The organism is Bacillus sp. AG4(2022), assembly GCF_031844465.1.
GTDB classification, from domain to species: domain Bacteria; phylum Bacillota; class Bacilli; order Bacillales; family Cytobacillaceae; genus Bacillus_AB; species Bacillus_AB infantis.
Genome location: NZ_JAUZVH010000002.1, coordinates 112,972 through 341,841, shown reverse-complemented (window position 1 = coordinate 341,841; position 228,870 = coordinate 112,972). Strand labels below are relative to the sequence as shown.

Below are 228,870 nucleotides of genomic sequence, written 5' to 3'. Positions count from 1 at the left end.
AGTATATGGATTGTTTATAATTTGGCAGGAGTGCAATGGGATAGCTACCCATGAAGAAAGTAGAAGTTCCTCTCCCCTACTCTCTTGCCGATTTTCTTTTGTGGGAGATGAATGATGAGAGGATGATGAGTTTTGCTTGCTCCAAATCAAACGATAGAGACTACTTGGGGAACAAAATCAAAAGTTTATCTTGAAAGTAAAGGATACCAATACACAGGAATAGGAACTCCAATAGTTATAAAAGCAGAAGACCTAACTGAACAAGCTACATTTACAGTTAGCTATATTTGCGATAACGAAGGTTGCGAGGAAGAGTTTCCAATTGCCGTTAGATCAATGTATAGAATGATAAATAAACATGGAACCGTATATTGTAAAAAATGTAGCTATGAGAGAATTTCACTGAACAAGATTAAAAAACATAAAGAATTACATTCTAGTTATGATGAAGTAGAATTATATAAGAAAATACACAATGGAGAATTAAGACAATTTCCTGATGGATTTGTTTTAAATATGGATATTAATCAAGCTAAGAACGTTGTTAATTTCTTGATAGAACTACTTATTGATACCAAAATTATTTCTTCAAGAGAAGAAGCAAAACTGTTCTTATCTCAAAAAAATTTTAAGAAGTATCAATTACAAGGCATGGTTGATCACTTTGGAATTAATAAACTTTTAAATTTGGTATTCAATAATGAGGTGAAACAGTGGGAAATGAATATGGTGGACGATGGATTTTGGCAAGACGATGAGAATGTAAAAGAAGGATTCTATTGGTTCATGAATAAATTAGTTGAAGATGGAACTATTCCTTCATTAGACAACTTGCCCAAAATGTCATATGCAAAGAAACTAAGAGAGTATAAGATTAGTGGAATACTAAAAAGATTTAATAACTCATTTTCTAAACTCGCGAACTTTGTTGATCCAATCAAGTTTAAATTGTGGTTTTTTAATGTGCCATTAAATTACTATAAAGACGAAAAAAACATCAAAGAAATGATGGATTGGTTCATACAAAAGTTACTTGAAGACAAAGTAATTACAGATGAGAATGATTTACCAAAGGTTGCAACTAGAGAATTATTTAAGAAGTATAAACTTGACTCCATGCTAACTCATCGGTTTAAGACCTCTCCCTTTTACGCAATAGATTATTTATACCCAGGCAGATGGAACAGATGGGAGTATAGACATGTACCAAACGATTTCTGGAATGATCCAAACAATTTAAGAGAATCACTTATCTGGTTTGTTGAACAAATAATAAAGGATGGATTAATTAGTGAAGTCAGCGAAATTACCAGCCTTAATATCAGCAAATCATTAAAGAAATATAAATTAGCAACCCTTGATAATAAATATGACATACCATTCATGCTGAGTATGATTTACGGTAAAGATATTAATTATGTAAATTATTCTAATCGAATTAGTGAGATAGATAACACAAAACTTGACTCTATCGAAGAAAAACAAATTCACGACTTATTATTGAAGAACTTTGACAGTGTGATCAAGCCTAGTCAAGGTGACAGATTCCAATTTGTGAACTCTAAGTGCGATGAAATGTATGTCCCAGATTGGATAATTAATAACGACACTATAGTAGAGTACTTTGGATTATTTATGGATGAATCTACCCGTGAATACCAAAAGAGGTATACAGATAAAGCGAAACGGAAGATCGAATTCTTTAACAAGAATAAAGATTACAAGTTTATTGCGTTATTCCCTGAGGACTTGGAAGACAATATGGAAGGACTAATAAAAAAATTAATGAATCATGGATTGAATTGTCGTCTAATAAATAGTTAGACGACTTTTATTTTTGCCTATTATTGCATATAATGGTTTCAAACGCTAATTGAGGTGAGAAACCATTGAAGCTTTATTTAAGTCTTCTATTCGTTTTACTATTAGTTACTGGTTGTGGGCAAAATACTGAAGTAAATACTAAAAATATCAGCAATCAAACATTTGATAAAGGTTCTAACTTTATAAGTTCATTAGAAAAAATTAAAACTGATATTGAGTCTGCAAACAATGTTGAAATCACATCACTCGACAGTCTTAGTGAAATCAAAGCAACTACAAAAGATGAAAATGAAAAACAGTTCATTGAACTTACAGAGCAGCTATTCGTTTTGCAGACAGTTTATTTGGCTGATTTTCAGGATGATGGAAAAGTTAAAAATGAAACAAAAGAAAACTTTGATAAGGTATTAAATAAATTGAATAAGGATTTCGGAGTTCAAATTGGAGAGTGATTAAATCACCCTCCTTTTTTATTTTTAAGGAGGTGGTTTACTTTGTCTAATGATTTAAGAATTCTGGTTACTGCAAGTCTAAATATAAACCAATCAACTCAAGAAATAAACAAAAAAATTCGTGAAATTGAAGGCAAAATTAAACCAATTAAAATTAAGGTAGAGTTAGACCACTCTTCTCTTGCTGGTCTACAAAGCCAACTTTCACAATTTGGTAACATGCAACATCAAGCTGCTGCAAGTACACAACAAACTACATCTCAAATTCAACAAATGACACAAGCTACTAACCAAGCTGCGACAAGCACAGCCTCCTTTGGGCAGCAATTAAATATTGCGCTCTCACGCACAGCTATATGGACTGCGGCTACTACGGCTATATTTGGCACTGTAAAAATGGTAAGGCTAATGACTCAAGAAGTGCTCTTGGTCGACAGTGCCATGACCGAGTTGAAGAGGGTTATGGATGAGGCTCCTGTTACTTTTAATGAATTATTGACTGAGAGTATTCAGTTGTCTAAAGAGTTGGGAAACAATGTTCATGATGTTTTGCAAGCAATTAACGGATTTGCACGGGCTGGAGAATATACTAAGAAACAATTGATGGACTTAGCAAAAACGGCAACCGTAGCTTCTAACGTATCCGATTTGTCTCCAGAAGAAGCTATGAACAACATGATTTCGACTATGAATGTGTACAAAATTCAAGCTGAAGAAACCATGTCAATTATTGATAAAATGAACGAGGTCGATAATAATTTTGCCGTTTCAACAAAGCAGATAAGTGAAGCCATGGCTAAAGCTTCTGGCGTGGCAGCAAGTTTTGGGGTAAGTATTGATGAACTCATTGGCGACATTACAAGTATTTCATCAGTCACCTTTGAGTCAGGTTCAATTATTGGACGGGCTTTGAAAACGATTTATTCTAGGATTACAACCATGAAGCCTGCCGAAAATATCCTCAACTCTATTGGAATCAGTATAAAGAACGCAGCTGGAGATAGTCGAGATGTTTCCGATATACTGTCAGATTTAAGAGTGAAGTGGAGCACTCTTTCAAAATCTCAGCAAGAAAATATTTCCGTAACTCTGGCGGGAAGAGATCAACTCACTAGGTTTATAGCCTTAATGCGAAGTGCAGATATTGCAATTGATGCCACTAACACTGCAATGAATTCTCATGGCAGTGCGATGAAGGAGAACGAAAAGTATCTTCAGTCAATGGCTGCACAATTGAATATCTTGAAGTCAAGTTTCACTGAAATGAGCGTGGCTGTTGGAGCGAACGGTCTCGGTCAATCATTTATGGCAATTGTTAAGTCCCTTACTTTTATGATGAATGGATTTAGTGCTTTTACTGAAACAACTAAGGGTTTAAATATTATCCTTCCACTTGTAGCCCTTTCAATTTATGGGGTTTCAAAAGCATTTATTGCTTTAAAGGCAGCAGCTACTGGAGCAAAACTATCCCTCGGGTGGATTGGTCTCGGAGTCATAGCTCTCGAAGGTTTAGCAACGGCTAGTTTTGGAGCGAGTAAAGCTTACGGTGAATCAGTTGACACATTTATCGAAGCCGCAGAAAAGTCTTCTCAATCTGCCGACAGGTTAGAGGAACTAGCAGCAAAATATGAGGAATTAAAACCTCATGCAGAAAACAATTCAAAAGCTCAGAAAGAACTTTCGAGTGTTCTTGATGAAATCAATAGAATTGCCCCTAACGTAATTGAAAACACAGATAAATATGGTAACTCCTTAACCATCAATAAAGATAAAGTTGACCAATTCGCAAATAGCTTAAGGAAGATGTCTGATGAGCAGTTAAAGAGTGCAACTGCTCAACTAAATATTGACCTTTCTGATGCAAAGAACGAATTAGATTCTCTCAAAGTGAAGATGTCTGAACAAAAAGATGAAATATCAGGCTTCTATGATACTATGATAGCTTATCAAGAGAAGTACAATGTTATTTCTCTTGTCGATGCAGCTAAAGAGTATCAAAAAAGAACTGCTAATTTGAGTGGGAAAGCTTTAAGAGAAGCTGCAGATGAGTATGGTCAATATAATCTCATTATGAACAAGCACAGTTCTGATATGAAAGAGTATTCCAAAACTCTTGATGATGTAAATAATAAAGAAGCACAGGTAGAAGACTTAGAGAAGAGACAAAAGCAAGTTGAATTTCTTACATCAGGTTATCAAAGTTTATCTAAGAGCATACAAGAAACGTTTAACGGTCAATTGGGATCTTCATTGTATAGTGACCTTGACGAAGAACAATTAAAGGCACTTATTAAATTTGGCAATGCCTACAAAAATAACAAAGATAACGTCAGTGAATACACTTCAATTCTACAAGAAGCCTCATTGACCCAAGAGCAAATTACTGCGATAACTGACAGATTGGCTGAAAGTACTTTACAAAGTGCTGAAGGAATGGAAGCATCTGCCGAAGCTGCGGAGTTTGCCTCTTCATCACTTGAAGAATTTAAATCGGCAGCTGAAATGGCAGTGGGTGCTTCCCAAAATAGTATTGATACTACATATGAAATGGCTAAAGTGTATCAACTTCTCTCTAATCAGGAGTCTCTCAGCGAAGCGCAAAAATACGCTCTTGCGGAAGCAACATCATTCCTAAGCTCAACCTACCCTCATCTCATCAAAGGTAGTGAGATGAACATTGATGCGATGCTCAATGAAGCTCGTACAAACAATGTTCTAATTAAAGCTGTTGAAGCTGCTGCAAATGGTCAACTAACAGCGCAACAAGAATCTACCCTTGCATCTGCCCTAAATACTAAAGCCAGAATTGAGAATATTAAGGCTGAAGTTAAAGCACAAAAGAGTTTACTGGATTCATTTGCTTCTATTGGTGATAAGTATACGAAGATGTATGAAGAAGGTAAAATCTCTGCTGACGATTATGCTAGAGCAATGATGCGTGTCGGTGACTTGAGTGGAGAGCCTTTCTATGAGTTGGATAAAGCTACTCAAGAATTAGATAACTTATCAGATAGTATTAATACAACATCACTTGAATTGGCACAGATACCTGCAATTAATGATAAAGTTTCAAGTTCTACAGAGAAAGTTAACAAGACCACAGAGGAATCTGTATATATTACCGACAAGTATAAGCAATCTCTTGAGAGTGTCCGTCTTGAACTAGAAAAACAAGAAGCAATCAAAGCCAAGTTTCCTTCCTACTCTAAGCAATATCAGAATGCACTTAAAAGTGAAATTGCTCTTATGGAGAAGCAAAAGAAACTTATGCAGGATCAGGCTAAATCTCTTAAGTCTCAAATTGACTCAGGTATTGTTAAACAAACAGGCATCATCAAAGGTACTGCTGCTTCATCTTACACAGGTAAATATGCAAATGAAATTAATAAAGCTGCATCTACCTATGGAGTTGACCCTTATCTAATTGCTGCTATGATTCAAGCTGAGTCAAGTTTTAATCCTAATGCTCGTTCGTCTGCTGGTGCTCAAGGTTTAATGCAACTCATGCCTTCTACAGCAAAAAGTTTAGGAGTTAAAAACGCTTATGATCCACTTGATAATATTATGGGTGGAACTAAGTATATTGCTCAACAAATTGAGAAGTTTGGTGGAGATATTAGGAAAGCACTGTGGGCTTACAATGCAGGTGCTGGTAATGTATCCAAAATTCTCAACTCTGGTGCTAATTCATGGAAAGGTGTTAAGTCTTATGCAGATAAGATTTTAGCTCAATTTGGTCAAACAAATGCGGCTATCTCTTCTGCATCCCAATCCGTAGCAGACTATTACCTAAGCAATTTCCGTCAGACATCTCAATTTGGCTCTCAAGAATCTTTCCGTAGTAAACCGCATCAAGGTTTAGATTTATCTGATGGTAAGTCAGGTTCAGTCATCAAGTCCCTTCAGTCCGGTAAAGTTATTACTGCTACCTATTCTAAGTCTGCAGGTAACTGGGTTGTTGTACAGAATGATGACGGTACTGTAGCCAAGTATATGCACATGCTGAAAACTCCTGAAGTTAAAGCAGGTCAAAGGGTTGAAGCAGGTCAGCGTATTGGTCAGGTTGGTAACACAGGAGATTCTAGGGGTGCTCACCTTCACTTACAAATTGAGCAAGATGGTAAAGCAATTGATCCTAAGCAATACCTAGAAAGTTTAAAAATTGGTCAATCTGTCGCTGAACAAATGCAATCCATTGATGGTGCTAAGTCTGATTTAACTTCGCTTCAGGCTGAATTGCTAAACCTTGAAGCTGAAATTGCACAGAAGAATTTTGAACTATTGAAGCTTCCTATAGATATATTTGAGAAGCGTATTCGTGACCAAGACAATAATATCCAGAATACAACTAACTCACTATATAATCTTTCTGAAGGTACTTCTGAGTATGGATTCAAACTCCGTCAATTAATCGCCTACTACAAAGAGAAACAAACTCAGAACGAAAAAGAAATCAATTATATGCGTCAGTTAATTGCATCTGGAAAACTATCTGCTGTTCAGGTTGCAGAAGTAAGTGAACAACTTCAAGGTTTGATTGACCGTAGGTATGAAATTGCACAAGGCAGAGATGAGATTAACGCTCAGATTGTGACTAACGCCCTTCACAAATATGCTAAAGCAATTGAAGATGTAAACTATAACCTTGAATTGTCTAGGAGTATTCAGGAACTTTACGTTGAAGGTTCTGAGAAATACAACGCTGAAACTGTAAATCAATCTAAACTTCTCAGAGAAAAGCAGAAGTTAATTGTCGATGAAATCAATAAGCTTGATGAATTATTAAAGAAACAAGACCTTTCAATTGAATCCAGCGAAGAGTATTCCAACCAACTGAAGCAATTGAAATTGGACTTGCAGAATCTTAATAATGAATTGAATCGTTCCCTTGTTGACCAACTAAGTAAGCTTCGAGATAAGCAAATTGAAGGTATCAATGATTATTACGACACATTAATTGAACGACAAGAGGAAAGGTTAAATCAACTTGATGAGGAAATCGAAAAAGAAGATCGGTTACAGAAACTCAGAGAAATTGATGATGAGATTTCTAAGGTTAAAAATGATAAGCGATTCAGCTATATCACAAGTGAAGGTAAAGAAATCCTCACTTATAACCAAGAAAGAGTATCTGAGTTAGAGAAACAACGCAATGAAATGCTGGAACAGTACCAACGTGAAGACTTGAAAAAGGCAATCAATGATGAAATTGACAGACTGAGGAAAGCTAAAGATGACATTGTTAGGAATGAAGAGGAAAAGTGGAAATCTGTTCTTGAGTCTGCTCAAAATGGTACATTGAATCTAGATTCCTTTATGCAGCAATGGTACGGTATGAACTTAGATGTAATGGGTGATTATGCTACTCAACTGAACTCACAAGTGTCTGTGATTAAGGAAATATTTAAATCACTGGCTAGTATTAAAGTGAGTTTACCGGGAGTCCCGGGGTTAAATGGCTCTGATAATCCATTCGGCATGAGTGAAGCAGATTTTAATAAGTATGTGCAGAATAAGAAAACTTATGAATCTGGTGCAAGTGGTGCTTCTAAGGCAGCTATAGAGAATCAGAAGTTGCGTGAGAAGTATGATGTTGGCACAGATAACTTTAACTATGACCAATTGAAGAAATATCATGACGGTGGAGTTGTTGGTCAATCACATGGTAGTAGGCTTGCTGAGATGGTAAATAGATTAGGTAATCATAAGCTAAAACCCGGAGAATTATTCACTAAGTCATTAGTCGGTGAGGTTCAGATTCCACCTAAGAATTTCAGCAACTTATTTGCCAATATTGGAACTTTGATGAATAGCTTGACTCCTAATGTACCGTCCATCGTGTCTCCTCAAGGTGATACTTATCATATTCACAATGCCACCATTAAAGCTGATAACCCTTCTGAATTGTGGAAAGGTATTCAGATGCAAACAAGAATGAATAGAAAATAATCTAACAGAGAGGGTTAATCCCTCTCTTCTATTTCAAGAAAGGAGAATAAAGTTGACAATACTTGGATTAGATCCTTTCGGTTTAAACGATTTTCAGTCATACTCTTCTCCAGTTCAAAACATGAAAAATGTAGAATTGAAAAATGCAATCTATGATGAAATTCATATCAGAGAAAAGACTGATGGGATTGACAAAACTAACATTAAAGAAGAATGGCAATTAGATACTATGTTGTTGGCTAGATTTCTTGGTGATTTGGAAGCAGGAAATATTAATAACCAAGGCGTACAGATTACTCAATTTGCCATTAAGAGAAGAAAATTAACTGAAACTGGTTATACCACTTTAGGTTATAAGAATTTCGTTAATAATAACCAATTCATATATGAAGACTACACTCAATCTAACGATGAGTATATTTATAGTATAGTTCCTGTTGGCGAAAATGGACTTGAAGGACAGGAAAACTCCATTCAAATTAAGAGTGACTTTACAGGTTGGGCAGTAGTAGATAGAGATTCCAATGAGACATTAATGTTTGATAAATTCATAGGCAGTGCTAATTCAGTGGATACACAATTAAACGAGGGTCGAGTACAACTTGATACGTTATCTCCTTACCCTTCTTTCTTCTATACTCCTCAAAAGTATCACACGTTCAGTTTACAAGGTGTATTTATTCCTGAGGATTGGAGAAGAAGTGGACAACAATATGAACAGATATTAGAACAATTTGTATTCAGCCGTAAGCCTATGCTAGTTAAAGGTGGTAGTGGAGAAGTTTATATTTGTAACGTACATTCCCCTTCTAAGTCAGCTCCTAATAATGTATGGAAAGATCATGATTATATGAACCTTACACTCTCATTTACGGAAGTTATGTCCTACGAAGAATATATTAATATAAATGGTTAGGGGTGGAAAACTGTGATTATAACAAGTAATGCATTCATCAATTCCATGCTCTCCCCTCTCAAAACTTTATACCTTAAGATTGAACTCTATAATTCTAAAATGGAATATATCAAGGATATTACTCAACAAGTCGGGTCAGATATAGGAACACTTGCCATTAATGGAGACTCACCTATCCGCAGGTCATTTTCAATAAATCTGGATAACAGTAAGAGTGAATATTTGTTTGGTGAAGATAAGCTTATTTGGATTGATAAAAGGTTGAAATTGTATATCGGACTTGATTCATATAATCAAAAAATCGAATATGTTCCATTAGGATTATTTGTTCTAACTGAACCTGTATCCACTCATTCAACCAGTGAAATGACTACGGAAATCAATGCAGTTGATAAAGCATACTTCCTTACTGATAAACGTGGAAAGTTTATTAATGAGCAGATTATTCAAACAGGAACAAAGATAACTGATGCTATTCGTCTTATTGCTTCACACGTTGGAGAAACAATGTTCAACTTTGATGTCGTGACAGATACTCTCCCCTATGAATTAACTTATAGTGGTACGGACAATCGTTGGGATGCCATAAAGGAATTAGCATCTATTGCTAAATGTACAATTTATTATGATGTGGACGGATACCTAAGGCTAAAGAAAATTGACCTGAATCAATTTGAAACTGAGCCTATTACATGGGAATACAAATTAGGTCAACGTGAATATGCAGGGTCACAGAGGAAATTTAATGATGGTAATTTATACAATGACATTGTTGTACTTGGTGGTAGTTCAGATACAGCCACAAGCAGCTATCGTTTAACTGTAGACGAGACTAACCCATTGTGGGCAGACCATCCTTATTCTGTACAGAAAATTGGCTACTGTACGTATTTCCATAACAACGGAAACCCTGATCCTATTTTACTGAATGAAGATGACTGTAAGTTCCGGGCTAAGTATGAACTGATGAATCGACTAGGATTTACTGAAGATGTTCAGATGTACGCTACACCTAATTATCTCCATGATGCAGATGATGTAATTTCATTGGAGCATTTGGAGAATGGAATTGAAAAAGATAAATTTGTAATTAGGTCAATTACAATGCCTCTCTCCCCTTCTATCATGACAATGAGTGTAGTTAGATATGAACGTGTAATCGAAAATTGGAATTTCATTTAGGTGATATAAATGAGAAATAATAAACAAGATTATGATGCAATCGTAGAAATTGTGAAGAATACAATCAACTCTCTTGGTCTACAGGTAGGACAATGGCATTTAGGTAAAGTTACTGAAGTTGTCTCTTTGACTAAACTAAAAGTAATTGTTGATGATGGACAGTTTGCTCAAACTGTATCTTGCAATCCCGATATTACATTTGCCGTAGATGATCAAGTTTGGGTAATTTTCATCAATGGTAATCCCAGAGATAAGTTTGTACTATCAAAACGTGCTGTTGAGTAAGGAGGTGTAAAATGGCAATTCAAAAACCATATTCGATTTCCCTAAGAGGAATAACAATTGATGCTAATGTACCGAATGAGGTTACTTGGAAAGTATCTGGTGATGTTCAAACAGCATACAAGGTTGATATTCTATTAAATTCAAACAACAATATTATTTGGACTTCCGGTAAGATTTCAAGTTATTCACTAAAGCATACTATTCCTGCTTCTACCTTGACCAATGGTATCGAATATAAAATTAAGGTAACTATATGGAATCAGGCGAACAATTCCATTACATCTGATGGAGATGTATTTCAGACTTCCAGTACACCTGTTGTGACAGTAAATAATATAGGCACAGTAGCAAGTTTCAACTATAAATTCTCGGCTACATACCAGCAATCTGAAAATGTTCCTTTACGGAGTTACATAGTTAACTTATATGATTCTAAAAAGAATCTAATTGATAAGTCTGATATTAAAACTTCTCTCCCATTGGAACACTTATTCACTAACCTTCAGACTGAAACACAATACTATATTGAATTCCAAGCCACTTCTTCCAAAGGATTAACAGGAACAAGTGGTTTAGTTTTGTTTGATGTATTCTACTACCGTCCTAAGATGAACATCGACCTTTTGGCTAAGAATATTGATAACGCAGGAATAGAAATCAGTTGGTTCGTTCGGCAGATTATTGGGGAGACAAACGGTTCCAGATTTATCAATAATCAAAAAGTTGATACAACAAACGGTACTAGAGTGTGGTTTGATGAAGGGTTTTCTATTTCACAGGATTTCACATTGAAATTATGGTTAGAAACTGTTCCAAGCAAACGAAACCTATTAACAATGTACGGTTCAAACGGGAACATTGCATTGCAATATGATGCTGTTAAAGAAAGGTTTGTATTAACAAAATCTATTGCTAATGGGTATTCTACTTCATGGGCAAGTGAAGAGATTAGCAGCAATTCTTACTATGTCTTCATACAACAAATTGGCAGTAAAATGAATATATCAGCAACAATAAATTAAAGGAAGGAGTAAACATATGGATTTCAATTTCAGAGGTAAATATGACTCCACAAAGAGTTATGCAAAAAAAGATGTAGTGTCTTATCAAGCTAACTCAAATGATCAAGTTAGATTTTACATGTGTTTAACGAATATTGAACCTACGAGTCCACAATCCCCCACTAGTGGAATAGATAACACTTATTGGGGAGTTTTAAGCACCCAGAGTAATTTCCCTAATTCAGTTGATACATTCTTATATCGTAATCCTATCCAAGCTAATGACATGGCAGATATTAATAGGATTAAGGCATTAAAGGAACAGTCAGTCCTCTCCCCTGCTGAACAAACAGAATTAACTAATCTTTTAAATAAGCATAGAGATAAGTTTTTCTTGGCTGAGGATGCGAATGCACTACAGCAATCATTAACGAATATGCAGATGTTTTATAAGGATAATGTGGAAGCAAAGTTGAATGATAATGTTTCCACAATTAATCAGACAAAGGATTCTGCATTAGTAGCAATTGAGAATAAGAAGAATAGCGTTATTGACTACATGGACGGAACAACTGCTGGAGCATTACGGAACGATATTGGTGTAATGGGTGATTTAGGGACTGCTAATAAAAACAGTTTAGTAGAATCCATCAATGAAGTAAGAACTACTGTCCAGAATGACAAAGCAGACTACAAGATGCACACTGGGTATGCTGCAGTCACAGGATCAGCAAATGCCTATATAGCAACCCTGTCACCTGCACTATCTGCTTATGCAGAGGGTATTTCTTTGCGTGTAAAAATCAACGTTACAAATACTGCTGCTTCCACTATAAACGTAAATAGTAGAGGTGCGAAATCAATCCTGAAAGCAAATGGCACTAACGTAAACATCGGTCAACTTAAAGCTGGCTCAGTTTATACGATAGTCTACAACGGCACGGCTTTTATCTTACAGGGTGAAGGGAGTGATCTATCAGACGCTGATATGGCGACTTTTAGAAATTCAATTAATGGAATTTTAAGTTTGTAAGAAAGGAGAGGGAAATATGCCTAGTATTTTAGATTCTTTAGTAACAAATCAAGCTTTTGATACCGAAGGTAACGGAAGTCGTAAATCAGTTCGATTGAGTAATGGATGGATAATTGCGGGAGCAAAATCTACAAATGGTCTTACTCTTTTTATTAGCAAGGATAATGGAATTAATTTCACTACTTTTTACAATTATACATCTGCAGCAGTTACTGATTTTTCACTAGCGACAAACGGAACTTATGTGTACCTAGTATTTAATACGGCGACAAATATATCATTTACTGTGTTAAATAATGCAGGCACATTAATTCAAGGACTAACAAATCTTGAAACGTTAAATTCTCAGACCTCTATTAGTAATGAATCAATAACAATCAATGAAACAGGAACGGAAATACATGCATCATGGATGAGTAAGAATAGTGCATACCCTAATAGCTTTAACATCCGATACGCAAAGGCAACAATTAACACTGATGGAAGCTTAATGTGGGCAACTGTAACTCAACTCACAACCTTTAATACAGCAGGTCAAGATGTCAAAAAGCCAAGCATTGTCACTAGAGGGGATGGAAACCCAGTAATATTTCACGAATACGTTAACGGAAGCGTCAATGAAATCAGAGCATTACAGTTTGACGGCTTAAACTGGAATGTTAGAGGAGTATACAACGGAGGCTCATACTCTCAATCTTCTCCGTCAGCAATATTCGTTCCTCAACACATAAACGGTCTGACAAAGGGACGAATATGGGTTGCTTGGGAAGGCACGTCCTCTACCCTAGCATCATTTAGAATTCGCACATCATACTCTGACGATGGAGGAACTACATGGTCTACTGCTGCAATAATGACGGCTAGTAATGAATGTAGAAAGCCAAGCATCACAGCAAGTAAGAACAACAAGGTGTTTGTACTATATAATACATCTGAGTATGGGATAGATGTAATAGGTAAAAATATATGGACTACTGTGGGATGGGAAGGATCTTCTGTTCTGACGGGAGATAAAAAAGTGTCACCGTCTACCCTAGTTGACTTTACATTGTCAGGCATAACTGTTCCTCTTTTTATTAGCAGACAACAAACCGCAGGAGCTGCTTCCTCTTGGACAGTAGTATTCAATGGCACTTGGAGTCGGATGGATATGAGCGTTCCTACTGGTTACATTGGAAAGAAATTTGAAAAGGACAATTTTCTTTCTTATTCCATTTCAGGTGACATGAGCACCATAACTGAAAAGGTGAACGACATCACTATAGCCACAAAGACACCTACAAGCGGTCAAAATTTGGTAGTTTCACTTACCCAAGCTCAATGGGATGCAATACGATTTGGGGCTTATGCGGATTCAGCAGGTAGGAAAAACACCTTGACTGTTGAGATGGGCGGCGAGAAATGGGAATTCACTTTCAATAAACAACTTGCCTCCTATGCTGAGTTACCCGATATGTTCAAGGCTACTAAGGATGCAAATGAAATATCTTTACCTTTATTAAAGCAAAAGCTGGTCGATAAAGTAGGTGGGTCTATTACCACTCCATTTGAGGATATTATCAAAAATATTAATATTGGTTTACAAAATTATGCTTTCGGGAGCTTATCTTCTCTAAATTACGGAGATTTGATACAGGTAAATAACCTTGCTTTTAGACCTAAACTTGTTCTTCTCATTGGAGTCTTCGGCAGCAATTCATCTGCCTATTCTTACATGATGACCATTACAGAAAGTAATAAATTATTAGGAACAAATATTAATTCTCTTTATCAATATTCTTCTACCAATAGCGATAACTACAATTCAAGTGCTTATGCTGATAGGCTAATAAACGGTACAGGGACTCTCAATCAATATGACGGTCAAATCATAGATAGTGGTTTTAGGTTTTATTCAGGAGCAAGCATACCTAGCTCATCAACAATTAGATGGGCTGCCTTTGGATGGGAGGATTAATATGAATAAAATAGGCAGAAAAATATTTTATGATATAGCTAGTGGGAATGTACTTATAGAAACTGGAGAATGTGAAGGAAATGTAATCCCAACAACTGTTGAACAAGACATTGCTACATATACAACACTATCAGAGCGTAATCGAGAATCTTTTGATGTTGTTGAATTATCATATGGGGATTACGCAGAGGATTTTAAAGAAGGAAAATTAATAGGTGTAGATTTAGAAAATAAGACCCCTATGTTCTCATATCCAAATCCTGAAGATCCTGACTCCCCTATCGTACCGCAAAAACCATTAAGCGTAAAAGTTCAGGAGTTAGAAATTGCCCAATCACAAACAAATACTAGCCTATTGGAACTGATGGAACTAGTATTATTAGGAGGAAATTAATGGTCATTATTCCCCTTTTGACAAAACAATATGCAGTATGTGTCTATGTATACGGAACAAGGAAGTTTGAAACTGTTGTTGCAGATTATCATGAGCCTGTTAAGAAATATGCCGCAGCTAATTATACTCTTGAACAAATTGATAATGCATTGGTTAAAGGTTATATTACTGAATCTGAACATATCGACACAATGAAATATGTGAATCAAGAAGAATCACCTGCTGAGTAAGGTGTATTTTTTTTTGATTTAAAACAGTACTTTTATTAGAAAAATATTTACGGATAAGCGAGCATGAGTGAGCATTCGGGAGAAAAACGGAGGTAGTCTTTTTGGACTTACCTCTTTTTATTGCTTCTAACATTCTTCTCTTGGAAGGCGGTGAATTAATGGGTACAAAAGGTAGTGGATATATAGGGAGTCCTGATATTCTAACTAGCAATCAGAACATGCAAATCATCCCCTTTCCTCCTTCTAGTTGGAGCATTAAGTATAACCTTTATAAATTCTCATTTTTTAATCCCGATGAACCTTGTAGAGTTAAGATTAACGAAGGTGAGCCAATTTACATTGCACCGGGAATGGGATTCAACTCTAATGAGATAGACTCCCCTATTTGGTCATTTGTAGTGGTTGATGAGGGAATTAAGTTTTATTGGATAGGGGCTTATTAAAATGTTAAATAATAATTCTTTTTACGTCAATGTCAGGGGCAAAGGTAAAAGTGAAACTGTAATCAACTTTGACCCTACAAAGGTTGCAATTCAAAATACTAAACCTGAAGCTAATAAGTTTTGGATAGATACCTCTAAGTAAAATTTGAAAGGAGAAATAATTACATATGGGAATATTTAAGTATCCAGATCCCGTCACAGGTGAACATAAAGCGATTGATTCGGGAGCAATCAATGACGGTGATTTAAGATTTACGCCACAAGACATCAAAGGGATTGATGATAAATTAAAAACTACTAATGAACTTTTGGCAGATACAGCGACCAAAGAAGAGCTTGAGAATGCCATCAGTCCCAAAGCAGACAAAGCATATGTTGATACAAATCTAGCTAGTGTAAACAGTAAGGTGGATGGTATTGATCGTGGCTACGGTGGAACATATGCTACTCTAGCAGCCTTGCAAACTGCTTTTCCAACTGGCGACAGCAAAAGATACGTAGTTTCGGCTGATGGTAAATGGTACTACTGGAATGGAACCACGTGGACTGCTGGAGGAGTTTTTCAGAGTACAGGAATTGCTAAAAATACTATAACAGCAGGACACACAACATTCATCAACACCTCTGAAAACTTGTTCGATTTATCAAGCAACGAAAATGTAAATGGGAAATATATCGCTACAGACGGAACAGTATCTAGTTTAGCTAACAGCAAAATCACTCACAAGATTCCAGTTTCGGCAGGCGACACTATACGCACAGTGCAAAACGAAACATTTGGTCCCACTTCAAAAGGATACTTCTTCAAAGGTGGATACTACACAAAAAGTGGTGTTTATGTTGGAGAAATAAAAGCTACGTCGAGCAGTTTCGATATTAATGGAAATGTATTCTCCTTTACTGTTCCGTCAGGTCTAGCTATTGACCATGTAAAAATAAATTTTGATAGCCGTTCAGAATCGACTTTTATGGTTGTTAAAAACGTAAGCTATCCATCAACATATATACCTTTTATTAATCCTAAGCTTTCACCTGATATTAAGGTAGACTACTCTAGTTTAGTCAATATTCCAACGACACCCGAACAGTCTAAAACCAACCTAGAGGTCATTGCCCCTTCAAAAGTTTTTGTAACAGCCAATGATATTAATACATCAAGATTCGTCTATGGAAAGACAAGGCAGTACTCTACAGCAGTTTATTTAGACCATATGATTAAAGATACTACTGACAAAGATATTCGTTTTACTGATTTCCCTTCAGAAGAAGGTGACAATTACCCTTTGGTTAGTGATGTTTCTTTTAATGGTACTACATGGACAGTGAATAACGGAAAAAACATTGATGCTGTAGCCAAGACACTTAAAATCATTTCTCCAAAACATACAATTGCTGATAAAACAGTTTCAAGAGTATCAGTTAAAACAAGTTTATCAAAAGCTAAACATCCGAAAGTTTTATTCATTGGAGATAGTCAGACATACGGCATTGGGGCAGATGATCGTTACGGAAATGGAGAATTTGCGTATTGGGGGTACGTTAAAAAATTATTTGAAATGGATAAGATTGACGGTGGAGATAATGCGACTGAATACAATTTTATGAGTTTAGGCATTAGTCGTTCTATGACTATACCTATTGACTATAAAGGGAAGGTCAGAAGTGTTGTTGCAAGTGCTGACGGCATAAGTGGATGGACACTATTTAACCATTTACGGCATTCACAATACTTAAGGGCTTCACAAACGACTTGGGATGCGTTAGGTCTAGGGAATGGAAGTGGAACTGATTACATCGGAACGGATGCTCAAAAAGATATATTTGCTAGTACCGTTGAAAATAATCCAATTGCTGAACCAGTTAATCCTTTCTTTGATAATGACAAATCAGGTAATGTTAAATTTTCTATAAATAAATGGCTGCAACGTTATCGAACAAGGGACGATGAAGGTAACAAGTTAAGTCTTGGCGATCAAAGATTGGGTACATTGATTACCACTCAATCCCAAATTGACAACTTCAATGTTTGCACTCCAACTCATGTTGTTTTAGCACATGGTCGAAATGACGTTGCCAATGCAACAATTAACAAGTTTATCGAAAACATCCAAAATTTTATTGATGCTGTGCGTGATGAAATTCCCAATGCAATTATCGGTATTTGCACCATTCCAGATAACCCGGGAACTCATTTTCCAGAGCGTTATCCAAAAATTTTAGGAGATACAAAACTTCCAGTGAATCGAAATGTTTTTGATGCGGTAAAAGCCCAATTAGCTTCATTTGAAAATCGTGAAGCTGAAGAAGTCTATTTAATCCCAAATTATTTCACACAGCCAACAGCTTGGGGGTTGATGCTACAAAAAGCAGATATGCCTGAAACTTTATTAGGCGTAGATGGATGGCAACAAGAAGAGTTCAGACGGTATAGGATCGCAGGAGATGGAGTGTCAAATCATCCTGGCTCTCTAGCACATGCAACATGGGGCTATCAAGTTTACAGTTGGTTAAAATATCAAATGAGCAAGTGAACCATTGGACGAAAATGTTCACTAAGGAATCCTCTATCAATTCTAAAGAGTACTAGTAAATGCTAGTACTCTTTTTGTTTAAAAATAAATAAACTAATATAAATTGCAACGATTGCATTCTCGTGGTAATATTAAATAAACTAATATAAAGGAGTTATTACCATGAATAATGTGAGCGAGCACTTTATCTTTGAAGTATGGAATAGTTTGCAAAAAAGTAATTTAGATTTAAGCAAAGATGAGTTATATGAATCTTTATCCAAAGTTGTAACAAACTATGAAATTACAAAAGTATCAGACAAGGTAAGTGAGAATGATCTCCAGCCAACAATAGACCTGTTTATATCCGGGAAGAAATTGGAAGGCTTATCCGACACTACTATTGATGGGTACAAGATACATCTGAGAGATTTAAATAAAAGAATTCATAAGGACATTGAAAACATTACTACAGCTGATCTGAGAGTTTACTTGGGTAATTTTAGTCATCTAAAACAAAGTTCCCTTGCAAGCAAAATTTCAGTATTAAAGACATTTTTCGGGTGGCTCTTTAGTGAAGAAATTATAGTAAAAGATCCAACACTGAAAATCAAAACTCCAAAGTTCAATAAGAATAATCCCAAATTTTTAAATGTTGACGAATTGGAAATGTTAAGGGAAACTTGTGACAGCTTAAGACAGAGAGCTTTGATTGAAGTATTATATGCCACTGGCTTGAGATTATCTGAATTACATAGAATGAATATAAAAGACATTGACTCAGCAAACTTTTCAGCAACAGTGATTGGGAAAGGTCAAAAAGAACGTGAAGTTTTGTTCTCCGTGAAAGCTATTCACCATTTGAAAAGATACTTAAATAGTAGAAATGATGATTGTGATGCCCTGTTTGTAACAGAAAGGAAACCTTATAGAAGACTAACTAAACGTGGTATTCAAAGAGAAATTGGGAAAATAGCTTCTAAACTTGGGATTGACAAAAATATCACACCTCATGTGCTGCGACATACCCTTGCTTCCCTTTCGCTTAATAACAACATGGATATTTCAGTAATTTCAAAGCTTCTAGGTCATTCGGATGTAAGAACAACTCAAATTTATGCACATGTGACAGATGAGAATAAAAGGTATCAATACAAGAAACACCTTGTTCTTTAAAATATTAATTTTAACCGGATTATTCCTCATCATTGCCCTCCCTTCTATCGCTCAGAGTCCATTTAAAGATGTTCCTAAGAACTCTTGGAGCTATGAGTATGTGAATGACGTAGTATCAAAAGGAATTGTCTCAGGCTACCCTAATGGTACTTATAAGCCAAGTGAATATGTAACTCGTGCGGAAGTATCTAAATTCATTTCTAACACAATTAAGTATATGGAGAAAAGTAAGACTCAGATTAACGTGAATTATAAAGACAGTTATGATGACCGTGTAATCAATGTAGTTGCTCAATCCATGTCTGCAATTGTTCAAGTAAAAACGGAGAATGGTTTAGGTACAGGATTTATCCTCGAAGGCAATAAGATACTCACTGCTTACCATGTGGTTAAGGATCGTAAGAGTATTGATGTTGTCCTGACAAATGGAATGAAATATAAAGGAACAGTTGAAACTTTCCATGCTAATAATGATATGGCTTTGTTGAGTATTGATGAGTCTACTCCCCTCTCTCACCTATCGCTAGAGAGCAAAGTGAATCTGGGTCAAACAGTAATCGCTATTGGTCATGGTGAAGGTGAAGTTAATACAGTCACTAAGGGTGTTGTATCTAACTTGTCGAGAAATGGATTGATTCAGACTGATGCTGCAGTCAATCATGGTAACTCTGGCTGTCCTATTTTAGATTTGAACGGGAACGTATTAGGAATTGTCATTGCAAAGATTGAAGGATCTGACGTAGATAATATTGGATATGCGGTAAAAACAGATTTGATTAAGAAGTTTATAAACCAATAAAAAACTGACTGTCACGGTTGAGGTAAACAGTCAGCCAGTACACGTATGTACCATCTTTATTATATCAAGGTGGTGTTGTATTTGTAAATAAATAACTTGCAGGAGTGAATTAAATTGCCAGAAATTAAAGTTGCTGAAAGTATCGTTTCTTCTGAGTATGCCTATGCCATAATGTTCGTGATTGTTTTGTATGTGTTCTATAAGTGGATAAATAAGAATTATGATGAGCACAAGGCTGATTCAAAGGAACGAGAAGCCAAACTAATGATTCACTTGGAGAAGTCAAATGAAACACAAGAAAAAACATCAAGAACACTTGAAAAAATTGAAGGCAGCTTAACATCGTTAGAGAAAAGAATGGATGAAGGTTTTGTCGATGTATGGGAAAAAATCGAGAAAATTGATAAATAGTATATTAATTGGGAGATGTGATTATAGATGAAAATTAACTGGAAAGTTAGAATTAAGAATCCTGTATTCCTTGTGCAAATAGGACTCGCTTTCTTCGCCCCTATCTTAGGCTATTTTGGATTGACTGCTCAAGATATTACTACTTGGGATTCTCTACTCAAATTAATTACAGATGCATTAGCCAATCCTTATGTGGTGGGGATTATTGCAGTAAGTGTATGGAATGCGTTGAATGATCCTACTACAAAAGCGTTAAGTGATTCTGAGGCAGCATTGAATTATAAGAAACCTGAATAATAAAATTTAAAAATAAGGATGTGTTTATATGACTATTCAAGTTAAACAACAACTAGTCCCTGAGAATAAACACTCGTTGAAATGTCCTAATGTTATGAATGCTGAATTTATAACATTCCATAATACCTACAATGATGCTTCAGCACAGAGTGAAATAGATTATATGATAGATAATAATAACGCTACCTCCTTCCACTTTGCTGTAGACGATAAGGAAGTTATTCAAGGTATTCTTGTAAATAGAAATGCTTGGCATTGTGGTGATGGTAACGGAACGGGCAACAGAAAATCAATTGGAGTGGAAGTTTGCTACAGTAAATCCGGCGGAGATCGTTATAAGAAGGCTGAGGCACTAGCTATTAGGTTTATAGCTCAAATACTTTATGAGCGCAATTGGGGTGTTGATAGAGTTAAACCCCATAAATATTGGTCAGGTAAGAATTGCCCTCACAGAATACTAGATGAAGGTAGATGGAATTCTGTATTAAACGAAATTGGGAGAGAGCTTAAGAAACTACAAGACTCTAAAATTAAAGCTGCCACGGAAGATGTCAAAACCATCATAGCAGATGGAATTAAAGAAGGAGATGACGGAAAAATGAAACTTGAACTTACTGCTTCTCAATGGGATCAATTGGCGAGTATCTTTAATGACTGTGCTCAGAAAGGTTTATTGTCAAGTCAGGAATGGACTGTTAAAGCTAAGGAGAAATCATTAACTGTATCTGATGCTGTATTCCTTGCGTTGATTCTTGACCATAGGCGTTTCAGGGATTTCTGTAATAAGTAAATTTAATATAAAATAATTAAATATAAGTATGTGGAGGAGTCTGTTGGGGGCTTCTCCTTTTTATTTTGAATTTAATTTTCTACAACTCATCAATCTTTGGTGATTTGAATGAAGGTTAATATCTTCAAATATTAAATCGATAAGGAGTGTTTTACATGCAAGAACTTTATTACACACAGTCATTAAACTTGGCTTCATTTCTAATGGCTAAAGGATTTAGTCCAGTAGGTAAAAGGAAAATTGAACGAGGTGTAACTATCTATTTCACAAAGACAGATGAGTTACATGAAGCTGTCAGAGAATACAACAAGAATGAAGACTTAAAGAAATTTATATCTGCATTCAGAGAATTAAAGAATTACCTTAATAACAATTAATTAAATAAATTATATTATATGTTTAGGAGTGTCTTGTAGTATGAGTAAGTTAATTAAGAACGGTGAAGAATGGATACATAGTGAAACAGGTGAAATATTCACTAAGAAAAGACTAGATGAACTAAATGATAAAAAGATGTTTGAGCAGCATAATCAATACTTAAGGAATGCGGTTGAGAATGAATTAGATCCAAAATATAAATTAACTAAAATAAGAAAATCAGATGAACCTAGCAAGAAGACGATAAAGGAAGGATATAAATTTAATATGATGCACAGGACAGATGTAAAAGATTTGTTGATGCAGAATAAGCTAACTGTTCAAGAGTTTGCGTTTATCGGTGCGATGACTCCCTTCATTTCTTATCCAGAAAATGATGTGAAAATTAATAATGAATATTTATCACTTGAAGGATTATCAGAATTCTGTGGATATAGTAAAAATATAATGACACGGACAATTAAAAAACTTGAAGAATTAGAAGTGATTAAAGTTGTGAAGGGTGGAAATCGACCTCCTATCATATACTTTAATCCTTTTTTATATTCTGCTGGAAGAGAAATAAGTAACGATACTTTCAATATGTTTTGTAAAAGTAAGTATAATCCTGATGGTATGAATTACATGTGACGCTCAGACTGGAATAGTTTAATAGAAAGAGAAGCAGAAACTTTAGAAAATAGGGATTTACGTTGATACATAAGGCTTTAATGACAATTTAGCTATCACATTTAATGAAATTTGTCTCCCACTGAATGGGAATCAATACAAAATAAACTTTAACTTTGGGGTTAGCTATATGCTGATTCCTTTTTTATTTGATTAGGAGGATGTATTATATGAAAACTGAATTGCTTTATGAAGGACAAGTATTTAAGAATTATAAGGCAATGTGTGAAGAATTAGGGTTGGAAATAAAAGCTGGAGCAAATTCAAAGGATGCACAATTCAAAGAATTAGCAAGGTATTGCTCTTATGAAAAGTGTGGACATACAATTACTGTGACAGAAGTATTTGTTGAGATTAAAGATAAGATAGATAATAGGGGTAAAAGTAAAGGGAGTAGAGAAAATAGAATACTCAAGACCCCACTATCTATCACTAACCCGAGACTAGCAAGTCAATGGTCAATAGAAGATAACGGCTGCGAGTTACCTGATTCTGTAACCAGAAGGATAGTTGATAAAGAATACTGGTGGATATGTTCTGATTGCAATAAGAAAATATACTCATCCCCTTTGAAGAGGTTTCGATATAACTTAGGTGTATCAGATAAACACATCACTTGTACATATTGCAACTTATCCAAGGGAGCTAAGAGAGTTTTTGATTTCTTGTACAGGAATGACATTGATTTTAAAACAGAATACATATTTGAAGATTTAAGAGGAATTAGAGATGGCTATCTAAGATTTGACTTTGCTGTGTTTCAGCAAGGGAAACTGAAGCATTTAATTGAGTATGATGGTGGGTTTCACGATAAGAATTCATTTGGTGAGGAAAAGCTAAATGAAACATTCTACCATGATAAGTTAAAGAATGATTACTGTAAATCCAATAATATACCTTTGACCAGAATCCACCACACTAATCAAAACTCAACCGAAGTTATCCTTTCTGAAGTGTTCGGTGGGGATCACCGTTGTAAGATTATCCTTGAAGAAATAAATAATTTAAGAGAAGAAAAAGAAAGAATCCTATCTCAACTTAAAGAAATAAACAATAAGATGAGTGAATATGAATCACTTCTATTAAAGAAAAATGAGTAAGTTTTCCGTAATACGGAATTGAGTGTTCGTAATACGAATTAATTATATAAAGAAAAGAAGCCATTTGAGTAAACATTACCCTCTTGGTTTCATTTTTTTATCCTTTAAGCCTACATTTTATGTGTGTTTCCACCCGTCTCTGTCTTCCCAAAAGAATCCGCATTTTTTATACAATGGCACAGCCTTCGTATTGCCTGGCCAAGTATACAGGTCCAGACGCGGCCACCCGAGCTCCACAGTCTTTCCAAGTGCCTCAAGAACAAGGAGCTTGCCGATTTTTCTGCCATGATAATCAGGCCGCACATTCAGGAGAGGAATATAAAGCGCACCTTCATCTTCCTTATATTCTGAAAGTCCGCAATAGCCTACGACCTCTTCCCCATCCAGGGCGATATACAGTTCGATATTATCCGAGTTTTCCTCTTTCGTCTTCACTTGCTCCCCTGTCATCACCCGGTTGTCGCCGCCCCAGCTATCGCGGCTCATATTCCACATTTTTGCAACTGCATCCGCCAATCCAGGCTGGTAGGGGACCACCTGTATCTTATTCATCACTTTTTCCATGTCTCTTCCTCCTCGATTCTTAACTACGTGCCTTCCATCTTATCGGTGCATTGAATTTGTATTTTTCCTGCTTTGTCCATCTTTATTTCCTCCTTCGATCAGGGCAGTTATTTGCCTTGTTCCCCCTTGGTGGAACATTTTGGCACGCCCATTCTTATCGTATTAGGTTAAAGAATCAAAGTAAAGACAATTCTAAATTTTTAAAACAGAAAAAATGGCAGGCAAAAAGGCCCTGCCAAAGCAGAGCCTTTTGTTACATCCAGTTTAGGACCGGATGCATTATCTTGCCAATTCTTCTTTAATATCGCCGAGGATTTCTTTGGGATTTGTATTGGGAGAATACCGCTTGACGACTTCTCCTTTTTTGTTCACAAGGAATTTGGTGAAATTCCATTTGACAGCCTTCATGCCAAGCATGCCAGGCGCTTCTTCTGTTAAATATTGAAAAATAGGGTCGGCATTTTTCCCGTTCACATCCACCTTCGCGAACATAGGGAAGGACACCCCATAGTTCAGCTGGCAGAACTGCTGGATTTCTTCGTTGCTGCCCGGATCCTGATTCATGAATTGATTGCAGGGGAATCCGAGAATTTCAAGACCTTCCCTGTGGAGCTGTTCATAGATTTCCTGCAGCTCCTTGAACTGTGGTGTAAAGCCGCATTTGCTGGCTGTATTGACAATGAGGAGCACATCCCCCTCAAACTCCCTCAGCGGGACATCCGAGCCATCTGCTTTCATTGCATTAAATTGATATATAGACATCATCGCACCTCCTGCTATTATCGTAATCACGATCAGTCTATAATGCCAGTTTAAACTCTTGGTTAAAAAAGCACATCCTCAAGCTTCCTCAGGCATTCGGCCATATGATCGGACAGAAGGGCAAGATCATCAATCTGGTCTTCATAAATGAGTCTGCCAAAAGTGATTTCCGTTATATTCTGCACAGTGTCCGGCTTGCGTAATGGATCATAGGAAACTGTTTGGGTGATGCTTCTATTTTCTCCCCAAATGGCCTTCATGAGCCTGTCGATCCCGGCTGTCTGTTCCGGCTCATTCTTTTGGCTGAAGGAAAATCGGATGCTGATCATGCAGCCTGAGAGCTTTTCAGACAGGAGGGCGGGATGCAGCTCAGCCGCCAGATTTTCGAGCGCCGCTTGCATGATGAAGGTGCATGAAGCTTTGACAGATTCCCTGTCCTGAAAAGTGATTTCAAATGTCCTCGAAAGCTTGGCGGTATTAATCAGCTCGTTGCGGTCAATTATGCTGATTTGACCGGCAAGGTCCTTATCATACAGAAGGCCTTCCATGACGATCTTCATATTTTCATACGCAGTAGGGTCAAACAAGCTGAACACCCCTTTTAAAATAGACCAACAGCATTTCCGTTCTCATCCACATCCATTTTCAAAGCAGCAGGCGATTTCGGAAGCCCCGGCATTGTCATGACATCTCCTGTAAGGGCTACGATGAAACCTGCCCCGATGGAAGGCTTCAGCTCGCGGACTGTCACAGTGAATCCTTCAGGCCTGCCCAGCTTTGCAGGGTCATCTGACAGCGAATACTGAGTTTTGGCCATGCACACCGGAAGGCTTCCCCAGCCAAAGGTCTCAAAATCAGCAAGCTGCTTTTTAGCTTTGCCCGCAAATTCTACATCTGCTCCCCCGTATACTTTCTGGACGATAGTCCTGATTTTCTCTTCAAGCGGATCTGACAGGCTGTATAACGGAGCAAAACTGCTTTCCTTTTTATCAATAAGCTTCAGGACAGTTTCTGCCAATGCAAGTCCGCCTTCCCCGCCTTTTTCCCATACTTCTGTAAGGGCAGCAGGGAAGCCTTCTTTCTCGCAGAGTCCAAGCAGTGTGCTCACTTCCAGATCTGTATCAGTTACAAATTTATTTATGGCAACAGTGAACGGAAGGCCAAAGCTCTTAATCGTTTCAGCGTGCTTCTTCAGATTGGCGAATCCTTCTGCCAATGCAGCGGCATTTTCCTCTGCAAGATCTGTTTTCTTTACTCCGCCATGCATCTTAAGCGCCCTGATTGTGGCCACGATCACCACTGCTTCAGGCTGGATGTCAGCATTTCTTGTTTTAATATGAAGGAATTTCTCTGCTCCAAGATCTGCACCGAACCCGGCCTCTGTAACCACATAATCGGCCAGCTTTGAGGCAGCTGTTGTCGCGGCAGCGCTGTTGCAGCCATGGGCGATATTGGCAAATGGCCCTCCATGCACCAAAGCTGGTGTATGTTCAATCGTCTGGACCAGATTCGGCTTAATAGCATCCTTTAAAAGCAGGGCAAGCGCGCCTTCTGCACCTAAATCTCCGGCTGTTACAGGTTCCTTTTGATCATTATAGGCGATGACCATCCTGGAAAGCCTCAGCTTCAAATCTGCCAGATCGGATGCCAGACATAAAACGGCCATGATTTCCGAGGCCACCGTAATATCAAACCCATCTTCCCTTGGCACTCCCTGCATAGGGCCGCCAAGACCGACGATCACCTTTCTCAGGGCCCGGTCATTCAGATCGACTGCCCGCTTCCAGACAATCCTCCGCTGGTCGATACCCAGTTCATTTCCCTGCTGCAGATGGTTATCAATCAAGGCAGAGAGCGCATTATTTGCTGAAGTAATAGCATGCAGGTCCCCCGTGAAATGAAGATTGATATCCTCCATAGGCAGTACCTGTGCATATCCGCCGCCGGTGGCGCCCCCTTTGATTCCCATCGTTGGGCCAAGTGAAGGTTCACGCATCGCTATCACGGTTTTCTTCCCGAGTCTTGTCAGGGCATCACCAAGACCGACAGTCACTGTAGACTTCCCTTCTCCTGCAGGAGTTGGATTGATGGCTGTAACCAGAATGACTTTTCCAGACTCTTTTGTCTGCAGCTTTTTCATGGCCTCATATGAGAGCTTGGCCTTGTGCTTCCCGTAAAGCTCTAAATCATCTTCTTCCAGCCCGATTCCGGCTGCAATTTCTTTGATCGGTTTCAGTTCTGATTCCTGTGCGATTTCGATATCTGACTTTACCTTTGGTTTCACGTTCATTCTTGTCCCCCCGAAATATGCAAAGTTTCCTTCTATATTGTACCACCGCGTCCAATAATAAGTGATAGAATTTTAAATAATGAATCTTTTGCCCGGCATTGCCTGATCATGCCGTTTGCTTTTATAATTAGATAATTGAATATTCAAACAAGGAGGAAGGCCCGTGCCCATTTGTATTCCGCCTCTGCTGCCTGCCCGTGAGATCCTGGAGAAAGAAAATATCTTTGTCATGGATGACAGCCGGGCAAGGCAGCAGGACATCCGTCCGCTTAATATCATCATCCTGAATCTCATGCCTGAAAAAGAAAAAACAGAAGCACAGCTTTTGAGGCTTCTTGGCAACACACCGCTCCAGGTAAATATTTCGTTCCTTAAAACAGCGACACATGAATCAAAAAATACAAGTGAACTGCATCTTGAGCAGTTTTATACCACTTTTCAAGAGATCAGGCATCATAAATTCGATGGGATGATCATAACCGGGGCTCCGATTGAAATGCTGGATTTCGAGGAAGTCGATTATTGGGAAGAACTGACTGGGATCATGGATTGGGCGAAAGAGAATGTGACCTCCAGCATGCATATTTGCTGGGGCGCCCAGGCTGCGCTTTATCATTATTATGGGATCGGCAAGGAGATCCTTTCGCGGAAATGCTCCGGGGTATACGCCCATACCGTTTGCGACCCTTCCATAAAGCTGCTGAGAGGATTTGATGACCATTTCCTTGCTCCTCATTCAAGGAATACAGACGTTTCGATTGCAAAAATAAACGAGCATCCTTCCCTGAAGCTTCTGTCTTTATCAGAAGAGGCCGGCGCATTCATCATCAGTTCAAAGGACGGCAGAAGAATTATGGTCACCGGCCATCTGGAATATGAGGCACTCACACTGGCTGATGAGTATGAAAGGGACAAAGCAAGGGGGCTTGTGCCAGACCTGCCATTGCACTATTTCCCTGAAGACAACCCTATGCTGCCTCCAAAGAACAGATGGAGGTCTCACGCGCATCTGCTTTTTTCAAACTGGCTGAACTATTATGTATACCAGGAAACTCCATATGAATGGTAACGCCCTGTCTTCTGAAAGAATGGCAAAATGGCTGCACTCTTAGAGGCAGCCATTTCATTTCATCCATTCAATCAGCTTTGCTGGCTATAGTAGACTTCCTCAAACGGCTGCACTACAACAAAACCGTTGCCCGAGAATTTCATTTGGATTGATTCCCCGCTTCCTCTTCCAAGGAAGGTCTTAAAGGATATATCAGTCACAAACTCCGGCTGAAGGCTGCCTGACCAGGCTACTGTAGCATTTGGATCTGTGTACACTGGATTATCCGGTGTGACCAGCAGTGTCAGCGGCTCATAATGGGAAGTGATGGCGACCATGCCGCGCCCTTCAAGGCGGACATTGAAGAGCCCGCCTGCCATCATGCCGGCGATCCTTTTCATCAGCTTGATATCCCAGCTGATGCCGGGTTCGAATGCCAGCAAGTCATTTCCGTTCACAAAAATCGCTTCACCGCCAAGGTTAAGGATTGATATCTTTTTCCCCTGGTCTGCCAGATAGAGTTTGCCATTCCCTGTCGCTTTCATCAGTGACGTCCCTTCCCCTGTCAGCGCCTTTTTGAACATTTTCCCGAGACCGTGCTCCAGGATCCCTTCTCTTTCAAACTTTATGTTTCCCCTGTAGGAAACCATGGCACCGGTTTTTGCCCAGATCTGATTTGTCAGGTTGATCTCAAGCATCCTTGGTGTTTCAAGCTCAAACAGGCCTTCTCCTTTATCCTGCTGTTTTGTCTGGCTGACGAATTCTTCGATTGAATATCTGCTCATCCCTACTACCTCCTCTTATTTATCATTTTTGATCATGAATACCCACATAAACGATAATGCCTGCTGCAATTCTTCTGTTAAGGAGCCTTTGGAAATCAGTTCTGCACTCCTTTTATAAACACCGAACCCGGCTGTCCTGCTCCATCCGTTTTCAGCAGCTAGCCTTTCGAACTCCCATGGCATCATTGTATTGCAGACAGCTTTCTTGCCGTAAAGCCTTTCATAGCTGTTTTCCCGCGGCTTCGCAGTGGGGCCTAAAATGCCGACGCATCCAAATCCTCCCGGCCTGACCACCCTCTGCATTTCCCTGAGGACTGCAAGTGGGCTCTCAGTCCACTCAAGGGAATTGATCGCAAGCACTGCATCAAAGGCATGATCAGGAACATCCAAAGATGCAATATCAGATTTAATAAATCTTGCATCATTTCCTTCATTCACCTTAATGGCTTTATGTATCATTTCCTCTGAAACATCTGCCCCTGTTACTTTATAGCCGGCATTTGCGAGTTTCAGTGTGCCAAAGCCATCTCCGCATCCAAGGTCACAGACTGCAGAACCTGCAGGGACATGCTGATTGAAGAAGCCTGCAATTTCCTTCCGGCTGCCTGATTCCCACATTTCCCTGCTCTGCCGGCTCCATGAGCCGGATTTCTCATCCCAAAGCCTTTCTGCTTCAGAGGCCCAATTAAATTCCATCCTGATGATCCCTCACTTTTATTACGGATATATTCTAAAAAAGTTTCATTCTTGTATTTCTATAAGGGCAGCTGGTAATCCTTTGTACTAAGGAAATTAAAGGAGGGGCTTTACATGCAGCCGGAAAAATTAATTGCTGTCCAAAGAAACCACCTGGGAGAGATTATGTCTTTCCAGACCTCGGGAGGGCGGATCATATCGTTCAGAAAAGCAATGATGGAAGCAGAAGAAGGACTCATCGAGCTTGCAGAGGCGGAACACAGCCTGATGGAAAACAATGTTAACACGGTGAATCTGTTAGAGGATTTTCCGAGCTTTGGGTAAGGGTATAAACGAGGCTTAATAACCGTTAAGGTAAAATTAAGAAATATTCGTATTCATCTATGCCTTTGGCAAAAGAAATAAGAAAGTTTCATGAAGTATGCCTTTCAAATGTAGTCTGTTGATTTGCGTTCCAGGCACTTCGCTTTCCGCGGGGCGGCGCTGAGCCTCCTCGTCGTACCTCCTGCGGGGTCTCAGCTCTGCCGCTGCAATCCCGCAGGAGTCTACGTGCCTTCCACTCCAATCAACAGGGCTCAAATAATTAAATGGCAGTTCTTTATTACCACCACCCCTTCGATCCCTTTTAAAAATGTGATAATAAATAGCGGCAAGGCATCCTTTAACGCCTTACCGCTTTTTATTCTGTCTTCATCCTTCAGTCTGCTCATTTTTCCTGGCGATTTCGCGGAGAGAATCCACTCTCCCCTGATCTTCTTCAAAGAACTGGACTAGGTCACCCACCCGGTCAATCGCATCCCAGCTTAAATGATGCTCTATGCCTTCCACATCTTCATAAATATTCTCTTCCTTCACGCCGATGATCCTTAACAGCTGTTCGAGAAGTTCATGGCGGTATACAAGCCTTTTGCCGATCTTTTTGCCTTTTGGAGTCAGGATCAGCCCTCTGTATTTTTCATAAACAAGATATTCGTCTTTATCCAGCTTCTGCACCATCTTAGTAACTGAAGAAGGATGGACTGACAAAGCTTCGGCGATATCGGATACACGTGCATAACCTTTATCTTCTATCAGTATGTATATTTGTTCTATATAATCTTCCATGCTTGGAGTAGGCATCCGATAACCTCCTAAGTATTAAAACCAGCTTCTTGCCGGACAGAAATACACATCCGGTTTCAGCTTTACTGCTGTGTCCTGTTAAATAATCGTCACCGGCCCATTGCTTTCCTGCAAACAGAAAGCTCCACCATGCAGCCCCGTAAAAATTGTCCAATAAAAATTTTACTATAGATGGGGAGGACAAACAAGTCAGGCAAGCGAAACACCAGGGAGAAGCTTGTGCCCCTCCCCTGCATTTATTGCTGCTTTATGCTGTTTTCAAAGACGAAGTTAAGCCTGCCTTCTCCCCATTCTAGCCTGGCCTGAAATTCCTTTTCGCCTTTTTTGAACCCTTTGATAAGATCTGTCTGCCCATCTTTCAAAAGCTTGCGGACATTTGCCTGGCTTATGGTCTTCCCAAGCACTTTTTTGGATATGGTGAAACGGCAGTCAGAGGCTTTATAATTCGCACAGCCATAAAAAGTCCCTTTGTCAACAACATCGCCGCCGCACAGCTTACATTTGCCGACCTTCGTGCCCGCACCTCCCCTTTTGCCTTTTTTCCCCGGCCTTCTATCCTTGAATTCCTCCAGGTCATATCCATCAAAGCTCCACCGGGAACTCTGTTCTGTCGCATCATTGATTAATTTGATTGACAGCTTCTTCGCCTGCTCCATAAATTCTTTTGGCGATGCTGCCCCCTCACCGATTTCATTCAGGCGCTGCTCCCATTTGGCGGTCATTTCAGGGGATCCAAGCACACTTTCGCCGATTGAATCGATCAAAAGCTTTCCCTTGTTCGTCGCATACACCTGGTTCTTGCGGACATCAATATACATCCGGTCCTTAAGAATGCCAATGATCCCGGCACGCGTAGCTTCAGTGCCAAGCCCTTCAGTCTGATTCATCACTTTGACCAGATCAGAATCCTCCAAATGCTTCCCGGCAGTTTTCATCAGGGTGATAAGCTGCCCCTCGGTATACCGCTTAGGCGGCTGCGTCTTGCTCTCTTTAACCTCTGTATCCTGTACAATCCCTCTTTCGCCGGATTCGAGGGACGGGAGATCCTGCTCATCTTCATCTTTAGCAGCACTCTTCTTGTTGCTGAACAGGACCTTCCTCCAGCCTTCCTGAATCATTTCCTTCCCTTTTGACAGGAAAGCAGCCCTCTCATCCGCCAATGTATGGATGGTTGTATAATCGAAGATGGCTTTTTCATAATGGGCGGCAATCAGCCTTTTTACAATCAGCTCATAAATCCTTGCTTCATCGGCACCCATTTTAGCCGGGTCGGCTGCCTGTTCTGTAGGAATGATGGCATAGTGGTCTGTCACTTTCTTTTCATTCACAAATCTTTTATTATCCAGTATGGATGAAACAGGAAGCGGGAAAAAAGCTTTAAAAGCATCCATTTTCGAAAGCTTTTCCAGTGTTTCAGGAAATGCCGCCGCCTCCTCTTTCGTGACAAAGCTTGAGTCAGAGCGAGGGTACGAAATAATTCCTTTCACATAAAGCTTTTGGGCGATTTCCAATGTTTTTTGCGGGGAATATTTGTAAAGTTTGTTTGCTTCAGCCTGCAGGGACGAGAGATTGAATAAATAAGGAGGCAGGAATTCCTTCCTGTCTTTATCGATTGATTCAATCCTGGCGTTCTTTCCTTCTGCAAACTGCTGGATTTTCCTGGCCATCCCTTCATTATCGAGACGGGAATTCCCATCTTTATGCCATTTCCCTTTATATGTCTTTCCTTCCATATTGAAAGTAGCCATGACTTCCCAGAAAGGCTCTGACTTAAAATTCTCGATTTCTTTTTCTCTTTTTACAATCAGTGCAAGGGTCGGGGTCTGGACCCTTCCGGTAGAAAACACATCCTGGATCCCTTTTTGCTGGAGCAGCAGGGTGTATGCCCTCGAAGCATTCATACCGACAAGCCAGTCGGCACATGCCCTGCTGAGCGCCTCATAATAAATATTTCTTGTCTTAGACTCATCAAGGAGATTGGCAAAGCCATTTGTTACAGATTTGGCGGTGAGCGATGAAATCCATAGCCGCTTCATCGGCTTTCTGCTGCCGCACTGAGTCAGAATGACTCGGATAATGGCTTCCCCTTCTCTTTCTGCATCACCGGCAATGATGATTTCATTGACTTCTTTATGGTGGACCAGTTCTTTGATGACTTTGAATTGCTTCCACTTTGACTTGGATACACGGTGCTTAAATTGCTCCGGAAGTATCGGCAGAGTGCTCAGTGACCACTTTTTCCATTTAGAATCATATTCCTCGGGAGGAACCAGTTCACATAAATGGCCAATGGCCCAAGTCATGAAAGCACCATCAGGGAACAGTTGGTTCGGAGCGATTTCCAGATAGCCTTCTTTTTTCTTGAATGAAAATGGGGCGGCAAGCTTCATTCCCTGATCAGGCTTCTCTGCAATAATCAGTTTCATATTCATTCTCCTTGCTCGGGACTGCGCAAGTCCGACTTGATTATTTTACTGCTAACCTCAATGGCAGCAGGGCCCGAAAAAAAGATTATACATGATTCCAGGCTGTTCAGGCACCCTTTAGCTCCTGTCAGATTGGGATCATGCACTTTTTTCAGAATTGAATAAATGGGGGGTTCTATGGGAGATGGATGGCTTGAGGGTAGCTGCTGATGTACATATGGCTTGAGGCAGCAGAAAAAAGCGCCATTCCCGGCGCTTCTTCTATTATACTATTAAACTTTCTCTCTTTAAAGCTCCCTGCAAACCAAAAGACTAGAGAGTATGATCATTCTGCTGTACGGACCCGCATGCTGTTCCGTTTTTTCATTATATACCCTTTAGTAGGCGAAAACAGGAAAACAAGGGCAAATAGTATTCCATTGGCAGCTGCCATGCTTCCGGATATCGAGGCATTCAGCCAGCTTGCAGCGAAATATCCGCCGACAGCGGCAGCCGCTCCGATCAATGCACTATAGATAAGCATGGTCCCAAGCCTGTCTGTCAGCAGGTATGCTGATGCTCCCGGTGCAATCAGCATAGCAACGACAAGGACTGCCCCGACGCTGTCAAAAGAAGCTACAGTTGTAATCGAAACCATTCCCATGAGCAGGTAATGGATGAACAGAACCGGAATCCCTATCGCTGCTGCCATCTGGGGATCAAAAGATGTAATTTTGAATTCCTTGTAGAATAATCCAATCAGCAGCAGATTAAACAGCAGGACACCCCCAAGCATCAGAAAGGCTTTCGGGACTTCTGGAAGCATTCCAATCCGGACGACATCCCAAGGGACAAAAGCAATCTCCCCCATCAATGCATGGTCGACATCCAGGTGGACATTTTCAGCAAAAAGCGAGACCAGGATTACTCCTACAGCAAACAGGAAGGTGAACACTACGCCGATTGAAGCATCCTCCTGAACGCCGCTGCTGTTAAAGGTCTGGACAAGGAAGGCCGTTGCCAGACCTGTTGCTGCTGCTCCAAGGAGCATGTAAAATCCGTTCATGCTCTGGCTGATCAGAAAAGCAAGGACGATTCCAAGGAGCACGGTATGGCTGATGGCATCGGCAAGCATGGAAAGCTTCCGCAATATCAGGAAGCATCCGGTGATGGCACAGGTGATTCCGGCCAGTGATCCTACTGCCAAAATCCATAATTCATAGCTCATAGATTCTCTCTCCTTTCTGGAAGGGGAAAAGGTGAAAGGACCGGCATCATATTATATTGCCAGAGCAGTTTCTCCGCTCTTTTGGCAAGCGGATCTGACGGTTTTACCATCAGCTTTTCAGCCAGCGCTTCCCTCTGGTCCTCATTAAATTCTTCACTGTGCATCAGGCAAAGTTCATTTATGCGTCCTTTCAGCGTCAGGATATAACCTTCGAGAACGCCTTTGTCCGTGAGCATCCATCCTCCTGGATCTTTTGCAATTAAATGCTCCTTGTACAGGTCGCTCATCAGCCTCATGGTATGTGATTTTGAGAAAGCGAGCTCATCGGAGATCCTGCTTTCAGCTATGATCATTTGTTCCTTCCCTGTCTCCCTGTAAGCAGATTCTGTCAGTTTGTACATTGCCCTAAGCACCTGGCTCCTCTTCGTCTTCCTGTTAAAGACGATTCTTTTGGCCAGCTTTGTCAGCAGTCCTCTCTGCGGGGCAGCCAGGACAGAGAACAGAAATAAGCCAGTAGCCGTAACAACAATGAACGGCCCAGTTGCAAGCCCCTGCCCCAGCGTGCTCAGAAGGGTTCCGGCCATTCCTGATAAGGCCCCGAATCCTCCTGAAATGATGACCATTTTCCCAAGTGACTCTGTCCAATACCTCGCAGCAACGCTTGGTGTGATCAGCATTGCAGCCATAAGGATTACGCCTACCGCCTGGATACCGATGACAACAGTGCCAGCCAGAAGGGTAAGAAACATAAAGTTCAGCCAGCCGGCAGGAAGTCCGAGCCCCCTCGCAAAATCAGGATCGAAGGTCAGGACCTTCAGCTCTTTAAAGAACAGCAAAGTCACCACGATGAGAACGGCAGAGGCACCTGCCATCAGCTTTACATCGCTCCCTACCATGGAAGCAGCCTGCCCGAAAATAAAGTCATCCAGCCCGCTCTTGTTGCCTGCAGGCGATTGGGATATCTTTGTCAGCAGGACAATCCCGAATCCGAAAAATACAGACAATACCAGGCAAATCGCGCTATCCTCTTTTAGAATTGAGCTGGAAGTGATGAATTGGATACAATAGGCGGCAAGCAGACCGGTAATTGCTGCTCCGATAAGGAGGGCAGGCAGAGATTTTTCACCTGTGAGCATAAAAGCAATGCATATCCCCGGCAATGCTGCATGTGCAACAGCATCCCCGATCAGGCTTTGCTTTCTCAGAAGGGCTATGCTTCCAAGCACTCCGCTTGCTGCACCCAGCAGCATTGTTCCAAACAGGACCCACTGTGTATTCGCGTTGCCCAGCATTTGCAATAGTTCATTCATATAAGACACCTCACTTTTGCTCGACCATCACTTGGCCCTTTTCCAGGAAGGCCAGCTTGCCGCCATATGTCTTGTGCAGGTTTTCCATTGTAAATGTTTTATCTGCCGGACCGTGGGCTATGGTTCTCATATTGAGCAGGATGACAGAATCAAAATATTCTTTTACAGTCTGCAGGTCGTGATGCACAACCAGCACCGTTTTCCCCTGGGCCTTCAATTCATTCAGCAGGCTGATGATTGCCCTTTCTGTAGCGGCATCCACCCCGACAAATGGTTCATCCATGAAATAGACGCTTGCATCCTGTGCAAGTGCCCTTGCAAGGAAGACCCTCTGCTGCTGTCCTCCTGACAGCTGGCTGATCTGCCTGTGCTGAAAAGCTTCCATGCCTACTTTGCGCAGGCATTCCCTTGCTGCTTCCACATCGGCTCTTTTGGGACGCTTGAACCAGCCGACATGGCCGTATCGCCCCATAAGGACAACATCAAGCGCATTCGTCGGGAAATCCCAGTCTACAGTACCCCTTTGCGGCACATACCCAACGAGCCTGTCTTTGGGCCGGTATTCTCTGCCGTATACTTTTATCTCCCCCGAAGCTCTCGGAATCAGCCCCAGTATGGCTTTAATAAGCGTAGATTTTCCGGCTCCATTCGGCCCGATTATTCCTACCAGGCTTCCTTCCCCGACCGAAAAGCTTACATCGCTCAGGACAGGCTTCTTCTGATATGCGACTGTCAGATTTTTTATTTCTACTGGATTCATGGCCTTTCCTCCTATTTCAGCGCTTCCGCGATGGTATCGACATTATGCCTATACATCCCCAGATAAGTTCCTTCCTCTGTCCCTTCCTCTCCCATTGCGTCAGAGAACAGCTCTCCTCCGATAGAAACGGTATGGCCTTTTTCCTTTGCTCCTTCTATGACCGCGTTGATGGATCTTTCCGAGATGCTCGATTCAACGAAAACTGCCTTTATATTACGCGTGACCAGTGTATCGACAAGGGCCTGAACATCGCCGAGTCCGTATTCGGCATCAGTGCTCAATCCCTGAAGGCCCATCACTTCCATATCGTATGCTCTTCCGAAATAGCCAAAAGCATCATGGGCTGTAACCAGCACACGCTGTTCTTCCGGAATCCCTGCCATTTCCTTGTCCGCAAATCGTTTTAATTCATCCATTTCTGCAAAATAGGCATCTGCATTTTCCCGGTAGTATTGTTCATTATCAGGATCTGCCTTAATCAGTCCTTCTTCTGCCTTTTTGAGAGCGGTTTTCCATAGATCGATATCGAACCATACGTGGGGATCATAGGCTTTGCTGCCGTCTGCAGCCAAAAGCTTCTCTGGTTCTATAGATTCAGCTATGGCGTATGTGGGTTTCTGTTCATTCATTTTCTCAAAGATATCAAGCATCTTTCCCTCCAGGTGCAGACCGCTGTAAAAAATGATATCCGCTTCCTGAAGCTTCTCCATATCACCCTGTGTTGCTTTATAAAGATGGGGGTCTGTGCCCGGCCCCATCAAACTGTGCACTTCCGCCTTATCCCCCGCTATTATTTTCACAGCATCGGCTATCTGCCCGATCGTTGTGGTGATATAAAGCTTCTTTCCATCCCCTTCACTTTCAGCGGTCTTCCCGGAGCATCCCCCCAGCACAATCAGACTAAAAGCAAAAGCTAACATCATCCATTTTTTCAATCCCGACACCTCTTCCTTCTGTTTTTCTTCATCCTCAGTCCTAAATTGTATGCACCTCTTTTAGCGATGTGCACACTTTTTAAACAGGACTATAAATTTTTAACTAAAACATAAAAGTTTCCTTTGGTAAACATTTTAACCTCAGTGTAAGATATGTCAATCTATTTAATAAAAAAAAATAAACCGGCTGCGCCGGTTTAGGGTTGATATGGCTTTATAGACAGATTGCACTGGGTATACCATCTTTCTTTTGGAATCACATGTGATACAGTAAGGATCAGGGACGGAATTTTCTCGAGAGTAAAAATGATCATGCCGATTTGTTCATCTATGATAGAAAAGGAATCGCCGTGAGAACTTTGCACAAAAGTTTTGCCCAGCTGTATGAGCGAACTGAAGATAGCCTGTTTGATTTCAGGATCCAGCTCGATATTCGGGGAAAATCTTAATATCCATTCCTCATTCCCTATCAAGAACCTGAACATCTTCTCACCTTTTTCTTTGTTTTTCAGCAGGCTGCACTTTATTCAGGATGCAGCCGGCTGTTTTATAATTTATGAGAAAAAGGGCTGAAAATGACAAGCAATCTCTCCTATTCATAATATCCGTTCGATTTGCAGCCCCCTGCTGTATCTTAAATCAATGAGGCGGTCTTCTGTCTGCACAAGTGCGGATAAAGGATCATATGGGTGAATCATCAGGATCCTGCCCTCTGACTGGTCTGTCAGCCTGACCCTAGAACCGGCCAGGCTGTTCATCAGGTTTTGGATAAAAATAAGCATAAAACCAGGTTCAAATGAACCGAAAGCGCCATCCTTCATCTTGCGCATGACCTGGTAAAATGGCAGGGCCTCATGGTAAATGCGGGCAGACGACATGGCATGAAAAACGTCTGCAATGGCTGTAATTTTTGCTAAATGCTCTATTTCCCTTCCTTTCAGGCCCAGCGGATATCCCCTTCCGTCTTCTCTTTCATGATGCTGCAGAACAATAAGGGCTGCTTTCGGGCTTACAGCATCCAAATCCCTGACCATTTCATATCCATAAACAGAATGAAGTTTCATTTCTTCATATTCTGATAGAGTAAGTTTTCCGGGTTTTGATAGAATTTCATCCGGAATCTTAATTTTACCGATATCGTGAAGGATGGATCCAAGAAGCAAATCCTCCATCAGTGCTCCGCCAATGCCAAGCCAGCGTCCGATCATCCCGGCTATCATACTGACACATACGGCATGGCTCGAGGTATATCTGTCTTTTCGGTCGAGCTGATGGAAAACATGGGACACTCCGGGAATATCAGCAAGTGTCCGGATGACAGGCAATATATCTTTTTTGATTGCAGTTATTCCAACACCCTTCCCTAGTCTTGCTCCAGCGAATATATCCTCCACCTGCCCCACCGCATGATCGATCAGCCCGGCAGTATCCTTCCCGCCTCCTCCATCGCTTATGCAGCCTGAAGCAAACGCAGGAGGTCCTGGCCTGTCTCTTTTCAGCTGGAAAAGGAGCCGATCGATTTCTGCTGAAGATAAAGGCTTCTCCCTGCCGGGTTCCTTAAAGGTTTTCACCATCTCACCCTGCCTCCAGAATTATTTTATAGCTTTAATTTTAACAAAAACAGGAAACGCCACCTATCATTTTTTGTCCTTTTTTTCATAAATACAAAAGATTCAAAAAATTTAAGAGATTTTTGTAAAAATTCTGCATTATTCCTTGACTGGAAATTTTCCTTCGTGTATATTATAGACATCATTTAACAGGATAATTTTTGAGTTTTCCAGAACTAGATAATTATTCTGCTAGTGATAATATTTATTTCGACACAATCTGTGTCTTGAAAGGCTTAGGAGGAAAAGTTCACATGCAAAACGGCAAAGTTAAATGGTTCAATAACGAAAAAGGTTTTGGTTTTATTGAAGTTGAAGGCGGAGACGATGTGTTCGTTCACTTCACTGCTATCCAAGGCGACGGCTTCAAGTCTTTGGAAGAAGGCCAGGAAGTTTCTTTTGAAATCGTTGAAGGAAACCGCGGACCTCAAGCAGCTAATGTTGTAAAACTTTAATCAGCACTTATAGATATTGGCCCATTGGAGACCAATTAAAAAAGGCTGGCATTTTGCCAGCCTTTTTTACATAGGTAAATGAAAGCGGCAGCAGACTGTTTCTAAGACAGTCTGCTGCCGCATTTTTTTATTTTTTCCCCGATCGTGCATTGAGTAATGCAAAATCGGTGAGCGAACCTCTTCCCTTTTTCTTCTTTGTGATACTTGTGGAGAAAGCAGCCTTTGCAGTACTGTTCCATAAGCTCTTCTGTTTCTTTATAGATATCCTTTCGTTCCAACTCTGTCCTTCCTTTCCTCTTCAGAAAACAATATTCCAGCTTTTATATAATCTGCATTCTGCTGTTGATCAGCTTTCCTTCCAGCGCCTGGCTGGCCAGCTTATCCGCTTCTTTATTCTCGGACCTCGGTATAGGCTCATATTTCGGCTCAAGGCCAAGTTTTTTTATTTTCTCTTCTATCCGGTCAAGCCATCTGTTCAAACTCTCTTCATAACAGGGCCATTCTCCTTCAAGCTGCTTAAGCACGACCTGTGAATCACCCAGGAAGCGGCATGTCATATGATGAGCTCCCATTTCTTCCAGCAGTGTAACAGCATAATGCATGGCAGCATATTCCGCTTCGTTATTGGTTTCCATTTCGCTGATTCTTTCATTTGCCCGGATGCGGAACTTCTTTTTTCCCTGCTTATAATAAATAACTGCTCCCAGTCCTGCCTGATAGGTATCTTTATTGAATCCGCCGTCAAAGTACACGGTTATGTCATGAGGCTCGGCTTCCACTTCGGCCAGCAGCTTCCTCATTTCCTTCAGTGACCAGCCGGTACCCATCTCATCGAAAAACTCAAGATCCAGGGCCTTTCCTCCCTTTTCTAGATCTCCGCCGAGTTCAAGCGCAGTTTCCCCGTCCATCCAGTCTGAGGTGAACCGGATTCCGTCTGTTCCTTTCAGCCTGTAAAGCCACTCTAACTTGTATTTCATAGTATCCGCCTTTCGCTTCAGTATCAAGTATTTGTTTAGCCTATTCCAGTTCGTGCACAAGTATCACAAAATTGCTAAAACTTTCACTTCTCCTGAGATGTGTCTTTCCTTCTATATTCACGCTATAATGGTCAAGGACAATTTAATATATGGCGGTTCGCAACTTCCCGCACTATCAAAACTAGGAGGATCTTATGTTTAACGAATGGTTTGGCCTCATTTTTGCTTTAGTTAATTTTGCTTTTGTCCTATTATTTTACCGCATTTTCGGCAAAACCGGACTTTTTGTCTGGATTGGCCTTTCTACTGTACTTGCCAATCTGCAGGTTATAAAAACAATTGAAATATTCGGTATGACCGCCACACTTGGAAATGCCATGTATGGCACCGCCTTCCTTGTTACGGACATCCTGAACGAAAAGTACGGTAAAGAAGAAGCGAAAAAGGCGGTCTGGCTTGGATTTTTGACACTTCTGTCCATGACAGTGATCATGCAGATGGTGCTGCTTTTCAAACCGCATGAAATTGATATGGCACAAGGTGCATTAAGCACGATTTTCTCGTTTCTTCCGCAAATAGCGCTGGGAAGCCTTGCTGCTTATCTTGCAAGCCAATTCCTGGATGTTTATATTTTTCAGTTCCTGAAAAGGAAATTCCCCAAAGACAATCAGTTTTGGATCAGGAATAACGGAAGTACGATCATCAGCCAGTTTATTGATACACTTGTTTTTACCGGGATTGCTTTTGCAGGGGTCTTTCCCTTCAATGAATGGATCCAGATATTCATTACAACTTACCTGCTGAAGTTCTTTGTTGCCATCCTGGATACGCCTTTTGGCTATCTTGCCAAGAAAATGCATAAAACAAATAAGGCGAATACATCCATCGACCAATAGAATGAAGAGAGTGCCTCGGCACTCTTTTTTTGCATTCACGGTGATAAGAAAGAACCGTTTCTGTGATAAACTTACATATAGTGTTACCCGTTCTCATGCGGGATAAGCAAGTTTCATTCTTTTAAATGGAGGATTTGCGATGATCGAAGTATATATTGACGGTGCAAGCGCCGGCAACCCTGGACCAAGCGGCGCCGGAATTTTCATCAAGGCTGGAGGCACTGTTGAACGCCATAGCATACCGCTCGGTGAAATGAGCAATCATGAGGCAGAATATCACGCTTTTATCCACGCACTGGAGATTTGCCTGCAAAGTGGCTACAGGACCGTTTCTTTTCGGACAGATTCCCAGCTTGTGAATGCAGCAGTCGAGAAGGAATTCGTCAAGAACCCTCTTTACAGCAGTCTTCTGGAAAAAGCTCTGGGCCTCTCCAGGCAGTTCGACCTTTTCTTTATGAAATGGATTCCAAGCAGTGAGAATAAAACAGCGGATGAACTGGCCAGGAAAGCGGTCCGCGACAATGGGAAAGAAGGGACCGCTGAATGACACAGTCCCGATCCTTGGCAGATATCTGCCTTCTTCTGGTAGCACTCGTGTGGGGTGCGACCTTTGTGCTGGTCCAGAATGCCATTTCTTTTCTGGAGCCATTCACTTTCAATGCGGTGCGTTTTTTTATCGCCGGAATGCTCCTTGCCATCTGGCTCTTTATTTTTAAAAGGGAACAGCTGGCCCGCCTCAATTGGAAGCTGGTATCCTCAGGCATCTTCATAGGCCTTTGGCTGTTTGCAGGATATGCCTTCCAGACAGCCGGCCTTCTTTATACAACTTCTTCAAAAGCAGGCTTTATTACGGGCTTAAGTGTCGTAATGGTCCCTTTATTGGCCTTTGCTCTGCTGAAAATTAAGCCAGGCGCCAACAGCGTCATCGGAGTGGCTGCTGCTGCGGCCGGCCTCTATCTGCTCGCCATGACAGATGCATCTTCCCTGAACAAAGGGGATATGCTGACATTTGTCTGTGCTGCAGGATTTGCCCTTCATATCATTTTCACCGGCAAATTCAGCAAACACCATCCGGCCCTGCTTTTGACGGTTGTTCAAATATTGACTGTGTCAGGTCTTGCAAGTGTTTCTGCTCTTTTATTCGAGGATTGGCAGTCAGCCCTGAATCCTGATATTCTCCTCGAAGGAAATGTTGTTACGGCTTTGCTGGTGACTTCCATATTTGCTACCGCTCTCGCCTTTTTGGCGCAGACTGCTTTCCAGAAATTCACCACTCCCACAAGAGTGGCGCTTATCTTTGCAATGGAGCCTGTCTTTGCAGCGGCAGCCGGCTATCTCTGGGCAGGGGACCGCCTTACGATTTCGGCCCTTGCTGGATGCGGGCTGATTTTTGCGGGAATGGTCTATGCAGAGCTGCCTTCAAGGAAGGAAAAAAGGGAAGTGGCGCGCGAGCAAAAATCCGCTTAATATAGAAAACAGCAGAAAGCACGGCTGAATGCTGTGTAAAGAGACGATAAGGCCCTGGCACTTGCCAGGGCCTATATTTCTTTTTCAGCTGCACCAATTCAAACTGCAGGATAAAAAAGAGGAGAGGCACGGGCCTCCCCTCTGGCTTATATAGCCAAAAGCTCTTTTTGTTTGATGAAATGGAGCGCTTCTTTGCGGGTAGTGATCCCATTGGCCATCAGCATTTCCAGCAGGGATACATAAAAGCTCCCGTCAAAGGCTTTTTGTGCTTTTAGTGTTATTTCGATAGCGGCATTTGCCAGTTCATCCGATGCATTCGTATATTGCTTGCCAAAGTATACAAATCCTTTTGCGTCTTCACGGAATTGAAAGCCTTTGCTTTCAAGGTGAGTCAAATATTCTTCAACGGTTTTCAATATGCTGCAGCTCCCTGAATCTTGTCATCCTATCTTCTAAATTTTACCTTAAATTTCGACAATTTTCTATCTTTTTTTGAGAGCAGATAGCCTGCCGAACCGGTAAGGATTCCAAGCAGGGCGCCACCAAGCACTTCCTGTGGCTGATGCCCGAGCATTTCTTTAAGCTTTTTCGGTTTTTCTTCACTGAATTCCACTGCTTCATCTTTGTGGACTTTGTCCATCAGCTCTTCCATAGAGTTAACCTTCAAGGTCAGCTCGCCCGTTTGCCTCCTAATTCCCTGCGCATCATACATGACAATCAGGCCGAATACAAGAGACAGAGCAAAATCAATTGTCGGCAGCCCGCGTTTCAGGGCTATAAATGTAGTCAGGGAGGACACGCCTGCTGAATGGGAGCTCGGCATCCCGCCTGTCTGGAAAAACAAACCCGGCTTCCATTCCCTTTTCTTTAAAAAGTGGAGAGGTATTTTCATGCCCTGGGCAATGATGATGCTTAGCAGCGCTACAATGACTCCTTTATTCAATGGCCATCACCTCATTTTATATTGTGAAGATGAGGGGGTTTAAATATTCGTTTGGCAAATACTAAAGCTGCAGGTGCAATAATCAGCAGCTGCATCACTTTTCCGGAGGTGAATGCACGTGAGTAAAAACGGCCATGCCAACAGGGGGAAAAAAGCCCCTGGCGTCAATCCCCAAGGCTACGGACAGGATGCCGAGTTTGCTGAAGAGCCAAAAAGCAAGCTTGAGAATGCTGCAAAAAAGAAAAATACGAAATAACAGCAAAAGGAGCTGCAGCTGTGGCAGCTCCTCCAATCTTATATCTGCAGAACTCAGGCAAGGCTCTTGCTTTCCTCAAGCTTTTCGAGATGCCTGTACAGCCCCCTTAATTCCAGTTCACTGAACTTTTCCATCGCCTTTTGCTGATTGATTTTATAAACAGCATCATCCAGGACACATTGGACTGGAACATCGCATTTAATCTCTGCCAGCTGCCTGCTTAGATGGAGCATTTCAAGCCCCTCTTCAATTTTAGCTTTTTGCGCTTTTGTGAGCTTGTCCAGATTCTCGATAACGCCATCCACATGTTCGAACTGCTGCAAAAGCTTTAATGCTGTTTTTTCGCCGATTCCTTTTACCCCAGGATAGTTATCGCTTGGATCTCCCATAAAAGCTTTGAGGTCGATCATCTGCCTTGGCGTAATCCCTTTTTCTTCATAAAAGGTATCTGCTGTATGGACAAGATAATTGCCAAACCCTTTTTTAAGCAGGATGACCGAAATATCTTTGTCAAGGAGCTGCAGAATATCCTGGTCGCCCGTCAGGATAGAAACCCTGGCCTCCGGCTGAAGGTTTCTCGCAATCGTGCCGATGCAGTCATCAGCTTCAAACCCGGCCAGCCCGATATTGGGAATATCCATAGCTTCTACAGCTTCTTTGACCAGATCAAACTGAGGAAGCAATTCGATTGGCGCTTCTGAGCGGTTTGCTTTATAGCCGCTGAACATTTCAGTCCTGAAGGTTTTGCTGCCCATATCCCAGCAAACAGCCACATGTGTTGGCTTAAAGGATGATACGGCTGTGAAAAAATGCTTCAGAAATCCCTGAATCGCATTAGTCGGAACCCCTTTTGAATTGATCATAAACTGGCCGGTGACAGCAGTTGCAAAGAACGCCCTGAATAACAGTGCCATGCCATCAACAAGCAGCAGGGAAGGTTTATTTTCATTCATCATGTACAGCCCCTTTTCTCTTCATATTTCACTATTATAACATGGATGAAGACACGGCTTCCCTGTAAAGATTTAGGTTCCTTTAACGGGAAAAAGGCCTTGTAAAGGCCTTTCTGTTTACAGGTCCATCACTCTGCCTGCGGGTCTTTTTTAATGACTTCTATTCCTTTTTCTTTGAGTACATACTGCATGGCAACCCTTGCTTTGACTACATTGTTATTCAGCACCATGGAATATTTCTTTCCATCCTTAAAGGTCACAATGAATTTGTCATCAGTTGCTATTCCTCCTGATAGTTTGGCTGTCTGCTCCGCAGCTGCCACTTCATCCCATGTGTATGTTTTTTCCTTCAGCGAAAAAATAGGATCGATTGTAATGCCCTTCTGGTCTGCATAATGATACCCGTCTGTACTAAGCAGGATGAGCAGCACACCAATAATAGCACTGCCTGCCAATAACCCTTTCAATCCTGCTGTCATTCTCTGCTTGCTGAGCAGTACAGCTGCAGTTATGCATATGGCTGCCAGCAGCAGCAGGCCGGCAATGAAAACGCCATAAGCAGCCCTTAAGGGTTCAAAGAACCATTCGCCTGATGGTGAAAACAGGATCTCCTGCAGTGGTATCAGAATGAAAATCGGCACAAAACATGACGACAAAATCAAGATGATTGCACATGAAACAAAGATTTGGCTCTTTTCCGTTTTTCTCTTTTTTGTAATGGTATAGCCTGTGCTCATGAAAAAAGATCCCCCTATTAAAATTTCAGAACCTTCTCAATTATACAACAGAAGAAAAAGTAAAAAAATCCCTTTTTGAGGGATTTTCTTTTTATTTGCCAGCTGCCTGAGCTACTGGATTCTCCGGATAGGAAATCCAGTCGCTGAAGCTGCCGACATACAGCTTTACATTTTCATAGCCTGCTTCCTTTAAAGCAATGAAATTCGGGGCGGCCGTGACGCCTGAACCGCAATAAACAATGACAGGATCTTCCGGTCTGATGCTGCTGAATCTTTTCCTTTGTTCTTCCGCATTCCTGTATTTTCCGCTAGCGAATCCGTCTGTCCATGGATAATTGACTGCTCCGGGAATATGGCCAGCTTTTTTATCAATAGGCTCCTCTATTCCCAGATAGCGTTTTGCCTCCCGTGAATCTATTAAGGTTTTCTTGCTTTCAGCCTCGGAAACCTTTGTTGCCTCTTCTGTATCAGCCAGTATCTCAGCATTTAGGCTTAAGGCATATTCACTCCTCACAATGTGGGGAATTTCTTTTGTCACAGGCTGTCCTTCCTTCTTCCATTCTTTGAAGCCGCCATTCAGGACATAGACGTTTTCGTGGCCGGCATATTTGAGCAGCCACCATAATCTTGCAGCAAACGCCCCTTCTCCGCCGTCATAAGCAATGACAGTTGAAAGATTGGAGATTCCCGCCTGTTCAAGTTTTCCCTTGAAATCATCCATATCCGGGAGGGGGTGCCTTCCGCCATGCTTTGACACTTGTCCGGAAAGGTCCTTTTCCAAATGAAAATAAACAGCGCCCGGGATATGTTCTTCAAGATAGGCCTTTTCCCCTTTTTCCGGCTCCCCCAGACTGAACCGGCAATCACAAAACCTGACGTCTTCGCTGCCGAGCCCTTCTATCACCTCATTCAGTTCTTTCACCCATTTCATTTTCTTTTCCCCCTTCCCTTTTCTCCATCAGTTTCCTGACATTTTCCTTTGGATCCCAGCAATTGAACTGGTAATATGGCAATGTGTCAAAGCCGAGCCGCCTGCACCGGTACTCCATTTTTCCCCCGGCCCTTTCTGCCTGGAAATGGATGCAGGTAGCACAAGCATGAAATGATTTCCCCATCATTTCCCCCTAAATATTGAGAAGTTCCCAAAGCCATTGGTTCAGCTTCCCCCTGGTATTTTCCCTTTTGCCAGCCTCCCCCGCCGGAATGTCCAGCTGGTTTGTCTGCCGGTATAAAAGGATCTCCAATTCTGCTCTTTCACTTTCCTTTATCAGTCTGCCGCTCGCCTTTGATTCTCCAAGGATATGATAGTATGGCAGTATTTGGGCAAAGTCCTGTCCTTCAGGAGCACAGGCAAAGAGATCGGACCAAGGCACAGCTTTCATTTTTTTTGACAGCATTCCTGCCAGCAGGCCGGATCTTGCAGCGTGAATCAGCTGTTTCTGCCTCCTTGGCGTCAATTCCTTGCCCGAGATTTCTTTTAAGTTCCGAACCATCAGTCCCTGATAATGCTTTGCAAGCTTAAAAGAAGAATATTCTTCACTGATGAAGTTCCGGAGACGGCTGGCAAAATCCTGCCTGTCAATATAGACGATTGGCGAATACGCCCATTCATAAAGGCTCGGATTCGATTTTTCCAGCAGGCTGAAAGCCTTGAACAAATCCCAGCCTGCCGAGTCTGCCGGCGAGGCATGGACAATTGTCTGCTGTTCAGGCTTTAACGCTAAATAGCTGCGTACCTCATTGTATTTGTAAATAAAACGAACATCGTAATCCGATTGTTCGGAAGCCGTTCCCCAGGCGCGGCTTCCTGCTTCACATGCATAATATATGGTGATGTTATGCTTCTTTTCCAGATCCTGAAGCCATTCCTTCACGTGATCACCCTTTACTGCCAGATGTGAACTGGACGAGTGAGCGTTCCAGTTCAATCAATTTATCAAGAGGAATTTCATCACTCAGCGCTGCGGAAATCCCTTCATAGTATTCTGCTGCCTGATCTGCCATTTCGGCAGTCAGCTTTCGGTATTCTTCTTCCAGAATGCGTGCATAATAGTCTTTCAGCCTGCTGCTCTCGGAAGCCAGATAATTGTCAGCCGGTCCATCCAGCACTTTGTGCAGTTCCTCGCCCAGCTGTTTTCTGCCATTCTGTTCAAAGAATGTCTTAGGGCTTTTAAAATAGCTTAAAGCCTTTTTGAACAGTCCGGGCTCCAGGTCCGAAAAAGCGGATGTGAAATCAAGCCCTGGATGGCTGGAGACTTCAAATTCTGTAAAAGTAATGTCTCCGCTGATTTTGCTGATGGAAGATACCAGGGAGGCCTGGGCTTCCTTTGCCAGCTTGCCGGCAAATACCTCAAGTCTCAGCGAGGTCGCCCTCATCTCCTGGGCAAAATCAAATCCGAAAGAGCTGAGGAAGTCTGCCAGGGCATCCTGGAGCGCTTTCTTCATATTCCTTCCATCATCTTTCAGGACAGAAGGATTAAAGGCTTCTTTGATAAAATCGCCAAACCTGAAAAATACCCGCTGCTTAATGTAAAAGATGAGCTCATCCGCTTCCTGCTCAAGTCTTTTCTTCAGCATCAGGGAAGAGCCTTTTTCAAGAATATCCCGGACTCCAGCCTTCTCCCCTGCTATCTTCTCGCGTTTCATCTGCTTTGCCGACTCATCTTCCCGGGAAGAGCGGATAAAACTCCTGAGCTGACCGATGGCTCGTTCCCATTCATTTTCAGCCGAGTTTACGGCAATGGCAGAGAGCTCGCTGGAAATGAACGAATAAAACCGTTCCTCGAACTCTGCCAAATAAGATTTGCCGGCTGCCTCTCCCAGCTTCTCCTGAAGTCCAAGCAGACTTGAGACCGGATTCAGATGCGGCCGGCGAATGCCGTACTGAGTCAGCTGATCTTCCACATAGCGGAGCACAGACTCCATCTCCTCCTCACTTGAGGCGAGATCTACTGCATTGACGGCAAAGAACATTTTGTCGAGTTCAAAAGACTCCTTCACCCTTCCAAGCTGGATGAGGAATTCCCTGTCAGCCCTTGAAAATGCATGATTATAATAGGTGACAAAAAGGATGGCATCTGAATTTTTTATATAATCGAATGCAACACCTGTATGGCGGGCATTGATGGAATCGGCTCCAGGAGTGTCGACAAGGGTGATGCCCTGCCTCGTCAATGGGCAGTCATAAAACACCTCAATCAGCTCCACCAGACAGGATTTCTCTTCATCTGCCACAAAGGCCCCGAATTCTGCCAGACTCACTGTCATCGTATCTCCCAGCTTGGCACGGTAATCCGGATAACCTTTCGAAAAGGCATTCAGGAAAGCCAGATGGGTTTTTTCACTGCTGTTCAGATCCCCTGCTTCACTCAGCTTTCCTATTTTTCGCAGGGCATCTTCAAGATCTGTTGCCTGTTCATTGAAAGCCTTAAGGGAACGATTGACATCTCCGTAAAGGACCTCGGCTGTTTTAAAATGCACCAGGCTTGTGCCATGGGCATGATCATGATCGACAGGCCTGATCTTGTTGATTGCTGCTGTAGTCGGATTTGGCGAAACCGGCAGCAGCCTTTCGCCAATCAGCGCATTTGCGAACGATGACTTGCCGGCACTGAAGGCTCCGAATAATGCAACCGTATAGTCCTTGTCCTTCAGCCGCGCTGCTTTTCTGGCCAATTCGGCAGCCGTCTTGGAAAAGCCGGGAACGCCCTTCAATTTCTCAGCTGTAAATAATAGCTTTTTGATTATGTCATCCGGATCTGCGCTTCGCCCGGCAAATTGAATCTCTTCTTCTTCCATCTCAGCTTTATCGTTCACCTTATCCAAAAAGTCTTCTTCTTCATCCGGCGCAACTTCGGCTGTTTCTGTGTCTGCTGTCAGCTCGATTGCGCTGGCACTGAGCTGATCAGAAGGATAGTCTTCATGGATTACCTGCTCCAGCCTCATTTTTGCAGCCAGCTGTTTTTCTTTCATTTCATTCAGGCTGATCCACGCCTCTGCAAGACCTTTGACTTCCCTGTATTCCGCTTCTGATTTTTCAATTGCTTCGGAAGAATTTTCTGCCGCTTTTTGGATCATGATGTTTTTGATTTGTTCGAAATGATCCTTAGCCGTTTTTTTGACCGCTGAGGCAACATCCTCTGTATAGTTAAGCACATATTCACCTGTCAGCATGGCTCCACTTTTCACAGTCTGTTCGATCATTTGTGCTGTAAACGGGATGGAGAAGCTTTGCACCGCTTCCAGCAGTTTCGGATCATGCAGCTCTTTTTCTTTTATTGTTCTTGAAAACACTTCCTTTATATGCCAGACCAGCTCCGACCTTACCCGATCTTGAAGATCCTGATAAAAGGCATCAAGGCGGCGGGCTGATTCCTCCCCGGTTTTCTGGCGTGAGAAAAACAGGCCGACTTTAAATCCCGGCTGACGGGATTCGAGATACTTTTCTGCAAGCTCCCTAGTCTGGTAAGGCATCAGGTAAGCATTCTTTAAGACCTTTTCCAGCTCCTTTCCAAGGTGTTCCTGGAAAGAATCCCTTTCTGCCTTTCTCTTATTGAGCTTATCCGCCAAAGCAGCAGCGTCCTTTTCTAGAGTCTCTCTCCGCTGTACCGGAAGCCCTTCCAATATTCCGTTCAAACGCTGTTCTTCTGACTCATCGAGCGCCTCCAGGAATCGGATATGCTCATCAGCGAGCCTTTTTATAGCTTCCTCTGCTGCCCGGGGAAGCAATTCCCTGCTTAAAGCCATCTTTTCATGGATGAATTGGCGCAGCTTTCCGAACTCATTATGAGGATGTTCCTCTTGCTTTAGTGAGGTATAGAAAATATGTTCAGGCTGAACCCCCCAGGAAGAAAATGACTCTCTCACACTGGCTTTGAACTTTGCCATGCTTATTTCTTCTTCACGGTGTTTATCAATCTGATTGATGATCAGATAAATCTCTTTTCCTGCAGCAGCAAGCTCTTTTGTAAACAGAAAATTAAGCTCTGACTGGACATGATTATAATCCATCACGTAAAAAATGAGGTCGGAAAGGTGAAGGGCAGATTCTGTTGAAATTCTGTGGGCATCATCTGCCGAATCGATTCCCGGTGTATCCATGACTGCGATATTCTCCGGGAGGATTGTTCCCGGCTTGCTGATTTCGATCGAGTGGATCTGGCCGCCATCCCGGCAATACTGCTTTACACGCTCATAATCATATGGAGCAGGATAGAGGCGGGGATTACCTTCTTTAAAATAGACCTTGGCATAATCCTCCCCCGCTTTAATTTTCACTAAATTGGCGCTGGTAGGGATCGGGCTCGACGGCAAGAGGTCTTCACCGATGATTTTATTGATCATGCTTGATTTTCCGGCTGAGAAATGGCCGCAAAAAGCAATAGTAAACTCATCCCGGCTGATTTTTCTGGCAAGCTGGCCCGCCTTTTCTGCTGTTTGGGCATCTTTCTGTTCTGCTAAATAATCATGAAAGGCAGCGGCTTTGTTGAGCTTCTCTGCTGTCCGCTGTTCAGGCAATGTGAATGACATCCGATACTTCTCCTTGCTTTTATGAATTTACTATCATTTTAAACGATAATTCGCTCTTTTCATATATTTATAACTATGCAGCTGCCAGGCCGTGCGGAAGGAGCTCTTATAAGCTAAAAAAAATAAACAAAAAACCCTTTCCTTAAAGGGAAAGGGCCTGGAATATTTTATTTCACTGTCTGCGGCTTAGCAACATGGCTTAAGACGTGCTTCATGACAAACGAGTATACAGCGATCACACCAATAATAAAAACAGATACCATATGTAACACCGTCCTTGGTTGAATTATTTTTTCAATTGAGAATAATATTCAGCCTCATTTAGAAGTTTATCATCAATGATAATCATTTTCAACTGCTTTCTTCAGAAATTCGTTTTCTTCCAGGAAGAAAACGGTTACGCCGCAATTTTTGCCGGTATTCAGTCAGGCCGCTGAGAGCCTGTTCTTCTGCAGGTATCCTGACTGAGAGGATGGCTAGATTAAGAATTGAAAATACGGCCAATGTCCAATACGCCTGGAACATCAGAGGAAAAGCGAGGAATTCCAAGGTTACAATTACATAGTTCGGATGCCGGATGAACCGGTAAGGCCCTCTCATAACCACATTGGCATGGGGTATAACCAGGATTTTTGTATTCCAGTACTTCCCCAGGGAAAGCAGCGCCCAGAGCCGGCCAGCCTGAGTGATTATGATCACTGTCAAAATTGCTGGCCACAAGGACGAAAGGGTCCTGCTCCCCCACGAAACCTCAAAACTGTAAAAAAGAAAGAAAGAAGCATGAATCATGACCATTATACTGTAGTGCCCCTTGCCAAACTCAAGGGCTCCCCGGCTTTTCATCCATTTTTCATTGCTTCTGGCCACTGCCAGTTCCCCGACCCTTTGGAGCATGATGATCAAAATAAAAACAGTGAACCAATCCATATCATTCCCACCTCAGCAATAGCAGTTCAGAGCTGAAGCCCGGCCCCAGTGCTGCCGCAATCCCAAGCTCGCCTGCCTTCCCTTTTTCCATGAATCTTCTCAGTACATACAAGATTGTAGCTGAAGACATATTGCCGAACTCCTTCAGCACCTGAAGGGATATATCTGTCATATGGGGAGAAAACTGCAGGCTGGTGACATAGGCATCCAGCACCTTTTTCCCGCCGGGATGAGCAACAAAATGATCTATTTCGTCCAGTCTGGTGTCCATCCTTTTCAGAAAGCTTTCTACATTGGGCTTGAGCGAGTTTTCAATAATGGAGGGAATATCCTTGGAAAACACTACATAGAGACCCTCGTTCCTCACATCCCACCCCATTACGTCAAGGGAATCAGGCATGGTTGTCGAAGCTGTGCCTATTATCCTTGGAATGGCGTGAGAACGCTCCATATTAACCAACTCCGCTTGATCACCGGCCATTAAGACACATGCAGCACCGTCTGCAAATAAAGAAGTGCCGATCAGATTGCTTTTGCTCCGATCATTTTTCTGGAAGGTCAGGCTGCAAAGCTCGACTGCCAGGACAATCACTTTCGCCTTTGGATAAGCAAGGCAGTACTCATAAGCCCTTGATAACCCTGATGCTCCTCCGGCACAGCCGAGCCCCCATAAAGGGATCCTTTTTGTATGCTGTGAAAAAGGCAGGACGTTCATGATTCTTGCGTCCAGGCTTGGAGTGGAAATTCCGGTGCTTGTCACCATGAATATGGCATCAATCTCCGAATAATCTATTTTTCGTCCCAGGAACTGTCTGTTATGGAGGCAATTCCGGATGGCTTCTGCCCCAAGCTCTACCGCACACTCAATAAAAGCCTCATTTTTTTCTTCAAAAGAATGTTCTCTCCTGTACCAGTCCATTCCTTTGGCAAAATGCCTCTTATGTATCTGGCCATTATGGAAGGCTTTTAAAAGCCTTTCAACATCCTTGAAGGACTCCGAAAACAAGTCCCTTGCAAACTCCATTACTTGTCCCTGCTCCAGCCTGTGGGCAGGAATGGCTTCGGCAGCCGAGATGATAGCTGGCATTTTTATACGCTCCTCGCTCTATAAACAATTCCTTGTTAATTTTTCCAAACAAAGAAGGATTATACACAGTTTCTCATCTGGCACGGCTTTCGGGATGCAGCAGGAACAGCGGGAGCGCGGACAAAAAAAAGCTTCCCCGCCTGGAGGAAGCTTCACGTTTTGAAGGAGTTGCTGTGCTCTTTTATTATATATTGTTTTACTGGGGCATTCATTATTTAATCTTTTCCAATTAATATCCACCCGAAGCGATACTTTCAGCCCGGAGACTTTTGACCCGCAGCCTTTGGGAAATAATAAGATACTTTTTTGCAAAAAACTTACTACCAGCAGCGGGAAATTATGTTAATATTAATGTTAGCTGGTTGCTGGAGGGATCATTCATGTCATTGACAAAAAATGTTGAAGATATCATTAGTGGGACTATTGAATCAATTAAAAGTGTTTTTCCTTTTGAATCTTCAGTTGAGGAGCCGGCGCAATTTTCACAGCCCTTTACACAGCATAGCATTGGTGTGCTGATTGGAATGACGGGCGATTTGCGGGGCAGAGTCATTATAGATGGAGAAGAGCAGGCTTTCAGCAAAATCGGCGAAGCTATGTTTGGAATGCTGCTGGAAGGTGAAATGCTGGAATCTTTCGCGGGTGAACTCGGAAATATGATTGCCGGCAATCTATCTATTAACTTATCAGGGCAGGGCCTTCAGATTGATATCACTCCCCCTACGGTCCTTGTAGGCGAGACGAAGGTCTATGGGTTTGAGAAGGCCTACAGCCTGCCTGTAAAGCTTTCAGGCGCAGGTGAGCTGATGGTCGTCCTGATGCTTGAATAGCCGCAGCGGACGCCTATCAGCTGGATAAAAGGAATAGACATCCCCCGGCACATCGCCGGGGGATTTGACTATTCTGTCTAAAATCCTTTAATCGTCATGCCGCCGTCAACAAATAGTGTCTGGCCGGTCACATAGCTGCCGGCAGCACTCGCCAGGAATACTGTCGGACCAACCAGCTCCTCCAGCTCGCCGACCCGGTTCAGCGGCGTCACATCCAATATTTCCTGCAGATATTCCGGATCTGCAAGGAGCTTTTCTGTAAGCGGCGTTTTAAAATACCACGGACCTATTGCATTGACGTTGATGTTGTAAGGTCCCCATTCCATGGCAAGTACTTTAGTCATCTGGATTAATGCGGCTTTTGTTGCTGCATACACAACTCCCGTCCTTAAAGCAACATGTCCGGCAACTGAGGCAATCGTAATGATCCTGCCCGGTGTCCCGCTGTCCTTCATAACCCTTCCGGCCTCCTGGGAGACCATGAATGCGGATTTGAGATTAGTGTCCATGATTGTCTGCCATTCTTCATCTGTTACATCAAGCGCTTTTGAACGGATATTCATGCCTGCATTATTGACGGCAATATCCAGTCTTCCCCAATGTTCTGCAGCGGTTCTGACTGCATTATGTACATCTTCCCTTTTGGCTGCATCAGCCTGGATGACAATGGCCTCCCTGCCAGTCTTCCTCACTTCTGCGGCGGTTTCCTCCAGATCGGCCTTCGTTCTTGCCAGCAGGGCTACATCTGCACCCGCTTCTGCCAGCCCAATCGCAAGGGCCCGTCCTATTCCCCGCCCCGCACCGGTCACTAATGCCTTTTTCCCTTCTACCCTGAAATCAGGCAAATACATATCCATCACCCTTTTTAGAAAATTCATATAAATTTTAACATACAGCATGCCAGGACACCTAACTCTCTGCCTCATGCAGGAAAAAGGGCACGCTGCCGGCGCCCTTCCAGCCTATTCCTTGGATTTATCAGATGAAAGCTCCTGTGCCTGGACGTTTATGATAATTTTCTTGCCTGCAGCAGAACCGCATACTTTACAGCTTCCCTCTTCATTGTAAAGGAGCCTGCAATGCTCGCAATAGAACTTTTCCACTTCTTCACCCTCATTCTGTATTGCTGCAATTATATTTTATTTATTAAAAAACAAAATGTTCCTCTGCTAATCTTCCATGGTAAAAAAACAGGAAATTTATTCCCTTTTCAGAAAATAATCACCTATAATAAGTTTTAGGCTGTATGGCCGCATCTGCTTTCATAGGAGGAAACCATGAAAATATTCCGCGATTGGACGATATTTGAAATAAGCTGGCTTCTTGTTTTTACACTTATTAATGTGTATTTGTTTATTGCCTGGCAGGATTCCCTTCTTGGCCTTATTTCTTCTTTGGCCGGGATGCTTTGTGTTGTCCTCGTAGCAAAGGGAAAAATCGCAAACTATTATTTCGGCATTATCCAGACAGGGACATATGCTTATATTTCCTATACCTACGGGCTGTATGGGGAAGCCATGCTCAATGGCCTGTTCTATTTTCCCATTCAGTTTATCGGCATTTATCTCTGGAGAAAGAATATGACAAAGGACAGCATAAAAGGGGAAGATGTGAAGGTTAAGACGCTTGATTCCAAGGGATGGTCCCTTCTCGGAATTACTGTGCTGGTGTCCATTTTTCTATATGCCCTCCTCCTTGACTATCTGGGGGGGAGATCTGTTTATATTGACTCTGCCACAAATGTCCTTTCCGTAACAGCACAGATATTGATGCTGAGAAGATTCGCCGAGCAGTGGCTTCTATGGATCCTTGTCAATGTCCTGTCGGTCATCCTCTGGTTTAATGCTCTGATTTCAACAGGGGGCAATGATATATCTATGCTCGTCATGTGGACGGCATTCTTGTTTAACAGCATTTATGGGTATATAAATTGGACGAAACTTTATAAAAAACAGGGAGCTGCAGCGGTTTGAAGAAAAAAACAATTGGTATGTACGGGGGAAAGTTCCTGCCTTTCCCCCATCTTGGCCATGTATACAGCATGACGGCGGCAGCTGCAACAGCTGACGAGCTTCATGTCATCATCTCACACGACAGCGACTATGAAAGAAAGCTTTTTGAAGGCGGCTGTGCAGAGCATGTCAGCTTTACACTGCGGCTCCGCTGGTGGAAACAGCTGACCAGGGAGCTGCCGCATGTACATGTCCATGAAATTTATGATGAACAGACCGGCTCTTTCTCCGATTGGGAAAATGGCGCAAAAAAGATCCGTGCCGCAATCGGCAGTCCGATCGATTTTGTGTTCAGCTCAGAGCCGGATTACGGACCGATTTTTTCCCGTCTTTACCCGGAAGCTGAGCATATCCTCATAGATCCGGAGAGAAAAAGGTATCCGGTATCAGGTACGATGTTCAGGAAAGATGGCGTGCTGAAGCATTGGGATATGGTGCCTAAATGTGTCCGGCCGCATTTCGTCAAAAAAGTGGTGATTGCCGGGACTGAAAGCTGCGGAAAATCCACGCTGACAGCCAATATGGCCCAGATTTATAATACTTCTTTTGTGAAGGAGTATGGCCGGACCTTTTATGAAGAACTTGGAGGATGCGAGGGAATAACAGTACCGGAAGACTACCCCCATATTGCATATGCCCATAAGCTGGAGGAATGGAAGCAGCTGAAGCTGGCAGACAAAATCCTTTTTGTTGATACTGAGGCAATCACCACCCAGTTTTTCTCTCACGCCTATCTGAATAAAAGACAGCCTGTGCTCGATGAAATGGCCAGACTGCAGGAGTATGATTTATGGCTTTTATTGGAGCCGGATGTAGATTGGGTCGATGACGGAACAAGAAGCTTCGGGCATCAGGATTTGCGCTGGAAGAATCATCTCCTTCTGAAATCTCTTCTTGATGAACATCATGTGTGCTATAAAATAATCAACGGCAGCTACCGGGAGAGGCTGGAAAAGAGCATTAAATTTACGGATGAGCTGCTGGAAGGAAAATGACAAGTTAAAAGGGCATCATGGCGATGCCCTTTTATCAGTTAATTCATCAGCCCTTCAATCCGGTTCAGCAGGGCAGATGCATCATTTATTGTTTTAATCATTTCTGAGTTTTCCAATTGATCAAGGGCCAGATTGCCGCCATCTATAGCCAGATTGATTTCTTCCAGCAGCTCTTCATTTTTGGCAGCCAGCTCCTCATGAATGGCCTCAGCGGGAGCAGGTATATCCTGAAGCTGAATAAAGTTCTCAATATCCTGTTTTAGATTAACCAGCCTTTCCTCAAGCTGGTGCCGGATTTCTGAATCCCCGGCAGCTACTTCAATCATCCCCGGGGCATCCTCGGCAAATGCATTCAGCTTTTCAATATGCTCTGCAGCTTTATTGGCATACTCTGCAGTGCCGGCAGCCTCTTCCAGAAAGGAGCAGCCTGCAAGCGAAAGGGCTGTCACTGCAAACATGAACAGCCGGAAGATTATCTTCAATACTTTCATTCCTCCTTTAAGTTTCATATTATTCAATACGTTTATCATGAGAATATGTTTCACAAAAAAACCATCCCCATTAAAAGCGGGATGGCTGGCTATTATTATGCTGCCTTCTCTTCAAGCTTAGAGGCCGCGGTCTTTGCTTTGGAGGTTTTTACATTAAATACAAGATTGAGTGCAATAGCCGTCAAACTTCCCGCTACAATGCCGTTATCTGTCAGGATCCTGATGCTCTCAGGCATTTCAGCGAACAGGCCTGGAACTGCTGTGACTCCAAGCCCCATTCCGACAGAGCAGGCGATGATCAGCAGATTTTCCTGTGAAGAAAAGTCCACCTGGCTGAGCATTTTGATTCCATAGGCGATGACCATCCCAAACATGGCAATCATTGCGCCGCCCAATACAGCTGATGGAATGACTGTAGTCATGGCGCCGATTTTTGGAACCAGGCCAAGGAGGACAAGGAATACGCCCGCTGTGTAAATGACATTCTTGGTTTTCACACCTGACAGCTGGAGAAGGCCGACATTCTGAGAATACGTTGTATATGGAAATGCATTGAACAGCCCGCCAAGGACAATCGCAAGCCCTTCTGCCCTGTAGCCGTTTGCCAGGTCTTTCTTATCCAGCTTCTTGCCGCAAATATCCCCCAGGGCGAAATAAACGCCTGTTGATTCAACCAGGCTGACCATCGCGATAATGATCATTGTCAGGATTGCTGCCGGTTCAAATGTCGGCATCCCGAAATAGAAAGGCTGGACCATATGGAACCATGAAGCCTCACCCACTGCCGAGAAATCTGATTTACCCATCAGGAATGCAGCGGCTGTTCCAGCAAATAGTCCTAGCAGGATTGAAACAGAGCGGATAAATCCGGTAAACAAGCGATACAAAATAATGATGAAGAATAAAGTTCCAAATGCAAGGGCCAGATTGGAAAGCGAACCATAATCGGCACTGCCTTCGCCGCCAGCCATATTATTCATGGCAACCGGGATAAGTGTGATACCAATGATGGTAACAACCGAGCCTGTTACAACCGGAGGGAAGAAACGCACAAGATTTCCGAAATATTTTCCTACCAGTATAACAAAAAGGCCCGAAACCAAAATAGATCCATAAATAGCTGTAATGCCATATTGCCCGCCAATCGCAATCATCGGGCTGACTGCGGTAAACGTACAGCCAAGCACAACCGGAAGGCCGATGCCGAAGAATTGATTGCGCCATACCTGGAGGATCGTCGCCACTCCGCACATTAAGATATCAATGGAAACAAGATATGTCAGCTCTTCTCCTGACAGCCCCAGGGCCCCGCCCACTATAAGGGGTACAATGACAGCACCTGCATACATGGCTAAAACATGCTGGAATCCCAATGAAGCTATTTTAAATGGTGAGTTTTTCATCGTGTTGATGCCTCCCTGCTATTTTCCAAGAATGTGATGCTTCCATTCCCAAGCGACTGGATCCGTGCAAGGGAAACCACTTTGACAGCTTTCTCTTCCAGCAGGCTGCGTCCTTCCTGGAAGGACTTTTCAATAACGATTCCAACGCCCGCAACTGAAGCCCCGGCCTGTCCGGCAAGTTCGATGAGCCCCAAAGCAGCCTGGCCATTGGCCAGGAAGTCGTCAATGATAAGGACCCTGTCATCAGCGCCAAGATATTTGGAAGATGCTGAAATCTCGTTGGACTCTTGCTTTGTGAAAGAATAGACACTGGCGGAAAGCAGCCCTTCTGAGAGAGTCAATGATTTTCTTTTTCTCGCGAACAGCACGGGCACCCCAAGCTCGATCCCAGCCATGACAGATGGAGCAATCCCTGACGATTCCAGCGTAAGAATCTTCGTAATAGCCTCCCCTGCAAAACGTGCTGCAAACTCTTTGCCTATTTCCTTCATCAGGAAAGGGTCGATCTGATGGTTGAGAAACGAGTCTACCTTAAGGACACTGTCAGACAGCACCCGTCCTTCTCTTTTGATTGTTTCTTCTAGTAGTTTCATCATTATCCTCCCTATGAATAGAAAAATAAAAAAGCCTGAAGGAAATCACTCACTGCAAAAAAATGAGTGAAGCAATCCCTTCAGGCTTTTATAAGGCAGGGGCAACAGCAAAAGATCCCAATGCCTCCCATTGCTCACCCATAGTCAGACTGTTAACGGCAGTCCGGTAGAAACTTGCAGGCCATATTCCCGCGATTATATGAGTGTATCGTTATGAAATTATGTTTCATTATAACACCCCAGCAAGATATTTCAATAGTTTAATAAGAGAAAAAGGTCGAATTATTTGTTTTTATTCCACTTGCATTGTTCGCTTTTAGTGATAATATGGTGCTTTTTGGCTCTTGAGAAGCACTTATACAGTCCATTTCTGAATAATCCTAAAATAGTGAATATAATCCCCTGGGGAGAGTCATTCCATTTCTCAGCCTGGGCTTATTTACTTAATGACGCATTGAGTATTTCTCCTTTTCACATAAATTTCACATTTCTATATAAGAATCCCGGTCCTTCCGGCCTGCTGCAGCAATTTTACACTATTGGCATAGTGCCAACAGAATGAATGAACACTTTGTGAAACAGGTGAAGACTGGTAGAATCCGGAGAAATTCCTTGTATGATGAACATGTAATCATTATTTATTCATCCATATTGAAAGGAGAAAAAAGCCATGGCAAACACGGAACTTGGCAGGAAAAATAAAACAAAGATCGAGGATGCTTCATCTTTAAAGGGAACCTTGGCCTCTGTGTTTATTCTGGGTTTATTTTTAATCGGAGTATGGGCAGGCGTCTATTTTTTATTTACAGATCGATTTTAATCATCAAGCATGCTATCCATTATGATTGAAATGCCTGAAGGGAGAAGAAAGCTATGCATATGCATAAATTTGAAAAAGCCTGGCTCGGGTTCGGAATCGGCTCACTGATCGTTTTCTTGACGGTTCTTGGCATCAGCGCATTCTATCTTGGCAACCAGCCCCCGAGCTGCCTGGCAACCATCAATCCGGAGAAGGTGGACCAGACGGCGCCTTTCAATGAGCCCGGCCTAAAAAAAGTGGAGGGAAAGGATTGGGATTATGAGCTGGTATTCGTTGCCTCCGCCTTTTCCTATAATCCTGGCGAAATTGAAATACCTCTTGGGGCGAAGGTGAAGATCATGGCAACGACAAAGGACGTTATCCACGGCTTTGAGGTCGCCGGCTCGAATATCAATATGATGCTGGAGCCCGGATATATCAGTGAGCATACAGCAACTTTTGATAAAGCTGGAGAGTATCTTATCTTGTGCAATGAGTACTGCGGTGCAGGACATCATATGATGACGTCAAAAATAAAGGTGGTTGAAGCATCATGAAGCAAAATCAGAATACAAAGGTTGACAGACAGGACGGGAAGCTAGCCATGGCTCATTTCTATGTAGCCTTCACAGCGCTCGCAATCGGCGGCCTTGCCGGCTTACTGCAGGTGCTCGTCCGCTCCGGCAAGTTCCAGCTGCCGGCTGGAATCGGCTATTATCAGATTCTCACTGTCCATGGAGTCGTATTGGGACTGGTACTGACAACGTTCTTCATTATGGGCTTCCAGCTTGCAGCAGTCAGCAAAACAGCCGGGACCTTGACGAAAAAGCAGCGGACGATGGGCTGGATCGGTTTTTGGCTCATGACAGCCGGAACCATGATGGCAGCCGTCATGATACTGCTGAATGAAGCAAGCGTTTTGTATACCTTTTATGCCCCGTTGCAGGCACATGCCATTTATTATCTTGGACTGACTTTCGTAGTAGTCGGCAGCTGGTTTGATGGCGCTGCGATTATCATGAAATATGCAGAGTGGCGCAGGAATAATCCCAGGCAGCCGAGTCCCCTGCTTACATTCATGAGCCTGGTAAATACCATCATGTGGATCGTCGCTACCATTGGAGTGGCCGCAACGGTGCTGATACAGCTGCTGCCATGGTCGCTTGGCCTGGTCGAGACCGTCAATGTCGGAGTCAGCCGGACGCTCTTCTGGTATTTCGGACATCCGCTCGTCTATTTTTGGCTCCTTCCTGCTTATATGGGCTGGTATGTTGTCATTCCGAAAGTAATTGGCGCAAAAATTTTTTCTGATTCACTGGCCCGGATGTCATTCATTCTATTTCTGCTATTTTCCATACCGGTCGGATTCCACCATCAGCTGATGGAGCCGGGTATCGACGCGGCATGGAAATTCCTGCAGGTAATCCTGACATTCCTGGTTGTTATCCCTTCTTTAATGACTGCCTTTTCACTGTTTGCTACATTTGAGGGATTTGGAAGATCCAAAGGGGCAACAGGCTTATTCGGCTGGCTCAAAAAACTGCCATGGGGGGATGCCCGCTTTACAGTTCCATTCATCGGGATGGTTGCCTTCATCCCTGCAGGTGCAGGAGGCATTGTTAACGCATCACACCAGATGAACCAGGTAGTCCACAACACAATCTGGGTAACCGGCCACTTCCATTTGACCGTTGCAACTGCTGTGGTCCTGACATTCTTCGGCATTTCTTACTGGCTGGTGCCGCATTTGACTGGCAGAGTCCTTACGAAAGCGATGAACCGCCTCGCCATTACACAAGGAGTGCTTTGGGCAATCGGCATGACATTCATGTCCGGGGCCATGCATGCTGCAGGATTATTGGGCGCCCCCCGCCGCTCTTCTTTTTCTGAGTACGGCGGAGCGGCACAGGCAGCTGAATGGATTCCCTATCAGGTCGCACAGGCAATTGGAGGATCCATCCTGTTCCTTGCTATCATCCTGATGCTGTATATCTTTGTAAATCTCGCATTCATGGCCCCTAAAGGCTCTGAAGAATTCCCGGTAGGCGAAACAGCGGAAAATGCCGAAAAAACGCCGCTTGTCTTTGAAAACTGGAAGCTCTGGCTCGGCATCACCGCTGCCCTCATCCTGTTTGCCTACACCATCCCGTTCATCGACCTGATCCAAAACGCACCGCCGGGATCTAAAGGGTATAAACTATGGTAATCATCTTGCCAGAAGTAAGGAACGCAGGCAAATAACGCCGCGTCCTGCGGGCCAGCTTAAGACAAGCCAAAATAATTTTCCAGACTGAAAGAAAACACTCCAGCAGCTGCTGGAGTGTTTCTTTATGCACTATTCCCTGTCTCAAGGGGTGTTCTCCCCTTTCTTTCCGGGAGGTTCACGAGGATGACGCACAGAAGGATTATGATAGAGCCGGACAGCTGCATGTAACCCAGTGATTCTGAATATAAAGCAACACCCATAAAGATGGCTACGACAGGCTCAATTGTAGCAATGACCGCTGCTTTGCTGCTTTCTGTCTTTTCTAAACCCCAGGTGTACAGAAAATAGGCCAGGACGGTCGGCAGCAGGCCTAGGCCAAGGCCAAGGAACAGAACCTCCGGCTGTAAAAACAGAGAAGCTTTTTCCCATATCCTGGTAACAGGCAGCAGAACAGCAGAGGCAGTCACGAAGGTATACAGCGTGACAGTAAACGGCTCATACTTTTGGAGCGCAAACTTCCCAAATATGCTGTAAAGCGCATAGCCAAGACCTGCTCCCAGTCCAGTTACCACCCCAATCACACTCAAACCGGAACCGCCCCCCACCCCTGCAATCAGGATGCAGCCGGCAACAGTCCCGCAAACGGCAATGATTTTCCGCCCGGTTATTTTCTCTTTCAGGAAAATATAGGACAACACTGCGACAAATGCGGGAGAAGTATACAGCAGTATGACTGCAATCGAAATATCCATCAAATTAATGCTCGTAAAATAGCACCAATTAAAAAATACAATGCTGCAAATTCCGGTGCCGGCAAACAGGCCAATATCAGAAGTCCTTTTTAAAGCCAGCCGGCCCGGGCCCAGAAAAATCCCTATCAGCAGCAAAGCCGCAGCTGCAGTTACTGCCCGGATCCCGACGATTTCCATTGAGGAAAAGCCGAACCCGGACAAGCCCCTGATAAAATAGGCAATCAGGCCCCATAAAGATGCACCGGCAGAGATTGCAAAATATGGCATCAGCTTCTTCATTGCCTCACCCTGCAGAAAAAGAGCGGCTGCACTCCGCTCTTTTTCCCTTTCTTTATTTTTTCAAATTAACGGGAGGACTCTTTTAATCGGTAAACCTTCCCGTATTTCTCATAAAGATACTCTGACAGGCAGCTGGCATTCAGCCCTTCGCCAGTAACATCTTCAAGAATCTCAAGCGGCTTCTTCAGCTTGCCGTACTGATGGACATTTTTCGTGAACCATTCCTTGACTGGCGCAAGATCCCCCTTTTCCAGAAGCTGGTCGTAATCAGGAAGATCCTTCAGCAGCGCCTGCTTTAGCTGTGCCGCGTACATATATCCGAGTGCATAGGAAGGGAAATACCCAAAGCTGCCCCCGGCCCAATGGACATCCTGAAGAACTCCTTCTGCATCATTGGATGGTCGCACTCCCAGGTATTCTTCGTATTTGCTGTTCCAGATTTCCGGAAGGTCCTTCACTTCAATTTCATCATTGAACAGTCCTTTTTCGATTTCATAGCGGACAATAACATGAAGCGGATAGGTCAGTTCGTCTGCTTCAATCCTGATCAGCGACGGTTTTGACTCATTGATGGCACGATAGAAATCTTCCAGCTCCACCCCATCAAACTGGCCATCAGCGTACTGCTTGAGCAGTCCGTAATTTTTCTTCCAGAATGACTCACTGCGCCCTACAAAATTCTCATAAAAGAGAGACTGTGATTCATGGATTCCCATTGATGTCCCTGTGCACAGCGGAGTGCCTATAAGGTCTTTGGAAATATTCTGTTCATACAGCGCATGGCCGCCTTCATGGATTGTACCGAATACAGCAGTGCGGAAGTCCTTCTCATCATATTTCGTTGTCACCCTGACATCCCCTGGATTCAAGCCGGTCGCAAATGGATGTACCGTTTCATCAAGTCTTCCTGCATCAAAGTTATAGCCCATCTGCTTCAGGATTTCCAAGCTGAAATCACGCTGCTTCTCCTTTGGGAAATTTTCATACAAAAAGCTGGTATCCGGCTTTGAATCTGATTCGGATATGCTCTTGACGAGAGGCACGATTTTGCTTCTGAGCTCGCCAAAGACTTCATCCAGCACATCGACTGTCACACCCGGCTCATACAAATCCAGGAGTGTGTTGTATTTATTGCCTTCATAGCCCCAATACTGGATAAAGCGCTTATTGGCTTCCACAAGCTTTTCCAGATACGGCTGGAAAAGCGTGAAATCCGATTTGTCTTTAGCCTCTTCCCATACACTTTCAGCCTTTGACTGCAGGATAACGTATTCCTTATACTCCTCAGCCGGAATCTTCTTATTCCGGTCATATTCTTTCTTGCTTTCTTCAAGAACCTTCACAGTAATTGCATCAAGTGATGCAGCCGCTTCTTCTCCTGAAAGCTTTGCTATGTATGCAGCCATTTCCTCGGAAGTGGACATCTTGAACACTTCTGAAGAAAGCATGCCAATTACTTCAGTGCGCTGGTCTACCCCCTGCTTGGGAGCGCCCGTACGGAGATCCCAGTATATTAATGACAGAGCCTCATTATAAGCGCCCATCTTTTTAACAAAATCAAGAAAGTCTTTTTCAGTTTTTTTCAATGCTTCGTTCATGCTGGCATCCCCCTAAAAATCATTTGCAACATATATTTTATCACATTTTTCTGAATAAAACGCTAGAATAGAACTGCAAATCACCTAAAAACAGGAGGAAGAATGATGAGGGAACCTGCCGGAACCTGCATACAATGCGGGAAAACGATTTATTGCCTGGACGGATTTTTCAACGGAATCATAACGGATGACAAGAAAACGATCTGCTTTGAATGCAGTGAAGAAGGCTGAAGGAATAGATCTCTCTTTATGGTTGTGCCGTTAGTTTGCATGCTGATCCCTGCTTGAAAAACGGGAATACAAACCTGCAGCGAATGAGGACCAAGTAAAATTTATTCTCCCTGTCGGTCCCCTTCAATGGATGCAAAAAGCCCCTCCCTCTGCCAAGAGGGGGGGGATCAAAACCTTATTTAACAGGTGTAACAGGCAGCACAGCTTCAACAGACTCAAGCACAGAAACATCTTCTTCTCTGCTGGTCAGGATGTGTACTGTTCCTCTGTCCTCATGGCTCCTGATAAGCCTGCCGATTCCCTGGCGGAGCCTGAGGAGCATGTATGGCATGTCGATTTCCCGGAACGAATCTTCCGCGCTTTCACGCTTGGCATCAAACACCGGATCATGCGGAGGGAACGGGAGTGAGAAAATGATTACATTTTCGAGTGATCTGCCAGGTATATCTAAGCCCTCCCAAAGATTTGTAGAGCAAAGGACCGCTTCTTCTTCGTTCTGGAATTTTGAGACGAGCGTACTGATTTCAGCCTCTCCTTCAAAATAGACAGGGAATTCCGTCTTGCCCTGAGCATAGTCCCTAAAAAGGTTCAGTTCTCTCTGATCTGTAAAGAGCACAAGGCCTCTGCCTCCAGATTTCTTAAGCTGTTCCAGAGTATATTCCATTTTGCCGGTGATATCTTCTTCACTGTATTCAGGCATATGAATGGCCATTTTCTCTTCATAGCTGAAAGGTGATGCTACAGTGAATGATAAATAGTCGTCGATGCCAAGGCTCGTGGCCATATAATCAAAGGAGCCTTTTTCCGATAATGTGGCGGAAGAAAAGATAAATGGCTTCTTTTGGGAAAACACCTCATCCCTCATGATTTCCTCTACCATTCTAGGCATGATGACAAGGGTCCGTTCACCATTATGTTCTTCAAACCAATTGATTCCTCCCTTATCTTTCATGAAAAGGGAGAGCGAGAATGATATTTGCTCAAGATATTCTTCAACAACCTTGAGGTCATATTCATTTATAACATACATTTCGCTTTCAAAGACAAGCTCCTCTTCCAGCGAGCCGATCATTTCAAGCAGGAGCTTTCCTTCTTTCAGAACAGCCGGCCCTTTGGCAATCTGCTGTTTCTCAGAGTCCGTCCGGCTGCCGGCAGCAGCTGAAAGGGCATGGAAGAAGGTCTCATTCTGGACGATGGTGTCTTCAATCAGATTCAAAGTTTTTTCCCTTACGTCATTTGCCATCAGGCGGGTAAGGAGCGATTCAAGAATCTGCTCGGTCAGCCTGTATGTCAAGGCTTTCTGGCTGGCATACTCAAGCAGATGCCCTTCATCGAATACAACCGTGCAGGATTCAGGCAGCAGGGGCAGCTGGCCTTCCCTTTTGCGGGATTCTTTTGTCCAGATATGCTCCATATAGAAGTCATGCGAGCAGATGATCAGGTCCTGGCTGTTCCGGTAATAATCCCTGTGAAGTGTCTGGCCGCACCGGTGCCTTTTCTCACATGTAAAGCAATCCTGAAGGGAATCCCATGATACACCGGTCCATTCGCTGTCTGTCAGCTCAGGATAATCTTTCCTGTCTCCGTATCTTTCGAAATTCTGCAGCGATCCTACGCTGTGGGTAAAGGACGGAAGCTGGTCATAAATGTTTCCATATGCCTCATAGTCCTGTTCCGCTACAGCCTTGTCCAGCTTGTTCAAGCAAAGATATTGATCCCTTGACTTAGCCAGGCGTACATCAATATTCAATCCAAGCGCCTTTTCCAGCTTCGCAATATCACCTTCTTTTTTTACAAGCTGCTCGATGAGAGTTTCATCGGCACAGGCGATGATGGCCGGCTTATTCGTATATCTCGCGTAGCAGATGGAATACAGGAGATAGACAAGCGTTTTTCCTGTTCCGACACCAGCTTCAGCAAAGATTGTCTTTTTCTCCTTGAAGGCATTTTCCAGCTGGAAAGCCATATAGATCTGTTCGTCTCTTAATTCAAAACCGGCTTCAGGGAGCAGATCATAGAAAACATCCCCGATCCAGTCGCCAAGCTTTTCAAAAAATGATTCTGTTTTTGCTACTGCAAAGGGCAATTGGTTTTGCATGTAATCCTCCTATATCCAGAAGCGTCCCGGGGGCTTCCTGTATCTTTGGAAAATGGCGGGGGACCGGACATCGGCCTGTGAGCCTCGTCCGCCTATAGCGGAAAAACTCCTGAACTTGCAGGCGTTCCTGCGATTTCTCAGCATAAAAAAGTATAACCGCCTGTCAGAGGCGGTAATTTTCAATATTATTTATGGCCATGGAAGCACGGCCCTTCACTTTTAGCTGCCATAAGCAGCATCTTCGAACTCCAAACCAGGAGGCCAAGAATCATTTTATACTATTTTTTCAACTAGTCAAGCTCAAGGGGCCGGGAGCACTATGGGATGAATCAGGAATTCGTCAGTACAGGCTGTACATTTATCATCTTGAACGGCAAAAAACCGGCGCTCCCTTCGAGGAGGCCAGCCTTGTGCCTGGTTATTGCCGGACACCGGGCAGGATTTACTGCTGCCTGCCGGAAAGGGAAAAGGACAGGGCCTGCCGGAGCTCATGCTGGGCACTTTTCAGTTCATCCAGCACCTGATCGGCAGGCGTTTCTTTTACCAGCATTTCCATCGAGTAGTCAAGCGCCTGAGAAATTCTATTGAAATCAAGAGTCCTGTAATCCATTGGCTCTCCTCCTGTAAATAAAACTAGCCCATCTAATCCAAAACCGATAGAGTATTGCTAGTTTATTCAATAAGAGAACCCTTTATTCCTCTTTCTGCCTGTTTTCTCTTGGCGGACGCTTGCCCCAGTATTGATAGAGGTCTGTTCGGATGAAACCATTGAACAGCTTCCTTTTCTTGGTTGCCTGGCGCCCGAAATGCTGTTCAAAGTCCTCATCGGAAGTAAGCATATAAATCGACCATGTATCCAGCCCTGAGAGCGCTTCTCCCATTTCACGGTACATTTTCTGTACAGCCCCTTTTTCCCCAAGCCTCTCGCCATATGGAGGGTTGCCGACAATCACACCATATTCTTTATTGGAGGTAAAGTCCCTCACCTGCATCTGCTTGAATTGGATCATGTCCCCCAGGCCTGCTTCAAATGCATTTTCCTGGGCAATTTTCACCATCCTGTGATCAATATCAGATCCAGTGATATCTAATGGCTGATCATAGTCTGCCAAATCCTCAGCTTCATTTCTGGCTTCATCCCATACCTTTTCCGGCATCCAGCCCCACTTCTCAGAGGTAAATTCCCGGTTAAAGCCCGGGGCAATATTCTGCCCGATCAAGGCCGCCTCGATCGGGATGGTCCCTGATCCGCAGAAAGGATCTGCAAATGGCTTGTCCGGTGTCCAGTTCGTCAGCTGGACGAGCGCAGCAGCCAGGGTTTCCTTCAGCGGAGCTTCTCCCTGTCCTGCCCGGTATCCCCGTTTATGAAGGCCGCTTCCGCTGGCATCCAGAGTCAGGGTTGCTGTATCTTTCAGCATAGAGATTTCAATGCGGCATAATGGACCCGTTTCATCAAACCAGCCTGTTTTTTTATACTTTGTCCTCAGCTTCTCGACAATCGCCTTTTTGACGATTGCCTGGCAGTCGGAAACACTGAACAGCTTTGATTTGACAGACTTGCCGATTACCGGGAACTCAGCATCTTCTGCAATATACTGTTCCCATGGAAGGCTTTTTGTTTTTTCAAACAGCTCATCGAAAGTATAAGCTTTAAATTCGCCGATTTTGATTTTGATCCGGTCTGCCGTTCTCAGCCATAAATTGCTTCTCGCTATAGCTGTCTCATCCCCTGTGTATTCAACTCTTCCGTTTTCCACCTGGCATTCATAGCCAAGTGCCCGCACTTCCTTTGCAACGAGCGCTTCAAGCCCCATTGCCGCTGTTGCGATGATTTGGTATTTTCCCATGTAAGACATCCTTTCCAGTAGGTCTTCCCTTCATTATTGCCGGCCAGCGGTCCGCTTCATCCATGATAGCCTGAAGAAGTTTCCGCGTGCAAGTGTTCCCCATGAGGGTTTTGGTATGTATTAAAAAAGCCCTCCTGCAAAAGGAGAGCTTTACCATTTCAAAAATCATCTCACTAATAACGTTCTGTAAGCCATGTTTTGTTCCTTTGTACTGCAATCGACCTGAGTCTCGTACTAAGGCGGCAATCATCTATCTACAGATATAAAGATCTGTCCTTCTCCTTGTTCATTTCCTCAGAGAAAGTGCCCCTACCATTATTTGGGTTTCTCGCTCGCGGGGTTTACCTCGTTCCACCCTTCCCATTTCTGGAAAGGCTCCGTCACTGTGGCACTTTCAAGGTATTCATGCCATATCCCGAAGGACTTAGGCATTTTCCCTGCCGTCAGCCGCGCAATCGCCCGGCTGCCCTGGCTTATGACTTCGCCAGGCACGAACACTACGGACATCTCAGTCCGTGCGAGCATGGACTTTCCTCTGCAGCAGCAAGCTGCCGCAGCGATTACCCGAACGTTATTAATGACTACAAATGATATTATATGCAATCTGGCTTCCAATAGCAATGGTTTTAAAAAGGAAAATCAGTTAAAAGCTGTTATTCATAAAGTTTGCTGCCAAACACATGCTTTTCCAGGTTGGAAAGGCGCTTTAAGATATCAAAGTTCGTTGTTCCGGCAGTCTGGGTGCTTGCAGGCCTTCTAGAGGCTTCATCAAGCTGTTTCTTCAGGCGCAGGTTTTCCTGCTGCAGATCTTCAATTTCCTGGTGGAAGGTTTCATAATCCTTGATGATCAGATCCAGGAACTTATCGACATCTTCAGGCTTGTACCCCCGCATCCCTGCCTTGAATTCTTTTTCCAAAATGTCTTTTGCTGTTAACTTAACTTTATCGGATAGCATCACATTCACCTCAGTCTATCGCTGAATAATCTTAATATATTTTTTCAAAAATATGTACTTTTGTCAATTTATCTTTGGAACTAAATTAAAATTCCTGGTTCTTCAGCTGCTCTTCTTCAACAATCAGCTGAAGATCATAAAAGGAAATCATCCTGATTTCATAAGGATTCTTTTCCTGATAGCTTTTAGCTGTTTCATAAATGAATTTTGGCGTTCCTTCCTTTTCCGTATCATAGACAAGAAGAAGCACATCGCTTTTTTCGATAAGGAATTGATTCTTCAGCCTGAACTGCCAGGGCTTTTCGTAAGGCTTCCTTGTTACTGAATCTACAAAATCGGCCTGGGAAATCACAGATTCATACCACTCTTTATTGGAATCGCTCCAGTTCTGCTCCTGGTCAAGGAAAGGTGTGATGACGGCCAGCTTAAGATCAGGATATTCATCGAGCTGCAGCTGAAAGACCTCCTCAGCAGCCCATAACTCTGCGCCCGGCTGCCCGCTGATGATCACCCATTCAAGCCCTTCGTCAAGCATACCGAGCAGGCTCTTCCTGATAGCAGCCCTTATGAAAGCTGCTGCAGGGTCATTTCGTTTGAAAATTCCCAACTCGTGGGGTTTATAGCCTGAGACAACCGCTGTTTTCATTTGGGCTGCTCCTTTCTATGTAAAAATAATATGCGATTTATGGAAAAAATTGAGCAGGGGCCTGTATACAGGCCCCTGCCTTGGTAATGCACCTTAATATGGCAGGTTATTATCTTCCGAAGCCAGGGCCGCCAAAGCCTGGGCCTCCGAACCCAGGTCCGCCGAAGCCGCCTGCTCCAGGGCCGCCGAAGCCAGGTCCTCCAAATCCAGGGGCCGGTCCAGGGCCTGCGACAAACTGCTGGTTTGTCACTTCATTTACAACTGATTGTGTTTGTGGGAAGTAATGCTGATGCTGAAAATTAATGTGGTTGACTGTCGTAGTGTGTGTAGGATGGATATGAGGCACCACATTATTCTGGAAAGTATGATTTACACAGCATTTTGTCGGATGGACAACTGCCGGGCAAATATTCGGTCTTGGTCCGCAATGCATAATTAAGATCTCCTTTCATTCTGTTATATTTACACTAACAAGTTATGATGAAAGGGGGAATCTTGTACTAAGGAAAACACCTAATTTTATGCATTTGCCGGGTTTTTTTCGCTACAGCATAACATAAAAACTGTCCTTCATGCTGGAAAAAATAATGACTGTCAGACAGATGACAACAAAAAACAGGAACAATATCGCTTTATACATCCAAACCAGCCTCACTCTTTTTATTCACTGTATGTAGCATACAACATTCAATTTTACAGCTTCAATGAGGTACAGACAACTAATAAATAATGGTTTTTACACATAGAAATATTAAAGTTTTGTTACAGCGGGCAAAGCGGATTTTCTGGGTACAAAAAAACGCAGCCAGGGTGTTATTTTCCTGATGCTGCGCTTTTTATACCGGCAGAAGCGGTATCATTCCGGGACTGTTCTTTTTCCAGCTTAGCATAGAGTCTCCGGATCCTCTTATCTGTTTCCGGTTTGAGCTTATCTGAGGTACCTGGTGCAGGAACGGCTTCCAGCGCCTTTCTCGCTTTTTCAGCATAATGGACTGCGCGCGCAAGGTCTTTGCTGCGATGCTCAAAATATTTTGCCAGTTCAATGGAGGATTCAGCCGTAATTTTCGGATCTGCCTCCGAATCGGCGCATTCCTGCCACAGGGCTGCCGCCTGTTCCCAGTCCTTCAGTTTCTTGTGTTCAAAGGCGAGTGCATTCCTGGCCTTCACTGACTCTTCATTCTCTGTCTGTGCTGCCTGCACAAAGGCTGCTTTTGCAGAAGAAGTGTTGCCGAGAGAAGAAAACCACCGCCCTACTTCATAGGTTTCCGCAGCGGTCCGGCTGCCGTCCAGCCCAAGGAGCTGATAGGAAAGATGTGTGTACAGCGTTATGAGCGACAGGATATCGATTTCATTATGCTTCAGGATTCCGAGCATGCCTTCGGGGTTCTTTGTCTGCACGTAATCAAAATAGATCATCGGTGCAAGGAAGCCTGGTATATCATCTTTCCGCTCAACGCCAAGCACTTCCTTCTCAACGATGGAAAGCTTCAGCCTCTCAAGCCTGTGCTTCCAGATCCTTCGGGATGCGTGGTAAAGATCGAAATGCCCGAAAGGCGGAAGCTTGGGCACCTGTTCCCTGATAAGGGTATGCCTTGTCTTCACCTGCGGCCAGTCAAAAGCTTTGCCATTATAGGTGACCATGGTTGTATAATCCACGCTGTCCAGGAAGCTCTTATAAAGCGGCACCTCTGCACCGGGATGGGGAAGGATATGCTGTTTGAGCTTCACACCATCACGCGTCACACTGGCATGCCCCAGCAGGAAAATCGTGTTTCCGGTGCCGCCGCCAAGACCCGTTGTTTCTGTATCAAAGAAGAACAGCTCATCAGGCTGATGCCCGGCAGAGGAAAGCGGATGGGATACATCCCCGCTGTTCCAGGCATTCACTGCAGCCGCAAAATCAGAGAACCGGTAATTACCATGCTTCCAGTCTAGCGGATATTCCTTTTCCCTGACGAGGCAGAAGCTGTCCTCAAAATGGAATGGAAAAACCCCGTTTTCCTTCCATAGGTCATGAAGCATAAATTCCTGAGTAGCTTCTTCTGCCCTGACAGGCTTAGCCGGTTCACTCCCCTGTTCTTTTGAGAGATGAGGCTTTAATCGGTTCAGCTTATTTTTGAGGCTCATACCGCTCCCCCTCCATAGCCGTTTTTCTGAATAATGCCAAAAGCTTCAAGACATCGCTTTTGGCCGTATTCATAGCTGAATCAGTGCCAATGCACGATGGACAGCCGTTCTCGCAGGAGCAGCCTGCTACCATGCCTTCAGCCTTCTGTATGACCGTTTCAATCCCATCATAGAGCTTTTCGCTCAGACCTATGCCTCCCGGGTAGCGGTCATAAAAGAAGATGGTCGGCTTCTCATTATGCGCAGCCTTTACCTGCGGTACAACGAAAATATCCTGCGGATCGCACATGACAAACAGCGGGGCAATATGCTTGAGTGCATGTGCGGTCCCGATCAATCCTTCTTCAATCCGGTCTTCATCAAATTGGATCTGCTCCTTGCCGATGGATATCCACGCCGAGTTTGTATGCAGCTCTTCCTGCGGCAGGTGGATCGGCCCGGAACCGATGTTTTCATGTGTTTCAAACTTGATCTTCTTGAATATCGTTGCCATGGCCAGCACGCTCACATCGCCATATCCGATTTCCATTTCACCGCGTGACCTGTTTTTATCTTCTTCAAGCACTTTCAGCTCAACGGCAAGATTGGCATCTGTGAAATAATCCACATCAACCTCCCTCACATACGCTTTCTTTTCATCCCAATCCAAATACTCAACCTGGAACTGGGTGCCCTGATGGAGGTAAATGGCTTCATCATGCAGGAGCGTCATCGCAGAGAAACGGTCCATTTCACCTATCACCTTCACGTTTGCAATGTCGGACTGGTCAATGATGATGACATTTTCCTGTGATGCAGACCGGAGGCTGATATTGTGGGCAGGAAAAGAATCGTTCATCCAATGCCATTTATCGCCGTTTTGGTAAAGCACCCTTTCTTCTGTCAGATATTCAAGAAGTTCCTCCGTATCGGCAGTACCGAATTTCTCCCCATACTTAAATGGCAGCTCATAGGCGGCACACTTCATATGGTCGATTAAAATGATGAGGTTGTCAGGATTGATCCTGGCCGTTTCCGGGCTTTTATTGAAAAAATAGTCCGGGTTCTGAATGACGTACTGGTCCAGGGGGCTGGAGCTGGCAACAAGGATGACGAGAGACTCGCCATGCCTCCGCCCTGCCCGTCCCGCCTGCTGCCACGAGCTTGCGATTGATCCCGGATAACCCGTCATGATGCATACCTGAAGCTGGCCGATATCCACGCCAAGCTCCAATGCATTTGTACTGACGACCCCGTAGATTTCACCCGCACGCAAACCCTTTTCAATCGCCCTTCTCTCTGTCGGCAGATAGCCTCCCCGGTAGCCTCTGATGGCTTTCGGCCCCAGCTGATGCTTGACCAGCTCCTGGAGGTAGGTGAGCAGGATTTCGACTCTGACACGGCTCCTGGCAAATACAATAGTCTGGATGCGGTTTTTCAAAAGCCTCCCGGCCAGCTTCCTTGCTTCAAGCGTGGCGCTTCGCCGAATATTCATCGGTATATTGACAATCGGCGGGTTATAGAACAAGAAGTGCTTCCTTCCGCTTGGCGCCCCGTTATTGTCTATCAGCTCCATTTTCTTTTCCGTCAGGTTTTCAGCAAGCTCAAGCGGATTGGCAATGGTTGCCGATGTGCAGATGAAGAGCGGGTCGCTCCCGTAGAAACGGCAGATGCGCCTGAGGCGGCGGATCACGTTTGCCACATGGCTGCCGAAGACGCCTCTGTAAATATGAACCTCGTCAATGACAACATATTTGAGGTTTTCAAAAAGAGAAACCCATTTGGTATGATGGGGAAGGATCGCCGAATGCAGCATATCAGGGTTCGTTATGACAACATGGCCTGCTTTCCTAACTTTTTCCCTTATATTAGCCGGAGTGTCGCCATCATACGTGTAGCTGTTGACAGGGAGCTCCGCTTCCTGGATCAATTCATTTATTTCACTCTTCTGGTCCTGGGCCAGTGCTTTGGTAGGGAATATATACAACGCCCTCGCCTTCGGATCGCTGATGGCCGTCTGGAGGACGGGAAGATTGTAGCATAGTGTTTTTCCAGATGCAGTTGGAGTAACAGCCACAAGGCTTTTTCCTTCAGAAGCAGCCGCATAGGCAGACCTCTGGTGTGTATAAAGACGGCTGATGCCCCGCTTTTCCAAAGCATTTCTCAAGGATGGATGTATATCCTCCGGCAGATCCTCTGTTTTTGCTTCTTTTTCTTCAATTGTATGCCAATGGACAATATTATCCTTGAACTCTTCGGTCATCTTTAAATCTTTTAATATCTCCTGGAGATTTTTCCTGAGCTTCATTTTCCGTTCACCTCATACACCCATTCTACCGAATAAACGTTCGTTCAAAAAGGATTTTCTTTTGTTTTCCTGTTGGATTTATCTGGAACGGAACCAAACAGCCCGAATTTAAGATTATCAGATTTTTCCAAAAGTAAATTGACTGAAGGTATAAAATTTGCGACAATTCAGATATATTTTTTTGAAAGCGGCTCTTTGGCCGCGGTTAACCTATTTTAACAGATATATAGAAGAATGGGGGTCAATCGTTTTATGCTGTTACTTAAAAAACTGTTCATTTTTCTCCTTGTGCTGGCGAGCTTTCTATTGATTCTGCTGCTGCCAAGAGAACCGGTCATCCATCAGCCTTCCGCATTTCACATTGAAATGGATTATCCTTTCAGTGCAGAAGCCTACAAAAATAAGATTCAATCCTTCTTTCAATTTATCCAGAAGGAAAACGGATTTGGCGAGAGCCGGACTGGAAGGAAGGTGTCCGAAGAAACCATCCTTTATATGAAAAGAAGCCTCGGAATCATTCTTCCTGCTTTCTTTATCAGCATGGCAGCTGGAATACTGGCAGGAATTGCAAAGTTTTCGATGCGCCTCCGTATGCGGGGTAAAATTCAGGAAGCCTTGTCCTGGCTGTTTTCATCGGTTCCGGATTTTTTTCTGTATATGAGCCTGCAGTATATATTGATCAAGCTGATTCAATGGGGATTTCCGCAGATTACACTATACGGCCATGAGCATTGGTACAGTTTTCTTCTCCCAATGATCTCACTGACACTTTTCCCTTTCATTCATATGGTCAATTTTACCGCTGCTGCGATGGACAAGGAAAGCGGGGAAGATTATATCCGGACAGCCTACTCAAAAGGGCTGGGAAAGAAAAAGATTTATCTGCATATCCTTTTTAACTGTGCCGGGACACTTCTCAATCAGGCGCAGTTCATTATGCTGTATATCTTATCGAGCCTGCCGATCGTGGAGAAGTTATCCGGCTACGAGGGAGCAGGAAACAATCTGCTTAAAAGCATCCTGAATTATAATGATGTTTCTTCTTTTGCGCTGATGCTTCCATTCCTGGTGCTGATGTTTTTAACCATACTGGCCTCTCAATCAGCTAAATATCTCTTTATGCCAAAAAGGGCAGGGGGAAGTGAACTGATATGAACAGAAAATTTCAGTGGAAAAAATATAGTGTATTTATTATAAGCCTGGTTTGTCTCGGGATCCTGGCATTTATTGCTTTCATCGGCCCTTTCCTCCCTTTTATAGACCGGGAGCTGTCCACAATCACTTATATTATGGATGAGAACCGCAAGCCTGTCATCCCGCCATACGGGCCAAATGAAGACTTCCCGCTCGGAACGGACAAATCGGGCAGGGATCTGCTGAGCATCATTGTGCTTGGCGCCAAGGAAACGCTTCTCCTTGTGATTGTCATTACAGCCCTCAGATATGCATTGGCGATTCCCTTTGCTTTCCTGGCGCATAAAAAGGTGCTGGCGGCCGATTCTGTCCTGAAATGGCTGAATGGCTTCCTATCTTATATCCCGACCATCATCATTGTCATACTGGTCGTTAATCTGCCGCCTTTATTGTTTGCAAAAGACCGGCCTTTCTGGCTGATCCTTGTGGTTGCCCTTTCTGAAGCAGCCAGGGCTGCCGACATGATCAAATTGGAATTCGATGAAGTATCATCAAAAGAGTTCATTACAGGGGGAATAGCAGCGGGAACCACTCCCTTTGCCATGTTCAAACGATATTATATGCCTTTTCTGTATGGGAAAATCCTGGTCTATATGATCTCAGATCTGGGAAAAGTAATGTTCCTCCTGGGACAGCTAGGCTTTGTCGGCATCTTCATTTCCCAGCAGTTTGTCCAGACGCCAACAGGGCTATGGGAATTTGTCAACACATCCATCTCCTGGCCGATGCTTCTAAAAGATGCGTTTATCGACATCCGGGGCCCGATCTGGATTCCATTCTTTGCAGCCTTGTTCATGACTTTTTCTATATTCACCTTCAATCTCCTTTCCCAGGGGATCAAAAATATTTTTGCGCGGAAAATCAGGTATCTATAAGTAAGAGGGTGAGTCTTTCTCAAAGGGACCAATCGGGCGCTGATTGCATAATATATCCCAAGATTCTGTTTTGGGAGGAGATGCATGAATGTCTTCACAGCTGCCTGATGGCCCAAAAAAGAAAGAGAAAAATGAGCCATTCAGCGATATCATGAAATCGATGAACACATTCTTTCAGGAAAAACCCGTCAAAGGGTTCTTGCAGAGCATTGATGATTTCTTTAAAACTCCGTTTCCGCAGAGTTCCTTTTCTGTCCGGGTATCTGAAACCGATAAAGAGCATCATATTACAGCAGAGCTGCCGGGGATAAAAAGGGAGCAGATCCATATTGATGTACTGGATAATTATATTACCATTTCAGTCAGCCACGCGGAAACCGTACTCCAGGAAGATGATAAGCACAGGACCTTCAGCCGGAAGCAGACGATGCAGCAATCATCCAGGACCATCCCGCTTCCGCAGCCTATCAATGAAAAAAAGGTCAGGGCTTCTTACCAGGACGGCCTGCTGATCATCCGGATACCTAAGCAGTCAGGCAAGAAAATCATCATTGATGAAAATAATTAATGCCTATTGAGCTCACCTGCCAAAGGCAGCCAAAGTTCCTCTTTACAGGCCGAAAAGCTCCCTTGCAATTGCAGCAAGGGAGCTTTTTACATCCGGCATTCCAGACGGCAGAATATTATTCAAGCGTCAGCCAGTCGGTAAAATAGCCTTTCGGGACAAGAAAGTAGTCTGCGGCAAAATCCGCAAACATTTTCGAATCCACTTCTTTGAATTTAAACTTTTCGTAGTACGCTGAGAGGAACTCCATCCCCACAATACGCGGGTCATTGCCTTTGACCATGAAACGGTTATTGACTAATTCGAGCAGCTTCACTGCCGGCTGGCCATACACATATCCGTTATGCGACACTTCATCCAGCGGCACATTTGAATGCTGTCGTTTAACTGATTCTTCTTCTATGCTCTTCATCCGGTTAAGAGGAAGAGAAAAAGCCCTAATTTCCCCCTCGCCTTTTCCCGCATAGAAATACATGCTGGTTGCAAACTCGGTAATCCCCTCATCCACCCATGCTTCATAATAAGGATCATTAGAAACGGTTCCGTAGAAGTACTGATGGGCGATCTCATGAACGATGGAAACCTGGTAGAAATACGAATCCTCAATATACGGATTGATCGTAACGATGCCGGGATATTCCATAAACTGACCTTCATCCAGGACGACATCAAGCGTTTCATGAGGATATTCCCCTATTTTATCCTGGTAGAAGGAAAGAGCCTTTTTGGCAAGATCAAGCGACTGTTCAGGATCTTTGTTATGATCATCCTCCGTAAAGAGCCTTACCTTAACCCCCTCTTTTGCTTCTGCTTCATATACCTTTGTATCTTTAAGGATACTGATGAAAAAGTCCCTGACCTTTTCAGCCTTCAAAGTTCCCCTGGTTTCAGAGGCTGGCGGGTCTTCATCTGCTGTTGAGGCAATCGTGTAGCCTTTTGGTATATCATAGGAAACCTTGTAATCTGAAAAATCGGTATGGTAGGTTTCCAGCCCTTCGGAATACTTCTCCTTATTCCATTTATGCTCACGGAAGGTTGCCAGCATCGGGTACCATTGGGCAAGGTAATAATTTTTATCCACTTTCGAGAAACGATTTCCTTTTTCAGGAAGGGTGAACTCATAGTTTATCTCAACTTTGCCTTTATCGCCTTTATCCATTTTTTCTGAAAGGAAGACGCTTAAGGTATCATCCTTCAGTTCATAATCCGCTTCCTTCCCGTCCACCTTGATGTGATTCAGAGTGACGGAGGCGTAGCCTTCCACGCTTTGAAATGAATGGCCTTCCTTGAATACATTCGGGATAAAATAGAACACCAGCTTATCCCAGTCATCCTCTGACTCATTCTTCACTTCAATATTGGCCGTCGATGAGAATTCTCCTTGCTTGTTCATCTTAAGGCTCAGGTCATATTCAGCCTGGCTGAAGTTTTTCACCCCTATATCCTGATCCTTTGTGGCATACACATAAGTGCCGGCACTGATAAAGAGGATCAAAAGGATTATAAGCGCCATCGGTTCAGGCGACAGCAGCTTCCTTCCTTTTTGGGCTATATAATTTTTCCTTACTGGCTTCAGCTTTGGCTCCTGTCCGGTTTTGATCCAAGGTGTTCTCTGGTAATTGGACTGGAATCGGTTTTTCATACCATTGGCCAGAAGGCTGAATGAAATGGTCGTGATCAATAAGACTGCAAGGGGCACCATTAAAATATGAAGGTTCCCATAAATATTTCCCCTTGCCTGGCCAACCAGCCCTGCCAGCTCTTTCGTTATGGAGTGAAACAGGAGCGGATCATAGGTGACCCTTGTACCGCCGACAAAGATCTCCAGCAGGCCAAGCTGCCCCATGATCGTGATCACATAGACAATCTCAAGAATGAACATGACAAGAAATGTTTCTTTGAGCTGAGGGAAAATATGTTTCCAGATCAGCCTGTGCCTCCCTGCCCCCAATGCCCTGGCAGCTTCGATGTATACAGATTTGTTCAGCTCTGCCGTTTTCTGCCGGACAGATGAGACAATGCTTGGAATGCTGACAAGGGAAGTGATCAGGATGAACAGCATGATAAGCTTCCATGTCGGAATGAATGACAGCGTGTTGATTCCCCTGAAGAAAAAGTAAACGATCAGAAACAGCGGGACAAAGCTCCACGCATTTTCAAACGCCAGCAGCCATCCCGGTGTCCGCTTCCAGGTCCCCACATACAAACCGATAATGGTACCCAGCACCATCTTGATAAAAGTTACGGCAATCGCGATGAAAACTGTGTATTTCAGGCCATTTAGAATCATGGATGCAATATCATAGCCCCATCTGTCAGTCCCCAATGGATATTCGCCAGATTCAAACGGCTGGATCGGCGGTGCGAGCACCTTTCCATCCCGATACTGTGTCTCCAGCGCTTCAGATAATTGATGGGGCGCCAAATACGGCCCGAAAACAGCAAAGAAAAGCAGAACACTGACTAGAAATACGCCAATATATAATGAGTAATTCACTCTGAGCAGCTTATTCATGGATCAGCACCCGCTTAAATAAGTAAAATAATAATCTGATAGAAAGATAAACGATCAGCGACATCAAAAGCATTGCGAACAAGCCGATCGCAATGGGCTGGAATCCATTAGCCTGGAAAATGAATTTCGTGATTCCTGAAACGTTCATTATGTATTCAACGATAAATAAATTTCCTATCCCAAGCGAAATCACCTTTGTCATTTCCGCCAGGATAAAAGGCTCGATGTTTTTAAAAACATGCTGAAGATTGATATAATCCAGCCGCATCCCTTTAGCCACCGCGGTCCTGATATAATCTTCGCCGCTCAGCTGATAGTATTTCACTGCCACCAGCTTAAACAGATACAATGTGGGGGCTATCGCCACAAGCACTGTCGGAAACCACGTGTTCAGCGCACCGGAATCCGGCCTCAGGGAAATGATCCTGATCCCCGTCATTTTATAAAATTTCACGGCAAGGATCATGCTGGCAACAATAATGATGAAATCCGGAATGGATGCCAGAATGTTAAGGATATAATTGAATCCCCTGGCTGCCCGGAACCTGCTGATAAAGACACCGAAAACCAGGCTGAGCACGACCGCTGCCAGGATCCCCGCTTCCATGATTTTCAGGCTTGTGATAAAGAACCGCCCGATATCCTCCCCGATGGACCGTGTCCTCGTCCCCTGCTGATATGTACCTAAATCCCCGTCTGCTATTTGTGTGAAAAATTCGCCGTATACCTGCGGCAGCGCACCCGGATCAAAGCTCAGCGATTGTGTTTCCGGATCTGCGGTTACCATTAACGGCAGTGAGGCAATGAGCAGGATAAGCAATACCACGATGATAAGCTGCTGTATTTGCCTAAGCATATTGACCACCCCTTTTTGTATGACCTACAGTCAATGTTTCCATTTTCCAATCCCTTCACAATTTTGTCAATAATATTCCATGAATTCCGAAATTTTCGGTTTTATATTGGTGAAAGTCACATAGAAAAGAACAGCCTCCCTCAGCTGTTCTTTATACTTTGAATATGCCTCCCAGCCCTTTGACCATAGATGAGACCTGATTAACTGCGCTCATCATTTGGCCGGCTGTATTCATCATTTTGTTGAAATCAAGGGATCCATCCTGGCCTTTAAAGGAATTCATGATCGACTGGACTCCCGAAGGCTGCTTTGCCATGAAAGACTGCTTGGGGTATGGATTCATATAAGGGTAAGGATTATGGGGCTGCTGGCTTTGCGGCTGCTGATATGCTTCCTCCTGCTGCAGCGGATTTTGAAAAAGCCCCTGGCTTACAGGCTGCTTGGCCTGCGGCTGGACTTGAGGCTGAATGGGCGGCTGCATTTGATGCTGATAGCCCTGGAAATAGGGCGGCGGATTATGTGCCTGCTGGAAAGGAATGAAGTATGCTGATTGACTGCCGGCAAAAGCCTGGGGCTGATATTGGGCCTGGGGGCTTCCTTGCATTGGAAATGCGGAATAGTATCTGTGCCGGCCGTATATGCCGCTGCCCCCTGGCTGCTGCACTCGTGCCGGAAATCTTCTGTTTTTTTGAAACATGGGCAGACATCCTCCTAATACTGATCGCTACTTTAAATTATGATGCATCTGCCCAATTTGTGCATTGCAGGTAAGATTATCCGGTTTTGTCTGCTTATGATGAATTTTGTCGGAAGTTTCAATTTTTTAAAAACGGAGAAACTTTTTTGTTTCATGATACGATATGGGAAAAGGCGGAGGAGGAACATTAATGAACATTCACGAACTGAGACTGAAATTTTTGCAGCTGAAAGATTATAGCCCCGAGAGCGTCAATGAATTATTGGATTTCGCCAAGAAAGCCTATATCCACAATGAGATCACCATTAATGAATACCGCAACCTTATTCGTGAGCTTGAAGCACAGGGAGCCGTAGCTGACTGTTCCTTCACCGCAGCAGCAAATCTGCAGAATTGATCCCCGGAGGGTATAGCGGGACACGGGCCGCATAACTTTAATCAAAAAAAAAGCTTAGCCTGCGGACAATTGTCCTGCAGGCTTTATTTTTTTTCGTCTAAATGGCCAAGGAGGACATTGAGGACATATTTGGTGGAGTTATAGTAATTAATGAAACGGGTCCGGCTTGTTTCCGGGAAGAAGCATTGGACAGTAATCAGTTCTATATGCTCCGCTGCCGAACTGATCTGATTTTCATGCAGGTTCTTGGGCCTGTTTTCCGCGATCCAGCCGGCAGCCTGATAGGCCCACTCGTCCAGCAGCTGTTTGCTATGATCGGCAAAAGGCTTTACTTCCGCATAGAAATCAGGCTTGGTTCCCCTTTCCCGCGCCTGGCGGTAATGGCCTGCCGCTTCCTCCGTGCATTCCAGCAGCTCTCTAGTCAGCCTGTCTAAATGTTTTACCTCGTCCATATATTTCATCTCCAGTTGGATATTTGTCCAAAAAAATAAAAGTAGCGTGGGTATCCAGCTACTAAAGATCATTCTTTATTTTAGACAACCTAATAGCCCAATTCAAGCTTAATGCTGTCATTACCGCCTGTCATCTTTCGGTCCCTGCCGTCCTTTTTCCCGATTTCCTGAAGCCGATTTTCAGCAATGGCCAGCCTTGATTCGCAATATATCATCTTTTGCTGATGTTCCTCCGCCATTTCTCCCCTGAATTTTGAAAGGCTTGTCTCAAGTGCTGCATCCAATTCTTCCAGCTGGTCATATATCTCATTCAGCATATGGAGCAATTCTTCTTTCTGTGAAGTGTGTTTCATCATATAACCTCCCTTTTTCATATATCTCCGACTGTACGGCTTTTTGCTATTCACTGTATTCGCCTTCTCTTTTCACTTCCCTTCACCCCTGACAAAACTAGAAGCGATTCGCCAAAGATAGTTATATTTTTCAATGGAACAAAGAGCGTTTCGACACATCTTGAATGGATGAAATATTGGTGATTGAACACACTAAAGGATGGAGGTGTTGAAAGATGGCAAACAAGGAAAAACAAAATAAGGTTCAGCCAAAAAAGCAGGAAGAAACGAAAACTGGATTCGGCAGCAAAAAGCTGGAAGGCCCGGACAGACCTTCCACCTGATGAAAGCAAGGGGGATCCCTTGCTTTTTTTTGTATTGATGGCTGAGCAGATTATGAATTGGTTTTAGTAAAACCAAGGTTCCTTAATCCAGGAACTTCATTCAATAGGATAGAGGAAGATTAGAGTCTGTAATTTGGACCTGGGTTATTATATTTTGAACTTGTCAGCATTGCGGTTCCGGCTGGTGTTCTAGAACCGTTATTTTTCGGTTTTGCCGGAATAGTGGTTCCAGCCTGGATTCTAGAACCGTTATTTTTCGTTTATAGCAGAATAGTGGTTTCAGCCTCATGTTCTAGAACCGCTGTTTTTCGGTTTTTCTTTAAAAAGCAGCGCCAGCTGGTGAACTATATCCCGCTCCAGCTGATCCGCAATGCCGGACTGCGTTTACCTTTTAAACCAAATAAACTTCTTTAATCCCGCTGCCCGTTCCAGCTGCCTCTGCTTATGCAGGAACCATTCTGTCATCAGGACAGGCTCTTCTGTCTCCCCTTCTTCTGCAAACCACTCCGGGCTGACTCCTCTCTCCTTTGACCAATCATGCTTTTCATGTATGTGATGGCTGATAACGGGGTAAGTATCTTTTAAGGTTTGCAAAGCCCGCTTTGTCCCGCCATTGAGGAATTGTTCGTAATCCAACCTTGATCCCGTGTGAGGCACTTTTCCTGCAAACTTCAGGAACTCCGGAAAATGAGCGGGTGAGAACAGAATCCCTGCAAGCCTTTTTCCGAGCATGATTCTTTCGTCCGTTTTCCTGAACTTCTTTACACTTGCTCCATAAAGCTGGCCGCTGCAGGTTGGAAACAGGACCGAGCTGAAATGCATCCAGTCCTGGATGGAAAAAAACAGTGAATGGAACACCCTCCTTTTATACACCGGATGTTCAATCACAGGGCGCTGGATCAGGTTTTGTTCATTTATTATCAGGGCAATCATTAATCTTTCCCGGTCCCCCTCCTGCCAATAGCGGTTCCATTCTTTTTCCATAAATGAAGACACATGAAAGAATGGCAGGAGATGAAACATTGGCGAGTTTTTTTTCGTCGAATATTCATAGAGAAGCAGCTGTGGAAAGGCATCTGAGAAAATGAGCCAATTGGCACGCTCATATGTAAGGAAAAGCCGCTCCCTGATTTCCGGTCCAAGGAGGCAGGACAATGACGCCTCTTCCAGATCGCACATATTCCAGCCTGCATTTCTGGAAACCATACTCGCCAGGAAAGCCCATTGGATGTCCGGGTTGGATTGATAATAGTCGAGATATGCATGGGTTCTGCTGATATTATCTTTGTTATAATGATCCGCAATCGAACGGATTTCCTCTGCGAGCATCCGTTCGGAGCTGTCAAATGTGAAATTGGCTGTTTTTCTCAAAGCAAACCTCCTTGCTCACTGTTGTTATCGTTCACTTTTTGGTGCTTTTTATTCAACATTCCAGCCGGCACTTTTGGTATGATGAGTAGTGAGCGATTGCCGGCATAGCGGCACAATGAAAACAGGCAGGTGAATGCAATTGAATTTCCACTACCCAAACGGACGAAAGTATTTGCCGCAAAAGGCGGCTGCTGCGCCTGTGAAAAAGGAGAAAAAATGGACATATTCCAACAGGGGGATGACACTAGAGGATGATATAAATGAAACAAATGCTTTTTACCTGGAAAGGGGGCTGGCTGTAATCCATAAAAAGCCCACGCCAGTCCAGATTGTGAATGTTGACTATCCTAAAAGAAGTGCTGCGGTTATTAAGGAGGCTTATTTCAAGCAAGCCTCAACAACAGATTATAATGGCCTTTATAAAGGAAGATATATTGATTTTGAAGCAAAGGAAACGAAGAATAGCACTTCTTTTCCTCTTAAGAACTTCCATGCCCACCAGATATCCCATATGCGCAGGATAGTTGCCCAGGGGGGGATCTGCTTTGTGCTGCTCCGTTTCTCAGAGAGCGAAGAAATCTTCCTTTTAGAAGCCTGCTCCCTTTTCCCTTTTTGGGAGAGGATGGAGAATGGCGGGCGCAAATCCATTGCGAAAACGGAAATAGAAGAAAATGGCCATAGGATCCAGCTTGGCTTCCAGCCCAGGATTGACTATATTAAAGTAATAGATTATCTTTATAATCTTACATGATTTTATGCAGATGTAAGAAAGGATGAATATATATATGGCAGAAAACTACAACTCAAGGGAGGAACGCCGGAAGCAGCAGTCTGCCGGCACCAAGAAAAAAACTCCCAAAAAGAAAAAAGGCGGTATCTTCAAAAAGATATTTCTGGTGCTGATCGCACTCGGGCTTGCCGGCATCATCATCGGAGCCGGTGCATTTGCATACATGGTCAAAGATACGCCAAAGCTTGATGAAGAGAAGCTGAAATCCGCTATCGCATCTGAAATTTATGATATGAACGGGGAGCAGATTGCAACCATCGGTTCCGAAAACAGGGATTATGTCGAGTATGAGGACATACCAAAGATCGTTGAGGAAGCAGTCATTGCAACAGAAGACTCCCGCTTTTATAAACATCATGGCATTGATCCGATCCGCCTCGGCGGTGCAGTCCTTGCCAACATCACAGAAGGCTTTGGTGCAGAAGGAGCGAGCACCATCACCCAGCAGGTAGCCAAAAACTATTTCCTCGAGTTTGATAAAAAGCTTTCCCGTAAAGCTCAGGAAGCATGGCTGGCCATCCAGCTGGAACGTAAATATACAAAGCATGAAATATTAGAGCTTTATATGAACAAAGTGAATATGTCGCAATACTCTTACGGGTTCGCGACTGCTTCAGAAACATACTTCGGCAAGCCGCTGAAGGATCTGGAGCTTCACGAAGCAGCACTGCTTGCAGGACTGCCGCAAAGCCCGAACAATTACAATCCCTTCAACCACCCTGACAAGGCGGAAAAAAGGCGGAATATTGTACTGACGCTGATGAATAAGCATGGATACATCACAAAAGAACAAATGGAAGCGGCCAAGAAGATTCCGGTCACATCCTCCCTGGTCGCCGAAGAGAATCGAAAAATCAATGGAGACATTCCTTATGATTCCTTCATCGGGCAGGCCATTGCTGAAATCAACGAAAAATATGGAACGATTAATGTCTTTACAGACGGACTCAAAATATACACAACACTGGACAAAGATGCACAGGAATATGTGGAAACAATGCTTAACGGCAATGAAATTGTAGAATTTCCAAATGAAGAATTCCAGGCAGGCATAACACTCCTGGATACAAAGACAGGGGAAATCCGGGCCCTTGGCGGAAACCGAAATCCTGAAGTAGAGTTTGGCTTCAACTATGCCACTGACCAAAAGCGCCAGCCAGGTTCTACCATTAAACCTGTGCTCGACTATGGTCCCGCTATTGAACATTTAAAATGGGGCACTTACTATACTCTGGATGATAAACCTTATACGTATTCCGACGGCACCAAATTCAACAACTGGGACGGCAGGCATATGGGGCCGATGAGCATGAGAGAAGCACTCGCCCGTTCACGGAATGTCCCTGCGGTCATGGCTCTTCAGGAAGTAGGACTTGATCGGGCTAAGGATTTTGCAGTCGATCTCGGCATACCTCTGGACGAAATTTTCGAATCTTATGCCATAGGAGGGCTTGGAAAAGGGGTTTCTTCCATGCAGATGGCCGGAGCCTACAGTGCCTTTGGAAACAACGGCATATACAATACTCCTCATACAGTCAAAAGCGTAGAGCTTAGAGACGGCACAAAGCTCGATTTGGCTCCGGAATCCAAGGTTGTCATGAAGGACTATACAGCCTTTATGATCACAGATATGCTCAAGAGCGTTGTAAAGGATTCTTATGGCACCGGCCAGCAGGCTAATGTGCAAGGCCTGCCGATCGCCGGGAAGACAGGAACAACCAATTATAGCAATGAAGAATTATCTAAGTACAATGTTCCTGACGGGGCGGTTCCAGATGCCTGGTTTGCCGGATATACAACGAATTATACAGCGGCCGTATGGACTGGCTATAAAGACAGGAAGAATTATCTTCCTTCAAACGGTAGAGACCAGAAAATAGCTCAAAATCTATTTAAAAACCTGATTGCCCATGTGTCTGAAGGCAAAGAAACACCTGACTTCAAAATGCCGAAAAGCGTAGAAGTCGTAAAGATTGAAAAAGGCACTTCAAAGCTCGCAAGCGCCTATACGCCAAGCGACCAGATCCTTACTGAATATGCAGTTAAAGGAGAAGCTCCTACACAGGTTTCAAAGAAATACGACAAACTTGATGCGCCGCAAGGCTTATCTGCAGTATTTGATCCAGAAGCCAATGAAGTCGTGGTTGGCTGGGAATATGGTTCAGAAGAAGGCGTGCAATTCGAGGTGAATGCTTCGGTTGACGGCAGCCGCCAGCAGCCTACGGTAACGGCTGAAAAAGGCTTAAGGTTCACTGCTCCTTCCCCTGGAAGCACATACACTTTCAGCGTTACAGCATTTAGAGATGATATGCGCAGCGATCCTGCTTCTGTTTCTGTCACCATCCCGGGAGCTCCTGAGGATGATGGACAGGAAGAAACTGAAGATGGGGAAGACGGCAGTCAGGATGACGATGCTAACCAGAATGATGAGGAAAATGAGGAAGACAATCAGAATCCTGGCAACGGCAATGGCAATGGCAATGGCAACGGCAATGGCAACGGCAACGGCAATGGCAACGGAGGAAATGAAGAAGATGACGGAGAAGGTGACGACAGCGGTTCTGAGGGTGAATCCGGCTCCGGCGGTGAGTCCGGGCAAACCGGCCAGAATGGAGGACAGTCCGGATCAGGCAGCGGAACCGGCTCCGGTTCTGGAGGGTCCGGCACAGGATCTGGAGGTTCTGGCTCCGGGAGCGGATCCGGATCAGGCAGCGGCTCCGGGTCTGACGGAAGCAATTAATCCGGCGCATCTTTCAAAAGTCTAAATGTAAAAAGCGTTTAAGCTTTATGCTTAAACGCTTTTTCTATGCTTGCTTTCTTTTGGCGCTGCTTTTCTAGTTCAGCCTGCAGCTCACATAATTGAATGAACGAATGATAAAGAAGCGGACTGGACAAAACAAATTCCAGCCGTTCATTTAAGTTAGCTGGCTTAACATTCAATAGCATAAACTCTTTAGGAGTATCCAGCCTGGCCGGCTGTCCGTTGGTCCAGAACAGCATTTGAACGAAGATGCCTATAGCAGACCTCATCAATTCCGCCAATCCCAACCTCTCCCGTTTCCCATGCAAAGCAGCAATGGAGGATTTTACCTCCTCCCACTGTTCAATCCTTGCGGGAAAGAACTCTTCCGCCTTCTCCCATGGCCTGAGCGCTTCAATCCCATTATAAAAAGCAATCTCATAGATGAAGATCGCATCTGCCTGAAACTCATCTGCCCAAGCTGGCTCCCAGGCTTCCTCCTCTCCCACCAGAAATGGATGGTAGACTTCAGGAGACACCTGCAGCATGATTTTTTCGCTATCCGCCATTATTTCCTCTTCATCCTTTTCCGGCCTTCCCTGCAAAGGTCAAGGAGCGGGCAGATTTCGCACTGGGGGTTTTGCACCTTGCAGTGATATCGGCCAAAAAAGATCATCCGATGGTGCGTAACTGACCATTCTTCTTCAGGCACCTTTTTCATCAGTGTTTTCTCTACTTCAAGAACAGAATCCTTCCACCTGCAGAACCCGAGGCGTTTGCTGACCCTTTCCACATGGGTATCTACAGCGATTGCAGGCACATCGTAAGCCACAGAAACGACGACATTTGCCGTTTTCCTTCCTACCCCGGGCAGCTTTGTCAATTCGTCCCTGTCATGCGGGACAATCCCATTATACTCGTCGATGAGGAGCCTGCAGAGCTTGTGGATGTTCTTTGCTTTGTTCCTGAACAGGCCGATCGACCTGATGTCGTTTTGCAGCTCATCAAGGGAAACAGCTAAATAATCCTCTGGCGTTTTATATTTTTGAAACAGGTTTTTGGTAACCTTGTTGACCAGCGCATCTGTACATTGAGCAGAAAGGGCCACTGCAATAACAAGTTCAAAAGGGTTTTCATGATGAAGCTCGCAATGGGCATCAGGGAACATTTCGCCCATAACATCCAGGCAATGCCTGATTTGTGTTTTATTCAGCATTTGTATCACCACTCTGTATTTAAATATGTTTTCATTATCTTAACCTTTTCTCTATATCCTGTCCTTCCAAACGCTCTTCAAGCACCTGGAGGGAGCATTCAGGAAATCATACAAAAAGGGCGGGAGAAGTCCCCCGCCATTAACATTATTGCTCAAGCCAGTTGTAAAAAGGAATTGATTTTTGCTGAACAGGACGTTCATCCGTTTTTTGCCTTGAAGACTGCGGCTGGTTTTGACGGAATTTGCGTCCAAAGCTCTTCGCCTGTTCAATTGTCTTAATCCCATTTTTCTTCCATTCGAATAAAATACGGTCGATATAACGGAAATTAAGCTTACCGGATATAACTGCCTCCCGCAATGCCGCTTTAATGATGACAGGGTCATGGTGGTCATCATCCATCCACATTGCCAGCGTTTCACATTCAAAAGGCGAAAGCGGCCTTCCGAATTCTTTTTCAAAGCATGTATACAGATCCATCTCTTCCTGCTGATGGGATTTAAGATCCTTTTGTTTGTCTTCGAGGAGGAATTGGTCAACCACCCTTTCCCAAAGGGGTTCAAGCGAATACTTTTCAAAGCGTATTCCCTCATCCGAAAAGCCGTCAAGAATTTCAATAAATCCTTTCTGGATCAGTTTCCGGATCATATCGGTGCATGCTGTATCAGAAATCGTCATTCGGGACGAAATTTCATTCGGGGTAGGAAAGTCTCTGCCTTTTTCAATAAAGGACGATATATGCAAAAGCAGGACGAGTTCCTGTTCAGTTATATTCATTTTATGATAGCGGGCCAAGAGGGCACCTGGTATGGACAGGCTCCCTTCCTGGAGCCACTTGATAATATTGTCTTTCATCCTGGACACCTCCTTTAAAGTATATCATGAACATTCAGGGCCAGTAAGGAGAATAACAGGCAACGCTGCCAGAAATTAGGTCTGAAACAGCACAGGGCATGAGTGCATATGAATAAAAAAATCCGCGTAAGCGGATCTCTTTATTTCCCTTTTATGCTGTAAGCGGAAAAGAGCATTGGCCATTCATGAGGCGCGAAAACGTCTCGCCTGCTGTTATGCCATTTAGATCACTGGGCCTTTTCTGCCACAAACCTGCGTATACGTTCAACAGCCTCTTCCAAAGATTCAAGCGAAGTTGCGTAGGAAAGGCGGATATTGTCCGGAGCACCGAATCCAGAACCGGGAATGACCGCTACCAGGGCTTCCTCAAGAAGCGCTTCGGCGAATGCATCTACATCTTTATAGCCCGTCATTTCGGCTGCCTGCCTGGCATTCGGGAATAAATAAAATGCGCCCTGCGGCTTAATGCAGGTGAATCCCGGTATAGACACAAGCTTTCCGTAAATCTCTTCCAGCCTGCCTTCAAATGCCTGCCTCATTTCCTCGACCGGATCCTGTGTGCCGGCATAAGCGGCAATGGCGCCGTACTGGGAAGCAGTGGCCGGATTTGAAGTGCTGTGGCTAGCCAGATCGGTCATTGCCTTGATGATCCTGCTGCCGCCAGCTGCATAGCCGATTCTCCAGCCTGTCATCGAATGCGATTTAGAAACACCATTCACGATGATGGTCTGCTCTTTTAATTCAGGTGACAGCTGTGCTATGGACACATGGCGGTTATTGCTGTATACAAGTTTCTCGTATATTTCATCCGATACGATCAGGATGCCTTTCTCAAGGCACACTTCCCCAAGCGCCTTCAGCTCTTCCTCCGTATAAAGCATTCCGGTCGGGTTGCTTGGAGAGTTGATGATGACTGCTTTGGTTTTCTCTGTAGCCGCATCCTTCAGCTGCTGCGGAGTGATTTTAAACCCATTTTCCTCAGAGCCTTCTGCATAAACAGGGATCCCGCCAGCCAGCTTTACCTGCTCAGGATAGCTGACCCAGTACGGCGTAGGGATGATGACCTCATCTCCTTCATCAAGAAGCACCTGGAACAGGGTGTACAGCACATGCTTTGCTCCGCTTCCGACAAAGGTTTCATTGATTTTGTAGTCAAGCCCCTGGTCTTTTTTAAGCTTTGCAGCTATTTCGGCTCTCAGCGCAGGAAGACCTGCAGATGGAGTATATTTCGTGTTCCCCTCATTCATTGAAGCCAATGCAGCATCTATGATATGCTGCGGCGTGTTGAAGTCCGGCTCTCCTGCCCCCAGCCCAATTACATCGCGGCCCTGTGCTTTCAGTTCCTTTGCTTTAGCTGTTATCGCCAGCGTGGAAGAAGGCGTCAGCGCCTCCACCCTGCCTGCTAGCTTTATTTTCATAGCTTGCGCCTCCATTTCATCCTCATCATAAATTTTCAATCCGCTTGAGCATTTCCCCAGTTTCGAAATGAATATAATAATAATTGATCAGACCGCCATTAGAGCGGTAATACACTTCCCAGAGAGGAAAGCCCTTTTCCATCCCCAGCTTTGCAGAAATGATCTCTTTTGGCTGCTTTTCCCTTTTAACTATATCAATCGCTTCTTGTTTAGATATGCCGTCTTTTGCATTTTTGACAACCGGCTTCCCTTTTTTCTCAGGAACCCAGACAATGAGTTCTGTTCCTGCTTTATCCTGTCCCTGCAGGACGTAGAAGGTTTCCTGTCCGTGATAAAGGGTAAAACTGTCCATTCTCTCGAGTGCAGTCTCTTCTTTTGCCCTCTCAAACGCTTTTTCTGAAGCTGCTTTGACCGGTTCTGTTGAAGCAATATACACTTTAGCAGCTATCCCGATCAGAATGGCTGCCGCAATGATGCTGATGATGATCCATTTTTTCATATTATCACTCTGCTTTATGTACGATAAATGGTGAATACCGCTTTATTTTGATCTTCCTGGTCAAGTGCCAGGCCGAACATTAAATCTTTCTCCTTTAATGTTCTATTCAATGAATCGACGATTTTATACAAATCGGGGCTGTTGGTGATTTTTACAGTCGACAGCACTTCTATTTTGCTTTCCATTGTTCTGCTCCTCTCTCCGGACCTTTGACAAATATTGCAGCTGATAATACAGCCCGGACAGCTTATACTATCCATATAACAGGTCTTTGCCAATATTATAACAGGTGATGTTATCATCCGTTAACCAAAGATGCATGATTCACCAAAAATTTTCTTCTAGTCCACAACGTCTTTTAGCTGCGCAATCATGCGCAGCTTTTTTGTATATTCCTGTGTGCCTGCGCGTCCTATATGACATACAGGCTATCCTGCCTCACCCGGGGAAATTGTGATCACCTCATAATTCAAATCAGTGAACTTTATTGTGACCGTTCCATGGACCCCGGTATAATAAACATCGATCCATGCTTCATGCAGCATTTTAAAAAGATCTTCATCAGGCTTTACTTTCCTTGACTGGAAGATGACGGCGATCTGAGGATCAAGATGTTTAATCAGCTGCCCTGAGACCGAATTGCCCTCCCCGAAGCCTGGCATTTTCACTATATTTACATCCGAAAGATTTTTTTTGAGAAGGGCCTTTTCTGCATCGAGGCTGCTGGAATTGAGCAGCAGCACCTTATGCTTCATAAGTGTAAGCTCAAGGTCCATACCTTCTTTCGGGTTTTCATTTTCGAACAGGACCTCTGCCTTCAAATTATGGAAAAGCTGCTGCTTTGTGCCCGCGCTCCATATATGGATATTCACCTCATCGAACTCTTCAAGCTCTTCCATCCTTTTCCGGGCCAGCCCCTGGCCTGCAACGAGCTGCTTAACACCGAATTCCCTTATGATGCTTCCGGCGTTCACCATGGAGTTCACATCTTCTTCTGTCATGATAATAGTCGATATTTGTTCCACATTATATAGTCCAAGCAGCCTTGACAGCTCTTCTCCAGAGCCTTCACCGCCTGTATTAATAAGAATATTCTCTCCATCCGGATGCTGAATTAAGGCAGATTCTCCTTCCTGCAGGGAAAAAAACGTGATTGCCAGCTCATTCCGTTTAAGCTTTAAATCAATGCTTTTTACTTCTGCGGGCAGGGATGGAGATTCAACCGGGACATAGTACCAGCTTGTGAACAACATAAGAAAGGCGAATAGCATATTCATCCAGAACTCCTCCAATGCTATCCTTTAGAGTGTGTCATCCGAAAATTTTTATCCTCTTATCCCGGCATATTTTACCTTATTGCAGCCAATCTTCCACAAGGTCAACAATAGCATCCAGGGGGCTTACCTTAACTGGTATGCTTGGGATGGAATCAAGGAATGCCCTGCCATATGACGCTGTGACGATCCTCCGGTCGAATACAATAATTATTCCGCGGTCATTCTTTGTTCTGATCAGCCTCCCGACACCCTGTTTGAAGCGAAGGACCGCTTCGGGGAGTGCGTGCTCGGAGAAAGGCCGGCCTCCCCTGCTCTGAATCGCTTCCTTCCTTGCTTCCCCCAAAGGCTCATCCGGAGGAGAGAACGGCAGCCTGACCATCACCAGGCAGGAAAGATCTTCACCGGGAATGTCCACACCTTCCCAAAAGCTGCTTGTCCCAAAAAGAATGCTCTTGTCAAACCGCTGAAAGTTCCTTGTAAGCCTTGTCCTGCTTCCAGACGTGATTCCCTGGGCTATTAGGACATATTCCTCGAGAAAGCCGCTTTCCTTCACGAGCTCATAGGTCCTGCGGAGCATATCATGTGAGGTGAACAGAATCAGCATCCTCCCCTTCGCCGCTTCAGCCAGAGAGATGATATGCTCTGTGATCGCCGAAACATATTCCTCCTGAGGAACGGAATTGATTTCAGGCAAATCCGATGGTACGGCAAGCCTGACTTGTGAAGCATAGTCGAATGGGGACTCTATCAGTTCTGTCTGGCAGCTGAACCGGTCAAGGCCCAGTTCATCCATAATATAATCAAAAGACTGGCCGACAGAAAGAGTTGCAGATGTAATAACAGCACTTTTCTTCTGATTGAAGAAGCCGTCCCTCAGATTTCCTGCGACAGTAATCGGCTGAGAGTAAACAGTCGTGGCGTTCTGCATTGCTCTGCCGTCCAGCTCAACCCAGACAGCACAGGCTGTTTGCCCGGCAAATATGGTTTTCCTGATGCTTTCACGTACATCCCTCAGTTCGCCGATGCAGGCTGAGATCTCCTCCAGCAGCGCCTGATCACCCGGTGCCAGTTCGCCGGTTAAAGGCACAAGCAGCTGAAGCCTGTCCTCCAGCGCTGAGATAAGGTCCAGAACCAAGAAAGAAAAGCGTTCTGCAGAAGCCTCCACCGCTTTGAAATCCCGCGGGGTTATATCTGTTAGCCTGAAGCTTATTTTGCTGGATGCATATTTCCTTGCTTTTAATTTCCTCTTTCCATAAATCCCTACCAGCTTAAAAAACTCATCCATCTCATACTGAAGATCAGCAACCAGCCTGTTAAGCTCAAAAGGATGAGCAGCACCGTCCATAGCGGCCCTGCCTTCAAGCAGCCGCTCGAGCTTATAGAGGAGCTGCTTTTGATCATAGAGCCCGATTTTTCCAAGCAGGAGACGGAGAGATAAATAATCAATTGAGAAGCCAAAATGCTTTCCGGCGGCCTTGCTGAACTGATGCCCTTCATCTATGACTGCATAATCATATGAAGGGAAGATCTGATTTTCGCCTGAAAGACTGTTCAAAAGCATAGCATGATTGGTAATGATCAGATCTGCATTTTCTGCGCTCTTCCTTGCTCTGTTATAGAAATCCCTTGATTTCCAGCCTGATTCGCTGATGAATTTGCTGTCCCCGTTTTGTATCTTATTCCAGAAAACAGCACCGCCGCTGGAAAGGTTCAGTTCGTCCACATCGCCTGTAGCTGTTTCAGTCAGCCAGACCAGTATTTGCATTTTTGTAAGTGTAGTATCGTAATTATCATCCGCTTCATTCAATGACTGCTCAAATCGGGCAAGGCTTAAATAATGCTTTCTGCCTTTTAAGAGCACAGCATTGGCAGGGAAGCCCAGAAGTTTTTCAAGCAGGGGCAGGTCTTTTGAAAGCAGCTGCTCCTGGAGCTGGACAGTATAAGTGCTGATCAGCACCCTGGCTCCTTCCTGCCTGGCAAAAATAATTGCCGGAAGCAGATAGCCAAGGGTTTTCCCTGTGCCGGTGCCTGCTTCGACCAGTGTATGCTCGTTATTTAAAAAGGATTGATAGACAGCATCCATCATGGCAAGCTGGCCGGGGCGCAGTTCATAATCCGGAAATGCCTTCTTAAGCATATCCTCTTTTTCCCGGCTTCCTGCGGGATAAACAGGAGCCGGCAGGCGGCTTGATGCTGCTTCCAGAACCCCGCCTGCCTTAATGGCGATTCCGTTATGTATTTCTATCCCTTCAGGAAGTCTCTCCGCCGTCCCTTGCTTTTTAAGGAGGATATCCTCCAAAATGAGATCAAGGTCGCTTTTCAGCCCTCCTGAAAGCTTCAGAAGCTGTTTGATCGTTGTCAGAGGCAATTCCTCAAGGCGTTCCAGGAAGATGTGCAGCAGTTTTGCAGTGGCATAGGCATCGCTGTCCGCCTGGTGCGGCCTGTCATGCACGATCCCTTCTTTTGCAGACAGGTCTGACAATTTATAGCTGTCAGAGCAGGGCAGCACCGTCCGTGCCAGCTCAACCGTATCGATGACCGGCCCATAAAAGCCCGGGAAGCCTGCATTCAGAAGCTCTTCCTGCAGAAAGGAGAGGTCGAACAGAACATTATGCGCCACAAAATAGGCATCCTCCAATAGCTCCATCACTTTAGGTGCTATTTCTGCAAACACAGGAGCATCAGAGACCATGCTGTCATTAAGCCCGGTCAGCTCCTCGATGAAGGCCGGAATCTCCTTCCCGGGATTGAGCAGGCTGGAATATTGATCGATGATCTTTCCGCCTTCCATGACTACCGCAGCAAATTGAATGATTTTATCGCCCTTTTTGGCGCTATTTCCTGTAGTTTCCAAATCAACTACTACATATTTATTACTCATCGGTTACACCTCAAACATTCAGTCATTCAAACGGTATCACAAAAGCGGAAAATAAAAAAGGCAAACAGCCTTCCCCATCATTATTTTTCTTCCCATCAGCACGGGGTTTATTCAGGATTCTATCCCAGGGACAGGAAAATGCCGCCTGCAAAAAGGGCTGCATTGCCGTTTTGCAATGCAGCCCTTTTTCTTTATAGTGAATGATCATTCTTAAAGTATGGTTGAAGCCGGCTCAGCATGGAGCAGACCGGTTATGCTATTGCCTTCTCCCATAATGACTACCTTAGGTTTATGGGAATCTACTTTTTCCTCAGGGACAAGGGCATAAGATATGATGATGACTGTATCGCCGACCTGGACAAGCCTTGCAGCCGCCCCGTTCAGGCAGACTACGCCGCTTCCCCGCTCTCCCGGGATGATATATGTTTCGAATCTTGCACCGTTATTGTTATTGACAATCTGGACTTTCTCATTATCAGCCATTCCGGCCGCATCCAGCAGGTCTTTATCAATTGTAATGCTGCCCACATAATTAAGATTAGCTTCTGTCACCTTTGCGCGGTGGATCTTTCCATTCATCATGGTGCGGAACATGTCTTTTCCTCCGATCAGTTGTTAGACTGCAATGATTATATTATCTATCAGGCGTGCATGTTTGAATTTAACGGCAAGAGCGATGATGATTGTGCCTTCAGCTCTATCTGTTTCTTTTAATTCCGGCCAGGAAAGAATCTCAGCATAATCAATGCTCCCCGAGCTCTCTGCTTTTATCCTGCCGCGTATGAGCGCTTTAAGCTGCTCTGTGTCCTTTGTTCCTTCCGCAATCAATCGTGCTGCTTCTGAGAGGCTCTCGTATAAAACCGGTGCTTCCTTCCGCTCTTCCGGAAGCAGCCTGACATTCCGGGAGCTTTTTGCAAGGCCGTCCGGCTCCCTTACCGTTTCTCCCCCTATTATCTTGACAGGGAAATTCAGATCATGTGCAAGGCTCTCTATCACTGCCAGCTGCTGTGCATCTTTTTTGCCGAAATAAGCTTTATCCGGGGAAACGATATGAAATAATTTAGAGACAACCGTTGCTACACCAGCAAAATGGCCTGGCCTGGATTTGCCGCATAATACATCGGTCTTTCGGTTTACAATGACTGAAACAGAAGGGACTCCGCCAGGGTACATGTCTTCAGGTGCAGGGCTGAAAAGGTAATCGGCCCCTTCGGCTTCTGCTAGACGGGAATCCCGCTCAAAGTCCCGCGGATAAGAATCCAGATCCTCTGCCGGGCCAAATTGAAGCGGATTCACAAAGATGCTCAGAACCATTACATCATTTTCTTCTCCCGCCCGCTTCAGAAGGGAGAGATGCCCTTCATGCAGATATCCCATAGTAGGCACAAACCCGATTGTACGGCCTGCCTTTTTTTCATCCAGCATGAGCTGCTGCATTTCTCCTGGTGATGTAATGATCTTCATGATTTTCCTCCATAAAGTCCTGCCAGCTCTTCCTCTTTCATCGTATAGCTGTGCTCTCCGGCCGGGAAGATTCCTGCCTTCACTTCAGTGATATAGGCTTTCAGGCCCTTTTCCGCTTCTTCATCCATGTTTGCATACCGTTTGACGAACTTCGCAATTCTTTCTGTCCCGTACGACAGCAGATCATGATAGACAAGGACCTGCCCATCAGTCCCTGCTCCCGCCCCGATTCCGATGACTGGAATCGTCAGGATAGAGGAGATATCTTCAGCAAGCTGTTTTGGCACACATTCTAGCACAAGCGCAAAAGCACCCGCCTCTTCACACCTTTTAGCCTCGCAGATCAGCTTCCTGGCTGCTTCAGCATCTTTCCCCTGGACTTTATACCCTCCAAGAACCCCCACTGACTGGGGAGTAAGGCCAAGGTGGGCGCATACAGGGATGCCTGCTTTCGTTATGCTTCTTATCTTGTCAGCGACCTCTTCCCCGCCTTCAAGCTTCACTGCCATCGCTCCTGTTTCCTGAATCAGCCTGGCTGCATTCAGGAGGGTATCACGTTCAGGGAGATGATAGCTCATAAAGGGCATATCAATGACAATAAAAGTATTGGCCGCCCCTCTTTTTACCGCTTTCCCATGGTGAATCATATCTTCCATCGTCACCGGGATGGTCGATTCATATCCCAATACGGTCATGCCAAGCGAATCTCCGACAAGGATCATATCGATTCCGGCTTTTTCTGCCTGCCTGGCTGCCGGATAATCATAGGCAGTCAGCATCGCGATTTTTTCATTCTTTTCCTTCATCTTTGAAAAATCTGTAGTTTGCTTCATCCTTCTTCCTCCCATTCGCAAGTACAGGCCTGAAAAGACCTGCCTTAAGACTCAGAGGAGACAAAACAAGTGAACAAAAAGCCGGATATAAAAAGGATCCTTCAAAAAATGCAGAAGGATCCCGTCGCGTCTTGGCTTCATTATTCGTTTCATCCCTCTGTCCCGGTCCATATGCTGGATCTAGGCAGAAACTATTCAATATAAAAAGATAGAAAGGTGCAGTTCATTATGATACTGCCCAGTTGAATTATATCAAAAATAAAAAATATTGGCTAATAAAATCATGAGTCCAGTTCAATATCAGCAGAGTAGACATGGTGTATCTCTCCTGCCTCATCTTCTATTCTCAGCACGCCTTCCTCGGTGATGCCCAGTGCTTTCCCGCTGATGCTGCCTGATATCGTCCTGGCAGTGATCTGCTTCCCAATGCTGACAGCATAGCTTTCCCAAAGGAGGCGGATCGGGTAGAAGCCTTTTTCCATATAAAGCTTGTACAAATTCTCCAATTTCTGCAGGACAACCCTGACCAGCTCTGCCCTCGAGAGGTTCCCGCCCTTTTCTATCGCCAGGGAAGTGGCTGTGCCCCTCAGCTCCTCCGGATAATCCTCAAGCTGCTGGTTCACATTGATGCCGATCCCGATAATGATCGAAAAAATGCGGTCGGCTTCCGCCTGCAATTCTGTCAGGATGCCAGTGACCTTCTTGCCTCCAATGAGAATATCATTGGGCCATTTGATCTGCGGGGAAAGGGCCGTGCATTCCTCAATGGACTGGACGACGGCAACTGCTGCAAGTAGAGTCAGCTGCGGAGCTCGCGGGAGCGGGATTTCCGGCCGGAGGATGACACTCATCCATATTCCTGTATATTTCGGGGAATGCCATTTCCTGTCCATCCTTCCCCTGCCGTTAAGCTGTTCTTCCGCCACTACGATCGTGCCCTCGGGTGCGTCATCATAGGCGAGCCTGTGGGCGATTTTCTGTGTCGAATCCACACTTTCTTCATAATGGATTTCGGTACCGAGCAAGCTGGTTTTCAGACCAAGGCGGATTTCATCGGCAGTCACCTTCTCTGTTGTCTTCACAATCCGGTAGCCTTTCCTTCTTACGGCTTCAAGCTCAAATCCATCGCGCCTCAACTCTTCGATATGCTTCCAGACGGCCGTCCTGGAGCAGCCGATCAGGTCTGCCAGATATTGGCCGGACAAATATTCCCCATTGCTCTCCGTAAAGGCGGCAAGCAATTTTTTCCTCAGCTCTGATTGCACTTCAGCCACCCCCTTATTTCCTCTTTTTTATTTGCCAGATGACCGGAGATAATGCTGTTTTCAACCTGGCCCAGCAATTCCTTCACCCAGGGTCCGCCCGGCTTATTGAACCATTGGATCAAGTCATTCCCGGTAACATCCAGCTCCTTTGTACTCCGTATCGGAAGTGAAGCATATAAACGGACAGGAACTTCCTCATCCGCACTGTCATCCCCGGTGGCCGCCAGAACTCTCTCTGCATTCCGGGCAGCCTCTGCCCCCGCCTTATAAACCGATTCAAGTGTCCAGTTCTGTACTGAGCGGTATTGAAGCCAATAAAGGATTTTGCCAATTTGCCTAATCTTTTTGACAGGCATTTTCCAGCTTCTCAAAAAGGATTCCGCGGTCTTAAAGTCATGGCCAAGACCTGCTGACAGCAGAGCCCATCGTTCCTCGGATAAAAGCCCGCTGCCCAGCCTTCCGGCAAATGATATCAACTCCTGCTTTTTCCCTGCCAGGCCTGGGAGATGCTGTGAGAGGCCAGTGTCTGCCATGATTTTCAGCGCCATAAAGCTATTTTCGCCCGCAAGCAGCTTTTCAAATTCTGCCAGCTTTCTTTCAACCGCAATCTTCTCAAGAAGATAAGCTTCAGAAACCAGCGCCTCATAAGTCTCTCCATCTATTTGGAATGAAAGCTGGCTGGCAAAACGCACGGCTCTCATCATCCTTAAAGCATCTTCGTAAAATCGCTCCAGCGGATTTCCAACGGTGGCAATCCTTTTGCTGCGGATATCCTCCTGTCCCCCGAAAGGATCAATGATGCGGCCGTCCTTTGACATCGCCATGCTGTTCATTCTGAAGTCCCTGCGTTTAAGATCCTCATCGAGGGAACGGATAAAGTCCACTTTAGACGGCCTGCGGAAATCTTCATAATCCGACTCAGACCGGAAAGTGGTGACTTCATAGCTATCCCCATCATAAAGAACTATGACCGTACCATGCTCTATACCGACATCCGCTGTTCTGGGAAAAATGCCTTTGATTTCCATCGGAGTGGCCGAAGTGGCTATGTCCACGTCGGAAATATCCTTGCCGAGCAGATAATCCCTGACAGATCCGCCTACAAAGTAAGCCTCATACCCGGCAGTTTCGATCTTTTCCAATACAGGTGCCGCTTTTAAAAAAACCGGATTCATATTATCCCTCATTTAACATATCAAAATAAAGCCTCTCATACTCGCTGACTATTTGTTCGGCGCTGAACTTTTCTCTCGCAGTCTGTACTGCACGATGTGAGAAGCTTGTGTGCTTATCAGCATCAGCCAGCAGGCCTGCCGCTTTTTCCGCCATGCTCCCTATATCCCCAAGCTTGCAGATATATCCTGTCTCGCCGTCAGAAATCACTTCCGGGATCCCGCCGATATTGGTCCCTATGCAGGGAACACCGCACGCCATGGCCTCAAGCGCAACCAGGCCGAAGCTTTCTTTTTCAGAAAGGAGGAGCATCAGGTCGCTGATGGAATAAAGCTCTTCCACTTTATCCTGCTTCCCCAGAAACAGTACCTTCTCCTTCAGCCCGAGCTCTTTGACCAGCTTGCATACATTGGACATTTCCGGGCCGTCGCCAACGAGGAGAAGCTTTGCAGGCATCTCCGACTCTATCCTGGCAAACACCTTTACAACATCCTGCACCCTTTTGACCGCACGGAAATTGGAAACATGGATGACCGTTTTTTCATCCTCGGTGATCCCATATTCTTTTTTCAGATGATCAGAGCCAGTTTTCTGATATACTCTATGGTCTATGAAATTATAGACCGCCTGAATTTCTTTTTCAGGGTGTATCAATTCATTTGTTTGTGATATAAGAGATTTGGAAACAGCTGTCACCCTGTCAGACTTCTCGATTCCAAAGCGGATGCTGTCTTTCAATGACGGCTCATAACCAAGGACGGTGATATCTGTTCCATGAAGGGTAGTGGCAATCTTCACATCGCGCCCGCTCATCTGCTTGGCAAGGATTGCACATACGGCATGGGGAACAGCATAGTGTACATGCATGAGATCAAGCTTTTCTCTGTTAATCACCTCAGCCATTTTGCTGGCGAGGGCAATATCATAAGGCGGATACTGGAAAACAGAATACTGGCTCACTTCCACCTGGTGATAAAATATATTATGATACATCCGATTCAGCCTGAAAGGGAGGCTGGAAGAAATAAAATGTATTTCGTGCCCTCTTTCGGCGAGGAGCTTTCCAAGCTCTGTAGCGACGACCCCTGATCCACCGACTGTCGGATAACAGGTGATCCCGATTTTTAGTTTTCTTGTCATGCTTCTCCACCCAATAAATCTTTATGTATTAGTACCGGCTTTTTAGACATGAAGCCTTCAGCGTATTTGACTCCCGCTTCTCTCCCATAAAGCCTTTCCCTTGCTTCTACATTTTCGATATAGCCATTTACAAGCGGAGTGTCTGCTGAATCCTCCGTCCTGACAAACTGGCTCTCATACGCCCTCAGGCCCGCAAGCTTTTTGTCCATATAATCTGACACATCAATGATAAAATCAGGCTGATGGAAGCCGTTGATCATATAGAAATGAAGCCCGTTTACTTTGTGCGGGGCTAATCCGCTTTCAGGGTCCGCCCTGCGGATGCCTGCTGAAAATGCGGCTTCTTCTACAATTTTTGCACAGTTGCCGTGATCCGGATGCCTGTCTTCAAAATATGGCGCAAAGATGACTGATGGCCTGTATGTCCTGATCATCCTCGCGACAGCGGTAATAGCCTGTTCATTCAGCAGCAGCCCCCGGTCAGGCAGTCCAAGGTTTTCCCTGACTGAAACACCCAGGATACCTGCTGCCCTCTCCGCCTCTTTTTTCCTTGTTTCTACAGTTCCGTTGGAGGAAAGCTCCGCACCAGTAAGGTCGCAGATGCCAATCTTTTTTCCTTCAGCTGCATACTTGGCAAGCGTACCTCCCATCCCGATTTCAACATCATCGGAATGGGCGCCAAAGGCCAGGATATCCAATTTTTCTCCTATCATAGAACCTCACCGTCTTCGCTCTTCACTATTTTCCTCCAGTCGAGGTCGCCTCTTTCCAGGCCCTTTACAAGCAGCTCAGCAGTGCCCATATTGGTGGCCAGCGGAATTGAATATACATCGCACAGGCGGACCAAAGCGGATACATCCGGCTCATGCGGCTGCACAGTCAGCGGATCCCTGAAAAAGAAGACGAGGTCCATTTTCTTATTGGCAATCAGTGCCCCGATTTCCTGGTCCCCGCCGAGCGGTCCTGATTGAAAGCGGGTGATTGTAAGGCCTGTTGATTCCATGATCCTTGAGCCGGTCGTCCCTGTCGCAAAAAGGGAGTGTCCCGCCAGAATATCTTTATAGGCTGTTGCAAAGCGGATGATGTCGTCTTTCTTTTTATCGTGGGCTATCAAAGCGATGTTCATCATTTCCCCTCCCTTTATTCCATAATATTTTCAAGTCCGTAGACAAACAGGTCTGCTTTCATTACTGTCTCTACAGCCAGCTTCACACCGGACATGAATGAGGCCCGGTTATAAGAGTCATGCCGGATTGACAGAGTCTGGCCATCTGAGCCGAACATCACCTGCTGATGGGCAATCAGGCCGGGAAGGCGGACTGAATGGATGCGCATCCCTTCGTAGTCAGCACCCCTGGCCCCTGCCAGAGTTTCTTTTTCGTCTGGATGCCCCTGCTCTTTGGCTTCTCTTGCTTCAGCCATCATTTCTGCTGTTTTCACAGCTGTGCCTGACGGAGCATCAAGCTTCTGGTCATGATGCAGCTCGATGATCTCCACATCACTGAAATAGCGGGCTGCCATCTGTGAAAACTTCATCATAAGGACAGCACCAAGGGCGAAGTTTGGGGCGATGATGCATCCCAATTCTTTTTCCCGGCATGTTACTTCCAGCTCTTTCAGGTCCTCTTTGCTAAAGCCGGTTGTCCCGACTACCGGCCTTACTCCATATGAAAGGGCAGTCCGTGCATGATGCATGCCTGCCTCCGGTGTCGTAAGATCGATCAGAACATCAGCTTCTGTCTGCTCCAGACAATTGGCCAGGTCTGTATATATCGGCACATCTGCCCCTGTAAATCCATCAAGGTCGCTGAGCATTTTCCCTTCGAATTTATGGTCTACAACCGCCTGAAGGGCAAAATGGCCGGTATTCAGCACAAGCTGAACCGCTTCCCTGCCCATTCGGCCGCGCGGCCCCGCAATAACAATCTTTATCTTATCCATCAGAATCTCTCCTACTCTTCAATTCTTGTCCAGCGGTCTTTATCCCGCGTATTAAATTTATCCATTACCCTGTCATGGGCTTCCTGCAAGTCAATATTCAGTGAGTTGGCAAAGCAGATAAGCACAAAAAGCATATCCCCCAGCTCATTTTCAATGGTATTCTCTTCTTCGGTCGATTTCTTTGGCTTTTCCCCGTAATGGTGATTTACTTCCCTGGACAGTTCACCCAGCTCTTCCGTCATCCGTGCCAGCATGGCAAGAGGGCTGAAATATCCTTCTTTAAATTGGCTTATGTATTGATCAACCTCAGCCTGGAGGTCTTTCATCGTTTTATGATTGGATTCCATCTCGATTAGCCACCTCAACTTCCGCCTTCCTGAGCCTTTTGCATAAAGCAGCAAATTAGGCTTATCTTATAGAGAATAGATGCTTTTTCTATATCATGTTAGCCTAACGGAACAGCTTTTTACAAATATTTTTAACCGCCCGGCAGCTGCTATTCTGTCCGGCTCATTATTGCTCTGTCATCTTTTATTTTATATAATCTTATGGTGATAAAAACAGGAAAAGAGGGAAAAAACGTGCAAAACGGATTAAAATTCAAGAATATATTGTTCATCCTGCTCGGTTCAGCAATCTTTTCTTTTGGAATTGTTCATTTCAATATGCAGAATAACTTGGCCGAAGGCGGTTTCACCGGCATCACCCTGCTCCTTTTTTTCCTATTTAAATGGGATCCCTCCTATACGAACTTATTGTTAAATATACCATTATTCTTTATAGGCTGGAAATTGCTCGGCAGGAATTCCTTTTATTACACCATGATCGGCACCTTCAGTGTTTCCCTGTTCCTGTGGATTTTTCAGCGCTATCAGATTGACATGCCGCTGAAGGAAGACCTTACTCTTGCGGCTCTTTTTGCAGGTGTTTTCATCGGCATTGGCCTCGGCATCATTTTCCGTTTCGGCGGAACAACCGGCGGAGTCGATATCATAGCGAGGCTGGCCCATAAATATATCGGCTGGAGCATGGGAAAAACAATGTTCCTTTTCGATGCCTGTGTCATTACATTATCGCTCATTTTCTATCTGACCTACCAGGAAGCCATGTACACCCTTGTTGCCGTGTTCGTAGGTGCCCGGGTGATCGATTTTATGCAGGAAGGCGCCTACGCCGCAAGAGGTGCGATGATCATTTCCGACCAGAACGAAGCCATCGCCGGCAGGATTCTGAAGGAAATGGACCGCGGGGTGACGGTGCTGAAAGGGCACGGCTCCTTCACCAAACAGGATCGGGAAGTCCTTTACTGCGTAGTCGGCAAAAATGAAATCGTGCGGCTGAAAAGCGTCATCACCTCCGTCGATCCGCATGCCTTTGTCACAGTCAGTGTCGTTCACGATGTGCTCGGCGAAGGATTCACCCTGGATGAAAATAAGAAGCCGATTGAGCACTAGAAATGCAAATGGCGCTTGTTCACTATAAGAAATAAAGAAAACCAGCCCAAATGGCTGGTTTCTTCATTTCTTAATCCTGCCTCTGCATGCCTGTGAAGATCATGATCAGGCGCAATAGCTCCAGAACCGCAACAGCTGCGGCAGCTACATAGGTCAGGGCAGCAGCGTTAAGGACTTTCTTCGTTTCCCTTTCCTCATCATTGCGGATAACACCAAGTGAGACGACCTGATCCATTGCTCTGTTTGAAGCATTGAACTCGACCGGGAGGGTAACCACCTGGAAGAGGACGGCCACGGCCATGAAAATGATTCCCAAAAGGAGAAGGCCGCTCAGCTCAGCAAAAATCCCTACCATGATCAGCACCCAGGAAAAATTAGAACCAATGCTCGCGATCGGCACCAGCGAATGTCGGACCCGGAGGAATGCATAATCCTGCTGATCCTGCATGGCATGGCCGACCTCATGGGCAGCTATTGCTGCTGCAGCGACGGAATGGCCATGGAAATTCTGCGAGGACAGCCTTACCGTTTTTGAACGGGGATCATAATGGTCTGTCAGATGCCCCCTCGTTTCCTCAACATTGACATTGTACAATCCATTGGAATCCAGGATCCTTCTGGCAACCTCGGCACCTCTCATATGTGAAGAGGCTGGTACCCTGGAATATTTGTTATAGGTGCCTTTCACCTTGAATTGCGCCCAGATCGGCACGAGGATGATGATCGCAAAGTATATCAGGAAATCCATGTTATTCCTCCCATTCATCTTTGCTGTAATTTAATCTATTGTATTTTTTCTGGTGAATGGTGTCAATTTTTCAGCTCTCTTTTTCTGCTCTTCTCTTTGTCCTGATCTCCCTTATATTTTCTCCAGCCGACATAAGATAATGTAAGGATGATGATGCTTCCTGTAGAAATAATGACCCACCAAAGCGAAGGATCGGCCTCATCGTCAGTCATTTCATCAAAAAGCGAGGATAAATCTGCCTCGAGGGCATCCAATTCCTGCTGGCTCGAGGTCTGGCTCACCACCTGAGGCCTGTAATGGTCTATGAAATTGACCCTGGTATCCAGCTGCTGAAGCCTGTCTGCCTTGAGGTCCACTTTAAGGGCAGGGTAAATGACGCTGTATAAGGTCAAAAAGGAATTCAGGCTTGAATGGAAAGCCTCACTGTCGCCTGCATGGGCAGCCTCCTTCATCCCCCCGAACACATCCATGATCGGATCCTCCATTTCCGTCCACAAAGGCTGCCTGCTGGAGGTGATTGCATCAATAACCAGCCTGAATCTTGTTACCCTGTTCATCCGCTCTTTATGGTTCATATCGATGCTGGCCGCTGCTTCCACTGCTTCATCATGCGCATTGGAAACGATTCTCAGCTCATCCATATTGAACGGCCTTGCCTGTACATCCCCCGAAAGAAACTGATCCGAAAAATAATCCAGAATCTTTTTTGCCTCTTCATATTTTTGTATTTTGACCATCTGAAGAGCTTCATCAGAGAGCAGATCAAGTTTGTCCATCGAAGAGGAAGGCTGCTCTGCATATGCATATATGGAAAAAGGCATTAAAAGATAGATCAAAAACATGGATACAGCAATTTTTGCTTTCAATATTGTCCCCCCCTGCAATTACTATTAAAAATGTATGAGAGGTTGGACAAGGTTAGACCAAAAGTTCGCTCGGCTGGGATCAATTTTAGAGATAAGCTGTATTAACATCAATGTTGGTTTTGGGCTCATTCAGCCGGATATTCATCCAAGCCGAAAGGAGTATAAAACTAAGTCCCCCCCTGATCCAAAAATCAGCATGAGATACTGCCAAGAAAAAAAGGCTTCCAATATGGAAGCCTACTCAATCGCCAGCTTTGTGCGGCCGGGCCTGATAGAGAACCAGTACACAAGGAAAAGGGAGAATATACTCAGCCAAAAAGTAAAATAGCCTATCTCCGGTGTATATAAGTTCAGCACAGGATAGCGCGGCAGCATGAAGAATACATAATCGATTACATCATTATGGAGTGTCCATACAGCAGCAATGAGCAAATGAATCCACTTGATCCGGTAAAAGGGTGAATATAAGATCCCCTGGACTGCCATAGCAGCGTGGGATCCGATCAGCATCAACGCAATAGGATCAAGTTCGCCTGTCACTTTATAAACAAGCAGATTCATAACGACTGCCCAGACACCGTATTTAAAAAGCGTCACGGCCGCCAGAGCCTCTAAAAGGGGCCAGTTCCTCCGCATCAGGAAGGCAGCAAGGACAAAACAAAAAAACAGGCTGGCCGTCGGACTATCAGGAACAAACGCCAGAAAGTGCGGGGGCGTATCCTTCAGCTGCCACCCGTACCAGTAATACCCATACACCGTTCCGGCAATATTGACCACAAGCAGCAGCCATAATACCGAGCGGTTCCCCAAAATAGGATAAATCCACTTCATACCATACCCTCTTCTCTCTATCATTATGGCTATATTTTATCATAGAGGAAATTAAAGGGGGAACTTTCCGCTATAATATGCTGGAGCTGGCTTGGAGATTGCCCTTGGTTAATACCCGAGGAAAAGTGTTCAGGAAGATGCATACCCCCTAAACTGCAGGTTAACGGAAAAAGGCTATTATTATCTAAATTACTGGTTATATTGCACAAAAAAAGAAGCCGGCAATTCGCCGGCTTCTCTTCTTTTATTTACTTTCAATGCTTGAAATGAATTCAGAAAGCTTTTGAAGCTCTTCGTCAGTTCCTTTAAAGATTCCGGCAGGCATGGCACCTTGACCTTCTTTAGCGATTTTCGCCACTTCTTCAGGAGAAAGTCCTGTATCGATCAGGGCCGGAGCACCAGCTCCTCCTGCCAATTCACCGCCGTGGCAGCTGATGCAGCCTTGCGCTTCATAAATTTTATAGCCTTCTGCTTCTTTATCAATCTCCGCTTCAGCTACGATTTTACCTTGCTGCTCTGCAGCTTCCCAGTCGTGGTTGGCTACAGATTCCCAAGTTAGATAGAAGATGCCGGCAATCGCAAGCAGCATGAAACCAGTTGCGAGAGGGCGCTTAGATGGGCGCCTTTCAGGGCCGCGGTCGATGAATGGAGCAAGCATCAGCGCTCCGAAAGCCAGTCCGGGAATGATAAACGCCCCGATGACGTTATATGGGCCTGAAGCATATGTGTACTTTAATAGTTGGTATAAGAACAAGAAATACCAGTCTGGAAGCGGAATATATGCTGTATCGCTCGGATCTGCTATTTTTTCAAGCGGAGACGGGTGAGCGATGGTCAAACATAGATATCCGATCAGGAAAACGGCGCCGACCATCCATTCCTTCAATAGGAAGTTGGGCCAGAATGCTTCCGTTTTGCCAGGGTACTCCGAGTAGTCTTTCGGAATATTCGGTTTACGGTTTACAGGGACACGGGAGTCGCCTACAAACTTCATACCTTTTCCACGATGCATTGAGCATTCCCCTCCTTTTCAGTTAGCAGTAGTGAAGTTGAATTTTACAACGGTCCAGAAATACCCTGCTTACGGATCATCAGGAAGTGGGCACCCATCAGTCCAAGGAGAGCTCCAGGCAGGAAGAATACATGGATCGCAAAGAATCGTGTGATCGTCTGGGCTCCGACTATGTCAGTGCTTCCAGCCATCAGCGCTTTCAGCTGCTGACCGATCAACGGTGTTGATTCAACAATTTGAATGGTAACTTTTGTTGCAAATAACGCTTTCATATCCCAAGGAAGAAGATAGCCTGTCAGGCCGAGCGCCAGCATAACGAAGAAAATAAGCACTCCGACAACCCAGTTCAGCTCGCGAGGCTTCTTGTAGGCCCCTTGGAAGAAAACACGTAACGTATGTAGGAACATCATTACGATGACCAGGCTCGCACCCCAGTGGTGCATACCGCGGACAATCTGCCCGAAAGCAACCTGATTTTGCAGATAATAGACAGATTCCCAGGCATTCTTAATATCCGGCACATAATACATTGTAAGGAACATACCGGATAAAATCTGGATCACTGTGATGAAGAAGGTCAATCCGCCAAAGCAGTAAACGAAAGCCGAAAAGTGATGGGCAGGGTTTACATGCTCAGGTACTTCATGGTCTGCAATATCCCGCCACAAAGGCGTAATATCCAAACGCTCGTCGACCCAGTCATAAATTTTGTTTAACACTTATTACGCCCCCTTTCGCGGTTCTGCTTTTCCTAATAATAGGAAACCATCTTTTTCTTTTGTAGGATACACATCCAGCGGTGCAGCAGGAGGTGTTCCAGGCACGTTTGTTCCATCCTTCGTATAAAGCCCGCCATGGCATGGGCAGTAGAAGTGGTCTGGATTCGCCTTGTCTTTGTTCCAGTCAACAACGCAGCCTAAATGCTTACAGATAGGAGATAAGGCAACGATCTCCCCGTTTTCATCCTTATAAACCCACGCGGTGTTCGATACCTCTGAAGTATACCAGGCATCCTGCTGTTCGAATTTAAAGTCGACCCGAGTAGGTTCAGCAGTGATTTCGCTTACTTTTTGCGGTGTCGGAATGAAGTCTCCTCCCTCGCTGGCTTTCAGTATAGGATCCACGGCAAAACGGACCATCGGCATCAGCATGCCGGCCGCCATGAAACCGCCTACACCAGTAAGTGTATAGTTCAGGAATTGACGTCTTGAAACACGATGTTTGCTCATACATTTCCCCCCTCTATCATGAAATCAAGTCCAACGGACAAAATTCAACACAATATAAAACTAGGACATAACAATGATATATCAATCTTTAGGCAAGGTCAATAAAATCTGTAGGCAAACCGGCTGTTCAAAGCGGTTTTTCAGGAATTATTCACCAGCCTGCCATTTTTGTACAAATAAATTCAGCAGCTGCTTGACCTGGTCCTCCAAAACAGAGTTTCTGTACGTTTCGTCCATATGCTCCAACGGCAGGGATGGCAGCCAGAGCAATGATCCCCCAAGCTCCCCTTCAGCCATTTTCCACCCGCTGTCCGAGGTCAGATAGAACACATGCCTGAAGCCGCTTTCCAGGATAGCGGACTCCCATTTCTTCAGCTCTTCGAGATGCTCATCATGGGCTGTGTCAGATTTAAGGTAGGAAAAGCCCGGCAGCATCAAAAGCCTTCCTTTGAACTGCCTTTCCATCTGATAAGAAAGCAATGTGACAAATTCAGCCATTGAGGCAGCCTGCTTCATATCCCCTGTGAATGTGACGGGCAAAAGGGGGATGACAGCTGTGTCGACATATTCTTTTGATTTTAAATACATTTCAATATCCTGCGGAATCCACTTCATTATCACCACTCCAAATCGTATAGCTTGCCTCATTATTTTACCATAACTTCCTGCTGCTGCCGAAAGCAATGCTGAAGGGGCATCCGCCCGGATGCCCCTTCACCAGTCCAGCTATTCTATTTATGCTTTCACCATAATCATTTTCAGCTTTTCAGTGAGCTGCTTGAATGTTTCTTTATCGCCTTTATCCAGTGATTCATCAATCATCTGCATCAATTTTTCCCTCTGGAATTTAGCCAGGCTTTCGGAAAGGAAGCGTTCTGCGATCAGCCGGTCCTTCTCGCTTACCTGAAGGGTCTTCGGCATGAACGGATTTTCCTCCAGGACGGCTGCATACTGATGGGCCTTATTGGAGGCATGGAAATTAAGCTGGATGAAGATATCTTCTTCCCTGTTCAGCCTTATATCATGGAATGATTTCTCGGCATCAGTTGTCATGACATTCTCTTTGTAAAAACGGAAAGGAACTTCATCAACGCAATGAGTTGACATCACGAGGCCTCTTGGGCAATATTGTGCTTGCTCCACAAAATGCACCCGTTCCATAAGCTGGTCATGGCTCATCAAATAATTTAAAATCCAAACGCATTCGCGCCGTTTCAATTGATAATGGTTTAAGAACCAGCGGATAAAATCTTTTTTCTCGCTGACAGATACAGGGGTCGCCACCATTTGTTCCCTCCTCTGCTTGCAACTGAATTTTTGTTAGTGCCTTTTCTTACATCAGATCGCCGCTAAGCCTCTGGACGATATCGAGATATTCTTCGTTGCTCGGATCCTGCCCAAGCAGTTTCTTAAAAATTTCGGCAGCCTCTGCCCATTTTCCTTCCTCCATCAGAAAATATCCATAGTCTGACAGAAAGTCTGACTGTTCTTTAAAATAAGTATATGCTTGCTGGTATTTGTTTAATGCCAGGGAATATTCTTCTAGCTCCTGAAGGGCAGAAGCCGCATCCCAAAGGAATTGGGGCTCTTCTTCCTCCTGCGCTTCCATCGTATCCACAATGTCAAGGACATCACGGTACCGTTCCTGCTTGATGAAAAGCTTGTTCAGTGTCAAAGCCGCCTCGGTGAACTCAGGGTCCAGCACGAGTGCCATACGCAGCATGTCCTCTGCCTCGTTTTCGCGTGCAAGCTTTAAAGCAAGCCTTCCGCCATAGAAAAACAGATCCTTATTGAACTCATCATGCTTGATTCCTTCCTGGACAGCCTCAAAGCTGTTTTCGAGCTCTTCTTCACGCTCATAGGCGCGTGCGAGATGCAGATACAGGGAATGGTATTCAGGATCAAGCTCCTTCACTTCTTTGAACTTTTCAATAGCAGTCCTGTTGATCCCAGCCTGAAGGGCAGTGAATGCGTAGCTGAAAAGGGTATTGATCTCAAGACGGGCTTCGAGTGCCTTTTCATAGAATGGGATCGCTTCCTCAAATGCCCCGCCGGCACTGAGTGCCTCGGCCATCCTCTGATTCACATTTGTTCCGGCGATTTCCTGGCTCGTTTCAAGAACCTTTTCATAAGACTTGATTGCTTCTATAAATTTCCCTTGCTCCAAATATAATTCACCAAGGGCAAAATCAATGATGACCTCTTCGTCCAGAATGGACTTAGCTTTTAAAAGCTTCTGCTCGCTCACCTCATACAAGCCTTCCATCTGGTACAGATCCGCTAAAAGGAGCAGTGCCTGCGGATAGCTTGGATCCTTCTCTGAAATCCTCTCGAGAACCAGCATCGCTTCCTCTTCATTGGCCAGATCAATATGAAGCTCAGCCAGGAGGACAAGCAGTTCGCCTTCATCCGGGTAAGATTCCAGCAGCCTTTCAATCAAAGCCTTGGATTCCTCAAGCAATCCCAGCTGGAACAATTCCTCCGCCAGCACAAATCTCTCCTCATGTGAACCCTTGTCCAGGATCTGTGCATAGTCCCTCAGTGCTTCTTCATGCTGTCCATTTTCTAATAGCGATATGATTTTATTAACTTTGTCCATTGTTATATCCTTTCATGACTAAAGATGGTTGCAGATATCATTTAAAAACGGGCTGGGTTCAAATCGCGGCCGATCCCGCTTGTTATCATAATCCTGCAGCCCGGCTGACAGGCTGACCCAGTCCGTTATACTGTAAAAAAAGCCGGAATCTTTATTATAACACGCTCTCCATAGCCCGGACAGAATCTGAAATATCCGCCTGCCCTGATGATCGTTCCTTTGTGGGCCGTTATGGCAAGTCTATGACTATAATAATGAAAGAGCTCCGATTCTTCAATGTTTCTGTCTCCGCCATCCTTAACATATAAATTATAGCTTGCTTCCCCTCCTTGCCTGATGTCTCCTTTATGGGGCCAGATGCCCATCATGGCCAGGTGCTCTCTGGCGACCGGCTCTCTTTCCTGCAGTTCTTCCCCGATGTGTGCCAGTTTTTCTTTTAGCATCAGCTGCTTCCAAAAATGCTGAAGCGCTTTCTTTTCTTTTTCATCCGCTGTTTTGAAAATAGGCACAAGCGGGCAATTGTATGGAAAAACAGCTTCCCTTATCCATCCCCAGGGAACCGCCGACAGCTCTTCTTTGCTTCCAGCTTCCACAAAGACGGCCGGTATTTTTTCTGTCCGGCATTTCCTGATGAAAGAAGGTGACAAGAGCCTGGCAGGAACTTTGACAGCAATCACATAATCGGCCGGAGAGCTGATCAAACTTGACTTTACGGTTTTTATTCGGGAAAACAGCCGGGATTCCTGCCGCACTTCTGCAAAAGTTAAAAAAGAAGTCATCCCTTTCATAAGCATTTCGTTAATAAAATAGCTTTTCTGCTCTGAAAAGGGTCTGTCCAGCGGAGGTGCAGGATCATACATGACCTGAGCAGGCGCCATAATATAATCTTCTGCATTCATTTTCATGAACGAATAGCGGGGGAAAGAGTCCCGGATGCCAGTTATTTTCCCTTTTTCCACCAGCAGTGAAGCCTTCTGAAATGTCTGCTGCTTGAGAATATTGGCATTCTCAATAATATATGCCATAATACCACCCTTTTAAATGGTCTTATGACAAGCTATGAAATAATCTTAGATTTATGTTTGAAAGTTTTTAAGCCAGAGATGGTTTATTGAGAAGGATGTTCTGTTGAGCTGGACTGCGGAAAAACTCAGTCAGCGAAACGGAGCAGAAATGGTTGTGGAATACATCAAAAGCAAGGAGTTATTCACAAAAAAAGGGCCCGGCCATCCCGAACCCCACATGTATGAAACTTCCTCCCCTTAGCCGATCAGTGACTCCAGATGGTCAAAAAATGCCGGATAGGAAACTGAAATGGCTTCAGCGCCAGAGAGAGAGACTTCCCCGCTGCAGATGGCAGCCCCGATGGCGAGCATCATGCCGATTCTGTGGTCGCCATGGCTGGAAACATTTCCGCCTTTCAGCGGAGTCTTTCCGTTGATGACCATACCGTCAGCTGTTGCCTCAATATCCGCTCCCAGCTTTTTCAGCTCATTGACGACCGTATCTATGCGATTGGTTTCCTTGACTTTCAATTCCTCAGCATCTTTAATGACCGTTTGCCCCTCTGCCTGCGTTGCCAGAAGCGCGATTATAGGAATTTCGTCGATCAGCCTTGGAATGATATTTCCTTCAATGACCGTTCCCTTTAATTGAGAGAATCGGATGGTGATATCCCCGGCAGGTTCTGCACTCCCGTTATTGTACGGAATAATGGCCATGTCAGCCCCCATATTTTGGAGAACTTCTATAATGCCCGTCCTTGTCGGATTCAGGCCGACGTTTCTGAGGACTATTTCACTGCCGGGAATGATTGCACCAGCAGACAGGAAAAAGGCTGCAGAAGAAATATCCCCGGGAACATGCACCTTTGCCGCTTTCAGATGCTGCCCGCCGTGCAAACGGACTTCCCGCCCTTCTGAAACAACTTCTCCGCCGAATTGGCGGATCATCCTCTCAGTATGGTCGCGCGTCTTTGCAGGTTCTATAAGAATGGTTTCCCCGCTTGCCTGGAGACCGGCAAACAAAAGGGAAGATTTCACCTGGGCGCTGGCGACAGGGAGCTCGTACCGGATGCCCTTCACCTCGCCGCCCTGGATGGAAAGCGGAGTAAATTCTCCGCCTTTTCTCCCTCTTATTTGTGCACCCATTTCTGATAAAGGGATAGAGACGCGTGTCATCGGCCTCTTGGCAATCGACTCATCGCCCGCCAAAACGGCATGGATGGGAAGACCTGCAAGAATGCCAAGCAAAAGCCTTATTGTAGTGCCTGAGTTCCCGACGTCCAAAACTTCACTCGGCTCCTTAAGCCCTTCAAAGCCTTTTCCATCGATGATCATTTTGTCTCCCTCGTTTGTGATTGAAACACCAAGCTTGCGGAAGCATGACACAGTGCTTAAGCAATCCTCCCCCATTAGGAAGTTGGTTACTTCAGTCCTGCCTTCTGCGATTGCGCCAAACATGATGGAGCGATGGGAAACGGATTTATCACCCGGAATATCAATTTCGCCCCGGAGGCTGCCTGTATTTGTTTTCAATATAACTGGTTCCATTCTTCATCACCTTTCGTCAATTGCTTATTACGGCCCGGCAGAGGTTTCATAGGCGGTATAATGATGAATGCATGCTGCCGCCCGGTCCCTGTCCTCTTCCGTCTGAAAACTGATCACAAGCACACCGTATATCTCTTCCCTTGTCTCAAGGATTCTGATATTGGTTATGCTGATCTCTGCTTTGGCCAGATAGCCGGTGATTTCAGAAATGACCCCGGGATAATCGGGGACATCAACGAATAGATCATAAAACGCAGGAATTGCACCCTTCTGCTTCTGGGGCAGGTCATCTCTGAATTGCTTGGCGCCCTCAAAATACTGCCGGATATCCTCAGAGCTTTGATTTTCCAGCATCACTGCCACCCGCTCCATTTCCGCCTGCCAGCTTTCCAAAAGCTTCAGGAGTACTTCCTTGTTAGCAAGAAGGATATCCCTCCACATTTCGGGGCTGCTTGAGGCAATCCTTGTAATATCACGGAATCCCCCTGCAGCAAGCCGGGGAACCAGCTCATGTGAGCGGCTTTCCTTTTCAGCCTGATGAACGAGCGAGGCTGCTATGATATGGGGAAAATGGCTGATGATGCCGGTCAGATAATCATGCTCTTCCGGTGATACCTGGATGAATTTTGCTTTTGTCCCTGCAAGCCATTCCTTTAGCGCCATAATGTCCTTCTCCTTAACATGTGGCTCTGGAGTAAGCAGATAGAATGCGTTCTCGAATAAAATTTCCTTCGCTGCGATCACACCGCTTTTATGGGAGCCTGCCATAGGATGGCCTCCGATGAATATGATTCCCTTTTCTTTAAGGCCTGCAGCACTTTTGACGACCTCTGCCTTTGTACTTCCTGCATCAGAAATAATGACGCCTTTTTTCAGCTGCATTCTGCCCAGTCTGGCAAGTATATCGGCAGTTACCTTCACAGGCGCGGCCAGCAGGATTAAATCAGCCTTTGCCGCTCCTTCTTCAATGCTATCCTCAGCCTCATCAATCACTCCCAGCATCCTTGCGAGCCTGCATTGCTCCGCATTAATATCAAAACCGGCTATGGATGCTTCTTTATGCTGCCGCTTTATGCCGAGAGCCAGTGAACCGCCTATCAGCCCGAGGCCGATAATGAATACGCGGCCTTCCATAAAAAATCACCGCCTTTGCCATGCTGCTCTTTTGCTTATCCGGACTGACCCACGTGGATGCTGGTCCTTATAGGGCCGCTGCTGTTTCCTCCAAAAATTGGCCGATCAGTTCCATAATTTCTTCATTCTGCTCTTTTGAGCCAATCGTGACCCTTATGGACTGCGGGCAGCCAAGACCTGCGCCAGACCGTACGATATAGCCTTTTTCCAGCAGATATTGAAAAACTTCATTAGCATCGCGCTTAAAATCAATCAGGATGAAATTGCCCTGGGACGGATAATAACTAAGGCCTGCCTGGTCGCAGAATGAGTAGAACTGTTCCAGCCCTTCTCTGTTCCTGTTCCGGCATTCTTCCACATATTTCTGATCCTTAACCGCTTCCGCAGCAGCCATCTGTGCAAAAGTATTCACATTGAACGGCTCCCTCGCAGGCTCCAGCGCCCTGACTACGTCCTCCCCGGCGATGCCATACCCGATCCTGAGGCTGGCAAGACCGTAGATTTTTGAGAAGGTCCTGAGCACAATCAGATTGCTGAACTTCTCCAGCAGGCTCACTGCATGGTAGTAATCATCAGCAACTGCATACTCGCAATAGGCCTCGTCGAGTACCACAAGTATATCTTCCGGCACCTTTTCCAGGAATGAAACAAGCTTGCTCTCATTTATATAGATCCCAGTCGGATTATTCGGGCTGCAGAGCCATACAACAGATGTATTTTCATCAATGGCTTCAAGCATCCCCTCCAGATCATGGGCACCGTCAAGCAGGGGAATCTCCTTCACTTCAGCACCTTCAATCACTGCATTGTGCTTATACTGGGGGAATGTCGGTGCAGCCATGATTGTATTCCTTCCAGGCCCCAGCAGGGCGCGCGAGATGATCTGGATCACTTCATCCGAACCATTGCCGAATATAAGCTGTCCTGGTTCAGTTCCAAGATGGGAAGCCAATATGCTTCTCAGTTCGCCGGCATATCCATCTGGATATTTTGCAAAAATGCCCGAGCTTTTTTGAAGGGCTTTTGCTGCTTCTTCCGAGCATCCGAAAGGATTCTCATTTGATGCAAGCTTCACAATCTTTTCAAGCCCATATTGTTTTTTTACGTCTTCAATAGATTTGCCTGGCTGGTATGGTGTTAAATCCAGCAATTGTTTTTTCCACTTCATAATATAAACCGCCCCTCCAACTCTTCTTTCCGCTACCTAATTAAAGTAATAAAGAACTGCTTTTATTTTATCATAAGCGCGCCTGTCTGGTGAGAGGCAGAATCATTTCTTTTCCAAATCAGGCCTGAGGACAACCGCTCCCCCAAGATAAACATGGCCGATCTCCTGCTGGCTCTTTTCTGTATTTAAATGGATCATAACCCGGATGCAAAGCGGCAGAGCGTCCTGCACCGACATTTCACGCATGCACATTACAGGTACATGCTTCCAGCCATCAAGCGTCCGCATGGCTTTGGCAGGGAAACCCTGGTCAATATCATCAGTCGCGGAGATGAATACAGAAGCAACCTCTTCCGGGGCTATGCTGTTTTCATCTATCATTTTCTTTAACAGGAGTTCTGCTGCTGCTGCAATCTCTTTTTCTGTGTTCGATTGCACTGTAATTGCTCCCCTGACACCTCTGATCATTTTTCAGCCCCCTTTACGGCAAACATCTCCAGCGCTTCCTTAAGCTCCCCGTCAGGGATTTCTGAGAGAACCGGATGGCCGATACTATCAAGAAGAACAAAGTTCACTGCTTGCCCGATTGCCTTTTTATCCTTCTTCATCCTGGACAGAAGTTCTGCAGGATGAAGGCCCTCCGGCAATGAAATGGAATAGCCCAGGCCCATCAGCCAGTCCCGGAATTGCCCGGTATCGAAATCGAGTCCGCATTTTTCGATGCTTAGTTCCAGGGCATACAGCATCCCGATGACCACCGCTTCGCCGTGTGTCATTTTTCCATAACCGGATTCCGCTTCAATTGCATGTCCGAGTGTGTGGCCAAAATTCAAGAAGGCCCTGACCCCTGCTTCCTTTTCATCCTCGGAAACAAAAGCATTTTTAACCTGTATGCCTTTCGAAAGAATGAACAGCCATTCCTCATCTTTCATGTCCTTAAGCGAGTGGACATTATCCAGCAGCCAGCTGTAAAAAGAATGGTCCTTAATGAGTGCGTGCTTGACTGCTTCACCAAACCCTGACCTTATCTCCCTATCGGGCAGCGACTTTAAAAAATCCAGGTCATAAACAACAGCTTCAGGCTGATGGAATGCACCAATCATATTTTTGCCTTCAGGATGGTTGATGCCTACCTTGCCTCCCACTGCGCTGTCATGCGCAAGTATGGTTGTCGGAACCTGGATGAACGGGATGCCCCTCATGAAGGTGGCGGCAGCAAAGCCGGCGAGATCTCCCACTGCTCCTCCCCCCAGGGCGATGACAGCCGATTTCCTATCAAGTTTCTTTTCAAGAGCAAAAGTCAAAGCTGCATAATAAACGTCAAACGTTTTTGCTTTTTCCCCGCTTGGAACAATATGTATAGAAGGATTAAATTCAGCAAGGGCTTCTTTCACCCTGTCAAGATGCAGGGATGCTACTGTCTCATCCGTTATAATCAGCAGGCTGGTCAGGCCGGGAAGCTTCTCTCTAAGCAAGCCGCCCAGTTCTCTCACAGCACCGGCGCCGATGAGGACCGGATATTCTTTTGAAGGGGTTTTAATGGTGATGGTCTCCATTAAAATTCCCTCGCATATTTCCGCTGTGCATTTACACTATCAATCAGAGCATCCATTCTGTCTGCATAAAACTGGCCGCATATAGCGGAGGCCAGTTCCCAGGCAACGACATTTTCTGCAACAACGGCAGCAGCAGGGACAGCGCAGCTGTCAGACCGCTCAATGCTTGCAGTGAATGGCTCTTTCGTTTCGATGTCTACACTCTGCAGCGGCTTATACAGGGTAGGAATCGGCTTCATAACACCTCTTACTACAATCGGCATCCCTGTAGTCATACCGCCTTCAAATCCTCCAAGGCGATTAGTTTTCCTGGTATAGCCATCTTCACTATCCCAGGCAATCTCGTCATGGACCTCGCTTCCAGGCTTGCGCGCCGCTTCAAAGCCCAGTCCGAATTCGACTCCTTTGAATGCATTGATGCTAACGATGGTAGCAGCCAGCTTTGCATCCAGCTTCCGGTCATAATGGACATATGATCCAACGCCGGCAGGCATTCCTTCAACGATTACCTCGACAATCCCGCCGATGGAATCGCCATTGGCCTTTGCATCGTCAATGGCCTGCATCATCCTTGGCTCTGCTTCCGGATCAAGGCAGCGGACCGGAGAGTTTTCCGTCCTTTCCTTTACTTCGGCCAGGCTTTCATACGAAGCAGCGGCAGATTGGATCCCGCCGATTTCAACTACATGTGAGGCGACTTCAATTCCCAGCAGACTAAGCAGCTTCTTAGCTGCAGCCCCGGCTGCCACCCTGACTGTCGTTTCCCTGGCAGAGGAACGCTCCAACACATTGCGCATGTCGCGGTGCCCGTACTTGATGGCACCGTTCAGATCAGCATGACCTGGGCGCGGCCGTGAGATTTTCCTCTTTATTTCACTTTCTTCTTCAGGAGAAACCGGCTCCTGGCCCATAACTTTTGTCCAGTGCTTCCAGTCATTATTCTCTACTTCAAGTGCGACCGGTGAACCTAAAGTGTAGCCATGGCGGATACCCCCGGCAATTTGCACGGTATCCTTTTCAATCTGCATCCGCCTTCCGCGGCCATGGCCTTTCTGCCTTCTGGCCAGTTCTGCATTAATATCTTCTTCGAGCAGCGGCATTCCTGCCGGCAGCCCTTCAATTATAACGGTCAGCTGAGGACCGTGTGATTCACCTGCTGTTAAGTATCTCAAAACTCTTTCCCCCTTCAACTCATTAAAGGATTATGTACCAATATATCACACACACTATCATTAGCATAGCAAAAATTAAGAATTTTTCAGACAGCTGCCGAAAAAAACACTTTGGCCTCTCCCGGCAAGCTCCCATCCAGTTTTGCCGTTGATGCCATTTTAGCATGCCTCCACCAGCACTACAAAAGCAAGAGCAATAAGCACATCCTTCTTATAAAAGAAAAAAAACCATGAAGACTTCTTCACAGTTTTACTTCCTGCTATTTTTTTCTGTAAAAAAAAGTATCCTCCGTAGCCAGTCCATACAAGCCAGGATTAAAAATCTGCTCTGTACTGCCTACAAAGAACAGTCCCCCAGGTTTTAAGGCTCCACTGAACTTGTGGTAGAGCCCATCCTTTGCTTCTTCTGTAAAATAAATAAGGACATTCCGGCAGACGATTAAATCATACGGTCCTCCGAAGGGATCAGACAGCAGGTTCTGTTTTTTGAAGACAACAGTCTTTTTTATCTCGTCTGATATTTTGTAAAGGCTTCCTTCTTGCGTAAAGTACTTCTTTTTCATTTCAAGAGGCATCTCATTCAGGGACCTCTCCTGATAAATGCCTGCCTGCGCTCTTGCCAGCACCTTTTCGTCAATATCTGTAGCAAGCACCTGGAATTGGGAGAGCGGCAAGAATTTTGCCAGGATCATGGCAATCGTATACGGCTCTTCGCCTGTAGAGCAAGCCGCACTCCATACCTTCAGCCTTCCCCCCCTGGCAGACATAGCAGGCAGCAGCTGAGTTTCAAGTATGTCCCACCTTTTCGCATTTCTGTAAAACTCAGATACATTAATAGTCATCCGATCAAGAAACTCCTCCAGCAATTCTTTATTCCTGCTTAAACCCTGGTAGAAATCCGAAAAAGAATGATATCCTTTTTTTTCGTATAAAGATATAAGGCGTCTTTTCATCTGCGCTTCTTTATAAAGTGAAAGGTCGATTCCTGTCTTTGCTTTAATCTGTCTGATAAACTCCTGATATTCCCCCGGCATTTCTGTTCTCCCCTATTGCTTATTTAACACTAGTATAGCTGAAAAAAGAGAAGGGAGAGTGGTTTTTTTGCTATATTTCGCCAAAATATGTGTATGCGGTTACAAAAAAAGACACTTGCAGGCAAGTGTCTTTAATGGATTAGTTAACCCAGTCATTAATCAGTTTGGAATATCCGGCAAGCTCGGATTCATTGAAGAAAAGGCCGATTTCACGCTCTGCACTCTCTGGGGAGTCTGAACCGTGAATAATATTCTTACCTACAGTTACGGCAAAATCTCCGCGGATTGTCCCTGGGGCAGCATCCTTAGGATTTGTGGATCCCATCATCTGGCGGGCTGTCGCAATAACATTTTCTCCTTCCCAAACCATTGCAAATACCGGTCCGGAAGTAATGAAATCAACTAGTTCACCAAAGAATGGGCGCTCTTTATGCTCTCCATAATGCTGCTCAGCCAGTTCCTTTGAAATAACCATCAATTTACCGCCGGCAAGCTGAAAGCCTTTTTTTTCAAAACGGCTGACAATTTCACCGACAAGATTGCGCTGGACGCCGTCAGGCTTGACCATTAAAAAAGTTTTCTCCATTGTCTCCACTCCTAAAATCTTATGTATGAACAGCTCTATAATAGAGACATCCATGGAGAATAGTATCATTTTTTCGACAATTCTGCAACCGCTTAAAACTTTCTCTTGCCAATAAATTTAGCAATATCCCGGAGCGATTTTTTGGCCCTGTTTTGCGGAAGGGTATCAAGGACTGCAAGCGCCTTGGACAAATATTGGTTGCTGACAGTAAACGAACGCTCAATTGCGCCGGAATTTTTAATCAGGGAGATCACTTTTTCAATTTCTTTGCTATCCATCGTTTCATTCACTTTAACGATTTCCCGGCGAATGTCTTCGTCCTCCATGGCAAATAGGACAGGCAGCGTAATATTCCCCTGGAGCAGGTCTCCCCCTGCAGGCTTTCCAAGCTCTTTCTCCGTGCCCGTGAAATCAAGAATATCATCGGTAATCTGAAAGGACATGCCAACATAATAGCCAAATCTATACAGCTTCTTATGGATGCTTTCATCAACTCCTGCTGCAACTGCCCCAAGCTGGCAGCTTGCCGCGATCAGAAGTGCCGTCTTTCTTTTGATCCTCAAAAGGTAATCCCTCAGGTTCTGATCAAAGCGGTATTTATCCTTGATCTGCTCAATCTCCCCCACACAGACTTCCACAATCGTCTTTGCCAGGATTTCATGTGCCTCCGGGCGCTCAATCTGTGTCATCACTTCAAGGGATTTGGCAAAAATATAATCGCCTGTATACATGGCCGTGCGATTGTCCCATTTCGCTTTGATGGTAGGTTTGCCCCTTCGCAGCTCTGCATCATCAATGACATCATCATGCACCAGGGATGCCATATGGATCAGTTCAAGGGCTACAGCCACTTTTTTTATCTCGCTGATATCATATGAACCGAATTTCGCAGACAGCAAAACAAAAACAGGACGGATTCTTTTTCCTCCTGCCTGCAGCAAATGCATGGATGCATTTCGCAATAAAGGAGACTCTGCCTGCACGGTCTCCTCTAATGACTGTTCAATAATATTAATGTCAGAATCTAAAAATGAATACATCATCTTTAATTTCATCTTGTATCCACCCAGCTTTAATCATGTTTGCAAGCCTGTTAATCGACGAGCAACAAGTACTTATTTTCTCGGGGCCCGCCAGTCACGGAAAGCCCCATCTTTCTCGGGCTGCAAACAGATGCAGAACTTACTTCAAGCCTGTATGGACAGCAGCAACTCCCCCGCTGTAAGGCTTGAAGGCTACACTTTTGAAGCCTGCGCTCTCAAACATCGCAGCAAGCTCCTTCATGCCTGGAAAATCCCTTGCCGACTCCTGGAGCCAGGAATATTCTTTATAGCTTTTCGCAAACACCCTTCCGAACAGCGGCATGATGTAGCGGAAATAAGCATAATAGAGCTGCTTGTAGCCGAACATGGTCGGCTGCGAGGTTTCCAGGCATACTGCCATCCCGCCCGGCTTAAGGACCCTGTTCATTTCCCTCAGGACCTGCATATAATCAGGGACATTCCTCAGTCCGAAGCCAATGGTGACATAATCAAAAGAATTGTCTTCAAACGGCAGCTCCATCGCATTGCCGTGAATGAGCTCCACCTGGGACAAATTCCTGCTTTTCACCTTTTCCTCGCCGATCTTCAGCATATTCTTGCTGAAATCCAGCCCTTTGACTTCACCATCAGTACCGACGGCTTCTGCGAGCGCAATGGTCCAGTCTGCAGTCCCGCAGCAGAGATCCAGAGCTTTCTGCCCTTTCTGGACGCTCATCTTTTTCATGGTATCTTTGCGCCATCTCTTATGCTGCTGGAAGCTGATGACAGAATTCATCTGGTCATAGTTTCCGTATATCTTCTCGAATACGCCGTGTACGCGCTCTGCTTTGGATTGTTGTTCCATAAAAGTCACCCTTCTTCTGCAATGGATTTTGTCATGGGCTGATGCTGGTCAAGAATGGAATGGATCCGCTCCTCCAGCAGGCTATTAAGGAAAGGGACAGCTTTCATGCCTTTGTCAATCATATCTTTTGAGTGATCGATATAGCGGTTGGCTATCAGAAGAAGATATCTTTTCTGCTCAGCAGACAGGTCGGCAAGCTCTTGTTCCTTTTTAGGGAATACCAGGCGTTTAAGCCGCTCAAACAGAAAGGATGTTCCGTGATCCAGATAGCGTCCCCTTTCTTCCATGAGCCTCTTCATCAGCAGAAGGTGGGATGACAGCTCGATCCAGGCCGGCTTGTTATAGCATCCTGCGATTTTTGAGAACAGAGAGGACTCTATCAGCCTGACGCTTTCCATCAGTCCTTCTACATTTTCTGTTTCATGCTGGTAGACAGAGATTTTGTGCTCGTTCACTTCTTTGATGCCGTCCGACAGCAGCCGGATCATTCCGATATCCTTTGATTCCGAGAGAATCTTATAATATAAGCTGCTGTAGTAAATGCCGGCCAGGACAGTAAGCTGCCTGTTTTTTTGCTTTTCGCCGGCAATTTGTGTATTGCTGACCTGTTCATGGGTATCAAGGGCGACTTGTATAAGCATGGCTGTCACTGAGTAGTCATTCTTCTGCTTCTGAGTCAATTCAGCTTCATTGAGCATGGAGACAAGAAGGAGCAGCTTATCCTGATCGATAACCGGCTCATCAATATATTTAAGCAGGTAAGGGTGGAGAACCTTTCCCTCAATCTGCTTCCGGACATATTCCATATTTATTTTAATATCCTGCAATCTGATCACCCTTGTTCCCCGAAGGTCATTTATGTATTTCCTATGATGCCTGTAGATTCTTTTTTATAAAAGGCGGTGCTGGTCTGGGCGCTACCCATATAGCATTCGCCATTAGGGGCCATTTTAATATTGTCCACAATGAAACAGAGACAATTATATCATAAAAGGGGTAGCCGTGGCAGATTATATTGAAAGTTATGTTCCGCCGGAAGCAAAAATGCCAGGCTTAAAGACCTCTGGAAATTTACGGTGCCCTGCTCCTATTTTTTCGCTTCGCTTTCCACTTCTCCATAGCATGTCATGATGGAGGCATTGCCCCTGATTTTTATCGCTGAAGTATGCTCGGTGAATTGGGCGATCATGACTTCCCCTTTATCAAGTTTTTCAGAATGGTGAAAGCGTGTGTCTGAGCCTCTGGTCAGCCCAATCACATTCACGCCGTCTTCCTTTGCTTTAATTACCACATAGTCTCCTGCCGGGTTATTTCTCGTTTCCATTTCCTTCACTCCTTCAAGCCGCCATCGGCCAAGATAAAAGGCTAAAAGCAGTACTTTCAGCCTCAGGGATGCAGATTAATCTTTGATTAATGAAAGGACTTCAGCTCTCGCCCTGGCATCCTCTGCCAGCACACCTCTTACTGCAGAAGTGACAGTCTTGGAACCAGGCTTTTTAACGCCTCTCATCGTCATGCACATATGCTCAGCCTCTACAATGACCATTACACCGTGGGGCTCCAATTTTTCCATAATAGCATTCGCTACAGTAGAGGTGATCCGCTCTTGCAGCTGCGGCCTTTTTGCCACGGCCTCGACTGCCCTTGCAAGCTTGCTGAGCCCTGTTACCCTGCCATTCCTAGGGATATAGGCAACATGGGCCTTCCCAAAGAAAGGAACCAGATGGTGCTCACACATGCTGTAGAATGGGATGTCCTTTACAAGAACAAGCTCCTCATGCTCTTCGCCAAAAATAGTTTCAAAGTATTCTTTGGGATCCTGTCCAATCCCCATAAAAACCTCTTCATACATCTTGGCCACACGCTTCGGTGTATCTAGCAGGCCTTCGCGGTTAGGGTCTTCTCCGATTGCTTCTAATATAGAACGCACCGCTTCTTCGATTTGGGCGCGGTTGACATTTGCCATGATTCATCCTCCTAAACCATATCTCTCTAGTGCCTTTACCCCTACATATTAGCACATCCATTTCCAAACAGGCAAAATACAAGGTGTGAGGCTTGTGACCTCGGTGCAGCTGCTGGATGATGATCAAGAATTGCTCATGGCCTGCAACTTACCATTTATATATTCCCAAGCAAAAATAAAAGGCCGCGAAGAATTTCGCGGCCTTTTGCTCAAGCATAAGCTTAAAGCACGGTATGTACTTATTTAACAGCGTCTTTAAGCGCTTTACCTGGTTTAAAAGCAGGAACTTTGCTTGCAGCGATTTCGATTTCATCACCAGTCTGCGGGTTGCGGCCCTTACGTGCAGCGCGCTCGCGGACTTCAAAGTTTCCGAAACCGATCAATTGTACTTTATCACCATTTTTAAGTGCGTTAAGAATAGTATCAAATACAGCGTCAACTGCTTTAGTAGCGTCCTTTTTAGAAAGCTCGCCAGCTTCAGCAACTGCGTTAATTAGTTCTGTCTTGTTCATGCCTTTCACCTCCTCCCAAAAATCTTGCCCTGATAAGGATCTTATCATCATTTGTAAACAAATTTACGGAATTCTATACGTCGTGATGATTGGCATACCTTATATTAAATGAACGGCATGAAGATTTCAATCTTTTTTGCTAAAAAACCTTAATATATAAGGGTTTTCGCGGCCACGACGGTAATTCTGTTAAAAGATTATCATAATCATCTGGGCATATCAAGAAATATTCATTAATTAATGGTAATCTTTTCTTATTTGAAACAAACTTGTAATAAGACACCCTTTTTTGTTACCCAAATCACTATTTTTCAAAACATATATCCTATTTTATCAATTGGCTTACCTAGGGCTCCTAGTTGATAACGGAAGCTTTCAGTCTGGCATTCAGCACTGCTCTAAGGAATCAAGCTAAGTTTCATACGACTTAACAGCAATGTTTAACACAGCCAATTGATAAGGCTCTTTTCTCATAGATTGTTGCTATTTTGCCTTCCTTATAAGAGGTGATAAATTACACCTTCAGGAGGCAAATGCTGCTAGTGCTTGCCATAGCGGCATGCTGAAAAATAAGCGGAGAATTTCCCCCTAAGTTTGAAAAAACTCTAAAAACAGCTCAAATAGACGGAGAAATTCCGTCTATCGACTCAAAAAACAGGAAAATGGGCATTTTCGCTCCACATAACCGGAAATTTTCCGCTTATTTACAATCACCCAGACCATATTCAGCAGCTTAACCGGAAATTCTCCCCTTATTTTAAGGCTTGCTGGTCACTCAAATAAGAATAAGACTTCCTGTTTTTTAAAACCACTCCTGCCCTGTTAGCCCAAAAAACCTTTCTTCACGCGATACCGAAAAATGTAAATCATTCTTTATAATCATTAAAAGCAACAATCTTTACGGTAAGAGCCCTTGATAAAGTTCCAAAACGGTCCCCAGTATACCACGCTAAAAAAGAAGCGCTAAAAAGGGCAGCTTCCGCTGCCCTTCAGATTTTCATTATAGGATGATGGCAATCAGGCCGCCGGATCCTTCATTGATGATTCTTTCCAGCGTTTCCTTCAGCTTGTATCTGGCGTTTTCAGGCATGAGAGAAAGCTTTGCCTGAATTCCTTCTCTTACGATGGAGCTGAGGGAGCGGCCAAATATATCAGAATTCCAGATGGATAGAGGATCGTCTTCAAAATCCTGCATCAGATAGCGGACAAGCTCCTCGCTTTGCTTCTCAGTGCCTATGATCGGGGCAAACTCGGATTCGACATCCACCTTGATCATATGGATGGAAGGCGCCACCGCTTTGAGGCGTACCCCGAAACGTGCTCCCTGACGGATGATTTCCGGCTCATCAAGGCTCATATCAGCAAGCGACGGTGCTGCTATGCCGTAGCCGGTCTGCTTCACCATTTTCAGCGCATCCGAAATCTGGTCATACTCAGCTTTCGCATGGGCAAAGTCCTGCATCAGTTCAAGAAGATGATCCTTGCCGCGGATTTCAACCCCCACAATTTCTTTCAAAATCTCATCATATAGGTCATCCGGGGCAAAGAGGTCGATCTCTGCAACCCCCTGGCCCATTTCTATTCCGGCGAGGCCTGCCCTGTCTATGAATTCATAGTCGCTGAAAAGGTGGACAACACGGTCTACATCTCTCAGCCGTTTGATATCCTTGACGGTTTCCTTCACAGCTTCCTGGTAGCTCTCGCGGAGCCAGTGATTCTCCCGCAGGACCATCACCCAGCTTGGCAGGTTGACATTTACTTCGAGTACCGGGAATTCGTACAATGCTTCACGCATTACGCTCAATACGTCTGTTTCCCTCATGCTTTCCACGCTCATGGCCAGCACTGGAATGTCATACTTCTCAGACAGCTGGACTCTCAGCGCTTCAGTGTTCGGGTGGTGAGGCTGGACGCTGTTGACGACCATAATGAAAGGCTTGCCGACCTCTTTCAGCTCCTCAATGACTCTTTCCTCAGCCTCGAGATAATTCGTGCGCGGTATTTCCCCGATTGTACCGTCTGTTGTGATGACAACACCAATCGTTGAATGCTCCTGGATGACTTTTCTTGTCCCGATCTCCGCTGCTTCATGGAAGGGGATCGGTTCTTCATACCAAGGTGTAGTAATCATTCTTGGACCATTTTCATCTTCATAGCCTTTGGCTCCAGGCACTGTATAGCCGACACAGTCGACGAGCCTGATGTTGACATCCAGCCCCTCTGCCACCTGGACGGCAGCTGCCTGATTAGGGACGAATTTGGGCTCTGTCGTCATGATGGTTTTTCCTGCCGCACTTTGCGGGAGTTCGTCCTGTGTGCGCGCCCGGTCTGCCTCATTGCTCATATTCGGAAGCACCACCAGCTCCATGAACTTTTTGATAAACGTGGATTTACCAGTGCGGACGGCACCAACTACTCCGAAATAAATATCGCCGCCTGTTCTTTCGGCAATATCTTTAAAAATATCTACCTTTTCCAAGTGATCCCCTCCTGAATCTTGAGTTAGTGGGATAATATTATCCTATCATTCAATTATTTTTGGACATTATATATTTATGACGTTGTCCTATTTCTTTATGACAGTTTTTTTATTTTTATCCCCTTACTCTCCCGCTTTGAAAAAGCACACTCTCTCTATACGCTGGAAAATCGCTTTTAAAAAAGAAAAACCCTTCTCCTACAATATATTTTGCAGAAGAAGGGTTATGACTATTTCGCCAAAAAGATTGGTTCTCCTTTGGCATTGATTGTATAAGGAAGCGAATAGGCAGGGACAAAGAGGGAATCTTTCCCAAGGAGCGAGCGTATATCATCGCCTTCCTTATATCCATGCTCTTTGTTATTTTCCACCGCCTCATAGAGATCCGGCAGATAGTCTACGTAAACGTCTCCATTTCCTGAGACAACAAAGTGGAGATCGCGGCTGGTGTACGGACTCACTGCCAGCGGTTCCTCTTTAAAGCCAAGGGCTGCATAATCGAGTGTATAGACATTATCGGCGATTTTCTCTTTATATGGCGGATATCCCTGCAGCTTGATGCGTACTTTGATATCCCTGATCGCCTCAGCCATCCTGAGGTCGAAGAGCTTGACTTTTGGATCTTCTTCCGCATCCATGATTACGTACTGGAAGATGCCTCCGGATTCAAAGCTGTTCCCTGGCGGCTCGGCCATATATTTTGGCGAGATTTTCTTGAAATCTATCGGATATTTCTGGTAAATAGGTGTATCTTCCTCCCTCGTCTTTATAGGAAGGATGCCTCCATTGTCTTCCTGAAACTGATCAACAGCACTCTGGACAGAATTGACCTGATCCTGATATGGTGTCTGATTCTGCGAAAGCTTGTCCTCCGGATACATGCATCCGGCAAGCAGAAAGGATAAAACCGCTGTCATTGACAGCATGGCTAGCTTCTTTTTCATAGATTCCAATCCTTCAGGTTTTTAAATTTGTTATTCATTGGTAGGTCCGCTCAAAACGACAAACAGAATGATTAACCCGGAAACAATCATTAACAGATACGCAACAAGGGCAGATATGAATTTAAGCGGTTTATTGTTTAATTTATACCGGCTCAGATAAATCATTAATATTGATATGAACATGAACCCCATTGAAGCTAAAGATACCCACATCTTCATTAAAGCAGGCGACATTGTCTCACTCCCTTTTCCGAAATGTATTATATCATACAGGCTGAAAATGAATCAAAAGCATTTCGCTTAAAATGCTGGCGCCAGCATGGATATTTCGATGTACTTTCACAAAAAAAGAGCCAAAGCAAAGATGGGGCAATCTCTGCTTTGGCCTTATGCGACTAAATAACCCATGCACCCTGTTCATATCACCAGTTTGCTTCGTTGCATTGTATGCAGGAAGTTCCTTTCCCGCATCCTCGAATGCCTAAATTTTGATGCTCAGGCTAAAATAAATATCTTCTCTTGCAGCAAAACATATCATTCACTTGTCAATCCTGTCTTCAAGTACATTTGCAAGGTCTTCCATTTCATGCGTTTTCCCTCTTGCCATCAGCTTGTCGACAGATTCCTTCGGGTCGGCTCCATTAAACAGCACTTCATACAGCGCTTCAGTAATAGGCATTTTCACATTGTATTTTTCAGCGAGCTGGTATGCAGCTTTCGTGGTTCTGACGCCTTCAACAACCATTCCCATATTATCCAGGACTTCCTGCAGGCTATGACCTTTCCCAAGAAGGTTTCCTGCCCTCCAGTTGCGGGAGTGGACGCTCGTACAAGTGACGATCAGATCGCCGATTCCGGTTAATCCCGAGAAAGTCAGCGGACTTGCACCCATTTTGGTGCCAAGCCTGGCAATCTCGGCTAGCCCCCTTGTGATAAGGGCCGCTTTGGCATTATCTCCATAGCCGAGGCCATCGGTGATCCCTGCCGCCAAGGCTATGATATTCTTCAGCGCTCCGCCGATTTCCACGCCAATGATATCAGGATTTGTGTATACCCTGAAGTTATGGTTTATAAAAAGATCCTGTACATGCTCTGCCGCCTCAATGTTCTTTGAGGAAACAGTGACTGTTGTCGGATGGCGGAGGCTCACTTCCTCTGCATGGCTTGGACCGGAAAGGACCACAACGCTCCCGAGGGCTTCACTTGTGAATTCTTCCTCGATCATTTCTGATATCCTCAGCAATGTATCCGGTTCGATCCCTTTGCTGACATGTACGATAGTTAGAGGCACACGCTGAAATTCATTAATCTTACCGGCAACTTCCCTGATGGCTTTTGTCGGCACCGCCAAAATCAGCGTATCAACACCATCAAGGGCTTCTTCCAGTGAGCTGAAGCCTTGAATGCCTGAAGGCAATTTGATATCAGGCAAATATTTTTGATTGGTGTGCTGTTCATTGATTTCCTTGATCTGTACAGGGTTATGCCCCCAGAGCCTGACCTGGCGGCCATTGTCAGCCAGCACCATGGCGAGTGCCGTGCCCCAGCTGCCTGCACCGGCAACGGTTATCTTGCTCGATTGATCCAGCATACAATCACACCCTTTTTATTTTCTTTCCCGTGCAAATATCTTAATTGGAGTACCTTCAAATCCAAAAGCATCTCTTATGCGGTTTTCAAGGAAACGCTCATAGGAGAAATGCATAAGTTCAGGATCATTGACGAATACCACAAAGACAGGCGGCTTGACAGCCACTTGAGTCGTATAGTAGATCCGCAGGCGCTTTCCTTTATCGGTAGGTGTTGGATTCATCGCCACCGCATCCATGACAACATCATTCAGGACACTCGTTTCCACACGCATGCTATGGTTCTCGCTTGCCTGGTTGATCTGCGGAATCAATGTATGGATCCGCTTCTTTGTTAAGGCAGACAAGAAGACGATCGGCGCATAGTCAAGGAATTGGAAATGCTCCCTGATATTTGTTTCAAACGCCTTCATCGTTTTTTCATCCTTCTCGACAGCATCCCATTTATTGACGACAATCACGACAGCCCGGCCGGCTTCATGCGCATAGCCCGCAATCTTTTTATCCTGCTCCAGGATGCCTTCATCAGCATCGATGACAACAAGGACGACATCTGAGCGCTCAATGGCTCTTAATGCTCTCAGGACGCTGTATTTTTCAGTGCTTTCGTACACTTTGCCTTTTTTACGCATTCCGGCTGTATCAATGATCACATACTGATCCCCATTGTATGTAAGCAGCGAATCGACAGCATCACGTGTCGTGCCGGCAATATTGGAAACAATGACCCTTTCTTCCCCCAGAATCGCATTGACAAGGGAAGATTTCCCGACATTAGGGCGCCCAATCAGGGAGAACTTGATGACATCATCGCCATAGTCCTTGTCCTTTGTATCAGGAAAATGCTTTGCAGCTTCATCAAGCAGGTCTCCAAGCCCCAGCCCATGGGAACCCGAGATCGGGATTGGCTCACCAAATCCAAGGGCATAGAAATCATAGATCTGGTCGCGCATATCAGGGTTGTCAATTTTATTGACCCCAAGCACGACAGGTTTCTTTGATTTATACAGTATTTTAGCGACTGCTTCGTCAGCTGATGTAACGCCTTCCCGTCCATTAGTCAAGAACAGGATCACATCAGCTTCTTCGATGGCGATTTCAGCCTGCTGCCTGATCTGCTCAAGGAAAGGCTCGTCTCCTATATCAATCCCGCCGGTATCGATAATATTGAAATCAAGATTCAGCCATTCAGCTGAACTGTAGATTCTATCTCTGGTCACACCAGGTATGTCTTCGACAATGGAGATCCTTTCTCCTACTATTCTGTTGAAAATCGTGGATTTTCCGACGTTTGGACGTCCTACAATGGCGATAACCGGTTTAGCCATGAACATCACCCTTTCACTTTTATATACTTTAAACACTGCTCGAAAGAGTCAAATGAATTGCTTTCAACATCATCCTGATTTTCAGGATGGCCCGTGTATAAAATAAACCCTTCCTGTTTGCAGAAGGGCCTAACCTAATCATTTTATCAAAGAGGCAGTTTCCCCGCAACGAAAACATTGGAAGAACCATCAATGCTTGACAATTACATACATTTCATCTGTCAGAGCGTGGGCAATTCCGTCTAAAATGGCTTCAAGGTTGGCAGCCACATGCTCCATCTCTTTTTTGTCGTCACAATGAAATACAGCTGCCCCTGAAGGTGCCTTCTTTGGGTTCGTCGTAATCACTGCCAAAATAAATTTCTCAATGACCATTTCCGCTCTTCCTTTCCCGTTCAGACGGCATCCTTATGGCATTTTCAAGCGTCGGCACACTGCCGATCACTTTAATGGCCCTTTCAATGTCCTTCTCCTGGGGCAGAAGAAAAACCCCGACTCTTCCATCATCCAAATCCCGCTTGGCGAGAGGGACCAGCGCAGGTGTCCCGGAATCCCTGTAAACCCCCATCGCGATCGAGACATCGTGGAGGATCGCCTGCCTTTGGCCAAGATTGGCGATGGTTGAACGCGCGTCAAAGGATTTCGGCTTTAAAATGAATCCCATTCCATATCTCAGCACTTCCTCCTGCCTTGCAGGCAGCCCGATATTCATGATATAAATATTGTCTACATAAAGGCCAGCCCCATCAAAGCGCGGTTCCATATATTCAATTTCCACAATATCCCTGAGCTTTCCGCCTGCCATGAGCTTCTTTGATATCAGCACAGACAGTATGGCCGCTATGATGCCGACCCAGATGTTAATCACAATATAACAAAGGGTGCTGATCAAGGAAGTGAATATCACAAGATAATTCCGGCTTTCAAAAGCAACGGCAATTCCCTCAATATAGGTTTTGCCCCTGGATACCAATTCATAGGAATCCAGTTCTGCCAATGTATTTCTTTCCATGTTCCTGACCTCCCGGAACTGGCTTGCCGCAAGAGTCAAAAAAGTCACCGCTGTAAAATCCTGTTCCAGAATAGAAGGGACAGCAACCGTCCCGAGAGCCGCAGCAATGAACCCAAGGGCAAGGTGTATGATTTTACCATGCAGATATGTCGGGTACTGCCGGTAATCCGTCCGCAGCATGTACATCCTTGTGGCCGTTCCAATAATCAGGCCAAAAACAATCGGGTATGTATAATCACTCATAATATCTTTTGTTTCTCCTTTTCCAGATTGGCTGCCTGCCGCTCTAAATATGCTGCGAGTTTGACAAATCCGTCCCACAGAAGCAATGCACATGATGATATAGCTGCCATATCAAGAAAAGAAAAAGACCAGGCCTCATAGGCCAGGGACAATTTCTCCAGTACCATTGAAAAGAGGAAATCCCCCTGAATGGCACCTGTCAGCATGGCTGCAATTCTTTTCCTGCAGTCGGTAAAAAGTACGGCAGACATAGCAAACATGATGGCTGCCAGCATCCATTCTTTTTTGAAAACCACCCAAACAGGATCAAAAAGAGCAAAAAGCTGAAAACTTGTATACGCAAGCATGATCATAAAAACAGAAACAAAAAAATAAATTGCTTTAAGCCTTGTTATGCGGGCAGCCTCGGCATAGCAGCAAATCAAAATGAAAGCTCCTGCTGCTGAAATATGGAGACTGCCCAAGGAAATTGTATAAGGCGAAACAATAATGGCAATCAAAAGGCAAGCCGACAAAGCCATCCTTCCGTTCTGCTGTCTTTTCATAAAAAATGCCGCTGCAATCCAGCAGCACCAGGCGCCCATATAAAAGAAAAAGCCTTCCACACTACCACCACCTATCATTTCCATTATGGGTAATAGTTATGTACTTTAATCTTTATTACATAAACTTTTGTCCTTGTTTCATCTTAAATAGCAGGGGGTGTTAATCATGGGAAAAGACAGACAGGAGAAAAAATTAAAAGCAGGCGGAAGAGTCGAATCTGACCGCGACCAGGCCCTTCACTATCCAGGGGCGACCAAGCTTCAAAGCCCGGAAGAAGCCAGGGGCATGAATGACTCTAAGTATAGCTAGAAAAGCGGAGGGCGCTTGCTCAGCCCCGACAAGCATAAGACGCTCCTGGATAAAAAGCGTTCTTTGCCTTTAATCCAGGAGTGGCTTATGACTCGAGCACCTAGGAGCCGGAGCTGGACAAATAGAAGAGCGGTGGCGACTGTTCTATCGCCGAGCGCAGGCTAAGGGCGCCACGTCCTGTGGCAACGCCTGCATGACCTGCATCCTGTGGGCCTCAAGCACAAGACGCTCCTGGATAAAAGGCGCTCTTTGCCATTAATTCAGGAGTGTCTTTTGACAAGAGGGGCTGGGCTTTGGAGCTGGACAATAGAAAAGCGGAGGGCGCCTTGCTCAGACCCGACAAGCATAAGACGCACCAGAATAAAAGGCGTTCTTTGCCTTTAATTCTTGGGTGGCTTATGACTCGAGGGGCTAGCTCCTGGAGATGGACAACAGAAAAGCGGAGCGACTGTTCCAACGAGGAACGCAGGCTAAGGGTGCCGCGTTCTGTGACAGCTTCTTAAAAGGGCCTTTGTCCTCTACAATCTAGGGAATTTAATAGATCACTCTTTTATGGCTGGAACCATTATTTTCGCTTCTATCAGAATAGTGGTCCCAGCTTTGTTGGCTGGAACCACTATTCTTTCTTTTTTGCCACAATAGTGGTTTTAGCTTCGGTGGCTGGAACCACTATTTTTTCTTTTTGCCACAATAGTGGTCCCAGCTTCGGTGGCTGGAACCAGTATTCTTTCTTTTTTGCCACAATAGTGGTCCCAGCTTCGGTGGCTGGAACCACTATTCTTTCTTTTTGCCACAATAGTGGTCCTAGCTCCGCTCTTCCACAAAAGTAGTCCTCTACGGTTATCCTATGAGCAATACAAAAAAACTCCCGCTAATTAAGCAGGAGCCAATTCCTATATATTCCTCTGACTAAAAACCTTTGTGTTTATCCCCCGTTCAGACAGCCAATGATGGGTTTTGCCTGATATGATGAATGGGGCTCTTTGGAGGTCCTTTATTGTTTCAGCCCCGAGCGCAGCCATAATAAAAGAGAGCTCCTCATGGAGGGTATGTATTTCCTTTATAAGCTGTACATGACCTTCGCTCATAAGAATCTTCAGGAGGTATCCGGCCATTGCAGCAGCATCTGCGCCGCAGGCAATGGTTTTCGCTGCATCGAAAGCTGTCTGGATGCCGCCGGAACCGATGATACTGACTCCCGTTTCTTCTGCTTTTACCTCAAGGATTGAGGTGGCAGTAGGTATCCCCCAGCCATTGAAAAACGAAAGGAGCCGTTCTCTTCTTTCATTCTCAATCCTGGCAAAGTTAGTGCCGCCAAATCCCCCGACATCGATCGCTGAAACACCGGCAGCTGCAAGCTTTGCAGCACTTTCTCTGCTGGTCCCAAATCCAACCTCTTTTACAATCACAGGCACATGGACGTTTTTACAAATAGACTCGATCCTTCTCAAGGCATCCCTGAAGTCCCGGTCTCCTTCTGGCATCGTCAGTTCCTGGACCACATTCAGATGTATCTGCAAGGCATTTGCTTCAATCATCTCGATTGCCCTCTTAGCCTGTTCGGCATCTGCTTCACTTCCCAGGTTGCCGATCACAATCCCTTTCGGATTTTCCTGCCGCACAATTTTGTATGACTCCCGTTCGGCAGGATCCTTCAAAGCTGCCATTTGCGAGCCCACTGCCATGGCGAGGCCTGTTTCGGCCGCAGCCATGGCCAGCTCCTGATTAATTTTAAGCGTTTTTTCACCGCCGCCGCCTGTCATCGCGTTTATTAAAATTGGCGAACTTAGAGTAAGTCCGCCAATTTCAGTTTCTATTTTTACTTGATCCACAGCAGAATCAGGCAAGCTTTGATGAATAAAATCAATATCGTCAAATCCGGCAATGCGCTTTTGACCTGTTGAAAGGGCAAATTCTATATGATCCCATTTCCGTTTAGATCTTGACAAATTATATCACCATTATTTTTTCAGATTCTTTAACTGATCACCGATCATTTCACCAAGCTGGAAGCCTTTTGTTTCTTCAGGCATCTCATAACTTGTATCATACTCAGCTTCTTTTTCTTCAAGATCCTTGATGCTTAGAGACAGACGCTGATCGTTTTCATTTACATCCAGTACCTTTACTTGTACCTGCTGGCCTTCTTCAAGCACCTCATGCGGCGTACCAATATGCTTGTGGGAAATCTGGGAGATGTGAACAAGACCCTCTACTCCCGGGAATACCTCAACAAACGCTCCATAAGATACAAGGCGTCTCACAACTCCGTCAAGAGTGCTTCCTTTCGGGGCCTTTTCTGCGATATCAGACCATGGCCCAGGCAATGTTTCCTTGATGGATAGGGAAATGCGCTCATTATCCCTGTCTACGCTCAGCACTTTTACCTGTACCTTCTGGCCTTCTTCCACTACATCGGAAGGCTTTTCAACATGCTCGTATGAAAGCTGGGAAATATGGACAAGTCCGTCAATTCCGCCGATATCGACAAATGCGCCGAAGTCAGTGATGCGCTGGACAGTACCATCCAGAACCTGGTCTGCCTGGAGGTTAGCAAGGATATCCTGCTTCTGCCTGCCCTTTTCTTCCTCCACAACAGCTCTGTGTGAAAGGATCAGGCGGTTTTTCTCCTTATCCAGCTCCACGATTTTGAAAGAAAGGGTCCTGCCTTTGTAATCTGAGAAGTCTTCCACAAAATGTGCTTCAACAAGCGAAGCCGGTACAAAGCCGCGGACGCCAAGGTCCACTACCAGGCCGCCTTTGACCACATCTTTAATTTCAGCGTCAAAAACTTCGCCGCTGTTGAATTTCTCTTCAAGTGTGTCCCATGCCTTTACTGCATCCACTTTGCGCTTTGAAAGGATAAGTGCCTCTTCCTCCACTTTGAGTACTTCCAGGTCAAGCTCATCACCTTCAGCCACAGCATCTTCCGCTTTTTCAATGTGAAGGCTTGAGAGCTCGCTGATGGGGATGATCCCGTCAAGCTTGCTGTCCTGGATATCCACAACAACCTGCTTTTCTTCCACTTTGGTGACTTTCGCAGTTACGCGGTCGCCCACCTCAAAGTTTTTTACTTCAATTGAATTCATTTCTTCTGATTGATTCATCTCTTCTGACATATGTAATCCTCCTTAATCCAATGACTGCTTGCAATCTTTTATAGTAGATGTGATATTTTCACAGCGGAAAACAAGGTCCTAAATTAAAGACATAGAATATTCTAAAAAGATGCCTTTCCTCTAACTTCTTACAAATAGCTTTATTTGTCAAGCAAGAAGACTTATCTGTGCTGCTCAATAAGCTGGCGGATTTCCTGCATGATCATCTCCGTCACTTCGTCAGCGGACGCTCTGTTTTTCCGTGCTTCTTCCATATCCAGAGGCTTCCCGTACACTACCTTCAATCTTTTAAACGGCTTGTATGGGCCAATGATTGCACAGGGTACTACATGGGCCGGTGCCCTCAAGGCAAAGAAGCCTGCCCCTGCAAGGCCTTTTCCCAACTCCCCTGTTTTACTTCTTGTACCCTCAGGAAAGAGCCCTAAAACATTTCCTTCCTTCAAAAGGCCAATCCCTTTCCTTAGAGCTTCCCTGTCGCTCATGCCCCTCTTAACCGGAAAGGCGTTCAAATTCCTGACTATTGTCCCTAGTACCGGCAGGTTAAAAAGTTCTTCCTTGGCCATGAAGTGAACCGGCCTCGGAGCAGTAATCCCTACAACGGGCGGATCCAGATTGTCGATATGGTTGCTGCACAGCAGCACGCCACCCTCAGCCGGAAAGTTCTCCTTCCCGATCACCTCAAAACGGTATATCGGTTTCAGCGCCCCGTAAACGGCTGATCTTACAAAAGAATAGAATGTCAAGTCAATCCGATCCTTTCTTCAGCAAGCAGCATGATCTTCTCTACAACTTCCGGAATAGCAAGCGAGGTAGTGTCAATTACCACTGCATCATCAGCTTTTTTAAGCGGCGCTACTTCCCTTTCAGAATCCAGCTTGTCCCGGTATGCAATATCGGTTTTCAGCTGTTCAAGATCTGACGGGTAGCCTTTCTTTATATTCTCCTGATGTCTCCGCATGGCCCTCTCATCAACTGATGCAAGCAGGAATACTTTTACCTCTGCATGGGGAAGGACATGGGTACCGATATCACGGCCGTCCATAACTACCCCGCCGCCGATCGAGAATGCTTTTTGCCTTCTGACCATCTCTTCCCGGACCTTGCGGTGCTTCGCAGCAATCGATACAGAGTTGGTAACAGCGGCTGTTCTTATCACTTCAGTAACATTTTCACCGTCCACAAGGATAATTTGCCCCTGTTCACCTGGAAGCAAGTCAATCTGGATGCCTGTGAGAATATCCATCAGCTTATCTTCATTTTCCAGGTCAGCGCCTGCCTCAATGGCTTTATATGTGAGCGCCCTGTACATGGCCCCTGTGTCTATATAAATATATGATAGCTTTTCAGCTGCAATTTTTGCCACAGTGCTTTTTCCTGCTGCTGCAGGGCCATCGATGGCAATTGAGATTTTTTTGATCATATTTCCTCCTGTTACGCTTCCAGTTGGGTTTCTCTAAAACTTACAAGAACCATTTTAACATATTATCCGCTGGTTTTTTATCAATATTTTGTCCTTTGACCTGCCTCTGAAGGGGTTTAAGCATACAAAAAAAGCAGGCCGCTTATGCCCGCTCATTTTCCGCCGAAAGTCTCCAGCAGCTCCTCAAAGCTATTCTTTGCCACACCTTCGTACTGGGCAAGCTGCTTCAGCTCAGGCATGACATCATATTTATGGAGCAGTACCTGGGCTGCGAACAAAAAGAGCAGCTGGATAATGACTGCTTTCACAATCAGCCGTTCGAGCATCTTCATTTCCATCCCCGCCTGTTGACAATCTTATTATCATTATTGGCATCCAGGCAGGCAATTATTCGTTAAGCTTCCAGGCCTTTTTTCTTAAGGGCAAGCTGCCTGTCAAAACAGAAGCGGAGAAGAAGCTGCCTGCCGGATGGGCCCAGATCTGCAAATTCAATCGATGCCTTATTTTTCAGTTCATTATGCTCTATGATTCTCACAATTTTTGCATCTGCTTTCAGATAATGATAGTCCCCATTCTGAAGGGCCAGCACCAGCAGTACTTTTATAAATATGCCTGCATCGAGCGGGCTGTCTTTATCCACAAGCAGACTTGCCCCGCCGGCACTGATGTCTTCCGTTACAGCCTTAAACGGGGAAAATTCGCGGCCAATCGGCTGTACAGCAGCATCGATGGCTGCTTCGATCCTCACGTACTGCCGCCTCTGGATTTTGATAAGCTGCTTCGGGCCCGGATAGGATAAGACCATTAACGGGATATTCTGCTTAACCCTTCCTTTTACTTCTGTAGTAAATAAGAAAACGGATCCGTCATCTGAGACGAATGTAGCTTTAAGCTGTGTACCGTCAAGCAGGAAGGCTGTTTTTCCTGATTTTACATTGACCGGGTAATCAATGAAAAGGGCATTGTCATTCTTTTCGGCCAGCTTGCATCTATATATTTCTTCTTTATGTCCATTCACTGTTTCAAGTGTTATTGAATCTCCAATTTTTATCATGCTGACCCACTCTCTCTTGCTCTCTCTTAAATACACGCTTTTCAATCAGACAAAAGGATAATCCTGTCATTTAATTATGACACGGGACCCATGGGTGAATCAAGAGCTTATATGGTTCCAAAGACCTGTTTTTGTGATATTAAAAAGCCCGGGAATATCCCCGGGCCCTGCAGTACATTCCTTTTAAACCACATCTTCGTAAATGGGCTCTGCATTCTGCAGCTTATCCACTTTTTCTTCAATGCCTGAATCAGCATTGATATAAATCCGATATGTGTCATCGCCCATTGTCCCCAGGAATTCATGGCATAATACTTCCTGGTTAAGGTCATTAATGATTACCGCAAGTCTTGTTTCCTGTATCTTCAGATTAGGATTGATCTTGTCCCTTGCCTCTTCCTGGCTTAAGCCCGCTTCAGGCAGTTCCCTTATGTGGTGTGACTTAAGATAATCCTCTGCTGAAAAGCCAATCATTTGCCCGTTATCAAGGGCCACCTTTACTTTTATCGAATCAGGATAGACTCTGATATCATCTTGTTTGGATACGAAAGTAAATACTCCGACATTATCGTATTGTGTACTTTCAAACAGGTCCAAATCCTTAAATCCATTGTCACTGAGGAATTTAATGGCTTTATTCCCGGCTTCATTCAAACTGACAGCCTGGTCGTTTACATCTCTGCTTAGGATAAACCAGATCGGATATCCGCCTTTTTTTGTTATATCCATATTGGCTTCCCTGCCGGTTTTCGGATCCTGGACAGAGACACTGTAGAAGCCGAAGTCAGAGCCTTTTCCGTTTTCCGTTACTTTTACAGCCGCCTTTTTCCCCATTCCTGCATATTTCTCAGCAATGGAGCGGGCTTTATTTTTTGAAATGGCCTCTCCCTCTAAATATTTATAATTTGAATCATCTTTCTGCATATTGACCATGGCGGGGCCAAAATCGGTCTCCCCATAACTCTCAACCGTCTTTTCCACGGTTTTGAACCCGTCGATGATTGTATTGTCCATGGGCTGTTTATTGGAGGCAAGCGCCATTTCAACGTCCATCCATCTGAGATTATTCTTCAGGACCATATGCTGGACTTTGCGGAGCTCCTGCTGGATATCGGCTGATTCTTTATAAAGCCCCTGAAGCGCCTTATACTCTTTATCTGACAAAGGTTCTTTGTCCAGATCCCTGACTGCTGTGCGGTAGCTGAAATCCCCGATCTTCGCAAGAAAATCCTCTGTCTTATTGAATGGCATAAGTGTAAGCGGCAGCTGGCCAACATCACTATGGGCCGTGGATGTTATTTTCCAGACATCAGCAAGCGCCGGTGAAAGGGATTCCCTGGAATTCATGGCTAATGTAGTCCCAATTTTGTCATGAAGCAGGTCGGTCTGGTATGTCAGGTCATGAAAGGCCCTTTGATAGCTGTTTTCTGCATTAATAAGAATCGCATTCTTTTCCCTGTGCTCCTGGTATCCCCAAAAGCCGGCACCAGCTGCTCCAAGGGCGAGTACGGCAATAAGTATCCCTCTAATCACTGTAAACCACCTCTCTATTCACAGAAAATATGTTTTCCGATCTTTTTGATTTGCGGCCGCGTCCAAATCCATCCGCTGGTCGCCGTATCAGGATTGAAATAATAGAGCGCATCGCCGGTTGGATCCCAGCCGTTCATAGCGTCCATCACTGCTTCTTTGGCAGTTTCATTCGGTGTCAGCCATATCTGGCCGTCTGCCACAGCCGTAAAAGCGCGCGGCTCAAAAATCACGCCTGAAACTGTGTTGGGGAAGGTAGCGCTTTGCACCCGGTTCAAGATGACAGCTGCCACAGCCACCTGGCCTGTATAAGGCTCTCCCCTTGCTTCTCCATAAACTGCGTTTGCCATCAGCTGTATGTCATTCTGCGAAAATCCTGATGGGATATTGGCAGCAGAAGGCTGTTTGGCTTCAGGTTTTGCCGGGGCGCTCTGGCCACCGCCTCCGCCTCCGCCCTGTCCAGCACCGCCTGAAGGCTTTTTCTGCTTGTCCAGGTCAACACCGCCATAATGGGTGAATTTATTGCCTTTGTTGACTTGTTCTTTTACAAACTGTTCGTTGTACTTGGAAGCTTTTGCAAGCTTGGCCTTTGTTTCCTGGCCTGCCAGCCCATCAATCGGCAGACCGAATTCGTATTGGAAATTACGCAGCGCCCAATAAGTTCCCCATCCAAATACCCCGTCGATTTTACCGTTATAAAACCCGAGGTACTGAAGCCTTGACTGAAGTTCAATAACATCATCGCCCACAGCACCATGCTGGATGACCTGAGCTGAAAAAGCATCTGCTTTTTCAGATGGCCCCAGCAGCGGGAGTGCGGCTGCAAAAAGCGGAATGAGCAGAGCCAGCTTAATCAGCAATAATTTGTTTTTCATGGATAGCAACCCCCAGATGATAATCTAATTAACATTAACCCTATTTTTTTCAGAGGCTGGGTTTTTATGCAAATGAGAGTAATTTGACGGTAGTAAATATATGGAAGGCAATACTTATGCCCCCGGAACAAAAGCGCAAGCGCCTTGATCATCCCCCGACAGGCATAAGACGAACTTCCCGGAAAGGCGTTCTTTGCCTTTTAGAGAGGTTTGGCTTCCTTAACTAAAAAAACCCTTCACCTAGGGGTAAAGGGTTTTCTGATAATCAAAGCTCTCCTCGATCTGTTTCATGCTCATTGCCCTGGCCATCTTGACCTTTCTGAGGCCATACCACCAGAGGAAAATCATGAAGGGAACCATGATAAACTTCCAATGTTCCTGGGATACGAGAATAAAGTCATAGGTTCCATGGAGGATAAAAGGCAAAAAGAGTGAGAGGCTGATCCATTTCTTCCTTGATTCAGCCGTAAACTTGCCTTTTCCGATATAGTAGCCCATTATGACACCGAATAATGCATGGCTAGAAACCGGCAGCAGGGCACGGCCAATCGCATATTCCAGCCCATTGGCAATAAGATACAGGATATTTTCCGCAGTGGCAAAGCCAAGGGATACGCTTGCACCATAAACAATGCCATCATACGGTTCATCAAAGCTTATATGCTGATAAACGGTATAGAATAAAATAAACCATTTGAAAAATTCTTCGAGCATACTTGCGGAAAAGAATGCACTGACAATATCAGATTGGACAATCTGCTCGGTCTCAAGGACATACTGGATGAACATGATCGGGAACACCAGCAGGGCACCAAAAAGAAAAGTCCTGAACACCATTGAAACTGGCTCGGAATCGTATTCGTCCTTTAAATAAAAGTAGCTAAGCAAAGCCAGACCAGGAGCTATTCCGGCAGATAATATTCCCAGCATGAGCTGTCCTCTTTTCAATCTGTTTTCTTAATCGTATCATGATATTATGATAATGAAAATGGATTAATCATAGATCAAGCTTATTTTATGGGGAAAAGGCAGCGGTACAGGATTCCCATGAATTCCTCCCTTCCGCAGCATTTTCTGCAAATCATCCTGGAGGCTATAGAAATGACAAAGAAAAAAATACTCATCATCCATACAGGCGGCACGATTTCAATGAGTGAAGATGCTTCAACCGGTGCCGTCGTACCTACAGAAAAGAATCCTATGACAGATAAAACGAATGAGCTGTTTGAACTGGCCGATATCATAGTAGAAGAGCCTTTTCATCTGCCTTCACCGCATATTACACCAGTAGAAATGCTTGTACTAAGGGATTTAATAGACAAGCACTACCAGACTGGGAAAATAGACGGAGCAGTCATCACCCATGGAACGGATACACTCGAGGAGACAGCTTATTTTCTTGATCTTACCCTCCAGGCGCCAATCCCTGTGATTGTTACCGGTGCCATGCGGTCAAGCAATGAAATAGGATCGGACGGCCTGTATAATCTGATAGCCTCACTGAGGGTGGCTGTAAGCAGCGAGGCTATGAATAAAGGGGTACTGGTTGTTCTGAATGATGAGATCCACACAGCGGAGAATTGCACTAAAACCCATACCAGCAATGTCTCAACTTTCCAAAGTCCCCAATATGGACCGATCGGGATTGTCACTAAGAGGGGGGTGCTCTTTCACCACTCGCCACTCACCAAAGAAAGCTACCAGATATCCGATGTTTCCAAAAAGGTCGTGCTCGTAAAAGCGCATGCCGGAATGGATTCCTCATTGCTGATGGCAATTAAAGACCTGCAGATGGATGGCGTGGTCATTGAAGCGCTTGGACAGGGCAATCTTCCGCCTGCAGCAGCTGTTGGGGTTCAAAGCCTGATAGAAGCCAATATACCCGTTGTCCTTGTGTCCAGATGCTTCAATGGGATTGCCCAGGATGTATATGGCTATGAGGGCGGCGGCAAGCAGCTGAAAGAGCTTGGAGTCATTTTTTCAAACGGCCTGAACGGTCAGAAAGCACGCCTGAAACTGCTGATCGCGCTGACCCTCACTGATGAAATGGAGCATATTGAAAGGCTTTTCCAAGTATAATGAAAAGGGGCACCGGTTGCGGTGCCCCTTTCATATTCAGCTGTCCGATTCACGCTTCTTTATAGCTTCCGCAATGATCCCGCCATGGAAGCGGCCATTTTCAATGAATATTTCATTTGCATTATTGCCCGCTGCAATCACGCCCGCTATAAAGATTCCTTCAATATTTGTTTCCATCGTTTCTTCACTGTAATGCGGCCGTCCTGATGCGGGGTCAATGACAATCCCCATCTTTTTAAGGAAGGTGTGATCAGGATGGTAGCCTGTCATAGCAAAAACAAAATCATTTTTTACCGCTTCCTGCCTGCCCTCTTTTTCATAAATGACTTGGGTCTCGGTGATTGCTCTCACTTCTGCATCAAATTCCATTTTCACTTGGCCTGACCGTGCAAGTGATTCAAATTCCGGCAAAATCCACGGTTTGATGCTTTGGGAGTATTGGCTTCCCCTGTACAAAACGGTTACTCTCGCACCCGCTTTGTTAAGCTCGATGGCTGCATCCACACTTGAGTTCTTTCCGCCAATCACCACTACATCTTTATTGAAATAAGGGTGGGCTTCCTTGAAATAGTGAAAAACCTTGGGAAGGTCTTCCCCTGGTATATCAAGATAATTCGGGTTGTCATAATAGCCTGTCGCAATAATTACATACGGAGCAGTATATTGTCCTTTATCCGTCTGGACGACAAAGCCTTCCTGGTCCTTCGTGACTCCAAGGACCTTTTCATACGCACGGATATTAAGCTGCTTCCTCTTTGCCACTTCCCTGTAGTACACAAGGGCCTGGTTCCTCTGCGGCTTATAATTTTCTGTAACAAAAGCCACCCCTCCGATTTCAAGTTTTTCAGCCGTACTGAAAAAAGTCTGATGGGTCGGATAATGATAGATGGCATTGACAATGTTTCCTTTTTCAATCACAAGGGGTTCCTTTCCCAATTCCTTTAACGCAATGGCTGCTGCAAGTCCGCAGGGGCCTCCTCCTATAATAATCGCATCTTCCGATTTCATATGTCAGCGCTCCTTACTTAAGCATTCTCTTTTTTTCCCCGTCTGACAGGCAGGGACTCCTTTATATTTATCCTTCACATTGGAAAAAAAAATCTCCCATCAATTTATGATAGGAGATTTTATTGAAACATTCAATGATATGAGCTTCTTCTTACACCCAGCCGCGGAATCTGGAGGCTTCAGCTGTTTTGCGGACGCCAACCATATATGCAGCAAGCCTCATGTCCACTCTTCTTGTCTGTGCCGTATCGTAAATATTATTGAATGATTTGCACATGATCTTCTCAAGTTTTTCTTCCACTTCTTCTTCAGACCAGTAATAGCCCTGGTTATTCTGAACCCATTCAAAGTAAGATACGGTCACTCCCCCTGCAGAGGCCAGAACATCCGGCACGAGCAGGATGCCCCTTTCTGTCAGTATCTGGGTTGCTTCGAGGGTAGTAGGCCCGTTAGCAGCCTCGACTACGATGCTTGCCCTGATATTATGGGCATTTTCTTCGGTAATTTGATTTTCGATGGCAGCAGGAACAAGGATATCGCAATCCAGTTCCAATAGCTCTTTGTTGGTAATTGTATTATTGAAAAGCTTGGTTACCGTCCCAAAACTGTCACGGCGGTCAAGCAGATAGTCAATGTCAAGCCCCTCGGGATCATGCAGGCCGCCGTAGGCATCAGATATGCCCACAACCTTCGCACCGGCATCATGCATGAATTTGGAAAGAAAGCTTCCGGCATTTCCGAAGCCCTGTACAACGACGCGCGCTCCCTGCAGGTTGATGCCTTTCTTCCTGGCAGCTTCCCTGATGCAGATGGTGACGCCTTTCGCAGTTGCTGATTCCCTTCCATGAGAGCCCCCTAGTACAAGCGGTTTTCCTGTAATAAAGCCAGGAGAGTTAAATTCATCTATTCTGCTGTATTCGTCCATCATCCAAGCCATGATTTGAGAGTTGGTAAATACATCTGGAGCCGGAATATCTTTGGTAGGACCCACAATCTGGCTTATTGCACGGACATAGCCTCGGCTGAGCCTTTCCAGCTCACGGAAGGACATATCTCTGGGATCACATACAATCCCGCCTTTTCCGCCGCCATAAGGCAAATCGACGATGCCGCACTTAAGACTCATCCAAATGGAAAGGGCTTTCACCTCTTTTTCCGTTACTCCCGGATGGAAGCGGATGCCGCCCTTAGTCGGCCCAACAGCATCATTATGCTGTGCCCGGTAGCCAGTAAAGACTTTAACAGACCCATCATCCATTCTGACAGGTATTTTAACTGTCATCATGCGGATCGGCTCTTTCAGCAGTTCATATACCTCTTCAGGATATCCAAGCTTTTCGAGAGCCTTATGAATAACAGTTTGAGTTGACTTTAAAACGTCATGTTTGTCTTCTTTATTTGTGTTTCCAGTACCGTTCTCGGCTACCATTTGTAAACCTCCTAAAAAAATCACTTTGCATTTTGTCCGTATTCATGACATAGTATACACCTTTGTTTGATTTATGCAAGAAGAAAAATGCACTTTTCGGCATTTTTTGATTACTTGTTGAAAACGCTGTCAACGCTGATATAATGGGAATTTTCAGTTATTTCAACATTAACACTTTTCCCTTATTCGCGTAAAAAAAACGCCATATTTACGATATCTGAAAAATGGGCTCAAAGCTATAGCAAAAAAGTTTATGGACGCACAAAAAGACAGGCTGTCATCATAAAATCCCAACCTGTCTTCTTCTATTGTATTCTCCCGGGAAAATGGTTCCATTCAAACAAAGAGCATCTTCCAGCCTTTGTATTCTCAGAAATAGCGGCTCAGAGTTTCAATTGCGCTGTCCGCAATGACTTCCTTGCCATACTCCAGAAGCCTCCAGCGGGTGATAAGGGATGTGCTTCCATATTCAGCAAGCATACTGGCGAGCTTTTCAGCATCTTCTGCCAGGATATCATCGAACAATAAGTAATAGCGACCCTCCATATGATAGAGATTTCCGCCACTCAATCCCATACCGGCCAGCCTTGTGGAAAGCTGGATGACATCCTCCACATCATTAAAAACAAAAAGGAGATCTTCGTTGTCATCAATTACAACCTGCATGTCAATAAAGCCTTCAGAAAGAAGAAAGTCTTCTTCTTCTTCATCCTCCTGCTCCTGCATGGTCACAATCATTACCATGCCCTGGGCCTGCATGGAGAATATCTCCACCGCGACAGAACCCTGAATGTCTACACCAAATTCATCACTGGCTTCTTCGAGCATCTCATGAAAAAGCTGATGCCATTTAAGGGAGTCCTTCCAAATATCTTCCTTTGTCAGGCCCCGTTCTGTTAAGTCATCTAAAGTCAGGAAAATCTTGATTTTATTGTAGTTTAACCTTTCCAAGCGCATGACAATGCCCCCTGCCGTGACCAACTCTTAGTTTAGTGTATGAAGGTTATAAAAGATGGTGAGTCGTCTTACTATTTATTCAGCCGGTTTCAGCCGAAGATGCATGACCTGACTGATCAGGCCGATTCGTATTTTGTTCAGGACATTTGTTCCTTTACCCAGCGTTCCCATTCATCTTTACTATTCCCTAAAATATAGGAGGCATATTTGTCTTTCTTTTCCCGCGGCATCCGCTCCACTGCAAAACCTCCGAGCCCGATGCTCAGTCCTGAATGCTCCGAATACAGTTTCTCAGCTAATTCAAGCGTTCCTTGAAGGTTCTCCTTCATAGTGCAAGAAAAGAACAGAAATTTGGGGTTCACTGTTTCAATGACCACATCAATGTCTTTTTCGGCAATGCTGGCACCAAGATACACAACTTCAAATCCCTTCCTCCTCAGGAACAGCGTGAAAATGAGCAAGCCCAATTCATGCCACTCGTTTGGCCCGCACACAGCCACTGCCTTTGGCAGGATTGAATTATGGGGAAAAGAGTGGAGGATGATGCCGATCCTTGACCGCAGGATAGAAGAAGCAAAATGCTCATGGGCAGTGGTAATCTCGCCTCTTTCCCATAAGTCTCCTATCTTGACCAATAAAGAGCCCAGTATATCAACCAGAACCTTATCAATCGTATATAAACTGAATGCCTGATTAATCAGATCATGTGCTTTGGATTCATCGAATTGAAGCAATGCATCAAGGAGCCTGTCCCCCAGGATTTCAGCATGATTCCCTCCATCCGCTGGAGCTTCAGGGTCTGATTCAAGTACATTATTTTCCAGCAGGGATACTGCCTGGCTGATTGTAAATCCCTGATCGATTTTACTGAGCAGCCATCTCAGCGTCTTGACATGTTCTTCTGTATAAAGGCGATGGCCGGATTCGTTCCGCTTAGGTGCGACCATCTGATAGCGCCTTTCCCAGGCTCTTAAGGTGCCCGGCTGGATGCCGAGCATCTTAGAGACAGCTTTGATGTTATATTTTCCTTCTTGATTGGCCATTTATTATCCTCCGTTTACAGCGTACAGTTCCATACATCCATTATAGGTACCCTTAGGATGTGTGTAAACTTTGTATAGGCTATGGATACCCTTTGTTAAATCAGCCTTTACGGCCAAGACGGACTAAGTGGGTTTCCGCCCTGGCACCGAGCCTCAAAGGAAGCGCAGTAGTTCCATATCCATTGCTGATGAGCAGAGTTGCCCTATCCATTGTTTTTACTTTCCCTTTTTCATAAGGGCTGTAACCTAGAATGTGTATTTGTCCTCCATGGGTGTGACCGCTTAATACCAGCCGGATTTCATGTCTTTTCTCAATCTTCCCTATGATGGAAGGATTATGGCAGGCGAGGATCCTGAAGCCTGATGGCCCGGCATCCTGAAGAGCCAGATCCAGCCGGTCCCTCCCTTTCCCGACATCGTCCACACCCATGAGGATCATGGTATCCCCATTTTCTGCTTCGAAAGAAACAGCTGTGTTATCCAGTATTTTAACACCGCTTTCCAGCAGGAGCGCATCCAGCTCCCTATGATCAAGCTCATAGTCGTTATTGCCCCAGACAAAGTAAGCCGGACCGACTGTTTTTAGTTTTTCAATATTCTCCTTCACTAAGGAGAAGGGCACTCCTTTTTCAGCCAGATCTCCGCCTATTATAACCAAGTCTGCTTTCCCTTTGAACTGTTCCAGCAGCTTATCTGAAACTTTGCGGCGGTGGATATCGGAAATGAAGAAAATTGTGACGCTTCCGAACCCTGCCGGGAAATCTTCAAACTCCAGTTCATTATGTATGACCCTGTCCTGAAAGGCTTCTTTTGCCATATAGCCAAGGAGGCAGGTTCCAATTAACACGAGGATTATGATGATTGCAAAAATATAAATGTCCATACCCGCTCCCAAAGTAACAATCTGTTTTTACCGCTTCCGGTAAAAGTCTATAGAAATAATACCATATAAAAAGGAAAAAATGAAAAGCAGGAATGCCTTCCAAAACCCCATAAAAAATAATCCCAGAAAGCAGACCAGCAAAGCTGTGATGCCGGCTGCGGCCACAAACCCTGACGCTGCCCTGCCACCCAGCCGCCTTCCGGTTTCAAGTCCCGCTTTCAGGCATGAGGCAAAACTCATAAAGCTGATGCTGAAGGCAAATGCAGCTGCCAGGAATTCCCCGGGGCTTAAAAGCAGCTGTGCCAGTGCCGCACCAGGCTTAGCCGGAAGTGAAACAGGCAGCCAAATCATAAATAGAAAGCCGCTGAAAAAACCCGACAGCAGCCTGATCATAAAGAAAAGCACAAAAAAATCCCTCCCACACCAATGTATGAAAGAGGGCAGTGTTTGTGCTTTACTTATCTAATCTTCATGAATATCCAACACCCTGAATCCGGATTCCTCCAGTTTCTTGATGAATTTATCAATATTATCTTTCTTTTCTATTTTCATGACGATCCTGCGGACCAGCTTATCTGTTTCGTCAAATGTAACTAGAGAAATGATATGTTCATGGAAATGCCTGGCAATTTCGGAAAGCCTGGCAATCCTTCCCTCTGTTTCGACCGATGTAAAAGCAATCCTTACCCCGGCACGGTTGGTTCCAAATGCCGATTGAAACTGGACCATAACATCGAAGCGGGTCACTACGCCGAGGAATTTGCCTGATGCATCCACAACCGCAAGCAGCGGGAAGTCTTTAAGGTCAAGGAGAAGCCTTTCAAAAATCTCATTGCCGCGGAGGACCACTTCCCTATGATCCGCAATGTGCCTGACCTTTGTCCCTTCTAAGTATGTCTCTTTTTCCTGATTGGAATTAAAATAGCTTTCATAAATTCCGTACCTTGTGATGATGCCGGCATATTTCTCTCCATCCAGCACCGGCAGGCCGTCGATCTGATGCTTTTCAAGCTGCTCAAGAGCACTTTGCAGCGTCTCATCGGAGCCTATCGTATAGCACGAGTGTTTAGGAATCATAACGCTTTTGACAAACATGGCCATCCCCCCAAAAAAGTAACTGACATCCATATATATTCCCTGTTTTCTGCCAGATTCCTTTATTTTAGGGTGTCTTATTTTTAATTAAAGGCAATTCTGTGATGCTGATCTTTTCCCAGCTATTTATTTTCATGGTAAAGATTAATATCATAGTTTTTTTTCATCATTTCGAATACGATATGACGGTTTTTCCATTCCTCTTCCTTTTTCCAGAGATCCTTGCTTCTGTCCACGATTTCGCATCGCAGTGCATGATATTCCTTTTCAGCCTTGTCCTTTTTCTCCTTAAAAAGATTCATTGTCCCGTAAAGACCTCCTGCTAAAAAGAGCAAATAAAGATTGGCGCTGTTCGATGCGAAGGCGGAAAACATGCTAGCAAACGAATACGAATAGGGTTCCATAACCGTATAATATAAATAAATCAGATAAAAAAAGGACACAAAAACCCCTGCCCACATGACTGCAAGATGTCTGGCTTTGTATTTGTCAAACTTGCGTTTCCGCTCTACTACCTTCTGCAGCATCTGCCTTGCAGCCTGATCTGTCCGCTCATCCAGCATTTGAATTGTTGTTTCCATACAATCCCCCTCCCCTGCCATTATATGAGTTTGTCCGGGGGGATATTCTATCGAAAGGCGGATGGCGCTTGGTCAGCCCCGGCAAGCATAAGACGCATTGTAAATAACTGAGGGTGCCAGTCTCCTTCACTAAGACCCTCTGTTCCCCTTTTTCCCGCATAGAGGGTGCTAGTCCGCTTCACTAAGACCTTCCGCACAGAGGGTACTAGTCCCTTTCACTAAGACCTTCTGTTTCTCTTTTTTCCTTACAGAGGGTGTTAGTCCGCTCCACTAAGACCCTCTGTTTCTCTTTTTTCCGCACAGAAGGTACTAGTCCGCTCCACTAAGACCCTCTGTTTCTCTTTTTTCCGCACAGAAGGTACTAGTCCGCTTCACTAAGACCTTCTGTTTCCCTTTTTTCCGCATAGAGGGTGCTAGTCCGCTTCACTAAGACCTTCTGTTTCCCTTTTTTCCACATAGAGGGTACTAGTCCGCTGCACTAAGACCCCCTGTTTCCCTTTTTCCGCACAGAGGGTACTAGTCCCTTTCACTAAGACCCTCTATTTCTCTTTTTCCCGCACAGAGGGTGTTAGTCCGCTTCACTAAAACCCTCTGACTCCTTTTGTCCGCACAGAAGGTTCCAATTCGCTGCAAACAACAAAAAAACCGGCCCTTCAAGGTACCGGCATTACTGGTTTTGCGGTATTTTCAATACTTGTCCCACGTGGATTTCATTGCCGGACAGACCGTTTGCCTGCCTGATGATTTCTATCCCGTCCTGTGACTTGAAGTATTTCATTGAAATTCTGAACATCGTTTCGCCCGGCTGTACTGTGTGTGTAACGAACTCTCCAGAGGTTTCCTTCTGTTCAGGTGCGGGCTTGGCCTGGACCTCACCGGCAGCTTTTTCTTTATCTGCTGTATTTTCCGGTTCTTTCGCACCAGTTTCAACAGCCGCTGCATCAGATGATTTCTCCAGCTCTGAAGTGCTTGAATCCTGTTTTTCTTCTTGGGCGGTATCTTTATTTAAATCTTTTGCCTGCTCTTCGCCAGCTGCAGCTTGTTTCTCCTCTTCCGCCGTTTGCTCCCCTGCTGCCGCCGGCTCATCGGCAGTCTCGCCAAAGTCCACCGTCTCGTAGCTCGTCTTGCTTGCTTCTGCAGCCTCTCCGCCAGGCTCATTGTCCATGGAGGTGTATATGCTGAATATTGCAATGGGCAGCAGAATAAAGAAGATGGCCAGCAGGCTCATGACCGGATATTTCAGCTTCCATTTAGTCTTTTTCTTCTTTTGATGGTGAAGGCTGCTCCTCGGGGGGAGCGCTTCTTTCTTTCTGTCCTTTTGTTCTGTACCGCCGTCTATTTTCTTTCGCAGGCGTTCGGCCTGGTCTCTATAAGGATCCTCTCTGTTCATCCAAATCCCTTCCTGTTTCCTCTATATTGTCCTGCTTCCGATATCTGATGGAGATGCCCAGTAAAAAATCAATCAGAAAATGCATTACGATCGTGACAGCTAGATTGCCTGTCTTTAAATAAATGATCCCGATTAAAAAGCTCAATACGATAATATTGACAAACAGGAACCAATTAAATAAATAGCGATAATGGACAGCTGCAAAGATAATGCTTGAAACCAGCAGCCCGAAGTGAGTCTGAATGACCCCCCTGAACAGCAGCTCTTCACAAAAAGCGACAATAGCTGCAATGACAGCAATATGCAAAGGGTTCCGGTTCCGGAATATCCGTTCATTAAGGCCGCCATCATCATAGTAAGAAGCAGGAACGATTTTCATCAACAGCAGGTCTGCCAGAACAACCGCAATTCCGGCACCTGCCCCTATATATAAAATATTTAAATCTTCCCAAAAAAACAAGTCGAAAAAGGAAGAAAAATCATTAAATAATATAAAGCCAAGAATCGCGGATATCGCAAGAAGCAGCAGCTGTGTTGCATACAAGTGGAACAAGAGGTCTTTATCGGATAATTCCTTGATTATTTCCATATGCTTTTTTTTCATTATGATCGCTCACTTATTGATTAGCATTCCGGCAAGGAGTTCTTTCCAGCCAGCCCTGGCCAGTCCGGAAGATTCCTCTGCCTGTCCAAAATATTTTTCCAGATCCAGACCGCAAATATCGCAGCAGGAAAGATTTTCAGGCTTTTTGCCTTCCTGAAAATATTCTGCGATTTTTTCCCTCCGGCATGATTTCGAATGGATCCAGCGGCCCACTTCCGCAATTTGCCCGTTTTTTATAAGGACCCTTCTGCGGAGAAACTCATTGATCCTGCCAGGAAGATTGTCCGCTCCCTCATCCCGCAGCCTGTCAGAAAGCTCGGTCAGCACCCGCCACTGGATGTCGGTCAGCCCTGCAGGCAGGCGGAATTCTTTTTCATTCTCTGACAGCTCTGAAGCGCCAAGCCCCTGCGTTTTAAGCAAGGAGAAAACGTAATCAACCTGGTGTTCAGAAGGAAGCTCAGCTTCAGCAAGCTGCAGGGGCAGCTGCTCATCACCCGGCGCCCAAAGAAGGACGGCGGCGCTTGCTTTGCCATCCCTTCCGGCCCGCCCGATCTCCTGCAGGTAGGACTCCAGCTGGAGAGGCATATGGAAGTGGACAACAAAACGGATATCGCTTTTGTTGATCCCCATGCCGAAAGCACTTGTGGCACAAACAATGTCAATCTGGCCGTTTACAAATTGCTGCTGGATCAGGATACGGCTTTCCTGATCCATCCCGCCATGGTAGGCCATCACCTTTTTTGAGCATTTCTCTTTTAGAGACAGAGCTGCCTGTTCGGCCATTTTCTTGCTGGAAAAATATATAATCCCCGGTCCGCTGAACAGCTGAACAAGTTCCTGCAGCCTTGATGCCTTTGCCTGGTAGCCGCTGTGCTTCTCGACAGTCAGGCTGATATTGGGCCTGTCCACAGAAGAAATGACCTGCTCACAGTTTTCCACCTCAAGCCTTGAAATGATATCATTTACTGTCTCGGGTGTCGCGGTAGCTGTCAGTGCCAGTGTCAGCGGACTGCCAAGCTGTTTTCTAGTTTCGCCAAGGCGAAGATAATCCGGCCTGAAATCATAGCCCCACTGTGAAATGCAATGGGCTTCATCTACTACAAATAATGCAATCCTCAGCTTCTTGATCATATTGAGCACAGAAGCTGTATTAAGCATTTCAGGAGAAATAAAGATGAATTTAAAGCTCTGAAGGCTGTCAAAAGCCCAGCGCTTTTCCTCAAAGCTTAAAAATGAGTTGAGTGCAACGACCCTTTTTTCACCGTTCATCTTCATCTGTTCTACCTGGTCCTGCATCAAGGAAAGGAGCGGCGAAACGATGAGAACAGTGCCCTCAAGCAAGTAGCCCGGCAGCTGGTAGCAGATGGATTTCCCTGTGCCGGTCGGAAGCATTGCCAGTGTATGCCGTCCATCCAGGATGGAGGAAATGGCCTCCCTTTGCCCTTTTCTAAAAGATGAGAAGCCGAAATATCTATGGAGCTCTTTTTCAAGCATCATTTCCGTCGCCATACTTGGCCATCACCAGCCTTATTTCAAAATACTCCGCACCGCCTGCCAGCCGCCTGATATGCTTAAGCTGCCGTGACTCGGCATTCATGGCTGCACTCCTGATAAGTTCCTGCTTTTCGGCCTGTACATAGGGATCGATGCTGAACCCCTCTACATTCAGAGCCAGCTCTACAATATGGTCTTCTATTGTGCTTCTTTTAAGTCCCCTTGCCTGAATTATCTTGTCCAGGCAAACACCCTGCTTCAGCATCATATACGTCTTCTGCGCGGACTGTGTCAGCGGAATGGATGACTCTTCGCCGGTAAATAATAACCGGAGGACAGGAAAGCTGCTGCGGTCTTCCATGATGCGAACAATCAGATAGTGCAGGATGGACAGGAAGCAGAACCGGTAATAATCGCTGTCAAAATTCATAGCCTCAGCTGCCTGTTCAGATGTCAGGCCAATATGGCCGGCACCAGTAAGCCTTAGGACAATGATAGAAGGATCGGTCTCTCTGTATGATTCCAGCAAAGCCTCCAGCTCACCATAAAGTCCGGCAGCGAGGGCCTTTTTATCCATCTTCGCTTCGCGCAGGGCTTTTTTCAGCCAAATATGGGCGGCCCTTCTTCTTTGGATCGGAATATAATGTGAATTATTATGGCTAAGCTGGGAAACCACCTGAACGAGCAGCGACAGCCTCTCCCAAAAAAGGGCAGACTTGTCATGAAGCTTCCACCCATTCAATGTTGATGGAATTGGCGTTTTCTGCAGCTGGGCAGCAAGGGCTGAAGCTCCCTCGTCTGTGACCATGTAATGAAGCTCTTCCTTCTCTTGGATCAAGCCTTGTTTTTCCAGATGCTTTATCTTCTCATCAAGATCAGCCCTCTCCAGTGAAGGGCAAGTCTGGAATAAAGCGCCAAGCTGGAATAGATGGGCATCCTGAATTGTCTGCGATGACTTTTTTCCATTCAGCAGATGATAGATCGAATAGATGGTCCTCTCGCCGTTCAGCTTGTCCAGACAGTATAAAATAATCATTTGCAGATAGTTAATAGGCATAAAATTCACCTTGCTTGTATATTTTTAGCCTTTTTGCTAATATAACACTTTAAAGCGGCAATATATATTACATTTTTAAGCAGCCTGTTCCTTTATATTATTTTAACATGTTTAGAAATAACCAGGCTGTTTTAAAACATGCACACAGGGTATTAAATGTTGCAAACCCTGATGTGATAAGCATTCTCAATACATTTTCTATTGAAAAGTAAAGAAAGCACACTTACAATAGGTGTATGAGGAAAGAGTTTCCGTACGGCAGAAAGCGGAAACGGCGACTATTTCGGTTAATTGATTGGGAGGTTTTTTACATGGCAAAGTATACAATTGTTGACAAAGAAACATGTATTGCATGCGGCGCATGCGGAGCTGCTGCTCCAGATATTTATGATTATGATGATGAAGGCATTGCATTCGTTACACTTGATGAAAATGAAGGCATCGTTGAAATTCCTGATGTATTAATAGACGATATGATGGATGCATTTGAAGGCTGCCCGACTGATTCCATCAAAGTTGCGGATGAGCCGTTTGAGGGCGATGCCCTTAAATTTGAATAGCAGACACTGAAAAACAGCCTCCTTTTTGAGGCTGTTTTTTTATGTTTTGTCTCTCGGCAAGTTCCCGCTCCCGCCGGACACTAGGCATTCTTTAGGGAATCGGTCTTGCAAAAGCTGCCGCAGGACAAGGTGTTCACTGTCTGCATCCTAAGGATTCAGGCTCTTTTCGCTCTTTCTCTTGCCTGACTTTAAATTTGCACATAAAAAAAACTGCAGTGCAGGCTGCAGTTTTTCCTTTATTTATGCAGCACTGCGGTATGCAGACTGCTTATTGATCCATGGGTTCATTTTGGCAAACAGAAGCATGAAGATCCCGGTGATGATCAGGCCTTTTACGATGTTGAACGGCAGGATGGCTGTTACAACCATTGTGCGCGTTTCAGGCGCTGACATGGCAGGCATGTTCAGGAACAGCGTATAGGCAGGCAAAATGATGAAATAATTCAGGATGCTCATCAGCACTGCCATGATGAAGGTTGAAATGACCAGGGCAGCTGTCATGCCTTTATTCGTCCTCAGTTTATTGTAGATATAATAGGTTGGAAGCACGAAAAGGATTCCGGCAGCAAAGTTTGCCAAATGTCCTACCGGTACACCGGTGGCGCTTCCTGTCATAAAATAATCCAGTACATTTTTAAATAATTCCACAAGTATCCCTGCAGCCGGACCAAAGATCAACGCAGCAATCAATGCAGGTATGTCGCTGAAGTCAATCATTAAGAATTTCGGAAACGGCGGTATTGGGAAATTCAGCAGCATCAGTACGTATGATATGCTGCTCAGCATTGCAATTGAAACCAAAGCTTTAATAGAAAATTTCTTCATGTTGTTCCTCTCTCCTTTTTAGGATCCATCTCACCTAAAGAAGAAAGGTTCGGCAAAAAAAGCCAGTGCCATTGAAATAGAAATCCCCCAAGCAAACTGCTTGAGGGAGAATTTACAAAGGCAAGCTTAATAAACGTTCAATTCCTGCATCTTTTGAACGTTTGCAGAACCTCCATCTTCTCCCATCCAGACTGTACTGTCGGCTTTGGAATCTCACCAAATCCTGCCCAATAAAACAGGCTCGCGGGCTTAGAGCAACTTGCCTCATCACCGCCGGTCGGGAATTTCACCCTGCCCCGAAGATAGACCATATTAAATTATATTTGAACCCCTAATTGGAATTCTGAATTTATTATACTGAAAAAAAACCCTCTTGTGAAGAAAATTGCTCTAACTTTTTGCCGGATCCCCTATTCCCCACTCAGATCGTCACTATGGACCTTGATGCCCGCTTTGCACTAACTACTTCTTCTCAAGCGCCCGGATAAATTCCCGCATATACTCCGGAAGATCAGGCGGCCTTCTGCTTGATACAATATGGCCGTCCGTTACAGCAGGCTCATCAACCCAGATTGCTCCTGCATTCTCCATATCATCCTTGATTCCCGGGGTACTCGTGACTGTGCGGCCTTCAAGGATCTTTGCAGATATAAGCACCCATCCTGCATGGCATATCTGTCCGATCGGTTTCTTCGCTTCATCCATTTCCCTGATGAGTGAAATAACTTCCGGGAACCTCCTGATTTTATCAGGCGCCCATCCGCCCGGCACCAGGATGGCGTCATAATCATCAGCGGAGATCTCTGAATAGGCATAATCGGACTTCGCCTGGACCCCGTACTTCCCCAGATATGTTTCATTCGCTGTTTCACCTGCCAGCTCTACAATGGCCCCTTCTTCCCGAAGCCGCAGAATGGGATACCAAAGCTCCAGGTCTTCAAACTCGTGATGTACCAGGCTGATAATTTTTTTGCCTTCCAGTCTCATAAATAAGCACTCCTTTTTTCATGGTTACAGTCATTCTACCCCTAATCTGCCTGCATGTCTCCCCTCCGGCCCTGGCCCCCCGGCAGATTTAGGCTTTTCCTGGCTTTTTTTGCCGAATCCCAACTTGTTTTGTCATGAGGGAAGGAATGTCTTCCTGTTTGCAGTATTTGTAAGATAAAGGAGTGATGAAAATGAATACAAATAAAGCTGCCAGCTCTTTGGGAGTATCGCCGAGCACAATCCAGCGCTGGGTTAAACAGTTCGGTCTTGAAGTCGGAAGGAATGAACTTGGCCACTACCATTTTGAGGAAGATCAATTAGAAATCCTGAAAGATATACAATCCCAGATCCAGAACGGTGCCCTTGTCCATGAAGTAAAGCTCTCGGTCCAAAAAACACCGGAAGTGAAGCAGCAGAATGAGGATCACTCTGTTCAAATAAAGGAATTGGCAGATAAGGTCACCCAGCTGGACTCCCGGCTTGATTCCAAGGCTGATGACGTCGTTTCCTACCAGCTGCTGCAGCACCGCCGTGAAATTGAAGATCTGAAGACCCAGCTGCTGCAGATGGCTGAAAAGGTAGGTCAGCTCGAAGCTTCATCACAAATTGCTGCTTCTGATCAGCTCCCTGTTTTTGATCATCCTTCGATCAAAAGAAGCTGGAAGAAAAAGAATATTATCAGCATGCTTTTCGGTTTTTGAGCACGCCACGGGGCGGTGCTTTTTTTTTCAAAGCGGCAGACTTCGCACGTCAAGCTGACGCTGCTGAAGCCTTTAAAATAAAAGCCTGCAGTCCAGGAACCGGGTCTGGCCGGAATGTATTGCCAGGGTCAAAGGCTCTTCTTTTTTGTGCTTGAAGTAAGGACTCAGGTACTCTGCCGGATCTATGGGTGCTTGACTCTCCAGCAAAATGACAGTCATGTACTCATTCAGGCTCCTGGATACATAAACACTCCCCAAATCGGGCAGTCATGTACTCATTCGGGCATCTGCGTTCCTTAATAGAACAAGTCTTTCCCGCATTTCTAAAAAAAAACTTTTTATTTCTCCGATCCTGTGATAGTATTGTAAAAAAATATTGGGCATTGAAAAGGTATAGTAATGTATTTCTCCCTGTTTTAGAGAGCCGGTGGCAGGTGAAAACCGGTACAAAGAAATGGCATGAATTTCCCCTTGGAGCATTTTCCGTGAACTCTTGGATAAGAAAGCGGAAAACGGTAGTGTATACCGTTATCAAACAAAGTGGTGAAGATGTTTTCACAAAAATGGGTGGTACCGCGATATAATCGTCCCTGCTGTTATGCAGGGGCGTTTTTTATTTTCTGTGCCTGGAATTTTCTTCACAATGAGGGTGGTACCGCGAATTTTTTTCGTCCCTGCATGAATTTCATGCAGGGATTTTTATTTGCTTCAATGCCCGCTGAAATAATCTTTAGGAGAGTGATAGTATGGAAAAACAAAAATGGGGGACAAAAATCGGGTTCATCCTATCTGCTGCCGGCTCTGCGATCGGTCTTGGCGCTATCTGGAAATTCCCGTATATGACAGGGATCGGCGGAGGCGGCGCATTCTTCCTTGTTTTTATTCTGTTCACTTTATTCATTGGCCTGCCCATCCTGCTTGCCGAATTTGTCATTGGCAGAAGCACTCAAAAGGAGGCAGTTGCAGCCTATAAAACAATTGCTCCGGGTTCACTATGGCCATGGGTCGGCAGAATGGGCGTTGCCGCCTGCTTCCTGCTCTTATCTTTTTATAGTGTCATTGGCGGGTGGATCCTTATTTATCTCTGGTATGCCCTTTCCGGAAAGCTGTGGACCGAGGGGCTGAACTTTGAAGCTGTCTTTGGCGAAGCCATTTCCGACCCGATGCTTGCTGCAGGTGCCCAACTGGTTTTCATCCTGCTTTCGGTTCTGATTGTCAGCCGGGGGGTGCAGGGCGGCCTTGAAAAGGTCAACAAATATTTTATGCCGGCATTATTCATCATGTTCGTGGCTTTGATTGCACGGTCATTGAGCTTTGATAATGCCATCGAAGGAGTCAAATTCTTTTTGCAGCCAGACTTTGGCAAGATGACGCCTGATGTGTTTCTATACGCCTTGGGGCAGTCCTTTTTCTCGCTGTCTGTAGGCGTGTCCGTAATGGTGACATACAGTTCCTATCTATCCAAGAAGGAAAATATCACAAAAGCTGCTTTCTCAATCACAGGGCTGACGCTCCTGATTGCTCTTCTCGCAGGACTGGCGATTTTCCCTGCCATTTTCTCTTTTGGCATGGAGCCAGAAGAAGGGCCGGGCCTTCTGTTCATTGTTCTTCCGGCCATATTCAGCAAAATCGCCTTCGGGGAGTTCTTTTTCATACTCTTCCTGCTGCTGTTCTTTTTTGCTGCTTTGACTTCGGCTATTTCCATGCTGGAAATCAATGTGGCGGCTGCGGGCAAAAAGGCAGGCAGAACAAAGGCAAGCATCCTTTTCGGACTGCTGATATTTGCAGCCGGCATCCCTTCCGCCCTGTCTTTTGGCGAATGGAGTGACATCCTGATCTTCGGAAAAACTTTCTTTGATTCAGCCGACTATCTTGTCTCTAATATCCTCCTGCCTCTAGGTGCCTTATTCATTACTATTTTCGTTCCCTGGCGGATGGACAGGAACACACTGGTCAAAGAACTGCAGGCAGGATCCGGCATGGCCCGGCGGCTGTTCGCCTTCTGGCTGCTCCTGCTGAAATACGCAGTTCCTGCAGCCATTATCATTGTTTTCCTGAATGGAACAGGAATAATAAAATTTTAGGCTGAATGCCAGGGATTCCCCTGGCATTTTCTTATGCTATTCAAAAAGCATCACTCAAACCTGAAAACTTCTTTTATAATAAAGCGTTTACATCCAAACAAGAACGTTTTGCCTCATTGACAGAAAATTGTTCGTCTTGTAAAATTATCAGAAAATTATTATAAAGCAGGTGGATTGGCTATGTTTCAAATTCTTGTTGCAGATTCAATCAGCGGAGCAGGATTGCTTCCTCTCACTGAGATGGAGAATGCCCGGCTGATACAAAAAAAGACAGATGACCCTGAAGCAGATCTGGAAAATATAGATGCCCTTTTGGTCAGGAGCGCCACAACAGTGGACTGTGAACTGCTCGATAAAATGCCAAGACTCCAAATTATTGCAAGAGCTGGTGTCGGGGTCGACAATATTGACGTTGCTGAGGCTACTAAAAGAGGGATCGTGGTGGTCAATGCCCCTGATGGAAATACCATTTCCACTGCAGAGCACACTTTTGCAATGATGGCTTCTTTGATGAGGAATATCCCCCAGGCCCACCGGACCGTCAAAAATCTGGAATGGAACAGAAATAGCTTCATCGGGAATGAGCTGTTCGGAAAGACACTTGGCATTGTCGGCATGGGCAGGATTGGTTCTGAGCTGGCCAAGCGCGCTAAGGCCTTTGGCATGTCCATTTCTGTTTATGATCCTTTCTTGACGAAAGAACGGGCTGCCAAGCTTGCCGTTGAAAGCCTTCCTCTTGAGGAAGTGCTGAAAAAAGCGGATATTATCACTGTCCATACTCCACTGACCCCTCAGACAAAGGGCCTGATTGACGCCAAAAAAATAGAATTGACCAAAAAAGGCGTTTATTTCCTTAATTGCGCCCGCGGCGGGATCATCAATGAAAAGGATCTTGCAGAATATATCAGGAACGGGCATATTGCAGGTGCTGCCCTTGATGTTTTTGAAGAGGAGCCTCCTTTCGATAATCCGCTCCTCAGGTTTGACAATGTGATTGTAACCCCTCATCTCGGCGCTTCAACAAGGGAGGCACAGCTGAATGTCGCAACACAGGTAGCCGAGGAAGTCCGGCTTTTTCTGGAAAATAAGCCTGTCTCCAACAGCATCAATCTTCCGGCGATGTCGAAGGAGATCTATGATAAAATACAGCCTTTCCACCAGCTTTCCAAGCAAATCGGCCTGATTCTTTCACAGTGCGTGACTGAAGGGGTCCAGGAAATTTCCATCACCTATTCCGGGACTGTCACAGAGCTGGAAACTTCTTATCTGACAAAAGCCTTATTATCTGGTTTTTTCAAGAACCGCATAGATATTCACGTGAACGAAGTGAACGCGCTTTTAACTGCAAAAGAACGCGGCATAACAATCGGTGAAAAGATATCAGTGTCAGGATTCGGCTATGCGAACTGCATCTCCGTTGCAGCGAGAAACGATAAAAGCGAATTTATTGTCAGAGGGACATTCATTGAAAATTACGGTCCGCGCATCGTATTCCTGAATGGATTCAATATTGACTTCCTTCCCGAGGGAGAACTTCTTTATATTCAGCATATGGACCGTCCAGGGGTAATCGGGCGGGTAGGAAAAGTCCTGGGCGACCATTCCATCAATATCGCCGCCATGCAGGTAGGGCGGAAAGAGGCCGGCGGTGAAGCCATCATGGTTTTATCATTTGATAAGCCTCTTGGAGAAAGCTCGTTCAAATTGCTTGAAGGCCAGGAAGATATCGTTTCGATCAGGAATATATCTCTATAGCAGCACAAAAAGAAGAAGATGGCGGAAACCGCCATCTTCTTTTTCCTCTTCAGCCGATCGGATGCTCAACCCTTTCTCCCTTGGAAAAGGTCATGATTTTCTCATAACCCGCTTCTCTTGCCAGCAGGAGCGCCTGATCAAAATCGGCGCCTACATCCTTCGGAAAGTGGGCATCGGATGACAGGACAATCGGAATGTTTTTCTCATAGCATTTCCTTAAGAGCCTCGGATCCGGGTAAAGCTCCCCTACAGGCTTCCTCAGCCCGGCTGTACTGATTTCGACACAGGTTTTTGATTCAGCAAGGGCATTTACAGCCCTTTCATACTGCTCCAGCAGGAAGTCTTCATCCTGCGGTACATATTTAAATATTTTCACTAAATCGATATGGCCGATGATATCGAAGAGATTGGACTGGGCAAGGGTGACGACCTGGTCAAAATAGACTCGGTATACTTCATACAGATCCCTTTTGTCCCATTCATGCCTGTATTCTGAAAGGTCAATCCCAAAATCCCCGATCCAATGGATAGACCCAATTATGTAATCAAAGTCATAGCCCGTGATAAACCGGCGCATTTCATCATGCTTTCCCGGGGTATAATCCATTTCGATCGACATCTTCACATCAATGCCGCTGTTCCAGGCCTCCCTGAAAAGCGCAGTATAATCATTCATATCATAATAGCGCCTTTCATCTACCCATGGATTCCTCAGTATATCTGCAGTCTGATAGAAATGGTAGGCATGCTCGGAAATGCCGAAGTGGGCAATTCCTTTTTCCTCGGCTTTGTCTGTAAATTGTTTTAAATAATCAAGCGTCAAAGTGCCTTTTTCCAGGTGATTATGGTAATCGGTAAGCAAAGTATCCCCTCCCCAATTTTATTCATTATACTTCGGGAGAGGACAGGCTTCAATCTATTCTGTGAATTATCCGGCAGAAAGAATATCTCCGGGATGAATGATGTCATCTGCCAGACTGTTTGCTTTTTTAAGCTGTGATACTGTGGTCCCCAATTTGGCTGATATAGAATACAAAGTATCTCCGGTTTTCACTTCATATACTGGTGCAGCAGCTTCTTTGCCCTTCTCATGGCTCCTGGAAGCAATCATCAGCTGCCGCAGCCTGAGCCTATGCTCACGCGCCTCGGCAGCGGGCACTGCTGGAGGCTTAAGAATGGAATTTTTCATTGTTTCACTGGCTGCTGTACCTTTCCTCCCGGCACTTTCGTCATTTCTGCCTGCAGCGGCGAAGGGCTGTCCATTATCATCTGCTAGCAGCAGGCTGGCCGTTTCAATAGTATTGGAACCTTCTGCAGGCTGCACTGAACTGACGGCCGAACCGATCTCAGTTTCTCCTAGTGCAAGGAATGGATCGACAGCGTTCTGCTTATCGTATGTCCATTCTGATATATGTACTTCGAAATGAAGATGGACACCAGAGGAATCCCCTGTATTGCCCATAGTGCCGATTGTCTGGCCCTGCAGCACCTTTTCCCCTTCTGCTGCCTTTCTCTCCTGGAGATGGGCATAAACGGTCTCAGTGCCATTCTGATGCTTAATAAATATTACATTCCCATAAGAATCAGAATAATAGGATCTGGTCACAATGCCCTCCTCTGCTGCATAAACCGGTGTACCGGGGGCTGAAGCGATATCAATTCCTTTGTGTGCGCCATTCCGGGTGCCAAAGCAATCAGACAGGACACCATCTGCCGGCCATTGCCAGCCTGAAGCAAACACTTCATCATGCAGTTCTGAAGCCTGCGGCTGCCTGCCGCCGATGAAAAGCAGGCTAATGAATACCAGCACAAGCCATGCTATTAAAAACCTTCTTATATAATCTCTCATATGATCCTCCTTGCCATTTCAGCTTTACTTTCCCACCGTATGAAAGCATGTCCTATATTAGAACCTCCGTGTCCGGAAATCTTATTATTCCTGCACGATTTCCCGGGAGAAAACACAGCCATTATTATGCAATTACGGCAGACGGTTTTATACATGAAAGAATATTAAGGTTATTTAGGAAAATGCAAAGGCAGGTGAAGCTATAGACCGTAATCTAAGGAGAAAATATATTTTGTTATTCTTCAAAAATAAAAACAGGGTTCAGCCTATGGGCCGATCCCTGTTCTATGCATATATTTTAAAATTATGGGAGCTGCCGCAAGTTCGGCGCTGCCGGAACATTCAATGCTTCCTGCAGCTGAAAGCTTCCTACTTCTTCAATCTCGGCATTATCCAGCTTTACTGTACTGTAATTGAATCCTTTGGCCATCAGAAGGATCGCTTCGATGGTATACGACGAAACCGCATTATCCTCAAGCTTAGTGCCTTCTTCCAGGGTCAGTGTGAGCTCACTGCCTTCGCCTTCGGACTCTGTCTCGCTTTTTATATTCATATCGCTTGGGATAGACGGCTCCAGCCCAAGCGTGTCTTTGTTCAGTTTCATTGCCTCGATTGCTTCCTGTATTGAGCCATAGCTTTCTTCTCCAGGCACAATGAATGGGGGAGATTGAGGATTAGTGTATAAAAAGTAATAAGCATGATTTCCTTTGTCATCTGCAACGGGAAGACTTTCTACCACTCCTGTGTGAGGGTATTCTACTCCTGGTTCTCCCTCTGTTGTCAAAAGGACTGATTTTGCATGAAGCGAATCAATATTATTCGTTAAAATACTGTTGAACAAGACTTCTTTAGCAGAGCCGTTTAAGTCTGCTTCTTTTGTCAGGTCTGCTGTCAAAGTTTCAGTTTCCTGATCATAATACAGCTCAGTTTCCGGGATCGGATAAGCTTCGCCCAGCCCCCATTCTTCCTCCGTCAGCTTTTCCATAGTTTCTTTATATAAATCAAATTCTGTCTTGCCTTCCTCCGGTGCAGCAAGGACGCTTACAGGCACTAGTGTCTGTATATTTGCATCAGGGATGGCATAGGTAAGGATCGTCTGCCCCTGAACATCTTCTTCATATAAAGCGGTCCGGTAGTCGCTTTCTTCTTCCGCAAAAGAAGCCAGCCCCGCTTTCCCGTCATCCTCCTGCACTTCTGTTTCTGACGGCTCTGCCTCAGAATCATTTTGGACCCCTGCCTCCCCTTCGCTGGTGTCTTCACTTTTTTGGGCAGTCTCATAGCTGTTTTCTTTCTGTTCAGAAGGTTCAATTCCTGAAGAAGCCTGGTCGCCTTTGTTTTCTGCCGCCTGATCTGCAGATTCCTGAAACTGCTGACCGGTCATGCCCGGAATCAGGATAAAGAGAAGAAGGACAGCCGCAGCAGCTGCCGCTGCAGGAATGACCCAGAATGTGCGTCTCCGCTTCCGCATCCGGCGGGATACATTCTGGTAGATTTCCTGTGGGGCCCGCTCATCCTGTATCTTTGGAAGCTGCCGGAGCAGCCTCTCAAGCTGTTCATCGTTCCACTCTGATTTTTTCACCATCTCTTCCCTCCTTTATCAATAAAGTCTCCATATGGCCCTTCAATACCTTCAGAGCCCTGTGCTGGGTTGTCTTCACCTTGCTTTCGGTCCAATGGAGGGCTTCGGCCGTTTCCGAAATAGACAGCTCCTGGATATATCTCATAATAATCACCATCTTCTGGTCGACTGTGCATAAGTCAAGGCAGCGGTAGATCATCTGGATTTCTTCGCGCTGCATAGCGATATCTTCCGGTACAGGGCTGTCGTCCCTGATCTGCTGCTCCGTCCAGTCGAACTTTTCCAGTATCCTCTGTTTCCAACCTTTCTGCTTCCGGAAAGAATCGATTGCAACATTACGGGCAATAGAGAATAACCAGGTTTTCTCGCTGCTTTTTCCTTCAAACCGGTCATATGATTTAAGGACACGGATATATACTTCCTGCACCAGATCCTCGGCCAGCTCTTTGCTCTTCACCATATAAAATAGGAATTGAAAAACGTCCTGATGATAATTGGTATATAAGTCATCAAAAACGGAGTCCATAGGTCTTCCCTCCCCGTTCATAAATTAGTCGCAGTTTATGTACAAAAAGTTACATCTATAAATATAGTATTTCTCAGAAAAAAAAGGAAGGGACTTTTTGTGTATTCCCTTCCAGCTGCTTCCTCTTTTGATGAATGATGCTTTATATGGTGTATATGTTTCTTGTGAATCAAGAATAAACGGCATATTCCTGGCTTTTATTCAATATTTCGAGGAATGACAAAGGAAAATGTCGTTCCCTGCTGCAGTTTGCTTTGTACAGAAATCTGCCCTTTGTGGGCGTCAATGATATTTTTTGCGATTGCAAGACCGAGACCTGTCCCTGACCTTCCTCTTGTCCTTGCTTTATCTGCCTTATAGAATCGTTCAAAAACAAACGGAAGATCCTCCTCCGGGATACCGGATCCGGAATCAGAAACCTCGACCATCAGGCCTTTTTCTTCTGACTTTACCGTTATTTTGACAGACCCGTCTTCAGGTGTGTGCCGGATGGCATTGTCAATCAGATTGGTCAGCACCTGTTCAATTCTGTCAGGATCAAAAACAAAATCATCTTCTGTTATGCTGAATTCGCTTTCGAGCTTGATAATCTTCTCTTTGGAAAGCCCTTGAAATTTCCTTGCAATCCTGCTGATATATGGCTTCAGTTCGACTCTGTCCAGTGTAAGCTGTATATGGCCCGCTTCCATCCTTGCCAGGTCAAGCAGTTCATTGACCAGCCTGCCCATCCTAAGTGACTCGTCATAAATGACGCTTGCCATTTCCTTTTTCTCTTCATCTGTCCCTGCAATGTCATCCACAATCGCTTCACTGTAGCCCTGCATCATGGCGATTGGCGTCCTGAGCTCATGGGAGACATTGGCAATAAAGTCTTTTCTCAGCTTATCCAGCTGCCTTTCCTCTGTCATATCACGCAGAACGGCAACCGCTCCGCGGATAAAAGTATTGTTATACAAAGGGCTGACGATGATGACCCAGATTCTTCCCTGGATCGGCATTTCGCCTATCTGCTCTTTTCCCGTATCGACGGCGCGCTGAAACAGCTTCATTACTTCTGAAGGGACTGCTTCAATATTGGTACTCTCTTCCCCCTGCTCATAATACCAGTTCTGGATGAAGCGCTCAGCAGGAGGGTTGGTGACAAGGATGGTCCCGTCGCGGCTGAAAGTGATCACACCGTCCGCCATTCCGCTCAATATACTTGCAAGCTGCTCTTTTTCCTGGCTCAGAGCATTGATATTGAATTTCAGCTGCCTGCCCATCTGATTAAAAGCGGTTGCCAGCTCTCCGATTTCATCATGGGTGAGAATTGGGACCTTCGTATCAAACTTGCCCTTCGCCACTTCAAAAGCCGCCTCCCTCATTTTTCGGAGCGGTGCTGTGATTCTTGTTGATAGGAAGAATGCAAAGATGGTGGTCAGGATAATGGCGATTCCTGCAGCAAGAATAATGAACTTAGTGGTTGATCTTGTCGTTTTCTGCATTTCTTCAAGAGACTGGTATATAAATACAGCTCCGGTGTCCCCATCGTCAACATACGGCACACCGATGATCAGGATGCGTGAATCCTCCTCAGAATTACCGCTGGCCGGGTATGGATATACCTTCTTGACTGACCGTCCGGAAAAAGCCTCGGCCAGCCCTTTATCTTCCATGAAGAATTCGCGGGGGAGCTCGATCGGCTCTCCTTTGTCAGGTGAATGGTAATACTCTTCATCGCTCTTGATGATAGCAATATTGGTCACGTCATCGACCAGTTCCCAGGAAATCTCCAGCCCCACATCAAGGTCATGTTCCTTGAGAATCACGGAGATCTTGTTGGCCGTTTTGGTCAGCCCTTTTTCAATCTCATTGATCTGGTTGTTCTCGAAAAACTCAAGAAGGAGTACCGTAAGGGTAAAAAGGACAAAGGCCACCAGAAAAATGATTGTGATCCAAAGCTTGCCTACTACACTGCGCCAAAACATCATTCATTAACAACCTCGAATTTGTAGCCGACGCCCCAGACCGTAACGATCATCCTCGCTGCCTGCTCAGATACTTTATTCAGCTTTTCCCTCAGCCTTTTCACATGTGTGTCAACTGTCCTTAAATCTCCGAAAAATTCATACTGCCAGACTTCCTTAAGCAGCTGCTCGCGGTCGAAAACCTTATCTGGGGATTTTGCAAGGAAATACAGGAGCTCATATTCCTTGGGAGTCAGGCTGACCTCTTTACCGTCTGCAATTACCCGGTGGGCATCATTATCGATGGTTAAATGCCGGAATACGATTACATCTTTTGCAGCAGTTTCAGTCTGCAGGTAGCTCGTCGTGCTGGACCGGCGCAGAAGTGCCTTTACCCGGAGGACAACCTCCCGCGGGCTGAACGGCTTGACGATATAATCATCTGTCCCTGCTTCAAAGCCCTGGACCCGGTTCACTTCCTCGCCCTTCGCTGTCAGCATGATGACAGGCGTCGCCTTTCTTTCCCTGAGCTCACGGCATACTTCGATCCCATCCTTGCCCGGCATCATCAAGTCCAGCAGGATAACATCATAATCAGTTTCAAAAGCCTTCTCCAGAGCCTCGCTGCCGTCACCGGCTTCTTCAATCACATAGTTCTCCCTCTCCAGGTACATCTTTAAAAGCCGCCTGATTCTTACCTCATCGTCCACTACCAGGATTTTGGTTTCTCTTTCCATATAAAATCCTCCTTTAATAGATCAGCTGCGAGGGGTCCCCTGGGCAGCCGGAATGCCGCAAATGTCTATATTTTAAAAAAAGCCTCCACATAGAAATCGTGAAGGCTTTATGGAATTATTGTCAGGATCCCGCGTATGAGTGCAGACCTGCAATGACAAGATTGACTGCAACCAGGTTAAACATAATGATGGCAAACCCGATGACTGCGAGCCATGCCGATTTTTCTCCATGCCAGCCCTTGGACAGCCGGAGATGAAGGAAAGCAGCGTAGAACAGGAATGTGACAAGCGCCCATACCTCTTTCGGGTCCCAGCCCCAGAATCTCGTCCAGGCAATTTGTGCCCAGATCATCGCAAAGATAAGCCCTCCCAGCGTAAATACCGGGAATCCTATCAAGACTGAACGGTATCCGATTTCATCCACAAGGTCCAGTTTGATGTTGCGGACCAGCGGCTGGATGCTTGCAGCAATCCTCTTGCGGAGGATTAGCCTGAGCAATCCGTAAAGGATGAGTCCTGCCCCGATCGACCATATGACAGTATTCAGTTTTTTAGCATTGATGATAGCCGGCATTTCCACAAGCGGCTCAAATCTGCCGTCAGTGGTAAGTGTTCCTTCATGAGGGCCCGTTATGGCAGGCATGGTGTATTCAAGTACTGATTCCTGGTCCCCTTTGTCTATCCATGTAAAGCTTGCTTTATAATCCGCCGCTGAGAAAATGGATGAGACCGCAATGAAACCTACAGTACAAATAAGTCCGAACATGACTGCTTCAAGCCAGAAGGTCCGTTTGCTGGATTTTGACTGGTCAACAGCCTTCACCAGATAGATCAGGCCTGCTGCAAAGCTGACTGAAAGAATCGCTTCGCCGATAGAAACAGTCGTTACATGGATATAAAGCCAATCACTCTGCAAAGCAGGGATGAGCGGCGAGATATCGCGCGGAAACATGCTGGCATAAGCGATGACAAGCAGCGCGACCGGCATGGTAAACACACCAAGCATCGGTGTTCTGTATAAAAAGTAAATGATGATGAATGCTCCAACAAGGGACATCCCGAAGAATGTCATAAATTCAAAAAGATTGCTCACAGGAGCATGGCCGGAGGCGACCCAGCGGGTAATAAAATAACCCAGCTGGGCTGCGAACCCGGCAATGGTCACGATAATGGCAATCTTTGCCCATCTGTTTGGAGACTTTTGGCCGGCGCCATGTTTTTTATCCCTTATGCTTCCGCCAAAAAATAATGTGGCAATTAAGTATAAAATAAAAGCAGTGTATAATAAATTTCCGCTCAGTGCTACCACAATTATTGCCCCTCCTTTTCTGATTTTTCCAGTTTATCAGTTTTATCATTTTCCATCTGGTCTTCAGGCACGCTGATGCCTGTATCTTCAAGGGCGAGCTCAATCTCCCTCTTCAGGCCATGCCAGTTCTTATTTGTATGGCCGGCAACCCACACTTCACCATCGAAGCGGCGCAGCCAGATACGGCGGTGGTTCCAGTAGGCGCCCTGGATGACGCCGATCATGAAGATCGCCCCTCCGAGAGCCAGTATCCAAAGAGTCAGATCCTTGCGCACTGTCAGGCCTGAAACATCCTTTGTCTCGACGCCCTGGAAGGCCAGTTTATATTCATTGTCCCCCATGGGCTCGATTGTCTGCTGAATGGCCACAAAGCTGACTTCACCGTCCGGCTTATCCGGTGTAAACATTTTGAAAACAAATGCCGGATTATTCGGGATGCGTGATTTGGTTGTCGGGTCTCCATTTTCATCGAATTCAAAGTCCGGGAAATAGCTGACAACTTCTACTGAATAGCCTTCATTCAGCTTATATTCAGTCTTGGGATCATACAGATCAACCGTCAAATCGCCGAATGTCTCCCCTGATTCTTTATTTGTCAGGGAAAATGACATTTTGTTCAGTTCGTTCAGCTTATAATCTACCTGATATAGTGCAAACGACTCGAACTTCAGCGGCTCATTAACCTTGATGCTATAATTCTTTACCTTTTCAAGGTCATGGGTTTCACCGGTAACGGTTTCACCCTGTTTCCGGTACAAGGTCACATCAGATTGATAATTCTTAGCGACGGTGCCTGCCCTGTCAATCGCATCATTAAAGACTTCTTTGTCAGTTTCTTTATCATAGACTTCTAGAGTGAATGCCTCATTGGAAAGATAATATTCTCCCTTTGTTTCAGGGATTACCTTCGTTTCGCCCTCCCTGATCCACAGCACTTTATCCACGTACATTCCGGGAACAAAGCGGAGCATGCCTCCAATCAGGAAAATGATCAGGCCGACATGGTTGACATAGGGGCCCCAGCGGGAGAAGCGGCCTTTTTCAGCAAGGACATTGCCGTTTTCTTCACGGATATTGTATTTTCTTGCCTTCAGCTTTTCCTTGATCACTTCATACTGCCCGTCAACATTATCAGTCTTTGAAATCCCAAAAAGCCTCTGGCGCTTTAAATAGCCTTCATGCCTTGTAACACGCTGGGTCTTTAAAGCCCGGTATAAAGGGACTGCCCGGTCAAGGCTGGCAATGACCAAAGAAACGCCGAGGGAAGCAATCAGGATTAAATACCACCATGAGCTGTAGAGATTATGGAAGCCAAGTTCATAATACAGCTTCCCGAACCATCCGTACTGGTCTTCATAATATTCGGCAGCAGGCATGGTCGGGGGGATATACATTTCCTGCGGGAGGATTGTCCCCATTGCCGATGCAATAAGGGTGAGTACGATGATCCACACGCCGACTTTGACAGAGGAAAAGAAATTCCAGATTTTGTCCACAAATGTCTTATTATAGGTTTGTGAGCGCCGCGCTGTCCCTTCATATCTCATATCGATCAGCTTTTTGTCTTTCGCCTGCTCCTCGAGCACCTTTCCGCATGATTCACAAAGAATGGTCCCATGCGGATTGAGATGCCCGCATTCGCATTTAACTTCTTTCATCCTAAAAACTCCCTGTTACTTAGGTTGGATCTGCTCCATGAAGGTGCGGATCGTATCTTCTGTCAATTGGCCGGTATGGATCTTCACCACTTCGCCCTCCGGATTGATCAGGAATGTGGCGGGAAGGGGATCGATGGCGTAAGCATTCTGCACCTGACCATCCTTGTCATTGACAATCGGGAATGCGAGTCCATATCTTTCAGCAAACTTCTTGACGGCAAAATCAGATTCGCCTACATTTACAGCCAGCACCTGGACGCCCTCGTCCGTGAACTGTTTGTACTGGTTATTCATATAAGGCATTTCCTTTTCACAAGGCTTGCACCAGGTTCCCCAGAAGTTCAGGAAAACACCCTGTCCTTCATAATCTGAAAGCCTGTGCTTTTCCCCATCCATGTCCACCAAAGCAAAATCAGGGGCTTTTTCCCCGACTGCAACTTTTCTGATATCATCTTTCGTTATGCTTGCGTATAGAGTGTATGCAACGGCAGCACCCAGAACAAGCAAAATGACTGTTCTCATAACGAGACGCCGTTTTTTCATAAGTACCTCCCTGATGTTCATGCTGCTTCTTAGCCCTTGAATGGAGCTGCAGCACCCTGCAAGAATCCGCATACAATCCTTTGCGTACAGGTATGAGCGCTCCCCCGGGCAACTGTCTATCATTATACCTTATTCATTATCGCACTGTTGTTAACAAAGCCTTCCAACTGTGAAACTTCTATGAATTTTTCTTTTTGCCGGCACTGCTCGCAAGAGTCCTGAGCTGTTTTACCTCATGGGCTGTAAGCTCCCTCGCATCACCTGCGCTCAATCCCTGCAGAGTAAGAAAGCCGTATCGCTCCCTTTTGAGCTTCATGACCGGGTGCCCGATGGCCTCCAGCATCCTTCTGACCTGGCGGTTCCTTCCTTCATGGATGACCAGTTCAACGATGGCTGTATTCTTTTGTTTGTCAATTGAAAGCACCTTGACTCTTGCCGGAGCTGTTTTGCCATCCTCCAGGCGGACACCCCTTTCAAGGCTTTTCAGTTTTTCCCTGGCTGGTATTCCTTTGATCTTCGCCACATATACCTTTTCCACTTCGTTTTTCGGATGCATGAGCAGATTGGCAAATTCTCCGTCATTGGTCATCAGCAGGAGGCCCGAAGTGTCGAAATCAAGCCTGCCGACAGGGTAGACCCTCTCCTTGATCTGAGGCAGGAGATCAGTTACGACCTTCCTTCCCTTTTCATCCGTCACACTTGAAATAACCCCTCTGGGCTTATACAGAAGGATATACACAGGCTCTTCCCTTTCAACCGGGATTCCGTCCACTTCCACCCTGTCTGAAGAAGAAACTTTCAGTCCAAGTTCTTTTACAACTTTCCCATTTACTTTTACATGTCCCTCTGCAATCAGCTGCTCCGCTTTTCGTCTCGATGCAACCCCTGCATGGGCAATCACTTTTTGAAGCCTTTCCATTTATGTCACCTCAATAAAATACTTATGGCAATCTTTTGTCCATCTAATGAATTATGACACAAACCGGCCTATTTTCAAAGCAGCCGATGTTAAAAGTATGCCGAAAGCGGAACAGGTCCTCCATGGAACCACAAAAAGGACGCCGTTTTTCGGCGCCCTTCCCTTTCTTATCCGAATACAAGCATGACAACTGCTATCGCTGCAATAAAGCCGACAAGGTCGGCCAGGAGGCCCACCTTCAGCGCATCCCCCATTTTTTTAATGCCTACAGCCCCAAAGTAGACTGTCAGCACATAAAAGGTCGTATCTGTGCTTCCCTGGAGCGTGGAGGCGAGCCTTCCGATAAAAGAATCCGGCCCATGGGCAGCAATCAGGTCACTTGTCATGCCAAGGGCCGCAGTGCCTGATATCGGCCTGATGATGGCGAGCGGGGCGATTTCGGGAGGGACCCCGACCGCTTCCATTGCCGGCCTGATAAAACCCATCATGAATTCAAGTGCCCCTGAAGCCCTGAAGACAGTAATGGCCACCAGCATCCCGACTAAAAAAGGGATGATGGAAACAGCAATCTTGATTCCTTCCTTGCCGCCATCCACAAAGCTCTCATATGTAGGGACTTTTTTATAAGTACCGTACAGCAGGATAAATCCAATCAGCACCGGGATAAACCATAATGAGATTAAAGAGACAATTTCCATTCGCGCTCATCCTTTACGGGTTCGTCTGTAATAAAAGTACCTGTCGATCAGGATTGCCCCGAGTGTTGAGCAAAAGGTGGCAATCAAGGTCGGCCCGACAATTTCAGTAGGAGAGGCAGAGTGATAGTTCATTCTGATGGCAATCACCGTTGTCGGGATGAGTGTCAGGCTTGAGGTATTGATGGCCAGGAAGGTGATCATCGACCTGCTCGCCTCGGTTTTTCCGCCATTCAGCGCTTTAAGCTGCTCCATTGCCTTTATTCCAAGTGGCGTGGCCGCATTGCCCAGCCCGAACATATTCGCCATCATATTCGATAAGATGTACCCCATTGCCGGGTGGTCCTTAGGAACATCAGGAAAAAGCCTTGTCACTACCGGCCTGAAAAGAAAAGCCAATTTTTTCAGCAGTCCTGCGTCTTCGGCAATCCTCATCATCCCCAGCCAGAAGACAAGGATGCTGATGAGCCCGATGCAAAGGGTGACCGCTTCTTTCGCCCCGCTGAAGACCGCTTCATTCACTTCAGCCATTGTGCCATTGAAAATGGCAAAAACAATCCCGATCACGGTCATCGCAACCCAAATAATATTAACCATCTGTTTTAACTCCAGCAATTGTCATAAAGATGCTCTTAAAGAAATCCAAAAAAGATTTTTCTTCTTTCTGGGGCTCTTTTTCATAGTAAATCGGCAGACTTTTCACTTGCTTGTTCTCAAAGTAAACAATGGCCCTTCCGACCACATCGGGAAAATCCTTATCTTCCTTCCAGCTTCCCGAAGGCTTCAGCATCTTATATTCGACACGGAAAAGGTCTTTTTCATTTTCAGAGGCAGGATAGCTGTAGTCTGTCTTCAAAAAGGCTTTTTTTTCATAGGCAGTATCCTCCAGCTCCCTGATCCCGCCTTGTTCAACAACTTTTTTGAGCGAATATTCCTTGAACCCGCTCTCATACATGCCGATATGGTCGTTCCAGTCATCCGGGCCATTCAGCGTAACCGCAATCAGGTCCAGACCATCCTTTGAGGCAGTGGTAACCAGCGTCCTTTTGGCACGTTTTGTATAACCTGTTTTTCCCCCTGTGCAATATTCATACAATTCGGTGAGGAGGCGGTTCTTATTTTTCCAGACTCTGTCCCAGCTTTCATTCGGGTTCGGCGCCCGATGCATTTTCGTCCCTGCTATTTTCCTGTATGTTTCATTGTTCATGGCATATCTGGTCAGGACTGCCATATCATACGCGGTAGAATAGTGTTCCTCATGGTCATCGAGCCCGTGCGGATTGGCAAAATGGGTATTTATCATGCCGATTTCTTCAGCTTTTTTGTTCATTAAGTATACAAACCCTTCAAGGCTTCCCCCGACATGTTCGGCAATTGCCACCGCCGAGTCATTCCCCGACCTGAGCATAAGTCCGTAAACCAGGTCCTCCAATAGAATTTTTTCTCCCGGCTGCAGATAAATAGATGATCCTTCAGCCCGTACAGCCTTTTCACTCACCTTGGCCTTTGTATCCAGCTTTCCGGATTCAATGGCAAGGATGGCTGTCATAATCTTCGTTATGCTTGCAATCCTTTTCTTCGTATAAGCATCCTTCTCATACAGGATCCTCCCGGTGCTTTGCTCCATCAGTATGGCGCTGCCTGAGCTGGCCGAATAGGCAGCTTGTACCTTTGCAGGCAGATTCGCTGCCAGGACAGCTGCTATGCAGGATAATAGCATCCATCTAAACAATCTGTTCATTCTCCAAAACCCCGTCTCCTAATATGTTTGTACAAGTTTATGCGAGTCGGGACAGCTTATGACTAAAAATGAAAAGCGGCGGGTGTCTCCATTCTTATAATCCATATATCGGCATCTCTGCCTTCCCAATAAAAAAAGGAATGGCTGCTGCCATCCCCATACCTCTAAAAAGGCTTCCATTTCAGCTGGCTTGCTTTTTGGAAGCGTTCCTCTGCATCTTTCCAGTTCACAATATTCCACCAGTTATTCACATAATCGGCGCGGTTATTTTTATACTGCAGATAGTAGGCATGCTCCCAGACATCAAGGGCAAGAATCGGGATCGTATCCCACTGGGTAAGCAGCATATGCCTTTCCGATTGAAGGATTTCAAGATGCCTTGAACGCGGTGACCAGACAAGGATTGCCCAGCCGACGCCTTCCACCTGTTTGGCCGCTTCAGAAAAATGCTTCTTGAACTGTTCAAAGCTTCCAAAATACTTTTCTATCTCTCCCAGCAGGGCACCAGATGGCTTCCCTCCCCCAGAGGGGCTCATATTATTCCAAAAAATAGTATGGAGGTAATGGCCGGAGCCATGGAATGCCAGCTCTCTCGACCAATGCTTAACAAGTTTAAAATCGCCATCTTGCCGTGCCTTTTTAAGCATTTCCTCAGCACGGTTCAGTCCATCAACATAAGACTGATGGTGCTTCGTGTGATGAAGCCTCATGATTTCTTCTGCTATATATGGTTCTAGGCTGTCATAGCCATATGGCAGCGGCGGAAGGGAATGGCCGCCTGCCGGAATAAAAGGTTCATTGATGTAAATATGGCCGACCGGCTGCCTTCTGGAAAAATACTGTTCAACATCGTTATGAAGTTCATCTACACGGGACTGGAGCGCATTCAGCTCCTCTATATCAAGCTGGCCGTCAAGCTTTTCAATCACTCCCGAGAATTTATCCAGTTTTACCCATAGTTCTGCGTCTTTCTCCACATCCTCCGATTCCAGGAATCTCTTCATTTCCTCATTCCAATTGAATACATCCTTGATATAATCGTGAAACTTGCTCATCCTTCCCCTCCTATCTGTCTTCCTCCTTTTCCAATGATATGTATGATGTTAAAATATTTGCTTATCCCAGGCGAAATTTGTACATGTCCACTTCCGGCGGCCTTCATAAATAGAACAAAAGCGCAAGCGCCTTGACCACCCCCAATTAGCATAAGACGAACACCCCGAAAGGCATTCTTTCTTGTTGGGTGGTTTGGCATATGACCTCGGCTCAGCTGCTGGACGTGGATCAAGAAATGAAAATCATCCACAAGTCTTCCACTTTATAAATCCCTTAACTATAAAAAAAGCCGCCTTGTCGGCAGCCTTTGTTCTATTTGGATTGAATCATTTTTGTCCGGTAATCTGTTTCATAATATTCAAGCTCTTCCCGGATCCTTTGGAACTCACTCTCCAGGCTGTCAAAGATTCCCTTCATGCTTTCAGGGACCCCTCCCTGAAACTTAATGGAGTTTTTCCCGGTATAAGCGGAACGGCTGTTTTCGAACCATGCATCATTTTTCGGCGAGAAGAATTCGTCAATGCACTGATGATAAATACGGTAAAGCGTCTTTTCGGCCGCAGGCTTTGGGAAAGGCTCATTTTTCAGGAGTACACTGCAGGCATCAAGGCCTTCCTCACAGAAAACAAGCAACTTTCTCAGATTTCCCAAAACCATTTTATAATAATTCCGGTCTCCGTCCTTTTCCTTTATGAGGCCGGATAGTGTTGTTTCATTTAAATATGCTTCCAATTCTGAAACAGTATTTCCCAGGAATTTTTTCACTTCTTCTGTCTGCGATTTAACGATTGTGTTCGCCATTGTTACACCCCTTCAGATTGCAGGCTGATGCCATGCTTTTTCTTGCTTCGACCGGCTTGCCATCCTTGCCATTTCAGACGGCTTCCTGGCAGCCTCTTAATGTATTGGACTTCCTTATTTTGAATCCTGGCCAGGCTTCAGCAAGCAGCCTTCGTTAAGCTTGCTGATGATTGAAGAAATCAAGAGGCGAAGCGATTTGAAAACCTTTCTCCTCTTCTACGCCATTGAAAACCTCCCTTAATTTGCCGAAATCCAGTTTGTCAAAATAGGACTCAAATTCAGCTTTGTTATTTATGTATACTCTTTTTCTGTCCCGTAATCCCGTTTTTTTCAGCAAACACGCAAGCGCCACTAAATCCTTGAAAGCCACTTCCCTGCCGCCTGCCTTGAACACAGGGTCCGAGCCAAATGGCGTGAAGCTTTCCATGGATTCTTCGAAGCAGCGTATATATAGTACATGGAGGGTCTTCTCCTGCCCTTCCTCCATATACATCACCTCGCTCCTGTTGAAGAAATCCTCGGAAGTGTTCGGCATTTCTTTCTCCAATTCATACCCTTTGCACTGCTTTATAAACAATCCAGACACTCCCCGGCTCATGCACTGCTGTGGCAGCAGGCACAGCTAAATGATATAAAGCACGATGCTAACAGTGAGCTTCGGACAATCTAGCTATATTTTATCATATAGGCCGCAGGAATGTGTCAGAAAAATCAATTATCTAAGGTTTCCTGAAACTTTTCGAAAAATAAATCTGCCTCATCCCCTGCATATTCATCCTCATCATTTTCTGTCAACGGAGGAAGCTCGTCTATACTTTTTAAACCAAAGTAATCAAGAAATTCCTTTGTAGTGGCATATAAATAGGCCCTGCCCGCCCCTTCTGCCCTTCCGGCTTCTTTTATCAAAGCTTTGGCGGCCAATGTATGAAGCGGCCTCTCTGTTTTTACACCTCTGATTTCTTCTATTTCCACCCTTGTGATCGGCTGTTTGTATGCGATGATGGCAAGGGTTTCCAATGCTGCCTGTGACAGGGAGCCTGTCCCGGGGGTCTCCACCAATTTCTTAAGATAATCTGAGTTCTCCTTCTTTGTGACCAGCTGATAGGTGCCGGCAAATTGGGCCACTGTAATGCCTCTCGTGTAGTCATCCTCGCAGGACTGGATAAGCTCCTGCAAAATGGTTTCCGCCTGGCTTTCGTCCATCTCAAGCACCTCAGCGATCTGCTTCAAGGATAATCCTTCATCTCCTGCTGCAAAGAGCAGGCTCTCTGTTATCCCTTTCCAATTTACGATTTCCAAAACTTTTATTGATCCTCCTTTGCAGATACAAAAATCTCTGCAAAATTATGTTCCTGGTTCAGCTCGATTTGTTTCCTCTTCATCAGTTCCAGCACTGCGAGGAAACTGACGACAAGATGTTCCTTTTCATCGGAAGGAAACAAATCGTAAAAGCTTGTCTTCACCCTTGCCCGCTGAAGCTGATCAAGGATTTCATCCATCCGCTTCTCAATAGGTATTTCCTGCCTTGCCACCTTTGCGGTGACCGGCTTTTGGAGCTTCTTTCTCCGCATCAGCTTCTGGAATGCCCCAAGCACGTCATACAGCGACACATTCAAGTCTGCCTTTTCAGGCTGCACGTCTTTTGCATAATCCGATAAATCGCTTGGAGGTTTTGTAAACATCAGCCCGCGCTCCTGCTCTTTCGTTTTGAGCTCAGCTGCAGCTTCTTTATACTTCTTATATTCTACAAGTCTTTCAACAAGCTCATCACGGGGGTCTTCTTCCCCTTCCTCCATATCAAACTCATCCAGCTGCTCTTCCTCATGCTTTGGAAGGAGCATTTTGCTTTTAATGGCAAGCAGGGTCGCCGCCATGACAAGAAATTCACTCGCAACGTCAAGTTCGAGCTCTTTCATTGTATGTATATAAATAAGATACTGTTCAGTAATCTCTGCTACAGGAATATCGTAAATATCTATTTCAAGGCGATTAATTAAATGAAGAAGCAGGTCAAGAGGCCCTTCAAACGCGTCAATCTTCACATTATACTGCATATTTCCACCATAATTTCTAATTTTGAATTTTGCCTGATGCTGCGCCAAACACAGGCAGGTTCCCGGCTGTAAATGGCTATTACTAGTATAGAGGATTCCATTCTGATATCCAATAGAAAAATACAGACAAACTTCCAGAAAGCCGGGGAACGAAATTCCTTCTCTCCGAGCTTTTTTTCCAGGCGCCCATACGTTATGGCCCATTCCCGCATAAGATGAATTTGTAAAGAAAAACGCAGACTATATAGGAGGTATCGGTGATATGTCAGATGCAGGTGCAGGTTACGGTTACGGAGGCGGCTTCGCCCTAATAGTGGTATTGTTCATTCTGCTGATCATTGTGGGAGCATCATGGTGCTTCTAAAACTATAGACTGAAGGCCCGGCATGAGCCGGGCTTTCTTCTTGATTCATTTGTCCCCAGCACCGCTTCAAGCCGGAATATGATAAAATAAGTGCAAAATGTCAGTCACCAGGGCAAAAGGGAGGTCAATATGTATCCTGAAGAATATATACAGTATCTTGTCCATTTCCATGCAGACCGAGATTATTTCGAATGCCATGAAGTGCTTGAAGAATACTGGAAAGAAGCAGACCCGCGGAATAAGGACTCTGTTTGGGTAGGGCTCATTCTGTTCGCAGTTTCCGCCTATCATCATCGCCGCGGCAACTTCAAAGGCGCTGAACGGACGCTGCGGAAATCCCGATCTATTTTGGACAAGGTCCCCCTCCAGCTGAAGGAGCTTGGAATCAGCGCCCGGGAATTCACGCTGCTGATCAGCGGCAGATTGGAGGGAATTGCAAAAGGAGAACCTTACTCGAGTCCCTTCATTCCACTGGCTGATCATGAGCTTGCCAGCCTATGCATAAGAACGGCAGAATCCCTTGGCCTTGTCTGGGGGAGCCCAAGCGATCTTTCTGACAGAATGCTCATTCACCGGCATTCGATGAGAGACCGGACTGATGTCATCCTTGAGCGGAAAGCTGCATGGGACGCCCGCAATGATACCGAATAATAAAAGGCAGAGAACCAGGTTCTCTGCCTTTTCAGCATTCTTCATCCGTGCACTTGTCTACAAACGGTTCTGTATTTTCATTGCTGACGAGCTTCCTGTCAGGGTACAGATCCCTCAAAGCCTTGACCATTGCTTTTCCGATGCCCTGCTGGCGATGTGAAGGACTTACGGAAATATGCTGTATTTCCATTGCAGGGCCGTCCATGAAAGAAACCCCGATCAGCCCAGTTATATCATCCTGCTTCCATAGGAACAGCTGCCAGCCGTCGTCCGACTCATACTGCTTCATGGTCTGCTGCAGCCTTTTCAGATCCTTTTCATTTGGCATAAATGATAATAAGCCCATGGCAATCTTTTCGAATGTCTTTTTATATCGAATTAGCATAATTATCCCTCATTAAATAAAACATTTCCAAACTATCTTTTCCCAATAAGCCATTGTCTAAACTATATGGCGGCTAGTATATGATATGTAAGAAAGCATTTTTGTTGCAGGTTCCATTAATCATTACTATGATACAAAAATTTAAGCAGGACAGCAATCAAATCGAATCAGGATCCAGGCACAATGACCAGCCAATAGATGAATCCCCAAATCAGCCCGATGGCCAGGAAAAAAGAGAAAAGCAGCCAGTTATTTTTTTTCATCGTATACACTTGCCTCCAATCGCCAAACTCCTTTTTTATTCTACACTAAATGCGTTTTTTTATCTATCCCGCCGGGAAAATAGGGACTATTGGCTGCAGGGGGATGAATTTTTTCCGAAACTTTTATATCATTATGTACGTCTATTAATATAGAGTCCAGCCTGCGTATACAAGATTAGGAGGAACATTATGCTTAAACGATGCAAAAATATAATGCTGCTTGCCCTTGCTCTGATGCTGATTCTGCCAGCGGGAGCTTCAGCAGACATGGCCGAAGGAGATATGATCGTCACCCTTGGCGAAAACCTTTCCGAAGAACAGAAAAACGTCCTGCTTGCAGAGATGGAAGCGCCAAAGGACGCCATGACCATCACTGTCTCAAATGAAGAGGAACATCAATATCTGGGCAGCTATATCAGCAAAGCACTCATCGGCACAAGAGCCATTTCTTCTTCAGCGACAACGATCGCGAAATCCGGATCAGGACTTGAAGTTGAAACGAAGAACATCAACTGGGTAACAGACGAAATGTATATCAATGCTCTGATAACTGCTGGTGTAAAAGATGCTGAAATATATATAACCGCACCATCGCCTGTATCCGGGACAGCCGCCCTGACCGGAATTATAAAAGCATATGAGATCTCAGCAGATGAGACGATACCTGAAGAAGTCAAGCAGGCAGCAAATGAAGAAATGGTAGAAACGGCCAAGCTTGGCGATTCGGTCGGGAATGAGAATGCCGCTGCTCTAATAGCAAAAATCAAAGAAGAAATCAGCAAAAATAAACCTGCCACCGACGAAGAGCTCCAGAACATCATCGAAAACGCGGCAAAGGACCTTGGCATCACCCTGACAGATAAAGAAATGCAAAGCCTGATCGACCTGTTCAACAAACTGAAGGATCTGAACATTGACTGGAATCAGGTCGGAGATCAGCTTGATAAAGCAAAGGACAAAATCACCAAGTATCTTGAAAGTGAAGAAGGCCAGGGCTTCCTGGACAGCCTGAAACGCTTTTTCTCAAGTGCCATCGATGCTGTTAAAGCATTCTTCTCATAGTAAAATAGAGGTGCTTAACAGCACAGCTCAAAAAAGCAGCCGTCCGGCTGCTTTTTTCTAGTTCTTGATTTTCTCCTGAAGAGGCAGGTCAAGCCTGATCAAGTCTTCGAAGCTTTCTCGTTTGACGACAAGGCGCGCCTCTCCATTTTCTACGAATACAACCGGCGGCCGCGGGATTCGGTTATAGTTGTTGGCCATGGAATATCCGTAGGCTCCTGTACAAAATACAGCCAGAAGGTCTTCCCGCTCTGCTTTCGGCAAAGGCAGGTCCCATATCAGCATATCGCCTGACTCGCAGCATTTGCCGGCAATGGAGACCGTTTCTTCCGCTTTCTCCAGCGGCCGGTTGGCAAGCACAGCTTCGTATTTGGCCTGATAAAGGGCCGGACGGATATTATCGCTCATGCCTCCGTCCACCGCCAGGTAATGGCGGACATTCGGGACATCCTTTCTTGAGCCTGTCTTATAGAGTGTTGTCCCGGCATCGCCGACAAGCGAACGGCCTGGTTCAATCCAAATTTCCGGCATTTCCATCTGGTAGCTGCCGGCCAGCTTTTTCACTTCGCTGATGATTTCTTCGACATATTTTGAAGCCGCAATCGGCGCGTCTTCATCTGTATAGCGGATGCCAAAGCCTCCGCCCAGATTCAGCACAGCCGGTTCATAGGCAAGCTCTTTTTTCCAGATTGACAGTTTTTCAAATATTTTCTCGGCCGCAAGAATGAAGCCGGTCGTTTCAAAGATTTGTGATCCGATATGGCAGTGAATGCCGAGTGTTTCCAGCCATGGAGTTGATATGGCCTGCTTGAGCGCAGCTTCGGCCTGTCCATTTTGCAGATCAAAGCCGAATTTGGAATCCTCCTGCCCTGTCAGGATATAATCGTGGGTGTGCGCCTCGATTCCCGGTGTCACACGCAGCAGAATCTTGGTTTTCGTGTTTTTGTTTTCGCAAACTGACTTAAGCAGTTCCAGCTCATCGAAATTGTCTACAACGATGCATCCGACTCCATAGTGAAGAGCCATCTCCAGTTCTTCCCTGCTCTTATTATTGCCATGGAAGTGGATCCTTTCCACAGGGAATTCAGCCGCCAGAGCGGTATACAGCTCTCCTCCTGAAACCACATCAAGCGACAGGCCTTCTTCTTCAGCCAGCTGAATCATGGCAATGGATGAAAATGCTTTGCTCGCATAAGCAACCTGGGATTTCACCCCCAGTTCTTCGAATGTCTGCCTGAAGCCTCTTGCCCTTTCGCGAATCAGTGCCACATCATATACATAAACCGGTGTCCCGAATTGCTTTGCCAATTCAACGGTATCCATTCCGCCGATTTCCAAATGAGATTGTCCATTTACTCTTGCTGTCCCATGAAAAAACATGCTTACTCCCTCATTCCCTCTATACTGTTACTCTTATTATAGACTGCCGCGGCCACTTTTTTACAGCCCCGAATAATTCCATGCTATATAAAATAGACAGTCCCCGTTTCTGAACTGTCTATTTCAGCTTCTTTAGTCCTTTATTTAGTTAAAAACTTACCATAATTGCCGGAAAACTGCAATTGATATTAGCATAATATTCAATTTTTAGCCGGCTGTTTGAAGCGGTTTTTCGCATGGACGATGCTTGGCCTGATCTTAGACCCCGGGACAGACCTTCTGATCAGGATCTGCAGAAATGCTTTCGGGCTGAAAGGCAGCAGCGGCCATAAATATGGCGTGTTCAGCGACCTGATGCTTGCCAGGAGGAGGATGAACACTGTTATGCTGATAATGAAGCCCGGTGTATGGAAGAGTGCCACGGCAATCAGCATGGCAAGTCTTGCCATCTTATTGGCTATACTGAGTTCATAGCTTGGGGTTGAAAACGTTCCTATTGAAGCAACAGCCACATAGAGAATGACCTCCGGCACAAACAGCCCGACATCGATGGCAATTTGTCCGATCAGGACGGCTGCTATCAATCCCATTGCCGTTGAAAGAGGTGTGGGCGTATGGATGGCAGCAATCCTCAGGAACTCAATGCCAATATCCGCCAGGAAGATTTGTATGACAATAGGTATATTTGTCTTCTCATTCGGGCCGATGAACTTGATGGCATCCGGCAGCAATTGCGGCTCCAGAGTAAATAAGAACCATAATGGCAGCAGGAATAGTGAGGCGAGCACTCCGATGAAGCGGATCCAGCGGATGAATGTGCCGACTGCCGGCGACTGTCTGTATTCCTCAGCATGCTGCAGATGGTGGAAAAAGGTTGTCGGCGTGATGATCACACTTGGCGACGTATCAACGAAAATCAGGACATGCCCTTCCAGCAGATGGGTTGCACCGACATCGGCCCTTTCTGTATAACGGACGAGCGGATATGGATTATAGCCTTGCTTTAAGAGAAATTCTTCAACCGTTTTATCCGCCATTGTCAGTCCGTCGATATCAATCGATTGAATTTCCTGCCTGACCACTTCAATCAGATCTGTACTGGCGACATCCTTAATATAAGCAATCGCTATATCGGTTTTGGAGCGCTCCCCTATCCGCATGATTTCAAAGCGGAGCCGCTCATCCCTGATCCGCCTTCTGGTCAGGGCGGTATTAACAATAATATTTTCTACATATCCATCCCTTGACCCCCGCACAACTTTCTCTGTATCGGGCTCCTCCGGTGTTCTGCCGGGATAGCTTCTGACATCGACAACAAGTCCCGTCGTCTCCCCTTCAACCAGTATAACAATCAGGCCGGACAGCACCTGGTCAACCAGTTCGTCCATTGTTTCAATCGGCTGCACCGACTGATTGACAATGCGGTTTTTCACGATATTGAAAACGTTTGAGGACAGTTTCTCGTGATCATTGATTTCCACGAGCTCTTCAAGGATTTGGGTGATAAAAGAAGTATCGCATAATCCATTTACATAATAAATCTGGATTTCTTTCTTCAGGATCTGCAGCTTCCTGACACCCAGGTCAAAGCTGACGCCAAGCCCGATGCGCTCTTTCATGAAGTCTTCGTTTCTGCCGGGTGATTCTGAAATAGAGGTTTTGTTTTTCTTTTTAGTTTCCGCCATAAAATCCGCTCCTTTCCAGAATGAGTTCCACTGCCTTTTTGGTGATGGGAGAGCCTTTTTCATAATGATCTCTTCGTGACATCTTGCCGATATCGCCGATTCCGACAATCAGCGGGACATCCAATTCGTCGAGGCAGTAGACTGTATCCCCGTTCATTTTTCCAATTTCCATTTCAGGGACACCAAGCTTGTCAACACCATACGGAGTAAGCTCACCGTACCTGTCGACACATATATCCACATGCGTCCATTCCGCCTGCCTTGTTTTTGAAGCAACTGCTATTACACCGAGCACCTCAATGTCTTCATGCCTTGCCACATATTTAAGGGCCGTTTCACCAAGCCCTTCGCCGACATAGCCGGAGTCATCAAACATGACAAGTACAGGGTCATTGGGGGCTTTCTTGATCATCTTCACGATATCAGGTCCTGACAAAACAGATGGATTCCCGTGGGACATAGAGATGCATCTGCCGCCAATATCCTTCGCTACATGCTCTGCAGTCCTTCTTGCATACTCATCGCCATCTGTAATCAGTATGACTTTCCTGCGTTCATCCATTGCTTTGATGTCCTTTCGCTTTACATAGTCAGTCTACAAAATACATCCAGTGAAACAGCGATCCAAATACTTTCCCGAATACGATGGCCATCAGCAGAACAACTATTTTGCCGTCAATCCCAAGCCTTTTGGCCAGCAGCGGCAGGACGTTAAGCACTTCTGTAAGTGCTGCCGCCACCATCCCCACAAAAATCCCGCCTGCCAGACCGAAAAGAACAAGGATAAATCCCGGAAAGTAAAGCCGCGGGTCCTGAAGGCTTGCAGATGTTCCTGCAACCGCCCCGATTACAACTGCCCATTCATAGTGATGGATCATTTTCATTGTCTTTGACAGCTGGGTCAGCCTTGGAATGATCCCCAGCACAGTCAGAAACGCAACAAATCCTGCCCCCACAGAGACGCCTCCCGCAAATCCCAGGAAAATGACGATAATGATGCTAATGGTCATCAAGGTTCTTCATGCTTTCTTTATTTTCATGCATGATGACATACCGGTCGAGATCCTGCTGGTAATTGAACATTTCAACCTCCAGCGGGCTGGGCTCCTCATTGAGCCTTTTTTTGAAAACATGATTAAAGAAAATGATCATGCCAAGTCCAAGGCCAAGAGAATAGGGAATTTGGAACAGCAGGGGCTTTTTCTCCACTTTGCCGGTGATGATTGTATAAATCCGCTGATGCACTGTCTGCATGCTGACATCTTCATGAAAATTCATGATTGTCAGTGCGGCACCAAAAAACAGCAAAAACCAGATTAGCAGGAAAAACGCTGTGGATGCTTTTTTCTTTTTATAGATCACCTCAATGATTGTCTGGGAGGGACCCACAGCCTGTATATCGAGCTGCAGCTTTTCTGCGGCAATGGCCTGGATCACCTGGACAATGTCAATGACAATGATATTCCGGTCATGATCTGAAACGTGATGGATGGAAAGATTCCCTAACCGTTCATAAAGTGTTTCATCTGCAATAATCAAGGCAATGTCCTTTAGCTGGACGGAAGCCTGCGGACGCACTTGAATACGGTTCCTGAGCCGGACATAAACCGTTTTTTCCATTATGATCACTTCCCAAACAGTGTTTTCCTTGTATAAATAGTATTCGTAATAAAATTCCAATCATGTCGACCAAAAATTGGGGATAATGGAAAGCTGCTCTGGACTGCCCGGGAATCACTACACAAAAAAAGACCGGATGGATTCACATATCCATCCGGTCTTTCATCTGCTGCAGGATTTTCTTCTCGAGCCGGGAGACCTGCACCTGTGATATTCCCAGCCTTGCTGCCACTTCAGACTGTGTCTGATCTTTATAATATCTGAGATAAACAATCAGCCTTTCCCGCTCATCCAGCTCGCGGATTGCCTCTTTGAGGGCTATCTGGTCAAACCACTTGCCATCATTGCCATCATCGATCTGATCCAGCAGTGTGATAGGGTCGCCGTCGTTTTCATATACAGTTTCATGAATGGAGGATGGCGTCCTGCCTGCTTCCTGGGCAAGGATGATATCCTCAGGAGGGATTTCCAGATAAGCGGAAAGCTCTGTTACAGTCGGAATCCTTCCAAAAGTCTTGGTCAGCTCGTCTTTTGCCTTGCGGATTTTATTTCCCATTTCCTTCAGGGAGCGGCTCACCTTCACAGTTCCATCATCCCGGATGAAACGCTGTATCTCCCCGATGATCATAGGAACGGCATAGGTTGAAAACTTTACATCATAGCTCAGATCAAATTTATCAACCGACTTCAAGAGGCCGATGCAGCCGATCTGGAATAAATCATCCGGCTCATATCCTCTGTTGAGAAAACGCTGGACCACTGACCAGACCAGCCTCATGTTTTTCTGGACAATCGTGTCCCGTGCCCCCTGGTCTCCTGCCTGGCTTTTTTGTATGAGCTCTTTTACCTCGTGATCCTTGAGATACGTCTGGGTCTTATCTGTCTTTACCTCCACATCCATAGCATGACTCCCTTAATTGCATAGCATTTTACTGTTTGATAAATGCTTCCTTAAACGGATTTCGGTGCCTTCTCCTGGGTGTGAGCGAACTTCTATCTCATCCATGAAATTTTCCATGATTGTAAAGCCCATGCCGGAACGTTCCAGCTCTGGTTTGGTTGTAAACAGCGGCTGCCTGGCCTCTTCCACATCCCCGATTCCGAGCCCTTCATCTCTGATTGTCATATCAACGAAGCCGTCCTCAATGCTGACAGAAATATAGACAATCCCTTTACTGTCATTGTCATAGCCATGGATGATCGAGTTGGTAACTGCCTCTGATACGACCGTCTTGATTTCAGTCAGTTCATCCATTGTCGGATCAAGCTGGGCGATGAAAGCCGCGACGGTCACACGGGCAAAGGACTCATTCTGGCTCAAAGCGCTGAATTGCAGATTCATTTCATTTTTCATTGTCAGGCAACCCCCAATCGCTGAAGTGCAAATTCTTCAGTCGGCTCAAGACGGATGATTTTAAACAGCCCGGACATATCGAATAGCCTCTGTACCGCCGGTGAAATGGCACAGACGACCATCTCGCCGTGATGCTGCTTAATTTGCTTATACCTGCCCAGGATCACTCCAAGGCCTGAGCTGTCCATAAAGGATAATTGCTCCAGATTGAGGACAATGTGGCGGATCCCATAAGACTCTATGGCGTTTGTTGCCTTTTCCCTTAATTCATCTGCCGAATGGTGGTCCAATTCTCCGCTTAAGCGAATGCACAGCACATCATTTTTTACTTCCAATCCAATCATCAGACTCATGACTGATAGCCTCCTTCTCTGCTGCCGGAACCATTTACAGATCCGGCCGGCTGTCCATGCCCTCATCTCCTGCATGGATCAAGCCTTTCTAGAGAGTCAATTTCGCTGAAGGAGGCCCTTATTCCTTCCTGAAGGCAAAACTAGTGCGGTTTCGCTAAATTTTCCTTGATGTACCTTTTTTTCGACATCAATTTGATTTCGTGAAAATGCCGAGAGCCCGTTTATAGAGCGTCCACCAGCCTGCCTCTTTCACTTCGCTTTTGGCCACCAGCGGGCTTTCCACGATTGTCTTCCCATCTTTTTCAACTTTCAGCGTACCAATTTGATCGCCTTTAGCTATTGGGGCTTTCAGGTCTTTTTTCAGGACGACGGTTTTCTTGACTGCCTTTGTGTCTTCGCCTTTTTTCGTCAGCAGTGAGATCGGCTCGCTCGTCAGAGCTTCGACCTGCTTTATCTCGCCTTTGCTGACTTTGGCAGAACCTAAAGCTTCATTCCGCTTATACATTGGATGTGTCTCATACTGGCTGAAAGCATAATCCAGCATCTTGGTTACCTGAGCATTTCTTTCTTTCGATGTCGGAGCACCAAAGACAACTGCGATTACCCTCATCCCGTTTTTCTCAGCTGTAGCCGTCAGGCAATATTTCGCTTCATTTGTAAAGCCTGTCTTCAATCCGTCGACTCCCGGATAGAAGCGGACCAGCCTGTTTGTATTGACCAGCCAGAATTTCTTGTCGGTATCTTCCCTTAAATAAGCTTCATATGTTCCTGTAAACTTGGTTATGCCTTCATATTTCAGCAGTTCCTTTGCCATAAGTGCCATATCATGGGCTGTGCTGTAGTGCTCGGTTACAGGCAGGCCGGTTGCATTCTTGAAAATCGTGTCCTTCAAGCCAAGGTCTTTGGCTTTTTTATTCATCAGCTTGACGAATTCTTCTTCTGAACCGGCGAGCCTCTCAGCCATGGCAACAGATGCATCATTTCCTGATCCGATGGCAATCCCCTTCAGCATCTGTTCTGTTGTCATTTCTTCGCCCGGTTCCAGGAATATTTGCGAGCCGCCCATGGATGCTGCATATTCACTCGCCCTGATCTTTTCATCCATGGAAAGCTTGCCTTTATCAATCGCTTCCATGATCAAAAGCATGGTCATGATCTTAGTCATGCTTGCTGGAGGCAGCTGTTCATTGCTGTTCTGCTCATATAAAACAGCCCCGGTATCCCGCTCAATCAAGATCGCCGATTTTACGTTGTCAACCAGCTTGACGCCGCTTTCTTCGGCTAAGGCTGCCGGTGCCATCATTGCTGATAGTAAAACAAACACCATTATAGAAACGATTCGCTTCATCACATAACCCTCCATTCTTTATAGCCTCCATTTTTTCCAAAGGAGACAAATTTATACAATAAATTGGCGGAGGTACGGTTTTTATTTTACATGAGCCGTTTCAGATGGGTTTGAGAATTTAAGAGCTTGTATAATGGAGGGATTGCCCGAGAGCTGGAGAGGTTGCTTTCACTTATTTTCGGAGTGCTCTAAGGGGACCGGAAAGCACGCGGGAGTCAAGGCATAAAAAAGCTGCACCCTTAAGGGATGCAGCTTTTCCATACAATGTTATTCAGTAATTTCTTCATGCACCAGTACAGGGGCATCTACTTTGGAAGCCGTGATTTTGATGCTGCTGTACAGGCGTTCTTTGACTTCTTCAACGTTTTCGAAATTGCTGTAGATGGTGGCAAGTGATTCTCCTTTTGAGACAGTGTCGCCGATCTTCTTGCGGAGCATGAGCCCGACGGCAAGATCGATTTCCGATTCTTTAGTTGCCCTTCCTGCACCAAGGACCATGGCAGCCGTTCCCACTGCGTCAGCGACAATTTCTGAAACATAGCCATCTTCTTTTGCTTCAAGTTCATAAACAAATTTGGCCTGCGGCAAACGGGAAGGATCATCGACAACAGAAGCGTCCCCTCCCTGTGAGCTGAGGAAGGTTTTCATTGCTTCAAGGGCGGATCCGTCCTTGATTGCCTGTTCCAGCATTTCTCGTGCCTGTGCCGGGGTTTCTGCCTTTTCAGCCAGCACAACCATATGGCTGCCTAGTACAAGGCACAGCTCAGTCAGATCTTCCGGTCCTTCGCCTCTTAATGTGTCGATCGCTTCTTTCACTTCCAATGCATTGCCAATGGCATAGCCGAGCGGCTGGCTCATGTCTGAAATGACTGCCATCGTCTTGCGGCCGACATTGTTCCCGATCCTTACCATTGCTTTTGCAAGCTCTCTGGAATCATCCAGCGTCTTCATGAAGGCGCCTGCCCCGGTTTTCACATCCAGGACAATGGCATCTGCGCCTGCAGCAATCTTTTTGCTCATGATGGAGCTGGCAATCAGCGGGATGCTGTCTACCGTCGCCGTCACATCACGGAGCGCATATAATTTTTTATCCGCCGGCGTGAGGTTTCCACTTTGTCCGATGACGGCAATTTTGTTCTGGTTGACCAGCTTGATGAATTCTTCGTTCTCTATTTCTACATGGAAGCCTTCGACCGCTTCCAGCTTGTCTATGGTACCGCCTGTATGGCCAAGGCCGCGGCCGGACATTTTAGCGACCGGGACACCGACAGCCGCTACAAGAGGGCCGAGCACCAGCGTAGTTGTATCGCCGACTCCCCCTGTGGAATGCTTGTCGACTTTAATGCCTTCAATTTTTGACAGATCGATTTTATCGCCTGATTCTACCATGCTCATCGTCAGGTCGGCTCTCTCACTTTCTGTCATGCCCTGGAAAAAGATAGCCATCGTTAAAGCACTGATCTGATAGTCAGGAATTGCACCGTCAGTATAGCCTTTTATTATGAATTGGATTTCTTCCGAAGACAGCTCTTTGCCGTCGCGTTTCTTTTCTATTAAGTCCACCATTCTCATTTTTCGTCACCACTTTTTCTTTATTTAAGCACCGAATTGGCTTACAAGCTCTTTTACATAAGAGAGGAAATTCGCCTTTACTTTTTCAGTTGTTTCAATGACTTCTTCATGGTTCAGCGGCTGATCCAGTATCCCTGCAGCCATATTGGATATGCAGGAAATGCCGAGTACTTTAAGGCCCGCATGCCTGGCCACGATTACCTCAGGTACCGTCGACATGCCGACTGCGTCACCGCCCATAGTGCGGAGCATCCTCACTTCTGCAGGCGTTTCATATGTAGGGCCGGTATTGCCAACATATACACCTTCCTGGATGCTGATATTCAGCTTGCCTGCAATCTCTCTTGCCTGCTGGCGCAGATCCCTGGAGTATGCTTCCGACATATCAGGAAAACGGACGCCAAGCTTGGAGTCATTAGGTCCAATCAGAGGATTGCTTCCCATATTGTTGATATGGTCCGAGATAAGCATTAAATCTCCTGGTGCAAAGCTTTCATTAACACCGCCGGCAGCGTTTGTCACGATCAGGATTTCCACTCCGAGCTCCTTCATGACTCTTACAGGGAAAGTGACCTTGTCGAAGCTGTAGCCTTCATAATAGTGGAAGCGCCCTTGCATAGCCACAGCCTGTACACCGTTCAGAAGGCCGAATACAAGCTGGCCTGCATGCCCTTCAACTGTTGAAACAGGGAAATCAGGAATTTCATTATAAGGTATTTTCACTGGCTGTTCGATTTCATCTGCCAGAACGCCGAGCCCGGAGCCAAGAATCAAACCGATTTTAGGCGTTTCTCCATACTTTTCTTTTAAAAATTGTGCTGCATTTTGAATTTTTCCGTAGTCCATTTTATAATCCCCTTTTTATCAGACAGTACTGAGCGGATAACCGGCCGCAGCCATCGCCTGCCAATCTCCTTCTATGGCTCAGCTTGTCAGTTGTTTAAAATATGACCCGGGCTTACAATTCACCCAGAAAGCTTTTTCCGAATTTTGGCGCGGCCACAGCAAAGTTTTCCGCTACAGTAGCGCCGATATCGGCGAATGTCTGCCTGATTGGCAGCTCTTTTCCGACCGCCATGCCCTTAGAATAAGCCAATAATGGGACATATTCACGTGTATGGTCTGTCCCGGGATGTACCGGGTCATTCCCGTGGTCAGCCGTAATGATGAGCAGATCATCTTCCTTCAGCTTATCAAACACTTCCGGAAGGCGGGCATCATATTCTTCCAGCGCTTTCCCGTAGCCCTCCGGGTCCCGTCTATGTCCGAAAAGGGCATCAAAGTCCACAAGATTCAAGAAGCTCAAGCCTGTGAAATCCATATCCATCGTTTCGAGGAGCTTATCCATCCCGTCCATGTTAGAGACAGTGCGCAGTGACTTTGTCACACCTTCGCCGTCATAGATGTCGGAAATCTTTCCGATGGCCAGTACATCCAGTCCGCCGTCCTTCAGCTCATTCATGACCGTCCTGTCAAATGGCTTCAGGGCATAATCATGCCTGTTCGCTGTCCGCTTGAATGCACCAGGCTGTCCGATGAAAGGACGTGCTATCACTCTTCCAACCATGTATTTCTCATCAAGTGTCAGTTCCCTGGCGATTTTACAGATTGTGTACAGCTCATCAATCGGCACAATCTCTTCATGGGCTGCAATCTGAAGGACCGAGTCAGCCGAGGTATACACAATCAGGGCTCCTGTCTTCATATGCTCTTCCCCAAGCTCATCAAGGATCTCAGTGCCGCTTGCCGGCTTGTTCCCGATGATCTTTCTGCCTGTGCGGGCTTCAAGCTCTGACAAAAGCTCATCCGGGAAGCCGTCCGGGAATACCCTGAACGGTGTCTCGATATTCAGCCCCATGATCTCCCAATGCCCTGTCATGGTGTCTTTTCCGTTTGATGCTTCCTGCATCTTTGTATAAGAAGCGAGCGGCTTCTCTGATTTTTCAATACCTTTGATTTCTTTGATATTGCTGAGGCCCAGCCGGCCCATGTTCGGCATGTTCAGCCCGTTCATCCTTTCAGCGATATGGCCAAGCGTATCAGATCCCTTGTCGCCGAAGCGCTCAGCATCCGCTGCCTCGCCAATTCCCACCGAATCCATAACAATTAGAAAGATTCTTTTATATGTATGCGAATTCATGTGCTCTCCTCCTAAACATGTACACGTTTTCAATTTATTTTACAAATATATGTTACCCTTTTTCAAAAGTATTAACCTGCGAGAGGTTTAGAATCGTCAGAAGTCTGACATCTATATTCTACAAAACAAATAACCTAAAAAACAAGAAAAAACTGCTTTATATTCAGCAGTTTTATCAGATTTATTTTTTTGCAGATTTATAAACTCCAGTTTTATCAGGCACGGGGATGAAATTTTGAATATACATCCTTCAGCCTTGTTTTCGTGACATGGGTATATATCTGGGTTGTTGATATATCCGCATGACCGAGCATCTCCTGTACTGCCCGCAAATCTGCTCCATTTTCCAGCAGATGGGTGGCAAAAGAATGCCTTAGAGTATGAGGGGTAAGCTCTTTTTCAATGCCCGCATCGCCTGCAAGCTTTTTCAGTATTTTCCAGAACCCCTGGCGGGTCAGCTGCCTTCCATGATGGTTCAGGAATAATGTATCATCTCTGCGGCTTTTCGAAACAAAATTCGGCCTTCCATGCAGAAGATATCTTTCAATTGCTTCTGAAGCTGTTTTCCCAATCGGAATGATTCTTTCTTTATTTCCTTTCCCGATGCAGCGGACAAAGCCCATTGTCAGATGGACATCGCCTATCTGCAGTCCGATCAGTTCACTGACCCTGATTCCTGTTGCATACAGGAGCTCAAGCATCGCTTTGTCGCGGAGGCTGTAATGGCTCGAGTCTGAGGGCGATTCCAGGAGGGTTTCCACTTCTGCCATGCTCAGGACCTTTGGAAGGCTTCTTTCCTGCTGCGGCGACTCAATATGTACAGATGGATCATTTTCGCATACCTTCTCCCTGAGCAGGAACTGATGGAAGGCACGGATGGAAGCGATATGCCTGGCAAGGGTCTTGGCAGATTTCCCCTGTTCCTTCAGCTTTTTCAGGAACTGGACGATATGGACCCTTTGGACTTCATTCAAACTGGCAAGCCCTTCGCTTTTCACAATGAATTTAAGATAATTTTTCAAATCCCGTTCATAAGAGACAATTGTATTGTTGGCAAGTCCCTTTTCAATCAATAAAAAGTGAACAAAATCTTTCAGCCTGTCTTCCATTTATGCATTACTCCCCATTGTGGTAAAACAGAATCAGTCTGTCAAACCAGTCGGTTTCATCAGAAACTGCATCACCAGATACCCTGACGGCGCTGCCTTCCGGCTCATCATAACGGTGATAGCTCTGATATTCTTCATTTAACCATAAAAGCCCATAATAAAAAAGGATTGTACATCCCGTAAACAGGACAAATACCTTCAATGTTTTAAACGTCATAATCATCCAGGATCTCATCATTCTTCCTCCAGCTGCATTCTATAATAAAAGATATGCCAAGCTGGACAAGATTTATACCTTCCCGGCTAAAGCTTTTGGCATTTCCGGCTTTTTTTCGGAAAATAATAAAAACCTTTTCCGGTTTAAAGAAAAGGTTCCAGTCAATCAGCCTCATCGGCGCTTTCTTCTTTATCCTGGCAGCGGTAGCAGATGCCATGAAATGTCAGGCGGTGATCTTTGATCTTAAAGTTCCAGTCACGCTCAACTATCGCTTCGACATCCTCCAGAAGGTCATCCTGGATCTCATCTACTGCCCCGCATTCTATGCATACTAAATGGTGGTGGAAATGGGCGGCGCCTTCCTGCCTCAGGTCATAGCGGGAAACTCCATCACCAAAATTGATTTTATCGACAATTTTCAGTTCCGTTAACAGCTCCAGTGTGCGATAAACGGTCGCCAGTCCTATCTCAGGCGACTTCTCTTTGACAAGGAGGTATACATCTTCCGCGCTCAGATGATCTTCTTCATTCTCCAGCAGCACACGGACTGTTGCTTCACGCTGCGGTGTTAATTTATAGCTTGACGAATGCAGCTGTTTTTTAATTCTATCTATTCTGGTCTCCATCCCGTAAAGTCCCTCCCTCGCACTGTCAGTTCTCATTATAACAGATAGGGAGATGTTTTCAAAATAAAATCATTATAAATAAGAAGATACAATTATTATAATAAAATATATTCATTCTTATATTATAATCACTATAAAATAAGCAATCAAGGCTTTATACTGCTGACAACCGATTTCATCAAAGCCGGGGAAAGATAGGCTTCTATGCCGGCAGCCACTGATAATAATAGAACTGCCGCGCAGAACACAGCCAGGTACCTTCCAAACATCGGCACGACCGGCTGGCCGAGATTTTTCATAAATTGCCTCCTGATCATCTTTAAAGACAGAGCCACTGTCATCGCTGCGGTAATGATAAAGATCGGAATGATGATGATATTCTGCGGCATAACTGATACAAAGGAAAGCAGGAACCCATCCCAGCCCATCCTGTTTACAAGAAAGCCGACTGTAAATCCGACAACCATCCCCTTCATAAATAACAGCACGAGGATGACCGGCAGGCCGATGATGGAAATGCCGAGAAGCCACATCAGTCCAATGAACTTGCTGTTATGGAACAGGCTCTGGATAAAAAGATCATGTGACTCAGCTACAGTGCCGGCCGATACCTGTCCAAAAAATTGCGACAGATAGTAATATAAATCTTCCTTTTGATTGAAGCTCAGGCTGTTCACCACTACGGCACCGAAAATGACCCCCATCAGAAACAGGACGATGACGAATAAGTAGATCGAGGAATGCTCGCGAAAATGATTGGCTGCAAAGTTCTGGTACATACGTTTTTTCATTGCTCTTCCTCCTGTAAAATCTATTACTACATCCTATGCAGGGAAGAACAGTCTATGCCAGGATTCTATCATTTTGCCATTATTTTAAAAATATATTGCCAGTCTTTGTGCCACCCGATATAATCGGAACAATCACAAAGGAGGAGTGGAAAATGAATCCAATTTTAATCGACTTTCCTGAAATCATTGCAGAGACAGAAAGATTGTATATCCGGCCTTGCCTGCCAGGAGATGGCAAAGATGTGTATGATGCTGTCATAGCATCAAAGGATGAGCTGAAAAAATGGCTGCCTTTCGCTGCCAAGGAACAGTCCCTCGAAGAAACAGAAGCAGGCATCCGCCGGTCATATGCCCAATTTTGGCTGAGGGAAGATATCCGCCTCCATATATACCGCAAAAAAGACGGCCAATTCATCGGATCGACCGGGCTGCACCGCATCGACTGGGAGGCCCGCAGGTTTGAAATCGGCTATTGGTGCGATTCGCGCCATCATAAGAAAGGTTATATCTCAGAAGCGGTCGAAGCTCTTATCGAGTTTACATTCAGCAGCCTGTCTGCCAATAGAATTGAGATCCGGTGCGATCCGGAGAACACAGCCAGCAGAAAAATCCCCGAGAGGCTCGGCTTTACGCTGGAAGCTACCTTAAGAAAAAATACCCTCTGCGCCAGCGGTGATGTGCTGCGGGACACTTGTATTTTTGCAAAGTTAAAAGAATAGAAAAAACCGGATCCGCTCTCTGGATCCGGTTTTTCGTTAGATATTTACAGTTATAGCCCGGCTCCTGTGTTCGTCCCCTTCAGCTGCTATTCCTGCTCAACTTTTCCGTACTTCCCTCCGCCGCCTGCTTTCAAGCTAAGCCGGCCGCTCCTCGCTTTGACGATCAGCATAGCAAGCTTATCTGGAATGACCTCTTCCAGTGCCTCCTTCGGCACTCTGTGGAGTATGTCCATTTCAGTCCCAAAATGGTCCAGCAGCCTTTCCAGTATCTTTGGGCCGAGGCCGGGAATGAATTCGAGCGGCACTTGATGGACATATGGCGGCCTGTCTGCCGGTGCACTCCCAGCTGTCTTAAGCTCCATAATCCGATCGGCCACTCCCTTCACCTGCTTTATGCTTCCGCACTTCCGGCAGCCATTATGACCGGAAGCGAGGGGGGAATGGCAGTCCAGACAAACTGTCTGATGATATTTCCCCAGCTGCGGGTCCAGTCCGTAATTGGCGGAAATCCTTCTCCCTCCCTCTCTTTTCAAGGCTAAATGAAACTCATTGAATGAAGGCCCGGCCATTTCAATCTGCTGATATTCCCTGGCTATTTTTCCGAGAGAGTGAGCATCTGAATTTGTAAGAAAAGGGTACTGGTGCAGCTCATGAATCATATCAGCCATTTCTGTATCCGAACTCAGGCCCAGCTCGATCCCATCGATAAGATCTTTATCGAAGACCTCTTCAAGCGACCGGTCGACACCTTTTCCATACATGCTCTTGAAAGGCGTAAAGACATGGGCCGGAATGAATAATCCGCCAAGCGCTTTTACCTGTGACTGCAGCTCTTTTCCTGATGCATAGATACGCTGTGAGCTTAAATGGATATTTTTAAGGCGGCCTTTCAGCCACAAAGAGAATTCCTTCATCACATCAAGGTTTGGAAAATAGCAGAGAACGTGGATGGGGCCCTTGCAGCTTTCATCATAGATTTCAAGCTCTGATCCTGGAATGATTGCGAGGCCGCCGTACAGCAGACCTCCTTCAGGCGATTGCACAAGCTCGCCTGTGGCCATAAGTTCTTCCATCTCGTCAATTACCTCTGGTGAATGGCAGTCAATAATCCCGATCATATCCAGGCCTTTACTGTCCCTTGCATGCTCGATGATATTGGAAAACACAAGTGATCTGGCCCCCGTTATTTTAACGGCGCGCCCTGACTTTGTCCGGCCGATATGGATGTGCATATCGGCATAATAAGTTTGAAGCATCATCTGTTCTTCAGCTGTTCGATCTGGAGATACTGGACAGCATAGACTGTTTTGGCATCATGGATTTTTTGCTCTTCTATATAAGCCTGCGCCTCTTCAAGAGTAAGTTCAATAACATCGACGAATTCATCCTCATCCGGAATGGCGGGATTTTCTATTTTTCTCAGTTTTCTGGCAGCATATATATGGAGAATCTCATCAGCGAATCCGGGTGAAGTATAAAAGGAAACGAGCTTTTCGATTTCTCCGCAAACATAGCCTGTCTCTTCTTCCAGCTCTCTTTTTGCACAAAGCTCCGGATCCTCGCCTTTTTCAAGCTTGCCTGCCGGAATTTCCACAATGGCCTTTTCAAGAGGTTTTCTGAACTGCTCTACCATCACGATTTTGTTGTCATCTGTAAGGGGAATGACAGCAACCGCTCCAGGATGCTTGACAATTTCCCGTTTTGAGTTTTTTCCGTTCGGCAGCTCCACATCGTCCACCTGAAGGGAGATGACCTTCCCGTTAAAAATCTGCTCTGTTTTTATCGTTTTTTCTTCTAAAGGATGCTTCACTGTTCTATCACTCCAGTTCTAATCCGATTATCTGCTCATACATTTTATCATACTTTATTTGGGGGAGTATGAATTGAAAATCCGCGTCCACTCTAAAGGCGTCATCCTTGCAGGCAAGGCATGGGAGATTCGTGAAAAATTGAGAGAGTACACAGTGAAACATACGCTGATCAAGGAATGGATCGATTCGGCAGAGGCAGCTGCCACCCCGGAAAAAGTCCGGCTCCGGAGGATAAAATAGTCTCTTATATTTGTGGCCATGCCCTTCTTTTAGATACAATGGACTCATCATAAGTTCGAGGTGAAAATATGAAAAAGAGAGAGCTTGGAAAGACAGGACTATATGTAAGCGAGCTGGGACTTGGCTGCATGTCCCTTGGAACAGATGCCCTTGAAGGAAGGAAGATCATCGAGGCAGCTTTGGAAGAAGGAATCAATTATTTTGATACCGCCGATCTATACGATTTCGGGGAAAATGAAAAGATTGTCGGCGAAGCACTCAAGGAAGTGCGCGAAAACGTCATTATTGCTACAAAAGCAGGCAACCGCTGGAATGAAGCAAAGGACGGCTGGAGCTGGGATCCTTCTAAGGCTTATATTAAAGAAGCGGTCAAGGGAAGCCTGAAGCGGCTGGGAACAGATTATATCGATTTGTATCAGCTTCACGGCGGAACCCTTGATGATCCGATAGATGAAACAATTGAAGCATTTGAAGAACTGAAGGAAGAGGGCTTTATCCGCCACTATGGAATCTCCTCCATCAGGCCGAATGTGATCCGGGAATACGTGAAAAGGTCCAATATCGCTTCTGTCATGATGCAATACAGCATCCTTGACCGCCGCCCGGAGGAGACAGCCCTTCCGCTTCTTAAAGAGAAAGCTATCAGCGCCGTGGTCCGCGGCCCTCTCGCCAAGGGGATGCTGAGCGATAAGATGCTCGGGAAAGCCCCAGGTTCTGTAAAGGAAAACGGTTATCTTGATTACAGCTACAAAGAGCTGGAAGACATTCTCCGCCACCTGAAAGAAGCTTCCGGCAATCGTTCGATGACAGAATTGGCCTTCCAATATGTCCTTTCCAGCCCTGCAGTCGCTTCTGTGGCTGCCGGCGCCAGCTCGGCCGCACAGGTCAGGGAGAATGCTAGGGCCGCGGCAGCTGGCCCTTTATCGGCTGAAGAACTGGCGGCCATCCAGTCTATCAGCCTGGCAAATCAATATGGACAGCACAGATAGGCCCTGGCGATTCCCGAGTAACGAAGAAAAGGAACAGGATCAAGTTAGATCCTGTTCCTTTCCTTCATTCTGCAGGTGCCAATCCAGCGCCTTTTCATCAAGCAGCTTCACCACCGGATCCTTTTCCTTTATATAGGACTCAATATCATAAGGGTATTTCCGGGCGGCTACCAGCTTTGTCCTGCTGTATAAATCGGCTTCCTCCGGATGCTTCCGCAAATAATCCCGGAACAGCAGATGGCGGCCGATTTCAGGGTGCCCCTTTGGATAGCCGTGCAAATGGACCAGCCTTTCACCTGCTTCGGTAAATCTCACAAAATACCTCCGGCCGGGGATGCCGTTTTCTCCTTTTGCTGTATAGCCCCACCCCTGCAGTTTGGGTGCTGCCTCATCAAAGATGCCGGCATTGTCCGCTTCGGCCAGGATATCGATGATCGGCTTGGCGCTCATGCCGGGAATGGAGGTGCTTCCGATATGGTGTATGGGAGCTGATTCTCCAAAGACAGCGGCAAGGAGCTGTTTTTCCTCCTGAAAAGAATCGGCCCAGCTCCCGCTGTACGGCTGGACATCCACCTTCCTTGGCCGGGTTTCCATCATTTATACTCTTTCCAATTTAGATCGCTATCCTGGAGAAGCTCTTCAAAGCTCTTATTCTTCTCTCTTAAACGCCGTTCCTCTATCTTTCTTTTTTCCGCTTCCTCAGCCTTCTTCAATTCCTCATCCTTCAGCTGCTTCTTTGCTGCCTTCAGCTGATCCATCAGGTCCTGATTGAGCATATCCCCCAGTGTAACCGGCTTGTCGTCTTTTTTCTGCTGTGCTGTTTGGCGTTTTTTCTTCATGTTCTATCCCTCTTTTTGCGTATTTACAGGATATTATAGCATACAAGGAGCAGTGCCGAATTCTTCCCTGCTCACGTAAGGATCAGCTGATAAATTCGAGGAACTCGATTCTGTTCCCGAACGGATCTTCTGTAAAGAAGCGGTTTCTTCCATCAATCGGCGGCTCCTCCTTGATCACTGTGCCTGCCTCTTCCAGCCTGCTCCGCAGTCCCGCGAGATCTTCAACCACAAATCCAGGATGGGCCTTCCTGGCCGGAAGGAAATCTTCCTGGATGCCGATGTGCACCTCCTGGCTGCCGCAGAGGAACCAGCAGCCGCCCCTCTTTTGCAGATTTCCAGGCTTGGGGATTTCCTCAAGCCCCAGCAGCTTTCCGTAAAATTCCCTGGCCTGCTCTTCTGTCCCTTTTGGAGCTGCCAGCTGAATATGATCGATCCCTTTAAAAGTGATTCCCATTTAAATTCCCCTCTCTATACAGAAGAAAGGTACAGCCGCAGAGGCTGCACCCAACTTTCATTAAAATGCCTCTGTTAAGACCGAGTCGTCCACCTGCAGTTCCGGCCCGGTCGAGCTGACCACCTCTTCAACCGTAAAGCCTTTCGCCACCTCAATCAGCTTCAGCCCCCCGGCTGTTACATCAATAACAGCCCGCTCGGTGATGATGCGGTCCACGACCCCTTTGCCAGTCAGCGGGAGGGAGCAGGACTTGAGGATCTTGCTTTCCCCGTTTTTATTTGTATGCTCCATGATGACGATGATCTTTTGCGCCCCATGGACAAGATCCATCGCACCGCCCATGCCTTTGATCATTTTGCCGGGGATCATCCAATTGGCCAGGTCCCCTTCCTCGGAAACCTCCATTCCCCCCAGAATGGCGACATTGACATGCCCGCCCCGGATCATCGCAAAAGATTCAGCACTGTCAAAATAGGCTGCACCCGGTATGGCCGTCACGGTTTCTTTTCCGGCATTGATCAGGTCGGCATCCACATCTTCCTTATCCGGATAGGGGCCGATCCCAAGAAGCCCGTTCTCGGATTGAAGGACCACTTCCTTGTTGCCGGAAATATAATTAGCCACAAGTGTCGGCATGCCTATGCCGAGGTTTACATAAAATCCGTCTTCAATTTCTTTCTCTGCCCGTCTGGCAATTTTCTCGCGCACGGCACCTTTATCGCTGCTCATATCTGCTGCTCCTTTCTCTCCTTAATTATGATTTGACAGTCAGCCGCTCAATCCGTTTTTCCTGGCTGCCTTTAATAAGGCTTTGCACATAAATGCTCGGCGTGTGGATGTTTTCCGGCTCAAGCCCGCCAGTCTCTACAAGGTTCTCCACTTCCGCTATGGTTGTTTTTCCTGCGGCTGCGATCATTGGATTGAAATTCCTCGCCGTTTTCCGGTATACGAGATTTCCCATACGATCCCCTTTCCAGGCCCGGACAAGGCTGAAGTCTGCGGCAAGCGCCTCTTCAAGCAAATATTCCTTTCCGTTGAAAATCCTGGTCTCCTTTCCTTCCGCAATCGGGGTTCCTACTCCGGCAGGTGTATAAAATGCCGGAATGCCGGCTCCGCCGGCGCGGATTTTCTCAGCAAGCGTTCCCTGCGGCAGCAGTTCGACTTCAATTTCACCTGATAGTACCTGGCGCTCAAATTCCTTATTCTCACCTACATAAGATCCGACCATTTTTTTGATCTGCTTGTTTTTTAACAGAAGGCCAAGACCCCAATCGTCCACTCCGCAGTTGTTGGAGATAACGGTCAGATCCTTCACCCCTTTTTCCACGAGGGCAAGTATTAGATTCTCAGGAATGCCGCAAAGTCCGAAGCCGCCCACCATCAGTACCGCTCCGTCCTGGATGCCGGCAACTGCTTCCTGGAAGGATGTATGTATTGTTTTCATCGTTTCTCTCCTCTCATTTTTTTCTTTTTTTGCTGTTCTTCCCCTCAGTGCAGGCGGGACTAGGCAAGCTCAACCACTGTCGCTACTCCCTGGCCGCCGCCAATGCATAGTGCTGCCAGCCCTTTCTCTGCATTCCGCTTTTTCATTTCATGCAGGAGCGTGACAAGGACCCTTGCACCGCTGGCGCCAATCGGGTGGCCAAGCGCAATTGCCCCGCCGTTTACGTTCAATATTTCATTGTTGAAGCCGAGCTCTTTTCCTACTGCAAGCGATTGAGCGGCAAAGGCCTCATTTGCCTCGATCAAATCCAGTTCTTCCATTGAAACTCCTGCCTTCTCCAACACCTTCTTGACCGCCGGCACCGGTCCGATTCCCATGATGCTCGGATCTACGCCGGCACTTGCGTTCGCTTTGATGACAGCAATCGGCTGGACCCCGAGCTCTTCCGCCTTTGCCCTGCTCATCACAACAAGGGCGGCTGCACCGTCATTAATGCCCGATGCATTGCCGGCAGTAACTGAGCCATCCTTTTTGAAGGCCGGCCTCAAGCCGGCAAGCTTTTCGGCTGTCGTCCCTTTTTTCAAATATTCGTCGCTGTCAAAGATGACCGGATCCCCTTTGCGCTGAGGAATTTCGACAGGCACAATTTCATCCTTGAAACGCCCGGCCTCTTGTGCTTTCTGCGCTTTTTCCTGGCTCCATGCTGCAAATGTGTCCTGCTCTTCCCTGCTGAGGCCATACTGCGAGCAGAGGTTTTCCGCTGTCATGCCCATATGGTAGTCATTGAATGCACACCACAGCCCGTCAGAGACCATGCTGTCCACCAGCTTCTGATCGCCCATCTTAAACCCTTCGCGGGCGCCTTTTAGCAGGTAAGGGGCCTGGCTCATATTTTCCATGCCGCCCGCAATGACGACTTCTGCATCCCCTGCCATAATCGCCTGATAGGCAAGATGCACTGCCTTCAAGCCGGAGCCGCAGACTTTATTGATCGTCATAGAGGAAACGCTTTCAGGAATCCCTGCCAAAATAGCTGCCTGCCTTGCCGGATTCTGGCCCAGCCCCGCCTGCAGCACGTTTCCCATGATAACTTCATCCACCTGTTCTGCCTCAAGCCCTGCCTTTTCCAATGCACCCTTTATGGCAGCGGCCCCAAGCGCCGGAGCTGAAACTCCCTTCAGGCTCCCGTTAAAGCTCCCGATCGCCGTCCTTACAGCACTCGCTATTACGATGTCTGTCTGCTTCAAGCTATTCACCCTTTCTAACTGCAATATGTATTAGTTCGAGCCAAAAATGAGAAATTCCTTTTATTTTGTCAAAATTTCTATTATTCTTGCTTTTTATTTTTCTTTTCTCCTACAATATAAGAAAGCCCTTTCATTAATCTTGCAATCTACAAATAAAAATATGTTGTCAGGAGTGAAATCATGACCCTCTGCCTGCCAAAGAAAGCGACCATCATAGAAGTAGGCCCGCGCGACGGGCTCCAAAATGAAAAAACGTTCATTCCAACCCCTGTTAAAAAGGAATTCATATCCGCGCTGAAAAAAGCCGGCTTTGCCGAGATGGAGCTTACCTCCTTCGTCTCACCTAAATGGGTGCCGCAAATGGCGGATGCAGCTGAAATTGCCGCCAGCTCTATTGGATCAGGTGTGCGCGATTTTGTCCTTGCCCCCAACAGGAAGGGGATTGAACGCGCCTATATGACCGGCTGCCGCGCGATTGCTGTCTTCGTTGGGGTAAGCGACAGCTTCAACAAAAAAAATATCAACAAAACAACAGCAGAAAGCATGGAGGAAATCCTGCCGCTGGTCAGGGAATTGAAGGAAAAAGGCTACTTTGTGCGCGCCTGCATCTCGACCAGCTTCTACTGCCCTTATGAAGGCAAAATAGAGGAAGACAGAACTGTGGAGCTTTGCCGCCAATTTACTCTCGCCGGGGCAGATGAGCTGAGTGTTGCCGATACGATCGGCATGGCTGCCCCACATGAGGCATACTCCCTGTTCAGCAGGCTGAAGCACGAATTTCCGGATGTTTTGCTGACAGCGCATTTCCATGACACAAGGAAAATGGCTTTGACGAATATCTTTGCCGCTCTCCAGGCAGGGATCGACCGCTTCGACAGCTCTGCAGGCGGCCTTGGCGGCTGTCCGTTCGCTCCAGGTGCGGCAGGCAATGCGGCAACCGAGGATGTTGTGAATATGCTTGAACGGATGGGAATCAGCACTGGCATCAATTTGGACCTCCTTATGGATGCCATTGATATTGTACAGCCCCATCTCAGCCGGCCGATTGAAAGCGCGATTTACCAGCTGTATTTGGGAGAGGCATCCAGGGAACGAGCAGGTTCATAATCTGTTTTATCTGCATAACTTCCGCCTTTGTGAGCACTTTAAGAATTAATGCTAAATCAAAGGAGGAATTATCATGAGCCAGAAGCGGGACAAAGGGAACAGCCAGAAAGGCAAGCCTGCAAGCGATACTGTCAATCATACGATTGCGGCTGAAGAGCTGGAAAAAGCCATTCACCCGGCAAGGGGCCAGAATTCTCCGCAATAGCCGTTCAGCAGCCGCGATTGCCGCGGCTGTTTTTCGTTCACAGAGCAGAATTTTTCTTTAGGAAGAAAACGATGATTTTCCGTCCGTTTTCATTTCGAAGAGCATCTGCTAATGGTAAAATAAAGAAAAACCTTATTTTGGAGGGATCGTCTTGAGAAAGGCATTCCGTTACCTTTTTTCACTCCTTGTCTTTTTAACCTCGATCGGTGTGTATTTTACCAATCGGATCATGTATATGAAGAAAAAGGATGACAGCTTTATCCTCAACAGGGAAACTGAAGCCGGAAGGGTAGATCCTCTTTCCTTCAGCAGCCTTGCAAAAAAGGAGGTTTTGATCCCATCCCCTTTTGGTTACTCCCTGAAGGCGGTTCTCGCAGAGCCGCACTCTTCGAACAAATATATTATCATCTGCCACGGAGTGACAGAAAATAAAACAAACAGCATTAAGTATATGAATCTGTTCCTCAACCGCGGATTCAACGCCCTCATCTATGACCACCGCCGGCATGGAGAATCCGGCGGCAAGACGACGAGTTATGGGCATTATGAAAAATTCGACCTTCAGGCCGTTGTCCAGTGGCTGAAAAAAGAGAAAGGCGATGACCTGCTCCTGGGGATCCACGGCGAATCGATGGGAGCGGCCACCATGCTGCTGTATGCCGGAATGCTGGAGGATGAAGCCGATTTTTATATAGCCGACTGTCCGTTCTCGGATTTCAGGGAGCAGCTTTCTTACCGGCTGAAAACAGAAATGAAGCTGCCGCCACAGCTGGTTCTTCCGGTGGCAGACATTTTCCTGCGCCTAAGGGAAAAATATTCTCTGAACGAAGTATCCCCCATCGCTGTCATCGACCAGATCAAAAAGCCGGTGCTGTTCATCCACAGCACGAAGGATGATTTTATCCTGCCCACCATGACAGAGGCCCTTTTCCTGCGCAAGCCCGGCCCGAAAAAACTGTTTCTTGCCATGAACGGGGTCCATGCCCAGTCCTTGAATGAAAACCGCAATGACTATGAGAAAGCCATCGACGAATTTCTTGAAGACTATATTTTTAAAAAGGGGCCGATGGCCGCCGGTTCTTAAACAGATAGGGAGGAGGCTTTTTGAAAGCCTCCTCCCTTTATGCTCCCGCAGCATAACAGCCGCCGTCACTATCTGTTTTTCTGCTGACTGACGGCCTTCCCCTCGGCAGACAGGCCCCTCACGAGTTCAAACTCACCTGCCGCAAAATAAAAGCGCCCCTCTTCCGTCTCTATCAGCTTCGCCGGCTGGAATGAATCCTTCTTTCCCGCTTCCACTGCTGTTATGTCATTGTTCAGGATCCGCCCAAACACAATCGGCACTTTATGCTTCAGATTGCCTTCTGTGTCATACTGATAGAAGGTTTCCGGATAGACCGTCATATGATCGTTCTGCTTATATTCCCAATGGTTATGGCCCGCGTTCTTCCAGCCGGCCTTCTTGCTTTCCTGCAGATAGGCGGCGGCAACTGCCTGCACCTTTTCCGCCCCATTGTCCGCTTCCCGCTCCTGCTCTGTCAGATACAACACAACCGTGCCGCCCTTCACCTTTTCTTTATGTATCACCTTCTGGACATTGAAAGGCACTTCTGTACTCATCGCTTCCTCGAAGGTTTTAGGCTGGCATGCTGCAAGGAAGATGGCCGCCAGCATGATCCATAAGCCTGCCTTTTTCTTCATTCTCCCGCCCCCTTTAGCATCTCTTTTATCATTAAATGAAGGAACAGCCTGTAACATGCGCCAAGGTGCGCTATGGTTCTCTAGCCTTATTCGGCTTTTTCGAAACCTGAATTGATAAAAAATTCCATTTTGAGTTTTGAGCCGGAACAAAAGCGCAAGCGCCTTGATCACCTTAAGGAACGCAGACTAAGAACGCCACGTCCTGTGGCAACATCTGCATGACCAGCTTCCTGGGGGCCTCAAGACGAACCTCCCGGAAAGGCGTTCTTTGCCTTTTTGGGAGGTTCGGCTTATGACTTCGGCGCTGCTGCTGGACGTGGATCAAGAATTGAAAATTATCCACAAGTCTTCCAATTTATAAATTCTTCAACTACAAAAAAACAGACCGCATTGCGGCCTGCCTCAGGAAATCTTATTAATGAAGCTCATTCTCGGATTCAAGTATTGATTCGGGCTTTTCAGCTGAAAACAATTGGCTTGATCGGAATAATCGATTGTCATGCTTTCATCGAAAAAGACTTCTTTTGATTTTTCTATATAGATGCTGCCGGCTTCGGTGCTGATTTCCCTGTCGCCGGAATCCACTCCATCCACCAGCCATAAGGCGCTTACGCCGCTGACAACACAGCCGCAGCCTTCTGTATCATATTTTAATTTTAAATAGCCTTCTTTTCCGGCTGTTTTTTCTTTGAGTTTTTCCTGTGCTGTTCTAGTGACTGCAATTTTCATGGGAAAATCACCTGCTTTCGTTTCATAATCCCATTCTAGCATAAAGCAGGCATTCCACCTTTTCATGTGCTCAGCACTTCCGCCCTGCTGGACAAGCCGGCCCGCCGGTATGGGAATAACCCGGCAGGTGACAGCTCTGCCGGATCAAGGCTGGCTTTTCCCGGCATCTTCCGGACGGGGCTGGTCTTTCTGCTCCATTCCGCTGAGCGAATGGCGGTTAAACCTTCCTTTATCCGACCCTGCTCCCGGAGCAATATTGGACATGGGCAGCTGCTCAAGCTCTTTGCCTCTTGGCATAAGAAACACCTCCTGCCTTTAAGGTGCTCCCCCTGCGCAAATCCATTCTCTTTTCCTGCCGCTATTCCCCGGCGGCCCTGACATCGGCAACCGTGTTCAGCGGGATGCGGTGGACCTCGCCAAAATGGTCTATGACATGAAGCTTTTGGCCGATTTCATCCCAATAGTGGATGTTTCCGATTACGAGTTCATGACGGTGAGTGCGGAAGTGGGTGATGGCAACCGCCTGGCCGAACTCCATCGCTTCAGCAAGTGTCTCATTCATCTGTTCAAGCTGCTGCTCATCCAGTTCTTTCGGCTTTTCATAGGTGTCCTCTTTCGCCCAGTCCCGGAGCAGCTTTACATGCTCTGGGAGCATCATCGACGTCCATTTTATCCTTCCCCTGTCCCGGATCATATCTCTGCCTCCTTACATTTTATGGCCCCCGACCAGTGTAGCCCGATGTTTGGCTGTCCCTGCCGCAGTATATGATATCGCCCGCAGCAGCGCACCGGATCCGAAACGGCAGCGGATGCTGTCGACGGTGTATCCGAGCTCCCTGCTTTTCCAGCTGTTCAGGTCAAAAAGGCTGAGCTGGAATTCATGGTCATCCACAATATTGCCAAGGGCCATTGAAATTTTCCTGACCGTCTTCCCAGAGTAATTTTCCTGAAAAAGTTCCAGGCAGACCCGGTAAATATCCATGGTGACATTGGTCGGCTGATCGATGGTGCGCGACCGGTAGAAGCCGCCTCCAAATTCATCCTGGCTGTATCCCACGCCAAAGCTGACTGTCCTTCCCGCCTTGCAGTGGTTTCTGGCCCTCCTTGCCAGCTCTTCGCACATTTCAAGGATCACCTGCTTGATCTCCCCTTCATCCTTATAATCGCGCAGCAGGATCTGGCTTTTCCCAAAACTGATCTGCCCCTCCATGATCGGCGCGCCGATGTCGGAAAGATCAACGCCCCAGGCATGGTGGTAAAGCTGGTTCCCCATGATGCCAAATTTCTTTTCCAATGCTTCCAGATCATAGCGGGCCAGCTGCCCTACAGTGAAAATGCCCATCCCGTTCAGGGTCTTCTCCACCCTTCTTCCGATCCCCCACATGTCCCTCAGGGGCGAAACCTTCCAGAGCTTCTCCTTGACATCATCGTATGTCCATTCAGCAATCCCCTTCTGCTTCGCCTCAAGATCAAGGCACAGCTTCGAGAGCAGCATATTAGGGCCGATGCCGATGGCACAGGGCAGCTGGAACTCCCTTTCAATATCATCCTTGATTTTCTCGGCAATGGTATAAGCGCCTCCCCAAAGCTTTGCAGCTCCGTCAACTTTGATGAAGCTTTCATCCACACTGTAAGTATGGATGCTTTCCTTCGGGACATAGCGGTGGAATACACGTGTAATCTCGGTGGAAATTCTCAGATAGGTGGCCATTTTCGGTTCTACCACGATAATGCGGGGATCTTTCGGGATTTCAAAATAGCGGGTTCCGGTCTTGACGCCAAATTCTTTTTTCATCCGCGGGGAGGCGGCGAGGACAATGCTTCCTTTCCGTTTTTTATCACCTACTACAGCAAGATAGCATTCAAGCGGGTCGAGGCCCTCCATCACAGCGGAACAGCTTGCATAAAAGCTTTTCATATCCACACATAAAATTTGGTTGTTCGGCATCGTGCTGTAATCGATCATTTCTTTTCTCTCCCTTGGCGCTTGGCTGCATTCCTCTTAGGCCCAATTAGCTTACAGATTCAGATATCCAAAAAGAACATCTGTTCTAATTCATTATACCCACTATATTAAGCGAATATGCGTTCGCATTCAATGGAAATTTTACGACGAATTTCTTGATTCCGGTTTGCCTGCCAGCAGATAAGCTGTTTTTCCATTGTTTCGCAGCCTGACGGCCCGGGCTTCCATTGGGGGAAAGATTGGCTATAATGGCAGGAGGGAGGAATCTCGATGGACAGAAAATTGATATACAAAATGGCGGCCGGCTGCCTTGGCCAGTACGGCTTTGACGGCAGCTTGATCAAGCCTGGCAGCAGGGAATTTGAAGAACTTTACAGGCGTATTGAGGAGAAGAAAAATGAAGATGCAGAAGCGGATTTGCACGAAATAGTCGAAGATGCGGTATATGGATTTGTCACCGGGTCTCCTTACTTTTAAGAACAGCAAGAATGAAAAACAAACAGGACCCTCTGCTGGAGGGCCCTGTTTGTTGGCGAAAGGCGGATTTTTGACTTTGCTAGCAAGTTTTTCAGTTTATTAGCAAGTTTTTTATTTTATTAGCAAGCTTTTCAGTTTATCAGCAAATTTTCCCGTTTATTAGCAACTTTCCGGTTTTATTAGCAACTCTGCAAAACTGGAGGCACTATTACAATTCCCTCCAAAAAAACCGCACTCATTTTTTATTGAATGCCCGCCGGCCGGCCTTTTCAAAAAGGCGCGGGAAAAGGGCATAAATGGTGCTTCCGGCATTCATCCAGCGCGGGAGATTGATTTCCCTCCGGCCCGTCAGCATGCTGTCCACCACTTTTTCTGCCACATAGCGCGGCTGCAGCATAAAACGCTGGACATTTTTCACATAGGTCCCTTTTTCATCTGCAATATTAAAGAAATTAGTGGCAATCGGGCCCGGGTTGACAGTCGTCACATGCACCCCGAGATCAGCAAGCTCCATCCGGAGGCTGTTCGAATAGCCCAAAACAGCGTGCTTCGTGGCAGAATATACGCTCGATTTTGGCGTAGCGATCTTTCCTGCCTGGGATGCGATGTTAATGATGTGCCCGCTATTCCTGCTTCTCATAGAAGGCAGGACCATGCTCGTTGCGGCCATCAGCCCGATGACATTAACATCGAACATCCCTTTTATTTCCTCGATCGGCGCTTCATGCGCTTCCCGGAATACCCCGAAGCCGGCATTGTTCACAAGCACATCGACATGTCCCCACTCACCCAGGATCCGGGCGAAAACGGCCTGGACCGCATCTGTATCCGAAACATCCAGCCGGTCTGTATTTACTTCAGCACCATAGCGGGTTCCAAGTGCACCGGCAATCTCCTCCAGCTTTTCCTGATTCCGCGCCAAAAGCCACAGCCTTGCTCCTCTTTCCGCGCAAAGGGCAGCCATTTCCGCTCCGATGCCTCCTGATGCCCCGGTGATGACAATATTCTTTTCTCTAAGACGTCCTGACAGCAAAAAACCACCTCATTCAGCAATTGTATAAAAGAAGGCGCCGTCTTCCTCCTTAATAACAATTTCTCCTAACGACTCCAAATAGTCAAGCTGGGCTACTGTCTCCGAGAGAGTCAGGGTGAATTCCCGTTCATAAACGGCCGGAAACAGCCTCTGGCATACTTGGAAGGCAGTAAGCGGCCCTTCCTCAAGCCATCCTTTAACCTGCATTGCCCGGTCATGCTGGCGGCCGAGCCTCTTTTCAATCAGCGGGGGAACTTCGCTCACTTCAGGTCCATGGCCCGAATAAACAAGGCTGATAGGAATCTCCAGCAGCTTTTTCAGTGACTCATTATATTGAAGCATCGGCCTTGGACGTTCTGTTTCTCCAGAAAGCGGAGGCTCGAGGAGAGGATTTGGAGAAATACTGGCAAGCAGATGGTCTCCCCCGATGTAAGTGCCATCCTTTTCGCGGTACAGGCCTATATGGCTTTGTGCATGCCCCGGAGTTTCCACCACACTCCAGCCCGGCAGGCCTGGCGGTTCATCGCCTTCGCAGATCGAGCCGGTAAGAGAGCGGCTGCAGGAAAATCTAAGCGTTTTCTTCATCAGGGCAATGAACGGCAAATAAGCATCCGGAATGCCAAATTCGCGGAAAAGCCCCATGTAAAAACGGTCATGCATATCAAAAAAGGCCTCTGTCCTGTTCAGCCAGCGTTCATTTGCAGAATGTCCGTAAACCTCGAGTTCAGGGGAAAAATAATCAAGCAGGCCGGCATGATCGGGGTGGTGATGGGTGAGGATCACCTGTTCAATATCCTGCGGCTTCAGCTTCAGCTCCTTCAGCTGATGGTTCAGTGCCTCCCATGCTTCTTCTGTTTTGGGGCCGGCGTCCACCAAAGTCAGCCTGTCGCCTTTAATCAGGTAAACATTCACATCTCCAACCGGAAAAGGGGTGGGGATGACTAACTTCGCGATATCATTCTTCCATTCAGCCATTTTTCTTAACTCCTTGAAATTATATTTAAATAAAGTAATGGATATAAAAACACTGGCTCCTCCAGCAGCACCATCATTTCAGCGGAAAATAAACAGGGCTGCTGCCGGAAAAAAACACAGAATCTATGTATACTTTGGAAAATTGGCAGACAGTATATACTGTAAGTTTAACTTTATTCAAAGGAATTGTCATTATTTTCACATAACTTTTCTTGAGTGGTTAAAAAAATCCTGATGAAAGCCTATTGACAGGTCCGCTCCTTTTCTTGCATAATCACAAAAACATCTTTTTTATAAAGAACGAAGCGTTGAATAGGGCCAGTAAATGGGAAATGGCGAAAGAGAGTGAAGCCCGCCGGCTGAAAGGCTTCACCGCCCGCTTGAACATTGAACCTACCTTATGAGCTGTCAGGAAAACCTGACGTCCCGTCCCGGCGTTAACGGGCGCTAAGCTGCATCAGACCTGAACAATGGCAGGCCTGGTGAATGAAGGTGGTACCACGGAAGCAAAGCCTTTCGTCCTTTACCGGACGGAGGGCTTTTTATTTTTAACGGACCAAAAACAGAAAGGATTTGATCACTATGAAAAAACTGGCGGTCATCGGGGCAGGATCCATGGCGGAAGCCCTGATTGCAGGAATGATAGAAAATCGGCTTGTGAAAGCTGAGCGTATTTATGTGACCAATAAAAGCAATGAGGGACGGCTTGAAAGAATGGCAGGCACTTATGGCGTACACGCCACCCACAGCATGGTGGAGGTGATGTCCGGAGCGGAAGCAGTCATCCTGGCCATGAAGCCAAAGGATGCGGCAGAAGCGATGGAGCGCCTTGTTCCTTATCTGAATGAAACTATGCTGATTATTTCTGTCCTTGCAGGCGTGCCGATGGAGAGCATTGAAAGACTTTCCCGCCTCAAGCCTGCCATCATAAGGGCTATGCCTAATACATCTGCAGCTGTCTGCAAATCGGCCACAGCCCTGGCGGCAAATCTTAAAGCCACCCAGGAACAGGCTGCACTCGCCAGGGAAATTTTCGAGACCGTCGGGACGGCGGTGTTTGTGGAGGAGGAACAGCTGGACGCAGTGACAGGCCTGTCAGGGAGCGGCCCTGCCTATATCTATTATTTGGCGGAAGCAATGGAGAAAAGTGCAGCCGAGGCCGGCCTCGATCAGCCTGTAGCAAAGGAGCTCATCATCCAGACACTGGCAGGCGCAGCGGCCATGCTAGCCCGATCTGATAAAGAGCCAGAAGAGCTGCGGAGGAATGTCACCAGCCCGGGAGGCACAACAGAGGCCGGTATCCGTGTGCTCGACAGCCATGGCGTCCAGGAGGCTTTCATGTTATGCATCAAAGAGGCGGCCCTGCAGTCAGGACGCCTTGGCAAAGCGATTACGGAAGAGCTGCGGCAGAAGAATAGCCAAAGTTGAACATCTCCTCCCCTTTCCTTAAAATGGAGCCAAACACAGGGAGGGAGTGAAAAAAATGCTGGCCATTCTTCTGGCACTCTGCATGATCATCTGGATATGCGCCATAGCTGATGCTTTTTTGGGACTGCGGAGGCTTGACCAGCTTGAAGAGGATGAAGAGCTGGCTTCCGGCCCCCTTCTGTCAATTGTCACAGCAGCACGAAATGAAGCAGCCGTGATCGAAGAGAGCATCCGCACTCAGCTTTTACAAAATTACACACACCTCGAATGGATCCTTGTTAATGACCGGTCAGAGGATGGCACGGGGGAGATCATGGAAAGGCTGGCCCAGGAAGATGCAAGAATCAGGGTTCTTCATATCCATGACCTGCCTGATGGCTGGCTCGGGAAAAACCATGCCCTGTGCAGAGGAGCAGGAATGGCAAAGGGAGATATAATCCTCTTTACTGATGCCGACGTAATGTTCCGGAAAGATGCCATCGGCAGGGCACTTTCTTATTTCAGGCGCCAGGGCCTCGATCATCTTACAGCTGCCCCGGCTTTGAAAGCACACAGCTTCTGGCTCAAAGCGTTCATCGGCTTTTTCCTTTTCGGTTTTTCCTATTATAAACGCCCCTGGCAGGCCAACCGGCCGCAATCAAAAACGGGGATCGGGATCGGCGCATTCAACCTTATTTCCAAAAAAGCTTACGAAGATGCCGGCACACATGAATCCATCCGGATGAGGCCGGATGATGACCTGATGCTCGGTATGCTGATGAAGAGGCTCGGGTACAGGCAGAAAATCGCTGCAGCGCTGGAGCTGCTTGAAGTCGAATGGTATACAAGCCTGGGAGAAGCATTCAGGGGCCTTGAGAAAAATACATTCGCCGGCCTCCATTACCGGATCAGCATGGTGCTTTTGGCCATTGCCGGCACTTTCATTTCCCAGGTGGTTCCCTTCTTTGCCGTTTTTTCGCCGGATCGGCTTGTCATGGGGCTAAGTGCGGCAAACATCATTCTGCTGGGGGGCCTTTATAAGATGATTTCAAACCGCATGACCCCCTTTTCCTCCGCCCTTTTTCTCGTTTTTCCGTTAACGGCGCTTCTTTTCATCTACAGCATCATGCGCGCAAGTTTCTTGACGTTTAAGAGGGGAGGCATCGTCTGGCGGGGTACAAAATACAGCCTGAAGGAGCTGCGCCGAAAAAATAAATAAGCGCGAGCGCTTTCTTTTTCCTTCCCTTCTGCCCCCTGCTATACTAAAAGTGTTTAGCTGCACGAAATAAGAAGGAGGCAATTATGGACACAAAGTTATTTTCTTCATACACAGTGAAAGACGTCACACTAAAAAACCGCATCGTCATGGCGCCGATGTGCATGTATTCCAGCCATAATGAAGATGGAAAAGTAGAAAACTGGCATTTGACCCATTATACAAGCAGAGCTGTTGGACAGGTTGGCCTGATCATTGTGGAAGCGACCGCTGTAACTGCGCAGGGCCGCATTTCACCACAGGATCTGGGGATCTGGAGCGATGATCATATCGAGGGGCTGCAGCAGCTGACAGGCATGATGAAGGAGCATGGCACCCGTGCCGGCATCCAACTTGCGCATGCAGGCAGAAAAGCGGTTATTGAGGGCGAAATCATTGCTCCATCTGCCGTGGCTTTCAATGAAAAAATGAAAAAGCCTAAAGAGATGACAAAAGAAGAGATTAAAGAAACGATCGAAGCCTTTAAGGAAGGCGCTGTCCGTGCTAAGAAAGCAGGCTTTGAGGTTATAGAAATCCATGCTGCCCACGGCTATCTGATCAATGAGTTTCTATCCCCGCTTTCCAATCTGCGGGAGGATGAATACGGCGGGATCGCAGAAAACCGCTACCGCTTCCTGAGGGAAGTCATCGACAGCATCCAGTCTGTTTGGGACGGACCTCTCTTTGTAAGGGTATCAGCGAGCGATTATAACGAAAACGGACTTGATGTTGAGGATTATGTCACGTTCGGGCGCTGGATGAAAGAGCAGGGCATCGACCTGATCGATGTAAGCTCCGGAGCACTGGTGCCGGCCCGCATTCACGCTTATCCAGGCTACCAGGTCAAATTCGCTGAAACCATCAAGAATGAGGCAGACATCCCGACAGGCGCCGTCGGCCTGATTACATCCGGACTGCAGGCTGAAGAGATCCTGCAAAACGACAGAGCAGACCTTATCTTCATCGCACGTGAGCTGCTCCGCGATCCATACTTCCCAAAAACCGCAGCCAAACAGCTCGGCACCGAAATCGAACCCCCGAAACAATATGATAGAGGGTGGTAAGAAAAGCGGAGGGCGCTTGCCCAGCCCCGACTAGCATAAGACGAGCAGGGCGGAAGGTTGTTCTTTAACCTTCTGGCCTGATTGGCTTATGACTCGAGGGGCTAGCGCCCGGAGCTGGACACTAAGAAAAGCGGAGGCGACTGTTCAACTAAGGAACGCAGACTAAAAACGCCACGTCCTGTGGCAACGCCTGCATGACCCACATCCTGTGGGCCTCAAGCATAAGACGCTTTGGAATTGAAGGTGTTCTTTACCTTCGGTTCCAAAGTGGCTTATGACTCGAGGCTCTAGCCGATGGAGCTGGACAATAAGAAAAGCGGAGGGCGCTTGCCCTCCTCGAGATACAAAAAGAGCGTGCAGCCACATAAGGCTGCACGCTCTTCTTTCATTCTTCCTTCCAAATCCGCTCCAGAACATGTCCCTCACCACTGATGGCAATCCTGAAAACATCAGGATTGGACATTTTCATCAGCACATCAAAGCCGCTCTGTTCGTCGAAATATCTGAGCAGGAGCGTGCTCAGATTTCCATGGCTGGCAAGCACGATATGCTTCTCCGGGCGCTGGAGGGCTTCTTTTAAGACGGATGCAGCCCTTGCCATCCCCTCTTCCTGGGTTTCTCCGTCTTCAAAGCGCAGTCTGAAATCATCAAAGCTCTGCATAAGCTTAGTCTGCCAGTCATCAAAATAGAGAGAACTCAAAATCCTTTCCCCTAGCCGCGGGTCAGCAGAAACATCAAGCCCTTTAGACTCAGCAAGAGGCCTGACCGTCTCCAGGGCCCTGATGAAAGGGCTGGAATAGATAAAATCAACAGGCTTATCCTCAAAAAAACCGGCAAGCTTCACCGCCTGCTTTCTTCCCTCTCCAGTCAGCCGGGATTCAAACGGCTGGCCTTCGGCTTTGGCATGGCGAACGATATATAGTGTCTTCAAGCTTTCGCCCCCTTACTTATTCACCGGGATATGGAATTCCTTAAAATCCTCTGCTATATCGGCATCTGGAAACACTGTGCGCGCTTCATTGGTGAGCATTGCCCAGTCTGCTCTTTCGTAGCGTGCACTGATATGTGTGAGGCATAATTTCTTTGCGTTAGCCTGTTTGGCTATTTCCGCAGCCTGAACGGTTGTAGAATGGTAATAGTCGCGTGCCATGGTTTCTTCGCCCGCCTGGAAGGTCGCTTCATGGACAAGCAGATCAGCATCTCTGGCAAGTTCTAGGGCGGTTGCGCACATCCTTGTATCACCAAGGATCGTGATGACCCTCCCTTTAATATCCGGACCGAGAAAATCTGCCGGATTCAAAACAGTGCCGTCCGCCAGCACAGCAGGAATCCCATTTTTGATATCCCTGTAAATCGGACCCGGCATGACTCCCGCTTCCTTCAGCTTATCAGCCTGGAGAGTGCCCGGTTTGTCTTTTTCCATGATCCTGTAGCCAAGAGAAGGGATTCCATGGTCAAGAAGCATTGCCTCCACTTTAAAATCTTCATCTTCGAAAATAACGCCCTCTATTGCCTCAATGATCTTCAGCGGATATTTTAAGCAGGTCCCGCTCACCGAAAGGCTGATTTCAATATAATCCTTCAGCCCCTTTGGCCCATAAACCTCCACCTCTGTCTCGCCTCCCTGGAAGGAGCGGCTTGAGAGAAGTCCGGGAAGGCCGTATATGTGGTCGCCATGCATATGGGTTATAAAAATTTTTTCGATCCTCCTGGGCTTCAGTGATGTATGCAGGATTTGATGCTGGGTAGCCTCGCCGCAGTCAAACAGCCAGACTGTGCCCCGCTCTTCCAGAAGCTTCAATGCCATTGAGGTAACATTTCTAAGCTTTGCCGGTATTCCTGCCCCCGTTCCTAAAAATAATAAATCCACCCATGCCCCCCCTTTACCTGGTAAATATGTTCACTTGCCGTTAAATCGAGTTTTTATAATCAACACTATATCATAAATGCCGGCAGAAAGGTCCTCCCCGACTTCATCCCCATAAAAAACGGATAGTTTCCCGCCCTATTGCGGAAACTAATCAGGCAGCAGCCAAAGGCAGCGCTTTCGCAGGAGAAAGGCGCATATTATTTGCGATTTCATTGGATAAGCTATAAAATTTTATACTTGTATGGGTGTTCTTTTAATGGAAGACTTTTTATAGCCTTTGTTTGTGTCAGGGGCTTCATCCGGGTTGGACCCGATCCAGTGAGCGTGCCGGCATAAAAAGAGCTTTTTTAAAGATAAATCCCGCTGCAGGCCTACAGCATAAGAACTTACATATATTGAAATTTTGTTGAAGAGAGGTTTATGTACCGTGAAACAGAACGAAAAACCAACAGGATTAATCATGATTTTCGGAGCTACCGGCGACCTTGCCAATCGTAAACTGTTCCCTTCCCTCTACAGGCTTTTTGAAAAGGGAAATCTTTCAGAGCGTTTTGCTGTCGTCGGAGTTGCAAGAAGACCGCTTTCCAACGAGGAATTTCAGGAAAATGTAAAAAATTCCGTTCAGTCTGCGATAAAGGACAGCACCAGGCTGGATGAGTTTGCATCCCATTTTTACTATCACTCACATGATGTGACAGATTCAAGCTCATATCTAGCTTTAAAGTCAATGGCTGAAGATCTTGATAATACCTATGGCCTCGAAGGCAACCGTATTTTCTATCTGGCCATGGCACCGGAATTCTTCGGCACCATTGCGGTTCATTTGAAGCAGGATGGCCTGACCGAAACCAATGGATTCAAGCGCCTTGTCATAGAAAAGCCGTTCGGCCATGACCTCGAGTCTGCAAAAGAACTGAACAGCCAGATCAGGCATGCTTTTTCCGAAGATGAAATTTACCGTATTGATCACTACCTTGGTAAACAAATGGTCCAGAATATTGAGGTAATCCGTTTTGCCAATGCACTGTTTGAGCCGCTCTGGAACAACCGCCATATTTCCAATATCCAGGTGACATCAAGCGAGGTCCTTGGGGTAGAAGAACGCGGCCGCTATTACGAAAAGAGCGGGGCCTTAAGAGATATGGTTCAGAATCATATGCTGCAAATGGTGGCACTGCTTGCGATGGAGCCGCCGATCCGTTTGACGACCGATGAGATCCGCTCAGAGAAAGTAAAGGTCCTGCGTGCGATGCGTCCGCTTGAGGGCGATATGGTTCACGAACACTTTGTGCGGGGACAGTATGGCAAAGGCATGCTTGACGGCGAACAAGTGCCGGGATACCGTGAAGAACCAATGGTTGACAGCGAGTCCAATACCGAAACTTTTGTGGCCGGAAGATTGACTATCGACAACTTCCGCTGGGCCGGCGTCCCAATCTATATCAGGACAGGAAAGAGGATGGCCGTCAAGTCAACGAAGATTGTCATCCAATTCAAGGATATTCCGATGAACCTGTACTATGAAACAGGGCAGACAGTCAATCCGAATCTGCTGATCATCCACATCCAGCCTGATGAAGGGATCACGCTTCACCTTAATGCCAAAAAGTCAGGAAACCAGCTTGAAGCGAATCAAGTCAAGCTGAACTTCTCGAATAAAAGCGGCAGCGGCATAAACACGCCGGAAGCCTATGAGAAGCTGCTGTATGACTGCATGAGAGGCGATGCCACAAACTTTACCCACTGGGACGAAGTGGCATTATCCTGGAGCTTCGTGGATAAAATTTCCGAAGTATGGGAAAACCATAAAGCGAAAAACTTCCCTAACTATGAAGCCGGGACAATGGGACCTGAAGAAGCAGATCAGCTGCTTGCAAAAGAAGGATTCTCCTGGTGGCCTGTGGCAGACTTAGACGTTGATAATTGCTAATACAAAAAATCCCTTCGGCTACCCGGAGGGATTTTTATCATTCAAAAAGCCGCCTCGATTGGCGGCTTTTTGAATGCATGTATTAAATCCAGTTCGTATGGAACGTGCCTTCTTTGTCCGTACGCTGATACGTATGGGCCCCGAAATAATCGCGCTGTGCCTGAAGCAGATTGGCCGGGAGGGTTTCCGTCCGGTAGCTGTCATAATAAGAAAGCGCGGCTGAGAAGCATGGAACCGGTATTCCGTTCTGTACAGCAGAGCTGATGATTTCCCGCAGGGCTGCCTGGTAGCTTTCGGCGATTTCCTTGAAATATGGATCAAGCAGAAGATTTTTAAGACCCGGTTCCCTGTCATAAGCTTCTTTGATTTTCTGCAGGAACTGGGCGCGGATGATGCAGCCTCCGCGGAAAATCATGGCGATATCCCCGTATTTCAAATCCCAGCTGTATTCATCCGATGCAGCCCGCATCTGGGCAAACCCCTGTGCATAGGAACAGATTTTGCTCATATATAAAGCTTTGCGGACAGACTCAATGAATGCTTCCCTGTTTCCTTGAAAGCTCTTCGCTTCAGGTCCTTTCAAAAGCCTGCTCGCGTGGACGCGCTCCTCTTTCATGGCCGAAAGGAAGCGTGCAAAGACGGACTCAGTGATAATCGGAAGCGGGACACCTAAATCAAGGGCACTTTGGCTTGTCCATTTCCCTGTACCCTTTTGGCCGGCTGTATCGAGGATCATATCCACGAGCGGCTTGCCTGTTTCCTCATCCTTTTTAGTAAAAATATCTGCTGTAATTTCAATCAGATAGCTGTCGAGTTCGCCCTTATTCCAGTCTGCAAAGACGGTGTGCAGCTCTTCTGCCGACAAGCCGAGTACATTTTTAAGAAGGAAATAAGATTCGGAGATCAGCTGCATGTCTCCATATTCGATCCCATTATGGACCATTTTGACATAATGTCCTGCCCCATCCGGACCTATGTACGTTGTACAAGGCTCGCCATTCACTTTTGCAGAAATATCCTTAAAGATTGGTGCGACAAGGTCATAGGCTTCCTTTTGCCCGCCAGGCATGATGGACGGCCCTTTCAGTGCGCCCTCTTCTCCCCCGGACACCCCGGTTCCGATAAAATGGATGCCAAGCTCGCTCAGCTCTTTATTCCTCCGCTGTGTATCAGCGAAAAAAGTATTTCCGCCATCTATCAGGATATCGCCCTTTTCAAGATGAGGCTTAAGCTGCTCAATCGTTGCGTCCGTTGGGCCGCCCGCTTTGACCATCAGCATAATTTTCCGCGGCTTTTCAAGGGAATTGACAAACTCTTCAATCGAGTAAGTTCCGGTAATATTCTTCCCTTCGGATTCTTTAAGCATTTCTTCCGTTTTTTCAGAAGATCTATTGTAGACAGAAACAGCATACCCCCTGCTTTCAATGTTCCAGGCAAGGTTTTTTCCCATAACGGCAAGGCCGATAACTCCTATTTCCTGTTTAGTCATATCATTCTCCCTTTCTGCTTCTGAAGCTGGTATCTACACCCGGCAAGCCACGCCATCGAAAGGCTGCTGCCAATAATAATGTCTCAAAACGGCAAAAGGAATGCAACTAATCAAACTTGGGCTTTCCCTTCTTAGTTTGACGTTCCATTCCTTTTATAAACATTATTCATGATCTTTTTGAGCCGGATGCTGGATTTGGCGTTTTCCCGCACCGTGGAGGAAATCCTTATTGAAGCTGGTATCTGTCCCAATTACAGGTTTGTCCGCCTCATCGCCCCCAGCTCCGGCAAGGTCGATGATTTTATCCCCGAATTTGGTCCGCAGATCGGCCAGGGTTTTGAAAAGCGGCTCTTTCCTGGCCTCTTTCTCATAAGAAAATAAATCAAGCTGGCGGACAGCCTGGTCCTGCTCCACGAGTTCCTGAGCCGTAACCCCGAGGAGGCGGACGGGATCTCCATTCCAGTGCCTAATGAACAGCTTCCGGCTGAAAGCAGCCAGATCTTCCTTTAAGCTGACAGGGTTATCCAGCTTCCTGCTCCTTGTAATTGTCTTTCTGTCTTTATAGCGGATGGTGATGCCCAGGGCTGACGCATATACCTTCTTTTTTTTCAGGCGGACAGCTACCTTTTCCGACAGCATATCAAGCACCTTAAAGAGCTCCTGCTGATTGGACACATCCCTTGGGAGCGTAGTAGAATTGCCCACACTCTTAAATTCAGCTGCAGACTCCGGGTCTACGGGCCTGCGGTCGATCCCGTTCGCCCTCTCTTTCAGTCGCGGCCCGTTGATGCCAAGCAACCCTTTCAGCTGAAGATCATTAGCTTCGGCGAGGCTGCCAATCGTCTCAATCTGGAGGGTGCGAAGCTTCTCGGCTGTCTTTTTGCCGACTCCATGCATTTCCTCCACAGGCATCGGCCAAAGGATATTTCCTATATCGCGTTTCCGCAGCACGGTGATGCCCATCGGTTTCTTCATATCTGAAGCCATTTTAGCAAGAAATTTATTGGGGGCCACCCCTATGCTGCAGGGCAGATCAAGCTGATCAAGTATCTGCTTCTGGATGCTCCCGGCAATTTCAAGCGGCGCTCCATACTCATAGCTATCTGTAATATCGACATACCCTTCATCGATGGAGACAGGCTCAACAAGCCCGGAATATTGGCCGAGTATATTGAACATTCCCATAGAGGCAGCGCGGTACCGTTCAAAATTCGGTGTCATTACGATCAGCTGCGGGCACAGCTTTTTGGCCTCCCATAAGGGCATTGTTGTCCTGACGCCGAACTTTCTTGCTTCATAGCTGCATGTGACGATTATTCCCCTTCGCTCTTCTGCATTTCCGGCAATCGCCAGCGGCTTCCCTTTCAGCTCAGGATTATAGGCCATTTCGACTGAAGCGTAGAAGCTGTTCATATCAACGTGCAAAATGACCCGCCCGTTCTTTGGATATAATTCTCTCATGCCTCTGCACTTCCCTGACTTAATGATAGCTATATTTTATCAAAATTCCGCATCCAAGGCTAAGAAAGCAAAAGAGCCTGCAGCAGCAGGCCCTTTTAAAATGCGCAAGCGCCCTGGCCATCCTTAAGGAACGAGGGGACATCAGGCGCAGCTGCTAGACAGTAATCAAAGTCGCAAAAGATATATACTTACTTTGATAAAAAAGTTAGACAGCCTCTTCTTTCCTATCTTTCATAAACTCTTTGATTTCGCGGATGCCTTCAAGCGCTTGTACGAGCCTGAGAGGATCGATGATTGTGATAAGCCGGCTTCCTAAGGCTGCAACTCCGCTGAAGTAGGTGGTTTTCTGATAAGCAGCAAGTCCAAGTTCTTTGACAGCTTCCTTTGGCATATCAATAATTTCCTTAGCCTCTGCTACCGAAGCCCCAAGGGAAAGCTCTTCTGTCTGCAGCACAATCATTCTGGCTGCATCAGAATCTGCCTGGCTGCGGTCATAGAGAATATGCTCAAAATCAATGACAGGAATCAATTCTCCCCTTACCTTTGAAATTCCCTTCACATATGCAGGGAGATGAGGTATCGGTGTGATATCCTCAGCCTTTTCGATTGAAATGACATATTCAATCGGGATCGCATATTCCTCTTTGCCTACCTGAAACACAATCATTTTTTTATTTTCATCCATTGCTTTTGTCCCTCCGTCCGCTAAAAGTCCCTGGCGGCTATGCATATCTATTACAAATATACCATATTTTTTACTGATCCGGGAATTAACTATGTAAAATGTACCTTCTGTTAAGAAGAAAAAACGGGAGGAGCCGCTGGCCCTCCCGCTGATCATTATTCGTTGCCGGATACTTCATTGATGATTGCTACAACCATTTCTCCAAGCTTGTTCAGCTCTTCAACCGGCATGCGTTCATTGGTTGTATGGATTTCCTCATAGCCTACAGCCAGGTTGACTGTCGGGATGCCGAAGCCGGCAATCACATTCGCGTCACTGCCTCCGCCGCTATGGAGAAGCTCACTGCTGCGGCCGATTTTGGCTGCAGCTTTCTTTGCTACTTCCACCACATGATCACCTTCTCCATATTTGAAGCCTGGGTACATAACCTGGATTTCAACATCGGCTTTGCCGCCCATTTCTTCTGCTGCGCTTTCAAATGCTTCCTTCATCTTGGCTGCCTGCGCTTCCATCTTTTCGCCAATAAGGGAACGGGCTTCTGCCAGGATGTCGACACGGTCGCAAACGATATTTGTCTGCTGACCGCCTTCAAATCTGCCGATATTGGCAGTCGTTTCCTCATCAATGCGTCCAAGCGGCATGCGGGCCACTGCTTTTGCTGCGATGGTGATGGCAGAAACGCCTTTCTCAGGTGCCACACCGGCATGAGCAGTTTTGCCTTGGATGACAGCTTTCACCTTGGCCTGTGTCGGAGCTGCTACAATAATATTCCCAACCTTGCCGTCGCTGTCGAGCGCATAGCCAAACTTGGCCTTTACAAGGGAACGGTCAAGCGCCTTCGCTCCGACCAGCCCTGATTCTTCGCCGGCTGTGATGATGAACTGGATGGTACCATGCTCTATATTCTGCTCTTTAAGAACCCTGACGACCTCAAGCATAACTGCAAGGCCTGCTTTATCGTCTGCACCAAGGATGGTAGTTCCGTCAGTCACCACATAGCCGTCCTTAATTGATGGCTTGATGCCCTTCCCGGGAACAACAGTATCCATATGGGAAGTAAAATAAATGGTATCAACGCCCTCTTTTGTGCCTTCAAGCGTGCAAATCAGATTTCCGGCACCATGGCCTGTTTCAGCAGTTGTATCGTCCTCAAAAACATCGACTCCAAGATCAGTGAATTTCTTTTTCAGGACTTTGGCGATTTCTGCTTCATGCTTTGTTTCGGAATCTACCTGGACAAGCTCCAGGAATTCATTTAGTAAACGCTCCTGATTGATCATAATGTTAAAACCTCCAATATGTATGCGTACTAACCTAGTATACCGCTCACATCATTCAACAGCAACCGGAGAGCCTGCCTGGGGAGAGGACTGCAGACTGGTTCCATAAGAAAAAAGGAAGGGAGTATTCCCTTCCAATCAACAGCATTTATAAGGGGATATTCCCATGCTTTTTGGCCGGCCGCGACTCCTTTTTATTCCGGAGCATCTCAAGTGCCTGAATGAGTTTAATTCTCGTATCCCGTGGATCAATGACATCATCCACCATGCCGCGGCTGGCAGCCACATAAGGATTGGCGAACTTTTCGCGGTATTCTTCGATCTTCTGTTCCCTGACTGCTTCAGGATTGCTGCTGCCCTGGATTTCGCGCGCAAAAATGATATTGGCTGCTCCTTGAGGGCCCATGACCGCAATTTCAGCATTGGGCCAGGCAAACACAAGGTCAGCGCCGATGGATTTGCTGTTGAGGGCAACATAGGCGCCGCCATAGGCTTTCCGGAGGATCACGGTCAGCTTCGGAACAGTCGCCTCCGAATAGGCATAAAGGATCTTGGCCCCATGCCTGATGATCCCTCCGTGCTCCTGCTTGATGCCCGGGAAGAAACCGGTTACATCTTCAAAGGTAATGAGCGGAATGTTGAAGGAATCGCAGAAGCGGATAAATCTTGAAGCCTTATCGGAAGAATCAATATCAAGCCCGCCTGCCATTACCTTGGGCTGATTGCAGACAAGACCGACTGATTCGCCTTTGATCCTCGCCAGCCCGACAACAATATTCCTGGCAAAATCCTGCTGAACCTCCATGAACGATCCTTCATCCACAATCTGTTCCACTACTTTGCGGACATCATAAGGCCTCAGGCTGTCAAATGGGATGCAGTCAGTCAGATCAGGCCGGTAATCGTCCTCTTCATCTGCTGAAAGCCGCGGCGGCTTTTCCCCGCTGTTCTGGGGAAGGTAGCTGAGAAGCCTTCTTACCTGCTGGAGGACTTCCTCTTCTGTTCCGCCCATGAAGTGGGCATTGCCGCTTATTGAATTATGTACCTCTGCGCCGCCAAGGTCTTCTGAAGAAATCTTTTCGCCTGTGACGGTCTCAATCACTTTCGGGCCGGTAATGAACATTTGGCTCGTTTTTTCGACCATAAAGACAAAGTCTGTTATAGCTGGCGAATAAACGGCCCCGCCTGCACACGGGCCCATAATGACAGAAAGCTGCGGAATCACGCCGGAATAGATGCTGTTGCGGTAGAAAATGTGGCCATAGCCGTCAAGCGACACAACCCCTTCCTGGATCCTTGCCCCTCCTGAATCGTTCAGCCCGATGAAGGGAGCGCCGTTTTTGGCAGCAAGATCCATGACATTTGCGATTTTTTTTGCGTGCATCTCGCCAAGCGCGCCGCCAAATACGGTGAAGTCCTGGGAGAATAAGTAGACAGGCCGGCCGTTTACCTTTCCATAACCTGTAACAACCCCGTCTCCCGGCCCCTTTGCCCTGTCAAGGCCAAAGTCCGTCGATCTGTGCTCAATAAAGGGATTCAGCTCCACAAAGGTCCCTTCATCCAGCAGCAGGCCGATCCGCTCCCTTGCAGTAAGCTTCCCTTTCTCATGCTGCTTCTCTATCCGCTCATCTCCTCCGCCCAGTTCAACCTCCCGGCGCCGGTCGTACAGCTCATTGATTTTTTCATAGATGTCCGTCATGCTTCTTCCAGTCCTTTCTTCTCGCAGAATTCATAGAGTACGCTCCCGGATGACTTTGGATGGATAAACGCCACCTTCGCACCGCCCGCGCCTTTCTTGGCTTCATCATTAATCATTCTGATGCCTTTTTCTTTTATCTCTGCTATTCTTTCATTGATAGAGTCCACACCCAGTGCAATATGGTGGATGCCTTCTCCCCGCTTTTCGATGAATTTTGCTATTGGGCTGCCTTCTCCCAGCGGTTCGAGAAGCTCAAGCTTTGCATTTCCTGCAAGAAGGAATGCCACCCTGACCCGCTCAGATTCGACATCTTCCACACCAAGCAGCTCGAGGCCGAGCACATCTGTATAAAATGGAAGAGCACTGTCAAGCGAGCTGACAGCGATCCCAATATGATCCACT

General features: G+C 45.7%; 240 protein-coding genes, 1 other RNA gene, 2 pseudogenes, 2 riboswitches and 1 other annotated feature (1 of these 246 only partly in view). Of the genes and pseudogenes, 63 read left to right on the top strand and 180 right to left on the bottom strand.

Annotated features, from left to right (window positions below; all coding sequences use genetic code 11):
• Positions 1-132: 132 nt before the first annotated feature.
• The 22 genes and pseudogenes from Q9R36_RS07225 to Q9R36_RS07120 all read left to right on the top strand — a co-directional run bounded on the left by Q9R36_RS07225 (position 133) and on the right by Q9R36_RS07120 (position 23,796).
• Positions 133-1,824, top strand: a complete 1,692-nt coding sequence (locus Q9R36_RS07225) for a DUF4046 domain-containing protein (protein WP_311224720.1) — start codon at positions 133-135, stop codon at positions 1,822-1,824.
• A gap of 65 nt (positions 1,825-1,889) precedes the next feature.
• On the top strand, positions 1,890-2,276 hold the full coding sequence (locus Q9R36_RS07220; RefSeq protein WP_311224719.1) for a hypothetical protein: 387 nt from the start codon (positions 1,890-1,892) through the stop codon (positions 2,274-2,276).
• A 42-nt stretch (positions 2,277-2,318) separates the two neighbouring features.
• The gene (locus Q9R36_RS07215; RefSeq protein ID WP_311224718.1) at positions 2,319-8,225 is read left to right on the top strand and encodes a phage tail tape measure protein; all 5,907 of its coding nucleotides are present in this window, start codon (positions 2,319-2,321) and stop codon (positions 8,223-8,225) included.
• 52 nt (positions 8,226-8,277) lie between these two features.
• Complete coding sequence (locus tag Q9R36_RS07210; RefSeq protein WP_311224717.1) at positions 8,278-9,141, top strand: hypothetical protein; 864 nt, start codon at positions 8,278-8,280, stop codon at positions 9,139-9,141.
• A 12-nt stretch (positions 9,142-9,153) separates the two neighbouring features.
• Positions 9,154-10,323, top strand: a complete 1,170-nt coding sequence (locus Q9R36_RS07205; RefSeq protein ID WP_311224716.1) for a hypothetical protein — start codon at positions 9,154-9,156, stop codon at positions 10,321-10,323.
• Positions 10,324-10,332: 9 nt separating this feature from the next.
• On the top strand, positions 10,333-10,608 hold the full coding sequence (locus tag Q9R36_RS07200; protein WP_311224715.1) for a hypothetical protein: 276 nt from the start codon (positions 10,333-10,335) through the stop codon (positions 10,606-10,608).
• 11 nt (positions 10,609-10,619) lie between these two features.
• Complete coding sequence (locus tag Q9R36_RS07195) at positions 10,620-11,630, top strand: glycoside hydrolase family 78 protein (RefSeq protein ID WP_311224714.1); 1,011 nt, start codon at positions 10,620-10,622, stop codon at positions 11,628-11,630.
• A 16-nt stretch (positions 11,631-11,646) separates the two neighbouring features.
• On the top strand, positions 11,647-12,642 hold the full coding sequence (locus tag Q9R36_RS07190; protein ID WP_311224713.1) for a hypothetical protein: 996 nt from the start codon (positions 11,647-11,649) through the stop codon (positions 12,640-12,642).
• Between the two features lie 16 nt (positions 12,643-12,658).
• Positions 12,659-14,599, top strand: coding sequence for a hypothetical protein (locus Q9R36_RS07185; RefSeq protein WP_311224712.1), 1,941 nt, complete (start codon positions 12,659-12,661; stop codon positions 14,597-14,599).
• Between the two features lies 1 nt (position 14,600).
• A complete protein-coding gene (locus Q9R36_RS07180) occupies positions 14,601-14,993 on the top strand; it encodes a hypothetical protein (RefSeq protein WP_311224711.1) in 393 nt (130 codons plus the stop codon).
• A complete protein-coding gene (locus Q9R36_RS07175; RefSeq protein ID WP_311224710.1) occupies positions 14,993-15,223 on the top strand; it encodes a hypothetical protein in 231 nt (76 codons plus the stop codon). Before Q9R36_RS07180 ends, Q9R36_RS07175 begins: the two co-directional genes overlap by 1 nt.
• A 101-nt stretch (positions 15,224-15,324) precedes the next feature.
• On the top strand, positions 15,325-15,666 hold the full coding sequence (locus Q9R36_RS07170; protein ID WP_311224709.1) for a hypothetical protein: 342 nt from the start codon (positions 15,325-15,327) through the stop codon (positions 15,664-15,666).
• A gap of 1 nt (position 15,667) precedes the next feature.
• Positions 15,668-15,808, top strand: coding sequence for a hypothetical protein (locus Q9R36_RS07165; protein WP_311224708.1), 141 nt, complete (start codon positions 15,668-15,670; stop codon positions 15,806-15,808).
• Between the two features lie 25 nt (positions 15,809-15,833).
• Positions 15,834-18,197: an SGNH/GDSL hydrolase family protein gene (locus tag Q9R36_RS07160; RefSeq protein ID WP_311224707.1), complete on the top strand. Its 2,364-nt coding sequence runs from the start codon at positions 15,834-15,836 to the stop codon at positions 18,195-18,197.
• A gap of 162 nt (positions 18,198-18,359) precedes the next feature.
• The gene (xerA, locus tag Q9R36_RS07155; protein ID WP_311224706.1) at positions 18,360-19,352 is read left to right on the top strand and encodes a site-specific tyrosine recombinase/integron integrase; all 993 of its coding nucleotides are present in this window, start codon (positions 18,360-18,362) and stop codon (positions 19,350-19,352) included.
• The gene (locus Q9R36_RS07150; RefSeq protein WP_311224705.1) at positions 19,309-20,151 is read left to right on the top strand and encodes a trypsin-like peptidase domain-containing protein; all 843 of its coding nucleotides are present in this window, start codon (positions 19,309-19,311) and stop codon (positions 20,149-20,151) included. Before xerA ends, Q9R36_RS07150 begins: the two co-directional genes overlap by 44 nt.
• 114 nt (positions 20,152-20,265) lie before the next feature.
• Positions 20,266-20,562, top strand: coding sequence for a hypothetical protein (locus Q9R36_RS07145; RefSeq protein WP_311224704.1), 297 nt, complete (start codon positions 20,266-20,268; stop codon positions 20,560-20,562).
• A 27-nt stretch (positions 20,563-20,589) separates the two neighbouring features.
• The gene (locus Q9R36_RS07140) at positions 20,590-20,859 is read left to right on the top strand and encodes a phage holin (RefSeq protein WP_311224703.1); all 270 of its coding nucleotides are present in this window, start codon (positions 20,590-20,592) and stop codon (positions 20,857-20,859) included.
• Positions 20,860-20,887: 28 nt separating this feature from the next.
• A pseudogene (locus tag Q9R36_RS07135) lies at positions 20,888-21,448 on the top strand (peptidoglycan recognition protein family protein); the annotation flags it as partial.
• 356 nt (positions 21,449-21,804) lie between these two features.
• On the top strand, positions 21,805-22,026 hold the full coding sequence (locus Q9R36_RS07130; protein WP_311224701.1) for a DUF5659 domain-containing protein: 222 nt from the start codon (positions 21,805-21,807) through the stop codon (positions 22,024-22,026).
• 40 nt (positions 22,027-22,066) lie between these two features.
• On the top strand, positions 22,067-22,657 hold the full coding sequence (locus Q9R36_RS07125; RefSeq protein ID WP_311224700.1) for a hypothetical protein: 591 nt from the start codon (positions 22,067-22,069) through the stop codon (positions 22,655-22,657).
• Between the two features lie 209 nt (positions 22,658-22,866).
• Complete coding sequence (locus Q9R36_RS07120) at positions 22,867-23,796, top strand: zinc-ribbon domain-containing protein (protein ID WP_311224699.1); 930 nt, start codon at positions 22,867-22,869, stop codon at positions 23,794-23,796.
• Positions 23,797-23,919: 123 nt separating this feature from the next.
• On the opposite strand, the pseudogene Q9R36_RS07115 reads toward Q9R36_RS07120, so the two are convergent.
• The 4 genes and pseudogenes from Q9R36_RS07115 to Q9R36_RS07100 all read right to left on the bottom strand — a co-directional run.
• Positions 23,920-24,348: pseudogene (locus Q9R36_RS07115) on the bottom strand (GNAT family N-acetyltransferase); the annotation flags it as partial.
• Between the two features lie 291 nt (positions 24,349-24,639).
• On the bottom strand, positions 24,640-25,122 hold the full coding sequence (locus tag Q9R36_RS07110) for a glutathione peroxidase (protein WP_022544104.1): 483 nt from the start codon (positions 25,120-25,122) through the stop codon (positions 24,640-24,642).
• A 62-nt stretch (positions 25,123-25,184) separates the two neighbouring features.
• Complete coding sequence (locus tag Q9R36_RS07105; RefSeq protein ID WP_022544105.1) at positions 25,185-25,709, bottom strand: hypothetical protein; 525 nt, start codon at positions 25,707-25,709, stop codon at positions 25,185-25,187.
• A 14-nt stretch (positions 25,710-25,723) separates the two neighbouring features.
• Positions 25,724-27,412, bottom strand: a complete 1,689-nt coding sequence (locus tag Q9R36_RS07100; RefSeq protein ID WP_094767197.1) for a formate--tetrahydrofolate ligase — start codon at positions 27,410-27,412, stop codon at positions 25,724-25,726.
• Positions 27,413-27,575: 163 nt separating this feature from the next.
• Here Q9R36_RS07100 and metA point away from each other — a divergent pair, with 163 nt between their 5' ends.
• On the top strand, positions 27,576-28,481 hold the full coding sequence (gene metA, locus Q9R36_RS07095) for a homoserine O-acetyltransferase MetA (protein WP_009791607.1): 906 nt from the start codon (positions 27,576-27,578) through the stop codon (positions 28,479-28,481).
• A gap of 71 nt (positions 28,482-28,552) precedes the next feature.
• Here metA and Q9R36_RS07090 read toward each other — a convergent pair whose 3' ends face one another.
• Together Q9R36_RS07090 and Q9R36_RS07085 are read right to left on the bottom strand one after the other, a co-directional pair.
• Positions 28,553-29,245: an AIM24 family protein gene (locus Q9R36_RS07090; protein ID WP_009791608.1), complete on the bottom strand. Its 693-nt coding sequence runs from the start codon at positions 29,243-29,245 to the stop codon at positions 28,553-28,555.
• A gap of 15 nt (positions 29,246-29,260) precedes the next feature.
• Entirely contained in the window at positions 29,261-29,941 is a 681-nt protein-coding gene (locus Q9R36_RS07085; protein WP_009791609.1) for a class I SAM-dependent methyltransferase, read from the bottom strand.
• A 114-nt stretch (positions 29,942-30,055) separates the two neighbouring features.
• Between Q9R36_RS07085 and Q9R36_RS07080 the strand changes: the two genes are divergently transcribed.
• On the top strand, positions 30,056-30,265 hold the full coding sequence (locus tag Q9R36_RS07080; protein ID WP_009791610.1) for a manganese transport transcriptional regulator: 210 nt from the start codon (positions 30,056-30,058) through the stop codon (positions 30,263-30,265).
• A 366-nt stretch (positions 30,266-30,631) separates the two neighbouring features.
• On the opposite strand, the gene mntR is transcribed toward Q9R36_RS07080, so the two are convergent.
• From mntR to Q9R36_RS07040, 8 genes are all read right to left on the bottom strand, one after another.
• Complete coding sequence (mntR, locus tag Q9R36_RS07075; RefSeq protein WP_009791612.1) at positions 30,632-31,060, bottom strand: transcriptional regulator MntR; 429 nt, start codon at positions 31,058-31,060, stop codon at positions 30,632-30,634.
• Positions 31,061-31,299: 239 nt separating this feature from the next.
• Positions 31,300-33,489, bottom strand: coding sequence for a DNA topoisomerase III (locus tag Q9R36_RS07070; protein WP_101550131.1), 2,190 nt, complete (start codon positions 33,487-33,489; stop codon positions 31,300-31,302).
• Positions 33,490-33,814: 325 nt separating this feature from the next.
• A complete protein-coding gene (locus Q9R36_RS07065) occupies positions 33,815-34,696 on the bottom strand; it encodes a metal ABC transporter permease (protein ID WP_101550132.1) in 882 nt (293 codons plus the stop codon).
• On the bottom strand, positions 34,693-36,006 hold the full coding sequence (locus Q9R36_RS07060; RefSeq protein ID WP_022544107.1) for a metal ABC transporter permease: 1,314 nt from the start codon (positions 36,004-36,006) through the stop codon (positions 34,693-34,695). The genes Q9R36_RS07065 and Q9R36_RS07060 overlap by 4 nt, the downstream gene beginning before the upstream one ends.
• A gap of 10 nt (positions 36,007-36,016) precedes the next feature.
• The gene (locus tag Q9R36_RS07055) at positions 36,017-36,766 is read right to left on the bottom strand and encodes a metal ABC transporter ATP-binding protein (protein ID WP_009791617.1); all 750 of its coding nucleotides are present in this window, start codon (positions 36,764-36,766) and stop codon (positions 36,017-36,019) included.
• An 11-nt stretch (positions 36,767-36,777) separates the two neighbouring features.
• Positions 36,778-37,701 carry a metal ABC transporter solute-binding protein, Zn/Mn family gene (locus tag Q9R36_RS07050; RefSeq protein WP_311224698.1) on the bottom strand — a complete coding sequence of 308 codons (924 nt, stop codon included), beginning with the start codon at positions 37,699-37,701 and terminating at the stop codon, positions 36,778-36,780.
• A gap of 197 nt (positions 37,702-37,898) precedes the next feature.
• Positions 37,899-38,186 carry a hypothetical protein gene (locus Q9R36_RS07045; RefSeq protein WP_009791745.1) on the bottom strand — a complete coding sequence of 96 codons (288 nt, stop codon included), beginning with the start codon at positions 38,184-38,186 and terminating at the stop codon, positions 37,899-37,901.
• Positions 38,187-38,297: 111 nt separating this feature from the next.
• A complete protein-coding gene (locus Q9R36_RS07040; RefSeq protein WP_009791747.1) occupies positions 38,298-39,275 on the bottom strand; it encodes an HD-GYP domain-containing protein in 978 nt (325 codons plus the stop codon).
• Positions 39,276-39,565: 290 nt separating this feature from the next.
• Between Q9R36_RS07040 and cspD the strand changes: the two genes are divergently transcribed.
• Positions 39,566-39,766, top strand: a complete 201-nt coding sequence (cspD, locus tag Q9R36_RS07035; RefSeq protein ID WP_009791749.1) for a cold-shock protein CspD — start codon at positions 39,566-39,568, stop codon at positions 39,764-39,766.
• A 101-nt stretch (positions 39,767-39,867) separates the two neighbouring features.
• Here cspD and Q9R36_RS07030 read toward each other — a convergent pair whose 3' ends face one another.
• A complete protein-coding gene (locus tag Q9R36_RS07030) occupies positions 39,868-40,044 on the bottom strand; it encodes a zinc-finger domain-containing protein (RefSeq protein WP_009791750.1) in 177 nt (58 codons plus the stop codon).
• Positions 40,045-40,086: 42 nt separating this feature from the next.
• Positions 40,087-40,743: a ribonuclease H family protein gene (locus Q9R36_RS07025; RefSeq protein WP_022544110.1), complete on the bottom strand. Its 657-nt coding sequence runs from the start codon at positions 40,741-40,743 to the stop codon at positions 40,087-40,089.
• A 194-nt stretch (positions 40,744-40,937) separates the two neighbouring features.
• Between Q9R36_RS07025 and Q9R36_RS07020 the strand changes: the two genes are divergently transcribed.
• From Q9R36_RS07020 to Q9R36_RS07010, 3 genes are all read left to right on the top strand, one after another.
• On the top strand, positions 40,938-41,639 hold the full coding sequence (locus Q9R36_RS07020) for a queuosine precursor transporter (RefSeq protein ID WP_101550135.1): 702 nt from the start codon (positions 40,938-40,940) through the stop codon (positions 41,637-41,639).
• A 139-nt stretch (positions 41,640-41,778) separates the two neighbouring features.
• Positions 41,779-42,186 carry a reverse transcriptase-like protein gene (locus tag Q9R36_RS07015; protein ID WP_094767189.1) on the top strand — a complete coding sequence of 136 codons (408 nt, stop codon included), beginning with the start codon at positions 41,779-41,781 and terminating at the stop codon, positions 42,184-42,186.
• Complete coding sequence (locus Q9R36_RS07010) at positions 42,183-43,106, top strand: DMT family transporter (RefSeq protein WP_311224697.1); 924 nt, start codon at positions 42,183-42,185, stop codon at positions 43,104-43,106. Before Q9R36_RS07015 ends, Q9R36_RS07010 begins: the two co-directional genes overlap by 4 nt.
• A 146-nt stretch (positions 43,107-43,252) precedes the next feature.
• On the opposite strand, the gene Q9R36_RS07005 is transcribed toward Q9R36_RS07010, so the two are convergent.
• Together Q9R36_RS07005 and Q9R36_RS07000 are read right to left on the bottom strand one after the other, a co-directional pair.
• The gene (locus Q9R36_RS07005) at positions 43,253-43,522 is read right to left on the bottom strand and encodes a DUF6123 family protein (RefSeq protein ID WP_009791199.1); all 270 of its coding nucleotides are present in this window, start codon (positions 43,520-43,522) and stop codon (positions 43,253-43,255) included.
• A gap of 29 nt (positions 43,523-43,551) precedes the next feature.
• On the bottom strand, positions 43,552-44,049 hold the full coding sequence (locus Q9R36_RS07000) for a divergent PAP2 family protein (RefSeq protein ID WP_009791200.1): 498 nt from the start codon (positions 44,047-44,049) through the stop codon (positions 43,552-43,554).
• 118 nt (positions 44,050-44,167) lie between these two features.
• Between Q9R36_RS07000 and sspL the strand changes: the two genes are divergently transcribed.
• Positions 44,168-44,305: a small, acid-soluble spore protein L gene (gene sspL / locus Q9R36_RS06995; RefSeq protein ID WP_022544111.1), complete on the top strand. Its 138-nt coding sequence runs from the start codon at positions 44,168-44,170 to the stop codon at positions 44,303-44,305.
• A 53-nt stretch (positions 44,306-44,358) separates the two neighbouring features.
• Here sspL and Q9R36_RS06990 read toward each other — a convergent pair whose 3' ends face one another.
• The 8 genes from Q9R36_RS06990 to Q9R36_RS06955 all read right to left on the bottom strand — a co-directional run bounded on the left by Q9R36_RS06990 (position 44,359) and on the right by Q9R36_RS06955 (position 53,538).
• Positions 44,359-45,258, bottom strand: a complete 900-nt coding sequence (locus Q9R36_RS06990) for a 5'-3' exonuclease (RefSeq protein ID WP_035401106.1) — start codon at positions 45,256-45,258, stop codon at positions 44,359-44,361.
• Between the two features lie 128 nt (positions 45,259-45,386).
• Positions 45,387-45,995: a hypothetical protein gene (locus Q9R36_RS06985; protein WP_129611968.1), complete on the bottom strand. Its 609-nt coding sequence runs from the start codon at positions 45,993-45,995 to the stop codon at positions 45,387-45,389.
• A gap of 91 nt (positions 45,996-46,086) precedes the next feature.
• Positions 46,087-46,926 (bottom strand): sulfurtransferase, encoded by an 840-nt coding sequence (locus Q9R36_RS06980; protein WP_311224696.1) that lies wholly within the window; start codon positions 46,924-46,926, stop codon positions 46,087-46,089.
• Entirely contained in the window at positions 46,901-47,113 is a 213-nt protein-coding gene (locus Q9R36_RS06975; RefSeq protein ID WP_009791205.1) for a hypothetical protein, read from the bottom strand. Before Q9R36_RS06975 ends, Q9R36_RS06980 begins: the two co-directional genes overlap by 26 nt.
• Positions 47,114-47,119: 6 nt before the next feature.
• Complete coding sequence (locus tag Q9R36_RS06970) at positions 47,120-47,869, bottom strand: nucleotidyltransferase domain-containing protein (RefSeq protein ID WP_165352517.1); 750 nt, start codon at positions 47,867-47,869, stop codon at positions 47,120-47,122.
• Between the two features lie 4 nt (positions 47,870-47,873).
• Positions 47,874-51,524, bottom strand: a complete 3,651-nt coding sequence (locus Q9R36_RS06965) for a dynamin family protein (RefSeq protein ID WP_311224695.1) — start codon at positions 51,522-51,524, stop codon at positions 47,874-47,876.
• Positions 51,525-51,875: 351 nt separating this feature from the next.
• Positions 51,876-52,451: an isoprenylcysteine carboxyl methyltransferase family protein gene (locus tag Q9R36_RS06960; RefSeq protein WP_009791208.1), complete on the bottom strand. Its 576-nt coding sequence runs from the start codon at positions 52,449-52,451 to the stop codon at positions 51,876-51,878.
• 1 nt (position 52,452) lies between these two features.
• A complete protein-coding gene (locus Q9R36_RS06955) occupies positions 52,453-53,538 on the bottom strand; it encodes a type III polyketide synthase (protein WP_311224694.1) in 1,086 nt (361 codons plus the stop codon).
• Between the two features lie 380 nt (positions 53,539-53,918).
• Here Q9R36_RS06955 and Q9R36_RS06950 point away from each other — a divergent pair, with 380 nt between their 5' ends.
• The gene (locus Q9R36_RS06950; RefSeq protein WP_022544113.1) at positions 53,919-54,368 is read left to right on the top strand and encodes a chemotaxis protein CheX; all 450 of its coding nucleotides are present in this window, start codon (positions 53,919-53,921) and stop codon (positions 54,366-54,368) included.
• 77 nt (positions 54,369-54,445) lie between these two features.
• On the opposite strand, the gene Q9R36_RS06945 is transcribed toward Q9R36_RS06950, so the two are convergent.
• Both Q9R36_RS06945 and Q9R36_RS06940 read right to left on the bottom strand, forming a co-directional pair.
• Positions 54,446-55,219, bottom strand: coding sequence for an SDR family NAD(P)-dependent oxidoreductase (locus Q9R36_RS06945; protein WP_094767259.1), 774 nt, complete (start codon positions 55,217-55,219; stop codon positions 54,446-54,448).
• A gap of 111 nt (positions 55,220-55,330) precedes the next feature.
• Positions 55,331-55,471 (bottom strand): hypothetical protein, encoded by a 141-nt coding sequence (locus tag Q9R36_RS06940; RefSeq protein WP_009791213.1) that lies wholly within the window; start codon positions 55,469-55,471, stop codon positions 55,331-55,333.
• 174 nt (positions 55,472-55,645) lie between these two features.
• On the opposite strand from Q9R36_RS06940, the gene pnuC reads away from it, so the two are divergent.
• Positions 55,646-56,341: a nicotinamide riboside transporter PnuC gene (gene pnuC / locus Q9R36_RS06935; RefSeq protein ID WP_101550143.1), complete on the top strand. Its 696-nt coding sequence runs from the start codon at positions 55,646-55,648 to the stop codon at positions 56,339-56,341.
• Positions 56,338-57,375, top strand: coding sequence for a multifunctional transcriptional regulator/nicotinamide-nucleotide adenylyltransferase/ribosylnicotinamide kinase NadR (gene nadR / locus Q9R36_RS06930; RefSeq protein ID WP_009791215.1), 1,038 nt, complete (start codon positions 56,338-56,340; stop codon positions 57,373-57,375). Before pnuC ends, nadR begins: the two co-directional genes overlap by 4 nt.
• A gap of 38 nt (positions 57,376-57,413) precedes the next feature.
• Here nadR and Q9R36_RS06925 read toward each other — a convergent pair whose 3' ends face one another.
• The 3 genes from Q9R36_RS06925 to Q9R36_RS06915 all read right to left on the bottom strand — a co-directional run bounded on the left by Q9R36_RS06925 (position 57,414) and on the right by Q9R36_RS06915 (position 59,862).
• Entirely contained in the window at positions 57,414-57,866 is a 453-nt protein-coding gene (locus tag Q9R36_RS06925; protein ID WP_240683979.1) for a DUF6376 family protein, read from the bottom strand.
• Between the two features lie 95 nt (positions 57,867-57,961).
• Entirely contained in the window at positions 57,962-59,269 is a 1,308-nt protein-coding gene (locus Q9R36_RS06920; RefSeq protein WP_311224693.1) for a nucleobase:cation symporter-2 family protein, read from the bottom strand.
• Positions 59,266-59,862 carry a xanthine phosphoribosyltransferase gene (locus tag Q9R36_RS06915; protein ID WP_101550145.1) on the bottom strand — a complete coding sequence of 199 codons (597 nt, stop codon included), beginning with the start codon at positions 59,860-59,862 and terminating at the stop codon, positions 59,266-59,268. The genes Q9R36_RS06920 and Q9R36_RS06915 overlap by 4 nt, the downstream gene beginning before the upstream one ends.
• 121 nt (positions 59,863-59,983) lie before the next feature.
• A riboswitch (purine riboswitch) is annotated at positions 59,984-60,085 on the bottom strand.
• 447 nt (positions 60,086-60,532) lie between these two features.
• Here Q9R36_RS06915 and Q9R36_RS06910 point away from each other — a divergent pair.
• From Q9R36_RS06910 to Q9R36_RS06900, 3 genes are read left to right on the top strand one after another with little or no spacing between them, the layout of a single operon-like run.
• Positions 60,533-60,682 (top strand): hypothetical protein, encoded by a 150-nt coding sequence (locus tag Q9R36_RS06910; RefSeq protein WP_009791219.1) that lies wholly within the window; start codon positions 60,533-60,535, stop codon positions 60,680-60,682.
• A 53-nt stretch (positions 60,683-60,735) separates the two neighbouring features.
• Positions 60,736-61,218, top strand: a complete 483-nt coding sequence (locus Q9R36_RS06905) for a cytochrome c oxidase subunit II (protein WP_022544115.1) — start codon at positions 60,736-60,738, stop codon at positions 61,216-61,218.
• Entirely contained in the window at positions 61,215-62,867 is a 1,653-nt protein-coding gene (locus tag Q9R36_RS06900; protein ID WP_148949151.1) for a b(o/a)3-type cytochrome-c oxidase subunit 1, read from the top strand. Before Q9R36_RS06905 ends, Q9R36_RS06900 begins: the two co-directional genes overlap by 4 nt.
• Positions 62,868-62,989: 122 nt before the next feature.
• Here Q9R36_RS06900 and Q9R36_RS06895 read toward each other — a convergent pair whose 3' ends face one another.
• Positions 62,990-63,898, bottom strand: a complete 909-nt coding sequence (locus Q9R36_RS06895) for a DMT family transporter (protein ID WP_311224692.1) — start codon at positions 63,896-63,898, stop codon at positions 62,990-62,992.
• Between the two features lie 65 nt (positions 63,899-63,963).
• Entirely contained in the window at positions 63,964-65,496 is a 1,533-nt protein-coding gene (locus Q9R36_RS06890) for a carboxypeptidase M32 (RefSeq protein ID WP_094767179.1), read from the bottom strand.
• A gap of 102 nt (positions 65,497-65,598) precedes the next feature.
• Here Q9R36_RS06890 and Q9R36_RS06885 point away from each other — a divergent pair, with 102 nt between their 5' ends.
• Positions 65,599-65,727 carry a hypothetical protein gene (locus Q9R36_RS06885; RefSeq protein ID WP_263625765.1) on the top strand — a complete coding sequence of 43 codons (129 nt, stop codon included), beginning with the start codon at positions 65,599-65,601 and terminating at the stop codon, positions 65,725-65,727.
• A 175-nt stretch (positions 65,728-65,902) separates the two neighbouring features.
• On the opposite strand, the gene Q9R36_RS06880 is transcribed toward Q9R36_RS06885, so the two are convergent.
• The 9 genes from Q9R36_RS06880 to Q9R36_RS06840 all read right to left on the bottom strand — a co-directional run bounded on the left by Q9R36_RS06880 (position 65,903) and on the right by Q9R36_RS06840 (position 75,688).
• A complete protein-coding gene (locus Q9R36_RS06880) occupies positions 65,903-67,825 on the bottom strand; it encodes an ATP-dependent DNA helicase (protein WP_224952029.1) in 1,923 nt (640 codons plus the stop codon).
• A gap of 442 nt (positions 67,826-68,267) precedes the next feature.
• Positions 68,268-68,435 (bottom strand): hypothetical protein, encoded by a 168-nt coding sequence (locus tag Q9R36_RS06875; protein WP_009791228.1) that lies wholly within the window; start codon positions 68,433-68,435, stop codon positions 68,268-68,270.
• An 82-nt stretch (positions 68,436-68,517) separates the two neighbouring features.
• Positions 68,518-69,672, bottom strand: a complete 1,155-nt coding sequence (locus Q9R36_RS06870; protein ID WP_101550154.1) for a THUMP domain-containing class I SAM-dependent RNA methyltransferase — start codon at positions 69,670-69,672, stop codon at positions 68,518-68,520.
• 182 nt (positions 69,673-69,854) lie between these two features.
• Positions 69,855-70,244, bottom strand: an RNA gene (rnpB, locus tag Q9R36_RS06865) — RNase P RNA component class B.
• 81 nt (positions 70,245-70,325) lie between these two features.
• Positions 70,326-70,628 (bottom strand): cell division regulator GpsB, encoded by a 303-nt coding sequence (gene gpsB / locus Q9R36_RS06860; RefSeq protein ID WP_009791232.1) that lies wholly within the window; start codon positions 70,626-70,628, stop codon positions 70,326-70,328.
• 85 nt (positions 70,629-70,713) lie between these two features.
• Positions 70,714-71,274 (bottom strand): SLOG family protein, encoded by a 561-nt coding sequence (locus Q9R36_RS06855; protein WP_009791233.1) that lies wholly within the window; start codon positions 71,272-71,274, stop codon positions 70,714-70,716.
• Between the two features lie 109 nt (positions 71,275-71,383).
• On the bottom strand, positions 71,384-71,707 hold the full coding sequence (locus Q9R36_RS06850) for a CotD family spore coat protein (protein WP_022544119.1): 324 nt from the start codon (positions 71,705-71,707) through the stop codon (positions 71,384-71,386).
• A gap of 380 nt (positions 71,708-72,087) precedes the next feature.
• Complete coding sequence (locus Q9R36_RS06845) at positions 72,088-73,401, bottom strand: ribonuclease H-like domain-containing protein (RefSeq protein ID WP_009791236.1); 1,314 nt, start codon at positions 73,399-73,401, stop codon at positions 72,088-72,090.
• Positions 73,385-75,688, bottom strand: coding sequence for a DEAD/DEAH box helicase (locus Q9R36_RS06840; RefSeq protein WP_311224691.1), 2,304 nt, complete (start codon positions 75,686-75,688; stop codon positions 73,385-73,387). Before Q9R36_RS06840 ends, Q9R36_RS06845 begins: the two co-directional genes overlap by 17 nt.
• A gap of 252 nt (positions 75,689-75,940) precedes the next feature.
• On the opposite strand from Q9R36_RS06840, the gene Q9R36_RS06835 reads away from it, so the two are divergent.
• The 3 genes from Q9R36_RS06835 to Q9R36_RS06825 all read left to right on the top strand — a co-directional run bounded on the left by Q9R36_RS06835 (position 75,941) and on the right by Q9R36_RS06825 (position 78,325).
• A complete protein-coding gene (locus Q9R36_RS06835) occupies positions 75,941-76,843 on the top strand; it encodes an ABC transporter permease subunit (protein ID WP_094767174.1) in 903 nt (300 codons plus the stop codon).
• Complete coding sequence (locus tag Q9R36_RS06830; protein WP_094767173.1) at positions 76,840-77,757, top strand: peptide ABC transporter permease; 918 nt, start codon at positions 76,840-76,842, stop codon at positions 77,755-77,757. The genes Q9R36_RS06835 and Q9R36_RS06830 overlap by 4 nt, the downstream gene beginning before the upstream one ends.
• An 88-nt stretch (positions 77,758-77,845) precedes the next feature.
• Positions 77,846-78,325, top strand: coding sequence for an Hsp20/alpha crystallin family protein (locus Q9R36_RS06825; RefSeq protein ID WP_009791241.1), 480 nt, complete (start codon positions 77,846-77,848; stop codon positions 78,323-78,325).
• 115 nt (positions 78,326-78,440) lie between these two features.
• Here Q9R36_RS06825 and Q9R36_RS06820 read toward each other — a convergent pair whose 3' ends face one another.
• From Q9R36_RS06820 to Q9R36_RS06810, 3 genes are all read right to left on the bottom strand, one after another.
• Entirely contained in the window at positions 78,441-80,837 is a 2,397-nt protein-coding gene (locus Q9R36_RS06820) for an ABC transporter permease subunit (RefSeq protein WP_224952033.1), read from the bottom strand.
• Positions 80,830-81,693 (bottom strand): ABC transporter permease subunit, encoded by an 864-nt coding sequence (locus tag Q9R36_RS06815; protein ID WP_009791244.1) that lies wholly within the window; start codon positions 81,691-81,693, stop codon positions 80,830-80,832. Before Q9R36_RS06815 ends, Q9R36_RS06820 begins: the two co-directional genes overlap by 8 nt.
• Positions 81,694-81,844: 151 nt before the next feature.
• The gene (locus Q9R36_RS06810) at positions 81,845-82,390 is read right to left on the bottom strand and encodes a YppG family protein (RefSeq protein WP_311224690.1); all 546 of its coding nucleotides are present in this window, start codon (positions 82,388-82,390) and stop codon (positions 81,845-81,847) included.
• A gap of 190 nt (positions 82,391-82,580) precedes the next feature.
• Between Q9R36_RS06810 and Q9R36_RS06805 the strand changes: the two genes are divergently transcribed.
• Positions 82,581-82,787: a YppF family protein gene (locus Q9R36_RS06805; RefSeq protein WP_022544120.1), complete on the top strand. Its 207-nt coding sequence runs from the start codon at positions 82,581-82,583 to the stop codon at positions 82,785-82,787.
• 83 nt (positions 82,788-82,870) lie between these two features.
• Here Q9R36_RS06805 and Q9R36_RS06800 read toward each other — a convergent pair whose 3' ends face one another.
• The 3 genes from Q9R36_RS06800 to Q9R36_RS06790 all read right to left on the bottom strand — a co-directional run bounded on the left by Q9R36_RS06800 (position 82,871) and on the right by Q9R36_RS06790 (position 85,286).
• Positions 82,871-83,239, bottom strand: a complete 369-nt coding sequence (locus Q9R36_RS06800; RefSeq protein WP_240683980.1) for a YppE family protein — start codon at positions 83,237-83,239, stop codon at positions 82,871-82,873.
• An 89-nt stretch (positions 83,240-83,328) separates the two neighbouring features.
• Positions 83,329-83,595 (bottom strand): exodeoxyribonuclease VII small subunit, encoded by a 267-nt coding sequence (locus Q9R36_RS06795; protein WP_311224689.1) that lies wholly within the window; start codon positions 83,593-83,595, stop codon positions 83,329-83,331.
• Between the two features lie 704 nt (positions 83,596-84,299).
• A complete protein-coding gene (locus Q9R36_RS06790; protein WP_129611977.1) occupies positions 84,300-85,286 on the bottom strand; it encodes a DUF2515 domain-containing protein in 987 nt (328 codons plus the stop codon).
• A 139-nt stretch (positions 85,287-85,425) separates the two neighbouring features.
• On the opposite strand from Q9R36_RS06790, the gene recU reads away from it, so the two are divergent.
• Together recU and Q9R36_RS06780 are read left to right on the top strand one after the other, a co-directional pair.
• Complete coding sequence (recU, locus tag Q9R36_RS06785; protein ID WP_094767168.1) at positions 85,426-86,037, top strand: Holliday junction resolvase RecU; 612 nt, start codon at positions 85,426-85,428, stop codon at positions 86,035-86,037.
• Between the two features lie 34 nt (positions 86,038-86,071).
• The gene (locus Q9R36_RS06780) at positions 86,072-88,816 is read left to right on the top strand and encodes a PBP1A family penicillin-binding protein (protein ID WP_311224688.1); all 2,745 of its coding nucleotides are present in this window, start codon (positions 86,072-86,074) and stop codon (positions 88,814-88,816) included.
• 38 nt (positions 88,817-88,854) lie between these two features.
• Here Q9R36_RS06780 and Q9R36_RS06775 read toward each other — a convergent pair whose 3' ends face one another.
• From Q9R36_RS06775 to Q9R36_RS06690, 18 genes are all read right to left on the bottom strand, one after another.
• Positions 88,855-89,385: a YpoC family protein gene (locus tag Q9R36_RS06775; RefSeq protein WP_022544125.1), complete on the bottom strand. Its 531-nt coding sequence runs from the start codon at positions 89,383-89,385 to the stop codon at positions 88,855-88,857.
• Positions 89,385-90,032 (bottom strand): endonuclease III, encoded by a 648-nt coding sequence (nth, locus tag Q9R36_RS06770; protein ID WP_311224687.1) that lies wholly within the window; start codon positions 90,030-90,032, stop codon positions 89,385-89,387. The genes Q9R36_RS06775 and nth overlap by 1 nt, the downstream gene beginning before the upstream one ends.
• Before the next feature lie 145 nt (positions 90,033-90,177).
• Complete coding sequence (locus Q9R36_RS06765; RefSeq protein ID WP_009791256.1) at positions 90,178-90,885, bottom strand: DnaD domain-containing protein; 708 nt, start codon at positions 90,883-90,885, stop codon at positions 90,178-90,180.
• A gap of 227 nt (positions 90,886-91,112) precedes the next feature.
• Positions 91,113-92,297, bottom strand: a complete 1,185-nt coding sequence (locus Q9R36_RS06760; protein WP_035401134.1) for a pyridoxal phosphate-dependent aminotransferase — start codon at positions 92,295-92,297, stop codon at positions 91,113-91,115.
• Between the two features lie 31 nt (positions 92,298-92,328).
• On the bottom strand, positions 92,329-92,802 hold the full coding sequence (locus Q9R36_RS06755) for a cell wall elongation regulator TseB-like domain-containing protein (protein ID WP_094767165.1): 474 nt from the start codon (positions 92,800-92,802) through the stop codon (positions 92,329-92,331).
• Between the two features lie 14 nt (positions 92,803-92,816).
• Positions 92,817-92,987, bottom strand: coding sequence for a YpmA family protein (locus Q9R36_RS06750; RefSeq protein WP_009791259.1), 171 nt, complete (start codon positions 92,985-92,987; stop codon positions 92,817-92,819).
• A 243-nt stretch (positions 92,988-93,230) separates the two neighbouring features.
• Positions 93,231-94,079: a ComEC/Rec2 family competence protein gene (locus Q9R36_RS06745; RefSeq protein ID WP_022544127.1), complete on the bottom strand. Its 849-nt coding sequence runs from the start codon at positions 94,077-94,079 to the stop codon at positions 93,231-93,233.
• 76 nt (positions 94,080-94,155) lie between these two features.
• Complete coding sequence (dinG, locus tag Q9R36_RS06740; RefSeq protein WP_311224686.1) at positions 94,156-96,960, bottom strand: ATP-dependent DNA helicase DinG; 2,805 nt, start codon at positions 96,958-96,960, stop codon at positions 94,156-94,158.
• A gap of 210 nt (positions 96,961-97,170) precedes the next feature.
• Positions 97,171-97,554 (bottom strand): aspartate 1-decarboxylase, encoded by a 384-nt coding sequence (gene panD / locus Q9R36_RS06735; RefSeq protein ID WP_009791263.1) that lies wholly within the window; start codon positions 97,552-97,554, stop codon positions 97,171-97,173.
• Between the two features lie 21 nt (positions 97,555-97,575).
• Positions 97,576-98,424 carry a pantoate--beta-alanine ligase gene (gene panC, locus Q9R36_RS06730; protein WP_224952040.1) on the bottom strand — a complete coding sequence of 283 codons (849 nt, stop codon included), beginning with the start codon at positions 98,422-98,424 and terminating at the stop codon, positions 97,576-97,578.
• A complete protein-coding gene (panB, locus tag Q9R36_RS06725) occupies positions 98,421-99,257 on the bottom strand; it encodes a 3-methyl-2-oxobutanoate hydroxymethyltransferase (protein WP_009791265.1) in 837 nt (278 codons plus the stop codon). Before panB ends, panC begins: the two co-directional genes overlap by 4 nt.
• 281 nt (positions 99,258-99,538) lie before the next feature.
• A complete protein-coding gene (locus Q9R36_RS06720) occupies positions 99,539-100,522 on the bottom strand; it encodes a biotin--[acetyl-CoA-carboxylase] ligase (RefSeq protein WP_009791267.1) in 984 nt (327 codons plus the stop codon).
• On the bottom strand, positions 100,507-101,697 hold the full coding sequence (locus tag Q9R36_RS06715; protein WP_311224685.1) for a CCA tRNA nucleotidyltransferase: 1,191 nt from the start codon (positions 101,695-101,697) through the stop codon (positions 100,507-100,509). Before Q9R36_RS06715 ends, Q9R36_RS06720 begins: the two co-directional genes overlap by 16 nt.
• 1 nt (position 101,698) lies before the next feature.
• Positions 101,699-102,835: an N-acetyl-alpha-D-glucosaminyl L-malate synthase BshA gene (gene bshA, locus Q9R36_RS06710; RefSeq protein WP_009791269.1), complete on the bottom strand. Its 1,137-nt coding sequence runs from the start codon at positions 102,833-102,835 to the stop codon at positions 101,699-101,701.
• Complete coding sequence (gene bshB1 / locus Q9R36_RS06705; RefSeq protein ID WP_101550176.1) at positions 102,832-103,548, bottom strand: bacillithiol biosynthesis deacetylase BshB1; 717 nt, start codon at positions 103,546-103,548, stop codon at positions 102,832-102,834. The genes bshA and bshB1 overlap by 4 nt, the downstream gene beginning before the upstream one ends.
• Entirely contained in the window at positions 103,545-103,961 is a 417-nt protein-coding gene (gene mgsA / locus Q9R36_RS06700) for a methylglyoxal synthase (RefSeq protein ID WP_022544131.1), read from the bottom strand. The genes bshB1 and mgsA overlap by 4 nt, the downstream gene beginning before the upstream one ends.
• A gap of 14 nt (positions 103,962-103,975) precedes the next feature.
• Positions 103,976-104,776 carry a 4-hydroxy-tetrahydrodipicolinate reductase gene (gene dapB, locus Q9R36_RS06695; RefSeq protein ID WP_101550178.1) on the bottom strand — a complete coding sequence of 267 codons (801 nt, stop codon included), beginning with the start codon at positions 104,774-104,776 and terminating at the stop codon, positions 103,976-103,978.
• A gap of 11 nt (positions 104,777-104,787) precedes the next feature.
• On the bottom strand, positions 104,788-105,123 hold the full coding sequence (locus tag Q9R36_RS06690; protein ID WP_022544132.1) for a nucleotide pyrophosphohydrolase: 336 nt from the start codon (positions 105,121-105,123) through the stop codon (positions 104,788-104,790).
• Positions 105,124-105,324: 201 nt separating this feature from the next.
• On the opposite strand from Q9R36_RS06690, the gene Q9R36_RS06685 reads away from it, so the two are divergent.
• Positions 105,325-106,230: a YitT family protein gene (locus tag Q9R36_RS06685; protein WP_009791274.1), complete on the top strand. Its 906-nt coding sequence runs from the start codon at positions 105,325-105,327 to the stop codon at positions 106,228-106,230.
• A gap of 70 nt (positions 106,231-106,300) precedes the next feature.
• On the opposite strand, the gene Q9R36_RS06680 is transcribed toward Q9R36_RS06685, so the two are convergent.
• From Q9R36_RS06680 to Q9R36_RS06525, 32 genes are all read right to left on the bottom strand, one after another.
• The gene (locus Q9R36_RS06680) at positions 106,301-106,978 is read right to left on the bottom strand and encodes a zinc metallopeptidase (protein ID WP_094767156.1); all 678 of its coding nucleotides are present in this window, start codon (positions 106,976-106,978) and stop codon (positions 106,301-106,303) included.
• A gap of 62 nt (positions 106,979-107,040) precedes the next feature.
• Positions 107,041-107,844 carry a sporulation protein YpjB gene (gene ypjB, locus Q9R36_RS06675; protein ID WP_022544135.1) on the bottom strand — a complete coding sequence of 268 codons (804 nt, stop codon included), beginning with the start codon at positions 107,842-107,844 and terminating at the stop codon, positions 107,041-107,043.
• A 237-nt stretch (positions 107,845-108,081) separates the two neighbouring features.
• Positions 108,082-108,675, bottom strand: a complete 594-nt coding sequence (gene lhaT / locus Q9R36_RS06670; RefSeq protein ID WP_009791278.1) for a lipoprotein heptaprenylglyceryl N-acetyltransferase LhaT — start codon at positions 108,673-108,675, stop codon at positions 108,082-108,084.
• A 244-nt stretch (positions 108,676-108,919) separates the two neighbouring features.
• The gene (locus Q9R36_RS06665) at positions 108,920-109,687 is read right to left on the bottom strand and encodes a menaquinol-cytochrome c reductase cytochrome b/c subunit (protein ID WP_009791279.1); all 768 of its coding nucleotides are present in this window, start codon (positions 109,685-109,687) and stop codon (positions 108,920-108,922) included.
• A 44-nt stretch (positions 109,688-109,731) separates the two neighbouring features.
• Entirely contained in the window at positions 109,732-110,406 is a 675-nt protein-coding gene (gene qcrB / locus Q9R36_RS06660; RefSeq protein ID WP_009791280.1) for a menaquinol-cytochrome c reductase cytochrome b subunit, read from the bottom strand.
• Positions 110,407-110,409: 3 nt separating this feature from the next.
• Positions 110,410-110,916: a QcrA and Rieske domain-containing protein gene (locus Q9R36_RS06655; protein WP_022544136.1), complete on the bottom strand. Its 507-nt coding sequence runs from the start codon at positions 110,914-110,916 to the stop codon at positions 110,410-110,412.
• A gap of 147 nt (positions 110,917-111,063) precedes the next feature.
• Positions 111,064-111,531 carry a YpiF family protein gene (locus tag Q9R36_RS06650; RefSeq protein WP_009791282.1) on the bottom strand — a complete coding sequence of 156 codons (468 nt, stop codon included), beginning with the start codon at positions 111,529-111,531 and terminating at the stop codon, positions 111,064-111,066.
• Between the two features lie 120 nt (positions 111,532-111,651).
• Positions 111,652-112,200: a ReoY family proteolytic degradation factor gene (locus tag Q9R36_RS06645; RefSeq protein WP_035401136.1), complete on the bottom strand. Its 549-nt coding sequence runs from the start codon at positions 112,198-112,200 to the stop codon at positions 111,652-111,654.
• Between the two features lie 49 nt (positions 112,201-112,249).
• On the bottom strand, positions 112,250-113,515 hold the full coding sequence (locus tag Q9R36_RS06640; protein ID WP_022544137.1) for a tetratricopeptide repeat protein: 1,266 nt from the start codon (positions 113,513-113,515) through the stop codon (positions 112,250-112,252).
• 125 nt (positions 113,516-113,640) lie between these two features.
• Positions 113,641-114,540: a hypothetical protein gene (locus Q9R36_RS06635; protein ID WP_009794855.1), complete on the bottom strand. Its 900-nt coding sequence runs from the start codon at positions 114,538-114,540 to the stop codon at positions 113,641-113,643.
• Positions 114,541-114,777: 237 nt separating this feature from the next.
• Entirely contained in the window at positions 114,778-116,067 is a 1,290-nt protein-coding gene (gene aroA / locus Q9R36_RS06630) for a 3-phosphoshikimate 1-carboxyvinyltransferase (protein ID WP_257991676.1), read from the bottom strand.
• A gap of 27 nt (positions 116,068-116,094) precedes the next feature.
• Positions 116,095-117,201, bottom strand: a complete 1,107-nt coding sequence (locus tag Q9R36_RS06625; RefSeq protein WP_311224684.1) for a prephenate dehydrogenase — start codon at positions 117,199-117,201, stop codon at positions 116,095-116,097.
• A 67-nt stretch (positions 117,202-117,268) separates the two neighbouring features.
• Positions 117,269-118,369 (bottom strand): histidinol-phosphate transaminase, encoded by a 1,101-nt coding sequence (gene hisC, locus Q9R36_RS06620; protein ID WP_009794851.1) that lies wholly within the window; start codon positions 118,367-118,369, stop codon positions 117,269-117,271.
• A 102-nt stretch (positions 118,370-118,471) separates the two neighbouring features.
• Positions 118,472-118,837, bottom strand: coding sequence for a chorismate mutase (gene aroH, locus Q9R36_RS06615; RefSeq protein ID WP_253617927.1), 366 nt, complete (start codon positions 118,835-118,837; stop codon positions 118,472-118,474).
• Positions 118,834-119,925 carry a 3-dehydroquinate synthase gene (gene aroB / locus Q9R36_RS06610; RefSeq protein ID WP_148949142.1) on the bottom strand — a complete coding sequence of 364 codons (1,092 nt, stop codon included), beginning with the start codon at positions 119,923-119,925 and terminating at the stop codon, positions 118,834-118,836. The genes aroH and aroB overlap by 4 nt, the downstream gene beginning before the upstream one ends.
• Complete coding sequence (aroC, locus tag Q9R36_RS06605) at positions 119,925-121,097, bottom strand: chorismate synthase (RefSeq protein ID WP_311224683.1); 1,173 nt, start codon at positions 121,095-121,097, stop codon at positions 119,925-119,927. Before aroC ends, aroB begins: the two co-directional genes overlap by 1 nt.
• 260 nt (positions 121,098-121,357) lie before the next feature.
• The gene (locus tag Q9R36_RS06600; protein WP_257991682.1) at positions 121,358-122,131 is read right to left on the bottom strand and encodes a CheR family methyltransferase; all 774 of its coding nucleotides are present in this window, start codon (positions 122,129-122,131) and stop codon (positions 121,358-121,360) included.
• Between the two features lie 139 nt (positions 122,132-122,270).
• Complete coding sequence (gene ndk, locus Q9R36_RS06595; RefSeq protein WP_094767149.1) at positions 122,271-122,717, bottom strand: nucleoside-diphosphate kinase; 447 nt, start codon at positions 122,715-122,717, stop codon at positions 122,271-122,273.
• A gap of 92 nt (positions 122,718-122,809) precedes the next feature.
• Positions 122,810-123,772: a heptaprenyl diphosphate synthase component II gene (gene hepT / locus Q9R36_RS06590; RefSeq protein ID WP_311224682.1), complete on the bottom strand. Its 963-nt coding sequence runs from the start codon at positions 123,770-123,772 to the stop codon at positions 122,810-122,812.
• Between the two features lie 127 nt (positions 123,773-123,899).
• Positions 123,900-124,604: a demethylmenaquinone methyltransferase gene (locus Q9R36_RS06585; protein ID WP_311224681.1), complete on the bottom strand. Its 705-nt coding sequence runs from the start codon at positions 124,602-124,604 to the stop codon at positions 123,900-123,902.
• Positions 124,605-124,609: 5 nt separating this feature from the next.
• Positions 124,610-125,440 (bottom strand): heptaprenyl diphosphate synthase component 1, encoded by an 831-nt coding sequence (locus tag Q9R36_RS06580; RefSeq protein ID WP_257991686.1) that lies wholly within the window; start codon positions 125,438-125,440, stop codon positions 124,610-124,612.
• A gap of 251 nt (positions 125,441-125,691) precedes the next feature.
• Positions 125,692-125,928 carry a trp RNA-binding attenuation protein MtrB gene (mtrB, locus tag Q9R36_RS06575; RefSeq protein WP_022544139.1) on the bottom strand — a complete coding sequence of 79 codons (237 nt, stop codon included), beginning with the start codon at positions 125,926-125,928 and terminating at the stop codon, positions 125,692-125,694.
• A gap of 75 nt (positions 125,929-126,003) precedes the next feature.
• On the bottom strand, positions 126,004-126,570 hold the full coding sequence (gene folE / locus Q9R36_RS06570; RefSeq protein ID WP_224900886.1) for a GTP cyclohydrolase I FolE: 567 nt from the start codon (positions 126,568-126,570) through the stop codon (positions 126,004-126,006).
• Between the two features lie 239 nt (positions 126,571-126,809).
• Entirely contained in the window at positions 126,810-127,082 is a 273-nt protein-coding gene (locus Q9R36_RS06565; protein ID WP_009794840.1) for an HU family DNA-binding protein, read from the bottom strand.
• Positions 127,083-128,082: 1,000 nt separating this feature from the next.
• Entirely contained in the window at positions 128,083-129,561 is a 1,479-nt protein-coding gene (gene spoIVA, locus Q9R36_RS06560) for a stage IV sporulation protein A (RefSeq protein ID WP_009794839.1), read from the bottom strand.
• 230 nt (positions 129,562-129,791) lie between these two features.
• A complete protein-coding gene (locus Q9R36_RS06555) occupies positions 129,792-130,505 on the bottom strand; it encodes a hypothetical protein (RefSeq protein WP_094767146.1) in 714 nt (237 codons plus the stop codon).
• Positions 130,506-130,535: 30 nt separating this feature from the next.
• The gene (locus Q9R36_RS06550; RefSeq protein ID WP_009794837.1) at positions 130,536-130,739 is read right to left on the bottom strand and encodes a DUF2768 domain-containing protein; all 204 of its coding nucleotides are present in this window, start codon (positions 130,737-130,739) and stop codon (positions 130,536-130,538) included.
• A 304-nt stretch (positions 130,740-131,043) separates the two neighbouring features.
• A complete protein-coding gene (locus Q9R36_RS06545; protein ID WP_094767145.1) occupies positions 131,044-132,096 on the bottom strand; it encodes an NAD(P)H-dependent glycerol-3-phosphate dehydrogenase in 1,053 nt (350 codons plus the stop codon).
• A 15-nt stretch (positions 132,097-132,111) separates the two neighbouring features.
• The gene (der, locus tag Q9R36_RS06540) at positions 132,112-133,422 is read right to left on the bottom strand and encodes a ribosome biogenesis GTPase Der (protein WP_009794834.1); all 1,311 of its coding nucleotides are present in this window, start codon (positions 133,420-133,422) and stop codon (positions 132,112-132,114) included.
• A gap of 189 nt (positions 133,423-133,611) precedes the next feature.
• Entirely contained in the window at positions 133,612-133,797 is a 186-nt protein-coding gene (locus tag Q9R36_RS06535; RefSeq protein WP_009794832.1) for a capping complex subunit for YIEGIA, read from the bottom strand.
• Positions 133,787-134,677, bottom strand: coding sequence for a YIEGIA family protein (locus Q9R36_RS06530; protein ID WP_009794831.1), 891 nt, complete (start codon positions 134,675-134,677; stop codon positions 133,787-133,789). The genes Q9R36_RS06535 and Q9R36_RS06530 overlap by 11 nt, the downstream gene beginning before the upstream one ends.
• Positions 134,674-135,282 (bottom strand): YphA family membrane protein, encoded by a 609-nt coding sequence (locus Q9R36_RS06525; protein WP_311224680.1) that lies wholly within the window; start codon positions 135,280-135,282, stop codon positions 134,674-134,676. Before Q9R36_RS06525 ends, Q9R36_RS06530 begins: the two co-directional genes overlap by 4 nt.
• Before the next feature lie 106 nt (positions 135,283-135,388).
• On the opposite strand from Q9R36_RS06525, the gene Q9R36_RS06520 reads away from it, so the two are divergent.
• Positions 135,389-135,532 carry a YpzI family protein gene (locus Q9R36_RS06520; protein ID WP_009794829.1) on the top strand — a complete coding sequence of 48 codons (144 nt, stop codon included), beginning with the start codon at positions 135,389-135,391 and terminating at the stop codon, positions 135,530-135,532.
• Positions 135,533-136,148: 616 nt separating this feature from the next.
• On the opposite strand, the gene Q9R36_RS06515 is transcribed toward Q9R36_RS06520, so the two are convergent.
• From Q9R36_RS06515 to prsW, 10 genes are all read right to left on the bottom strand, one after another.
• The gene (locus Q9R36_RS06515) at positions 136,149-136,328 is read right to left on the bottom strand and encodes a hypothetical protein (protein ID WP_311224679.1); all 180 of its coding nucleotides are present in this window, start codon (positions 136,326-136,328) and stop codon (positions 136,149-136,151) included.
• Positions 136,329-136,425: 97 nt separating this feature from the next.
• Positions 136,426-137,481 carry a type 2 isopentenyl-diphosphate Delta-isomerase gene (gene fni / locus Q9R36_RS06510; protein WP_311224678.1) on the bottom strand — a complete coding sequence of 352 codons (1,056 nt, stop codon included), beginning with the start codon at positions 137,479-137,481 and terminating at the stop codon, positions 136,426-136,428.
• Positions 137,482-137,493: 12 nt separating this feature from the next.
• Positions 137,494-138,651 carry a 30S ribosomal protein S1 gene (gene rpsA / locus Q9R36_RS06505; protein WP_170939398.1) on the bottom strand — a complete coding sequence of 386 codons (1,158 nt, stop codon included), beginning with the start codon at positions 138,649-138,651 and terminating at the stop codon, positions 137,494-137,496.
• A gap of 161 nt (positions 138,652-138,812) precedes the next feature.
• Positions 138,813-139,394 carry a lysophospholipid acyltransferase family protein gene (locus Q9R36_RS06500; protein ID WP_009794826.1) on the bottom strand — a complete coding sequence of 194 codons (582 nt, stop codon included), beginning with the start codon at positions 139,392-139,394 and terminating at the stop codon, positions 138,813-138,815.
• Positions 139,391-140,071, bottom strand: a complete 681-nt coding sequence (gene cmk / locus Q9R36_RS06495; RefSeq protein WP_009794825.1) for a (d)CMP kinase — start codon at positions 140,069-140,071, stop codon at positions 139,391-139,393. The genes Q9R36_RS06500 and cmk overlap by 4 nt, the downstream gene beginning before the upstream one ends.
• A 152-nt stretch (positions 140,072-140,223) precedes the next feature.
• The gene (locus Q9R36_RS06490) at positions 140,224-140,403 is read right to left on the bottom strand and encodes a YpfB family protein (protein ID WP_311224677.1); all 180 of its coding nucleotides are present in this window, start codon (positions 140,401-140,403) and stop codon (positions 140,224-140,226) included.
• Between the two features lie 62 nt (positions 140,404-140,465).
• Positions 140,466-141,125 carry a flagellar brake protein gene (locus Q9R36_RS06485; protein ID WP_009794823.1) on the bottom strand — a complete coding sequence of 220 codons (660 nt, stop codon included), beginning with the start codon at positions 141,123-141,125 and terminating at the stop codon, positions 140,466-140,468.
• Positions 141,126-141,308: 183 nt separating this feature from the next.
• A complete protein-coding gene (gene ypeB / locus Q9R36_RS06480; RefSeq protein ID WP_009794822.1) occupies positions 141,309-142,658 on the bottom strand; it encodes a germination protein YpeB in 1,350 nt (449 codons plus the stop codon).
• 14 nt (positions 142,659-142,672) lie between these two features.
• Positions 142,673-143,530 (bottom strand): spore cortex-lytic enzyme, encoded by an 858-nt coding sequence (sleB, locus tag Q9R36_RS06475; protein WP_311224676.1) that lies wholly within the window; start codon positions 143,528-143,530, stop codon positions 142,673-142,675.
• Between the two features lie 240 nt (positions 143,531-143,770).
• Positions 143,771-144,460, bottom strand: coding sequence for a glutamic-type intramembrane protease PrsW (gene prsW, locus Q9R36_RS06470; protein WP_022544141.1), 690 nt, complete (start codon positions 144,458-144,460; stop codon positions 143,771-143,773).
• 171 nt (positions 144,461-144,631) lie between these two features.
• Between prsW and Q9R36_RS06465 the strand changes: the two genes are divergently transcribed.
• Positions 144,632-145,609, top strand: coding sequence for an asparaginase (locus tag Q9R36_RS06465; protein ID WP_035403076.1), 978 nt, complete (start codon positions 144,632-144,634; stop codon positions 145,607-145,609).
• Positions 145,610-145,645: 36 nt separating this feature from the next.
• Here Q9R36_RS06465 and Q9R36_RS06460 read toward each other — a convergent pair whose 3' ends face one another.
• The 12 genes from Q9R36_RS06460 to Q9R36_RS06405 all read right to left on the bottom strand — a co-directional run bounded on the left by Q9R36_RS06460 (position 145,646) and on the right by Q9R36_RS06405 (position 157,150).
• Positions 145,646-146,617: a YpdA family putative bacillithiol disulfide reductase gene (locus Q9R36_RS06460; RefSeq protein WP_311224675.1), complete on the bottom strand. Its 972-nt coding sequence runs from the start codon at positions 146,615-146,617 to the stop codon at positions 145,646-145,648.
• 151 nt (positions 146,618-146,768) lie between these two features.
• Complete coding sequence (locus Q9R36_RS06455) at positions 146,769-148,046, bottom strand: Glu/Leu/Phe/Val family dehydrogenase (RefSeq protein WP_009794817.1); 1,278 nt, start codon at positions 148,044-148,046, stop codon at positions 146,769-146,771.
• 369 nt (positions 148,047-148,415) lie between these two features.
• The gene (locus tag Q9R36_RS06450) at positions 148,416-149,003 is read right to left on the bottom strand and encodes a genetic competence negative regulator (protein ID WP_022544143.1); all 588 of its coding nucleotides are present in this window, start codon (positions 149,001-149,003) and stop codon (positions 148,416-148,418) included.
• A gap of 137 nt (positions 149,004-149,140) precedes the next feature.
• Positions 149,141-150,046 carry a MerR family transcriptional regulator gene (locus Q9R36_RS06445; protein WP_022544144.1) on the bottom strand — a complete coding sequence of 302 codons (906 nt, stop codon included), beginning with the start codon at positions 150,044-150,046 and terminating at the stop codon, positions 149,141-149,143.
• Between the two features lie 100 nt (positions 150,047-150,146).
• Positions 150,147-150,929, bottom strand: coding sequence for a metallophosphoesterase (locus Q9R36_RS06440; protein ID WP_311224674.1), 783 nt, complete (start codon positions 150,927-150,929; stop codon positions 150,147-150,149).
• A 27-nt stretch (positions 150,930-150,956) separates the two neighbouring features.
• Positions 150,957-151,334 (bottom strand): hypothetical protein, encoded by a 378-nt coding sequence (locus Q9R36_RS06435; RefSeq protein ID WP_187445348.1) that lies wholly within the window; start codon positions 151,332-151,334, stop codon positions 150,957-150,959.
• A gap of 57 nt (positions 151,335-151,391) precedes the next feature.
• Positions 151,392-152,024, bottom strand: coding sequence for a CBS domain-containing protein (locus tag Q9R36_RS06430; protein ID WP_311224673.1), 633 nt, complete (start codon positions 152,022-152,024; stop codon positions 151,392-151,394).
• A 122-nt stretch (positions 152,025-152,146) separates the two neighbouring features.
• Positions 152,147-152,605: a YpbF family protein gene (locus Q9R36_RS06425; RefSeq protein WP_094767139.1), complete on the bottom strand. Its 459-nt coding sequence runs from the start codon at positions 152,603-152,605 to the stop codon at positions 152,147-152,149.
• 667 nt (positions 152,606-153,272) lie between these two features.
• Positions 153,273-153,995: a LysM peptidoglycan-binding domain-containing protein gene (locus Q9R36_RS06420; RefSeq protein ID WP_009794809.1), complete on the bottom strand. Its 723-nt coding sequence runs from the start codon at positions 153,993-153,995 to the stop codon at positions 153,273-153,275.
• Positions 153,973-154,599, bottom strand: a complete 627-nt coding sequence (locus Q9R36_RS06415; protein WP_009794808.1) for a CPBP family intramembrane glutamic endopeptidase — start codon at positions 154,597-154,599, stop codon at positions 153,973-153,975. Before Q9R36_RS06415 ends, Q9R36_RS06420 begins: the two co-directional genes overlap by 23 nt.
• 9 nt (positions 154,600-154,608) lie before the next feature.
• Positions 154,609-156,108, bottom strand: a complete 1,500-nt coding sequence (locus Q9R36_RS06410; protein ID WP_311224672.1) for a RecQ family ATP-dependent DNA helicase — start codon at positions 156,106-156,108, stop codon at positions 154,609-154,611.
• The gene (locus Q9R36_RS06405; RefSeq protein WP_311224671.1) at positions 156,086-157,150 is read right to left on the bottom strand and encodes a YpbB family protein; all 1,065 of its coding nucleotides are present in this window, start codon (positions 157,148-157,150) and stop codon (positions 156,086-156,088) included. Before Q9R36_RS06405 ends, Q9R36_RS06410 begins: the two co-directional genes overlap by 23 nt.
• A 311-nt stretch (positions 157,151-157,461) precedes the next feature.
• Here Q9R36_RS06405 and Q9R36_RS06400 point away from each other — a divergent pair, with 311 nt between their 5' ends.
• Positions 157,462-157,710, top strand: coding sequence for a ferredoxin (locus Q9R36_RS06400; RefSeq protein ID WP_009794805.1), 249 nt, complete (start codon positions 157,462-157,464; stop codon positions 157,708-157,710).
• Positions 157,711-157,950: 240 nt separating this feature from the next.
• Here the strand turns inward: Q9R36_RS06400 and Q9R36_RS06395 are convergent, their stop codons facing one another.
• Together Q9R36_RS06395 and Q9R36_RS06390 are read right to left on the bottom strand one after the other, a co-directional pair.
• The gene (locus Q9R36_RS06395) at positions 157,951-158,535 is read right to left on the bottom strand and encodes an ECF transporter S component (RefSeq protein ID WP_022544148.1); all 585 of its coding nucleotides are present in this window, start codon (positions 158,533-158,535) and stop codon (positions 157,951-157,953) included.
• Positions 158,536-158,705: 170 nt separating this feature from the next.
• Positions 158,706-158,843, bottom strand: a riboswitch (FMN riboswitch).
• A gap of 154 nt (positions 158,844-158,997) precedes the next feature.
• Positions 158,998-159,522: a type 1 glutamine amidotransferase domain-containing protein gene (locus Q9R36_RS06390; protein ID WP_311224670.1), complete on the bottom strand. Its 525-nt coding sequence runs from the start codon at positions 159,520-159,522 to the stop codon at positions 158,998-159,000.
• A 191-nt stretch (positions 159,523-159,713) separates the two neighbouring features.
• Here Q9R36_RS06390 and Q9R36_RS06385 point away from each other — a divergent pair, with 191 nt between their 5' ends.
• The 3 genes from Q9R36_RS06385 (at position 159,714) to serA (ending at position 164,062) form a co-directional block, all read left to right on the top strand.
• Positions 159,714-160,223 (top strand): MerR family transcriptional regulator, encoded by a 510-nt coding sequence (locus Q9R36_RS06385; protein WP_180827352.1) that lies wholly within the window; start codon positions 159,714-159,716, stop codon positions 160,221-160,223.
• A 374-nt stretch (positions 160,224-160,597) separates the two neighbouring features.
• Positions 160,598-160,818: a binding site (T-box leader), on the top strand.
• 151 nt (positions 160,819-160,969) lie between these two features.
• Positions 160,970-162,307: a sodium-dependent transporter gene (locus tag Q9R36_RS06380; protein WP_009794796.1), complete on the top strand. Its 1,338-nt coding sequence runs from the start codon at positions 160,970-160,972 to the stop codon at positions 162,305-162,307.
• Between the two features lie 180 nt (positions 162,308-162,487).
• Positions 162,488-164,062, top strand: a complete 1,575-nt coding sequence (gene serA / locus Q9R36_RS06375; protein WP_009794795.1) for a phosphoglycerate dehydrogenase — start codon at positions 162,488-162,490, stop codon at positions 164,060-164,062.
• Positions 164,063-164,111: 49 nt separating this feature from the next.
• Here the strand turns inward: serA and Q9R36_RS06370 are convergent, their stop codons facing one another.
• From Q9R36_RS06370 to Q9R36_RS06285, 18 genes are all read right to left on the bottom strand, one after another.
• Complete coding sequence (locus tag Q9R36_RS06370) at positions 164,112-164,924, bottom strand: histidinol-phosphatase (protein WP_311224669.1); 813 nt, start codon at positions 164,922-164,924, stop codon at positions 164,112-164,114.
• Positions 164,925-164,990: 66 nt separating this feature from the next.
• Positions 164,991-165,911 (bottom strand): peptidoglycan DD-metalloendopeptidase family protein, encoded by a 921-nt coding sequence (locus Q9R36_RS06365; RefSeq protein WP_094767133.1) that lies wholly within the window; start codon positions 165,909-165,911, stop codon positions 164,991-164,993.
• Positions 165,912-166,215: 304 nt separating this feature from the next.
• Complete coding sequence (locus Q9R36_RS06360; RefSeq protein ID WP_306009045.1) at positions 166,216-167,493, bottom strand: hypothetical protein; 1,278 nt, start codon at positions 167,491-167,493, stop codon at positions 166,216-166,218.
• On the bottom strand, positions 167,465-168,016 hold the full coding sequence (gene sigX, locus Q9R36_RS06355; protein WP_022544150.1) for an RNA polymerase sigma factor SigX: 552 nt from the start codon (positions 168,014-168,016) through the stop codon (positions 167,465-167,467). The genes Q9R36_RS06360 and sigX overlap by 29 nt, the downstream gene beginning before the upstream one ends.
• Positions 168,017-168,213: 197 nt before the next feature.
• Entirely contained in the window at positions 168,214-169,986 is a 1,773-nt protein-coding gene (locus Q9R36_RS06350) for an ATP-binding protein (protein WP_009794789.1), read from the bottom strand.
• Complete coding sequence (locus tag Q9R36_RS06345; RefSeq protein WP_009794788.1) at positions 169,983-170,699, bottom strand: response regulator transcription factor; 717 nt, start codon at positions 170,697-170,699, stop codon at positions 169,983-169,985. Before Q9R36_RS06345 ends, Q9R36_RS06350 begins: the two co-directional genes overlap by 4 nt.
• A 121-nt stretch (positions 170,700-170,820) precedes the next feature.
• Positions 170,821-172,008 carry a c-type cytochrome biogenesis protein CcsB gene (ccsB, locus tag Q9R36_RS06340; protein WP_009794787.1) on the bottom strand — a complete coding sequence of 396 codons (1,188 nt, stop codon included), beginning with the start codon at positions 172,006-172,008 and terminating at the stop codon, positions 170,821-170,823.
• 2 nt (positions 172,009-172,010) lie between these two features.
• Complete coding sequence (resB, locus tag Q9R36_RS06335) at positions 172,011-173,666, bottom strand: cytochrome c biogenesis protein ResB (RefSeq protein ID WP_009794786.1); 1,656 nt, start codon at positions 173,664-173,666, stop codon at positions 172,011-172,013.
• Positions 173,667-173,681: 15 nt separating this feature from the next.
• Complete coding sequence (gene resA / locus Q9R36_RS06330; protein ID WP_022544151.1) at positions 173,682-174,209, bottom strand: thiol-disulfide oxidoreductase ResA; 528 nt, start codon at positions 174,207-174,209, stop codon at positions 173,682-173,684.
• 178 nt (positions 174,210-174,387) lie between these two features.
• Positions 174,388-175,128, bottom strand: coding sequence for a pseudouridine synthase (locus Q9R36_RS06325; RefSeq protein WP_022544152.1), 741 nt, complete (start codon positions 175,126-175,128; stop codon positions 174,388-174,390).
• Between the two features lie 167 nt (positions 175,129-175,295).
• Positions 175,296-175,826 carry a spore maturation protein gene (locus Q9R36_RS06320; protein ID WP_009794782.1) on the bottom strand — a complete coding sequence of 177 codons (531 nt, stop codon included), beginning with the start codon at positions 175,824-175,826 and terminating at the stop codon, positions 175,296-175,298.
• A gap of 6 nt (positions 175,827-175,832) precedes the next feature.
• Positions 175,833-176,420, bottom strand: coding sequence for a nucleoside recognition domain-containing protein (locus Q9R36_RS06315; protein ID WP_009794781.1), 588 nt, complete (start codon positions 176,418-176,420; stop codon positions 175,833-175,835).
• Entirely contained in the window at positions 176,413-177,564 is a 1,152-nt protein-coding gene (locus Q9R36_RS06310; RefSeq protein ID WP_224951456.1) for a D-alanyl-D-alanine carboxypeptidase family protein, read from the bottom strand. The genes Q9R36_RS06315 and Q9R36_RS06310 overlap by 8 nt, the downstream gene beginning before the upstream one ends.
• Positions 177,565-177,728: 164 nt before the next feature.
• Positions 177,729-178,619 carry a superoxide dismutase gene (locus Q9R36_RS06305; RefSeq protein ID WP_009794778.1) on the bottom strand — a complete coding sequence of 297 codons (891 nt, stop codon included), beginning with the start codon at positions 178,617-178,619 and terminating at the stop codon, positions 177,729-177,731.
• Between the two features lie 313 nt (positions 178,620-178,932).
• Positions 178,933-179,421, bottom strand: coding sequence for a YpuI family protein (locus Q9R36_RS06300; RefSeq protein ID WP_009794776.1), 489 nt, complete (start codon positions 179,419-179,421; stop codon positions 178,933-178,935).
• Positions 179,422-179,575: 154 nt separating this feature from the next.
• Positions 179,576-180,019 carry a hypothetical protein gene (locus tag Q9R36_RS06295; RefSeq protein ID WP_396137104.1) on the bottom strand — a complete coding sequence of 148 codons (444 nt, stop codon included), beginning with the start codon at positions 180,017-180,019 and terminating at the stop codon, positions 179,576-179,578.
• A gap of 113 nt (positions 180,020-180,132) precedes the next feature.
• Positions 180,133-180,720 carry an SMC-Scp complex subunit ScpB gene (gene scpB, locus Q9R36_RS06290; protein WP_094767126.1) on the bottom strand — a complete coding sequence of 196 codons (588 nt, stop codon included), beginning with the start codon at positions 180,718-180,720 and terminating at the stop codon, positions 180,133-180,135.
• A gap of 5 nt (positions 180,721-180,725) precedes the next feature.
• On the bottom strand, positions 180,726-181,475 hold the full coding sequence (locus Q9R36_RS06285; RefSeq protein WP_009794772.1) for a segregation/condensation protein A: 750 nt from the start codon (positions 181,473-181,475) through the stop codon (positions 180,726-180,728).
• Between the two features lie 262 nt (positions 181,476-181,737).
• Here Q9R36_RS06285 and Q9R36_RS06280 point away from each other — a divergent pair, with 262 nt between their 5' ends.
• Both Q9R36_RS06280 and Q9R36_RS06275 read left to right on the top strand, forming a co-directional pair.
• Positions 181,738-181,839 (top strand): YjcZ family sporulation protein, encoded by a 102-nt coding sequence (locus tag Q9R36_RS06280; RefSeq protein ID WP_022544155.1) that lies wholly within the window; start codon positions 181,738-181,740, stop codon positions 181,837-181,839.
• A 129-nt stretch (positions 181,840-181,968) separates the two neighbouring features.
• Entirely contained in the window at positions 181,969-182,490 is a 522-nt protein-coding gene (locus Q9R36_RS06275; RefSeq protein WP_022544156.1) for a DUF309 domain-containing protein, read from the top strand.
• A 31-nt stretch (positions 182,491-182,521) separates the two neighbouring features.
• Here Q9R36_RS06275 and Q9R36_RS06270 read toward each other — a convergent pair whose 3' ends face one another.
• Positions 182,522-182,875: a GNAT family N-acetyltransferase gene (locus Q9R36_RS06270; protein WP_009794769.1), complete on the bottom strand. Its 354-nt coding sequence runs from the start codon at positions 182,873-182,875 to the stop codon at positions 182,522-182,524.
• Between the two features lie 452 nt (positions 182,876-183,327).
• Between Q9R36_RS06270 and Q9R36_RS06265 the strand changes: the two genes are divergently transcribed.
• A complete protein-coding gene (locus tag Q9R36_RS06265) occupies positions 183,328-184,200 on the top strand; it encodes a DUF1002 domain-containing protein (protein ID WP_022544157.1) in 873 nt (290 codons plus the stop codon).
• A gap of 57 nt (positions 184,201-184,257) precedes the next feature.
• On the opposite strand, the gene lysA is transcribed toward Q9R36_RS06265, so the two are convergent.
• The 16 genes from lysA to spoIIM form a co-directional block, all read right to left on the bottom strand.
• Positions 184,258-185,577 (bottom strand): diaminopimelate decarboxylase, encoded by a 1,320-nt coding sequence (lysA, locus tag Q9R36_RS06260; RefSeq protein ID WP_009794766.1) that lies wholly within the window; start codon positions 185,575-185,577, stop codon positions 184,258-184,260.
• A gap of 200 nt (positions 185,578-185,777) precedes the next feature.
• On the bottom strand, positions 185,778-187,262 hold the full coding sequence (locus tag Q9R36_RS06255; protein WP_009794765.1) for a spore germination protein: 1,485 nt from the start codon (positions 187,260-187,262) through the stop codon (positions 185,778-185,780).
• Positions 187,249-187,824, bottom strand: coding sequence for a stage V sporulation protein SpoVABEA (spoVAEA, locus tag Q9R36_RS06250; protein WP_311224667.1), 576 nt, complete (start codon positions 187,822-187,824; stop codon positions 187,249-187,251). The genes Q9R36_RS06255 and spoVAEA overlap by 14 nt, the downstream gene beginning before the upstream one ends.
• A gap of 28 nt (positions 187,825-187,852) precedes the next feature.
• Positions 187,853-188,272, bottom strand: a complete 420-nt coding sequence (locus tag Q9R36_RS06245) for a stage V sporulation protein AB (RefSeq protein ID WP_009794763.1) — start codon at positions 188,270-188,272, stop codon at positions 187,853-187,855.
• Positions 188,262-188,882 (bottom strand): stage V sporulation protein AA, encoded by a 621-nt coding sequence (locus Q9R36_RS06240; RefSeq protein WP_022544158.1) that lies wholly within the window; start codon positions 188,880-188,882, stop codon positions 188,262-188,264. Before Q9R36_RS06240 ends, Q9R36_RS06245 begins: the two co-directional genes overlap by 11 nt.
• Before the next feature lie 142 nt (positions 188,883-189,024).
• Entirely contained in the window at positions 189,025-189,783 is a 759-nt protein-coding gene (gene sigF / locus Q9R36_RS06235; RefSeq protein ID WP_009794761.1) for an RNA polymerase sporulation sigma factor SigF, read from the bottom strand.
• A gap of 12 nt (positions 189,784-189,795) precedes the next feature.
• Positions 189,796-190,236: an anti-sigma F factor gene (gene spoIIAB, locus Q9R36_RS06230; protein WP_311224666.1), complete on the bottom strand. Its 441-nt coding sequence runs from the start codon at positions 190,234-190,236 to the stop codon at positions 189,796-189,798.
• 2 nt (positions 190,237-190,238) lie between these two features.
• Positions 190,239-190,589 (bottom strand): anti-sigma F factor antagonist, encoded by a 351-nt coding sequence (gene spoIIAA / locus Q9R36_RS06225; RefSeq protein WP_311224665.1) that lies wholly within the window; start codon positions 190,587-190,589, stop codon positions 190,239-190,241.
• Positions 190,590-190,776: 187 nt separating this feature from the next.
• The gene (locus tag Q9R36_RS06220) at positions 190,777-191,937 is read right to left on the bottom strand and encodes a D-alanyl-D-alanine carboxypeptidase family protein (protein WP_035403067.1); all 1,161 of its coding nucleotides are present in this window, start codon (positions 191,935-191,937) and stop codon (positions 190,777-190,779) included.
• A gap of 267 nt (positions 191,938-192,204) precedes the next feature.
• A complete protein-coding gene (locus Q9R36_RS06215; protein ID WP_311224664.1) occupies positions 192,205-193,509 on the bottom strand; it encodes a pyrimidine-nucleoside phosphorylase in 1,305 nt (434 codons plus the stop codon).
• Positions 193,510-193,533: 24 nt separating this feature from the next.
• A complete protein-coding gene (locus Q9R36_RS06210) occupies positions 193,534-194,355 on the bottom strand; it encodes a purine-nucleoside phosphorylase (protein WP_311224663.1) in 822 nt (273 codons plus the stop codon).
• A gap of 112 nt (positions 194,356-194,467) precedes the next feature.
• Positions 194,468-195,649, bottom strand: a complete 1,182-nt coding sequence (deoB, locus tag Q9R36_RS06205) for a phosphopentomutase (RefSeq protein WP_094767118.1) — start codon at positions 195,647-195,649, stop codon at positions 194,468-194,470.
• Positions 195,650-195,864: 215 nt separating this feature from the next.
• On the bottom strand, positions 195,865-196,758 hold the full coding sequence (gene xerD, locus Q9R36_RS06200) for a site-specific tyrosine recombinase XerD (RefSeq protein WP_009794754.1): 894 nt from the start codon (positions 196,756-196,758) through the stop codon (positions 195,865-195,867).
• Between the two features lie 7 nt (positions 196,759-196,765).
• A complete protein-coding gene (locus tag Q9R36_RS06195) occupies positions 196,766-196,993 on the bottom strand; it encodes a YqzK family protein (RefSeq protein WP_022544160.1) in 228 nt (75 codons plus the stop codon).
• 143 nt (positions 196,994-197,136) lie between these two features.
• The gene (gene fur, locus Q9R36_RS06190) at positions 197,137-197,601 is read right to left on the bottom strand and encodes a ferric iron uptake transcriptional regulator (protein WP_022544161.1); all 465 of its coding nucleotides are present in this window, start codon (positions 197,599-197,601) and stop codon (positions 197,137-197,139) included.
• A 146-nt stretch (positions 197,602-197,747) separates the two neighbouring features.
• A complete protein-coding gene (gene spoIIM / locus Q9R36_RS06185; protein ID WP_022544162.1) occupies positions 197,748-198,392 on the bottom strand; it encodes a stage II sporulation protein M in 645 nt (214 codons plus the stop codon).
• A gap of 152 nt (positions 198,393-198,544) precedes the next feature.
• On the opposite strand from spoIIM, the gene Q9R36_RS06180 reads away from it, so the two are divergent.
• Positions 198,545-199,111 carry a GNAT family N-acetyltransferase gene (locus tag Q9R36_RS06180; RefSeq protein WP_311224662.1) on the top strand — a complete coding sequence of 189 codons (567 nt, stop codon included), beginning with the start codon at positions 198,545-198,547 and terminating at the stop codon, positions 199,109-199,111.
• 86 nt (positions 199,112-199,197) lie between these two features.
• Here Q9R36_RS06180 and Q9R36_RS06175 read toward each other — a convergent pair whose 3' ends face one another.
• Both Q9R36_RS06175 and Q9R36_RS06170 read right to left on the bottom strand, forming a co-directional pair.
• Entirely contained in the window at positions 199,198-200,370 is a 1,173-nt protein-coding gene (locus Q9R36_RS06175; RefSeq protein ID WP_148949120.1) for an endonuclease Q family protein, read from the bottom strand.
• Positions 200,367-200,921, bottom strand: coding sequence for an NUDIX hydrolase (locus Q9R36_RS06170; protein ID WP_101550229.1), 555 nt, complete (start codon positions 200,919-200,921; stop codon positions 200,367-200,369). Before Q9R36_RS06170 ends, Q9R36_RS06175 begins: the two co-directional genes overlap by 4 nt.
• Positions 200,922-200,994: 73 nt before the next feature.
• On the opposite strand from Q9R36_RS06170, the gene mciZ reads away from it, so the two are divergent.
• Both mciZ and Q9R36_RS06160 read left to right on the top strand, forming a co-directional pair.
• A complete protein-coding gene (gene mciZ / locus Q9R36_RS06165; protein WP_022544165.1) occupies positions 200,995-201,162 on the top strand; it encodes a Z-ring formation inhibitor MciZ in 168 nt (55 codons plus the stop codon).
• A 68-nt stretch (positions 201,163-201,230) separates the two neighbouring features.
• Positions 201,231-202,151, top strand: a complete 921-nt coding sequence (locus Q9R36_RS06160) for an aldo/keto reductase (protein WP_009794745.1) — start codon at positions 201,231-201,233, stop codon at positions 202,149-202,151.
• A gap of 39 nt (positions 202,152-202,190) precedes the next feature.
• Here the strand turns inward: Q9R36_RS06160 and Q9R36_RS06155 are convergent, their stop codons facing one another.
• The 6 genes from Q9R36_RS06155 to Q9R36_RS06130 all read right to left on the bottom strand — a co-directional run bounded on the left by Q9R36_RS06155 (position 202,191) and on the right by Q9R36_RS06130 (position 206,135).
• Entirely contained in the window at positions 202,191-202,748 is a 558-nt protein-coding gene (locus tag Q9R36_RS06155; protein WP_253617956.1) for a GrpB family protein, read from the bottom strand.
• A complete protein-coding gene (locus tag Q9R36_RS06150) occupies positions 202,745-202,990 on the bottom strand; it encodes a YqkE family protein (protein WP_094767112.1) in 246 nt (81 codons plus the stop codon). Before Q9R36_RS06150 ends, Q9R36_RS06155 begins: the two co-directional genes overlap by 4 nt.
• Positions 202,991-203,072: 82 nt before the next feature.
• Positions 203,073-203,444, bottom strand: a complete 372-nt coding sequence (locus Q9R36_RS06145; RefSeq protein WP_009794742.1) for a VOC family protein — start codon at positions 203,442-203,444, stop codon at positions 203,073-203,075.
• Positions 203,445-203,504: 60 nt separating this feature from the next.
• A complete protein-coding gene (locus Q9R36_RS06140; protein WP_009794741.1) occupies positions 203,505-204,173 on the bottom strand; it encodes a 3-oxoacid CoA-transferase subunit B in 669 nt (222 codons plus the stop codon).
• Between the two features lie 25 nt (positions 204,174-204,198).
• Entirely contained in the window at positions 204,199-204,888 is a 690-nt protein-coding gene (locus Q9R36_RS06135) for a CoA transferase subunit A (protein WP_148974497.1), read from the bottom strand.
• Positions 204,889-204,947: 59 nt separating this feature from the next.
• Positions 204,948-206,135: an acetyl-CoA C-acetyltransferase gene (locus Q9R36_RS06130; protein WP_311224661.1), complete on the bottom strand. Its 1,188-nt coding sequence runs from the start codon at positions 206,133-206,135 to the stop codon at positions 204,948-204,950.
• 180 nt (positions 206,136-206,315) lie between these two features.
• On the opposite strand from Q9R36_RS06130, the gene Q9R36_RS06125 reads away from it, so the two are divergent.
• From Q9R36_RS06125 to Q9R36_RS06115, 3 genes are all read left to right on the top strand, one after another.
• Positions 206,316-207,242, top strand: a complete 927-nt coding sequence (locus tag Q9R36_RS06125; protein WP_009794738.1) for a hydroxymethylglutaryl-CoA lyase — start codon at positions 206,316-206,318, stop codon at positions 207,240-207,242.
• Between the two features lie 73 nt (positions 207,243-207,315).
• On the top strand, positions 207,316-207,447 hold the full coding sequence (locus tag Q9R36_RS06120; protein ID WP_009794737.1) for a hypothetical protein: 132 nt from the start codon (positions 207,316-207,318) through the stop codon (positions 207,445-207,447).
• Between the two features lie 151 nt (positions 207,448-207,598).
• The gene (locus tag Q9R36_RS06115; protein ID WP_311224660.1) at positions 207,599-208,531 is read left to right on the top strand and encodes an alpha/beta hydrolase; all 933 of its coding nucleotides are present in this window, start codon (positions 207,599-207,601) and stop codon (positions 208,529-208,531) included.
• A 68-nt stretch (positions 208,532-208,599) separates the two neighbouring features.
• Here the strand turns inward: Q9R36_RS06115 and Q9R36_RS06110 are convergent, their stop codons facing one another.
• From Q9R36_RS06110 to Q9R36_RS06090, 5 genes are all read right to left on the bottom strand, one after another.
• Complete coding sequence (locus Q9R36_RS06110) at positions 208,600-209,148, bottom strand: hypothetical protein (RefSeq protein ID WP_022544167.1); 549 nt, start codon at positions 209,146-209,148, stop codon at positions 208,600-208,602.
• Positions 209,149-209,550: 402 nt separating this feature from the next.
• Positions 209,551-209,877 carry an iron-sulfur cluster biosynthesis family protein gene (locus Q9R36_RS06105; RefSeq protein ID WP_035403064.1) on the bottom strand — a complete coding sequence of 109 codons (327 nt, stop codon included), beginning with the start codon at positions 209,875-209,877 and terminating at the stop codon, positions 209,551-209,553.
• A 144-nt stretch (positions 209,878-210,021) separates the two neighbouring features.
• On the bottom strand, positions 210,022-210,174 hold the full coding sequence (locus Q9R36_RS06100) for a hypothetical protein (RefSeq protein ID WP_311224659.1): 153 nt from the start codon (positions 210,172-210,174) through the stop codon (positions 210,022-210,024).
• A gap of 61 nt (positions 210,175-210,235) precedes the next feature.
• Entirely contained in the window at positions 210,236-210,571 is a 336-nt protein-coding gene (locus Q9R36_RS06095; RefSeq protein WP_009794731.1) for a YolD-like family protein, read from the bottom strand.
• 12 nt (positions 210,572-210,583) lie between these two features.
• A complete protein-coding gene (locus Q9R36_RS06090; protein WP_311224658.1) occupies positions 210,584-211,843 on the bottom strand; it encodes a Y-family DNA polymerase in 1,260 nt (419 codons plus the stop codon).
• Between the two features lie 270 nt (positions 211,844-212,113).
• Between Q9R36_RS06090 and Q9R36_RS06085 the strand changes: the two genes are divergently transcribed.
• Positions 212,114-212,320: a YqzH family protein gene (locus tag Q9R36_RS06085; protein WP_009794728.1), complete on the top strand. Its 207-nt coding sequence runs from the start codon at positions 212,114-212,116 to the stop codon at positions 212,318-212,320.
• A 235-nt stretch (positions 212,321-212,555) separates the two neighbouring features.
• On the opposite strand, the gene Q9R36_RS06080 is transcribed toward Q9R36_RS06085, so the two are convergent.
• On the bottom strand, positions 212,556-213,350 hold the full coding sequence (locus Q9R36_RS06080) for an SDR family NAD(P)-dependent oxidoreductase (protein ID WP_035403059.1): 795 nt from the start codon (positions 213,348-213,350) through the stop codon (positions 212,556-212,558).
• 12 nt (positions 213,351-213,362) lie between these two features.
• Entirely contained in the window at positions 213,363-214,328 is a 966-nt protein-coding gene (locus Q9R36_RS06075; protein WP_009794726.1) for an MBL fold metallo-hydrolase, read from the bottom strand.
• Between the two features lie 582 nt (positions 214,329-214,910).
• Here Q9R36_RS06075 and proC point away from each other — a divergent pair.
• From proC to namA, 3 genes are all read left to right on the top strand, one after another.
• Complete coding sequence (proC, locus tag Q9R36_RS06070; RefSeq protein ID WP_311224657.1) at positions 214,911-215,756, top strand: pyrroline-5-carboxylate reductase; 846 nt, start codon at positions 214,911-214,913, stop codon at positions 215,754-215,756.
• A gap of 55 nt (positions 215,757-215,811) precedes the next feature.
• Entirely contained in the window at positions 215,812-216,954 is a 1,143-nt protein-coding gene (locus Q9R36_RS06065) for a glycosyltransferase family 2 protein (RefSeq protein WP_311224656.1), read from the top strand.
• A gap of 83 nt (positions 216,955-217,037) precedes the next feature.
• Complete coding sequence (gene namA, locus Q9R36_RS06060; RefSeq protein ID WP_009794721.1) at positions 217,038-218,054, top strand: NADPH dehydrogenase NamA; 1,017 nt, start codon at positions 217,038-217,040, stop codon at positions 218,052-218,054.
• Between the two features lie 385 nt (positions 218,055-218,439).
• Here the strand turns inward: namA and Q9R36_RS06055 are convergent, their stop codons facing one another.
• Positions 218,440-218,985: a histidine phosphatase family protein gene (locus Q9R36_RS06055; protein ID WP_101550240.1), complete on the bottom strand. Its 546-nt coding sequence runs from the start codon at positions 218,983-218,985 to the stop codon at positions 218,440-218,442.
• 12 nt (positions 218,986-218,997) lie between these two features.
• Positions 218,998-219,924 (bottom strand): ribonuclease Z, encoded by a 927-nt coding sequence (gene rnz / locus Q9R36_RS06050; RefSeq protein WP_101550242.1) that lies wholly within the window; start codon positions 219,922-219,924, stop codon positions 218,998-219,000.
• A gap of 427 nt (positions 219,925-220,351) precedes the next feature.
• Between rnz and zwf the strand changes: the two genes are divergently transcribed.
• Positions 220,352-221,854, top strand: a complete 1,503-nt coding sequence (zwf, locus tag Q9R36_RS06045) for a glucose-6-phosphate dehydrogenase (protein ID WP_041825238.1) — start codon at positions 220,352-220,354, stop codon at positions 221,852-221,854.
• A gap of 82 nt (positions 221,855-221,936) precedes the next feature.
• On the opposite strand, the gene gndA is transcribed toward zwf, so the two are convergent.
• The 6 genes from gndA to mce all read right to left on the bottom strand — a co-directional run.
• Positions 221,937-223,343 (bottom strand): NADP-dependent phosphogluconate dehydrogenase, encoded by a 1,407-nt coding sequence (gene gndA / locus Q9R36_RS06040; RefSeq protein ID WP_248137401.1) that lies wholly within the window; start codon positions 223,341-223,343, stop codon positions 221,937-221,939.
• Between the two features lie 162 nt (positions 223,344-223,505).
• Entirely contained in the window at positions 223,506-224,804 is a 1,299-nt protein-coding gene (locus tag Q9R36_RS06035; RefSeq protein WP_148949115.1) for a DNA polymerase IV, read from the bottom strand.
• A 205-nt stretch (positions 224,805-225,009) separates the two neighbouring features.
• Positions 225,010-225,489, bottom strand: coding sequence for a chemotaxis protein CheW (locus Q9R36_RS06030; protein WP_035403057.1), 480 nt, complete (start codon positions 225,487-225,489; stop codon positions 225,010-225,012).
• A gap of 155 nt (positions 225,490-225,644) precedes the next feature.
• Entirely contained in the window at positions 225,645-226,769 is a 1,125-nt protein-coding gene (locus Q9R36_RS06025) for a M20/M25/M40 family metallo-hydrolase (RefSeq protein WP_009794712.1), read from the bottom strand.
• A 148-nt stretch (positions 226,770-226,917) separates the two neighbouring features.
• Positions 226,918-228,468, bottom strand: coding sequence for an acyl-CoA carboxylase subunit beta (locus tag Q9R36_RS06020; RefSeq protein ID WP_009794711.1), 1,551 nt, complete (start codon positions 228,466-228,468; stop codon positions 226,918-226,920).
• Positions 228,465-228,870 carry the 3' portion of a methylmalonyl-CoA epimerase gene (gene mce, locus Q9R36_RS06015; protein WP_022544170.1) on the bottom strand. 11 nt of this gene lie beyond the right edge of the window, so 406 of the gene's 417 nt are visible here — the last part of the coding sequence; its start codon lies beyond the right edge, outside the window; it ends in the stop codon at positions 228,465-228,467. Before mce ends, Q9R36_RS06020 begins: the two co-directional genes overlap by 4 nt.

What these genes read in the sequence shown, in the direction of transcription:
- Q9R36_RS07200 (WP_311224715.1), top strand. Translation starts at nt 10,333, where the DNA reads ATGAGAAATAATAAACAAGATTATGATGCAATCGTAGAAATTGTGAAG.
- Q9R36_RS07195 (WP_311224714.1), top strand. Translation starts at nt 10,620, where the DNA reads ATGGCAATTCAAAAACCATATTCGATTTCCCTAAGAGGAATAACAATT.
- Q9R36_RS07190 (WP_311224713.1), top strand. Translation starts at nt 11,647, where the DNA reads ATGGATTTCAATTTCAGAGGTAAATATGACTCCACAAAGAGTTATGCA.
- Q9R36_RS07185 (WP_311224712.1), top strand. Translation starts at nt 12,659, where the DNA reads ATGCCTAGTATTTTAGATTCTTTAGTAACAAATCAAGCTTTTGATACC.
- Q9R36_RS07180 (WP_311224711.1), top strand. Translation starts at nt 14,601, where the DNA reads ATGAATAAAATAGGCAGAAAAATATTTTATGATATAGCTAGTGGGAAT.
- Q9R36_RS07175 (WP_311224710.1), top strand. Translation starts at nt 14,993, where the DNA reads ATGGTCATTATTCCCCTTTTGACAAAACAATATGCAGTATGTGTCTAT.
- Q9R36_RS07165 (WP_311224708.1), top strand. Translation starts at nt 15,668, where the DNA reads ATGTTAAATAATAATTCTTTTTACGTCAATGTCAGGGGCAAAGGTAAA.
- Q9R36_RS07160 (WP_311224707.1), top strand. Translation starts at nt 15,834, where the DNA reads ATGGGAATATTTAAGTATCCAGATCCCGTCACAGGTGAACATAAAGCG.
- xerA (WP_311224706.1), top strand. Translation starts at nt 18,360, where the DNA reads ATGAATAATGTGAGCGAGCACTTTATCTTTGAAGTATGGAATAGTTTG.
- Q9R36_RS07150 (WP_311224705.1), top strand. Translation starts at nt 19,309, where the DNA reads ATGAGAATAAAAGGTATCAATACAAGAAACACCTTGTTCTTTAAAATA.
- Q9R36_RS07140 (WP_311224703.1), top strand. Translation starts at nt 20,590, where the DNA reads ATGAAAATTAACTGGAAAGTTAGAATTAAGAATCCTGTATTCCTTGTG.
- Q9R36_RS07130 (WP_311224701.1), top strand. Translation starts at nt 21,805, where the DNA reads ATGCAAGAACTTTATTACACACAGTCATTAAACTTGGCTTCATTTCTA.
- Q9R36_RS07125 (WP_311224700.1), top strand. Translation starts at nt 22,067, where the DNA reads ATGAGTAAGTTAATTAAGAACGGTGAAGAATGGATACATAGTGAAACA.
- Q9R36_RS07120 (WP_311224699.1), top strand. Translation starts at nt 22,867, where the DNA reads ATGAAAACTGAATTGCTTTATGAAGGACAAGTATTTAAGAATTATAAG.
- Q9R36_RS07110 (WP_022544104.1), bottom strand. Translation starts at nt 25,122, where the DNA reads ATGTCTATATATCAATTTAATGCAATGAAAGCAGATGGCTCGGATGTC.
- Q9R36_RS07100 (WP_094767197.1), bottom strand. Translation starts at nt 27,412, where the DNA reads ATGAACGTGAAACCAAAGGTAAAGTCAGATATCGAAATCGCACAGGAA.
- Q9R36_RS07090 (WP_009791608.1), bottom strand. Translation starts at nt 29,245, where the DNA reads ATGAGCAGATATTCAATCGAAGAATTCGTCAGCCAGACAAAACAGCAG.
- Q9R36_RS07085 (WP_009791609.1), bottom strand. Translation starts at nt 29,941, where the DNA reads ATGGAATTTAATTGGGCCTCTGAAGCAGAAAGGCTTTGGGATGAGAAA.
- Q9R36_RS07080 (WP_009791610.1), top strand. Translation starts at nt 30,056, where the DNA reads ATGCAGCCGGAAAAATTAATTGCTGTCCAAAGAAACCACCTGGGAGAG.
- mntR (WP_009791612.1), bottom strand. Translation starts at nt 31,060, where the DNA reads ATGCCTACTCCAAGCATGGAAGATTATATAGAACAAATATACATACTG.
- Q9R36_RS07070 (WP_101550131.1), bottom strand. Translation starts at nt 33,489, where the DNA reads ATGAAACTGATTATTGCAGAGAAGCCTGATCAGGGAATGAAGCTTGCC.
- Q9R36_RS07065 (WP_101550132.1), bottom strand. Translation starts at nt 34,696, where the DNA reads ATGAGCTATGAATTATGGATTTTGGCAGTAGGATCACTGGCCGGAATC.
- Q9R36_RS07060 (WP_022544107.1), bottom strand. Translation starts at nt 36,006, where the DNA reads ATGAATGAACTATTGCAAATGCTGGGCAACGCGAATACACAGTGGGTC.
- Q9R36_RS07055 (WP_009791617.1), bottom strand. Translation starts at nt 36,766, where the DNA reads ATGAATCCAGTAGAAATAAAAAATCTGACAGTCGCATATCAGAAGAAG.
- Q9R36_RS07045 (WP_009791745.1), bottom strand. Translation starts at nt 38,186, where the DNA reads ATGTTCAGGTTCTTGATAGGGAATGAGGAATGGATATTAAGATTTTCC.
- Q9R36_RS07040 (WP_009791747.1), bottom strand. Translation starts at nt 39,275, where the DNA reads ATGGTGAAAACCTTTAAGGAACCCGGCAGGGAGAAGCCTTTATCTTCA.
- cspD (WP_009791749.1), top strand. Translation starts at nt 39,566, where the DNA reads ATGCAAAACGGCAAAGTTAAATGGTTCAATAACGAAAAAGGTTTTGGT.
- Q9R36_RS07025 (WP_022544110.1), bottom strand. Translation starts at nt 40,743, where the DNA reads ATGAAATACAAGTTAGAGTGGCTTTACAGGCTGAAAGGAACAGACGGA.
- Q9R36_RS07020 (WP_101550135.1), top strand. Translation starts at nt 40,938, where the DNA reads ATGTTTAACGAATGGTTTGGCCTCATTTTTGCTTTAGTTAATTTTGCT.
- Q9R36_RS07015 (WP_094767189.1), top strand. Translation starts at nt 41,779, where the DNA reads ATGATCGAAGTATATATTGACGGTGCAAGCGCCGGCAACCCTGGACCA.
- Q9R36_RS07010 (WP_311224697.1), top strand. Translation starts at nt 42,183, where the DNA reads ATGACACAGTCCCGATCCTTGGCAGATATCTGCCTTCTTCTGGTAGCA.
- Q9R36_RS06990 (WP_035401106.1), bottom strand. Translation starts at nt 45,258, where the DNA reads ATGAATGAAAATAAACCTTCCCTGCTGCTTGTTGATGGCATGGCACTG.
- Q9R36_RS06985 (WP_129611968.1), bottom strand. Translation starts at nt 45,995, where the DNA reads ATGAGCACAGGCTATACCATTACAAAAAAGAGAAAAACGGAAAAGAGC.
- Q9R36_RS06980 (WP_311224696.1), bottom strand. Translation starts at nt 46,926, where the DNA reads ATGAAATGGGTGAAAGAACTGAATGAGGTGATAGAAGGGCTCGGCAGC.
- Q9R36_RS06975 (WP_009791205.1), bottom strand. Translation starts at nt 47,113, where the DNA reads ATGATGGGGAAATCATTTCATGCTTGTGCTACCTGCATCCATTTCCAG.
- Q9R36_RS06965 (WP_311224695.1), bottom strand. Translation starts at nt 51,524, where the DNA reads ATGTCATTCACATTGCCTGAACAGCGGACAGCAGAGAAGCTCAACAAA.
- Q9R36_RS06960 (WP_009791208.1), bottom strand. Translation starts at nt 52,451, where the DNA reads ATGGATTGGTTCACTGTTTTTATTTTGATCATCATGCTCCAAAGGGTC.
- Q9R36_RS06955 (WP_311224694.1), bottom strand. Translation starts at nt 53,538, where the DNA reads ATGCCAGCTATCATCTCGGCTGCCGAAGCCATTCCTGCCCACAGGCTG.
- Q9R36_RS06950 (WP_022544113.1), top strand. Translation starts at nt 53,919, where the DNA reads ATGTCATTGACAAAAAATGTTGAAGATATCATTAGTGGGACTATTGAA.
- Q9R36_RS06945 (WP_094767259.1), bottom strand. Translation starts at nt 55,219, where the DNA reads ATGTATTTGCCTGATTTCAGGGTAGAAGGGAAAAAGGCATTAGTGACC.
- pnuC (WP_101550143.1), top strand. Translation starts at nt 55,646, where the DNA reads ATGAAAATATTCCGCGATTGGACGATATTTGAAATAAGCTGGCTTCTT.
- Q9R36_RS06925 (WP_240683979.1), bottom strand. Translation starts at nt 57,866, where the DNA reads ATGAAAGTATTGAAGATAATCTTCCGGCTGTTCATGTTTGCAGTGACA.
- Q9R36_RS06920 (WP_311224693.1), bottom strand. Translation starts at nt 59,269, where the DNA reads ATGAAAAACTCACCATTTAAAATAGCTTCATTGGGATTCCAGCATGTT.
- Q9R36_RS06915 (WP_101550145.1), bottom strand. Translation starts at nt 59,862, where the DNA reads ATGAAACTACTAGAAGAAACAATCAAAAGAGAAGGACGGGTGCTGTCT.
- Q9R36_RS06910 (WP_009791219.1), top strand. Translation starts at nt 60,533, where the DNA reads ATGGCAAACACGGAACTTGGCAGGAAAAATAAAACAAAGATCGAGGAT.
- Q9R36_RS06905 (WP_022544115.1), top strand. Translation starts at nt 60,736, where the DNA reads ATGCATATGCATAAATTTGAAAAAGCCTGGCTCGGGTTCGGAATCGGC.
- Q9R36_RS06900 (WP_148949151.1), top strand. Translation starts at nt 61,215, where the DNA reads ATGAAGCAAAATCAGAATACAAAGGTTGACAGACAGGACGGGAAGCTA.
- Q9R36_RS06895 (WP_311224692.1), bottom strand. Translation starts at nt 63,898, where the DNA reads ATGAAGAAGCTGATGCCATATTTTGCAATCTCTGCCGGTGCATCTTTA.
- Q9R36_RS06890 (WP_094767179.1), bottom strand. Translation starts at nt 65,496, where the DNA reads ATGAACGAAGCATTGAAAAAAACTGAAAAAGACTTTCTTGATTTTGTT.
- Q9R36_RS06885 (WP_263625765.1), top strand. Translation starts at nt 65,599, where the DNA reads ATGATGAGGGAACCTGCCGGAACCTGCATACAATGCGGGAAAACGATT.
- Q9R36_RS06880 (WP_224952029.1), bottom strand. Translation starts at nt 67,825, where the DNA reads ATGCAAAACCAATTGCCCTTTGCAGTAGCAAAAACAGAATCATTTTTT.
- Q9R36_RS06875 (WP_009791228.1), bottom strand. Translation starts at nt 68,435, where the DNA reads ATGGATTACAGGACTCTTGATTTCAATAGAATTTCTCAGGCGCTTGAC.
- Q9R36_RS06870 (WP_101550154.1), bottom strand. Translation starts at nt 69,672, where the DNA reads ATGGGAAAATACCAAATCATCGCAACAGCGGCAATGGGGCTTGAAGCG.
- gpsB (WP_009791232.1), bottom strand. Translation starts at nt 70,628, where the DNA reads ATGCTATCCGATAAAGTTAAGTTAACAGCAAAAGACATTTTGGAAAAA.
- Q9R36_RS06855 (WP_009791233.1), bottom strand. Translation starts at nt 71,274, where the DNA reads ATGAAAACAGCGGTTGTCTCAGGCTATAAACCCCACGAGTTGGGAATT.
- Q9R36_RS06850 (WP_022544119.1), bottom strand. Translation starts at nt 71,707, where the DNA reads ATGCATTGCGGACCAAGACCGAATATTTGCCCGGCAGTTGTCCATCCG.
- Q9R36_RS06845 (WP_009791236.1), bottom strand. Translation starts at nt 73,401, where the DNA reads ATGAGCCTCAAAAATAAGCTGAACCGATTAAAGCCTCATCTCTCAAAA.
- Q9R36_RS06840 (WP_311224691.1), bottom strand. Translation starts at nt 75,688, where the DNA reads ATGAAGCTCAGGAAAAATCTCCAGGAGATATTAAAAGATTTAAAGATG.
- Q9R36_RS06835 (WP_094767174.1), top strand. Translation starts at nt 75,941, where the DNA reads ATGCTGTTACTTAAAAAACTGTTCATTTTTCTCCTTGTGCTGGCGAGC.
- Q9R36_RS06830 (WP_094767173.1), top strand. Translation starts at nt 76,840, where the DNA reads ATGAACAGAAAATTTCAGTGGAAAAAATATAGTGTATTTATTATAAGC.
- Q9R36_RS06825 (WP_009791241.1), top strand. Translation starts at nt 77,846, where the DNA reads ATGTCTTCACAGCTGCCTGATGGCCCAAAAAAGAAAGAGAAAAATGAG.
- Q9R36_RS06820 (WP_224952033.1), bottom strand. Translation starts at nt 80,837, where the DNA reads ATGAATAAGCTGCTCAGAGTGAATTACTCATTATATATTGGCGTATTT.
- Q9R36_RS06815 (WP_009791244.1), bottom strand. Translation starts at nt 81,693, where the DNA reads ATGCTTAGGCAAATACAGCAGCTTATCATCGTGGTATTGCTTATCCTG.
- Q9R36_RS06810 (WP_311224690.1), bottom strand. Translation starts at nt 82,390, where the DNA reads ATGTTTCAAAAAAACAGAAGATTTCCGGCACGAGTGCAGCAGCCAGGG.
- Q9R36_RS06805 (WP_022544120.1), top strand. Translation starts at nt 82,581, where the DNA reads ATGAACATTCACGAACTGAGACTGAAATTTTTGCAGCTGAAAGATTAT.
- Q9R36_RS06800 (WP_240683980.1), bottom strand. Translation starts at nt 83,239, where the DNA reads ATGGACGAGGTAAAACATTTAGACAGGCTGACTAGAGAGCTGCTGGAA.
- Q9R36_RS06795 (WP_311224689.1), bottom strand. Translation starts at nt 83,595, where the DNA reads ATGATGAAACACACTTCACAGAAAGAAGAATTGCTCCATATGCTGAAT.
- Q9R36_RS06780 (WP_311224688.1), top strand. Translation starts at nt 86,072, where the DNA reads ATGGCAGAAAACTACAACTCAAGGGAGGAACGCCGGAAGCAGCAGTCT.
- Q9R36_RS06775 (WP_022544125.1), bottom strand. Translation starts at nt 89,385, where the DNA reads ATGGCGGATAGCGAAAAAATCATGCTGCAGGTGTCTCCTGAAGTCTAC.
- nth (WP_311224687.1), bottom strand. Translation starts at nt 90,032, where the DNA reads ATGCTGAATAAAACACAAATCAGGCATTGCCTGGATGTTATGGGCGAA.
- Q9R36_RS06765 (WP_009791256.1), bottom strand. Translation starts at nt 90,885, where the DNA reads ATGAAAGACAATATTATCAAGTGGCTCCAGGAAGGGAGCCTGTCCATA.
- Q9R36_RS06755 (WP_094767165.1), bottom strand. Translation starts at nt 92,802, where the DNA reads ATGAAAAAATGGATCATCATCAGCATCATTGCGGCAGCCATTCTGATC.
- Q9R36_RS06750 (WP_009791259.1), bottom strand. Translation starts at nt 92,987, where the DNA reads ATGGAAAGCAAAATAGAAGTGCTGTCGACTGTAAAAATCACCAACAGC.
- Q9R36_RS06745 (WP_022544127.1), bottom strand. Translation starts at nt 94,079, where the DNA reads ATGAATATGCTATTCGCCTTTCTTATGTTGTTCACAAGCTGGTACTAT.
- dinG (WP_311224686.1), bottom strand. Translation starts at nt 96,960, where the DNA reads ATGAGTAATAAATATGTAGTAGTTGATTTGGAAACTACAGGAAATAGC.
- panD (WP_009791263.1), bottom strand. Translation starts at nt 97,554, where the DNA reads ATGTTCCGCACCATGATGAATGGAAAGATCCACCGCGCAAAGGTGACA.
- panC (WP_224952040.1), bottom strand. Translation starts at nt 98,424, where the DNA reads ATGAAGATCATTACATCACCAGGAGAAATGCAGCAGCTCATGCTGGAT.
- panB (WP_009791265.1), bottom strand. Translation starts at nt 99,257, where the DNA reads ATGAAGCAAACTACAGATTTTTCAAAGATGAAGGAAAAGAATGAAAAA.
- Q9R36_RS06715 (WP_311224685.1), bottom strand. Translation starts at nt 101,697, where the DNA reads ATGAATCCGGTTTTTTTAAAAGCGGCACCTGTATTGGAAAAGATCGAA.
- bshA (WP_009791269.1), bottom strand. Translation starts at nt 102,835, where the DNA reads ATGACAAGAAAACTAAAAATCGGGATCACCTGTTATCCGACAGTCGGT.
- bshB1 (WP_101550176.1), bottom strand. Translation starts at nt 103,548, where the DNA reads ATGATAGGAGAAAAATTGGATATCCTGGCCTTTGGCGCCCATTCCGAT.
- mgsA (WP_022544131.1), bottom strand. Translation starts at nt 103,961, where the DNA reads ATGAACATCGCTTTGATAGCCCACGATAAAAAGAAAGACGACATCATC.
- dapB (WP_101550178.1), bottom strand. Translation starts at nt 104,776, where the DNA reads ATGGATAAGATAAAGATTGTTATTGCGGGGCCGCGCGGCCGAATGGGC.
- Q9R36_RS06690 (WP_022544132.1), bottom strand. Translation starts at nt 105,123, where the DNA reads ATGGAATCCAATCATAAAACGATGAAAGACCTCCAGGCTGAGGTTGAT.
- Q9R36_RS06685 (WP_009791274.1), top strand. Translation starts at nt 105,325, where the DNA reads ATGGTGATAAAAACAGGAAAAGAGGGAAAAAACGTGCAAAACGGATTA.
- Q9R36_RS06680 (WP_094767156.1), bottom strand. Translation starts at nt 106,978, where the DNA reads ATGGATTTCCTGATATACTTTGCGATCATCATCCTCGTGCCGATCTGG.
- lhaT (WP_009791278.1), bottom strand. Translation starts at nt 108,675, where the DNA reads ATGAAGTGGATTTATCCTATTTTGGGGAACCGCTCGGTATTATGGCTG.
- Q9R36_RS06665 (WP_009791279.1), bottom strand. Translation starts at nt 109,687, where the DNA reads ATGCATCGTGGAAAAGGTATGAAGTTTGTAGGCGACTCCCGTGTCCCT.
- Q9R36_RS06655 (WP_022544136.1), bottom strand. Translation starts at nt 110,916, where the DNA reads ATGAGCAAACATCGTGTTTCAAGACGTCAATTCCTGAACTATACACTT.
- Q9R36_RS06650 (WP_009791282.1), bottom strand. Translation starts at nt 111,531, where the DNA reads ATGAAGTGGATTCCGCAGGATATTGAAATGTATTTAAAATCAAAAGAA.
- Q9R36_RS06640 (WP_022544137.1), bottom strand. Translation starts at nt 113,515, where the DNA reads ATGGACAAAGTTAATAAAATCATATCGCTATTAGAAAATGGACAGCAT.
- Q9R36_RS06635 (WP_009794855.1), bottom strand. Translation starts at nt 114,540, where the DNA reads ATGGCATATATTATTGAGAATGCCAATATTCTCAAGCAGCAGACATTT.
- aroA (WP_257991676.1), bottom strand. Translation starts at nt 116,067, where the DNA reads ATGGAACCAGTTATATTGAAAACAAATACAGGCAGCCTCCGGGGCGAA.
- Q9R36_RS06625 (WP_311224684.1), bottom strand. Translation starts at nt 117,201, where the DNA reads ATGGAAGGCCGCGTATTCATTATCGGCCTCGGGCTGATAGGCGGTTCA.
- hisC (WP_009794851.1), bottom strand. Translation starts at nt 118,369, where the DNA reads ATGAAGTGGAAAAAACAATTGCTGGATTTAACACCATACCAGCCAGGC.
- aroH (WP_253617927.1), bottom strand. Translation starts at nt 118,837, where the DNA reads ATGATCAGAGGTGTCAGGGGAGCAATTACAGTGCAATCGAACACAGAA.
- aroB (WP_148949142.1), bottom strand. Translation starts at nt 119,925, where the DNA reads ATGGAGACCATCACCATTAAAACCCCTTCAAAAGAATATCCGGTCCTC.
- Q9R36_RS06600 (WP_257991682.1), bottom strand. Translation starts at nt 122,131, where the DNA reads ATGCCGGGGGAATATCAGGAGTTTATCAGACAGATTAAAGCAAAGACA.
- ndk (WP_094767149.1), bottom strand. Translation starts at nt 122,717, where the DNA reads ATGGAGAAAACTTTTTTAATGGTCAAGCCTGACGGCGTCCAGCGCAAT.
- hepT (WP_311224682.1), bottom strand. Translation starts at nt 123,772, where the DNA reads ATGAAATTAAAGATGATGTATTCATTTTTAGATTCTGACATTAATATT.
- Q9R36_RS06585 (WP_311224681.1), bottom strand. Translation starts at nt 124,604, where the DNA reads ATGGAACAACAATCCAAAGCAGAGCGCGTACACGGCGTATTCGAGAAG.
- mtrB (WP_022544139.1), bottom strand. Translation starts at nt 125,928, where the DNA reads ATGGAAACGAGAAATAACCCGGCAGGAGACTATGTGGTAATTAAAGCA.
- folE (WP_224900886.1), bottom strand. Translation starts at nt 126,570, where the DNA reads ATGGCAAATGTCAACCGCGCCCAAATCGAAGAAGCGGTGCGTTCTATA.
- Q9R36_RS06565 (WP_009794840.1), bottom strand. Translation starts at nt 127,082, where the DNA reads ATGAACAAGACAGAACTAATTAACGCAGTTGCTGAAGCTGGCGAGCTT.
- Q9R36_RS06555 (WP_094767146.1), bottom strand. Translation starts at nt 130,505, where the DNA reads ATGAAAAAGAAGCTAGCCATGCTGTCAATGACAGCGGTTTTATCCTTT.
- Q9R36_RS06550 (WP_009794837.1), bottom strand. Translation starts at nt 130,739, where the DNA reads ATGTCGCCTGCTTTAATGAAGATGTGGGTATCTTTAGCTTCAATGGGG.
- Q9R36_RS06545 (WP_094767145.1), bottom strand. Translation starts at nt 132,096, where the DNA reads ATGCTGGATCAATCGAGCAAGATAACCGTTGCCGGTGCAGGCAGCTGG.
- der (WP_009794834.1), bottom strand. Translation starts at nt 133,422, where the DNA reads ATGGCTAAACCGGTTATCGCCATTGTAGGACGTCCAAACGTCGGAAAA.
- Q9R36_RS06535 (WP_009794832.1), bottom strand. Translation starts at nt 133,797, where the DNA reads ATGGTCATTGAGAAATTTATTTTGGCAGTGATTACGACGAACCCAAAG.
- Q9R36_RS06530 (WP_009794831.1), bottom strand. Translation starts at nt 134,677, where the DNA reads ATGAGTGATTATACATACCCGATTGTTTTTGGCCTGATTATTGGAACG.
- Q9R36_RS06520 (WP_009794829.1), top strand. Translation starts at nt 135,389, where the DNA reads ATGGGAAAAGACAGACAGGAGAAAAAATTAAAAGCAGGCGGAAGAGTC.
- rpsA (WP_170939398.1), bottom strand. Translation starts at nt 138,651, where the DNA reads ATGTCAGAAGAGATGAATCAATCAGAAGAAATGAATTCAATTGAAGTA.
- cmk (WP_009794825.1), bottom strand. Translation starts at nt 140,071, where the DNA reads ATGATCAAAAAAATCTCAATTGCCATCGATGGCCCTGCAGCAGCAGGA.
- Q9R36_RS06490 (WP_311224677.1), bottom strand. Translation starts at nt 140,403, where the DNA reads ATGAAGATGCTCGAACGGCTGATTGTGAAAGCAGTCATTATCCAGCTG.
- Q9R36_RS06485 (WP_009794823.1), bottom strand. Translation starts at nt 141,125, where the DNA reads ATGATAAAAATTGGAGATTCAATAACACTTGAAACAGTGAATGGACAT.
- sleB (WP_311224676.1), bottom strand. Translation starts at nt 143,530, where the DNA reads ATGAAAAACAAATTATTGCTGATTAAGCTGGCTCTGCTCATTCCGCTT.
- prsW (WP_022544141.1), bottom strand. Translation starts at nt 144,460, where the DNA reads ATGCTGGGAATATTATCTGCCGGAATAGCTCCTGGTCTGGCTTTGCTT.
- Q9R36_RS06465 (WP_035403076.1), top strand. Translation starts at nt 144,632, where the DNA reads ATGACAAAGAAAAAAATACTCATCATCCATACAGGCGGCACGATTTCA.
- Q9R36_RS06460 (WP_311224675.1), bottom strand. Translation starts at nt 146,617, where the DNA reads ATGAAATCGGAAGATGCGATTATTATAGGAGGAGGCCCCTGCGGACTT.
- Q9R36_RS06455 (WP_009794817.1), bottom strand. Translation starts at nt 148,046, where the DNA reads ATGGTAGCCGAGAACGGTACTGGAAACACAAATAAAGAAGACAAACAT.
- Q9R36_RS06450 (WP_022544143.1), bottom strand. Translation starts at nt 149,003, where the DNA reads ATGCGCTTGGAAAGGTTAAACTACAATAAAATCAAGATTTTCCTGACT.
- Q9R36_RS06445 (WP_022544144.1), bottom strand. Translation starts at nt 150,046, where the DNA reads ATGGCCAATCAAGAAGGAAAATATAACATCAAAGCTGTCTCTAAGATG.
- Q9R36_RS06440 (WP_311224674.1), bottom strand. Translation starts at nt 150,929, where the DNA reads ATGGACATTTATATTTTTGCAATCATCATAATCCTCGTGTTAATTGGA.
- Q9R36_RS06430 (WP_311224673.1), bottom strand. Translation starts at nt 152,024, where the DNA reads ATGTTTGTCAAAAGCGTTATGATTCCTAAACACTCGTGCTATACGATA.
- Q9R36_RS06425 (WP_094767139.1), bottom strand. Translation starts at nt 152,605, where the DNA reads ATGGAAACAACAATTCAAATGCTGGATGAGCGGACAGATCAGGCTGCA.
- Q9R36_RS06420 (WP_009794809.1), bottom strand. Translation starts at nt 153,995, where the DNA reads ATGAACAGAGAGGATCCTTATAGAGACCAGGCCGAACGCCTGCGAAAG.
- Q9R36_RS06415 (WP_009794808.1), bottom strand. Translation starts at nt 154,599, where the DNA reads ATGAAAAAAAAGCATATGGAAATAATCAAGGAATTATCCGATAAAGAC.
- Q9R36_RS06410 (WP_311224672.1), bottom strand. Translation starts at nt 156,108, where the DNA reads ATGGCGACGGAAATGATGCTTGAAAAAGAGCTCCATAGATATTTCGGC.
- Q9R36_RS06405 (WP_311224671.1), bottom strand. Translation starts at nt 157,150, where the DNA reads ATGCCTATTAACTATCTGCAAATGATTATTTTATACTGTCTGGACAAG.
- Q9R36_RS06400 (WP_009794805.1), top strand. Translation starts at nt 157,462, where the DNA reads ATGGCAAAGTATACAATTGTTGACAAAGAAACATGTATTGCATGCGGC.
- Q9R36_RS06395 (WP_022544148.1), bottom strand. Translation starts at nt 158,535, where the DNA reads ATGAAGAAATTTTCTATTAAAGCTTTGGTTTCAATTGCAATGCTGAGC.
- Q9R36_RS06390 (WP_311224670.1), bottom strand. Translation starts at nt 159,522, where the DNA reads ATGAGACTGGAAGGCAAAAAAATTATCAGCCTGGTACATCACGAGTTT.
- Q9R36_RS06385 (WP_180827352.1), top strand. Translation starts at nt 159,714, where the DNA reads ATGAATACAAATAAAGCTGCCAGCTCTTTGGGAGTATCGCCGAGCACA.
- Q9R36_RS06380 (WP_009794796.1), top strand. Translation starts at nt 160,970, where the DNA reads ATGGAAAAACAAAAATGGGGGACAAAAATCGGGTTCATCCTATCTGCT.
- serA (WP_009794795.1), top strand. Translation starts at nt 162,488, where the DNA reads ATGTTTCAAATTCTTGTTGCAGATTCAATCAGCGGAGCAGGATTGCTT.
- Q9R36_RS06365 (WP_094767133.1), bottom strand. Translation starts at nt 165,911, where the DNA reads ATGAGAGATTATATAAGAAGGTTTTTAATAGCATGGCTTGTGCTGGTA.
- Q9R36_RS06360 (WP_306009045.1), bottom strand. Translation starts at nt 167,493, where the DNA reads ATGGTGAAAAAATCAGAGTGGAACGATGAACAGCTTGAGAGGCTGCTC.
- sigX (WP_022544150.1), bottom strand. Translation starts at nt 168,016, where the DNA reads ATGGACTCCGTTTTTGATGACTTATATACCAATTATCATCAGGACGTT.
- Q9R36_RS06350 (WP_009794789.1), bottom strand. Translation starts at nt 169,986, where the DNA reads ATGATGTTTTGGCGCAGTGTAGTAGGCAAGCTTTGGATCACAATCATT.
- Q9R36_RS06345 (WP_009794788.1), bottom strand. Translation starts at nt 170,699, where the DNA reads ATGGAAAGAGAAACCAAAATCCTGGTAGTGGACGATGAGGTAAGAATC.
- resB (WP_009794786.1), bottom strand. Translation starts at nt 173,666, where the DNA reads ATGAAAGAAGTTAAATGCGAATGCGGGCATCTCAATCCGCATGGGACC.
- resA (WP_022544151.1), bottom strand. Translation starts at nt 174,209, where the DNA reads ATGAAAAAACGGCGTCTCGTTATGAGAACAGTCATTTTGCTTGTTCTG.
- Q9R36_RS06325 (WP_022544152.1), bottom strand. Translation starts at nt 175,128, where the DNA reads ATGGAAAGGCTTCAAAAAGTGATTGCCCATGCAGGGGTTGCATCGAGA.
- Q9R36_RS06320 (WP_009794782.1), bottom strand. Translation starts at nt 175,826, where the DNA reads ATGGAAATTGTCTCTTTAATCTCATTATGGTTTATCCCGGTGCTGATT.
- Q9R36_RS06315 (WP_009794781.1), bottom strand. Translation starts at nt 176,420, where the DNA reads ATGGTTAATATTATTTGGGTTGCGATGACCGTGATCGGGATTGTTTTT.
- Q9R36_RS06310 (WP_224951456.1), bottom strand. Translation starts at nt 177,564, where the DNA reads ATGAACAGATTGTTTAGATGGATGCTATTATCCTGCATAGCAGCTGTC.
- Q9R36_RS06305 (WP_009794778.1), bottom strand. Translation starts at nt 178,619, where the DNA reads ATGAGCAAGTTTCACGATTATATCAAGGATGTATTCAATTGGAATGAG.
- Q9R36_RS06300 (WP_009794776.1), bottom strand. Translation starts at nt 179,421, where the DNA reads ATGGCGAACACAATCGTTAAATCGCAGACAGAAGAAGTGAAAAAATTC.
- Q9R36_RS06295 (WP_396137104.1), bottom strand. Translation starts at nt 180,019, where the DNA reads ATGAGCCGGGGAGTGTCTGGATTGTTTATAAAGCAGTGCAAAGGGTAT.
- Q9R36_RS06285 (WP_009794772.1), bottom strand. Translation starts at nt 181,475, where the DNA reads ATGCAGTATAATGTGAAGATTGACGCGTTTGAAGGGCCTCTTGACCTG.
- Q9R36_RS06280 (WP_022544155.1), top strand. Translation starts at nt 181,738, where the DNA reads ATGTCAGATGCAGGTGCAGGTTACGGTTACGGAGGCGGCTTCGCCCTA.
- Q9R36_RS06275 (WP_022544156.1), top strand. Translation starts at nt 181,969, where the DNA reads ATGTATCCTGAAGAATATATACAGTATCTTGTCCATTTCCATGCAGAC.
- Q9R36_RS06270 (WP_009794769.1), bottom strand. Translation starts at nt 182,875, where the DNA reads ATGCTAATTCGATATAAAAAGACATTCGAAAAGATTGCCATGGGCTTA.
- Q9R36_RS06265 (WP_022544157.1), top strand. Translation starts at nt 183,328, where the DNA reads ATGCTTAAACGATGCAAAAATATAATGCTGCTTGCCCTTGCTCTGATG.
- lysA (WP_009794766.1), bottom strand. Translation starts at nt 185,577, where the DNA reads ATGTTTTTTCATGGGACAGCAAGAGTAAATGGACAATCTCATTTGGAA.
- Q9R36_RS06255 (WP_009794765.1), bottom strand. Translation starts at nt 187,262, where the DNA reads ATGGCGGAAACTAAAAAGAAAAACAAAACCTCTATTTCAGAATCACCC.
- spoVAEA (WP_311224667.1), bottom strand. Translation starts at nt 187,824, where the DNA reads ATGGATGAACGCAGGAAAGTCATACTGATTACAGATGGCGATGAGTAT.
- Q9R36_RS06245 (WP_009794763.1), bottom strand. Translation starts at nt 188,272, where the DNA reads ATGACCATTAGCATCATTATCGTCATTTTCCTGGGATTTGCGGGAGGC.
- Q9R36_RS06240 (WP_022544158.1), bottom strand. Translation starts at nt 188,882, where the DNA reads ATGGAAAAAACGGTTTATGTCCGGCTCAGGAACCGTATTCAAGTGCGT.
- sigF (WP_009794761.1), bottom strand. Translation starts at nt 189,783, where the DNA reads ATGGATGTGGAGGTAAAGACAGATAAGACCCAGACGTATCTCAAGGAT.
- spoIIAB (WP_311224666.1), bottom strand. Translation starts at nt 190,236, where the DNA reads ATGAAAAATGAAATGAATCTGCAATTCAGCGCTTTGAGCCAGAATGAG.
- spoIIAA (WP_311224665.1), bottom strand. Translation starts at nt 190,589, where the DNA reads ATGAGTCTGATGATTGGATTGGAAGTAAAAAATGATGTGCTGTGCATT.
- Q9R36_RS06220 (WP_035403067.1), bottom strand. Translation starts at nt 191,937, where the DNA reads ATGAAGCGAATCGTTTCTATAATGGTGTTTGTTTTACTATCAGCAATG.
- Q9R36_RS06215 (WP_311224664.1), bottom strand. Translation starts at nt 193,509, where the DNA reads ATGAGAATGGTGGACTTAATAGAAAAGAAACGCGACGGCAAAGAGCTG.
- Q9R36_RS06210 (WP_311224663.1), bottom strand. Translation starts at nt 194,355, where the DNA reads ATGGACTACGGAAAAATTCAAAATGCAGCACAATTTTTAAAAGAAAAG.
- deoB (WP_094767118.1), bottom strand. Translation starts at nt 195,649, where the DNA reads ATGAATTCGCATACATATAAAAGAATCTTTCTAATTGTTATGGATTCG.
- xerD (WP_009794754.1), bottom strand. Translation starts at nt 196,758, where the DNA reads ATGGAAGACAGGCTGAAAGATTTTGTTCACTTTTTATTGATTGAAAAG.
- Q9R36_RS06195 (WP_022544160.1), bottom strand. Translation starts at nt 196,993, where the DNA reads ATGAGATCCTGGATGATTATGACGTTTAAAACATTGAAGGTATTTGTC.
- fur (WP_022544161.1), bottom strand. Translation starts at nt 197,601, where the DNA reads ATGGAGACCAGAATAGATAGAATTAAAAAACAGCTGCATTCGTCAAGC.
- spoIIM (WP_022544162.1), bottom strand. Translation starts at nt 198,392, where the DNA reads ATGAAAAAACGTATGTACCAGAACTTTGCAGCCAATCATTTTCGCGAG.
- Q9R36_RS06180 (WP_311224662.1), top strand. Translation starts at nt 198,545, where the DNA reads ATGAATCCAATTTTAATCGACTTTCCTGAAATCATTGCAGAGACAGAA.
- Q9R36_RS06175 (WP_148949120.1), bottom strand. Translation starts at nt 200,370, where the DNA reads ATGATGCTTCAAACTTATTATGCCGATATGCACATCCATATCGGCCGG.
- Q9R36_RS06160 (WP_009794745.1), top strand. Translation starts at nt 201,231, where the DNA reads ATGAAAAAGAGAGAGCTTGGAAAGACAGGACTATATGTAAGCGAGCTG.
- Q9R36_RS06155 (WP_253617956.1), bottom strand. Translation starts at nt 202,748, where the DNA reads ATGATGGAAACCCGGCCAAGGAAGGTGGATGTCCAGCCGTACAGCGGG.
- Q9R36_RS06150 (WP_094767112.1), bottom strand. Translation starts at nt 202,990, where the DNA reads ATGAAGAAAAAACGCCAAACAGCACAGCAGAAAAAAGACGACAAGCCG.
- Q9R36_RS06145 (WP_009794742.1), bottom strand. Translation starts at nt 203,444, where the DNA reads ATGGGAATCACTTTTAAAGGGATCGATCATATTCAGCTGGCAGCTCCA.
- Q9R36_RS06140 (WP_009794741.1), bottom strand. Translation starts at nt 204,173, where the DNA reads ATGAGCAGCGATAAAGGTGCCGTGCGCGAGAAAATTGCCAGACGGGCA.
- Q9R36_RS06135 (WP_148974497.1), bottom strand. Translation starts at nt 204,888, where the DNA reads ATGAAAACAATACATACATCCTTCCAGGAAGCAGTTGCCGGCATCCAG.
- Q9R36_RS06125 (WP_009794738.1), top strand. Translation starts at nt 206,316, where the DNA reads ATGACCCTCTGCCTGCCAAAGAAAGCGACCATCATAGAAGTAGGCCCG.
- Q9R36_RS06120 (WP_009794737.1), top strand. Translation starts at nt 207,316, where the DNA reads ATGAGCCAGAAGCGGGACAAAGGGAACAGCCAGAAAGGCAAGCCTGCA.
- Q9R36_RS06110 (WP_022544167.1), bottom strand. Translation starts at nt 209,148, where the DNA reads ATGAAGAAAAAGGCAGGCTTATGGATCATGCTGGCGGCCATCTTCCTT.
- Q9R36_RS06105 (WP_035403064.1), bottom strand. Translation starts at nt 209,877, where the DNA reads ATGAAAATTGCAGTCACTAGAACAGCACAGGAAAAACTCAAAGAAAAA.
- Q9R36_RS06100 (WP_311224659.1), bottom strand. Translation starts at nt 210,174, where the DNA reads ATGCCAAGAGGCAAAGAGCTTGAGCAGCTGCCCATGTCCAATATTGCT.
- Q9R36_RS06095 (WP_009794731.1), bottom strand. Translation starts at nt 210,571, where the DNA reads ATGATCCGGGACAGGGGAAGGATAAAATGGACGTCGATGATGCTCCCA.
- Q9R36_RS06090 (WP_311224658.1), bottom strand. Translation starts at nt 211,843, where the DNA reads ATGATCGATTACAGCACGATGCCGAACAACCAAATTTTATGTGTGGAT.
- Q9R36_RS06085 (WP_009794728.1), top strand. Translation starts at nt 212,114, where the DNA reads ATGGACAGAAAATTGATATACAAAATGGCGGCCGGCTGCCTTGGCCAG.
- Q9R36_RS06075 (WP_009794726.1), bottom strand. Translation starts at nt 214,328, where the DNA reads ATGGCTGAATGGAAGAATGATATCGCGAAGTTAGTCATCCCCACCCCT.
- proC (WP_311224657.1), top strand. Translation starts at nt 214,911, where the DNA reads ATGAAAAAACTGGCGGTCATCGGGGCAGGATCCATGGCGGAAGCCCTG.
- Q9R36_RS06065 (WP_311224656.1), top strand. Translation starts at nt 215,812, where the DNA reads ATGCTGGCCATTCTTCTGGCACTCTGCATGATCATCTGGATATGCGCC.
- namA (WP_009794721.1), top strand. Translation starts at nt 217,038, where the DNA reads ATGGACACAAAGTTATTTTCTTCATACACAGTGAAAGACGTCACACTA.
- gndA (WP_248137401.1), bottom strand. Translation starts at nt 223,343, where the DNA reads ATGACTAAACAGGAAATAGGAGTTATCGGCCTTGCCGTTATGGGAAAA.
- Q9R36_RS06035 (WP_148949115.1), bottom strand. Translation starts at nt 224,804, where the DNA reads ATGAGAGAATTATATCCAAAGAACGGGCGGGTCATTTTGCACGTTGAT.
- Q9R36_RS06030 (WP_035403057.1), bottom strand. Translation starts at nt 225,489, where the DNA reads ATGGATGAAAATAAAAAAATGATTGTGTTTCAGGTAGGCAAAGAGGAA.
- Q9R36_RS06025 (WP_009794712.1), bottom strand. Translation starts at nt 226,769, where the DNA reads ATGATCAATCAGGAGCGTTTACTAAATGAATTCCTGGAGCTTGTCCAG.
- Q9R36_RS06020 (WP_009794711.1), bottom strand. Translation starts at nt 228,468, where the DNA reads ATGACGGACATCTATGAAAAAATCAATGAGCTGTACGACCGGCGCCGG.